At 38.4% G+C, this 174,657-nt stretch carries 162 protein-coding genes and 1 rRNA gene (2 of these 163 running past the window's edge); 56 read left to right on the top strand and 107 right to left on the bottom strand.

From position 1 onward, the window contains the following. Positions 1-735: ribosomal RNA gene (locus EHR07_RS15900) — 23S ribosomal RNA — on the bottom strand (it extends 2,189 nt beyond the left edge of the window). Between the two features lie 1,059 nt (positions 736-1,794). Between EHR07_RS15900 and EHR07_RS15895 the strand changes: the two genes are divergently transcribed. Both EHR07_RS15895 and EHR07_RS15890 read left to right on the top strand, forming a co-directional pair. After that, the gene (locus EHR07_RS15895) at positions 1,795-2,817 is read left to right on the top strand and encodes an LA_0442/LA_0875 N-terminal domain-containing protein (RefSeq protein ID WP_135745958.1); all 1,023 of its coding nucleotides are present in this window, start codon (positions 1,795-1,797) and stop codon (positions 2,815-2,817) included. Positions 2,818-2,827: 10 nt separating this feature from the next. Next, complete coding sequence (locus EHR07_RS15890; RefSeq protein ID WP_135745957.1) at positions 2,828-4,549, top strand: hypothetical protein; 1,722 nt, start codon at positions 2,828-2,830, stop codon at positions 4,547-4,549. Positions 4,550-4,554: 5 nt separating this feature from the next. Here the strand turns inward: EHR07_RS15890 and EHR07_RS15885 are convergent, their stop codons facing one another. Further along, entirely contained in the window at positions 4,555-5,469 is a 915-nt protein-coding gene (locus tag EHR07_RS15885) for an alpha/beta hydrolase (protein WP_135745956.1), read from the bottom strand. Between the two features lie 127 nt (positions 5,470-5,596). On the opposite strand from EHR07_RS15885, the gene EHR07_RS15880 reads away from it, so the two are divergent. Together EHR07_RS15880 and EHR07_RS15875 are read left to right on the top strand one after the other, a co-directional pair. Next, positions 5,597-6,214, top strand: coding sequence for a CsgG/HfaB family protein (locus tag EHR07_RS15880; RefSeq protein WP_238778241.1), 618 nt, complete (start codon positions 5,597-5,599; stop codon positions 6,212-6,214). Between the two features lie 23 nt (positions 6,215-6,237). Further along, positions 6,238-6,711, top strand: a complete 474-nt coding sequence (locus tag EHR07_RS15875) for a Dps family protein (protein ID WP_208739809.1) — start codon at positions 6,238-6,240, stop codon at positions 6,709-6,711. A gap of 125 nt (positions 6,712-6,836) precedes the next feature. Here EHR07_RS15875 and EHR07_RS15870 read toward each other — a convergent pair whose 3' ends face one another. From EHR07_RS15870 to asd, 14 genes are all read right to left on the bottom strand, one after another. After that, a complete protein-coding gene (locus tag EHR07_RS15870; RefSeq protein ID WP_135745955.1) occupies positions 6,837-7,631 on the bottom strand; it encodes an alpha/beta fold hydrolase in 795 nt (264 codons plus the stop codon). Positions 7,632-7,665: 34 nt separating this feature from the next. Continuing rightward, positions 7,666-8,748 (bottom strand): SH3 domain-containing protein, encoded by a 1,083-nt coding sequence (locus EHR07_RS15865; RefSeq protein WP_238778243.1) that lies wholly within the window; start codon positions 8,746-8,748, stop codon positions 7,666-7,668. A gap of 79 nt (positions 8,749-8,827) precedes the next feature. Then, positions 8,828-10,045, bottom strand: coding sequence for a pyridoxal phosphate-dependent aminotransferase (locus EHR07_RS15860; RefSeq protein ID WP_135745954.1), 1,218 nt, complete (start codon positions 10,043-10,045; stop codon positions 8,828-8,830). A gap of 8 nt (positions 10,046-10,053) precedes the next feature. After that, the gene (locus EHR07_RS15855; protein ID WP_135745953.1) at positions 10,054-11,751 is read right to left on the bottom strand and encodes a DNA repair helicase XPB; all 1,698 of its coding nucleotides are present in this window, start codon (positions 11,749-11,751) and stop codon (positions 10,054-10,056) included. Positions 11,752-12,084: 333 nt separating this feature from the next. Continuing rightward, positions 12,085-13,014: a tRNA dihydrouridine(20/20a) synthase DusA gene (dusA, locus tag EHR07_RS15850; RefSeq protein WP_244288976.1), complete on the bottom strand. Its 930-nt coding sequence runs from the start codon at positions 13,012-13,014 to the stop codon at positions 12,085-12,087. Positions 13,015-13,065: 51 nt separating this feature from the next. After that, positions 13,066-15,180 (bottom strand): flagellar biosynthesis protein FlhA, encoded by a 2,115-nt coding sequence (locus EHR07_RS15845; protein ID WP_135745951.1) that lies wholly within the window; start codon positions 15,178-15,180, stop codon positions 13,066-13,068. 4 nt (positions 15,181-15,184) lie between these two features. Further along, entirely contained in the window at positions 15,185-16,435 is a 1,251-nt protein-coding gene (locus tag EHR07_RS15840; protein WP_135745950.1) for an EscU/YscU/HrcU family type III secretion system export apparatus switch protein, read from the bottom strand. After that, positions 16,432-17,214, bottom strand: coding sequence for a flagellar biosynthetic protein FliR (gene fliR, locus EHR07_RS15835; RefSeq protein ID WP_135745949.1), 783 nt, complete (start codon positions 17,212-17,214; stop codon positions 16,432-16,434). The genes EHR07_RS15840 and fliR overlap by 4 nt, the downstream gene beginning before the upstream one ends. A 1-nt stretch (position 17,215) precedes the next feature. Next, complete coding sequence (gene fliQ / locus EHR07_RS15830) at positions 17,216-17,479, bottom strand: flagellar biosynthesis protein FliQ (RefSeq protein ID WP_002974890.1); 264 nt, start codon at positions 17,477-17,479, stop codon at positions 17,216-17,218. Beyond that, positions 17,476-18,285, bottom strand: coding sequence for a flagellar type III secretion system pore protein FliP (fliP, locus tag EHR07_RS15825; protein WP_135745948.1), 810 nt, complete (start codon positions 18,283-18,285; stop codon positions 17,476-17,478). The genes fliQ and fliP overlap by 4 nt, the downstream gene beginning before the upstream one ends. Continuing rightward, positions 18,282-19,025, bottom strand: a complete 744-nt coding sequence (locus tag EHR07_RS15820) for a FliO/MopB family protein (RefSeq protein WP_135745947.1) — start codon at positions 19,023-19,025, stop codon at positions 18,282-18,284. Before EHR07_RS15820 ends, fliP begins: the two co-directional genes overlap by 4 nt. A 41-nt stretch (positions 19,026-19,066) precedes the next feature. Further along, entirely contained in the window at positions 19,067-20,137 is a 1,071-nt protein-coding gene (gene fliN / locus EHR07_RS15815) for a flagellar motor switch protein FliN (protein WP_135745946.1), read from the bottom strand. A gap of 94 nt (positions 20,138-20,231) precedes the next feature. Continuing rightward, positions 20,232-20,555, bottom strand: coding sequence for a DUF971 domain-containing protein (locus EHR07_RS15810; protein ID WP_135745945.1), 324 nt, complete (start codon positions 20,553-20,555; stop codon positions 20,232-20,234). A gap of 2 nt (positions 20,556-20,557) precedes the next feature. After that, entirely contained in the window at positions 20,558-22,804 is a 2,247-nt protein-coding gene (asd, locus tag EHR07_RS15805) for an archaetidylserine decarboxylase (protein ID WP_135745944.1), read from the bottom strand. A 35-nt stretch (positions 22,805-22,839) separates the two neighbouring features. Here asd and EHR07_RS15800 point away from each other — a divergent pair, with 35 nt between their 5' ends. The 4 genes from EHR07_RS15800 to EHR07_RS15785 are packed head-to-tail and all read left to right on the top strand — an operon-like array spanning position 22,840 to position 24,710. Then, on the top strand, positions 22,840-23,667 hold the full coding sequence (locus EHR07_RS15800) for an LIC_11366 family protein (RefSeq protein ID WP_135745943.1): 828 nt from the start codon (positions 22,840-22,842) through the stop codon (positions 23,665-23,667). A gap of 39 nt (positions 23,668-23,706) precedes the next feature. Further along, the gene (locus tag EHR07_RS15795; protein ID WP_135574644.1) at positions 23,707-23,946 is read left to right on the top strand and encodes a hypothetical protein; all 240 of its coding nucleotides are present in this window, start codon (positions 23,707-23,709) and stop codon (positions 23,944-23,946) included. Then, the gene (locus tag EHR07_RS15790; protein ID WP_135745942.1) at positions 23,943-24,290 is read left to right on the top strand and encodes an arsenate reductase family protein; all 348 of its coding nucleotides are present in this window, start codon (positions 23,943-23,945) and stop codon (positions 24,288-24,290) included. The genes EHR07_RS15795 and EHR07_RS15790 overlap by 4 nt, the downstream gene beginning before the upstream one ends. Beyond that, the gene (locus EHR07_RS15785; RefSeq protein ID WP_135745941.1) at positions 24,291-24,710 is read left to right on the top strand and encodes an SRPBCC family protein; all 420 of its coding nucleotides are present in this window, start codon (positions 24,291-24,293) and stop codon (positions 24,708-24,710) included. Between the two features lie 2 nt (positions 24,711-24,712). Here EHR07_RS15785 and lpxD read toward each other — a convergent pair whose 3' ends face one another. After that, entirely contained in the window at positions 24,713-25,732 is a 1,020-nt protein-coding gene (lpxD, locus tag EHR07_RS15780) for a UDP-3-O-(3-hydroxymyristoyl)glucosamine N-acyltransferase (protein WP_135745940.1), read from the bottom strand. 102 nt (positions 25,733-25,834) lie between these two features. On the opposite strand from lpxD, the gene EHR07_RS15775 reads away from it, so the two are divergent. Further along, complete coding sequence (locus tag EHR07_RS15775; protein WP_135745939.1) at positions 25,835-26,311, top strand: OmpA family protein; 477 nt, start codon at positions 25,835-25,837, stop codon at positions 26,309-26,311. Here the strand turns inward: EHR07_RS15775 and EHR07_RS15770 are convergent. From EHR07_RS15770 to EHR07_RS15750, 5 genes are read right to left on the bottom strand one after another with little or no spacing between them, the layout of a single operon-like run. Continuing rightward, on the bottom strand, positions 26,308-26,904 hold the full coding sequence (locus EHR07_RS15770; protein WP_135745938.1) for a TIGR04282 family arsenosugar biosynthesis glycosyltransferase: 597 nt from the start codon (positions 26,902-26,904) through the stop codon (positions 26,308-26,310). The two genes, EHR07_RS15775 and EHR07_RS15770, sit on opposite strands and share 4 nt — an antisense overlap. Beyond that, positions 26,864-28,105, bottom strand: coding sequence for an MptA/MptB family glycosyltransferase (locus tag EHR07_RS15765; protein WP_244288961.1), 1,242 nt, complete (start codon positions 28,103-28,105; stop codon positions 26,864-26,866). Before EHR07_RS15765 ends, EHR07_RS15770 begins: the two co-directional genes overlap by 41 nt. Before the next feature lie 25 nt (positions 28,106-28,130). Next, a complete protein-coding gene (locus tag EHR07_RS15760; RefSeq protein WP_244288960.1) occupies positions 28,131-28,865 on the bottom strand; it encodes a glycosyltransferase family 2 protein in 735 nt (244 codons plus the stop codon). Next, positions 28,843-30,159, bottom strand: coding sequence for a multiheme c-type cytochrome (locus tag EHR07_RS15755; RefSeq protein ID WP_135745936.1), 1,317 nt, complete (start codon positions 30,157-30,159; stop codon positions 28,843-28,845). Before EHR07_RS15755 ends, EHR07_RS15760 begins: the two co-directional genes overlap by 23 nt. Next, positions 30,156-31,073: a sulfurtransferase gene (locus EHR07_RS15750; RefSeq protein WP_135745935.1), complete on the bottom strand. Its 918-nt coding sequence runs from the start codon at positions 31,071-31,073 to the stop codon at positions 30,156-30,158. Before EHR07_RS15750 ends, EHR07_RS15755 begins: the two co-directional genes overlap by 4 nt. 138 nt (positions 31,074-31,211) lie before the next feature. Here EHR07_RS15750 and EHR07_RS15745 point away from each other — a divergent pair, with 138 nt between their 5' ends. The 8 genes from EHR07_RS15745 (at position 31,212) to EHR07_RS15710 (ending at position 39,301) form a co-directional block, all read left to right on the top strand. Beyond that, positions 31,212-31,688: a DUF4395 domain-containing protein gene (locus EHR07_RS15745; protein WP_135745934.1), complete on the top strand. Its 477-nt coding sequence runs from the start codon at positions 31,212-31,214 to the stop codon at positions 31,686-31,688. Positions 31,689-31,912: 224 nt separating this feature from the next. Then, positions 31,913-33,007, top strand: a complete 1,095-nt coding sequence (locus tag EHR07_RS15740; RefSeq protein ID WP_238778277.1) for a hypothetical protein — start codon at positions 31,913-31,915, stop codon at positions 33,005-33,007. Beyond that, entirely contained in the window at positions 32,991-33,602 is a 612-nt protein-coding gene (locus tag EHR07_RS15735; RefSeq protein WP_135745932.1) for a helix-turn-helix domain-containing protein, read from the top strand. Before EHR07_RS15740 ends, EHR07_RS15735 begins: the two co-directional genes overlap by 17 nt. 226 nt (positions 33,603-33,828) lie before the next feature. Then, positions 33,829-35,205 carry a rhodanese gene (locus EHR07_RS15730; RefSeq protein ID WP_135745931.1) on the top strand — a complete coding sequence of 459 codons (1,377 nt, stop codon included), beginning with the start codon at positions 33,829-33,831 and terminating at the stop codon, positions 35,203-35,205. A gap of 79 nt (positions 35,206-35,284) precedes the next feature. Then, complete coding sequence (locus tag EHR07_RS15725; protein WP_135745930.1) at positions 35,285-35,644, top strand: hypothetical protein; 360 nt, start codon at positions 35,285-35,287, stop codon at positions 35,642-35,644. Between the two features lie 3 nt (positions 35,645-35,647). After that, a complete protein-coding gene (locus tag EHR07_RS15720) occupies positions 35,648-36,604 on the top strand; it encodes a hypothetical protein (protein ID WP_135745929.1) in 957 nt (318 codons plus the stop codon). 9 nt (positions 36,605-36,613) lie between these two features. Continuing rightward, the gene (locus EHR07_RS15715) at positions 36,614-38,062 is read left to right on the top strand and encodes a rhodanese-like domain-containing protein (RefSeq protein WP_135745928.1); all 1,449 of its coding nucleotides are present in this window, start codon (positions 36,614-36,616) and stop codon (positions 38,060-38,062) included. Positions 38,063-38,083: 21 nt separating this feature from the next. After that, positions 38,084-39,301: a multiheme c-type cytochrome gene (locus EHR07_RS15710; RefSeq protein WP_238778280.1), complete on the top strand. Its 1,218-nt coding sequence runs from the start codon at positions 38,084-38,086 to the stop codon at positions 39,299-39,301. On the opposite strand, the gene EHR07_RS15705 is transcribed toward EHR07_RS15710, so the two are convergent. The 11 genes from EHR07_RS15705 to EHR07_RS15655 all read right to left on the bottom strand — a co-directional run bounded on the left by EHR07_RS15705 (position 39,261) and on the right by EHR07_RS15655 (position 51,237). Next, positions 39,261-40,433 carry a trans-sulfuration enzyme family protein gene (locus EHR07_RS15705; protein ID WP_135745927.1) on the bottom strand — a complete coding sequence of 391 codons (1,173 nt, stop codon included), beginning with the start codon at positions 40,431-40,433 and terminating at the stop codon, positions 39,261-39,263. The two genes, EHR07_RS15710 and EHR07_RS15705, sit on opposite strands and share 41 nt — an antisense overlap. A gap of 96 nt (positions 40,434-40,529) precedes the next feature. After that, a complete protein-coding gene (locus EHR07_RS15700) occupies positions 40,530-41,198 on the bottom strand; it encodes an ABC transporter ATP-binding protein (RefSeq protein ID WP_135745926.1) in 669 nt (222 codons plus the stop codon). Beyond that, complete coding sequence (locus EHR07_RS15695) at positions 41,199-42,452, bottom strand: ABC transporter permease (RefSeq protein WP_135745925.1); 1,254 nt, start codon at positions 42,450-42,452, stop codon at positions 41,199-41,201. Between the two features lies 1 nt (position 42,453). Next, positions 42,454-43,224: an efflux RND transporter periplasmic adaptor subunit gene (locus EHR07_RS15690; RefSeq protein WP_135745924.1), complete on the bottom strand. Its 771-nt coding sequence runs from the start codon at positions 43,222-43,224 to the stop codon at positions 42,454-42,456. A 55-nt stretch (positions 43,225-43,279) separates the two neighbouring features. Then, positions 43,280-44,569, bottom strand: coding sequence for a tRNA (N(6)-L-threonylcarbamoyladenosine(37)-C(2))-methylthiotransferase MtaB (mtaB, locus tag EHR07_RS15685; RefSeq protein ID WP_135745923.1), 1,290 nt, complete (start codon positions 44,567-44,569; stop codon positions 43,280-43,282). Next, positions 44,566-45,345, bottom strand: a complete 780-nt coding sequence (locus EHR07_RS15680; RefSeq protein WP_135745922.1) for a tetratricopeptide repeat protein — start codon at positions 45,343-45,345, stop codon at positions 44,566-44,568. The genes mtaB and EHR07_RS15680 overlap by 4 nt, the downstream gene beginning before the upstream one ends. Further along, the gene (locus EHR07_RS15675; protein WP_135745921.1) at positions 45,342-45,776 is read right to left on the bottom strand and encodes a hypothetical protein; all 435 of its coding nucleotides are present in this window, start codon (positions 45,774-45,776) and stop codon (positions 45,342-45,344) included. Before EHR07_RS15675 ends, EHR07_RS15680 begins: the two co-directional genes overlap by 4 nt. 26 nt (positions 45,777-45,802) lie before the next feature. Then, a complete protein-coding gene (locus EHR07_RS15670; RefSeq protein WP_135745920.1) occupies positions 45,803-48,355 on the bottom strand; it encodes an ATP-dependent Clp protease ATP-binding subunit in 2,553 nt (850 codons plus the stop codon). Between the two features lie 60 nt (positions 48,356-48,415). Continuing rightward, the gene (locus EHR07_RS15665; RefSeq protein ID WP_135745919.1) at positions 48,416-49,195 is read right to left on the bottom strand and encodes an ATP--guanido phosphotransferase; all 780 of its coding nucleotides are present in this window, start codon (positions 49,193-49,195) and stop codon (positions 48,416-48,418) included. Position 49,196: 1 nt separating this feature from the next. Beyond that, positions 49,197-49,892 carry an ABC transporter ATP-binding protein gene (locus EHR07_RS15660; protein ID WP_135745918.1) on the bottom strand — a complete coding sequence of 232 codons (696 nt, stop codon included), beginning with the start codon at positions 49,890-49,892 and terminating at the stop codon, positions 49,197-49,199. Further along, on the bottom strand, positions 49,885-51,237 hold the full coding sequence (locus EHR07_RS15655) for an ABC transporter permease (RefSeq protein WP_208739807.1): 1,353 nt from the start codon (positions 51,235-51,237) through the stop codon (positions 49,885-49,887). The genes EHR07_RS15660 and EHR07_RS15655 overlap by 8 nt, the downstream gene beginning before the upstream one ends. 60 nt (positions 51,238-51,297) lie before the next feature. Here EHR07_RS15655 and EHR07_RS15650 point away from each other — a divergent pair, with 60 nt between their 5' ends. Both EHR07_RS15650 and EHR07_RS15645 read left to right on the top strand, forming a co-directional pair. Continuing rightward, positions 51,298-52,284 (top strand): hypothetical protein, encoded by a 987-nt coding sequence (locus EHR07_RS15650; protein ID WP_135745916.1) that lies wholly within the window; start codon positions 51,298-51,300, stop codon positions 52,282-52,284. 5 nt (positions 52,285-52,289) lie between these two features. Continuing rightward, positions 52,290-53,309, top strand: coding sequence for an LIC_10230 family protein (locus EHR07_RS15645; RefSeq protein WP_135745915.1), 1,020 nt, complete (start codon positions 52,290-52,292; stop codon positions 53,307-53,309). 13 nt (positions 53,310-53,322) lie between these two features. On the opposite strand, the gene EHR07_RS15640 is transcribed toward EHR07_RS15645, so the two are convergent. Genes EHR07_RS15640 through acpP form a run of 6 tightly spaced genes read right to left on the bottom strand, consistent with a single transcriptional unit; the run spans position 53,323 to position 57,497 of the window. Beyond that, positions 53,323-54,063 (bottom strand): toxin-antitoxin system YwqK family antitoxin, encoded by a 741-nt coding sequence (locus EHR07_RS15640; protein ID WP_135745914.1) that lies wholly within the window; start codon positions 54,061-54,063, stop codon positions 53,323-53,325. Beyond that, complete coding sequence (locus EHR07_RS15635; protein ID WP_135745913.1) at positions 54,038-54,931, bottom strand: mechanosensitive ion channel family protein; 894 nt, start codon at positions 54,929-54,931, stop codon at positions 54,038-54,040. The genes EHR07_RS15640 and EHR07_RS15635 overlap by 26 nt, the downstream gene beginning before the upstream one ends. A 1-nt stretch (position 54,932) precedes the next feature. Further along, complete coding sequence (gene aroB, locus EHR07_RS15630; protein ID WP_135745912.1) at positions 54,933-56,024, bottom strand: 3-dehydroquinate synthase; 1,092 nt, start codon at positions 56,022-56,024, stop codon at positions 54,933-54,935. Next, positions 56,021-56,485: an NUDIX domain-containing protein gene (locus tag EHR07_RS15625; RefSeq protein ID WP_135745911.1), complete on the bottom strand. Its 465-nt coding sequence runs from the start codon at positions 56,483-56,485 to the stop codon at positions 56,021-56,023. Before EHR07_RS15625 ends, aroB begins: the two co-directional genes overlap by 4 nt. Continuing rightward, positions 56,482-57,210 carry a ribonuclease III gene (rnc, locus tag EHR07_RS15620; RefSeq protein ID WP_135745910.1) on the bottom strand — a complete coding sequence of 243 codons (729 nt, stop codon included), beginning with the start codon at positions 57,208-57,210 and terminating at the stop codon, positions 56,482-56,484. The genes EHR07_RS15625 and rnc overlap by 4 nt, the downstream gene beginning before the upstream one ends. Positions 57,211-57,263: 53 nt before the next feature. Next, on the bottom strand, positions 57,264-57,497 hold the full coding sequence (gene acpP, locus EHR07_RS15615) for an acyl carrier protein (protein WP_002974954.1): 234 nt from the start codon (positions 57,495-57,497) through the stop codon (positions 57,264-57,266). Between the two features lie 379 nt (positions 57,498-57,876). Here acpP and EHR07_RS15610 point away from each other — a divergent pair, with 379 nt between their 5' ends. The 3 genes from EHR07_RS15610 to EHR07_RS15600 all read left to right on the top strand — a co-directional run bounded on the left by EHR07_RS15610 (position 57,877) and on the right by EHR07_RS15600 (position 62,509). Then, a complete protein-coding gene (locus tag EHR07_RS15610) occupies positions 57,877-59,370 on the top strand; it encodes a sulfurtransferase (protein ID WP_135745909.1) in 1,494 nt (497 codons plus the stop codon). A 110-nt stretch (positions 59,371-59,480) separates the two neighbouring features. Continuing rightward, positions 59,481-61,391 carry a DUF1538 domain-containing protein gene (locus tag EHR07_RS15605; RefSeq protein ID WP_135745908.1) on the top strand — a complete coding sequence of 637 codons (1,911 nt, stop codon included), beginning with the start codon at positions 59,481-59,483 and terminating at the stop codon, positions 61,389-61,391. Next, on the top strand, positions 61,388-62,509 hold the full coding sequence (locus tag EHR07_RS15600; protein ID WP_135745907.1) for a P-II family nitrogen regulator: 1,122 nt from the start codon (positions 61,388-61,390) through the stop codon (positions 62,507-62,509). Before EHR07_RS15605 ends, EHR07_RS15600 begins: the two co-directional genes overlap by 4 nt. A 127-nt stretch (positions 62,510-62,636) precedes the next feature. Here the strand turns inward: EHR07_RS15600 and fabG are convergent, their stop codons facing one another. The 7 genes from fabG to cmk form a co-directional block, all read right to left on the bottom strand. Next, on the bottom strand, positions 62,637-63,398 hold the full coding sequence (fabG, locus tag EHR07_RS15595; protein ID WP_135740697.1) for a 3-oxoacyl-ACP reductase FabG: 762 nt from the start codon (positions 63,396-63,398) through the stop codon (positions 62,637-62,639). 76 nt (positions 63,399-63,474) lie between these two features. Beyond that, a complete protein-coding gene (gene plsX, locus EHR07_RS15590) occupies positions 63,475-64,497 on the bottom strand; it encodes a phosphate acyltransferase PlsX (RefSeq protein ID WP_135745906.1) in 1,023 nt (340 codons plus the stop codon). Positions 64,498-64,502: 5 nt separating this feature from the next. After that, a complete protein-coding gene (gene rpmF, locus EHR07_RS15585) occupies positions 64,503-64,703 on the bottom strand; it encodes a 50S ribosomal protein L32 (RefSeq protein WP_015679024.1) in 201 nt (66 codons plus the stop codon). 67 nt (positions 64,704-64,770) lie between these two features. After that, entirely contained in the window at positions 64,771-65,385 is a 615-nt protein-coding gene (gene hisG, locus EHR07_RS15580) for an ATP phosphoribosyltransferase (protein ID WP_135745905.1), read from the bottom strand. Between the two features lie 3 nt (positions 65,386-65,388). Beyond that, complete coding sequence (locus tag EHR07_RS15575; RefSeq protein ID WP_135745904.1) at positions 65,389-66,135, bottom strand: tetratricopeptide repeat protein; 747 nt, start codon at positions 66,133-66,135, stop codon at positions 65,389-65,391. A gap of 4 nt (positions 66,136-66,139) precedes the next feature. After that, positions 66,140-67,843, bottom strand: a complete 1,704-nt coding sequence (locus EHR07_RS15570; RefSeq protein ID WP_135745903.1) for a 30S ribosomal protein S1 — start codon at positions 67,841-67,843, stop codon at positions 66,140-66,142. Between the two features lie 24 nt (positions 67,844-67,867). Further along, on the bottom strand, positions 67,868-68,620 hold the full coding sequence (gene cmk, locus EHR07_RS15565) for a (d)CMP kinase (RefSeq protein ID WP_135745902.1): 753 nt from the start codon (positions 68,618-68,620) through the stop codon (positions 67,868-67,870). 144 nt (positions 68,621-68,764) lie between these two features. Between cmk and EHR07_RS15560 the strand changes: the two genes are divergently transcribed. After that, a complete protein-coding gene (locus EHR07_RS15560; protein ID WP_135745901.1) occupies positions 68,765-70,297 on the top strand; it encodes a histidine kinase dimerization/phosphoacceptor domain -containing protein in 1,533 nt (510 codons plus the stop codon). Here the strand turns inward: EHR07_RS15560 and EHR07_RS15555 are convergent. The 3 genes from EHR07_RS15555 to EHR07_RS15545 form a co-directional block, all read right to left on the bottom strand. Beyond that, positions 70,278-71,840 (bottom strand): hypothetical protein, encoded by a 1,563-nt coding sequence (locus tag EHR07_RS15555; RefSeq protein WP_244288959.1) that lies wholly within the window; start codon positions 71,838-71,840, stop codon positions 70,278-70,280. The genes EHR07_RS15560 and EHR07_RS15555 overlap by 20 nt on opposite strands. Before the next feature lie 141 nt (positions 71,841-71,981). Next, positions 71,982-72,407: a hypothetical protein gene (locus EHR07_RS15550; protein ID WP_135745899.1), complete on the bottom strand. Its 426-nt coding sequence runs from the start codon at positions 72,405-72,407 to the stop codon at positions 71,982-71,984. 125 nt (positions 72,408-72,532) lie between these two features. Further along, on the bottom strand, positions 72,533-73,666 hold the full coding sequence (locus EHR07_RS15545) for an AraC family transcriptional regulator (RefSeq protein ID WP_135745898.1): 1,134 nt from the start codon (positions 73,664-73,666) through the stop codon (positions 72,533-72,535). A gap of 257 nt (positions 73,667-73,923) precedes the next feature. Here EHR07_RS15545 and EHR07_RS15540 point away from each other — a divergent pair, with 257 nt between their 5' ends. After that, positions 73,924-74,577, top strand: coding sequence for a slr1658 superfamily regulator (locus EHR07_RS15540; protein ID WP_135745897.1), 654 nt, complete (start codon positions 73,924-73,926; stop codon positions 74,575-74,577). A gap of 41 nt (positions 74,578-74,618) precedes the next feature. Here EHR07_RS15540 and aroA read toward each other — a convergent pair whose 3' ends face one another. Then, positions 74,619-75,905 (bottom strand): 3-phosphoshikimate 1-carboxyvinyltransferase, encoded by a 1,287-nt coding sequence (aroA, locus tag EHR07_RS15535; protein WP_135745896.1) that lies wholly within the window; start codon positions 75,903-75,905, stop codon positions 74,619-74,621. Positions 75,906-75,993: 88 nt separating this feature from the next. Between aroA and EHR07_RS15530 the strand changes: the two genes are divergently transcribed. Then, a complete protein-coding gene (locus EHR07_RS15530) occupies positions 75,994-78,531 on the top strand; it encodes a cyclic nucleotide-binding domain-containing protein (protein ID WP_135745895.1) in 2,538 nt (845 codons plus the stop codon). Positions 78,532-78,569: 38 nt separating this feature from the next. After that, the gene (locus EHR07_RS15525; protein ID WP_135745894.1) at positions 78,570-79,472 is read left to right on the top strand and encodes an NAD(P)/FAD-dependent oxidoreductase; all 903 of its coding nucleotides are present in this window, start codon (positions 78,570-78,572) and stop codon (positions 79,470-79,472) included. Here the strand turns inward: EHR07_RS15525 and EHR07_RS15520 are convergent, their stop codons facing one another. Beyond that, positions 79,473-80,159, bottom strand: coding sequence for a hypothetical protein (locus EHR07_RS15520; protein WP_135745893.1), 687 nt, complete (start codon positions 80,157-80,159; stop codon positions 79,473-79,475). It abuts the gene before it with no gap. Positions 80,160-80,242: 83 nt separating this feature from the next. Here EHR07_RS15520 and EHR07_RS15515 point away from each other — a divergent pair, with 83 nt between their 5' ends. Then, on the top strand, positions 80,243-80,647 hold the full coding sequence (locus tag EHR07_RS15515) for a hypothetical protein (RefSeq protein ID WP_135745892.1): 405 nt from the start codon (positions 80,243-80,245) through the stop codon (positions 80,645-80,647). A 5-nt stretch (positions 80,648-80,652) separates the two neighbouring features. Continuing rightward, entirely contained in the window at positions 80,653-81,144 is a 492-nt protein-coding gene (locus tag EHR07_RS15510; RefSeq protein ID WP_135745891.1) for a hypothetical protein, read from the top strand. Here the strand turns inward: EHR07_RS15510 and EHR07_RS15505 are convergent. From EHR07_RS15505 to EHR07_RS15435, 15 genes are all read right to left on the bottom strand, one after another. Further along, positions 81,141-81,626, bottom strand: a complete 486-nt coding sequence (locus EHR07_RS15505; protein WP_135745890.1) for a tetratricopeptide repeat protein — start codon at positions 81,624-81,626, stop codon at positions 81,141-81,143. The two genes, EHR07_RS15510 and EHR07_RS15505, sit on opposite strands and share 4 nt — an antisense overlap. Positions 81,627-81,688: 62 nt before the next feature. Beyond that, positions 81,689-83,578 (bottom strand): 1-deoxy-D-xylulose-5-phosphate synthase, encoded by a 1,890-nt coding sequence (gene dxs / locus EHR07_RS15500; RefSeq protein ID WP_135745889.1) that lies wholly within the window; start codon positions 83,576-83,578, stop codon positions 81,689-81,691. Between the two features lie 7 nt (positions 83,579-83,585). Beyond that, the gene (locus EHR07_RS15495; protein ID WP_135745888.1) at positions 83,586-85,913 is read right to left on the bottom strand and encodes an adenylate/guanylate cyclase domain-containing protein; all 2,328 of its coding nucleotides are present in this window, start codon (positions 85,911-85,913) and stop codon (positions 83,586-83,588) included. Positions 85,914-86,003: 90 nt separating this feature from the next. Beyond that, positions 86,004-86,804, bottom strand: coding sequence for a tryptophan synthase subunit alpha (gene trpA / locus EHR07_RS15490; RefSeq protein WP_135745887.1), 801 nt, complete (start codon positions 86,802-86,804; stop codon positions 86,004-86,006). Beyond that, positions 86,801-87,991: a tryptophan synthase subunit beta gene (gene trpB, locus EHR07_RS15485; RefSeq protein WP_135745886.1), complete on the bottom strand. Its 1,191-nt coding sequence runs from the start codon at positions 87,989-87,991 to the stop codon at positions 86,801-86,803. Before trpB ends, trpA begins: the two co-directional genes overlap by 4 nt. 193 nt (positions 87,992-88,184) lie before the next feature. Beyond that, positions 88,185-89,945 carry a proline--tRNA ligase gene (locus tag EHR07_RS15480; protein ID WP_135745885.1) on the bottom strand — a complete coding sequence of 587 codons (1,761 nt, stop codon included), beginning with the start codon at positions 89,943-89,945 and terminating at the stop codon, positions 88,185-88,187. Positions 89,946-89,989: 44 nt separating this feature from the next. Continuing rightward, positions 89,990-91,696, bottom strand: a complete 1,707-nt coding sequence (locus EHR07_RS15475; protein WP_135745884.1) for a site-2 protease family protein — start codon at positions 91,694-91,696, stop codon at positions 89,990-89,992. Next, on the bottom strand, positions 91,693-92,853 hold the full coding sequence (gene dxr, locus EHR07_RS15470; RefSeq protein ID WP_135745883.1) for a 1-deoxy-D-xylulose-5-phosphate reductoisomerase: 1,161 nt from the start codon (positions 92,851-92,853) through the stop codon (positions 91,693-91,695). Before dxr ends, EHR07_RS15475 begins: the two co-directional genes overlap by 4 nt. 30 nt (positions 92,854-92,883) lie before the next feature. Then, a complete protein-coding gene (locus tag EHR07_RS15465; protein ID WP_135745882.1) occupies positions 92,884-93,795 on the bottom strand; it encodes a phosphatidate cytidylyltransferase in 912 nt (303 codons plus the stop codon). Beyond that, the gene (locus EHR07_RS15460; RefSeq protein ID WP_135745881.1) at positions 93,792-94,505 is read right to left on the bottom strand and encodes an isoprenyl transferase; all 714 of its coding nucleotides are present in this window, start codon (positions 94,503-94,505) and stop codon (positions 93,792-93,794) included. The genes EHR07_RS15465 and EHR07_RS15460 overlap by 4 nt, the downstream gene beginning before the upstream one ends. A 6-nt stretch (positions 94,506-94,511) precedes the next feature. Further along, positions 94,512-95,063, bottom strand: coding sequence for a ribosome recycling factor (gene frr / locus EHR07_RS15455; RefSeq protein WP_135745880.1), 552 nt, complete (start codon positions 95,061-95,063; stop codon positions 94,512-94,514). Next, positions 95,053-95,799 carry a UMP kinase gene (pyrH, locus tag EHR07_RS15450; RefSeq protein WP_135745879.1) on the bottom strand — a complete coding sequence of 249 codons (747 nt, stop codon included), beginning with the start codon at positions 95,797-95,799 and terminating at the stop codon, positions 95,053-95,055. Before pyrH ends, frr begins: the two co-directional genes overlap by 11 nt. Further along, positions 95,789-96,385, bottom strand: coding sequence for a translation elongation factor Ts (gene tsf, locus EHR07_RS15445; protein ID WP_135745878.1), 597 nt, complete (start codon positions 96,383-96,385; stop codon positions 95,789-95,791). The genes pyrH and tsf overlap by 11 nt, the downstream gene beginning before the upstream one ends. Before the next feature lie 5 nt (positions 96,386-96,390). Then, positions 96,391-97,293: a 30S ribosomal protein S2 gene (rpsB, locus tag EHR07_RS15440; protein ID WP_135745877.1), complete on the bottom strand. Its 903-nt coding sequence runs from the start codon at positions 97,291-97,293 to the stop codon at positions 96,391-96,393. A 2-nt stretch (positions 97,294-97,295) separates the two neighbouring features. Then, positions 97,296-97,529, bottom strand: a complete 234-nt coding sequence (locus EHR07_RS15435; RefSeq protein ID WP_135574768.1) for a hypothetical protein — start codon at positions 97,527-97,529, stop codon at positions 97,296-97,298. A gap of 465 nt (positions 97,530-97,994) precedes the next feature. Here EHR07_RS15435 and EHR07_RS15425 point away from each other — a divergent pair, with 465 nt between their 5' ends. From EHR07_RS15425 to EHR07_RS15400, 6 genes are all read left to right on the top strand, one after another. Beyond that, positions 97,995-98,540, top strand: coding sequence for a hypothetical protein (locus EHR07_RS15425; protein ID WP_135745876.1), 546 nt, complete (start codon positions 97,995-97,997; stop codon positions 98,538-98,540). A gap of 1 nt (position 98,541) precedes the next feature. Beyond that, positions 98,542-100,104: a GMC family oxidoreductase N-terminal domain-containing protein gene (locus EHR07_RS15420; protein WP_244288958.1), complete on the top strand. Its 1,563-nt coding sequence runs from the start codon at positions 98,542-98,544 to the stop codon at positions 100,102-100,104. A 248-nt stretch (positions 100,105-100,352) separates the two neighbouring features. Continuing rightward, the gene (locus EHR07_RS15415; RefSeq protein WP_279633220.1) at positions 100,353-101,033 is read left to right on the top strand and encodes a TetR/AcrR family transcriptional regulator; all 681 of its coding nucleotides are present in this window, start codon (positions 100,353-100,355) and stop codon (positions 101,031-101,033) included. Positions 101,034-101,509: 476 nt separating this feature from the next. Next, complete coding sequence (locus EHR07_RS15410) at positions 101,510-103,696, top strand: bifunctional alpha,alpha-trehalose-phosphate synthase (UDP-forming)/trehalose-phosphatase (protein WP_135745873.1); 2,187 nt, start codon at positions 101,510-101,512, stop codon at positions 103,694-103,696. Continuing rightward, a complete protein-coding gene (locus EHR07_RS15405) occupies positions 103,683-105,461 on the top strand; it encodes a glycoside hydrolase family 15 protein (protein ID WP_135745872.1) in 1,779 nt (592 codons plus the stop codon). The genes EHR07_RS15410 and EHR07_RS15405 overlap by 14 nt, the downstream gene beginning before the upstream one ends. Positions 105,462-105,619: 158 nt before the next feature. Next, positions 105,620-107,131 carry an LA_3751/LA_3752 family putative glycosyltransferase gene (locus EHR07_RS15400; RefSeq protein ID WP_135745871.1) on the top strand — a complete coding sequence of 504 codons (1,512 nt, stop codon included), beginning with the start codon at positions 105,620-105,622 and terminating at the stop codon, positions 107,129-107,131. 64 nt (positions 107,132-107,195) lie between these two features. On the opposite strand, the gene EHR07_RS15395 is transcribed toward EHR07_RS15400, so the two are convergent. After that, positions 107,196-108,065 (bottom strand): DUF6544 family protein, encoded by an 870-nt coding sequence (locus EHR07_RS15395; RefSeq protein WP_135745870.1) that lies wholly within the window; start codon positions 108,063-108,065, stop codon positions 107,196-107,198. A 121-nt stretch (positions 108,066-108,186) separates the two neighbouring features. On the opposite strand from EHR07_RS15395, the gene EHR07_RS15390 reads away from it, so the two are divergent. The 3 genes from EHR07_RS15390 (at position 108,187) to EHR07_RS15380 (ending at position 110,472) form a co-directional block, all read left to right on the top strand. Beyond that, positions 108,187-109,026 carry a hypothetical protein gene (locus EHR07_RS15390; protein ID WP_135745869.1) on the top strand — a complete coding sequence of 280 codons (840 nt, stop codon included), beginning with the start codon at positions 108,187-108,189 and terminating at the stop codon, positions 109,024-109,026. A 132-nt stretch (positions 109,027-109,158) separates the two neighbouring features. Further along, positions 109,159-109,551, top strand: coding sequence for a VOC family protein (locus EHR07_RS15385; protein WP_135745868.1), 393 nt, complete (start codon positions 109,159-109,161; stop codon positions 109,549-109,551). A gap of 99 nt (positions 109,552-109,650) precedes the next feature. Continuing rightward, positions 109,651-110,472 carry an AraC family transcriptional regulator gene (locus EHR07_RS15380; protein WP_135745867.1) on the top strand — a complete coding sequence of 274 codons (822 nt, stop codon included), beginning with the start codon at positions 109,651-109,653 and terminating at the stop codon, positions 110,470-110,472. Between the two features lie 57 nt (positions 110,473-110,529). Here EHR07_RS15380 and EHR07_RS15375 read toward each other — a convergent pair whose 3' ends face one another. Next, the gene (locus tag EHR07_RS15375) at positions 110,530-111,000 is read right to left on the bottom strand and encodes a nuclear transport factor 2 family protein (protein WP_135745866.1); all 471 of its coding nucleotides are present in this window, start codon (positions 110,998-111,000) and stop codon (positions 110,530-110,532) included. Positions 111,001-111,101: 101 nt separating this feature from the next. Between EHR07_RS15375 and EHR07_RS15370 the strand changes: the two genes are divergently transcribed. From EHR07_RS15370 to EHR07_RS15355, 4 genes are all read left to right on the top strand, one after another. Further along, complete coding sequence (locus EHR07_RS15370; RefSeq protein WP_135745865.1) at positions 111,102-111,704, top strand: TetR/AcrR family transcriptional regulator; 603 nt, start codon at positions 111,102-111,104, stop codon at positions 111,702-111,704. A 126-nt stretch (positions 111,705-111,830) separates the two neighbouring features. Beyond that, positions 111,831-112,670 carry an SGNH/GDSL hydrolase family protein gene (locus EHR07_RS15365; protein WP_135745864.1) on the top strand — a complete coding sequence of 280 codons (840 nt, stop codon included), beginning with the start codon at positions 111,831-111,833 and terminating at the stop codon, positions 112,668-112,670. Between the two features lie 201 nt (positions 112,671-112,871). Next, the gene (locus tag EHR07_RS15360) at positions 112,872-114,452 is read left to right on the top strand and encodes a methyl-accepting chemotaxis protein (RefSeq protein WP_135745863.1); all 1,581 of its coding nucleotides are present in this window, start codon (positions 112,872-112,874) and stop codon (positions 114,450-114,452) included. Positions 114,453-114,567: 115 nt separating this feature from the next. Next, positions 114,568-115,758 carry a diguanylate cyclase gene (locus tag EHR07_RS15355; protein ID WP_135745862.1) on the top strand — a complete coding sequence of 397 codons (1,191 nt, stop codon included), beginning with the start codon at positions 114,568-114,570 and terminating at the stop codon, positions 115,756-115,758. A 14-nt stretch (positions 115,759-115,772) separates the two neighbouring features. On the opposite strand, the gene EHR07_RS15350 is transcribed toward EHR07_RS15355, so the two are convergent. Beyond that, on the bottom strand, positions 115,773-116,126 hold the full coding sequence (locus EHR07_RS15350) for a rhodanese-like domain-containing protein (RefSeq protein ID WP_135745861.1): 354 nt from the start codon (positions 116,124-116,126) through the stop codon (positions 115,773-115,775). 165 nt (positions 116,127-116,291) lie between these two features. On the opposite strand from EHR07_RS15350, the gene EHR07_RS15345 reads away from it, so the two are divergent. The 4 genes from EHR07_RS15345 (at position 116,292) to msrA (ending at position 118,702) form a co-directional block, all read left to right on the top strand. Beyond that, complete coding sequence (locus tag EHR07_RS15345; RefSeq protein WP_135745860.1) at positions 116,292-117,005, top strand: MBL fold metallo-hydrolase; 714 nt, start codon at positions 116,292-116,294, stop codon at positions 117,003-117,005. Continuing rightward, positions 117,002-117,367: a sulfite exporter TauE/SafE family protein gene (locus EHR07_RS15340; protein ID WP_135745859.1), complete on the top strand. Its 366-nt coding sequence runs from the start codon at positions 117,002-117,004 to the stop codon at positions 117,365-117,367. Before EHR07_RS15345 ends, EHR07_RS15340 begins: the two co-directional genes overlap by 4 nt. 217 nt (positions 117,368-117,584) lie before the next feature. Beyond that, the gene (locus tag EHR07_RS15335) at positions 117,585-117,947 is read left to right on the top strand and encodes a hypothetical protein (protein WP_244288957.1); all 363 of its coding nucleotides are present in this window, start codon (positions 117,585-117,587) and stop codon (positions 117,945-117,947) included. A 56-nt stretch (positions 117,948-118,003) separates the two neighbouring features. Next, positions 118,004-118,702, top strand: a complete 699-nt coding sequence (gene msrA / locus EHR07_RS15330; RefSeq protein ID WP_135745857.1) for a peptide-methionine (S)-S-oxide reductase MsrA — start codon at positions 118,004-118,006, stop codon at positions 118,700-118,702. 6 nt (positions 118,703-118,708) lie between these two features. On the opposite strand, the gene EHR07_RS15325 is transcribed toward msrA, so the two are convergent. Together EHR07_RS15325 and EHR07_RS15320 are read right to left on the bottom strand one after the other, a co-directional pair. After that, positions 118,709-120,229 carry an HDOD domain-containing protein gene (locus tag EHR07_RS15325; protein ID WP_135745856.1) on the bottom strand — a complete coding sequence of 507 codons (1,521 nt, stop codon included), beginning with the start codon at positions 120,227-120,229 and terminating at the stop codon, positions 118,709-118,711. Between the two features lie 198 nt (positions 120,230-120,427). After that, complete coding sequence (locus EHR07_RS15320) at positions 120,428-121,054, bottom strand: trimeric intracellular cation channel family protein (RefSeq protein WP_135745855.1); 627 nt, start codon at positions 121,052-121,054, stop codon at positions 120,428-120,430. An 89-nt stretch (positions 121,055-121,143) separates the two neighbouring features. Between EHR07_RS15320 and EHR07_RS15315 the strand changes: the two genes are divergently transcribed. Next, positions 121,144-124,236 (top strand): hypothetical protein, encoded by a 3,093-nt coding sequence (locus tag EHR07_RS15315; RefSeq protein WP_135745854.1) that lies wholly within the window; start codon positions 121,144-121,146, stop codon positions 124,234-124,236. Between the two features lie 70 nt (positions 124,237-124,306). Here the strand turns inward: EHR07_RS15315 and EHR07_RS15310 are convergent, their stop codons facing one another. From EHR07_RS15310 to EHR07_RS15230, 17 genes are all read right to left on the bottom strand, one after another. Continuing rightward, on the bottom strand, positions 124,307-125,347 hold the full coding sequence (locus EHR07_RS15310) for an SMP-30/gluconolactonase/LRE family protein (RefSeq protein ID WP_135745853.1): 1,041 nt from the start codon (positions 125,345-125,347) through the stop codon (positions 124,307-124,309). Beyond that, positions 125,344-126,222: an acetyltransferase gene (locus EHR07_RS15305; RefSeq protein WP_135745852.1), complete on the bottom strand. Its 879-nt coding sequence runs from the start codon at positions 126,220-126,222 to the stop codon at positions 125,344-125,346. Before EHR07_RS15305 ends, EHR07_RS15310 begins: the two co-directional genes overlap by 4 nt. 13 nt (positions 126,223-126,235) lie before the next feature. Continuing rightward, the gene (locus EHR07_RS15300) at positions 126,236-127,468 is read right to left on the bottom strand and encodes a PP2C family protein-serine/threonine phosphatase (RefSeq protein WP_135745851.1); all 1,233 of its coding nucleotides are present in this window, start codon (positions 127,466-127,468) and stop codon (positions 126,236-126,238) included. An 18-nt stretch (positions 127,469-127,486) separates the two neighbouring features. After that, complete coding sequence (locus tag EHR07_RS15295) at positions 127,487-127,852, bottom strand: cupin domain-containing protein (RefSeq protein WP_135745850.1); 366 nt, start codon at positions 127,850-127,852, stop codon at positions 127,487-127,489. 3 nt (positions 127,853-127,855) lie between these two features. Further along, positions 127,856-128,713, bottom strand: coding sequence for an SDR family oxidoreductase (locus tag EHR07_RS15290; protein WP_135745849.1), 858 nt, complete (start codon positions 128,711-128,713; stop codon positions 127,856-127,858). Further along, on the bottom strand, positions 128,710-130,491 hold the full coding sequence (locus EHR07_RS15285) for a sensor histidine kinase (protein ID WP_135745848.1): 1,782 nt from the start codon (positions 130,489-130,491) through the stop codon (positions 128,710-128,712). Before EHR07_RS15285 ends, EHR07_RS15290 begins: the two co-directional genes overlap by 4 nt. Before the next feature lies 1 nt (position 130,492). After that, positions 130,493-130,861: a bactofilin family protein gene (locus EHR07_RS15280; RefSeq protein ID WP_002978190.1), complete on the bottom strand. Its 369-nt coding sequence runs from the start codon at positions 130,859-130,861 to the stop codon at positions 130,493-130,495. Between the two features lie 5 nt (positions 130,862-130,866). Next, the gene (locus EHR07_RS15275) at positions 130,867-131,091 is read right to left on the bottom strand and encodes a hypothetical protein (RefSeq protein WP_135574798.1); all 225 of its coding nucleotides are present in this window, start codon (positions 131,089-131,091) and stop codon (positions 130,867-130,869) included. Continuing rightward, positions 131,088-131,471 (bottom strand): holo-ACP synthase, encoded by a 384-nt coding sequence (acpS, locus tag EHR07_RS15270; protein WP_135745847.1) that lies wholly within the window; start codon positions 131,469-131,471, stop codon positions 131,088-131,090. Before acpS ends, EHR07_RS15275 begins: the two co-directional genes overlap by 4 nt. 8 nt (positions 131,472-131,479) lie before the next feature. Beyond that, positions 131,480-137,194, bottom strand: coding sequence for an AAA family ATPase (locus EHR07_RS15265; RefSeq protein WP_135745846.1), 5,715 nt, complete (start codon positions 137,192-137,194; stop codon positions 131,480-131,482). A gap of 9 nt (positions 137,195-137,203) precedes the next feature. Then, on the bottom strand, positions 137,204-137,968 hold the full coding sequence (locus tag EHR07_RS15260; RefSeq protein WP_135745845.1) for an SDR family NAD(P)-dependent oxidoreductase: 765 nt from the start codon (positions 137,966-137,968) through the stop codon (positions 137,204-137,206). Further along, positions 137,965-139,224, bottom strand: coding sequence for an AfsA-related hotdog domain-containing protein (locus EHR07_RS15255; protein ID WP_135745844.1), 1,260 nt, complete (start codon positions 139,222-139,224; stop codon positions 137,965-137,967). Before EHR07_RS15255 ends, EHR07_RS15260 begins: the two co-directional genes overlap by 4 nt. 103 nt (positions 139,225-139,327) lie before the next feature. Then, positions 139,328-139,759 (bottom strand): universal stress protein, encoded by a 432-nt coding sequence (locus EHR07_RS15250; RefSeq protein WP_135745843.1) that lies wholly within the window; start codon positions 139,757-139,759, stop codon positions 139,328-139,330. A 134-nt stretch (positions 139,760-139,893) separates the two neighbouring features. Then, complete coding sequence (locus EHR07_RS15245; RefSeq protein ID WP_135574804.1) at positions 139,894-140,697, bottom strand: ABC transporter permease; 804 nt, start codon at positions 140,695-140,697, stop codon at positions 139,894-139,896. Beyond that, a complete protein-coding gene (locus tag EHR07_RS15240) occupies positions 140,687-141,604 on the bottom strand; it encodes an ABC transporter permease (protein WP_135745842.1) in 918 nt (305 codons plus the stop codon). Before EHR07_RS15240 ends, EHR07_RS15245 begins: the two co-directional genes overlap by 11 nt. Before the next feature lie 10 nt (positions 141,605-141,614). Further along, positions 141,615-142,640 carry an ABC transporter ATP-binding protein gene (locus tag EHR07_RS15235; RefSeq protein WP_135745841.1) on the bottom strand — a complete coding sequence of 342 codons (1,026 nt, stop codon included), beginning with the start codon at positions 142,638-142,640 and terminating at the stop codon, positions 141,615-141,617. Between the two features lie 34 nt (positions 142,641-142,674). Further along, positions 142,675-143,844 carry an ABC transporter substrate-binding protein gene (locus EHR07_RS15230; protein ID WP_135745840.1) on the bottom strand — a complete coding sequence of 390 codons (1,170 nt, stop codon included), beginning with the start codon at positions 143,842-143,844 and terminating at the stop codon, positions 142,675-142,677. Between the two features lie 138 nt (positions 143,845-143,982). Between EHR07_RS15230 and EHR07_RS15225 the strand changes: the two genes are divergently transcribed. From EHR07_RS15225 to EHR07_RS15210, 4 genes are read left to right on the top strand one after another with little or no spacing between them, the layout of a single operon-like run. Further along, on the top strand, positions 143,983-145,440 hold the full coding sequence (locus EHR07_RS15225) for an NAD-dependent succinate-semialdehyde dehydrogenase (protein WP_135745839.1): 1,458 nt from the start codon (positions 143,983-143,985) through the stop codon (positions 145,438-145,440). Further along, positions 145,437-146,726: a 4-aminobutyrate--2-oxoglutarate transaminase gene (gabT, locus tag EHR07_RS15220; RefSeq protein ID WP_135745838.1), complete on the top strand. Its 1,290-nt coding sequence runs from the start codon at positions 145,437-145,439 to the stop codon at positions 146,724-146,726. The genes EHR07_RS15225 and gabT overlap by 4 nt, the downstream gene beginning before the upstream one ends. 7 nt (positions 146,727-146,733) lie before the next feature. Beyond that, a complete protein-coding gene (locus EHR07_RS15215) occupies positions 146,734-148,179 on the top strand; it encodes a gamma-aminobutyraldehyde dehydrogenase (protein ID WP_135745837.1) in 1,446 nt (481 codons plus the stop codon). 41 nt (positions 148,180-148,220) lie between these two features. Next, a complete protein-coding gene (locus tag EHR07_RS15210) occupies positions 148,221-149,528 on the top strand; it encodes a DUF389 domain-containing protein (RefSeq protein WP_135745836.1) in 1,308 nt (435 codons plus the stop codon). Here the strand turns inward: EHR07_RS15210 and EHR07_RS15205 are convergent. Then, positions 149,520-150,167, bottom strand: a complete 648-nt coding sequence (locus EHR07_RS15205) for an LIC_11490 family protein (protein ID WP_135745835.1) — start codon at positions 150,165-150,167, stop codon at positions 149,520-149,522. The genes EHR07_RS15210 and EHR07_RS15205 overlap by 9 nt on opposite strands. A gap of 85 nt (positions 150,168-150,252) precedes the next feature. Here EHR07_RS15205 and EHR07_RS15200 point away from each other — a divergent pair, with 85 nt between their 5' ends. Together EHR07_RS15200 and EHR07_RS15195 are read left to right on the top strand one after the other, a co-directional pair. After that, positions 150,253-151,494, top strand: coding sequence for a hypothetical protein (locus EHR07_RS15200; protein ID WP_135745834.1), 1,242 nt, complete (start codon positions 150,253-150,255; stop codon positions 151,492-151,494). Then, positions 151,495-151,959 (top strand): chemotaxis protein CheX, encoded by a 465-nt coding sequence (locus EHR07_RS15195; protein ID WP_135745833.1) that lies wholly within the window; start codon positions 151,495-151,497, stop codon positions 151,957-151,959. A gap of 10 nt (positions 151,960-151,969) precedes the next feature. Here the strand turns inward: EHR07_RS15195 and EHR07_RS15190 are convergent, their stop codons facing one another. The 3 genes from EHR07_RS15190 to EHR07_RS15180 are packed head-to-tail and all read right to left on the bottom strand — an operon-like array spanning position 151,970 to position 155,550. Next, positions 151,970-152,944, bottom strand: a complete 975-nt coding sequence (locus EHR07_RS15190) for a tetratricopeptide repeat protein (protein WP_135745832.1) — start codon at positions 152,942-152,944, stop codon at positions 151,970-151,972. 11 nt (positions 152,945-152,955) lie between these two features. After that, positions 152,956-153,690, bottom strand: a complete 735-nt coding sequence (locus EHR07_RS15185; RefSeq protein ID WP_135745831.1) for an LIC_11485 family protein — start codon at positions 153,688-153,690, stop codon at positions 152,956-152,958. Positions 153,691-153,693: 3 nt separating this feature from the next. Then, positions 153,694-155,550, bottom strand: a complete 1,857-nt coding sequence (locus tag EHR07_RS15180; protein WP_135745830.1) for an OmpA family protein — start codon at positions 155,548-155,550, stop codon at positions 153,694-153,696. Between the two features lie 50 nt (positions 155,551-155,600). On the opposite strand from EHR07_RS15180, the gene EHR07_RS15175 reads away from it, so the two are divergent. Further along, positions 155,601-157,241, top strand: a complete 1,641-nt coding sequence (locus EHR07_RS15175; protein ID WP_135745829.1) for an ATP-binding cassette domain-containing protein — start codon at positions 155,601-155,603, stop codon at positions 157,239-157,241. Here EHR07_RS15175 and EHR07_RS15170 read toward each other — a convergent pair. The 5 genes from EHR07_RS15170 to ompL47 are packed head-to-tail and all read right to left on the bottom strand — an operon-like array spanning position 157,238 to position 161,053. Beyond that, complete coding sequence (locus EHR07_RS15170) at positions 157,238-158,263, bottom strand: Lsa36 family surface (lipo)protein (RefSeq protein WP_135745828.1); 1,026 nt, start codon at positions 158,261-158,263, stop codon at positions 157,238-157,240. The two genes, EHR07_RS15175 and EHR07_RS15170, sit on opposite strands and share 4 nt — an antisense overlap. A gap of 39 nt (positions 158,264-158,302) precedes the next feature. After that, a complete protein-coding gene (rdgB, locus tag EHR07_RS15165; protein ID WP_135745827.1) occupies positions 158,303-158,899 on the bottom strand; it encodes an RdgB/HAM1 family non-canonical purine NTP pyrophosphatase in 597 nt (198 codons plus the stop codon). Further along, positions 158,896-159,246: an STAS domain-containing protein gene (locus EHR07_RS15160; protein WP_004785977.1), complete on the bottom strand. Its 351-nt coding sequence runs from the start codon at positions 159,244-159,246 to the stop codon at positions 158,896-158,898. The genes rdgB and EHR07_RS15160 overlap by 4 nt, the downstream gene beginning before the upstream one ends. A 5-nt stretch (positions 159,247-159,251) precedes the next feature. After that, positions 159,252-159,953 carry a ComF family protein gene (locus tag EHR07_RS15155; protein WP_244288955.1) on the bottom strand — a complete coding sequence of 234 codons (702 nt, stop codon included), beginning with the start codon at positions 159,951-159,953 and terminating at the stop codon, positions 159,252-159,254. Between the two features lie 26 nt (positions 159,954-159,979). Then, the gene (gene ompL47 / locus EHR07_RS15150) at positions 159,980-161,053 is read right to left on the bottom strand and encodes a multi-beta-barrel domain surface protein OmpL47 (protein ID WP_135745826.1); all 1,074 of its coding nucleotides are present in this window, start codon (positions 161,051-161,053) and stop codon (positions 159,980-159,982) included. Between the two features lie 64 nt (positions 161,054-161,117). Here ompL47 and EHR07_RS15145 point away from each other — a divergent pair, with 64 nt between their 5' ends. Next, positions 161,118-161,759, top strand: coding sequence for a flagellar filament outer layer protein FlaA (locus tag EHR07_RS15145; RefSeq protein WP_135745825.1), 642 nt, complete (start codon positions 161,118-161,120; stop codon positions 161,757-161,759). An 83-nt stretch (positions 161,760-161,842) separates the two neighbouring features. Then, positions 161,843-162,292, top strand: a complete 450-nt coding sequence (locus tag EHR07_RS15140) for a hypothetical protein (RefSeq protein WP_238778354.1) — start codon at positions 161,843-161,845, stop codon at positions 162,290-162,292. A gap of 87 nt (positions 162,293-162,379) precedes the next feature. Here the strand turns inward: EHR07_RS15140 and EHR07_RS15135 are convergent, their stop codons facing one another. The 5 genes from EHR07_RS15135 to EHR07_RS15115 form a co-directional block, all read right to left on the bottom strand. Continuing rightward, a complete protein-coding gene (locus EHR07_RS15135) occupies positions 162,380-163,927 on the bottom strand; it encodes a hypothetical protein (RefSeq protein WP_135745823.1) in 1,548 nt (515 codons plus the stop codon). After that, positions 163,908-165,671, bottom strand: coding sequence for an apolipoprotein N-acyltransferase (locus EHR07_RS15130; protein ID WP_135745822.1), 1,764 nt, complete (start codon positions 165,669-165,671; stop codon positions 163,908-163,910). The genes EHR07_RS15135 and EHR07_RS15130 overlap by 20 nt, the downstream gene beginning before the upstream one ends. Before the next feature lie 24 nt (positions 165,672-165,695). Then, positions 165,696-166,733, bottom strand: a complete 1,038-nt coding sequence (locus EHR07_RS15125) for a PIN/TRAM domain-containing protein (protein WP_135745821.1) — start codon at positions 166,731-166,733, stop codon at positions 165,696-165,698. Between the two features lie 39 nt (positions 166,734-166,772). Further along, positions 166,773-167,354 (bottom strand): CarD family transcriptional regulator, encoded by a 582-nt coding sequence (locus tag EHR07_RS15120; protein WP_039938068.1) that lies wholly within the window; start codon positions 167,352-167,354, stop codon positions 166,773-166,775. Between the two features lie 83 nt (positions 167,355-167,437). Further along, entirely contained in the window at positions 167,438-168,049 is a 612-nt protein-coding gene (locus EHR07_RS15115) for a hypothetical protein (protein ID WP_135745820.1), read from the bottom strand. Between the two features lie 238 nt (positions 168,050-168,287). On the opposite strand from EHR07_RS15115, the gene EHR07_RS15110 reads away from it, so the two are divergent. Continuing rightward, positions 168,288-168,821: a class I SAM-dependent methyltransferase gene (locus EHR07_RS15110; protein ID WP_135745819.1), complete on the top strand. Its 534-nt coding sequence runs from the start codon at positions 168,288-168,290 to the stop codon at positions 168,819-168,821. Between the two features lie 87 nt (positions 168,822-168,908). Here the strand turns inward: EHR07_RS15110 and EHR07_RS15105 are convergent, their stop codons facing one another. From EHR07_RS15105 to coxB, 5 genes are all read right to left on the bottom strand, one after another. Then, the gene (locus EHR07_RS15105) at positions 168,909-170,861 is read right to left on the bottom strand and encodes a SpoIIE family protein phosphatase (RefSeq protein WP_135745818.1); all 1,953 of its coding nucleotides are present in this window, start codon (positions 170,859-170,861) and stop codon (positions 168,909-168,911) included. Between the two features lie 68 nt (positions 170,862-170,929). Then, entirely contained in the window at positions 170,930-171,526 is a 597-nt protein-coding gene (locus EHR07_RS15100) for a cytochrome C oxidase subunit IV family protein (protein WP_135745817.1), read from the bottom strand. Positions 171,527-171,539: 13 nt separating this feature from the next. Further along, positions 171,540-172,313, bottom strand: coding sequence for a cytochrome c oxidase subunit 3 family protein (locus tag EHR07_RS15095; RefSeq protein ID WP_135745816.1), 774 nt, complete (start codon positions 172,311-172,313; stop codon positions 171,540-171,542). Further along, positions 172,300-173,913: a cytochrome c oxidase subunit I gene (locus EHR07_RS15090; RefSeq protein ID WP_135745815.1), complete on the bottom strand. Its 1,614-nt coding sequence runs from the start codon at positions 173,911-173,913 to the stop codon at positions 172,300-172,302. The genes EHR07_RS15095 and EHR07_RS15090 overlap by 14 nt, the downstream gene beginning before the upstream one ends. Before the next feature lie 9 nt (positions 173,914-173,922). Next, positions 173,923-174,657 carry the 3' portion of a cytochrome c oxidase subunit II gene (coxB, locus tag EHR07_RS15085; RefSeq protein WP_135745814.1) on the bottom strand. The gene runs 228 nt beyond the window's last position, so the window shows 735 of its 963 coding nt (coding positions 229-963); its start codon lies off the right edge, out of view — the gene reads right to left on this strand; the stop codon is at positions 173,923-173,925.

Raw genomic sequence — 174,657 nt, 5'->3', positions numbered from 1 at the left:
TCCACGCTACTTATACGCACTATTCATGCTCGCTTTCACTTCGCCTTCGAGATTCTCTCTCTTAAGCTTGCAACGTAAAATAACTCGCCGGCTCATTCTACAAAAGGCACACCATCACTCGTTTCCAAGCTCTGATACCTTGTAAGCGTACGGTTTCAGGTTCTATTTCACTCCGGTTCCCCGGTGCTTTTCACCTTTCCCTCACGGTACTTGTCCACTATCGGTCACTAGGAAGTATTTAGCCTTGCGGGGTGGTCCCCGCGGTTTCCCACAAAATTACACGTGTCCCGTGGTACTCAGGATACTTACAGGAGGACTAGCAGTTTCGTCTACGGGACTATCACCCTCTTTGGTTGGCTGTTCCAAAACCATTCCACTACCACTAATCTTTGTAACTCCTCGATGCATTCTGAACTGCACCCGTAAGTCCTACAACACCTCTGCTACAGCGATCCAGATCTGTAACGTAGTCAGAGGTTTAGGCTCATCCGCTTTCGCTCACCGCTACTGACGGAATCGAGGTTTCTTTCTCTTCCTCCAGGTACTAAGATGTTTCAATTCCCTGGGTCTTGCCCACATTGCTGTGTTACACGGTTTGGCCGTGTAGGGTTCCCCCATTCGGAAATCGACGGATCAAAGCTTGTTTACAACTCCCCGTCGCTTATCGCAGCAAACCACGTCCTTCATCGCCTTCTAGTGCCTTGGCATCCACCGTACGCCCTTAATTACTTGACCATATTACTCTTACGAATAATATCCTAAAGTTTTTTTGTTCGTCTTTTTTGATGAACCATACATGACTCGGCGTCTGTATGGCCCTCGGCGCATTGTTTGTTTTCTTTACAATGTCGTATATAAGTTGTCAAAGAACGAATGTTTCCCTACAGACTAATCACCCAGGAGTATTCTCGTGGAAAATTAAAATGTCGGTTATTCGTTTTGCTTTCGCAAAGGAAGATCTTCCTCTCCCTCCACCCACAGTCGCCTGCAAGCTACCGGTTTCATGAATCGTTAAAGAATCATGCGGTAAAAACCAAAGTAATTTCAAAACCCAAGCGGTCAACAAGCTTTTATAAAAAAGTTCGTGGTTCAATACCAAAAGATAAGATTTTTTTTATATGGTTTGAGATATGAAGATAGTCGTTATGTGACATAATTCGATTATGTGGACATTAACTAAAGAGAGACATGAATCGATGTTAGTTGGCACTAAACGAGAAACGCAATGTTGGCTAACCATTGATATGCGGTTGCTACAAGCAAGAAGGACAGCACCTAGCTATGAATATGCGGTGTTTACGCATGTGAAATTTAATACAAAGCCATAAGGCTCATTTTAGTTACTTTGTGTTAGAGAACCCAGTAACAAATAAGGAAGAAATAGATCCCATTGAATCGAAGTTTGGTGAAACGAGCATAGGAGGTTTGTATCGCGGATGCGTTTTGTTCGATTGGGATTTGCATTATGCAAACATAGTGGCGGTATTGTTAGAAAGGCTTGTTGGTTGTTATTCTTTTTTACATGTATCTTGTGGGAAAGGTGAACTTAATCAGAAATTTTTTTCTGTAAGGCAAATCATAGTTGGAAGAAATGGGAGATCGTGATAGAAGGGAGTCATTGGGTGGCGGGTGGATTACCCCTCCCAGTTCGATCAGGGCGGGGAAAGTCTACTTTCTTATACCCCACATTAAATTGCATTTAACCTTTCATTCCCGCAAAACTATCCCCACAAAATTCTCTTGCAATTTCTTGAATCGATGTAAAAACTTAGTTGCTCATTAGGGATTTCTTATATGAAAAATTTCATCTGCATCCTCCTCTCTCTGTCCCTCCCACTCCTTGCCGTAAACACTGTGATCCTAAAAAATGGCAAAACTCTGAAAGGAAAAGTAACAGATCAAAATGAACAAGGACTCACTGTGCAAACAGCAGAAGGTCCGCAGACCCTTTCCAAATCACAAATTCTAAAAGTTATTTATAAAGATGTAAGCGAACAAGAAGCAGAAAAGATTCGAATCGCAGAAGAAAAAAAACTACGAGAAAAGGAAGAAAAAGAAAAAGCCAAACTCGAAAAAGAAAGACTTCTTGCAGAAGCAAAAGAACAAAAACGTCTGGAAGAAGAAGCTAAACTTGCAGAACAAACAAAACTCGCTGAGGAAAAAAACAAAGAAACCTTAGCAGAGAAAGAAGCCAGGGCAGAGGCAGAATGGCTTGCGACAAGAAAACTTGGCCCCTCTCCAGCAGCCAACCAATGTGGCGGTCGACTAGCTTTGGTTTGGCGATCTTCCCTAATCCCTGGATGGGGACAACTCTGCGGTGGGTATTATGTGTCTGCTGGGACACTTAGCACCTTATTCTTTGGAACTTTATTTTATACCTTGGGCCCCTTACGCACAGAAGAACAAAACGCCAAATCCCATTATGATACGATGGTTTTACTCAATCAAATAGGAGGACCAGGCACACGACTCAACGCACAAAATATCAGTTTGCCCTCCGAATTTTTCCAAGTTTATGCAGAATCATCGATCGCAGAAGATTTTATTGCTAAAAGTAGAGAAAATGCAAAAAGTTCCAACACCATATACTTAGCAGGATTAGGAACAGCAAGTATCATCTATATCACAAATTTAGTTCATGCCTACATGATTGGCAAAGACAGATACCCAGATAGACCCACTGTCAGTACAGGTGGGAAACAAATCAAAGAAGGTTTGGATTTCGAAACCAGTTGGGACAGACCCTATTCAATCACAGGGATTCGACCACAGACCAGTGCCGTATATACGGAAGTCCGTTATTCATTTTTATTCTAAGGAGTTTTTTATGAAAAAGATACTCATCACACTACTCATTCTCCTCTCCTTTCAATGTAGAATTTTTAAACCTTCCGATCTGGATCCTTCTCAAGATTTGGGCACCTTACAAACATTACTAAGGTACCTTGCTTTGATCGATGCTTTTAATACCTATAGCCAAACAGTTGCCTTTATGAAATTTGCTGATCCCAATGGTACACCTTATGCGAGTGGCATAGTTGAGTATTCTGTGTTTAATGAGGCAGATGAAAACGGGGTTCCTGTTTCTTCCTACGGTGAATCCGGTAATATCCAACCCTATACTGTGACTTTGGATGCTTACGGACGTGGATTTTTGTTTTTTAGTGAAAGAGGAATTGCAAAAATCACAGTTAAAAATTCAGGAAATACCGTTGTTGGCAACGCTAGTTTTCGAGTTTATAACGGTCTCACCAAACAATCATTTTTCTGGTTAACCCAAAGTGGTTCCACTCAGTTTATTTTGGAAGACTTAGCCAATTACAGAAATCGACTGGGATCCTCAAATTTGCTCACCTCACTTGGATCAGCAAACGGGCGTCAGTTTCTCTATTTACAAGTGCAAACATCTTATACTTCCTCCACTCAATATTCATCTACTGGATATATCATCTCTAGTGCTGACGGAGAATATTACGACCAAGTAACAAAAGTTAATGGAGTCAACTTGAAAGTAGATTCAGGATACGAAACCTTATTAAAAATATCCAAACCTATGTTTAATGGGACGGAGTATATCTTTTTCGTGTCGGAAGAGAGGGCAACCTACCCCGCTCCCGGAACCTACCAATCAAATAGAAACTTAATTTTTAAAATCCCCCAGTCTTTCCCAAACACAAGTGAAGTCATAAACCTTCCCATTGCTTCCAATGCAAACTTGTATCGACCCGATGCGTTTCCTTGGATTTACCCGGCGTTTTATTTCTCAGGACGATACCTTGTCACACCAACCTATTACACGGAAACGGAAACACGACCCACATTATTAAACGAGAATTTTGCGGTAACTCAAGATGCTGTTTTGGGATTTAGTTGTATGATGGCAGACTCAAGTCTGGGAGCTATCTCTTACCAATTGGTCAATGTAGGAGGAACTGAATACTTACAATGCCAAAACACATCTTCATTAATGAATACTCAGACAATCCAAGTCCGCAGTCTAGATAGTGTTGGATTATCCAATCGAGTCATCACCTTTGATACAGGCGGAGGTGGTATTACATTCCAATCTCCCATTTTTTATGTAAGAGGAAAATTGGTGGCCTTACTCAATAACAGCGGGACTGTTGGATATACGTTTCCCACTGATAACTATGGCGGATCTAGTCCAACTATCACAAGAAATTCTAGCCCAATCACAGGATTCAACTCTGGGTTATCTAATAGCAACCCACTCCTTCGTAGTGTTAAAAGTTCTGGAAATGTCGACTATTTCCTCCTATCCGAAAGTGCCACGTCGATTTCACCAAACTATCAAATCTTTCGAAGTACAGATTCTTTGGCCAGCGCCTCTCTTTTACCAACCATTCCTCCAGAGTATAATTCTCCCATTTCCAATGCCGAACAATTACAATCTGCCAATGGGAAATTAAACTATACTTGGTCGATCTATGGCCCGATTGGAATTGGTTCTTTGCCAGTTTTTCTCACCCGTCATACAAGTGATGATGGAAACTGGGAAACTCTCCCTCGTTTGATTAAAATCCGTTAAAGGATTCACTTGGGAAAGGGAGTGTTGTCTTTCAAAAAAGAATTCACAATCGCTTCGTATTCATTAAAGCGAGTGTCTATCGACTTACAATGAAGAGCACCCCAATCAGTAACAAACAATTGTTTACGATTCGATTTTAAATTTTGAAAAATTTCTTCCGAATGAGAAACAGGGGTTACTTCATCCTCTTTGGAATGGATGATAAGAACTGGTGCAGAAATAGATTTGGCAGCTTTTTTCGGGGACACTTCGTCCACAAGGAAATCAGCCCTGAGCTCTGCCAAAGAAAGCGCAATGGGAGAAATAAATAAAACTAATGGGGAATAAAAATCAACCGCACGTTTTTCCACAATGGAACGCATATCCATGTATGGAGAATCTGCAATGACAAAGGCAAAATCGCTTCGCCCTTCGGCATACTGCAATGCAGTGGCAGCCCCAAAAGAAGCACCAAAAATGCCGATATCTTCTTCCGGCACAGTGCTAATCTCAGAAAAAAACTCCATTGCCCGTTCCAAGTCTTGTTTTTCATAAAAACCGTACGTTCCGTATTCTCCCGCACTTTCACCGTGATGGCGAGCATCATAAGTAAACAAACTGCAACCCCGTTTCCAAAATAGAGGTGTGTATTTAAGAATTCCGTAACGAGTCCTTCCATGTCCATGGAGCAAAACCACACCACATTTTTTCTTTTTAGGATTTTTAAAATACCAACCACGAAGCCGTAAACTTCCGTTTTGGAATCGAACTGATTCCGGCTCAGGAAGGCCAAAATCGGCAAATGAATTTATCTTTAATTTCGTCTTATCTTCCTGTAAATTGGAGATAGGAAAGGAGATTATGGAAGATGAAAAATAATACCCTGCGCCTAGCAAAAAAAAGGTGAGAACTATAATCAATATACTAAAAGTCTTTTTCATCAAAGGGCCTAGTTGGAAAAATCTAGGAAAGACCACAATAGGAAAAGCGAATTTTCCCAAATGGGAGTTTTTGATAAGAAAAAGAATTGCCTACCTACGATCTATCCATCATTTCTTAAGGAAATCTATGAAACTTTATTTAGCGTGTTTCTCCCTACTCCTATCCCTGTCCTTTGTCAACTGTCGCACTATGGATGCTGCCATTCAATATCCAGATTCAGGAAAAACTGACCTAGGCATCACTAAGGTTGCAGTTTTGCTTTTTGACATTGAAGATGCCAATTGGGGTGATGAATTTACTGACGCAGTATCCCTACAAATTGCCAAACTCCTCCCCATTAAAGTCATAGAAAGAGAACAATTGTCGAAAGTTGTGAACGAACAAAGTTTTTCCAAAACGGGAATCATTGACACACAAACAGCCGTTCGTCTAGGAAAAGTTTTAGGAGTGGATGCCCTTATTTTTGGAAGAGGATCGGCTCTCAAAAAATACGATGAAAAAGGAAAACTCATTCCTAACTTAGTGGATACGGTATCTTTAAAAATTGTTCATATCGAATCTGGACATGTGATTGTCAATGCACGTAAAAAACCGGGAGCTGATTGGACATTTGGCCGAGTTTTACAATATAGTTTAGGGCTTGGACTGATTTGGAGCCGTGAAGACATTCTACTGACTACAAGCGAATATGATTTTGTAGCAGAAAGTTTAGTAGAACGAATTGTCTCTGAACTGAAGAAATAATTTATCTTAAATCAAAAGGAAAAATGATGAAAATTAATATTGGAATCCCAGAAGAAGAAAGAAGTGCTATCTCTGAGTCTCTAAAAAAACTCTTGGCAGATACGTATACTTTGTACCAAAAAACTCATAGTTACCATTGGAATGTAACAGGACCCATGTTCCAAACTTTACATATTTTATTTATGACGCAATACACAGAACTATGGAATGCCATTGACCCTATCGCCGAAAGAATTCGATCTCTTGGATATTATGCTCCGATGGGTGGTTGGGAATTTGCAAAATACTCAAGCATTGCAGAAGACAAAGAAGTTCCCAAAGCCCAGGATATGATCAAACATTTAGTTGAGGGAAATGAAGCGGTCATTCGCACGGCACGCGCTGCTTATGCACCTGCAGAAAAAGGAAACGACCAAGCCACTTTAGATTTACTTACACAACGTTTAGACATTCATGAAAAAACAGCTTGGATGTTACGTTCCTTACTCGAAGATTAATTTTTTTTGAAACAGTAGTCAAATCTAGGCTACTGTTAACTTTCGTATTATCCTGTTTCTTTCCAAAACAAAACACATTTAAGCTTAACCAATATTGCCGAAGGTGTATTCTTTAAAAAATAATATCAAGAATGGAAAGACAATTCTTGATTCAAAATTTCCAGATATTCCGTTTGGTGTGTGAAATGAATGTAATGGCCGCCACCTGCTATTTTGATTTTGTGGTTATTTTTAAAAAAATGATCCATCACTCCAAAATCAGAATCTCGGATATATTCAGATTCACCACCTAACAAAAATAATGTCGGAGTCTCAGATGTTTTTTCAAATGTAAATACATCATCAAAAACTCTTCGAGCATGATTCAGACCATCCACATTCAATTTCCATCGGTAAGTACCATCTTCGTTTCGATCCAAACTCATTTGCAAAAACTGTCGGATAAAGGAATCTGTTACGTATTTTGCCATTTCAGAATCAATTTCTGTTCGGGATGTAAATCCATCTAAGGCAAAAGACATGGATTGGATTTCTTTATCGTAAGCAAATGGATAAGACCTAGGTGCAATGTCTTGGATGATCAGTTTTTTTAGGATTCCAGGATGGGTTAAATCAAAATACATAGCCACAAGTCCACCCATAGAGTGACCCAATAGAACCGGATTTTGAATTTTATGATCAAAGATAAATTCTTCCAAATCCTCTGACATCAATCGGATGGAGTGTTCCTCAGAATGGGGAGAATCTCCGTGGTTTCTCTGATCAACCGTATAAACTGAACCAAAGTTTGATAAAAACCTTGCCACAGTCACCCAATTTTTTGAAGATCCGAATAACCCATGTAAGATGATAATATCACCTAGTGATTTCCGCGTTGGGTCAGAATTCTGGAATGGATACAGTTTATGACTCAATTTCATAAAAACTTCTCCGCTTTATCAAATAAGCGATTTATTAGCGAAAACATTCTTTTTTTAAGATTTGCAAATGAGGAAGGATTTGTTTTTTTTCACGAGGTCCAATCTCTGAAGCATAACGAATCATCTGGTTGATTTCAGACTTAATTCCCTCACCGACTGGCGCAAAACAAGGGATAGAGTCTGGATCTTTTGTCATTGATTGCAGATTGTTGACCAAATCTTTAGTATATAAAGTAATATAATTACCTGTAGGGAACAAATAGATATAACGAAGTTTTCCCTTTCTCATTTCTTCTAAACGGCATTTTAAATCTGTCCCGCATTCCACAGCAGGCATACTTTCTGTTGCCAAATAACCAGCATAATCCGAATGTTTGGTTTTTGGATAAGCTTCTAGTAGTTTCCAAAAATAATTTGAATCCACAAAGTATTTTCCAGAACTATAATCGTATAACAACTTAGTTTGATGCCGTTTTAAAAATTCCAAAGTGGATGGATCATTATCAGGTTTGATTCCCTTAGTATTCATAAGATCCACAGTTTTTTTTAGAAAAAAACCTGCCTTTGCCCTGATATATATAAAATCATCCCCGGTAAATTTTCCCGTAGAAGAAATGGCAAAAATTGTGTCTGTAATCTCTTGTTTGGCAGGAAAATCAATCTGATTGGAAAGGATCATTCGTTCTGCTTCAAATAACAAAGTAGACAAATACTGTTTGGGAGGAACCGAACGGACAACAGAACGTTTGATAAAACCAGATAGGCCATCTTCTAACTTCACTGGAATCCATTCTTCTTTAGGACTTTCAAGAGAATCTCTATCAAACTTTACAGGTTCTCCAAACTTAAGTTTACGCAAAACATCACTTTTTTGATCTGCAAACAAATGTAAGTTGAGACCAATCACAGGAATCACGATCTCTGAATGTAAATCTCTTTTTATCAGTTCCGAAGGTTTGGATTGCTTCGTTTTTTCTTGTAAGGTGGGGGCTGCCAAAATGGAACCAACTGCGAGAAACAAAAAACCTGAATAAACAATGGAAATTTTAATTTTTGAAAAACCTTTAGGTTTTAGATTTAATGGGGAAATTAAAGATTTCTGAAAACGAAAAACCAAAACCCATCCTAAATTAAGAAATAAGTTAGGTAACTTTGTCCCTCTACAAAGGTTATTTAATAAAGGGACAAATATCATTTTACTTTTGTAAATCCAGAACCATTTGTTTGATACGAGCCACACCTTTTTCGATGTCTTTATCACCTAACGCATAAGACAATCGAATGGCTTTATCATCCCCAAAGGCAATACCTGGCACTGCTGCCACATTGTATTTATCAAGGAGCACATCACAAAATAGTTTGGAATAAGAACTTTCTTTTTTCTCCGAAAGAAGGCGCTTGAACCCAGGAGTCTCATATACACCAGTGATATATGGGAACGCATAAAAAGCACCTTCTGGCATACGGCATTCCACACCGGGAATCTCACGTAATAGTCCCACGATGAGTTTACGTCGTTTGTCAAATGCTTTTAACATTTCTGCCACAGGTGTTTGGTCACCAGTGAGAGCTGCCTCAGCCGCTGCTTGAGAAATAGAGGATGCATTACTTGTAGATTGGCCTTGCATGGTATCCATGTTTTTTATAATCTCTGCATTTCCTGCTCCGTATCCAATCCTCCAACCAGTCATGGAATATGCTTTGGATACACCATTGATGACAAAAGTTTTTTCCTTCATCTTAGCCGAGATCATGGCTGGATTTACAAATTCCAATCCATCATAAATGATTTTTTCGTAAATATCATCCGAAACTGTAATGATATCTTTTGGTTCCAAAACCTTTACCAGTGCTTCCACATCCGAACGAGTGTAAGCTGCCCCTGTAGGGTTAGATGGAGAATTAAAAATAAAAACTTTTGTTTTGGGTGTGATAGCTTTTTCTAATTGCTCTGGTGTGATTTTAAATCCACTAGAAATGTCTGTAGCCACAATCACAGGAGTTCCTTCTGCCAAACGAACAATGTCCGCATAACTTACCCAATACGGTGCAGGGATAATTACTTCGTCACCAGGATTTAAAGTTGCCATAAAAAAATTATAGAGAACTTGTTTTCCACCTGTTCCTACAATGATTTGGTTCTTTTCGTACTTTAAACCATTTTCGGTTTCAAATTTACGAATGATGGCCTCTTTTAAGGAAACAGTTCCACTCACAGGAGTGTATTTGGTTTTCCCTTGGTCCATTGCTTTTTTAGCAGCTTCTTTGATATGTGTTGGTGTATCAAAGTCAGGTTCCCCTGCGCCAAATCCAACCACATCAAGTCCACTCGCTTTCAACTGATTTGCTTTTGCAGTGATCGCGAGAGTGGGAGAAGGTTCTACGACATCCAGTCGTTTTGCTACAAGTTTCATTTTGTCCTCTATTTAGTGAGTGATTCCTCTGGAACAGTCTCTTTGAACTGATCCAAAGTATAAATTTCGTATTCATACCCTTGTTCGGTGAGGAAGAGCTGTCTGTTTTGACCAAACCTTTCTTCGTTGGTATCACGCGAAATCAGTGAATAAAAAATGGCCGTATTGTCTTGGGATTTCGGACGAAGGATCCTTCCTAAACGCTGAGCCTCTTCTTGTCTGGAACCAAAGGTTCCCGATACCTGGATGGCAATGTTCGCATCCGGTAAGTCGATAGAGAAGTTTGCCACCTTCGAAACCACAAGTTGTTTGATTTGGCCAGTACGGAAGGCTTGGTAGAGCTCTTGTCTTTCAGGAAGAGGAGTTTTTCCCGTAATCAATGGAATTTTGAAAGTATTAGAAATTTCTTCTAACTGATTGATATACTGTCCAATCACCAAAATGTTGTTAGTGGAATGTTTTTTCAAAATATAACTGATCGCACGAAGCTTTTCTGGGTTTTCTGATGCCAAACGAAATTTTTCACGGTCATCTGCTACAGAATACTTCATACGAAGGTCATCTTCCATTGGCACACGAATTTCCACACAATTGGCTTCTGCAATCCAAGACTTGGCTTCAAGTTCCTTCCAAGGCACATCATATTTTTTAGGTCCAATGAGAGAGAATACGTCTTCCTCGAGTCCATCTTCACGTACCAGAGTCGCAGTTAAACCTAACCTACGTTTCGCTTGGAGTTCTGATGTCATACGGAAAACAGGAGCAGGAAGTAAGTGAACCTCATCATACACGATGAGTCCCCAATTGTTCGCACTAAAGATATGAAAGTGAGTAAAGTCCCCACCTTTTTTCTTTCTATGAGTTAAGATATTATAAGTGGCAATCGTGATGGGTTTAATTTCTTTGAGTTCCCCAGAATACTCCCCAATGTCTGACTCAGGGATATCGGTTTTATCGACAATTTCGTTTCTCCACTGACGAATGGACAAAGTGTTCGTGACTAGAATGAGAGTTTCTGCTCCCACAATTTGCATAACCCCCATACCCACGATGGTTTTCCCCGCACCGCAAGGAAGGACCACAACTCCGGATCCTCCTTCGTTACGTCCGCCCGCATGGAAGGCCTCCACCGAAGCTCTTTGGTAGTCACGCATTCCAAACTTAATCCCACCTTTTGTCGTAGGACGTAAGTTAAATGGATATTTGTTTCCTTCATCGTAACCCGCAAGGTCTTCCACAGGAAAACCAATTTTGATTAACGCTTGTTTGATGTGGCCACGATATTCTTTTTTAATACGAATTTTATCACCTTCCATTCCATCCACAAAGGGTTGAACGGCGCGGTTGTTTGCAATTTCAGTAATGAATCCTTTTTCGTTGGAAATGATATACAATTCCCCCGATTCTTCTTTTACCAGTTTCACTTTACCGTAACGAGAAATCTGCTCTCGAATTTCATTCATTACGTTTTTAGGAACCGAATAACGGGCAAACTTAGTTAAACCTTCAATGATCTCTTCGGCTGTCATTTTAATGGAAGCCGCATTCCACAAAGAAAGTGGAGAGATGCGATAGGTATGCATATATTCCGGGCTTTTTTCGAGCTCAGCAAACTTGGAAACGAGGTCCCGACAGGCTTCAAATTCTGGGTTATCCACCTCTAGAAGCATTGTTTTGTCACTTTGTACGGTGAGTGGCTTGGTCATGGTATTCCCTCTCAATTTAACCAGGCTGGGAAGAGAAACCGCCCTGTCAACTCCTTTGATTTTAATAGATTTTCGATGAGTTTTCACTGCCTTTTTGAGTAAATTCCATTTTTTCTGAACAAACCCCGCTCACAAACCGTCTAATCTAAGTTAATCTTTACCTTCCTAATTTTAATAATTGAATTGACTTCTATTTCATTTCTTTGGGCGTTCCCCAATTTGTCCCTATTGAAAACTTTCATTTTCCAAGGGTCAGGCTCCTCCGGGGTGCGCTAACGCTTCCGCCAGCTTCTCTTCGTTAGACGATTCGCTGGCCTTACGCCCTCCAGATCCTTAACGTTTCAAATAATCCTCTAAAATAGATTCATTGGCACCTATCGTATGCATTCGATCGGTGAGAAATTTTCGAAACTCTCTGGCACCCTTTTCTCCATGAAAAAGACCCAAAATATGGCGCAGAATATGATGCACTTTTCCGTCTTTTTTGAGAGCCGAGTGAATATAGGAAATAAGTTCACGAAGCACTTCTTCTCTCGAAAGAGGATTTTCTTTTGCTCCAAAATACAATTGGTCCACTGCATGAAATAAAAACGGATTGTCGTAAGCCGCCCGCCCGATCATCACTCCATCTACTTTTGTTAGATGTTCTTTAATTTCAGCGTGGGTTTTAATTCCCCCATTGATAGTAATCGGTAAATCGGGGAATTCCTCTTTTAATCGATAAACATCTTCATAACGGAGAGGTGGAACCGTTCGATTCTCTTTGGGAGAAAGTCCTTCTAAAATCGCTATCCTTGCATGAACGATACTATGATCGACACCAGCATCCTTAATTTTAGAAACAAAATGATATAAATCCTCGTAACTTTCTTTTCCATTCACACCAATCCGATGTTTGACGGTGACTGGAATTTTGACCTTTGCCTTACAAGCAGAAACCATCTCCGCCACAAGGTTTGGTTCTTTCATAAGACAAGCACCGAAACTGCCACTTTGTACTCGATCTGAAGGACAACCTACATTCAGATTGATTTCGTCGTAACCATAATCTTCCCCAATTTTGGAACATTCTGCCAGCGCCACAGGAGAATCACCACCTAACTGGAGCGAAATGGGATGTTCTTCTTTGGAAAAATCTAAGTATCTATGGTTGTCTTTTCCACGAAGGATGGCACCTGTGGTCACCATCTCGGTGTAGAGTAATGCTTGTTTGGAGATAAGCCGTATAAAAAAACGGAAATGTCTGTCCGTCCAGTCCATCATCGGGGCAACAGAAATGCGGTACGATGGAACTGAACTTGTCAAAAAAATCTCCTATGCTTCTTGTGGGTGTTCCTCTCTGGAGGGAAGGCTTAGAACCGAGGCTATTTCTGTCGGAACCCCTCTATGGATTTCCTCAGAAGCAATTACTGCAAAGTTCCTTGGGGGTAGTTCCTTTGTCAAAAAGAATGCAAAGGCTTGTCTCAAGTATCTAGAAACCACAAAGATCAGGAACCTGTTCTCATCCAATGCCTTTTGTAATTCATTATAAACCGATTCCAAAATCCTCACACGAATGTCATGCGGAAGGATGATGAGTTTACTTCCATCGGTTTCATCGAGTGTGATGCTTTTGTTCATACGATCAATGATCCTTGGATCAATGGTTACCACATGTAACTTTCCATCAGGCGAAAGGAAATCATTGATGATTTGACGCGATAGGGCCTGCCTTACATGTTCCGCTAAATCAAACGGATTGTTGGTGCGAGGCAAATGATTGGCAATCGCATCCATAATTTTCGGAAGGTTCTTAATCGACAAACCTTCTGCCAATAGATTCTGTAAAGTCTGTTGGATGATTCCTAGGCGACCTTGTTTGTCATAATCCAATTCACCCACAAGAGTCGGATGAGTTTGGCGTAAATGTTCGAGAAGTGCTTTCACTTCTTCCCTTCCAAGAAGTTGTGATGCATAGTTCGAAATTAATTCTTTCAGATGGGTGATGATGACAGTCGATGGATCCACCACCGAATACCCTTTGTTCTCCACTTCAATTTTATCATTGGGATCAATCCATGTTGCTTTTAAACCAAATGCTGGTTCGGTGAAAGGTTCTCCCACAATCGGTTCTAAATTACGGGAAGTATTGTTCATCGCCATCAAACGATCTGCTTTTACAGCCGACTGTCCAACCACCACTCCATTGATACGAATGCTGTAGTTATCGTGAGGGATTTCTAAATTGTCTATGATCCGAATGGCAGGGATCACAAGACCAAAATCAATCGCAAATTTTTTACGTGTATTGGCAATTTGTTCGAGTAAATGTCCACCCGAAGAGGCGTCCACTAACGGCAGTAAGTCGCGACCCAGTTCCACCTGTATGGCTTCCACAGAAATTTCTTTGATATAGTTTTCTGGTTTTTTCTCTTGAACTTTCTCTTGAGAAACTGTTTCGATTTTTTTGATTTCTTCTTTGGCCACTTGTTCGATGGAATATCCTAAATAACCAATGGCTCCTGCTAAAAAGAGTAGTGAGAAAAAAGGAAGTCCAGGGATAAGACTGGCCAAACCAAGAGCTCCTGCCACTACATACAAAGTTTTGGCATTTCCAAAAAGTTGGTCTTTGATCTCCACAGTCAGTTTTTTTTCGGAACTAGAACGTGTGACAATGATACCAGTTGCGGTTGTAGAAAGTAGACCTGGTATTTGTGAAACAAGACCATCCCCAATGGTAAACTTTCCATATGTTTCAATCGATGCTAAAAAAGATTCCCCTCGAATGGTAGATCCAATGAGAATCCCACCAATTAAGTTGATGGCGGTTATGATAAGCCCTGCTCTCACATCCCCTTGTACGAATTTGGAGGCTCCATCCATGGCCCCATAGAAATCCACTTCCCTTTGGACTTTTTTTCTTTTTACCTTAGCTTCTGCCTCAGTAATGGCCCCACTATTGAGTTCCATATCGATGGACATTTGTTTTTGTGGTAATCCATCGAGTGTAAACCTTGCTGCCACTTCCGAGATCCTAGTCGCACCTTTAGTGATTACTAACACCTGTACAATGGTGAGGATAATAAAGATAATAAGTCCGACTACATACTTCCCAAGTCCCGATTCTCCACCCACCACAAAGGTTCCAAAAGCTTCGATCACACTGGAATTCATCGCAGGGCCTTTGGATAAAATCTGTCTTGTTGTAGATACGTTTAGCGCTAACCGGAAGAGAGTGGTGATAAGAAGTAAACTTGGAAAAATGGAAAACTCACTTGGCTCTGTTACAGACAAGGCAGTCATTAGTATTAGTAATCCTAACCCAATACTTACAACAATCAGGATATCCAAAACAAATCCTGGGAGTGGAACAATTAACATCCCAAGGATCAGTAAGGTTCCTACTCCTAAAACAACGTCAGACTGTTTGAGTATATCTCTAAAGTTCATACGGTTATGCCATTCCTACTTTTTTTTTGAACTTCTCAAGGGTGATGAGGATTTGCACCACCGCCTGGAAGAATTCTTGTGGGATCTCTTCTCCCACTTCTACTTGTGCGTATAAAAGACGTGCTTGTTTGGGACTTTCAACGATGGGAACATCATTTTCACGAGCGATTCTTCGTATTTCTAGCGCTAGGCGATTCTCCCCTTTTGCAATCACACGAGGCGCTGAATCCCTTCCCATTTCATAAGAAAGTGCAACGGAATAATGAGTTGGGTTTGTGATGACTACGTCTGCTTTGGGAACTTCTCGTAACATATTCCCTTGCATCATGTCACGTGCCAGTTGCATCCTGCGATTTTTCATTACAGGATCACCCGAATCTTCTTTCATCTCTCGTTTGGCTTCCGAAGGAGTTTGTTTGAGAGATTCTTCAAATTCAGACTTTTGGAAGAAGAAATCAGCAACAGCAATCCCCAAAAGTAAAAGCCCTGCGGCCATCATGATTTTAAATCCAGAATAGGTGATGAGTGAGATGGCTTGCATCATCCCCATATTTCCTGTGAGTAGAACTTTTAAAAAATCACCAGAGATTAAAATATAACTTATAACGCCAATTAACACTACTTTTGCGAGAGATTTCACCAAATTAAACAAGGTTTGGCGGTTTGGTAAAACCCTTTTAAAGTTTGGTGTGATTCGATCCAACCGAAAGGAAAGTGCTCTCGGAGAAAACATAAATCCTACCTGCACCACATTTCCAACGATGGCAAATACTACTGTAATCGCAAGAACTGGCCAAAGCAGATTAAAAAAATCACGTGAAACTCCGGCAAGAATCACCCGAAACTCTTCTGCTCCAAACCGGTCCAGTTTCATTCCCATAGGAAGGTATTTTTTGATAAAAATAGCCGTATTTCGTATAAATGTATCACCCAAGATAAAAAGAACCCCTGTCCCACCTAACAATACCAGGGTGGAGGCAACTTCATTGGATTTAGGAACATTTCCTTTTTCCTTTTCTTCCCTCCTACGGCGTTCACTTGGTGGCTCTGTTCGACCCTCGTCTGCCGCCGCAAAAAGTTGAAGATCGATTTCATAGTAACCAGAGGAGAAACAAACAGGTTTTGCCAAAGTTTCGCTTTGCAGGTTAGGAAAAGTAACATTCAAAAAAGATTCAAAATCACCAAACAATGATTTGATCCAAATTATAATTTCAGTGTTGTCCCATCCGAATACAAATTTTATCCATTCTTTCATAAGTTGGGCCACTCCCGAATGAGTAAACTTGCCTTATCCATAGATATCTGGATGCCTTGTACCATTTGTGTGGCGATAAAGGTAAGAGTGGCAATGAGAGTGAGGGTTCCAATAAAAACTTTCAAAGGGAAAGACATGGACATCACATTCATTTGTTGTGCTGCCTTTCCCATTAGTCCTTCTGCAAGAGAAACTAAAAAAAGGATCCCCATCACGGGTAAAGCGATCTTAAATGCCACAACAAACATAGCTCCGATCGCCTCTTCCATCAAACGATATAGTCCAGCATTTACCTTTCCCGTAAAAGAAATGATTCGAATTTTTTCAAAGGAATACGCTAGTGTTTCGATGAGAAACCGGTGTGCCCCAATCACAAGAAAGAGGGCCGTTGCCATTAAGTTCTTCATGGTTCCAATGGCGGGAAGTGAGTTTTGGGTCACAGGATCTAAAATCTCCGTATAACCAAACCCAATTTGGTTGTTAAAAAATTCACCCGCCATTTGAAAGGCAGCAAACACGAGTGAGACGAGAAATCCAATAAAAACTCCCACCAAAATCTCAGTGATAATTAAGATTCCGTAGTTAATCATATGCCCAGGAACAGGTGGCATATATGTTGCCACCACCGGATAAACAATAAGAGAAACCATAAAGGAAAAGATCATCCTAAGAGAAAAATTAATCGATTCCGATGAAAAAAAAGGCGCTACAAGGAATAGTCCGAGCAGGCGGACTAAAACCAAAAGAAATGATTGAAAGTGTAAAACGAATGCTTCCATATCATATCTTTTCTATCATAAAAAAAATTTCGCGGGTATAGTCGGTCATGACTCGCACCATCCATGCGGAGAAAAAAACTATCACCGCAAAAATAGAAACCAGTTTGGGAACAAAAGCAATTGTTGGTTCTTGGATAGAAGTGGTTGTTTGTAAAATTCCAACAATGAGTCCCACTACCAGTGCCGTGATCAGAATAGGACTGGAAATTTTTAGAGTCACAATGAACGCTTCTCTAAGTAAATTTACAACATCAACCTCTGTCATTTATAACTCCTTACTAGTTCCAATACAAGTAAGTTCCATCCATCGATCAGGATAAAGAGGATGAGTTTCAAAGGAAGTGATATCATTACAGGGGGCAACATCATAAAACCCATGGCAAGAAGGGCAGACGCCACAATGAGATCGATTACGATAAAAGGAATAAAGATATAAATACCAATGATAAATGCTTTTTTGATTTCACTTAACATAAAAGCAGGAACTAAAACATAAGAAGGAACATCCTCAAAGGATTTGACATTTTGTACTTTTCCAATTTTCAAAAACAAAGCAACATCTTTGGTTCCATCTTTTCCTAATTGCCTGATCATAAATTGACGCAAATGTTTCATGGAACCTTCCATCATCGCCGTTTGGTCAATTTTTCCATTTAAGTATGGTTGGAGGGCTTCATCATTCACCTTACCGATGGTAGGTGCCATAATAAAAAAAGTAACAAAGAGAGCAAGGCCCATCATCACCTGGTTTGGTGGTAAGTTTTGTAACGAGAGTGCCCTTCTCACAAAATCAAATACGATCACAACCTTTGTAAACGAAGTGACACTCATCACGATGGCTGGTGCCAAAGAGAGAATGGTCACAAGAAAAAGGATCATCAGAGATAAACTTGTTTCTTTTGGACCTTTCGCCTCGTTTACGTTAAATGATAAATTCGGAATAGGGATTCTTGTTCCCTTATCTTGGGCCATAAGGCCCGTAAACCCACCAGCGGAAATCAGGAACAAAATCCCAATGAGAAAAATAATAGATTTATGTCTCTTTATAAAGGAAAAAAAACGAGATCTCACGTTTCCCCTCCTTCTAACAGTTCACGGTGTTTACGAAGTCTTTCCAAACCTTCTTTGGCCTTTCTTTGGATCTCAAGAGCCCCGTCGGATTCCAAACTTTCCATTTTGGAAGGATTGATCCTAATTTTCCTCTGTGCTTTTGATTGTAAACTTTCCAGAACCGTTTCCAAAAAATTAGGAACATAAGGATCGGCTTCCTCTTTCATTTTTTGGATTTGTGATTTTTCGTCGGGAGAAGTCACTTCTGTGAGTAAACTTACCGAACCATCGGCAACGCCGATAACAAGTGTTCGACCACCCACTTCGACAATCTGAACTGATTGTGTGGCCGAAAGTGGCAAACTAGACAAAACCTTCATAAACCCTTTTACAGGATATTTTGCCGACTTTGTTTTTTGCATTTGTAGGATAAGAAAATAACCAGCACCAACCAGTATACTTAAGACAATTAAAATCTTAAGTAGTATCCAAGTGGCAGAAGGAGAATCATCGGAAGTATCTGCATACCTTTCTTGGATGAGGTTTGTTTCTTCCGAAACCTTTGTTTCCGAACCAGGATTCGTTTTACTGGAGTTAGAAGATCCTTCAAATTTTGGACCCGAATTGGGATTACCAACATCGGCTGGTTTGGATTTTGTATCTCCCAATTCCTGACGAAGGATTTGGTCCAGTTCCTTTGTTTCTGTCGATTGAGAAAGGATGGGTGCAGAAAAGAAAACGAGAGCAAAACAAAAGTACATAACTTGCCCCTTTTGTTTTAACATTCTCTTAGTGAATCCAATCATTTTTCGCCTTTGAGTCGATCGGTAGGACTTACGATATCGGTAACACGAACCCCGAAGTTTTCATCGATAACCACAACCTCACCTTTGGCGATAAGTTTGCCGTTCACAAGTAAATCCACTGGTTCACCCGCTAACTTATCTAGTTCGATGATAGAACCTTCACCCAAACCCAAAATATCTTTGATGTACATTTTGGTTCTTCCCAGTTCCACGGTAAGTGCCATTTGCACATCCATCAGAAGGTTGAGGTTAGTTTGGCCTGGACCACCACCTGCTGTCGCCAGAGAAGGAAAATTTACACCTTTGATACCAACAGAAGATTGTCCACCACCCATACCCATGTTAGGTTGCATGTTGACATTCATTCCACCGGACTGTTGTTGTTGTTTTTGACCACCACCCTTTTGGATATCCAAAATGGAGTTAGCCATAGACAATGCGATTACATAATAAACTTTAAAGGAACCTACTCCATCAATATTCAAACTGAGAGAGGTTTTCACCAAATTGTTGTCATCTGGTAGTTGTAAATCGCGACCAGAATTTACAAGAGCGATTTCTGGTGGACTACCAGACATGGCGCCACCAAGTTTCATCCCAATTTGTGCCGTTACCGTCCCCAAAATGGGAGATAAAGAATCTTTTAGGGTTTGCAGTTGTGCATTATCAAGTTGACCGGGAGGAGTCATTCCTCCCATCATCACACCTGCAATTTTTGCTGCATTCTCTTGGGCCATAATGAGACAAGCCCGTCCCGCCAAACTTCCGCTAATCGTTGAAAACAAACTTACGGATTTGGTTCCGAGTTCCTTTTGGATATCGGTAGAGGAGCTCGATTCGGTGGCAGGGTTCATAAAACGAGTGTTTTTTGCCAAGATCGTGCCAAGTGTGTTCCCCGCCACCTGGAATGCAGAGCCGATCACATCAGAAATAATGTCGCGGTCAATTGGAGATAGGTTGTCCGATGACGAACTTGCGGCGCCACTTAAGGAAGAGAGGTCGAATGTATCATCCGCACCTTGTAGTAATGCGTCTATCTCGTCTTGTGAGAGTGAACCTTCACCCATACCCTTATATCTCCGGAAAACTTAGGATAATGAGACATAATATGAATCTTTTTGTCACTCAGTTTTTTCCCGAATTGACAAAAAGTAAACGAGTTTAGTCGAAAGCACTCGCCAGTCCGTCCGAATAGGCACGGAGATTGTCATAAGAGTAAATCCCTGTGTTATGGTAATCACTCCAGACAATAGAAATGGCATACCTACCCACTTTGGTCCAGGAAAGGAGTTTGATGGACTGGATATGACCAGTGGCATCCCCCACTTTCCCGCCATGCCCCCCACGACAGGTGGCACAAGGGCATTTTTTCCTAAGATCCAAAAGCGAATATTTGGAACCGTGACCATCTTTCCACTCGATATAAAGAGAATCCTCATCGAAAGAAATTTCTTTCGGTATGGTGGCAAACTGTGAATTCGACATTTTTAAGGTTTCACCGGTAGTTTCATTGTTTTAGAACGGAAATTCCCAACCGTCGTCCCGTATTGGATTTTGTCACCGAGAGAAATGTTTGTCAAGTCGATGGTATCATTTTCAAAAACAAGAATGACTGTGGAACCCATCTCGAATCGACCTAGTTCAGACCCTTTGTCGATCATGATGGATACATCTTTGTAATGATGTTCCTTTGCAAAACGGATCCAGTTGTTTGTGACAATTTTATTGTCATAGGTCACACGAATCTTTCCTACGTTAGACGCTCCCACTTTAATGACGGCAATTTTACCGTATTCGGTCTGTAAGAAGGTGATAAGCCTTTCGTTTTTAGGAAAAAGCCCCCGGATATTGAGAACCGCCAAATCGTTTACTGGGAAAAGTTTTCCCGGTTCGTAGTAATAACCAAGGATCTGTCCGGCAAAAGGACTGTGAATGCGATGGTAATCTTGCGGAGACAAATAAAAGGTAATGTATTTTCCGTTCGTAAAATAAGGATAATACTTTTCAGAACCTAACAATTCTTTTACGGAGTAATCAATCCCTTTTGCCTGAATGATAGTGGATTGGTTGATATTACCAAAACTTGTGATTTTAGAATCGGTAGGAGATACAACTGCATTGGGAGCAGAGTCAATGATCCTTGCTTCGGCACGAAGTGCTCTTGTAAAAAACTGATTGAGTGAGGCATATTCTTTAATTTCGAGTTCTGCTTCACTTAAGTTGATTTTATAAGCCTTCGCAAATGCCTTTAAGATGGGGATCATCATAAACCGTGGCATCTTAAACATGGAAAAATAACCAAAAATTTTGGAGATCAGGTTTTTAGGAAGTAAGGTCAAAAACAAAAGATAAATGTCTTTGAAAATTTCATACCTGGCTCCAGATTCGGAAAGGTATTTTTTGAGTTCCAAATTGGCAGATTTGCCAAGTAACATAAGGGAAACTAGGAGTGGAACACTGGTTATCACTGCAGCAATATAACCCCAGTGCATCACAAAGGATAGAACATCTACGCCATACTTTACATAAAGATAAGAAAAACCTAGAGTCGATCCAATAAACAACATTCTAAAAAAATTGGAAAACTTTTCACCAAATACATAAAATGCATTTTGTTCGCCGCTATAGAACCAACCAGCAAGGCTTAAAACTCCAAAACATAAAAAGGAAATAAAAAACAAAATGGCAGATAAAGAATCTTTTTGTTCTAAAATTCTATCCGGAAAAGAAAGAATGGTATCTAAATTGACCGCACCATAAGAATACAAAACAAATCCAACGAGAGTCGCCATAATAAAACCTTCAAAGAAGGAAGCAAGCATACTCACTAACCCTTGTTTTGCGGCGTAATCAGTCCGAACCACACCGGCAATCCCCGAAGACTTCCCTACCGCAGTTTCTGTTGATAAAAAGAAAGTACTAAGCGAAACAGAAAGTCCACGTAAAATCCCAAAGGCTCCACCACCTTGCAAGGCTTTGATGGAAAAAGCTTCTTTGGTAACATCAGATAAGAATCCAAAAAAGGAAATCATCCCATTTGAAAAAAGTGTGATATACCCAAAAACAAAAAGAATGATTCCTACTGGGGCAAGGATAGAAGCGGCACGACCCACTCGCCTAACGCCACCTATAACGATAAATAATAAAATTACTGAAATGGAAATGGGGCCAGAAAGTCCAGATAAACTCAAACCCTCTTTTGTAATATAAGTGAGGCCTACAAAAGGAAAAATCCCACCAAACAAAAGAACAGTAACTAGACTCGCCAAAGAAAATGCTACCGCAAGCCACTTGGCACGAAGTGCTTTTTCAATAAAATACATCGGACCAGAAAGATAACGACCACTTGGTAATTGGTTTCGAAATTTTACAGCTAAGGTGGAGGAAACAAAGCGAATGGGCATCACAAGAAGGCTCATCACCCAAATCCAAAAAAGAACACCAATTCCACCGTAAGCGATAGCGAGCGCTGTCCCGATGACCGAACCTGCCAAAAGTGATGAGCCAATTCCGGCAAAGAAGGCCTGCGAATGAACCAACTGGCCCTTGGAACCTTTGAAGTCCATATTGCCGGTAAGGATTTTGAGTGCCAGAAAGAGAAAACGAATTTGAGGAAATCCCAACCGAAAACTCAAATAAATTGAGGCGACAAGGATAAGATAAAAATAAGGGCTGAGAATGTCCGATCCTAAAATCAGATTAAACTTAGATCCGTTTTGAAAGAGTGTTTCCATATTGGTTCTTCCTCACGAAATTGGATGAAATTGTTATGTCAAGATGTATTGTGATCCTTTCGTTTCTGGTTTTTATGATTTCTTCTATCACCCTCTCCCACTTGTCCGCAGAACCTTCCGGGATAGAAGTCGGATTACGTTACGGCGGTGGTGAAAGAGTCCCTGGACGATTCGATGGAGACCTGAAACAATTTTCCTCTACGGTCAGTCCTCTCATAGCATCAGATGTTTCCTTAAGTGGAGGAAGGTCCACAAATTTGTATGAAGGATTTTTTCGATTCTTACTAGACTCAAGGTCTCGAGTGGGATTTGTCATTGGACGAAATGATTGGCAGATGCTTCAACTAACAGAAGTTACAAGTGACTATTATTACACAAAACTAACCTCGGAAATCTATTCTTATCATATTCTTGGAATGTATTATTTTACCGTACCGGTATTTCGAAATTGGGAATGGGAAAGTGGATTGGGTGGAGGATTTACATCTGCCGACTGGAACGTTCGTGGTTTTTCGGCAGGCGGTGGTTTACCCCCAGACTCCCAATACTTCAACCAAAGAGGTAGACTGAGAGGAAGTGGACTTGCTTACAGGGCAGAAACTGCCATCAATCATCGGTTATACGAAAATACGTTTTTCCAATTAGGTCTCGGATACCATCACGTTGCCATTGACAAGTTTAGCGGGAACTACAATGGAGAAACTTCCAGTTTTTATATCCGGGCCGATGGTAAGGTAGGAGTTTTGGATGATACAAGAGTCATTGATGCCACTGTGAGCACTGCACAAACTTTTCGAAGGTTGGATATGAATTCAGGATCATGGGTTCTCTATTTTTCAGTGTTCCAAAGGTTTTTGGATTGACTGTCTCTTAGGAAGAGTATCATTCTTTAAGAAAATTACATGAAATCCTCTAAAATCATTACCATTGGTATTAAAGAATTGGCTCACCAAAAAGTCATCCTTGCCGCTTGGTATAATTTTCTAAAAGAAAACTTCGATGCCAAAAAACTTTCTGCAGAAGAATTCACTTTATACCTACAAGCACATGTGATGTATGATTTGGACAAAGATCAAGTTGAGTTGATGTTGTCTGGAACAGAATCTCTTTTAGAAGATTTCAAAAAGTCTATTTTTGGATGAACCTCCAAATCTTCGGAACCAAAAAATGCAAAGAATCGAAGAAGGCGCAGTTGTTCTTCCAGGAACGCCGAATCCCTTTTCAATTCATCAACCTCCAAGAAAAAGAAATGAGCAAGGGTGAGCTAAGGTCAATTTTAGGAAGTGTCAGTTTGGATGATTTGATTGATACAGAATCAAAAGTCTACGAAGACAAAAATCTAAAATACATGTTATACGACAAAGAAGAAGCTCTTCTCACAAACCCCCTCCTATTCAAAACACCAATCGTTCGTGATGGAAAACGTGCGACCATTGGATTTGTTCCTGATATTTGGAAACAATGGATTTCAGATTCCAAAAAATAAATGATACAGACCACCGTTGAAACGGAAATCCTAAAACCGGTTCCAGAAGTATTTTCGTATATTCGAAATATGGAAAACCAAACTTTATATAACTCGAGTATTACTGCGTCCGAAGTGGTTCCCAACAATCCAAACCAATATAAAATGCAAATTGATTTGGGAATTTTCAAACTTACAGAATTTTATACATTAGAAGAAATTCAAGACAACCAGTTGATTGTCGCAACTTTTCATTCCAATTCTATGTTTTTTACCGATCGCTATGAATTTAAGGATTCCAATGGGAATTGCTACTTAACGATTACAGATCGGATGGAACTCAAAGGCCTTTTTAAATTGAGCGAAGGCCTTGTGAAAATGAACCTAAAATCACAAATGATGGAAAACTTAAATTCTTTAAAAAGAATATTGGAATCTTAAAATTAAGATTCCTGTTTCTTTCGTTTTGAATACTCTTTAGCTAATTCTGGTAACATTGGAAGCGAACTGTGAATTCTATGCATTTCCAATGCAGGTCTTGCTGGAATCCCGAAATAAGCTGTTTTCTCTTTGGAATCTTCTGTTAGTCCAGAAAGTCCCATAAGGATTGATCCTTTTTTCATTGTTAGGTGTTCTGCGACAGCTGATTGTCCCGCAAGAAAACAACCGTCTTCAATGGTAACGGAACCAGCAAGCACAGTGGCACCTGCAATATAAACATAATTTCCAACTCGGCAATTATGCCCCACATGGACATGATCATCGAATTTAGTAAAATTTCCAATGGTCGTCGATTCAAGGGCAGCCCTGTCTACAGTACAATGGGCACCCATCTCCACTTCGTCACCTACGATTACATTTCCAATTTGAGGAACTTTATACCTTACGCCTGCATAATCATAAAAACCAAACCCATCGGCACCAATGACTGTGTTCGAATGGATTAAGTTTCGTTTCCCCAACTTACAGTTGTAATACACGACTACTCCTGATTTTAAAACTGTCTCTTCTCCAATTTCCACATTGGATTCCAAAACCACGTTTGGATAAATAACAGCACGATCTCCAATCACAACGTTTTCTTGGATTACTGCAAAATCCATTATCGTAACATCTTTTCCCAGTTTGGCGGTAGGATGAATGCTCGCTTTCTCTGAAATCGTAGCGTTATATTTTGGTTTTTTCTCAAATAAAGAAACAACCTGAATGAATTTTACTTTAGAACCTTCTTCGGGGATGATGATGGCATTGGGAAATTGAGACGCCAAAGAATCAATGGTAAGTGCTATTTTGACATCAGATGCTTTTTTATGTTTGGCTAAGTATTTTTTGGAAGCAACATAATATATACTGCTGGGATCGACTGGAGTATGATGCTCCAAATCTTTGATACCGTTGATTTCTAAATCACCAGAGCCGGTGAAACTTGCACCTAGTTGTTCAGCCAAATCTTTTAGTTTCATTTATACACCTTCCACTTGAAAAATAATTGGAAGGGACATATTTCAATCATATTTTTAAAATCTATCATACGGAAACTTTTTAAACCATCCGATGATTAGACTATGTTCTACCTAAATCTGAACAAAGGTCTCCGTTTACTTCTGTTAACTTACACTGTTCAATATTTTTTGTTCACACAAGGACTAATAGGACAAGAAGGTGTGGTTTTCGAAAATCCATATAAGAAAACTGAACCGGCTGCAGATGAAAAATCCTTCACTTTGTATTTTTCCAAACAATCTTCCCAAATAGCAAAAGCCGACTTGGTTCGTTTACAAGGTTTTGCGGATTTTCTGAATCAAAACAGAAACTATGAAGTGTATATCCAAGCACATGCAAACGAAGGAAAAAATGCAAAAGAAGACTTGGCGATTAGCGAAAAACGATCTTTGGAAGTAGAACGATTCTTTTTAATCCATTTTGTAGAGCCAATACAAATCAGAAGGCTCTTTTATGGAAATTCGAAATTGACCAATCTAACAAAAGAACACCAAACATTGAATCGGCGAGTCGATATCAAAATCCAACAAATTCCTTAAATCCCTGTTTTCCATTGTTCTAGATCATTGATATCATCGATATCAGAGAGTTCCTTAAGAAGAGTAAATGTTTTGTTGTTTTTTTTAATCGATTCGATGGTTAAAGACAATACATCTTTCGTACTCCAAGGAATGGAATGGAAAATAAAAGGAGAAAATTCCTTCATTCCGAGTAAATAATACCCACCATCGAGTGCCGGACCCACCACAAAATCGACATGATCTAATTCTGAATAAGCAACTTCAAATATATCCTTAGTTAAGTAAGGGCAATCTGTTCCAATAATGACAATTTTTCTGGCACTGAGATTAAATTCATTTTGAAATGCATTTTCCATTTTAAACCCAAGTTCTCCTGTTGTTTGGATTCTATTTTGGTATCCAAATTCAAATTCATTGGGATGGTCATCTCTTAACTCGTCCCAATAAACAATCTTCTCCGCATCAATAACAGAAGTTACATTCTTTGTAAACTCTAGTAACTCAAAATAAATTTTAAGAGTTTTTTCGTCCCCAATCGTGGATGCAAGGCGGGTTTTCACCTTCCCTAACTTAGGTTGTTTTGCAAAAATAATTAATTTGTTTTTTCCCATAATAACCTAAAACTAAAAGAGAAACCAGCCAGTGAATATAGACAAAATCCTTCGAAACGTATAAACCATAAGAAAATAAACTTAAAAAAGAAATGATGGTTACTAGTGTTTCCATTTTCTCATTTCCTACCATTAAAAGAATCCAAGGAATCCAATACCAAGGATGGATCACCGGCGAAAAGAAAAGGAATAAAGAATAAATGAATAGTAAACGGTTTCCAAAGTTTAGCCGGGATATGATTTCCTTTTTAAAACAGTATATATAGATACAACAAAGAATACTGAATGAAAGAACACCTGAAAGATATTCTACTTTAAAGGGTAATAAAATAAAATAGAAAAGAGGTTCAATCATTCCCGCAATTCGAAAAGAATGAAAAAAAAGTCCAATCCCCGAAGACCCTTGGGAACCTAAATCAGAAAAGACTGTCACCTTCCATAATAAAAGAGAAAAACAAGATGCGACAACTAACTTAGCAAATAAACTACGATTCCATCGAAACCCTAAAATAAAAAGAAAGGCATTGAATTTTAGCTGCGTTAACAAAAAGAATGAAATGATTTTATGACTAACAAAACGAGACATCAAAAGAAGTAAAATTCCAGTTACTAACAATACTTCCGGATGCATTTGAGAAATTCCTTCTATAATCACAATTGGATTTCCAAAATACAACCAATAAGAGCTAAAACTAGCTTGCGGATATAATTTTCTGATTAAAACCAAATTCATTACATCAACAAAGAAAATTAAAATTTGGACTCCCAAATAACTACTGCCAAATAAAGAACCAAACAAAGTTCCCAATGAAAAAAAACATTGAATTAACAGTGGATAAACGGAAAAATAATGAGGGCTATTCATTTTGGATAAAAGTGTCTCCAATTCTAATGGAGAACTATGAATGAATTTGATAGCTTCTGCAGGAGTATATAAATAAGGAGACAATCCTTCTAAAAAAAATTTGGCATCAAATAGATAACGATATATATCATCACTCCAAACGGCTTGTGAACCAAGAACCACCATACGTAACAAAAAAGAATAACCTAACAAATAGTAAAAACGATTTCCAAACAACGAGAGAGAAGCTGATAAAAAGTAAAAATATAATGGCAAAACAGTGGAAATAACAAGTATGATAATTAGTTCATCTCTACTTCCCCAGTGAGAGGAAGCAAATAAAATAAAAGGATACAATATTCCTAGGATTAGTTTTATTAGATTATTTTTGATAAACACGAAATAGAATTAACCGAAAAAAAGTGTATAATATTTTTATGCCAACTCGAATGGACATGGATAAAGTTCCTGATATTTTCGAAACACCTGCAAAACGTTTTCGATAATTGACTGAAATTTCACGAATGGCAAGTCCAAATTGTAAAGCCTTTACATGCATTTCAATATTCCAACCCCAAGTAGGATCCTCCATCTGCAACTGCAAAATAGAAGAATAACGAATGATTCGGAGTGGTCCCATGTCTGTAAATTTACGGCGAAAAAAAATACGAATTAAAAAACAAGTCAAGGCATTCCCAAAGATTTGGATTGGAGAAAGAGCACCTTTCTCAACTTCCCCTAAAGTTCGTGAACCTATCACTAAATCATCACCGCTCTCCTGAATGACCTGAATCAATTTCTGAATATCAGATGGATCATCAGAACCATCGGCATCACAAAAAAGTATGTAGTCTGGAGATACATTAGAGTTTTTGATCCAATCCAAAGCCAATAAACAGGCATTTCCATATCCAATTTCGGGACAATTTAGACAGAAAAAACCCATACTTTTTACAATATTTGCTGTTTGGTCTTTAGAGGCATTATTTACGATAATAAAATTGGATTTTGACAAACCAGATCCAGAAATAATGCCAGATAACGCACGTTCTATGCCTTCCTCTTCATCACGTGCGGGTATGATACAAAAAACATTATTCACCTTTTCTATGGACATTTCTTTCGAATAATTCTTCTAGAGGAGTGTCTTTCCTAGATTTGGTTTTCAACTGATACTTTGATTCAATCACTAAAGAACTATGAGGGTATAACTCTTTCATTTTTTCTACTCTTTCTTTATAAGGTGCAGATACGTAACCGGAAGATTGAATCATATAGTCGGAAGTATTATTTTTCAATCGGACATGAATTGTTTGAAATTGTAATGTTTCAATTGGTAAGTTTGGTAATTCTATTTTCCACAAAAAACTTTTACCAGAAGGAATTCGGTTATCACTCACCTTTTTTGCAACCGGAGACCAGGACCATTCTTGCCCAATGGTGGTTTCTTCTTTATAAATAGTTTTTCCCAATGGATCGATCCCCACAAGGATCAAACGGTAAAACCTTTCCGGATCTCCCGTAGTGACATGGTGCGAAGCATTGGAATTTCTAAGTAAAACTTCAATTCTGTTGTTTTCTACTTTTAAATCAGAAAGAACAATGCCCGGTTTGTAACCCAATCTAATTTGGTCTTTATACAAATCAAAAGATTTGGGAACACCACCTCCAATGAATCCATGTTTGTGCGCTGTCCTTATAGGTTTATTTAGAGAAGGTTTTACAAATGACCGACGAACTTCTGGTTGGTGACAGGAAGAACAGTATTCATTTGATTTTGTAGCAATTAACTCAGTGCCCGTTTGAAAAGAACAAATTAGTGATTCATTTAAGGTATAGGCCTCGTTATGACAATCGTAACAACGATTTAACAACTGTTTTCGATCGATTTTTATTGGATGGGGAGGAGTCGTTCCACCCGTTCCCCCAATCACATAACTTTCCTTAGAATCCGAATCTACACGTACGTGGCAGGTAGCACAAGTGACTCCTTCTGACTGCATTTCACTGTTAAAATTTGGATTAGGAATTTCTACCGGACGAAAATAATCGCCATTTTTTAAGCCCGTGATGATGGTTTCTCTTTGGTTTTGAACGGGGATATGACAATTCAAACAAATCCATTTTGGTGAACTCGGTTTTGCTAATTCCGATTGAAACTGGATGTCAGAAAGTGCATTCGCATGAGTCGAAAGTTTCCATTCGTCATAAATTTCCGTATGACAACCTCCACATTTTTTTGCCGTTGGTGCCCCTACACCTTTTAGATTGGGGAGATTCTCGATAGGTTTTGCCCAAATTTTACCAGGGAACACCTGTTCAATGGCAACTACCCTTTGGTTAAAATAAAGATATATACTTATCCCTAAAACTAGAATGAATAACAAGGAAATGTAAATCGTTCGCTTCAATGATTAGTTTCCAAAGGAAGTTTTGGATCGTGAGACCATTCCCACATAGAACCCGCATAATTATAAGCATTATAACCATAAGTACGAAGAATTCCAACAACAAATGCAGAACGAACACCACCCGTACAATAGGCTACAATTGGTTTCTCTTTTTGAATACCTAATTGTTTCAGAGAATTTTCTACTTCCGATTTTGATTTTATATTTCCTTTTGCATCAAACAAGTCTTGATAAAATAATGATTTGGCACCAGGAATATGCCCTCCTCTGGATTCTCCATAAGGAGTGGCCCCGGAAAATTCCCTCGGTTCCCTTGTGTCCAGGATTTGAAATTTCTGGGTCGATAGTCCTTTGATAATTTCTTCTTTCCGAATTGCCGTTGATCGCATATTCATATTGTTAGACTTATCTAAGTTAATTTCCTTATTTCCCTTGTTGTTTGATTTTTTCTGAAACTCTTTTTCAAAAGCAGAGTAACCTCCCTCAACCCAGTAGGAATTATAAAAACCTGCTTCACGCAAACTCCAAACAATGCGGCCCTCTTCTCCCCATCCAGAGATTCCATCACCTAACACAAGTATATAGTCTTTTTCTTTAATACCTAAATCACTAATTTTTTTGCGAACTATCTTTAATTCTAAAAGTTCTCCTTTATGTGGGAGGTCACTTCGAGATAGATCTTCCCAAGATATGTATTTTGATCCGGGAATTTTATTTTTTAAGCGACGAAGGTAAGATCTAGTATCAAGGATTGTGTACTGGGAAGGTTTTAGTGCCAAATCTGCAGGCAAAAACCAGGGTGCTTCCTCTTTTTGCGAAGATGAGCCGTGAGGCCCTGCGCTTAATTGAAGCCAAAACGCCCATAGTATTGAAATAGAAAAAAGAAAAATCCCATACCCACGAATGATTTTCATAAAGTCTCCCTCCCAATTTCACAAACCTTCTCTTTTAAGACGAATTTTCGTCAATAAAATAAACATTTCATCCAAGAAAGCGAATTTTTCTTGCTAAAAACATATCACTCCGTATTTTGGAAGCAAATGGAGGGCAATATGAAAATAGGATATTATCCGGATGTGGTCAATGAAAATGTCACGAGGATTGTCGCCTCTTCCGTCGTGTTCCTTGGAGTTCTTGCAATTTTATTTCCCAACGCCTATATACTTGGATTACTTGTTTTTGGTTTTGCACTGAGACTAAGTTACGGGCCTAAGTTTGAACCATTTGCATTTTTAACATCACGATACCTCGTTCCTTGGCTCGGTATATCTTTTGTTAGTGCAGCGGGACCACCAAAACGATTTGCACAATTGATTGGATTTTTATTTAGCACGAGTGCATTTATCTTCTTTACTTTAGGGCTTTCGTTAGCTTACCAAATCACTCTTGCCACTTTGGTTTTCTTTGCTTCTTTAGAATCTTTCTTAGGTTGGTGTGCAGGTTGTTTCGCATTTGGATTGCTGATGAAACTGGGAGTGATTCCAGAAGAAATTTGTGAAAGATGTAATCATCTTACCTTCAATAAATAGTTTGTTATAAGACTTTGCAACAATGGATTGCATTCATAATTTTCTCTTCGGTTACCATTCTTTTTTTATGGATGGTAACCTTTCCCAAAGATTTCTTTAAAAAATATAAAAATCAAATTTTTCTTCTTGGGTTTATTGTACGAATCCTTTGTTTCTTCTTTCCACCAATTTGGGAAGACGATTGGACCAGGTATCTGTGGGAAGGCAATTTAATCCGAAGCGGGATGTCACCTTATCAAATTGCTCCATTAGATTACTTTCAAAAATTAAATTTAAACGAATCGGAAATCGAAATTTTATCACAGATCAATCATCCTGATTGGACTACTATTTATAGTCCTTTCGTTTTACTCTATTTTGCCTTATTTTCATTCGGTTTTTCTGGGTTCTTATTGAAGTTGAGTTATCTTGTTTTTGAAACTTTTAGTTTTCTTTTTTTTTCGAAAGGAAAATTTAATAAATCTGGATTATTATACTGGATATTCCCAGTTCTTATTAAAGAAGTTTATATCAACCTTCACTTTGAAATATTAATTCTTTCTCTAATGTGGATTTATTTTAGCTTTCTCAGAGAAAAAAAATTTGTAAGTGCAAAATTTCTATTAGGTTTAGTAATTCATATTAAAATACTATCCATTCTATTTTTATTTTCGACCACTCATAAAATTAATTTTAAAAAATGGACCAAATGGATTCTAAGTCTGTTCTCTGGACTTGCCGGCTTTTTAATTTTTTATCTTATCTATTACTTTATTTTTCCAAATACTATCGACTTTGGAATCTCAAATTTATATAAGTTTGGAGGTAATTTTAAATTTAATCAGTTTTACGAACCTTTTTGGAGAATATTTGGAATTACTGATTTAAAAACATTTCCTTTCCTATTACAACTAATTACCGTTAGTGTCTTTATCTGGATTTCACTCGAGAAAAAAAAACGTCTCCCGAACTTTCTTTTTACTGCCAGAAAATTAGATTTATACTTTCTGTTTGGTTATTTATTCTTAACTTTATTACCGGTATATAACCCGTGGTATTTTTTAATTCTTGTTCCATTCCTAGTCCTATCCAAATCGGAGAACCTATCTCCTTGGATTTTGATTACACTACCCCAGTTTTCCTATTTCACCAAGGTTCGTTTAGGATATGATTTTACCTATTTTTATGAAATCCCCGACTCTATCCTCCTTCTAGAAGTTACAATCTCCCTAATCTGCCTCCTATGGCATTTCAAGCAAATATTCATTTTACTTTACAAAATATCCAATATATCAAACATAGCCCCAAAGGGAAGTATTGGGTATGGAAACAGAACTTGAAAGTTTTTCGGCCGCAACCGAAAACGATAGAAATGTAGATGAAGTTCTAACAGTTGTTCTTGGGGAAACCTTAAAAAGAAGAAGACTTGAGCTCGGATTATCAATGGAAAAGCTTTCGCAACTTTCTACTGTTAGCCGAGGAATGTTAGGTCTTATTGAATCTGGTAAAACCACCCCAAGTATAGGAATTCTTTGGAAGTTATCAAAATCACTAAGAATCCCCATTGGTGAAATGATACCAGATTTGTTTGCCCAATCTCCGCGTTTTATCGGAGCCAGTGAGGGAAAAAAATGGATTTCTCCCAAAAATACAGCAGAATCAAGGGTTTTTTACCAAGAGGAAAGAGATAGATTAAGTATCGTTGAATGGAAGTTAGCCATTGGCAAAGTTTCCCAATTTAGTCACTTACCATCTGCCTTTGATATTAAAATTTATCAGGTTGTGGGAAAAACTAGAATCAAATTAAAAACAAAAGATATGGTTTTGGAACCAGCGGATAGTGCCTTTTTCCCTATAGCAGAATTAGAATTTTTAGAAAATGAGTTGAAAGAGGAGTCACGATTCCTTTGGATCGCCTCCAAAAAGGCTAGGTAAACGAGGTTAACCTTTTTCAACAGATTCGTTTTCCATCAAAGGAGCTACCCACCAATGTAGTGGGCATCTCGAGAATATTTTATACGCTATATAGGATTAAATGTTCAATATATAAGATTATCTGTTTTTTGATTTTCCTCCCCTTATAAGATTGTCCTTACCATGTTTTTGCCTCTGGTGCAACCCCTACAGAGAAAAAACGGGAATTCAATCTAAGGATTTAAAAATGAAAACCAATCTGTTTTACAAATTGATTGCTCTAATTACCGCGGGGTTCATAGGAGCCTGCGGTGGGGCAAAAAAGAATAAAGATATCGAAAACTTACTGTTAGCTGCACTTGCCCTTTCCTCCGGCATAAAAGTGAATACTGCTGCTGAACTAGCAAAAGAATCGAATGAAAATTACAACCTAAACGAATACGGTCTCATCACTCCCTCCACATTAGGTAAATGGGTGAACAACTGGTCCGGATCGAAACCCTCTGGGATCAACGGAAAGCTTGTGATCTTACAAAATGGAGTTAATCCAAGAGGAACAGGTGGAACTGGTACACAAGCAGGGAAAGAATACATTGGAGGAAACGGAAACGATGTGGTAGTGTATTCCTTCAATTTTGCAAGTGGTGCCAATGCCCTTGATGGTGGAGATGGTTTTAGCCAGAAAAGAAACAATGGACTGGCAGATACAATTTCTATCATAGCTGATGGAGCTCATATCGACAAAATCCTAAATCAATATGGAATCGATCCTGCTAATGATTTAGTTGTGTTAGTATCTACTGCTGATGCAGCAAACCATGTACAAGGAACATTAAGAGCGTTCTACTCCTTTCGGTATTGGGGATTCGATCATAAAAACCTTGCGTTCTTAAACGGAACTCTCCCGAGACTCATTGATACTGATGGGAATTTTGTTCCTTTTAGCTCTACAACAAACACACCACCAGGATATAACAATCGCTACAGTGTAAAGAGTTTGAGAGTCGACAATACCATTTTAATGCTACCCTTAGAAGATGTTATCAAAGCCGTAAAGGCACCTAACAATGTTACCATTCCAGGTCTAACTTCTAGTATCTTTGTATCTGATGCAAGGTCTTCGGCAAGTGCTGCCGAATACAATGGAACCATAAAAAGTACACAATCAGAAACTGCTGGAAAGTATGTAGGTTTCGAAGGTAGAATTAAAGGAGCCAAAGATGTTCCTTGGACTGGACTTTTGGATACAGAACATAGATTTAAATCAAAAGCCGACCTAAAAGCATATTTTGACACTAGAGGCTACCAGGTAGGCCAAACTGCAATCCAACTTTGCCGAACTAACAATAGATCTCAGGTAACTGGATTCTCTTACATTGCAATCTTAGGTTATCCATCAACATACTATGATGGAAGTTGGATTGAATGGGGAAGTTTAACAGGTGGAGGACCTGCTCCTAAACTGCCTCCTGACTCACCCTTCAGAACGGACATACCTGAACTTTCCGAAGTAATCACTTATAATGTTGCGGGAGACGTTGATACAAGTTTACCAACAAATCTAAATATTTCAGCAACAACGACAAGAAAAATCATCGAGGAAGACAAAGCTTACAAACGTTAAAGTATTTTGAATAAAGAGGAATGTCCATCATTCCTCTTTATCAATTAAAAAATATAAAAAAATCAACAGGGAAAGTTATATGAAGAAGTTAATTAAAATATTAATCCTTAATTTATTATTAATAACAGGTGTATACGCATCTGGCGGTATTGGTGGTGGCGGAATCGCAAATATACCACAAGGCCAAGACAGAGAAAAATACCACTTAGGAAAAGCAGTTTATAATCAAGATATTACGTTAGAAAAACAAACAAATATTAAACAAATCGATCAAGAAGAACGGCTGGAATACTTACAAGGAAGTTTACCGAATACCGAAAAAAGACGAGTTAACCTTCCTGATTTCGCCGGCAAACTCACTGAAGAACAATTACAAGCCCTTGAATACTTTATTCAAGTAAGATTCAATGTAAAACTACCAGAGAAAAAGAAGGAATAAACAATGAAATCTTTCTTAAATTTCTCAAAATTCATATCTGTTTTATTCTTTATTGTTACGCCAGGAGTTTATGCACAGCAGGCATGGGCACCTTACGAAAGACAACTTTGGGTACGCCCAGTATTTATACACTCTGAGTATGATGGTGCATTCTTAGCAGGTCAAAAAGCAAAGTATGACGATAACGTTCGTTTGTCGGTTGCGAACTTAGCATTAGAATATGGGATAACAGATAGACTTACCGCCGACTTAACCTTTGGATTTGGTAAATTAGGTCGCCATAAAATTTTTAATCGATATTTAGGATTACAACAAACGCCGGAAGTCCCTGATAAATACGGATTTATGGATACAAGGTTTGGAATTCGTTATAAAATTTTAGACGAATTTGATTCCAAATACCGATGGATGCCAACAATTTCACTACGAGTCGGTGGAATCAAACGTGGTGATTATGATCGAAATCCTCAATCTCTTGGCGATGGTGCCAGTGGAGGAGAAATAAATCTTTACTTAGCAAAAGATTTTGGTGTTTGGGGTCTTGGATCTTTGGGGGAATTTTCTTATCGAAAAAGAGAGAATCCCGTTCCCGATGATATTCTTTATTATGGAGCATTTTACAAACGGTTTTTTGAGTCTTTGTTTATAACCGTAGGTATGCGTGGCCAAGTAGGTCAAGGTGGTTATGCTTATGCTGATCCAAGGCAACAGCCACCATTAAATTTAGTTCGTTACCCACAACCATCTTTGTATGGAATCAATCCTTACGATGTATACGTACAAAATGAACGGCCAGCTTGGGGTAGAAAAGAAAGTTTTCACAATGCAGAAGTAGGTTTAAGTTATTCAGATAGTTTCGGAAATTTTTACACCCTCTTCTATTCAGAAACTATTGCTGGATATAACACAGCAAAATTAAAAACTGTGGGATTTGCCGTTACACTTCCTTACAATCTTTGAGGTATCACAATGAAACTAAAATACATAACAATTCTTACGATTCTATTCATTCAAATGATTGGCTGCAAAGGATTACCGGAATATTTATTTCTTCCGCAAAGTTTGAAAATTGATTTAACGCCTTTTTTATTTCGTGTGTATTCTCCTGCGGAATTGGCAACTCTCTCGAATGCAGATTACAATCTAAATGAAAGTGGACTAATCACCTCAAGTAAATTTGCAAAGTTTTTATCAAATTGGAAAAACAATCGGCCATCAGGAGTTTCAGGAAACCTAGTCGTTTTCCAAGTACAAACATCTGGCGGAAGTGGACGTTACGTTTTTTTCGATGGGAATCAGACATTTGCTTATCCGGTCTCTAACTTCCAAGAACTACTCACTGATGTCAGAGATGATGGAGTGCTAGCAATTGATGGAGTTGTTCCGAAAGGCAAAAAAATATCGGATTTTTTTTCTATCTACGGCATTGATCCAGCAATAGATTATATAGTTTTTGCCAGTGACACTTCCTCCTTAGCCAACCTTTCCTCTGCTACATTTGCATACTACTCTTTGTTATACTGGGGTTTCCCAAAAGAAAGATTAGCAGTTTTAAATGGTTCCATAGCAGATTTAACAACAGCTGGAACTTTATTTACAACTCCCTCCTACACATATGCAAATAGTAATCGTGCTGGTAATATCAAAAATCTTTTTCGTGACCACACAGTGTTACAACTGACGATTGGTGACTTGATACATGCAATCAAAGGCGGAAATACCAATTTGGAAGAAGTTGACCAAATTCCAGCGGGAGGTTTTCAAATCATAGATGGAAGACCAAATGCATCTTTTACCGGTACAGCAAGCTCAACTGCTTCGGGATCTAAGTATACAAATTGCACCACAAAAACAAATTCTACATTGGTATCAAATACTTGCCTCGTAACTTATGAAGGTCGAATCAAATCTTCAACAAATTTGGTACCGACAGATTTGTATGATGGAACTACGTTCCAGTTCAAATCATTTAACCAATTACAAAGTTACTTGAATAATACTGGTTACTCTTCAAATAAACAAATTTTTGTATATGGGGAAGATGCCACAAAGGGTTCCCTTGTTTGGTTTGTTGTACACCAAATTCTTGGTAAACCAACAAGATTATACGAAGGTGGATGGAAACAATTTGGTGCTCTTGGTTTACGGTCTCCATCTTCTGGATCAAGTCCGAGCGCCATCTCACAACCCGCTTCATATTGGCGTACCGATATTGCAACTTTATCAGAAAGTAATACGCCTAATGCAGATGCGAACGTTCCCAATTACCAACTGGATGTTGCTAGACAGTTTGTAAAAAATTCCAACAAACTCAGAACGGAAGATAAATCATTTTTAAGGGGAACTTCAACTTCTGGGTCATCCGGAGGGGGTGGCGGTGCTCCTACAGGTGGTGGAGGAAATGCTTGCGGCGGATAATTCAATAAGCAAATTTTACGTATGAGACTTTTATCCATTCAACTTACGGTTATTTTAGTTTTTATGACAAACTTCGTAAGTTGTTTGGATTCAAACTTCTTAGACTCACATTGGAAATATGCCATCGAAGTCCAAGGATTACCTCCCGAACATTTCTCTGTTTTAGAAAAAAACTTAGAACCTAATGCTTGTCAGACTTGCCACAATAGACAGTATCAAAATTGGAAAGAAAGTTTTCACTCAAAGTCTATCGGCAAAGGATTTTTATGGCAAAAGGAAATTCTATCTTCCGAAGAATACCGATCTTGTTTCCAGTGTCACTCTCCTTTACCAGAAACTAAATCAGAGCTTTCGATAGAATTTCAATCTGAGGAAATTCTCAATTCAAAAGCCCACAATTTTCCCTATGGAATTTCAAACCCTTCGATTCTCTGTGCCTCTTGCCATATTCGAAATCAAGTTCGATACGGTCCTCCGCCAAGAACTAATACAAAAGATAAACTATCGAGTAAGAATTTACCACATAACGGGTACATTGCTAAAACTGAATTTGAATCCTCCGCATTTTGTAAGTCCTGTCACGAAAGTAAACCAAATGGGAAGAGACTCAATGGGAAAAAGCTAATGGAAGTTTATACCGAATGGGAAAAAAGTCCCTTTGCAAAACAGGGAATTCAGTGCCAAAACTGCCATATGCCTGATAGAGAACATTCGTGGAAAGGTATTCACGATAAGACGTTTGTGCAAAATTCTCTACTACCTACATGGAAAATTACAGAAAAGAATGGAATCTATCATATAGAAGCCGAACTGAAATCCATTAATGTTGGTCATGAGTTTCCGACGTATATCGTTCCGAAAGTTTACTTACGTTTTTTTGCAATTTTTAATCATAACTCAAAACCAGTTCTTCTTGAGGAATCGGTTATTGGTAGAATTGTTAATACAAGTTTAACCGAAGAATATATAGATTCAAGAATCAAACCTCAAAAATCGCACCAAGTAATTTTTGATTACGATCCAAAAGAAAATAAGGTACATCAATTTTTATGGGAAATCGTAGTAGATCCTGACGAACAATACGTACGACAATTTGAAGAACAACTGTCGTCAATAAATGCTACAAAACTTACTGTAGAATCTAAAAGGTTTTTACAAGAGTCCCTGCTTGAAAAAAAGAACTCTCGTTATTTATTGTTTACTTTGAATTGGCAAGTGCCTGTTTTACTTCCGCAATGATATCATCAATATGCTCTAAACCAACAGAAACTCGGATTAGACCAGGCATAATTCCAACTGCCAGTCTTTCTGCTTCCGTAAGTTTTGAATGAGTTGTAGAAGTAGGATGAGTTACAGTGGTTCGAGTATCCCCCAAATTAGCAGTAAGAGAAAACCATTTCAAAGAATCTAAAAATTTTCTTGCTCTCTCCACTCCGCCCTTAATCACAAAGGAAACTATTCCCCCACCCGATTTCATTTGTTTTTTAGCAATCGCATAACCAGGGTCACTTGGTAGGAATGGATAACGAACTAAGTCTACATCAGGGGACTGTTCTAAAAACTCAGCCAATTTCATTGCATTTTCTGAATGCCTATCCATACGAACAGCCAATGTCTCTAAACTCTTCGAAATAATCCATGCATTCATAGGTGACAATGCCGGACCTGTATTACGGGCCATGTAACGGATCGGTTGGATGTATTCTTTTTTTCCTAAGATAACACCAGCAATCACACGACCTTGTCCATCCAAATACTTGGTAGCAGAATGAATCACAACATCTGCTCCAAAGTCAGCTGGTCTTTGGATATATGGGGAACAAAAACAATTGTCAACAATTAGAATGGCTTTTTTCTTTTTACATAACGCAGCTACCCATTCTAAGTCGACAATATCCAAACCTGGATTAGAAGGTGTTTCAATATATACTATTTTTGTATTTTCTTTAAATGCTTCTTCCCATAACTCTGGTTTGTTGATGTCAACATAAGTAGTGGTGACCCCAAATCGTGGAAGTATATTTGCAAATATTTGATGAGTAGATCCGAATATTGCACGTGCCGATACAATATGATCTCCAGATTTCACTAGTCCAAACACAGAGGTAAAAACAGCAGACATTCCAGATGCAGTCGCAATTCCATCTTCCGTATGCTCCAAAGAACAAAGTTTATCGATTAGTTCAGTAGTATTGGGATTGGAAAATCGAGTGTATTGGTTGCCAGTGACTTCTTCTGCAAAGAGTGCCCTTGCATGTTCCGCATCATCAAAAACAAAACTGGAAGTTAAAAATAGCGGGGTGGAATGTTCCTTTTCCCCAGTTCGTTTGGTTTGGATGCGGATGGCGTCAGTTTCAAAGTGTTCAAACATATCTTATGCCAAGGTCGGTTATGAACTCTCGAATTCATTAATTTTTTTGGAAAATATCTGCTATAGAATCGGTTTTAAGACAATATAACAGAATTTCTAGGAAATTTCTGCAATTTTCCCATCAATCATATGGACTCTGCGACTCGCAAGGCCAGCATAATCAGGATCATGTGTCACAAAAAGAATCGTAGTGCCATCCTCATTGTTGATACGTTTGAATATCTCCATCACCTTATCACCGTTAGCAGTATCTAAATTACCAGTTGGTTCATCTGCAAAAAGAAATTTTGGTTTTTGGACAAGGGCACGTGCAATGGCAACTCTTTGTCCTTCTCCACCTGACATCTGACTTGGGAACTTATCTTTACAATGTAAAACAGAAAAACTTTCCATTAAATGCAAGGCATACTCTTCCGTGACTTTATGTGATCCTGTTTTTCTAGCAGGCATAGTTATGTTCTCTAGACCAGTAAGTTCAGGAAGTAAGTAGTGAAACTGAAAAACAAATCCTATCGATAAATTTCTTAGGGCATGAATTTCTTGGCTTCCCATTCCGAGAAGGGAACTTCCATTCAGTTTGACATCTCCACTCGTTGGATTGTCCAAACCACTTATAATATAAAGTAAAGTAGACTTACCGGAACCCGACTTTCCAGTAAGAGCCACAAAATCACCAACATCAATTTCTAAGGAAACATCTTTTAATACTTCTTGCGGTGGTTCTCCAAAGGATTTAAAAATATGTTTGGCTTCAATTCCTAACATTTAAGTTGCCCCTCGGATAATATCTACAGGAGAAAGACGGCTTGCCATACGTGCAGGAATATAACTCGCAATCGATGCACTAAGAACAGCGATGGAAAAACCTTTTACATAAATCATCCAGTCCCAAGAAATCATCATTGTTTTCATTAAAGCTTTGGAATTTTGTTTCGGATCTCCAATGGGAATTCCGTCTATGTAATAACACCCTAAGATTCCAACAAATATCCCAATGACAGCACCAAGTGTTCCTAAAAACAATCCTTGGAATATAAAAAGTTGGATTGTATCTTTTTCGTCGAACCCAATAGAACGTAGGATGGCAACTTCCTTTTTCTTTTGGTTCACAACCATATTTAAAATATTATAAATTCCAAAAGCTACAACGAGAATGATTGTAAATGTTGTTGAGTTTCTTACAATATCCTGCGTTTTAAATACCTGAAGGATACTAGCATTTACTTCATCCCAACTTTCCACCTTATCCTTGCTAAAGTATCGAAAATCAGCAGCAATGTCTGCGGCAGCGCGAATATCCTTTATCTTAACAATAATTTGCGATATTTCTCCACTTGATTTTGTTACACTTTGGACAGTGGATAACGACGAATAAACTGTAACTTCATCGACCAAACGATTCCCCGTACTTAAAATACCAACCACTTTTAACGGAATCAATTCAGTTCCCGGGATGTAGACGGAAATGGTATCACCAATTTTTGCACCAAGTTTATTCAGAACACCTTCACCCATAATAGCAAGAGATGTCCCTCTAGATAAATCAGAAATTTTTCCCTCTACTATATAATCACTTATGTTAGTTACCTTAGGTTGGATCGACGGATCAACTCCAACAAATCTTGCCGGAGCTGTTGCTTTCCCATTTACAAATATAACTTCTTTGGTTAGCTGTGGTGCAAAAGAAATAACTCTATGATCGTTGGATAATTTATCCATCCAACCAAGAACATTAGTTAACCGAGAATTGTCGGTTCTGCCGGAAGGTGGTGATAACCAACGTACGGCTTTCCCTTGAAAAAATACATCCTCAAAGGTTCGTTCTGTAATGAGTTCATCCTTAGGCGAAATTTTGATTTGTCCATCAGAGTTCACCAATTGATCTGTAATGACAGCTTGGAACCCCAACATTATACCCGAGAAAACAATATAACCTGCGGTTCCAAGTACGATCCCAATCAATGTAAGAATGGATTGTTGTGGTCTTGAAAGGATCTGTCTTATGGCAAGAAACAACATATCAGTTTTTTACCAAAACTTCGTCGCCTTCTTTCAAATCTCCCTGAACCAACTCTCCATATTCTGAATTGATGGCTCCAATACGTATTTCAATTTTTTCTCGTTTCCCATCTCGAAACCGAGTAATTTTTCCTCGGTCTACAGCAACTAACGGAACTAAGATTACATTTTCTTTGGAGGAAACTTCGATGGCAACATCGGTTGTCATATCCGGTAAAATTCCTTGCGGAAGTTCATTTGGTTCGATCCGAACTAAAAATTGTCCGTTAGAAGGATAAATCCTTTCAACCTTTCCTTTATAAACATTTCCTCGTATGGATTCAAAACTTAGTTGGGCTAGTTGTCCTGGTTTGACACGTAAGGCAGATTCTTGATCTAAAGAAACGGAAATATAAACTTCTTTTAAGTTTTGGATTTCTAAAATCGGGAGGCCGGGCATTGCGGTTTCATTTTTTGCGACATTTAACTTAGTTAAGGTGCCGTTGAAAGGAGATCGAAAAGTAATTCCTGAATCATTGACAAGTAGAGCCTGGTCTTTTGTTACAGTTTGGCCCTCTTCTACAAAAATTTCTCGAACCGAAGCTGCAATTCCAAATTTTAAAATAAAACTATCTACCGGTTTTACAGTGCCGAGGGCATATACCGCTTCCACTAACGAACCTCTTTCAATTCCTAATCGGTTAGATTGTGAATTTCGAAAGAACCAAACAGAAGTAAGGATTAGAACGATTACAACGATAAAACCAAGAATATATAGCTTTTTACGATCCATGTTGACCTTATCGTAACCAATTGATTGTTTTTGGAAATTCTTTTTCTAATGGATTTTATAGTGCCAATCCAAAAATAAACTCACCCTCTTTATCTTTTGCGGGTTTATATTCCAAGCACCTAACATCTACGAATTGTCCCGTTTGTAAGGTATCAAATCTGATAGGATCTGCGATTCTACCTTTTAAATAATTGTCAGTCACAAACCGACCATCACTCTCAAGTATGGCTTCGTATGATTTTCCAATCACAGTCTCTGCATACTTCGTGTGCAATTCCGAACTGAGAGACATCAAATCTAACACTCTGCGTTTTTTTTCATCACCTGGGATGGGATCTCCAAAGGACTCAGCCGAAGTTCCCTTTCGAACAGAATAAGGAAATACGTGTAATTTTGCAAATCCAAGTTCCACTAACAATTGCTTGGTTTCAGAAAACTCAACCTCTGTTTCGGAAGGAAATCCCACAATGACATCAGTTCCAAGAAATAAACCAGGCAGTTTCTCTTTTGCTAGTTCAATTCTTGTTCGAAATGCATCCGGATGGTAGGTCCTTCGCATATCTTTTAATACCTTACGGCTTCCACTTTGGATGGGGACGTGCAAAAATTTACAAAACCTTGGATGTTTCATCAAATCCAGTAAACCAGATCCTACGTCTGGCGGCTCAATCGAAGAAAGGCGGATCCGGGAGTATTCTAAGACCTTTAAAATATCTTCCAAAAGATTTAAAAAACCTTTTTCACCATTTTCTAATCGATACCAGCCTAAATTAACACCCGTTAACTGAATTTCACCAACTCCATTGTCTTGCAGGTATCTAACTTGATCTAAAATATCGTTATAATTTCTACTGACACCGAGACCACGAGCGGCAGGAATTTTACAATAGGAACATTTCCGATTACATCCATCCTGTATTTTTAAGTACGCACGAGTGTGACCTTCTGGAAGTACGTCTGAATAAGAAAATCGATCCAGAGTTTTTGTTGGATAAACTTCTTTTCCTTCAAAGTCTTCTAAAATTTTATAAGGAAGAGAACTTTTTTCGGTATTACCGAATACACCAAATACACCAGGGATATTGAGTAAAATTTCTTTGTCAGTTTCCGCATAACAACCTGTCACATAAACTTTCGCACCAGGGTTTGTGCGGATGGCATTGCGAATGATGTTTCTGTTTTTTACATCAGCTTTATTGGTCACCGTACAAGTATTTACAACTATATACTGCGCCTCTTCCTGGGCTTCCGCCAAAGAAAAACCTTTATCTTTTAATACAGAGTACATACCATCGGTTTCAAAAAAATTCAACCGACAGCCAAGTGTATGGAACTTAATTTTCACAAGTCGTTCAGTGCTACAATCCGTTTAGAATTTTCTTTGATTGTATTACTTTCGCCATTTAAATCAGAAGCTTTTCGGATACAATCCTTAGCTTCTGCCAAATAAGTGTTTGCCTGAGATTTTTTTCCCAATTTTTTATTTGATTTGTATAATGATTCTTGTACGAGAGCCAAATTGTTCCAAATTTCAGCAGAATTTTGATTTAAAGAAGATGCCCATCTTAAACTAACGTCTGCTTTGTCATAATTTTTTAGATTATAATAAATTTTCCCTTCCAACTCCAACATTCGAAAATCATTAGGACTTCCTGCTTTAGCTTTTTCAATTTGAGAAAGCGCAGTTTTGGAAGCACCTTTTTCGGAAAGTGCCAGTGCATAAAAATATCTTACTTCAGGATTTTGTGGGTATAAAGGGATGGTTTTTTCTGCCAGTTCAATGGCAGGTTTCCATTTTTTGTGGCGAGTTAAAATCGCAAGACTTGCTTGCAATAGGTCTTCATCGTCAGGTTTGCGTTTTCTTGCTTCCAACATGTTTTTATAAGAATTTTCAAAGTCGTTCAACTTATCATAGTTAAATGCAAGTAAAGCATAAAATTCGTAGGAAGATTTTCCATCGGCTAGTAGACTTTTTACAAGCTCAATAGACTTGTTATAGTTTTTTACTTTGTATTCATCCACAGCTTGAAAGTAAGCAGAACCAACTTGTTCTTTTTCTTGAGAATGGAGGGAAGTGACGAGAAGACAAAAAACGGCAAAAGTATAAATCAAATGTTTCATAAAAGGTCCGAGGGAACTGTAATGGAGTTCAAATTAACCGAATCAATCCTGGAATGGTAAGGTTCGATGGGGTCCAGGTATAGGAAAACACTGCCCCCCTTGGAAAGCAAGTAATGTTCAATATGTTCTTCCGTGATGATTTCTGAATCTTCGGTATATAAAATTGGATTTTCACCAGGTCCCAAATGGAGGTGAAATTCCTGATTGGTGAGAAAATCGGAGAGATTGAGATAACCAGATCCAAAATACAATCCCGATTGAAAGTAGTATTTATAGTAAACTTTGACTTCGGGGAGAATTAAGTTAGGACGAATATAACCGAGTTCAATCCGCTCGATGGTTCCAACGGTTCGAATTTTTCGGAGTTGGAACCAAATCTTGCGAATAAAAAAATAAGAAAACAGAAAGACGAGGGGAATGAGGATAGCCATTTCCGTTCGCCTGTCCGAAAGGCTCTCTAAACGAGAGCCAAATCTTTTTCCTCAGTACTTGGGGAAGAACCATCATCTTTTTTCGGAGCTTCCTTGTAATCAGACCAAGGAGTTTCCGAATATACGAGTTTTCCTTCCACAAAGTCTACCTGAATCTTCGTCGGGTTATCATAAACGCCTTTTAAAGACTGCACAGCCATATAATCTTCCAATTCTCTTTGGAACACACGTCGTAGTGGACGGGCTCCATAGTTTTGGTCGTATCCAATGGTTGCAAAATGTTCTTTTGCAGGAAGAGAAAGATCTACAAGCACCTTCTTTTCAGTCAAACGTTTGTTAAAGTCTTTCAACATAATATCCACAATACTTACAATCTCTTCTTTTTTGAGAGGAGCAAAGTAAACCACCTCATCCACACGATTGAGGAATTCTGGGTTAAAATGTTTTTTCAACTGTTCTCTTGCTTGTTCTGCTTTGTAAGTTTCTCTTTCTTCTGCGAAGTCTTCAAACCCCAATCGCCCACCTTTAGAAATTTCTTTCGCTGCGATGTTCGAAGTCATGATGATGATGGTATCGCGGAAGTTTACCTTACGACCTTTGGTGTCAGTTAAATTCCCTTCTTCCATAATTTGGAGTAAGATATTGAAAAGGTCATGATGTGCCTTTTCAATTTCGTCGAGTAAAACCAAACTATATGGTTTTCTTCTCACAAACTCAGTGAGTTGGCCACCATCATCATATCCTACGTAACCCGGAGGAGCTCCAATCAGACGGGATACTGCATGTGGTTCCATATATTCCGACATATCGATTCGGAGCATATTGTCTTCCGATCCAAACAGTTGTTCTGCGAGAGCTTTCGCAAGTTCTGTTTTTCCTACACCTGTTGGGCCAAGGAAAATAAACGATCCTGTAGGGCGTTTTTCACTTTTGAGACCTGTGCGTGAACGTCGGACAGCACGAGCTACTTTTTCAATAGCATCGGTTTGGCCAACAATACGTGACTTGATGTCTTCTTCCAAGTTGAGAAGTTTTGTGTTTTCGGACTCTTCCATTTTTTTCAATGGAATTCCTGTCCAAAGACTCACAACAGAAAGTATATCTTCTTCTTCAATAGAAACAGCATACCCTTCCATTCGTTCTTGCCACTGTTTGGTTTTTTCTTCCAATTGGCCTTTTTTACGATTCACTTCATCCCGAACGGCCGCTGCTTTTTCATACTCTTGGCTACGAACCAAATCTTCTTTTTTAACCGAAAGAGCTTTGATTTCTTCTTCAATCTCTTTGATTTCATTCGGACGTTGGCAATTCGCAAGACGAGCTTTTGCACCAGCCTCATCAATGATATCAATGGCTTTGTCTGGTAAAAATCGATCGTTGATATAACGGTGAGATAACTTCACCGCTTGTTCAATGGCTTTTTCCGAATAACGAACCTTATGGTGAGCTTCGTATGCTTTTTTCAAACCATCCAAGATAAGAACTGCATCATCCACGGAAGGTTCAAGAACCTTCACCATCTGGAATCTTCTTTCCAAAGCAGAATCTTTTTCGATGTATTTACGGTATTCGTTATTGGTGGTAGCACCAATACATTGTAATTCCCCACGAGCAAGTGCTGGTTTTAGAATGTTTGCCGCATCCACAGCCCCTTCTGCAGCCCCTGCTCCAATCAGAGTGTGCAACTCATCAATAAAGATAATGATGTTTTGCGAAGTAACGATTTCTTTCATGATTTTTTTCAATCGTTCTTCAAACTCACCTCGGTATTTGGTTCCTGCAATGAGACTTGCTAAATCAAGAGATAACACTCGTTTATCGAAAAGTAAATCGGGAACTAACTTGTCGATTACGGCTTGGGCAAGACCTTCTACGATGGCTGTTTTACCCACACCCGATTCTCCCACAAGAACTGGATTGTTTTTAGTTTTACGAGAGAGGATTTGAATGACTCTTTCGATTTCTTTGGAACGACCAATCACTGGGTCTAATTTTTTCTCGCGTGCGAGTTGGGTTAGGTCCCGTGCAAACTCATCCAAAATAGGAGTTTTACTTTTTTCCTGTCTCGGTGCTGCTGTTTGTGTTTGGCCTTGTGGACCGGATTGTGTTCCTGTAGCACCTGCTCCCACGGCACCAGATGGTGGTGCTCCCAAAAGTCGTAAAATCTCAGATTTAATGACGTTATAATTTACGCTGAACGATGATAACGATCCGCCCGCAATATTATTGTTATCTCGAAGTAGTGCCAATAGAATGTGCTCTGTTCCAACATAGTTATGTTTGAGGCGTTTTGCTTCCTCTTTAGAAACTTCGATCATTTTTTGGTATTTGTCTTGTCCTTGGCTTACATCCAATAACAAGGCACCGGAACCCTCACGAGTTCTTTTTTCGACTTCTTTACGGAGTTCGTTCAAATTGATGTTTAGATTCGTAAGAATCTTAATCGCGACAGAGTCCTCCTCCCGGAGAAGCCCAAGTAGAATGTGTTCAGGACCGATAAAATCGGAGCCTAAACGTTTAGCCTCATCTTGGGCGATTTCGTTGATGACTCTCTTTGCTCTTTTGGTGAATTCCAACATGCCGCACCCTGCCTTTGTTAATTAGACGAACGTCCTCGTTCCCATCATGACCGTACCGGTTTAAAGGGAGCCTCGTAAACCAAGAATTTTGTAAAACTGACGTTTTTGGACCGCTCGAGCGTTCTTCCACGAGATTTTTACGACAAGACCCGGGTTTTCTCCGATCTTCCTAAAACTATGATCGGTGGAAGGAGCAAATTCTATACCAAATTCAGAGAATGTTTGCAAAATTGAAAAAAACCTGGGACTCACTCCCGGATCCAATTCCACAAGGATCGAGTCTCGCCTTCCAAGGCCTAAATTGGTAGGGCAAGAGGAAATAAACCCTATCTTTGGCAATTCGGCCCAGTTTGTTTTTTGGAGTAAAAAACGAAAGATCTGATTTTTTGTTTTCTTTTCCGCCCGTGATTCTTGTGGGATTCGGTGTAAAACTGTTACCATTTTTTCCCAACGAATATGGTCTTCTGAACCTAAATAGAAACCCATCCTATTTTCAGAATTCTCGGGAAGAGTATTTGATGGATAAAATCCAGTAGGATATAGCCAAATATCCACTCCATTCTCGGCTAACAACTGCTTGGATTTAGTCATCATAGAATCGTAAAATGGAAACAGATTTGATTTTAAGTTTCTTGTAATACGAGTTCGAAAAGATATTAAATTGATAAACTTAGAGTTTTCTTTTACAAAATTTTCTAAACCTTCCATTACATTTTTAGGGATGGTTTTGGGTTTTTGAAGGATAGGATATTCAAAAACTTGTATACAGTGAACACAACCAAATTTGCCGTTTTTACGAAACTGAATTTCTTTGGTTCCGCAAAAACGACAAAAGTTCATCTTAAGTAACGGGAGTTAGCTGTCCTGACACAATTCGATTTCGTTTGTGTGCCATTGAGGCAAGTTCCAAATCGTGAGTCACAAGAATCAAAGAAAATTTAAATTCATTTTGAAGTTCTTTGATAAGATCCATCAAATGGCGTGAATTATCACGGTCTAAATTTCCAGTGGGTTCATCAGCCAAAATGAGTTGTCTTCTACCCACAAGAGCTCTTGCCACACCGACTCTCGCACTTTCTCCCCCAGAAAGTTGAGAAGGAAAACTTTCTGTTCTTTCGCCAAGACCCACCTTTTTTAAAATTTCAGTAGCTTGTTGTTTTGCCAAACTTGGATTCATTCTTGCAATGAGAAGTGGCATCATCACATTTTCCAATGCAGTAAAATCAGGTAACAAAAGATGTTGTTGGAAGATAAAAGAAATTTTTTCGGCACGAAAACTTTCTCTTTGTTTTTCGTTTAAATTCTTAAGGCTGACACCACAAACTTCCACCTCACCGTCGTCAAACGAATCCATAGCACCTAGAATATTCAAAAGTGTAGATTTTCCAACACCGGAAGCACCTTCTACAGAAACAATTTCTCCTGGCATAACTTCAAAATCTAGTCCAGAGATGATATGGTATTTTTTGTCCACAACCTGATAGTATTTTTCTAACTTGCGAACCGAAACAGTTGGTTTTACATTCATATTAGTCATTTCGTATTGTATCCACAGGATTTAAATTGGCCGCCATACGTGCCGGGAAATAACCAGCAAGTCCAGAGAGGATTGTTGCTGCCGTTGTGACCATAAAAATAAAGGAAATATCAATATCCACGGGGATATGATCGAAGTAATAAATATCTTTTGGTACAAGTTCCACAGGATCCCAATCTCCAGGGTTTAGTAAACCACCAATCCCATTAATGATTTCAGAAATAATATTGATGATGACTTCTAACTTGGTAGCAATAAAGATTCCAGTCATCCCACCTACTAACGATGACAAAATTCCCACGATCATTGCATTCAGTGTAAAAATCAAAAGGATATCATTGGAGGCAAGTCCAAGTGCTTTTAAGGTTCCTATGGATCTACGTTTCGCACGAATGAGTGAGTGAACTGTTGCCACCATTCCCAGCGCCGCAAGAACGATAAAAAGAAACACGATGATGGAGATGATTGTTTTCTCAAGTCTAAGTGCTGCTAAGAAGTTTTCCTGTTCTTCGGCAATGGTTCTTACTGACCAGGAAGTTTCATCTTGGATTTTCTGATTCCAATTTTCTTCATTTAACCTGGATAAGATTCTTTGTTTGGTGACTTTTAAATCATCAAGAGAACGAACCTTAATGGCAACTTGGTTGACAGCCCCTTTCATTTTAAAAAATTCTTGGGCTTGTGGGAGAGACAAAAATACAAATTTAGAATCGTAATTATAATATCCCGTTTTAAAAAGTCCCACCAAACGGAAAGTTTGTACGTTGACTTGAACACCACGTTCTACAGTAAACCTTCCACCAGGAACAGCCATTGTAATTTCTCGACCGAGCCCATACCCATAAATGGCACTCATTTCCTTTCCAACCACTACCAATTTTTTGGTATTCATGGACTGGATTTCGTCTCGGTCATATTGTAAGATCCTTGGAAAATTTGGTAACCCATTCTCCACTAATTTTTCTATGGAGTCCACGGGGACCGCTCGAATCATAATAGGGTTAAAGTTATTATTACTTTGAATGAGTCCATGACTCGTTATGTTTCCTTCCACAGAAACAAATGATTCAGCGAGTTTCGGATCTGACTTTAGGTGAGCGATGACCTTTTCATAATCATAAATGGCCCCTGACCCATAAGAGTTCTCAATCGTGATATGAGGTCCGCCTTGCCAGAGAGATTCTTTTACTTGTTTTTGGAATCCGTTGAAAATGGAGAGGACAACGACAAGAAGCCCCACTCCGACCGCCATAACAATGAACGACAGCCTGGATTTGATAGAGAGGAATCCTAGTACTCTGGACCCTCGGATGTAACGGATTGTGATTAAAGAGACAATTCCCATGATGACCTAATCTTTTTGACAGCTTTCTTCTAAAGATGGATACTGTCAAAAAAGAACCTTATGCCTGAGACACCAAACTATTATTCTGTCAAAGTAAACCTTCGAGACGAAGCCAATATGGTCTACACCATGATTGCCGCTGTCATTGACCCGGTTGAAACCAAATCGGTGAAGTTTGAGGGAGTTTCATGTACAAGCCCACTATCCCTTTTGCCTGTTCGGTCGACATTTCAGGACTATTATAACCGAATGCAGAGGGTGATCTACAAAGGGGAACAACAGAAAAACATCACCAAATCGCTCCAGGAGCTGATCAAAACCAAATTTGGGTCAGAAAGTTTTTTGGAAGAGATCCTTCACTATATGGATCACAACCTAACAGACCGATTGGACTTTGTTTTTAGCGAAATTCACAAAAGGACTTCTGGAAATTCGGAACCCAAAGTGGAAATCCATTTTGAACTCATAGATCCAAGTGAAATCACAAAAACCACTGTGGATGAGGAAGAAATTGCCAAAAAAGAAGCACCTCCTCCAACACCTGTTCCACAAGCTTCTGGATTTTTAATTCCTGCTGACAAACAAATTGTTCAATTCAAATTCCAACTGTCTCCGGTCAACGGTGTTCCTCTTGTAGAACTCAAAGCAGGAGACAATGTTTACATTCGTTTGGTGCCAGGAGATGCAGTCACGGATTCCATCATTAACACTTTGGAACTAAAAGATGAATCTGGCGCGATCAAACAAATTCCTGCAAAAATAGTAAACATTTCGAATAACAAGAATTTTTCGGAAGTAGTGATCAAAATCAATGAACAAATTTATGGAAAGATCATCGAAGAAGAGAACTCTGTAAAAATCAAAACCACAGACAGCCAACAAGGTGCGGCCAACATTATGAACTCAGTTGCATCGCCAACCGTAGCGGTATCAAAAGCAAAACAAAACCCGGCACTTTCAGCCGATGAAAGTTTTCATTTGTTGCCCTACATAATCATGTTAGTTGTTCTTGCCATTGGTATGATGACCATTTTTGTAATTTTATAATCTCTATGGAAAAAATAAAAAAAAACCTCCCTATCGTTACACCTATATTCATTGCACTCATAATCATTCACTCCCTGTTTGTTGATTATTCGGTCCAATTTCCTGATTATATTTCCTCTGAAACTACGGAACAGGCTGCAGAATCGATGAAACCGAAAGTGATTTCTGAAAATGGAGTCTTGGATCGAATTTCTTATTTAGAATCTTTTTTAGTAGAGTTAGAATCTAAAGAACTTCCCGTTGATACAGAACAAGAAGAAACAAAAGACAATATCAAAAGAGTTCTTGTAGGTCAAAAGTTACTTTTTGGGCTTTATTTGTTTTATCTATTATTAACCTTTTCCACAGCCGTCTCTTATGCTTTCCGAGTTTGGTTTCACAAATCATTAGCAAACGTTTTATATCCTGCCACATTTCTTGTTTTAGCACCAAAAGTTTTTTTCCAACTCAACTTAATGTCACAACAGGAAATATTATCTTACTTTTATTTTGTCTTTTTGGTTTTCACCTATGTAGTCAGTATTATTTCCTATCGTTTGATTTTAAAAAATAAAGAATTAGCGGAAGGATTTCAATCTCTCCAGTTTTCCTCTTCTTTAGAAGAAGAAGGTAGATCACCAAGTAATACGAAAACAGGTTCTATCTTTGCACCCGTATTTCATGTTGCCATCATCATTTTAATTGGAATTTTGATTGGGAATTTAATTTACATTCCACTATTCCTATTACAAAAACACTATGTAACTGAATTTAGTTATTTTATTTTCTTTTTGTTAGGGATGTTATCTCTCTTTTATATCTTTAATTACAAAAAAGTAGGTGGAGAACCAAACAATAGCAATTGGAAGGATCTCGCTGTTAGTTTTGCTTATTTACAATTTAGATTTTTACGGAATAGTTTTTTTGCAGCGTTTAGTACTGTTGTGATTGTTCTGTTTGTAACTTTTTTATTCAGTCTGTTACTTTTTAATATCGACCTAATCCAAAACCATTTAGGTCTTTTTGGGAAAGCTACAGAATTTTAAAATCTTAGAGTGCCTATTGGCACTCAGGTTCTTTTCCCTTTTTTACCAAACACCAAACATTTCCATTGGGATAATACGTGGTACGTGAAATGAGTTCGCCAGTGGCAGAGTAATTTTCCGAAGCTTCTTTGGCTCCTGTAGGGTAGTAATAAAACCATTCACCTACTTTCTTATCATTCTCGTAACTACCCTTTTCTTCCACTTTGGTATCTGGATAATAACGCACCCAGTCCCCAGTGCGAAGTCCACCGTCAAAAAAACCTTTTTCGTTCAACCTACCACTGCGAAAGTATCGAAAATAAGATCCTGTTTCATTTCCAAGTTCGGCCGTTTGGATCCAAAGTTGTTTTTTGCGATTCCCAGCTTTGTAGTTTTGTTCAATATAGATTTTACCATCAGAAAAATAGAACTTCCAAAGACCATCACGATCTCCATTCACAAACCGGCCTTCCATAATAGTGATTCCTGTCAGATAGTTTAGTTTTTTGCCATAACCATCTTGTAACCCAAGGGAATTCACAGGGAACTCTGCAATTAAATTTCCATTCTCAAACCACTCGCGATTGATACCTTCCCTTGTATCACTGTAGTAATTTGTTTTTTTGTTATAAACTGCTTCTTTTGGAATCGATTTTGGTTTTGCGATTCCACCTTTACAGGGGCCAAAAACGACACCGGATAACAAAACTAATATGAGTAAGGATATAAAAATCCAAATGGAATTATCTTTAATGGGTGTGGATGTGGATGTCATTTTCATTTTTGAACTTTGTAAGTATTTCTTTGGAAATAAGAATTCGATTGAGACGTTTTGACCTAATAGGTGTTAAATATCTCAAACACATTAAAATAATACCTTCCGGTTCTAAGGAAGTATATACAATAGGAGTGGTTTTGCCAAGTCTCACTAGGTAGTTTTTTGACATCTCTCGAATTTTTGACTCTACTAATTCAGGAGCCAAAACCAATTCTTCGTGAAGGATTTGTGAACATATTTTTTCTGCTTTTTCCCAATTAGAGTTTAGTTCCAAATACACACGAAATTCATCCCAAACAAAATCCATAGTTTCCGAAACGATAAAAAACCGATTAAGAACTATATTGTAATTGGGGAAATGAATTAGCCTATTTGTGGACTGTTCAAATCTAGGATCTGCAGCAATTTCAAGTAATGTAAATTTAAAAAAACCAATATTAACGACATCACCTTTGATGTTATCGATTTCGATTCGGTCACCAACCTTAAATCCGTTGGAACCCATAATCATAAACCAACCCACCATATTGAGCCAAACCTCTTTCAAAGAAATCACAATCCCCGCACCGGCAAGACCAAGAACCGTTGGAAGAAGTGATAAACTTGAAAAAATTAAAGGTAGATAGGCAATTCCAAAAACCAAAAGAAAACCCATACGAGCCACCTTACGGCGATTGTATTCGTGTACGGCATCGGGAGCGGGTTTGATTCTCTCTACAAGAATCATTGTAATCTTGTAACAAAATATAGCAAAAACAACCATGTATCCAAATAGGATCATGGTTTCTGCAACATCACGATTAGGACTTCTTAACAGAGTTAATGGATTCAAATCTAGGTAGAATTCTTTTAGATTTCCGCCCATTCTATAACTTTCCTTTCTGGCGTTTTAGAATTTCCAAAATTGTCTTTCGTTCCACAGAAACCCCAAATTTTGGTTTCCCAAAATCTTCTAATAGAACAAATTTTAAAGAAGAACCTTCCTTTTTTTTATCATGTTCCATATGTTTCAAAATTTCTTCTGGTTTTTCTTCTAAACGAGTTGGTAACTTCAAACGTTTCATCAAATGAATTGCTTTTTGAAAATTTGATTCGGAGAAACCAACTAATTCACAAGACAAAAGCAAAGCAGTCACAAGCCCAACGGCAACAGCTTCTCCATGTGAATATTTTTTATATTGGGTTAAGGATTCAATCGCATGTCCCGTTGTATGCCCTAAGTTTAAAACCGCACGTAATCCAGATTCCTTTTCATCTTGTGCAACAATTCCAGATTTAACCCGAACCGACTCTTCAATCGCATAACGAAGGATTGCTGAATTTGCAGAATAATCGGTCCGTTCCGATTCAGCTATTTTATTTAAAAATTCACCACCATCAAGAAACGCGTGTTTTGCGATTTCAGCAAGTCCGCAACTCCATTCCTTTTCTGGTAAAGTAGATAAAGTAAAAAGAGGAGCAAAAACAAATTCTGGTTGGTAAAAGGCACCGACCATGTTTTTTCCTGAATCTACATTGACAGCGACTTTTCCTCCCACAGAGGAATCCACACATGCGAGAAGTGTAGTAGGAACTTGAACAAAACGTACACCTCTTTGGTAGGTGGCAGCAATAAATCCAGCGAAGTCACCCACCACTCCACCACCAAAGGCAATCACAACCGATTTTCTATCGGCGTCGGTTTCAATGAGTTGGTTGTAAACTTTTTTTACCCGGTCAATGTGTTTGTTCTTTTCGCCCGGTTTTAAATAGATAAAAGAAAATGGGACTTTTAAGGAATTTAGTTCTTTCGTAATATATTTTTCGTAAATCCCTGCAATTTCGCGACTGGTTAGAATATAAACTTTCGAAACTTTTGGAAGAGAATTTAATTTTTCGGACAGACCTTGGAAGTCTTCGTGTAATTCAATTGGGTAACGAAACCCCTGCCCTATGATTTCACGTTCTGATAACTTCATGGTTCATTCACCCACGGGCTTGAAATATATCTAGGTTTATTTGTACTTTTAGCTCGGAAGTAATGTTTAATATCAGGACGAATGTCCATAGACAAAATTTCTTTTGTGGTAAAGTAACCAAATCCGGAAATGGCTTTTTCTTTTGGATTCAAAATGGGTAACAAATCTTTTACCTTGGTTAAAAAAACAATTTGGATCAAGTGGCGTTTTTTATTTGGATCGATTGATTCGTTTAAAAATAAAAAATCCATCTGGCTTACGGTCAGAGACAATTCTTCGTTTAGTTCTCGTTTGAGTGCCTCTTCCCCTGACTCACCAAATTCAATTCCGCCACCGGGAAGGAGCCAATACCCAGATTGTTTTTTTTGCTGTTGTACAAGCAAAATTTTTCCTTTAGGATCTTGGATGAGGGCAGCAACTCGAACTCTCATCGATTTGGATTTTAATAAAAAATCGATCATAGTATTTTTAAAAAACGTAAAGCAGCCTTGGCAGCCATCTGCTCGGCACGGCGTTTGTTTTTTCCTTCCCCATTGGTTCGGAAATGATTTTCACAGGCCACAGAAACTAAAAACGCTTTGTCGTGGTCTGGACCCTCTTCTTTCATAACAGAATATTCGGGTAATTTTTTCCATTTCTTTTGGCAAAATTCCTGCAAAATGGTTTTGTAATCTTTTGTCTCTTCGGCATCTTCCACTCCCTTTTCCATCACCTGAAAATGTGGTGTTAGGAACTTACGGCAACTCTCAAGGCCTTGGTCCAAATACAGAGCACCCAGGAAGGCCTCAAAACAATCTGCTTGGAGGTTTGTATTGGATTCACCCTTTTCTTTTTCTCCTCTCCCAAGTAATAAAAATTCAGGAAACCGGTAAGCCCGGGCTAATTTTGCAATGGCAGGAGCCGAAACCATTTTACTTTTTAATTTGGCTAATTTGCCTTCTTTTCCTTTGGGAAGAGACTGGTATAAAAATTCTGCAGCAAGGATACCAAGAACAGAGTCCCCTAAAAATTCCAATCGTTCGTTATCGGATAGGTAACGATCTGAGTCTTCGTTTGCGAATGACCTATGAACAAATGCTAGGTGGAGTAGGGAAACGTTTTTAAATTGTGTTTTTGTGAGTGATTGAAGTTCTTTGAGAGAGGAAATTCTTTCGGGGGGAAGTTTGATACGAATGGAGTCAGACAAGGTACAAAGATCCGGGTTCCTCTATTCGGGGAACCCGGTTTTTGGATTGGGAATTACCCCTTAAGTTTATCGATGAATTTAATTACATCGCCTACGGTTTGGATTTTTTCTGCGTCTTCATCAGAAATTTCCACACCAAACTCTTCTTCAAGAGCCATAACTAGTTCAACTGTATCAAGAGAGTCAGCACCAAGATCATTGATGAAGTGAGCTTCAGGTGTAACTTCTGATTCATCAACACCAAGTTGTTCTACGATGATTGACTTAATTTTTTCGAAATCTGCCATTTTATATCCTCCAGGCCACTGTTAATCAGTGGGGCAAGTGTTAAATCGTTTTCCGCTAGGTATATATGTACGCCTAGCGTTTTTTTAAAATGAAATTGTCGGAATTTTTGGCAAGTCTAAATAGATTATTTTCCTCTTGAAACCTTTGACATCATTCTAACATCACCTAACTCAAATTAACTTGAATTGAAAACCAACGATTTGCTGATAAATCAGTGGCAAACTCCCTAACATCCGAGCAATTTCCAAAATCCTAGACCGAATTCCAAGGCTTTGATCCATTTTAGCAGATTTATATTCCGTTATAGCGGATTCGGCTTTCCTTTTCCGAAAGAAAGCAGGAAATCAACCGCAAGAAAAAAAAATAAAGGAGAACTCCATGATTCAAAAATGGACCCAAACACTGACTGCCTTCCTCCTACTTTCCTTCTCGGTTTCTTGTGTCGAAAAGAAAGAAGACAAAAATACTTTACTGGCGGCTCTGCTTTACTTAGCCGCAAACCAAATCAAAGTCAATTCAGCCACAGATCTCGTGAACGAATCGGCAGAAGATTACAACGATAACAACTGGGGACTCATCACCCCGCAGACCTTAAATCGATTTGTATCCAATTGGCCTGCAAACAAACCAAGTCATATCACGGGAAATTTAATCATCTTACAAACAGATGAAGCCAATCGTGTGGCCGGTGGAGCCGCTTCCCCATTTGTAGCAGAAAATCCTGGCCACGGTGTCTATGTATACCTACTCGATGATTATAGACCAGCAAGTTTACCAAGTGGAGGATTTCGATTCAACCAAACACGAGATACTGGCTTATTTTCAAACTCTGTCCGTTACCAAGCTAATGGTCAATTCGTGGATGATTGGTTAAAAACCTTTGGAATCAATCTCTCTAAAGATTTAGTGGTATTTGCAGTAGGTACAGGGAATGGAATTTCTGGAGGTGCCTATCCTGCAAAAGCTGTTGGAGCAGGCGCTGTTCAAGATATCACTCGTGGAGTATATTGGTTACGTTATTGGGGAGCTGATATTAAAAACTTGGCGATACTCAATGGAAACCTGAACAAAAAAGCAACTGGTGCAGGAATTCCACTTTCGGCAAGTCGCTCGGGAATCAACTTAGAACGAAACGGTGGATTCTCTGTAAAACAATTACGAGTCGATAATACTGTCCTTACTTTAGGACTTGAAGACATCTATGAAATTGCAAAAACGGGAGGGAATGCAAATCTTTCTGGTCTTACCGCCAAACAACAGATTATCGATGCAAGGCCTGCCACACAATACAATGGGACTGCAGATGGGTTGAATGTTGCAAGAAATGCGCTTGTAACAAATCCAACAAACTCAGCTTACATCACTACTTCCTACCAGTCTTCTGGGGCACCATCAGCTTCAGCGGGGAACCAAACTTTTGTTCCTTTTGAAGGAAGTATCAAATCCTCAAAAACATTCCCATGGTCTGATCTACTAAAGGATAATGCAGACGGATATGAATATTTAGATAAAGCAGCACTCAAAACACTGTTTAATACAACAAGGGCAGTTTACACTCCGGGAACTACGATCGTTAGTCAATGTAGAACCAATTTTGAAGCTCAAGTCAATGGATTCGCATCTTTGAATATTCTTGGATATCCCACTGTGTATTATGATGGTTCACTTGTGGAATGGACAGCTCTAGTCGCAGGACATGGAACCAGTGCCGTGAACCAAGTACCATCCGACTTTAAATGGAGAACTGACATAGGAGATGTTTCAACAAAACTTTGGTACAATGAACCTACTCATGTTGTTCGTCCCAATGTAAATCTTACAGCAACAACTACAAAAAAATTCATTCAAGAAGATAAGGCTTACAAGTACTAATCTCTTTCCCAGTTTGCACGCTTCGTCTCCTGGCATATATTGCCGGGAGACATTCTTTTTGAATTTTAAAATCCCTTTGCAAAAATGTTTTTGTCTGACAGTTTGTCCTTATGGCAAGGAACGAAAAAGAAGAATCCATCCATATAGGATTTAAAGAAGCAATCACGCTTATAATTCCGTATTTTCGAAAAAAACTTTGGGAACAAACCAAATCAGTGGTTTGGGTTGTTTCTTATTTAGTATTATTTCAACTCATCGTACTTAGAATCCCAATCAAAGAAGCAGGAATCATTTCCTTCGGAATTTTTGCTGTTATCATGGGACTAACTTTTTTTATGGAAGGATTGTATTTAGGCATCATGCCCCTTGGGGAAACAATTGGGTTACGACTTCCGCAAAAAGTAAACTTACTCACAATTATGGTTTTCTGTTTGTTTGTAGGAATCGTTGCAACACTTGCAGAACCTGCGATTTCCGTATTAAAACAAAGTGGGTCAGCAGTAAATCCTTGGGATGCCCCCTTATTATTTCATTTATTAAATGAAGGTGCTGATGTTCTTTTTTTTAGCATCGCAGTGGGTGTTGGATTTTCCATCGTATTTGGGATCATTCGTATCATTTATGGAATCTCTTTATCTAAGTTTTTAATACCAAGTCTTATCTTTCTAATTTTAATCACTATTTATGCATTCAATAATGATAACTTACGATTGATTTCGGGACTTGCTTGGGATTCTGGTGTGGTTGCCACAGGTTCTCTCACTGTTCCCTTAATTGTGGCTTTAGGACTTGGAGTGTCAAAAGCGTCTCGCACAAGTGATACTACTACAGGTTTTGGTGTGGTAACACTTGCCTCTCTATTTCCTATCTTAAGTGTATTTGTTGTTGGCCTTTACTTTGCACCGAAGTTACCAGAGCCAATGTCCAAAGAAAAGTTTTTTAGTTCAGGGATCACCATAGAACAATCCAAACTATTGTTTGGTGAAAAAAATCCAGAAACTTTATTCGCAAATAACGAAAAAGAGCATAATTCTCAGTTATCCATCCATAACAAATTAGTAAAAATAATGGAAGGAATTTTAGAAAGTTTTTCTGGTTCCCTGCAAGCTATCATTCCTTTAGCAGGATGTTTGATTCTATTTTTATATATGATCTTAAGGGAAAGTTTACCATTTACGGATGAATTGTATCTGGGAATTTTATTTGTGTTTTTAGGTTTAGCTATATTTAATTTCGGAATCTTTTTTGGACTTAGCAAACTGGGAAGCCAAGTCGGAAACAAACTACCTTCGTCATTTCGTTCCATCGAACTTACAGATTCTATTAGAGAAATCAGAAATTTTAATCCAAAAATTGTATTCACTGCAACAGATGAAAATGGAAACACCGAAGATTTCTTTTATTTAAAAGACAAAAAGTCTTTTTCGCAAATTCCCTTCCGAGACAAAAACTATGACTCTCAATCAGAAATTTACAGTTATGTACCAATTCATGGACCACTATTTGGAAAGGAAGATAACCTTTTAGGATATTTCATAGCTCTTTTATTTGCTTTTTTATTAGGGTATAGCGCCACTCTCGCAGAACCAGCATTAAGTGCACTTGCCAACAGTGTGGAAGAAGTTACTGTAGGGACAGTAAAAAAAACAGTTCTCATCCAAGCGGTTGGAATTGGAGTTGGGCTCGGCACCTTACTCGGTATTTTAAAAATATTTTTAGAGATCCCCCTTCTATACATACTTCTACCATCTTATATCTTTCTTGTGTTTCTGACATTACTCAGTAAACCCGAGTTCATTGACATTGCTTGGGATAGTGCAGGTGTGACTACAGGTCCCATTACCGTCCCCCTAATCATTGTTCTTGGGTTAGGAATCGGGAATCAATTGAATACTGTCGATGGATTTGGTATCCTTTCTTCGGCTGCTATTTTCCCTGTATTAACTGTACTTGTAATGGGGTTATGGATGGAGAGATCACGAAAACAATCATTAACCAATATTGAGACGGAAGAAAAATGAATCATAGCTCCGCAATTAGAATTACAGCCGTTGTCCATAAAGATCTCGCCGATGAGGTACAAAGAGTTTTTAAAAACTTGGGTGTTTCCTTTTTTTCGCATGAATTAGGTAGATATCCCATTCTCAAAAGAAATCATATTTTTCTTTTGAATTTATATTCGAGCACTCAGCTGTACAACTTACCTGTTGTGATCTTTCAAGTCCTAACAGATAAAAAAACTGAAGATTTTTTAATGAGTCAAATCATCGAATCCGCAGATTTGACAGTTCCTGGTCATGGTTCGATTTATACTGAAGAAATTACTATTTATTGTCCAATCGCAGAAAACTTAATTTATCGAAATCCAATCAAAACAAAACCACTGGGTTTTACAGGTCTCACTGGAATCTTTTGTATCATCCAAAGAGGGGCCGCTGATACCATGTCGCACTATATTTTGGAAAATGGTGTGGCAGTTCCTACCATCACTTACGGCGTGGGAAGAGGCCTAAGAGACCGACTAGGGTTACTTCGAATCACAATACCAAAGGAAAAGGAAATTGTTAAACTAATTGTCCATTCTTCTGACGCAGAACATGCATTAGATTTTATCATTGAAGCAGGGAAACTTGATTTACCGGGGAAAGGTTTTATCTTTGAATATCCAATCAAACGTGGACTCATCAATACAAAAATCAGTTTGGATGGTCCTAAACAAGCTGCGAGTATGGAACAAGTAATTTCTGCCTTAGACCATTTATATGGAAATATTGATTGGCGAAGACAGTTTACAAACTTCAGGAAAGGTGCAAGGAAAAGAAATTATTTCGAAGGGGTAAACATTCATTTGAATGCAAAAGAAGGTTCCGTTGAAAAAGTCCTTATGAAACTTTCGAAATTAGGAATTTCTGGTGCTACCATTTCACAAGACCGACTCGTCAAATTGGATGAAGAAAATAATCTCTATAACCCAGCAAGAGATTCTGCTAATTTATTAATTCCGAAAAGAATGTTAAATGAAGTAATCTCTGAATTAGAAGTTTTAGATTTTTTTACTAAAGAAACAGAAGGGATCGCCTACACAATGGAAATTCCAAGAGCCTTTTCCTACCAATCGAAACTAGGCAAAAAAAAATAAAAATCCCCTGATCTCAAAAATCGAAATCAGGGGATCTGTGATCACAATTCAATACTAAGGTAGTAAAACCAAAGGTCAGTTCTCAAACCATCGGAATGAAAACTGACTAAGGTTTTGAGCGTATTTCTTAGTGACCGCCACCTGGTAAAAATCCACCACCATTGATATCAAGGATATGTCCTGTGATAAAGGAAGATGCGTCAGAAGCAAGGAAGGCAATTCCGTTTGCGATGTCTTCTGGAAGACCTGCACGTTTGAGTGGAATTGCTTGGACCATCCCATGTCTGATGTTTTCTGGGATTGCTTCTGTCATTTCTGTGGCGATAAAACCTGGAGCAATCGCGTTACAACGAACCTTTCTAGAAGCCATTTCAAGAGCTACAGCTTTTGTAAAACCAATCACACCAGCTTTAGATGCTGAGTAGTTTGTTTGTCCAATGTTTCCGTTTTCACCAGAGATAGAAGATAAGTTAATGATAGATCCACCATTTTCTTGTTTCATCATAACTTTAATTGCAGCTTGTGTACAAAGATAAGTTCCAGTAAGGTTTACTGCAATGACTGCATCCCACTGCTCTTTTTTCATTCTCATTAGGAGAGTGTCACGAGTGATCCCTGCGTTGTTCACAAGGATATCAACGGATCCAAATTCTTTTTTTGCTGAATCAATTAGTTTTTGTGCATCTTCTTCAACAGAAACGTTTGCCACAACTGCGATTGCTTTGTAACCTTTGGATTTTAATTCTTCCGCTGTTGCATTCGTAGCTTCTGGATTCATATCCGCTACAACGATATTGGCTCCAAGAGAAGCAAGTTTCAAACAAGTTGCTTTTCCAATTCCTCTAGCCCCACCAGTTACGATGGCTGTTTTTCCTGATAAACTAATCATTTGTTTTTTTCCTCTTCTTTTCTAATTCCTAAAAACATTTTTCTAAACTAAATCAATTCAAATGAATCCTAATATTTTATGTAGAATCACCAAGTATGGTTTTGTATTCACCGAGCCTTTCGCGAATCCGTTCGTTGATCCCGTGTTTGGCGCATTCTGCAATGACCCTTACTGCATTTTTAACAGCTAAAGCATTCGAAGAACCATGTCCAATCATACAAATTCCTTCTACACCGAGTAGAAGGGCACCACCGTATTCTGCATAGTCTAAACGTTTTTTCACAGCGTTGAATGTTGATTTTAAAAGTAAGGCTCCCGTTTTTGCAAGACTTGAATGCCTTATGGAATTCTTTAGAACATTAAATATAGATTTTGCAAGACCTTCTGTGGCTTTAAGAACAATGTTCCCAATAAAACCATCACATACTACAACATCTACTTCTCGACCACTACCATAAAGGTCGCGGCCTTCCACGTTTCCTACAAAGTTAAAAGGGATTTTTTTTAAAAGATCAAATGTTTTGACGGAAACTGTATTTCCCTTTTTGTCTTCTTCTCCATTGGAGAGGATTCCTACTTTAGGATTTTGAATTCCAAAAAGTTCACGGGAATAAATTTCCCCCATCACTGCAAATTGCGCTAAATATTCCGGTTTACAATCAACATTGGCACCGGCATCTAACAAAAGTACAGGTGGTCCTTCTTCCCTGGGAATATGCGCAGCAATTGGAGGCCGCAAAACACCTGGTAGACGACCAAGGTGTAATAATGCGGCGGCCATAGTAGCACCTGTGTTTCCCGGAGAAAACACACCGATACATTCTTTATCTGCCACTAAACGAACTGCTTTGACTACGGAAGAATCCTCCATAGCGCGGACTGCTATAGAAGGAGAATCATTCATACCGATAATTTCAGTAGAATGAATGACACGAAGTTTCTCTGTGTCATAATCAAATTTTAACAGGATATCAAGTAACTCTTGTTCGTCGCCAACGAGGTAAACAGACAGTCCGAATTCTCGAACTGCCAGTACCGCGCCCTCGACGATACCTTCGGGGCCGTAATCTCCGCTCATCGCGTCCACGGCGACCCACATAACGGTTAGTTATCTTCGGTCGTTTTTTTAACTTTTTGAGCGACTACGAGTTTTCCCTTATAAAAACCGCAATAAGGGCAAACACGGTGGGACAGAACAAATGAACCACAATTGGAACACGGGTTTAAGTTAGGTTTGCCAATCGCGTGATGGGCTCTTTTCGTTCTAACTTTCGATTTTGATTTACGTCTCTTTGGGACTGCCATGGCTATCCTCTATGGAATTATAACTGGTTTTTACTATGTTTTGGAAAACCAATGTGAAAACAATATTTTAATTTTCTAAGCTCTCGATAAGAGACCGTAATTCGGTATGTTTGTGATAAAAAGCGGAGCGATTGCAGACAAAACGGGCTGTACTGTATAAAATCGACTCAAACTCTTTCAAACCATTGGCTTTTAAGGTCCCGCCAGTGGAAACTAAGTCCACAATACAGTCGGATAGACCCACAATCGGTGCTAGTTCAATCGAACCATAGAGTTTGATGATTTCACAGGAAATCCCTTTGGAAAAAAAATACTCACGGGTAAGGTTCGGATATTTTGTCGCTACACGCACTTTGGAGCGTTTGGCAAAGAGATCAAAGTCAGGAAAGGAGGCAAGAGAAAGCCTACAAGCCCCTAGTTTCAAATCCACGGGAGCAATGAGGTCAAATCCCCCTTCTCGTAAAATATCCCAACCGACAATGCCTGCATCAGCAGCGGCTTCTTCCACATAAGTACAAACATCTTGGGATCTGACAAATAAAAGGCGGAGGCGTTTGTCTTCGGAGACGAAGGTAAGTTCTTTGGAACCTTCGGATGGCAAAGTTTTTAACCATCCTTTCGATAACAAAAGAACCGCTGTTTCTTCGGCAAGCCTACCTTTCGGAAGAGCCAAAGTTAACATAAATTAATTTTTCCCGAGTTTGAGGAGTAAATAACTAGAGAGGAGTTTTACATCTTCTCCAGACTCTGCCACGTCAAGTTTCACTGCTTTTTCAAGATATTCTTTGGAAGCCGCCTTATCACCGTTAAGGTATGATAAACGACCTGCTTGATAATAAGACCAAGCCTTAAATCCATTAAGTTCTCTTGCAGGTTCGATGACAGCCGCAGCAATCTTATAATTTTCTAGAGACTTGGCGTTGTTTTTTTCTTTTTCGCGGTAATTTCCAGCGATATAAAAATAGAGTGCTTTGATTTCTTTAGGAGTATCAATTTTTTTAGCAGCGTCTTCGAGATATCCGGCAGCTTTTCCGAATTCTCCTTTTTCTGCATAAAGTTTAGAAAGATCCTTCCAAACCCGAAGTTCCATTTTACCGGTGCTTTGGTTCTTTAAAAAAGTTTCTAAACTCTGAATTTGTACTTCAAGACTCACCTTTGATTTTTGGTGAGAGAGTTTCAAATCTTCAAGTGTTACTGTTTCTTTTTCAAAAAGATAAGCGCGATATTCGAAATATCCGATTACAGCAGCTAACACAACAATGGCGGAAGCCAGACCGATAAATACAGACTTACGATTTTTTGCTAAAAAGTGTGTGAACTTTAAAAATGCAAGTTCTGCCTTGGAACCTTCAAAATCAGCGAACTCATCCTTTTGGATGAGTTCGGCTTGTTTTTTTTGTTCGATTTGGTTTTTTTTATGAAACTTATCCATGGACCTATCGGTTTTGGTTTAAATTCATGAAAGAACCGATGGATTCACGTGAAGGTTGGTTATCTTCCTTCATGTATTTCGCCATCTCTTCACGTTCTACCGCTTTATCAAAGTCTTTGATAGAGAGAGAAATCTTTTTGTTGTTAGGTTCGATTTTTACGACAACTGTGCGAACCGAATCGCCCACTTTGTAAAGATCCTCTAACTTGATGTTACGACCATCTGGGATTTCAGAGATGTGGACTAGGCCTTCGTAACCTGGTTCTACTTCTACGAAAACACCAAAACTAACAATCGACTTTACACGACCTTCTACAAGTGTACCCGGTGGGTATTTTTTGCGAAGAGCTTCGTATGGATGTTCAGAAAGTTGTTTTAATCCACAGCTAATACGTTGTGCATCTAAGTTCACATCTAGGATTTTGTACTGAACCGATTGGCCTTTTTTAAGGAGGTTTAATGGGTTCTTTTCTTTTTCATCCCAAGTGATATCAGAGATATGAATCAGTCCTTCGATTCCACTTTCTACTTCAACGAAAGCACCGTATTTAGTGATTCCAGTGATTTTACCTTCGAGTACGTTTCCAGCACGAACGTTAGCAGAAAGAGCTTCCCAAGGGTTAGGAAGGAGTTGTTTAAGCCCGAGAGACAAACGTCTTGCTTCGAAATCAATGTCTAAAATTTCAGAGTCAACTTCTTGGCCTTTTTTCAAAACATCTTTTGGATGAGGTGGTTTTTTTGCCCAAGAAAGTTCAGTGGTATGAATCAGACCTTCGAGTCCTTCTTTGAGTTCAACGAAAGCACCGAAGTTGGTAAGAGAGGTTACGATTCCGCGAACCACCATTCCTTTTTCGAGTTCTTTCTTTGCCCAAATCCAAGGATCTTCATAAAGTTGTTTGATTCCAAGAGAAAGTTTGTTGTTCTCTTTATCCACTTCTAAAACAACCACTTCGACTTCGGCACCGATGTTGAAGTATTGTTTGAAAGGAGCAAATTTTTTGTAAGAAATATCGTTTTGGCGAAGAAGACCTACTACATCGTAAACAGAGAGAAATACACCAAAGTTGGCAATTTTAACCACCTTTCCTGTGACTTTATCTCCAACTTTTACTTTGCCGAGGAGTTCTTCCCACTTCTCGCCATTGATTTCGTCGAGGAGGGTTTTACGAGAAACCACACCGGTTCTCGTTTTTTCATTGAGTTCAATGATTTTGAATGAAAACTCTTTTCCACCTTCTGTGGATTCTTTAAATCGAACCCCTACATGAGAAGCAGGAAGGAAAAGTTGAATGCCTTCACTTTCCACAAGGTATCCCTTGTTTTTCACTTCTCCGACAATTTTACCGGAGAGAGGGTAACCGTTTTGGCTTGCATCTTTGATGGTTTCCCAACCAACTCGTTGGTCCGCTTCTTTTTTGGAGAGGACACAATATCCGTCGACCCGCTTTTTAATGATCGCACTGACTTTCTCACCGCGTTTTGGCGTTTCAGAGAAGTCTTCACGAGAGACACGAGCTTCCAATTTCTCTCCGATATCAAGGAAAACAGTATCACCAATGACATCAACTACGGTCCCTTCGATGAGGGTACCTTTTCCTGCGGAGTTTTCTTGTTCTTGTGCTTGTGACTGCGATTCCCACTTCTCTAATAATTCGCCGAAGGAAGAAGTGGTCTCATTTTTGGGGGAGGATGGGTTGGTTGAATTCAATGGTTACTTACCGGGATACAAAACTTAGATTTGCCCAGAGGACGAAACCTTGGACAGGATAGTATTTAGGACAGTTTCCGTGTCGAGGGTGCTCGTGTCAATCAGGATTGCGTCGGAAGCCTGCTTCAGGGGAGCCACAGTACGGGTGGTGTCACTTTCGTCCCGTGCGACAATTTCTTCTTTGATGTGGTCCAGGTCCGCCTTAAAACCCTTGGCAACTAATTCATCGTATCGGCGTTTGGCCCGCACTTCCACAGAGGCGGTGAGAAAAAATTTGAATTTGGATTTTGGAAACACTTCCGTTCCTATATCGCGGCCATCCATAACCAATTTATGGTTTTTTGCAAATTCTCGGATATGGCGGTTTAGAATTTCGCGGAAAGCCCGTCTTGGGGCAATATAACGGATTTTTTTGGTAATCTCTGGATCGCGGATTTCGTGACTTATGTCCCTATCTCCGAGAAACATTAAATTTTCACCTGTGGAGGAAAGTTCGCAATGGACAGGGATTTTAGCCACTGAATAACCAAATTCCGCTTCGTCCAGATCCAGAAGGCATGCATCCGCTAATTTCTCTGTATAAAAAGGAAACTTGGACTCATCCTCTTTTGATTCTAAAAACTTCTCCCATATAGCAAGGGTTAATGCCCTGTAATAGGCCCCTGAATCCAAGTAGAGATACCCAATTTTTTGGGCGATCATGCGAGCAAGTGTACTTTTTCCGGAGCCGGCAGGCCCATCAATGGCAATGACTTTTTCTATATTCGAGAGACTCATAGTTTTAAATTCTAAAACTAGAACAGGATTTGATTTCGTCCAGAGGAATTCCAAGGAAAAAGAAAGGCTAACTAACGGTAAGCGATTTTACCTTGACATACCGTTTTTCCCCTCAGAGGATCAGTGGCGTTTGGTGGGAATTTAGTGAAGTTAAGAAACCGCAATCTGGATCCAGAAAGAATTGCCGACTTTGAATGCTTCCGAAGCGGAGTATTAGAACTCATCGTAAAAAATTCACCCCTTACCGAGATACTGAACGAAATTGTTCTTGGGATTGAGACTCTTAATCCAACAATGATTTGTACCGTTGTCCTCATCGAAAATTCCAAAATTAAAATTGGGGCTGCCCCTTCTCTTCCAAAAATTTACAACGAAGCTATAGACGGAGTTACTATTGGACCGGAAGTAGGCTCTTGTGGTACGGCTGCATATACCGGGAATCGAGTCATTGTAGAAAATATCGAGACAAGCCCTCTTTGGAAAAACTACAATGAGATTGCCATTCAGGTTGGTCTTCGTTCTTGTTGGTCAGAACCAATTAAGTCTCATACCAATGAAATTATTGGAACCTTTGCCATTTACCACCGTGAAATCGCAAGCCCCAGTGAGTTTGATATCTTTATCATTTCGGAAACTGCAGATTTAGTTAGCATAGCCATAGAAAAATCGATAGTTTCTACTCGACTAACAGAAAGTGAACGAAGGTTTCGTGATTTTTTTGAAAAGAACTCTTCTGTGATGCTTATCATTGAACCAAATACAGGTGAGATCATTAATGCCAACCAAACAGCAGTTCAATATTATGGATATCCGCATGAAGTTCTGATAAAGATGAAAATCAAAGATATCAATATTCTTCCAGAAGAAGAAGTAAAACAAGAGAGAATGCGTGCACTTTCCGAAGAAAGAAGTTATTTTTCCTTTCAACATAAATTGGCAAATGGGGAAATCAAACAAGTGGAAGTGTATTCCACTCCGATCGAAACAAGTAACAGACATCTCCTTTTTTCAATCATCCATGATGTAACTGAAAGAAAAATCGCAGAAGAAAAAGTAAAATCCCTACTTTCCGAAAAAGAAGTCATCTTAAGAGAAGTACATCATCGTATCAAAAACAATATGGCGATTTTATACAACCTCCTGGACCTACAAGCGAAATCACAAGAAAACGAATTTCTAACAAACTCACTTAAAGATGCAACAAGCCGTATCAAAACAATGTCACTTCTCTATGACAAATTGTATTCAGGGAAATCTATTCAAGAATTTCGGTTAGATGAATACCTAATACCATTATCACAAGAAATTATATCGTTATTCCCTTATCAGGTAAAATTAGAAACAGATATTATCAGTGTCCAACTCACTTCCGATCAACTACAAGCAGTGGGAATTATCACCAATGAACTACTGACCAATAGTCTTAAATATGCAAGAGATTCTTCTAAAGAATTGGAAATTCAAATTAAGGTATGGAAAGAAGAAGAGAATTACCATTTATGTATAAAAGATAATGGGAAAGGATTCGATTCTCAAATGATTAACGCTGAAAATCCTGGATTTGGTTTGACTTTAGTTAATATGTTAACGTCTCAACTTTCCGGCAAACTCAACTTTCATGGGAATGCCGGAGCAGAATATCACATAGTATTCCCTGTTAATAGGACTCGCCATTAACAGGAACAAAACTATAACGAAAACGTTTTTTAGAATTCCCTAAATAAGCAAATTCCATTCGAATATTATCGATTCGGTTATTATTATTACTATCAAAGTACAGCCGAATTTCTTTCTCCATAGATTTTCTATAGAAATAATTTTCTAGTACATACTGATACATTTGGCGGTATAAATTTTGGTTTTCTTCAGAAAGTTTTGGGTTTGGTTTGTCTGCACTCAGGCTAGCAAACCTAAGTTTCCCATTGATAAACCGTAGATTCGAATCAAGTAGATAGTTAATCGGATTTGACTGCTCTATCTGTATGACCATTGGAATTTTTACTTGGTTACAATTCCAATAGAACCTAAGAGTAGGTTCTTCTAAACTGAAATCTTTCCAATAAAACTCTAATTCGTTTTTCACACCACAAAATTCATTAGACTTTTCATCAGAATTCGGAACTTTAATCGATGTTTTTGGAAGATAAGAGAAAACTATTTTTTTTCTGCTATACTTTGAATAAACTCCATGGGGAATCCAAACAGAATCTTCCACTTTTTGAACCATATCCGTTGCCACTTGTTCCCCATTTCTTTTTTTAAGTTCCTTATAAAGAGAAGTGGAAAGGGTATTGATAAATTCTGGGAAAAAACGATCCCCTAGATTAGTATTCTCTATCGCTTGGAAAATAGTTACATCCGCAAGTTCTGCCCCAACCATTTGCCTGTATTGCCATAACAAAGAGGGGATAAAGGCGAAATCTTTTTTAAAATCTGATTCGATAGATGAATCATAAATTCCGATTTCTCGGTCCAAACGAAAAGTAGAAACTAGGAGTTGGCGTTTGACCGCTTCACATGTTTTATGAGTATATAATACTGGGTGATCCAATAAAGAAGCTGCATAATAATCCGATAACCCTTCTGCTAACGACCTTCCAATGGCATTGTTTCCCAAATATTTTCCAGTGATTAAATGTGTATATTCATGATAAATCGCATCAGGGCATGTTGCCGTATCAATAATCCTCTCAAAAGCAAATGTACTTAAAACAGGAACATCCCATTTTGGAGCGAACCATAATTCACTTTGCCATTTTCCATTAGATTCGGATGGAGGGATTGTCAATGCAGTATTTTTGAGAGTAACTTTGGAATCAATATATTCCGTCGGCGAATAAGCATACGGTGCATTAACTCGAACAATGATTCTTGGATAAAATTCTGTAATTTTATCTTTGGTTCCAGAAGTTAAAGCAATGTTTTTCCACCTAGATTCTATTTTTTGAAGTTGGTAACCTAAGGTAAGGTATTTTAGATTTCCCTCGATTTGACTGATTGTCATGGGGTTTTCTTCCAAACCAGAATAGATAGAGAAGTGATCTAATATATAATTTGTTTTTGATTTGAGATTTAATTCTTCTAAGGTAACATTTTTATGGATGAACAACTTACGTTCACTGTCCCAATCCAAAACTTGATTTTCTTTTTTTGTTTCTGAGTATAAACCAAGGCTCGAAGTAAAAACAAAAACAGAAAACAAGGTGTAGATTTTTTTCATCCAAACATTTCTACTAAATTTTTTATTCTTCATTTTGTTATACTCTATCAATTAAATTTGTTACAAAAAGACCTTGTTTCGCATCGTTTGGTTTACCCGAGGAAACAAGGTTTTTAAATTTATGATTGGTAGCTGTTAGGACTATAATCCAAGTCCCACTGAATCATACATTCCACCAGTAACTACATTACTGAGTCCACCTGCATGAATCACCAAACCAACAACTGCAACAACAGTCACAGAAGCTAATACGTTTTCTAAAACTCTAAAGTTTGATCCGTGTAAATAGTTTCCAGTAGATTGTTTCAATTGAATAGAAGAAGCAATTCTATCTAAGTCTTGGTCGAGTGTTCCTGCAAATTCAGCATTTTTAATTTCTCTACTGATTCGGGAAAACTCAGCTGGAGTGATATGAGCTTTTAGATACTCATGTGCTTCTTTGTTTGTCATTCCATTGTTTACCAAAATTTTTGCGGCTTCTTTTACGCTCATTTGGTTGGCTGGTGCTGCAAATGCTGCTTGAGTGGCAAACACGATAGCGAGTACTAAACTGATTTTCTTTTTCATAGGATTTATCCTTTCAATCAAATTTGTTTTCAGCGGAATTTTTTGGAACTCCCCTCTCAAACATGAATCCATCCTACTACGAAAAAGAATCCGAATCGTCTGGATCGATCGAATTGGATTGAAAACTACGACCGACTGGATCCAACTGGATGTTTTTTTAGAATTTTTTCTCTATATTCTCTTGGAGTGGTGCCTGTTTCTTTTTTAAAGGCCTCATTGAACGTAGATTTGGACCCAAACCCTACATCATAGGCAATGGCAAGGAGTGACCGATCCGGTTCTTTTTCGATTTTTTCCTTAGCTTCTTTCACTCGGTAATAATTGGTGTATTGGTAAAAACTTTGTTTGATCTCCGTGTTTAAAAATTCGGAAAGTTGATGAGAACTTAGGTCGATTCGTTCCGCTAATTCACGAAGGCTCAGTTTCTCTTCGCGATAGATTTTTTCTTTTTCAAATAAATTCTCGAGTTTATTTCGGACTTCGTTATGATCCAATTTGGAAATCTGAGAAATTTTTGCCTTTTTTTCATCTTCTACAATTTTTCTAACTTCCAAAAAGAAATCGGGATAGCTTTGTCTTAACACATATAAAAAACACAAAAATACTCCAATGGCAATTCCTGATAGTTGGTGTGCCGTTTGTCCACCTCGGGCCAAAGTGATGAGTCCATTGAAAGACAATGCCAAACAAAATCCCACGATGATGATTCCGATTTTTAATGTGTAATTTTTTCTAAATGTACTCCAACGGATTTGTTTGGAAATCCTTCTAAAAATACGTAGCATACACCAAATATAAATGAGAATGGTAGGCAATACTAAGAATAATGGCCTGCTTAAAAAGGGGTTCAAATCAAGGGTTAGATTTTTCTCATAATTTTTTTGATTCCAAACATTCCAAAATACAATCAAAACAAACAAGGTAACCAAAGGCACAATGCGATAAGAAAGTCTTCTAAATGAACGAAATTTCCCTTCCAAAATTGTAAGAAAGTATTCATCCAAAAGAACACCAAGACAGGCAACAATCGGTAAATCCGTCAAAAATAACGGAAAGAGCCCCTTGATTTTACCTGAAGAAATTAAGTAAAAGTTAAACAGTAAGTAACTGGTTCCAAGAAAGATGATACCCAAAAGGATTTGTTTTCTATTTTTATGATAACTGAAGAACTCTCCTATTGCGTAAAGAAATCCAAGTAATGCAGAGAACAATAGGAAAAAATTCAAATATTCATTAAAATATAGGAAGGGAGAAGTCATAAATTCACCACTCTAAAAACAAAAAATACCACTTGATAGTTACATTTAGACGCGAACTAGATATGATCAATCATTACAACGTTTTGGCTCCTAAAGAAACAGAAATATTTTTCCAAATAATTTAACACAACTTGTGAAAACTTCGAACATAATTTGTCCGACTCGATCGAAACGGATTTTTTTATAGGTAAGAATGGATCTACTCAGACGACTGTATTCCTTTCTTAGGGTATCCTATTAATAGAAAGAGGTAATCCATGTCTTTTGTCAGTTTAACATCCTTCAAACAATCAAATTCTAACATAACAAATTTCTCACCAAACCTATACGAAATGGGAAATGAAAACCAAACCGCCATCGAAAGCACAAGTTTACTTCTGGAACAAAAAATTTTTTTCCATAGTCAACTGTCTATAGCGGTGTCTGCAGCAGACATGAATTTTTATTGGAAAAGATGCGATGTATTATCCAATTTTATATCTCAATTTTATTTCCACTCTTATGAAGCAAAGAAGTTAGATAAAAATGCCATCTCCACTATCATCAATGAACTTGTGGAAAACGCAGCGAAATTTTCAGATAAAGAAAACAGTATTGTCCAAATTGAAATCAAAGACCTGGGAACCGATTTACGTTTAGAAGTGAAAAACCACGTGACTCCTTGGATGAAAGCAATCTTTGAAAATAAAATACAAAGCATTAAGGAAGGAGATATTAATCAGTTATATTTTGATGCTTTAGAATCACGTAATAATGGAAGTGGATCAGAAGGAATGGGTTTACTAATATTATTAAAAGATTACCACTTAAATCTTGCCTACGAATTTACCAAAACAGAAAAATCTGGTTTTGATCTGACCATTCGAGTCCACATTCCCGTAGAAAATAACCAAAAGGATTTGGCTTTATAAATCCTTTTGGCAAATGAGGTAAGTCAAAGTTTGAATATTTTTTAAAAGGATTTTAAGATTTCAAAAAATCCTGGGAAACTAGTGTCTACCCAGCTGGTATCGTCGAACTTTAGTTCGACGCTAGTTAATTTTGAAAGAATGGCAAAACTCATAGCGATCCGGTGATCCATAAAAGTTTCAATCGCAGAGGATTTGATTTCATTTACTTCCGCAAATTCGTAACCATCTTTGGATTCATTTACCTGAATACCCAGTCTTTCTAGATTGGAAACCATCGATTGGATTCGATCGGATTCTTTAGCACGAAGTTCTTCCGCGTGAGAAATTTGAAATCCCCCTTCTGAAAATAAACCGGCAATGGTAAGGATAGGAATTTCATCGATGATGGAAGGAATCAAATCTTCTGTAATCACAGACCTTTTTAATTTGGAAGGATAAACCAGTAAATCCCCGATCTCTTCACCACATTCTTGGCGTTTGGCGGTAATTTCAATTTTACCACCCATATTTCTAAGAACTGTGATGATTCCCACACGGGAAGGATTGAGACCAATATTACGAATGAGGAGAGGTTCACTCCCACCCGCACAAAGTCCAAAAACAATATAAAAGGCAGCACTCGAAATATCACCAGGAATTACAAACTTTGCCCCTTCAAAATGATAGGGTGGTTCTACGGTAAAATGAATAGGAGAGTGGTGTTTGATATTTCCCCCAAGAAATCGAATCATATTTTCTGTATGATCGCGGGAAACTTCTGGCTCTTTGTAATCAATCGAAATCTCTGAAGCAAGGGCTGCAAGTACCAAAGCACTTTTAATTTGTGCGGAAGCAATGGGACTCGAGTAAGAATAAGTTTTTAGTTGTTTGCCAGTCACTCGAAGAGGAGCCCGATCGTTTCCTTCGACAGAAACTATGTCTGCTCCCATTTCGCGCAGTGGATTCATGATCCTTGCCATAGGTCGTTTGCAAAGTGAGGCATCTCCCGTGAGAGTGGCGTTAATCCCAGGTAGCCCTGCCATCAGTCCCGCAGAAAGTCGGATTCCTGTCCCCGCATTTCCAAAATCCAAAACACTAGCTGGTGATTTTAAATTCTCTTTTCCTGGGCTTTGTACGGAATAACTTCCTTTGCCTAAGGATTCCACCGAAAGTCCTAAACTGACAAAACAATGTAAGGTATGAAGGGGATCTTCTCCTTCTAAAAAACCATGAATTTCCGATTTTCCTCGTGCCAGTGCGCTAAAGAGTACGGACCGGTGAGAGATGGACTTATCTCCAGGGACATAAATTTCTTTTTTTGCACTTAATTTGATTTGTGGCTTCAACATGTTGTATTTTTCTAAAAAGTATTTTGCAATTTGGCGCTTCTTTAGTAGGTTTTGACGGAAACCCAAGTTTCGCAAAACGAACAAACAAATGCCTCTAGATACCAGTAAAAATAACCAAAAGATCCCAGTCAATCCAGGTGAAGTCCTTTTCATCGGAGGCAAGGCCTCAACTTCCATGAACATCCTCCATGAAGGATCGGTTCGAGTAGAAACCACTTTAGGTGACACAAGTATTGTTCTATATAGTTTAGATGGGGCAAACTTAACACCAGGTATCTTTGCTCTCCTGGAAGGAACACCTTACCCTTATACCATTCGTGCCAAAACCTCTTGCGTTGTTTCTACTTATGTAATGAACAGGGACAATGCGAAAAAAACCATCACTTCCAAAGTATCTGTGGGAGTGATGGCCGTTCGCACTTTACTCAAAGAAATTGGGGAACTCTACAAACGTGTCCTCTCCATTAAAGGTTTGGCTGCAAAGTTCGAACAAACCATGGACAACTTAGGTGCAGTTTATTATATCTTAAACCCATCTATCTTTTCGGATGTCAGCCCAGGAGCACTCATCACTCGTGATGAGAATATCATTGATCCTGTGATGCGGCTCATACGAAACAACTTGGCTGGGTTCCAAGAACATGGGGGAATTTTACCTGATAAACCTACGGTTCATTTTTTAGAAGAAGACCATGGGGAATTTTTCGAACGTAATTATAGTGAAACCATTGAATGGAATGATGCCGAATTTCATTTCATTCGGAAAATCCTTTCGGTGAATCCCAAAATTTCACAAGCATTGTTTGAAGCAGATCCAAGTTTATTACAAAGTGCTGCAGAAAGTTATGTAAAAACCTATCGCGAGTTATTCGAAATATTAAACAAAGAAACAAGTGAACTTTCAGAGATGATGAACACAATGTTTGTCGGAGAAAACGCTCTTGTCGAAAAGTTTAATTTAACATTGGATCTTTTTAATACAGGTTATTCCACAATTCCTTCTACCGTATTATTACCAATCACAGAATGGGCTCTTAAAAAATCCAAATCCTTATTAGATGAATACAAACAGATATTTGGATCTGCTTATGCGTCCCTTGGAAATAATCTAGATAAATTAGAAACCAAACAATCAGAACTTACAGCCAAATATGGACACGAACTTTCAGCACAAAAAAACAAGGATGAGGTTAGTTCCCAAGGAAGTGAAACCATTCGTGCAGGTATTGATACCCAAGCACTCAAAGTGGAGCTACTAAACTCAGCAAGCCAGATCTTAAACTATTCGCAGGCAGACCCAGAAGCGGTAAAAGAGTTTTCCACACTAATGGTAAAACTTAAATCCTTTAAAAACCCATTGGATCCAGAACCAGACAATCGCAAAATTAGAAGAACCATTTCTAAAACTTATTGGGAAGTGTATAAAAAATCTTTTTCCAAATGGTTACAATCAGGGAAACAAGCACCTAAGGCCGTTGAACTTATGTTACGGTATGGATATTTTGACGAAAGCCTTCTAGATGAAGGTCATATTGTAGAACTGGTAAGTCGCTTGTATCAAAACGGAGGAAATCCGAGTGCCCCTATTCATTATGGAACCGATTGGTTAGAAAAAATCTATTCTCGTGAAGTGCCCACTTCCGTTGATGAACTTGGACAAACTTTTTTTGAAAAACTTAAAATGGATCTCAAAGATTCCGGAATCAAATCAGAAAAAGATATCCCACCAGATTATGATACAGGTGAGGCAAGACTTGGTTCGGAAATTTCCTCAATGTATGAACCAAACGTGCGTTTGACGTCTGGAAATATTGCCAGCCACTTCCCTATCCTTACAAAATATCATATCACAATACCTTTGGAGAAATGTTTTGTTTCCAAAGAAGATGTGGAAAAAGCACTCCAATACATCTTAAGTGTAGACTACACAGCATTCAACAGGGAAGTCATTTACCGAAACGAAGAGTTAGGAATCAAAAACGAATTCGTACAAAGATCAATTATCCCTGACTTCATTTTAGTCCCTTCGATTGGGCCGAAGATTATGATGTGGCAAGACCTTTCTGTTTTTAGAGGAGCAGGTTCTAAAGAATCTAGAGGACGAATTTGTATCCCACACTTTGTCACCGGTGATTTAAAAACTTTTATGTTGGAAGCCATTGCTGCTTTCCGTTGGGAACTTTGTAAAAACATACTTGGTCCTGATTGGAATAACGTCGGGATTCCTTCCATCACGGCAGATTACACAGATTATGTGCAGTTCTTTAAAAAGAGTAAGGACCTTTCTCCAGAACTCAAAGAAAAAATTGCAGCTGAGTTTAAACGTTTCCGTACCGATCGCGACAAATTTGCTTACGACTACTCCATGTGGATTCGATATGAAGCTGAAGGAGTGCAGAGAGTCAACCGAGTGGTACGTTCCATCTTCTATCGACACATTCCTTTTCACAAAAACATCAGAGAAAAGGTTAGTTCCCAACCTGCGTATTCGGAACTTCATAACCGATTCAAAAATATTCGAACTCGCCAACACAAAGAGTTCGAAAACAAATACAAAAAGTATATGGATGCCAGCGGAAATCTTCCCAAGGAACTTTATGAGAATTTAACTTTTTACGAAGTTTAATTCTTGCCAACTTCCATAGATGCAATTAAGTTGCATCTATGGAATCCATTCAAAAAGTTGAAGTAGCCATCATTGGGGGAAGTTTTTCTGGACTCTCCGCCGCCCTATCTCTGGTTCGTTCCCTTAGAAAAGTCATTGTTTTTGATACGGAAAGACCCTGTAATAGAAACACACCAGCTTCCCATAACTTTATCACTCACGATGGAGAATCCCCTGGTTCTATTCGTAAAAAAGCACTCTCTGATCTAGAAAATTACCCAAACTTCAAACTTACGTTAGGTGAAGTAACCTCCATCGAAAAAACGGAAGAAGGTTTTCTATTAAAAGGAAATGAATTTTCTCCCATCCAAACCAATAAAATTATTTTTGCCACTGGCCTGAAAGATGTTTTACCGGAAATTCCTGGATTTGCAGAGTCCTGGGGGAAGTCGGTCATCCATTGTCCCTATTGCCATGGATATGAATCTATGGGAAACAAAACAGGGCTTTGGATGAATGAACCAGGAGTATTCGAACATTCTAAATTTCTAAAACATTGGTCAAAAGAATTAACAGTTTATACAAATGGCCCCATTCAGTTTTCTAAAGAAGAACAAACCAAATTAGGAAATGAAGGGATTCAAGTTGTGACTGACTTGGTTGATAGACTGATTCATAAAGAAGGTCAAATTTCGGCCATTAAACTACAATCCGGAAAAGAAAACCAAATCGAGGCACTTTACACAAGATTACCAATGTTACAACATTCTAAGTTACCAGAAGAAATTGGATGTAACCTCCTTCCCAGCGGTCATCTAGAAGTCACAAATTTTTATGAAACCAATGTCCCCGGTGTGTATGCAGTCGGAGATATGGCATCGATGTTTCGTTCGGTGGCACATGCTGTCCACTCCGGAAACATTGCGGGTGCCATGCTCAACCGTGCTATGATTTTGTCCTAACTACACTTCTTCTACGAAATATGGTCTTGTGTATTCTCGGACTATCTCCACCACAAAACGACCCCAGGATTTGGGGTCCTCTTGGGAAATATTGACCTGTTTGATTTTTGGAAAATAAGCAGTGGGTTTAAAAACGGAATGGGTAAGCTCCAAGGCTCTGAGGTAGTTGTCCAAACGTTTTACTTTTACAAAATTGATGATTTCGTTTTGGATTTTTTCTTTGGGAAGATATCCCACAATGATCATTCGGGGAAATAGGTTTTTTTTCAAAAGTACAATAAAGTCTTCAAAACTATCCACACGGTCAATGAACCCTTCGTAAGCGCCGCCACCAAGGTTCATAATCTGGGTCACAATGTCCATAGAGAAGGAAACCCCTTCCATGGTAGACATGTCCGAGATAATCACAAGCCCTTCGTCTGGTTGGAAGACCTTAAACATATCCACACCTTTAAAATGGCGACGGAGGAGTTTGGCAGCGGATACGTCAATTTCCTGGGCCTTGGCAAGGAGAACCTTCCCTTGGGGGTCGAGGATGGGATCTCGCGTGATGAGGTACCGTTTTTTCACGGCATTTTGGTTCATGACTCGAAAGGCCTTTACTTTTTCCTCGATTTCATCTAAGGTTGAGTAACCAATCTTGAGTACATTTTCCCGTTTGCGTTTCCCGATGTCTGTTTCTTCCATGAAAGCTTGGCGCCTAAATCTTTGTATTGCTTATCCTATGGCAATTCTACCAATGTATAGCATATTTTTGTCTAAGGAATAGAATGCGGTTTAATTTTTCCCTTTTTCCCCTACTCTTATTCGTAATTGGATGTACCTCCGTAGATTTTATCCCAGAACCCGATTACAGGCCAAATGATTCCCGTTATAAGGTGAAATCTTGGGAAGAAGTGGAAATTCTGCGGGAGAGACCCAAACGACTCTTTAAAATCGTAGGTGAAGTAGTTGTTCGAAATACAGAAGATCTCACTTGGGAAGATTATGAACCTCGGGTCAAAAAAGATCTGTTTCGCCGTAAGGTTGACGGAGTTTGGATGACGGAAAAAAACCAAAATACAGTGGATTCAGTGACAGTAGAAACTATGGACCAAAAAGGCCGTTCTACAAACTCCTATTTACAAAAATCAAACCTTCCTTTTTGGAAGGGTTACGCCTATAGGTATAAATAAAATATATGCCAAGAATTTTTGATTCTGAAATTTATATTTCACCAGCCGATGAGTGGATTTTCCGTGGAAACAAAATCGATAAAGAGGAAATCTTACAATACTTTCGTAACAATCTTCATGGTAACGATAAGGGAGTTTATATTGAAAACCGATTCGGTGAACTTTCGGAACATGGTTACATTCGTATCGATGGATTTCCTTGCCATGTCCTACATGTAGAATTAACTGATTCCGGTATGGTCTTCCATACGGATGATGGGAGGAGTTATCCTTTTGGTGAATTTGAAATTTATGAAACTAGTGATGGTGGTCTTTTAGGACTTAGGTCTGTAGAAGAGAAAATCAAATACCGATTCACTTGGAATGCCGCTAGAGAACTCGCCGATTACCTAGCAGAAGAAAATGGGATTACTTATTTAGAATGGAAAGAAGTCAAAATGGAAATTCCAAAATATACGGGAGAAGTTTTAGTTCCCCTCCCGACTGACTATACTTAGTTGGAAGGCGCTTCTTCGTCGGATTTTAACTCTCGCCAAAGATCATTTGCTTCAGAAAAATCTTTTTTTAAGCTCAATGCTTTATGAAGGTATTGTAAGGACCTTTCGGGTCTATTCCATAACTTGTACAATGTGGCGAGGTTAAAATAAGAAATATGAGGAGCATCATTTCGTTCACAACGAACAGATTTTTTTAACCAATACACTGCTTCTTTATCGTTCCCCATACGTAACAAAAGAACACCGATTTCATTACATGGATTGCCGTATTCGTGGTTTAAACTAACGGCTTTGTAATAGGAAGCAAGCGCATCACTCCATTGACCGAGTGCGTTTTGGACCAAACCTAAATAAAAATAGGCTTCTTCGGATTCTTCCAATTCCAAACTGGAACGAAGGTGGAATTCAGCTCGGTCTAAGTCACCGACTTTGAAATGGTCTTTTGCTAAATCTAAGGAAAGTTGGAAAGAACTAGAAGACAATGAGATCCTCGCGCATTTTCTTTCATTTTCGGATGAGTTAAAAATCTCCTTGAAAACTAAATTTATTTTTTCAAGGCCAGAACCAATTCTTCCGCAATCTGAGAAGCGGTGAGACGGTAATGGTCCAAAATCTGATTTCTTTCCCCGTGGTGGATAGGTTCTGGTGGCAAAGCAAAGGTTTTTAAGAACTTACCCAGGAGATCTGATGGAATTTCATTCAACAGAAATCCAGAAGCACCTGCATGGATATAACTTTCGTCCAAAATCACAAACCTTTTGTTTTTTTGGATTTGTCCATGAACCAGATCCTTATCATAAGGACGTAACCAAAAAAGATCCACAACGGAAACCGAGATCCCTTTTTGTTTTAAAATTTCGGCCACTGACTTCGCAATGGGTAACATAAACCCAACTGATAAAATTAGTAAATCTTCTCCCTCTAAAACCAAGCGAGCTTTTGCCTTAGTAATCGAAAATGGAGTTTCAAACTTTAACTCACGTAAGTCGCCGCTGTCTTTCGGGAAACGAATGGCAATGGGATGTTCTGTATAATCCTTCATAAAATGAAGGCTATCGATAATATCTTGAGCCGAACTAGGAACTATGATATCCATATTGGGAAGTCCCGCCAAGTATCCAAGATCAGAAAGACCTTGGTGGGTTTCGCCGTCAGGACCTACAATCCCTGCCCGGTCGATCACAAACCGAACTGGCAAATTCATAAGGGATACATCTTCCACAAGTTGGTCCATAGCCCGAGTGAGGAAGGTGGAATAAATACACATAAAAGGAATGGCACCACCGCTTGTCATGGCACCTGCAAAAGCAACGGAATGTTGCTCTGCAATTCCCACATCAAAAGTATTTTCTGGATAAGCCTCTTGGTATTCACGTAGCCCAGAACCTTCAATCATCGCCGGAGTAATGACTGCGATTCGTTTGTCTTTGTCAGTTAAATCGGTAAGTGTTTTTCCAACAATTTTAGAAAGCCCAATTTTATTGGAGTCGGAAGTTGCCATCTTCCCTGACTCTTTGTTAAACGGTGTGACACCGTGGTATTTGATAGGATCGGCTTCTGCTGGTTTATAACCTTTACCTTTTTGCGTTAGAACATGCAAAAGAATGGGGCCTTGGATTTTGGAAAGGTTTTGTAACATCTGAACCACACGGTTCACATCATGACCGTCAATCGGACCAAAATAGGTAAAACCCAAATCTTCAAAAAGTCCACCGGGACGCATCATAAAATGTTTAAACGAAGTTTCCATATTATGAGCAAGCGCCTGTAAGGCGGGGCCGATAAGTGGAATCCATTTTAAAAAACCATAAAATGCCGTTTTACCTCTGTTATATACTTGTGAGGAAATAATACGATTGAGGTAATTGGAAATAGAACCTACGTTTTTGGAAATCGACATATAGTTGTCATTCAAAATGACGAGCATGTTCGGTTTAATATGACCACCATGGTTCATAGCTTCGAGAGCCATCCCTGTAGCGATGGAGGCATCCCCAATTACGGCAGCCACTTTATAATCTTTTCCTAGTAGGTCACGGGCACAGGCCTCACCGAGGGCTTGGGAAATGGAAGTTCCTGCATGGCCAGTATTGTACAAATCGTATTCAGATTCCTCCCGTTTGGGAAATCCAGATAGACCCTGCCACTTACGAACTGTGGGCAGTTCTTTTTTTCGGCCTGTTAGAATTTTATGAGGATACGTTTGATGGCCCACGTCCCAGATGATTTTGTCTGTGGGGGTTTGGAAAACATAGTGTAAAGCAACGGTGAGTTCCACAACGCCTAGGTTACTGGCGAAGTGCCCTCCCACATCAGAGAGGGTGTCGATGATGTATTCCCGAAGGTCATGGCAAACCTTCGGGAGATCCTCTTCATTTATCTTTCTAAGATCTTCCGGAAATTGGATTTTGTCGAGATAGGGATATGATGGCATGTAAACTTCATGTTGCCGCCTTTTGGAGAGGCCGCTTCATTTTCTCCATATCTTCTGGGTTTGTGATTCCAAGCAATTCGTAAATCCGAACAGGCTGGGTTTTTCCTTTTACTCGCACTAAATCCAGCTCTCTGGCGACCACACGGTCTTTCACTTTTTCGTAAGTGTATTCAGAAATGATCACATTTGTGGTGTACATTTTATTGGAACCTTCCAATCGGGATCCAAGGTTGATGGTATCACCCATACAAGTATATTCCATCCTGTGTGAGGATCCCATGTTCCCCACAACGGCTGGGCCGGAATTAAGACCACATCCAATATCGATCACCGGGACATTTCGTTCTGCCCATTTTTGTTGGAGGACTTTTAAATAATCCAACTGTGCAAGTGCCGCCACACAAGCATAGTATGCATGGTCTTCCAAAGGAACCGGTGCTCCCCAGAATGCCATGATTGCATCTCCCATATACTTATCAATGGTTCCTTTGTATTCAATGATGATGTCCGTCATCGCAGACAAATATTCGTTCAGTAACTTCACGAGGTCTTCCGGACCCAACTGCTCGGAAATGGTTGTAAATCCGCGAACGTCGGAGAAAAAAATAGTGATCTCTCGTTTGGATCCACCAAGTGCCAAATTGTCTGGGTGTTTAAGGAGTTCGTCCACAACATCTTTAGAAACGAATTTGGAGAAGGTTTGACGGATGTATTTTACGTTTTCTTCTTCTGTTAAGATTCTAAATCCAATGATGGCCACAAACACAACAATCTGTTCGATGGTAACAGAAGGAAGAACTGTAATAAGGTTGAAAGTTTGGAAAATATAAAGGGCAGCAACTACATAAAGCAAAAGCTGAGTTAACATAATCGCAAAACCAATATGTGTTTTTACCCTTGGCTGTAAAAACCCAATCATCACACCAAGACCAACATAAATGAGGAAAATTCCCCAGTTAGGCACTGTGGACAAAAAGTCTTGGTTTAGGATGGTATTGATTGCATGTGCGTGGTGTTCGATTCCAGACATATCGCCAAACGGAGATAAGTGGGAGTCTTTGGAAGCCCCACGACCCGTTGCATAATACATCGCCACAAGAAAGATTTTATTATTAATTTGGTTGGCTTCGAGAAGTTCCGCATCCCAATCGTTTGTGACTTCGAAAATTTCATTTTGTTTAAAGGAATAACGTCCACCTACGAAGTTAATTTCCATTTGCCCTTCCCAATCGATAGGAATGACCACCTCTCTTTTTTCGTTCGGGACTTGCATCACATCTCTTTCTTCAAACTTACGTTCTTTGATATTGAACTCACGAATGATTTTTTTGGGGATGTTGGACAATTTCACATAATGTCCCATGTTGACTTCTACATCTTTTTGTACATCGATACCGTAGTATTTACAAACAATGAGTAAGTCGATGGAAGGAAAATATTCTGTTTCTCTATCTCTTCCCGAATTATAAACTTTTACAACGAGAGGCATCTTACGATTCAAACCAGATTCGTCTTTTTTTACGTTCGCAAAACCAAGACCAGCTGACAATTCGCTAATGGGTTCAATCGGAGGCTGAGGAAACTTAACCCAAGAGATTCCCGAATCGTTTTCATCGATCACATTTTTCAACTGGAACTTACGAAGGATATCAATTCGTTTTTCCAAATTGAGAACCGCTTCTTTTGATTCCGCACTGACTTCCATAGGGTAGTCAAAGAGGACATTCCGGTTTTTTTGAAGAGCATTGACCATCTCTTCGGTTTGACCGGGCTTGTAATCTACGAAGAAAATATCGAACATGAGAATGTTATTCGATTCTTTAAAAGTGTCAATGATGTCCGCGTAATAACTCCAAGGAAGAGGCCAAGTTCCTTGTAATTTTTCGAGTGATTCTGTTGTGATACCAATGATATTGATATCCTTACGAGCCTTAGCTGGTGGTTGGAATTGAATGTATTCAATACGACCAGTGTCCCCTTCACTTTCTGTTTTAGTGTTGGATCCACGTAAAAATTGGAATCTTGTGGAAACAGAGTTTTCTTCCAAATCTTTCAGTGGTTGAAAAGTGTTAACCATAGCATACATAAAAATGGCAATTACATAGGATAACCAAATCGCACCTGACTTCTGCTTGTCTTTTGAGACCTTTTCAATGGTTTTATATACAAAGTATGAGGAAGCAAGTAAGGCAAGCAAACCGCCAACTAGGAAGGAAAACTCGTATTCCCATCCTGTCATTACAACAGATATGATCACACCGAGTGAACCTAGGGTTGCGACGGTAACACTGAGATAGTCCAAAATCGAAAGCGATTTTGATTCTTTGTCGGACATAGAGCCTCTTTATTCGTTTGGGAATTTCCGACCATTTTCCCGGAATTTTTAAAGAGACTCAAATGTTTTTGGGGGATATAGGAAAAAAATTTAGGAAATGGATGCCCTAATCTTAGAAATATAATCCGCCAATGCTAAAACCGCTTTTGTACGGTCTGACCCGTTTTCTTCAATGATCCTTTGGATCGCTGAACCAATGATGATTCCGTCCGCATACTGTGAAATTTGGTTGGATTGTTCTGGAGTGGAAATTCCAAATCCTGCACAAATTGGCAATTGGATGGTATCTTTCAAAAACTTGATTCTTTCTTTTAAATCGACAGAAAACTCCCTTCTTTCTCCCGTCACTCCAAAAGAAGTTACATAGTAAATAAACCCCGAGGAAGTTTTGGAAAGGGCTTGGATTCTCTTTTTTTCAGAGGCAGGAGTGACCAAATGGATGAGATCCATATCCCGAACTTTTAATTCCTGAAACAAAATTTCACTTTCTTCTGTATCAAAAGGTAAGTCAGGAATCACAAGTCCCACAATTCCTGATTCCTTGGCTCGGTCCAAAAACTTGCTAATCCCACAATGGTAAATGGGATTGAAGTAAGTAAGATAGACAAGTGGAGTTTCTGGTTTGTGGTCATGGATGGCTTTTGTGACTCGGAAGATTTCCTCAAAAGAAAAGGGATTTTTTAATGAACGAGCCACTGCCCTTTGGATGACCGGGCCATCTGCGACCGGATCAGAAAAAGGAATTCCCAGTTCTAAAATATCAGCTCCGTTGTCTAAAATGGTTTTTCCAAATTCAATAGAGTCATTATAGTTTGGATCCCCTAAGGTAAAATAAGGGATAAATGCTGACTTAAAACTTCTACTATCAAATAAAGATTTTATTTTACTCATTTACTTCTTTCACCTAAGAGTCGCAAAACTTCCGTTACATCTTTATCGCCCCGACCAGAAAGACAAATGATGAGATCCTTTTTCTTACCCAAATCCTTTGCCACGTCCCGTGCCACATGAAAAGCATGAGCTGTTTCCAGGGCAGGAATGATTCCTTCCACACGAGTAACTTCCAAAAAAGAATCTAACGCTTGTTCATCTGTCACCATTCGGTAATCCACTCTTCCAGTTTGGGACAGGTGAGCATGTTCTGGTCCTACCCCCGGATAATCAAGTCCTGCAGATACAGAATGTGCCGGTACAATTTGTCCAAACTCATCTTGGATGATTAAGGTTTTTGTACCATGTAAAAATCCAGTTTTCCCGTATGTCAAAGTTGCCGAATGTTCTCCTGGTTTTGAACCAAGTCCGCCAGCTTCCGCCCCATAAATGGCAACTTGTTTGTCTTTTAAAAATGCATGGAACATTCCTATGGAATTCGATCCACCACCCACACAAGCCACGATGGCATTCGGAAGTTTATGATTTCGTTTTTTAAACTCTGCTCTTGCCTCAGTTCCAATAAAAGATTGGAAGTCACGAACAATGGTTGGGAAAGGATGTGGTCCAATCGCGGACCCAACAATGTAATGAGTTGTGGATACATTCAGGGCCCAGTCTCTCATAGCTTCACTCGTAGCTTCTTTGAGTGTGGCTTCCCCCGCAGTGACTGGAAGAATTTTTGCACCTAACATCTCTATCTTTTTTGCATTGAGATTTTGTCTTTCTACATCGACAGCACCCATGTAAATGATGGTTTCCATTCCAAACATTGCGCCCACGGTAGCTGTCGCAAGGCCATGTTGGCCAGCACCTGTTTCTGCAATGATTCTTTTTTTCCCCATAAAACGAGCGATCAGTGCCTGACCGATGGCATTATTAATTTTATGAGCACCTGTATGATTTAAATCTTCGCGTTTGAGCCAAATCCTAGCACCTCCCCATAGTTTGGTGAGACGTTCTGCATAAGTCAGAGGACTAGGTCTTCCGACGTAGTTCTTTAAGTAGTATTCGAGTTCTTTTTTGAACTTTTTACTTTTCTTTAACTTTTGATAGGTGGATTCAAGTTCTTCTAATGCTTCCGTTAGAATCTCAGGAGAGTAACGGCCACCGAATTCACCAAAATATCCAGGTAGGTTTTTGCCCATATATCCCAAGATACGGGAATGGGGGAATATGAAAACTGCTTCTTTTGTGGGGGGCGGGGGTTTTTGGGTACAATCTCCCCGCCCTGAATTCAGGGTGGGGAACTAGACCCGCCACCCAATGGCTTCCTTCTATCACAACCCTCTCATTCTTACCATCGCTTCTCCCGATTTTAACGAAAAAATCGAAAGAAGTTCATGTTCCCGCGCGTTCCACTTCGGCTTGGAGGGCAGAATGTAATGTTTTGATTTGGTTTTGTAACCTTCCTACCAAATCTTCATTGGTTGTGAAGCTGATGGTCTCTTCTGCCATCGATTTTCGGTCAAGGATGGTAATCTCACCCTTTTCCAAAAATCCTTTTCCTAGTGTGAGTCGGATGGGAAAACCAATGAGTTCGGAATCTTTGAACTTAAAACCTGGTCCCAGGTCGCGATCATCCCAAAGAACTTCAATGCCAGCCGCAACTAGTGCTTTGTAGATGGATTCAATTTTGGCAATGTCGTCCGGATTTTTGGCAATGCTCACCAAACAAACAGTAAACGGGGCGATGGAGACTGGCCAAAAAATCCCTTTATCGTCATTACATTGTTCGATGACAGTGGCCATACAACGATTTACACCAATCCCATAACAACCCATAGTCGTTGTGGTGGCCTTTCCTTTATCATTTAAAACAGTAATATCAAATGCTTTGGAATACTTTTGGCCTAACTTAAAGATATGACCTACTTCGATTCCTTTTTCCGCAGTGAGACCAGTTCCACAGTTAGGACAAGGGTCTCCTACTTTAGATTGTGATACGTCGATTTTTGTCACTTCCTCTTCTTTGAAAAAGTCAAGGAGACTGACCCCTGCTATATGGTAATCTACTTCGTTCGCACCGGAAACATATCCAAAATTCCAATCGATGAGAGAATCAATGATGATTTTGAGTGATTCTGATTTTGGAAATCCAGGTCCGATGAACCCAGGAACAAGCCCAAGTTTTTCCATTTCCGCCGGACCCATCGGTCTTAGTTCATTGCAACCCAAATGATTTTTTAGTTTGTTTTCATTGAGTTCGCGGTCACCTTCTAAAAAGACTAAGACGTAGGTTCCGTCCGCCCACAAAGCAACTGCCTTTAGGAGGTTTTCTTCCTTTGTCTTTAAAAAATCAGCAACTTCTGAAATTGATTTTTTGGATGGAGTATGAATCTTATCATTTCCAGCAAACGCTTGTTTTGCTAGTGCAGCATTTCGAATCACAGGAGTTTTTTCAATATTCCCCGAATATTGGCAAGAAGGACAAATCGTAAGTGTTTCTTCTCCAATCGGTGACACTACCATAAATTCCTCTGACGCAGACCCACCCATATTTCCAGAGTCTGCTTGTACTGGGATTGTAGAAAGACCCATCCCCGCAAAAATCCTTCGGTAAGTTTTACGCATCGTCTGATAGGTTTTGTCCAAAGACTCATCATCTAAATGAAACGAATATGCATCCTTCATTGTAAATTCACGAGAACGAATCACTCCGAACCTTGGACGAATTTCATCTCTAAACTTTGTATGAATTTGGTAGACGTTGATCGGTAGATCTTTATAAGAACGAACCATTGGTTTCACGAGCACGCAAAAAGATTCTTCATGAGTGGGGCCAAGGCAACTTTCATTGTCATGACGATCCTTCAAACGAAACATTTCTTTTCCCATTTTATCCCAACGGCCAGACTCTTTCCAAATTTCACTCGGAGTTAAAATGGGAAGTTGGAATTCCAAACCGCCTGCCCGATCCATCTCAGAACGAACAATGCCTTCAATTTTTTTTAGAACTCTTAACCCGAGAGGAAGATAAGAATACAATCCGGCTGCGGATTTACGAATGAGTCCCGCCCTTGTCATCAGTTTATGGGAAGCGACAACTGCATCTTGTGGATCTTCTTTTGCAGTAGGAATCAAATAGGAACTAGCTTTCATCGATCTTTTCTCTTTTACTTATATAAAACTAAACGGTTCAAAAATTAAAAAATACGCATCACATCATTGAACGAAACATAAAGTCCAAGTCCAATGAGAAAGAAAAATCCCAATCGAAAGATAGCTTCGATTGCTTTTCTTGGGAGTGGTCTACCTGTAATGGCTTCATAAGCATAAAGAACAATATGTCCGCCGTCAGCCATAGGAATCGGCAATAAATTCATCACCATAAGCGCTAAGGAAATTTTTGCAACAAAGTCAAGATAAGTCACCCAACCATATTCCAAACTAATTCCTGCAATTTGTACAATCCCAATGGGACCAGATAAATTCTCTTTTGGAGATAGAAGTCCAGAAAATAACATCCCTATCCCTTTTAAGGTAGTGGATACATTTTCATACACTTTTGAAGAAGCACCCACAAACGAAGAATAGACGGTTGTTTCTTTTTGTAATTTCTCTGCTTCAAATTTCATCGAAGCACGAAATCCGAGAAGCCCAATGGGTTTTAAATTGACATCAGCGGAATATTTCATATTCCCAATCCAGATATCTTTTCTACCCGATGATTGTTTTAAGTATTCGCTGATTGCATCGGCTTTGTCGAAGGTTTTATCTTCTATCTTTAAATTAGAAAGGCGATTTTCAATTTCAGCATCATAACTATCCAATCGGAAGTATGGAATTCCTAGTTCGGGAAATTTAGGATGTCTGATATCCCAAAATTCAAATACATTGGCACCTAACACAGGAATTTGAATTGTTACAGTTTCAGTCGCCCAAGGGGTGAGGAGCGGGTATGTTTTTCTTTCCACAACAACAGGAATGGTTTTCCCCTGGTGTTTTCCAAGCTCCGTTTGCAATTCAGGAACGGTATGCACATCCACACCAGCCACTTGCAAAATCATATCCCCATCTTTCAAAAAGGATAAGGCACGCCTACGAAGGGATTTTTCTCTTTCTTGGATCTCTCTTTGTTTTAAAAGTTCTTCCGGGATTTCATCTTTTCTTTCTTCGATTTTTTCTTGGAAATACGCAGAAGATTTGTCTTCACGATCCAGAATATTTGCCATAAAGTGGCTCAGTTGTTCTCCGTAAGTAAAGGTTGCCACAACCCTTCTTTCTCCAAATGGCATCACTCCAATGGTGGGATGTCCACCCGCAGAATATAGATTCGGTACAATTTGTACGGTTTTAACTACGTCTTCCCGTTTATAAGAAACTTCGATTGGATCACCCGTGGTCAAACTCACATTGGTAAAAATATCTTCAAAACTTTCTGTAGGTTTTCCATTAATGGAAACAATTTGATCCCCAGTGCGAAGGCCCGCGGTGTAAGCAGGACTCGAAACCTTGTTGGCATCTTCGATAAAAATTCGATTGGAAGAAGGACTATCTCCCGAAAGTTCTAAAATAAAAAGTAAAATAAAACCTAACACCAAATTAGCGAATGGTCCACCAAGCACTGGAATCATTCTTCGAAGTGGAGGTGTGGAAAGTAAATCCCCTTGTCTTGGTTTTTTATTTTTAGAATAGTCATCCCCACGAAAAAGAACATATCCTCCAATCGGAATGGCCGTGATTTGGTAGATGGTTTTCCCAATTCTTTTTTTCCAAATCCCCTTGCCGTAACCAAGAGAAAAAATCCGAGCTTCCACTCCGACTAACTTTCCACATAAGAGGTGCCCCAACTCATGGATAAAAATAGAAACCGCTAACATGAATACGGCCCCGAATATCATGATGATCATATAGTCACTCCCCCTCTTAGAAATTCTTTTTGAATTAATTCGCGTGTTTTCTGATCTTTTTCTAAATACCCTTCCAGATCACTCGGGAAGGCATTTTCTATTTTATTTAATGCCGATTCGATTAACTTGGGAATGGCGGTAAAAGAAATTTTTTCTTCTAAAAATAATGCAACTGCCTCTTCATTGGCTGCGTTAAACACACATGGCGCCGTTCCCCCTGCCCTTCCTGCTTGGAAAGCCAAACGAAGTCCCGGATAACGACTTAGATCAGGAGGAAAAAATTCCAAAGTCTTCCAAGTCCCAGGTTTTCTTTCGACGAGCATCTTTGGTGTTGGTGTTGGATAAAACAAAGAATGAGCAATGGGATAAATCATATCAGGATGGCTTGTGTATTGCAAACAAGCACCGTCCATGGTTTCAATGATTCCGTGAGTCAGTGATTGCGGGTGGATCACCACTTCAATTTCGTCATAAGAAAATCCAAATAAATAATGAGCTTCGATGACTTCAAGACCCTTGTTGATCAGTCCCGCAGAGTCCACAGTGATTTTTGGGCCCATCGACCAAGTTGGATGGTTTAGCGCCTGTTTGACGGATACATGTTCCAATTCTTCGATAGGAAGGGTTCGAAAACTTCCTCCCGAGGCAGTGAGAGTGATGGAGCGAATATTGGATCTTTTTTCTCTTTCTATCAACTGAAAAAGTGCATTGTGTTCGGAATCCACAGGAACCATTAATGTATTGTATTTTGCCACCAAACGGTTGATCAGTGGACCAAAGGTCACGAGTGTTTCTTTATTGGCGATGGCAATTTTTTTCCCCGCTTCGATGGCGGCGATGGTAGGTTTTACCCCTCTTGCACCCACAACAGCAGTCACAACCACAGAAACAGAAGGCAGGCGAACTAAATCAGATAATGAATCTTCCCCGTAGAGGATGGTAGTGGATTTGTATTTGGATCCAAGACCACCTTCTAACTTTGCATCGGTGATCGAAATCACTTCCGGAGAGAATTCATCCATCAGTGATTTCGCAAGATCTAAATTGGAATGAACGGAAAAACTACGTAAAGAAAAGGAATCTCTAAATTGGCGGAGTACCTTCACTGTCGAAGTGCCAACAGAACCAGAAATTCCTAATACGGATACTCCAACCATCTAAGCCTTAGACCGATCCGGAACTGAGAATCAGACCGCGTAACCGAGAATTCCCTTAAATAGGAAATAATAATAAATCACAGGAACGGTAAATAAAAGGGCGTCTGCTAAATCTAAAACCCCACCATGACCAGGAATCAAACTTCCTGAATCTTTGATTTTAGCATCTCGCTTCATGGCTGACTCGGCCAAATCACCCATCACAGAAATAATGGATACCACAAAGGCAACGATAATGGATTCAATGACTCCCACAGGTAACTTCACACCACTGAAATGTTCCCAAGTGGCGTTGAGAATTTGGACACCAACAACAGCAGTGATATTTCCTGTGACATAGCCTTCCCAAGTTTTTTTAGGAGAGATCTTGAGTCCCGCAGGATGTTTTCCAAACCAACGACCACCAAAATAAGCACCGGCATCACTCATAAAAGTAATCACAGATACTAAAAAGATATAATAAGCACCGAAAGGGAAAGCGAGAAGAAGTAAAAAATGTCCTATGGGAATTGCTAAATAGATTGGTCCTAAAATAGTAGCACTTGCAGAAAACAAAGCTCCATCTAACGGGCGTTTTAGTATTTGTAAAATCCAAACGGTCAGAGAAAGGGCAACGAGTAAAAAAGGAATCGGATGGAAACCTTCTCTGAGGATCTTAGAAAGTTGCAAAACAAAAGCAGGAGGAGTGACTTCAAATTGAAGGCCTAAAAATTGAATGTAGTATACAGTAAATATCAAAAGGGAAAAGATAAGGCCAGTTCCAAAAAAAGGTTTGGAATCTTCTCTTCTGCAAAATGCATACAATTCTTTTAAACCCAAGTAGATGGTAATACAACCAAAGGCATAGAATTCCAAATAGTAAAAGGAACTATGGAAGATCATAAACACATATACAAAAGTGAGTACGATTGCAGATAGAATACGGAGTGTTGTCTCACTCATAACAAACCACCAAATTTACGTTTTCGGGAATCAAAAAAAAGAAGGGCTTCCTCCAAAGAGGTTCTTCCAAAGTCCGGCCAAAGTGTATTTGTGAAATACATTTCAGCATAGGCACTCTGCCACAAAAGAAAATTGGAAATCCTTTGTTCTCCCGCAGTTCTGATCAATAAATCTACCGGCGGCAAAGGGAATGTATACAAATATTTTTCAAATTCTTTAGGACTAATGGGTTTGTCCACAGATTCTTTTTTGGACTTACGCACTGCCATGATCCTAGAAAAATTACTCAGGATCTCTTCGTGACCACCATAGTTCAAACAAAAGTTGGCCGTTAGTTTTTTGTTCTTTTTTGTGACCGCCATCGCATGGTCAATTTTGGCAAGGACAGTTTTCGAAAGTTTATTACGTGCTCCACTGTGGTGGATGCGAATTCCCTTGGAATGAATGGTATCAAGCCTTGTTTCAATAAACTCAACTAACAAACCAAAGATGGCTTGGATTTCGGTAATTGGACGTTTCCAATTTTCTGTTGAAAAAGCATAAAGGGAGATATTGGGGATTTTGTATTCCAAAGCCACATCCAAAAGGCGATCAATTGCGTTCGCCCCTTCTCTATGGCCTTCGGTTCTTTTTTTCCCTTGGCTTTCGGCCCACCTTCCATTTCCGTCCATGATGACAGCAATGTGGGCAGGGATTGTGTTCAACTTCATAGAAAATTAAAGAGTGGTGATCTCTTTTTCTTTTTCCTTTTCTAAATCTCCCAATTTGGCAATATAAGAATCCGTAATTTTTTGGATTTTATCTTGGTGGCCTTTGAGTTCATCTTGGGACATTTCTGCTTGGTGTTTTTTTAATTCATCATTGGCATCACGACGGATATTACGAATGGCAACTTTTTTTTCTTCGGCCTTTTGTTTGACCACTTTTGCCAACTCTTTCCGTCTTTCCCCTGTTAACTCAGGGATATTGATACGAATGCTAGAACCGTCGTTATTTGGTGTAAGTCCAAGACTTGCAGCAAAAATTGCTTTTTCAATGTCTTTCAACATTCCTTTTTCAAAAGGAGTGATGAGAATCATACGAGGTTCTGGACAAGCAATTTTACCAAGTTGGTTTAAGGGAGTTAGTGTTCCATAATAGTCCACTCTTACATCTTCCACCATCATAGGACTTGCTTTTCCCGTACGAATGGTACCGAAGTCTTTTTTCAAAGCCTCAACCGTTTTATCCATTTTGGACTGCATGGATTTTATAATTTCATCTACCATCTAAAATCACTTCCTCTGAATTGGAGATTAACGTTCCAATTGGTTCTCCATCGATTAATTTTCTTAAATTTCCTGCTTTAAAAATATCAAACACGATAATGGGCATATTATTGTCCATACAGAGACTAAGAGCAGTTGAATCCATTACCTTTAAACGGTGTTTGATGGACTCCATAAAAGAAACTTCCAAGTAACGTTTTGCATTTGGATCTTTTTTAGGATCTGCGGTGTACACTCCGTCCACTTTTGTGGCCTTCAGAATGACTTCACACCCTACTTCCACAGCACGTAGTGACGCAGTTGTATCTGTTGTAAAATACGGATTTCCTGTTCCACCGGCAAAAATAATGACACGATTTTTTTCTAAATGGCGAACCGCACGCCTACGAATATAAGGTTCTGCAACGGATTTCATTTCGATGGCAGAAAGAACTCGGGTAAACATCCCTTGTTTTTCGCATGCATCTTGTAAGGCGAGACCATTCATGATGGTGCCAAGCATACCCATATAATCGGCAGTGGCTCTGTCCATTCCAGACTTTGCTAATGTTTCGCCACGGATCATATTTCCACCGCCCACAACGACAGCAACTTCCAGACCTAAGTCATGAACTTCTTTGATTTGTCCGGCAAGTGAGAATGTTTTGTTGGTATCAATACCAAGTTCACCCTCACCGGCGAGAGCCTCGCCGGAGATTTTAATTAGGATTCGTTTGAAACGCGGACTAGTTCCCACCTACTTGGAACCTCGAGAACCTACCAACTGTAATGTTCTCTCCAAACTTCGCAATGGCTTCTTGGAGAAGGTCATTGATGGTTTTGGAGTTGTCACGAATCGATTTTTGGTGGATGAGACAAATTTCTTCGAAGTATTTTTTCATTTTACCAGGAAGGATTTTTTCGATTTGATCTGCCTTTTTGCCTTCTTTTTCAAGAAGTGCTTTTTGCACACTCATCTCATTGTCAATTTCTGACTGAGGAATGGATTCCTCGTTCACATAAAGTGGGTTCATCGCAGTGATTTGAAGAGCGATCTCTTTTCCAAGAGCTTCAAACGCTTCATTGTTTGCTACGAAATCAGTTTCACAGTTGAGCTCTACAAGAACTCCTGTTTTTCCTGTTCCGTGAACATAAGCGATGACTTTTCCTTCACCAGTTTCGCGACCTGCACGTTTTGCTGCTTTCGCTAAACCTTTTTCTCTTAAGTATGTAACTGCTTTTTCAATATCGCCACCCTTTTCTTCAAGGGCTTTTTTGCAGTCCATCATCCCCGCACCAGTTCGTTCGCGGAGATCTTTGATTTGTTCGGAGCTAACTGCCATTAGTATTATCCTTCTGTAGTAGGTTTTGCTTCTGTTGCTTCTGTTGCTGCTGCAACTTCTGCTGCTTTTTTTGCTGCTTCCGCATCCACAGGGATGTCTTTTGCCACTGGAGGAAGTTCATCGTCCATAATGAATTTTCCAGACTCATCATACTCACCTTGGTATTCAAGAGCAAGTTGTTCTGCGTCCATATCTTCAGCAAAATTAGTTTGGATGACTTCTCCACCTGTTCCTTCGAGTACAGCATTTGCCATAGTATCGAGGAATAAAGAAATCGCACGGATCGCATCATCGTTACCTGGAATTGGGTAATCGATTGGCTCTGGATCACAGTTTGTATCAATCACTGCGAACACTTTCAAACCAAGTTTTTTTGCTTCACTGACTGCAATTTCTTCTTTTTTAGGATCAATTACAAAAAGAATTTCTGGCACAACAGCCATATCTTTAATTCCACCAAGTGTTTGGCGGAGTTTTTCTAACTCACGTTTAAGAGATAGTGCTTCTTTTTTAGTTCTAGCTTCTTGTTCGAAAGAGTTGTTCTCTTCCATTTGCTCTAATCTTTTCAAACGAGCAATAGACTTTTTCACTGTGTTCCAGTTAGTGAGAAGACCACCTAACCAACGGTTAGAAACATAATACATGTTACATGCTTGTGCTGCTCTTTCGATGGCACCACGAGCTTGTTTTTTAGTTCCCACAAAAAGAACCTTCTTACCTTGACCGGTAAGTTTTTTCAAAGCATCATAAGCTTCTTTTGTTTTTTGAACTGTTTTTTGAAGGTCGATAATATGGATTCCGTTACGAGCCGTATAAACATAAGGACTCATTTTTGGATTCCAACGACGTGTTTGGTGACCGAAGTGTACGCCTGCTTCTAGCAGACTCTTCATGGAAATTACTGACATAGTTACCCCTTTTTTAGTGCGAGATATCCAGACGCTACAAGACCAACGATACTTGCAGGGGTTAGCTGGAACTCGACTTTAATTATGTAAAGCTCAAGTGATACTGGTGATTCAAACAAATACCGAGAGAGGTAGTTTGTGCCAAGAAGTCGGTCAAGGACCACTCCTGCCACAGCTCCCGCCATCAGTCCCAAAAATAACACGAGAAGTAGGTTCCCGATTTGGGTTTTGTTCATCCAAAAGCACCTTTATCAAGCTTCCCTGTCAGAATTTGGAATTTAGGCAGATTGTCAAGGGGAAAGGAATTTAAGGGTTTGGAAAAGGATTTCCCCATCGGAATCCCGTAGGGGTTTTTCGGGAAAGACAAAAAACTTAGGTAAATTTCTTTTATGGGGGCGCCTTGTCCGACTCTTCACAGGCAAGGGCGCTCGCTTCGCTGGTCGATCCGGGGCGATTTTCCACCATAAAACGACATATCCCTTCATTTTTAGCTTTGGAGAGCCTTTTTGCTCCCCAAAGTTTCCTCATTTTGATTCCATCCCAAACAGGCAAATGCTTGGAATTGTTTGTCCTCAAAGAGAAGCCAACCCAAAAGAACTTTGGGAAAAATACTGACTAAACTCTCATCAAACAAAGCACACAAGCAGAAAATGCATTTTTTGACTTGAAAAATATACGCGTATATTTGAAACTCATGAATTATGAACAAGTTAGCAATTTCTAGAAAGAAATTTATTTTAGGAACTTTCGGATTCCTGGGAGTTTATGCTCTTGGCTCTCACTTCATAACAAAAAGTAATAGGACACTCTTTTTATCGAAATTCCAAATACGAGTTATCGAAAAATATTTAAAAGCTACCTTACCAGAGGAAATTTTCCAATCAAAACTTTATGAAAGAGATTTAATTCAAAGGATAGATGAAGAACTATTCTTTGTAAATGAAAGCATCCAATCAGAATTTATGGGTGCCATTTTACTTGTAGAAATATACCCATTGGGCAAAGGGTATTGGTCTACCTTTTCCAATTTAGATTCCAAATCCGCAAAAGAAATCATCTTAAAGGGTATGCAGAGTTCTTCTCTTTCAGTTCGAGCCGCTTTCTCCACACTCAGGATGCTTAGTTTTCTTATCCATTATGGACAAAAAGATTCTTGGCAAAAGATCGGTTATTCGGGGCCTTATGGAGGATTCCCTGAAAAACTTTCAGAATCTAGAATTTACTACAGAAATCAAACGGAAGGTTAATTTGAAAACAATTTGGGAATGGAAAGATTATAAAGAATCTCAAGAAATCCGAACTAAGGTTTGTATCATTGGTTCTGGTTGCGGTGGAGCTACTCTTGCAAGAGAATTGTTGTTAGCTGGTATCGATACCATCATATTAGAAAAGGGAGGGTTTTATCCAACCGCCACATTTGACAATTGGGAACTCAATATGGCAGGTAAAATTTCAGGTGAACGAAATTTACAAATGGATACCAATTACCAAGCTAACCTTATCTATGGAAACAATGTTGGTGGCGCATCAGTGCACTATTGGGCTGACAGTTATAGAACCCCAGTAGATAGATTAAATCTTTGGGAAGAAAAATTTGGAATCCGAAACCATACAGATTCTGATTTAAAACCTTATTGGCCTGTTCTAGAGGAACGATTGAATGTACATCTTCCCAAAGAAGAATACTACAATCGAATGAACCAGAAACTCAGGTTAGGATCGAATACTTTAGGTTGGTCTGGTCACCCAGTACCGCAAGCCCGTAAAAACTGCCAAAAATCAGGTCACTGCATGCAAGGCTGTGCATTTGGGGCAAAACAATCTCAACTCGTGACCCATATTGATGAATTTATTCGAAACCAAGGAAGATTGTTTGCTGATATGGAAGCAGATGGTTTTGAACTTATCCGTACAGAAAAACGAAGTAAGGCAAAGGTATTAATTGCATCTCCTAAAAATAGAGCTTCTGGAAAAAAAATGGATCTTACGTTTAGAATCCATGCGGATATTTTCGTAATTGCAGCTGGAGGTTTTCAATCGTCAGCTTTGTTACTTAGTAATGGGTTAAAAAAAGATTTACCTGCGTTAGGTGAATTTTTCGGAATGAATGCATCGCCAATGGTGCATGCATTATTTGATGAAGAAATGATATCTTACCGAAACATACCTGCTGCTTTTGGTATCGACGAATTTAGAAATGCAAGATTCTTTCCCAATGGGAACTACAAGGAAGGCGGTTTTATGCTCATGGCAAACCAACTCCAACCTGCCACCTTAGCTTCTATGATACCTTCCATTGGGGAGGAACACTTTCGTTGGATGAAATCGCTAAATCATATAGGAGGTACAATTGGATGGATTGACGACCCAGAAGAAGAACTTGGAAGGATCGAATGGAAATCGAAAACTAAAAAGATTATCGCACCGGATGGTCCCAAAACAAGGAAGGTCATGTTAGATCTTATAGAAAAGCAAGTTCATTTGAATTTTGCTGTTGGTGCAAAAGAAGTTTTGATTCCTACCGTTTCAGGAATTCGATTAACTTCTCTGCGAGATTTACCAAAAATAAAAACGATAAACTTAGGTCCTCATTCACTTCTCATGGCAGCTCCACATCCATTTGGTGGTTGTAGAATGGGTGAAAATCCGAAAAATTCTGTGGTGAACTCGGAACATCGAGTCCACAGATTTGAGAACCTATTCGTAGCAGACTCCTCAGTGTTCCCAACAGGCCCATCGGTGGATCCAAGTTTTACAATCATGGCATTTAGTTTGCGTTTAGCGGATCATTTGAAGGAAATATTGAAATGATTTTTTTCATGAGAATCTTACAGAAGAAAACTTTGATAAATTACAATTAAATATTTACGCGTATATTTATTGTATCCAAAACATGGAGTGGGAATTCAAAGCCAATGTTTAGATTTTCGTTTCACTTGGAATTGTTGTGATTCTTTTACCAACTTTTTGGAAGTCCACCGAAGGATCACAAATACCGGGCCCCAATGGCCTTAAATTCCACTTGAAGATTTGAAAAGATTTAGGCATTTATCTAAGGAGTGCCTTCCGACAAACAAAAGCCTGCCTCGAAAAAAAAAATAAAATCTAAGCCAAATGTATCACGCGTATCCTTTACTCGAGAAAAGGATTTTTTAGTAAAGACCTCGGTCATTGATGTAGCAAGGAAAATGGTTTTGGAACATGGTTATCCTGCGCTTTCCATTCGTACACTTATGGCAGCGCTCGAGTATTCTCCGATGGTTTTTTATCGATATTTCCCAAACAAAAGGGCACTTCTCCATCATCTTTGGGATGATATCTATAAAGAATTGTTAGCAAGTTGTAAAGTGGAACTCGATTTGCAAAAACCCATGAAAGGTTCCCGGATCCAAAAGATCGCCCTGAAAACTGTCGATTTTTGGCTCAAATACCCTGATAAATATAAAATTGTTTATTTAAACCCCGACACAGTCGAAGACTCCCAAGATAAATTTTTCGTCGATTCTTTGAGCGTACAATCATACCTAAAACAACTATTAGCTGCCATTGATTGGGAACGTAAAACCGTCCGATTTCGAAACGATATGAGTGATGAGGATATCCTAAGATCTATGGCAATTGCAGTCCAAGGGATCACACATTCTTTAATCACAGTCAGTGAATTTCCTTGGGGATCACACAAACGACTTTGTATATTAATCGTAGATATTTGGTATAAAGGAATTTTAGAGTCCCAATAAATATTACCAGAACTTTCGAAAAACCTAAGAAACAACAAAGAACTTACGGTTTTCCAAGTATCCCTATCTCGAAGAAGTTCAAGTGTATAAAAAAGATTTTGGGGCGCACATTTCCGGCTCTCCGTCGGCGAGGGCGCTCCGTCGATCCGGGGCGCAGGATAATGAAAGAAAAGAAAAGATTAAATTCGGGGAACACGCAGGCATTGCCTTACCAACCACTCGTTATAGGTAAAGAGAGTGAAGTGAAACACCATATAACAGAAGTATTGTTGCATTTTACTAAGTAAGTATTCATATCAGACTCCGTGAATAATTTTGTTCAACGCTTCCGATTGCATTATATATTTTTTTTAAACCATTTACATTCTCAAATAGTCTAATACGTTTATGTATTTAAAAAGCAAAGAGAAGATAAGTTATCTTTTTTTTTAAAGAAACCCCTTGCCATATCTGATTCTTCTGATCCCATTATAAACATGAGACTGATCCTCGTATCCAACAGGTTGCCAGTCCAGTGGGATGGGACTCCCAATGTGGGAGGTCTTGCAACAGGACTTTCCAGTTTTCTTTCTCACTGGAAATCATTAGGGAATGAAGTGGTTTGGGTGGGCTGGCCCGGAAAGTCCATTCCCGAAAAAGAACAAAAGTCATACGCTAAAAAAATGAGGGAAGAACATGGGACAATTCCTGTTTTTCTTAAACAAAAGTTAGCTGATTCTTTTTACAATGGGTTTTGCAACAAAACTCTTTGGCCCCTATTTCATTATTTTACAGCCCATTGCGAATATTCAGACACCACATTCGATTCATACGAAGAAGCAAACTATGAATTTGCAAAAACTGTAGAAACCATTTATGAACCTGGAGACTGGGTATGGGTCCATGATTATCATTTATTTTTACTGCCTGGAATATTAAGGAATTTATTCCCAAACATAACACTTTCTTTTTTCCTACACATCCCCTTCCCCACATTTGAAATTTTCCGTTTGTTGCCAGAACGGTTTCGGACAAAAATTCTTACTGGAGTTTTAGGCGCCGATCTCATTGGATTTCATACCCAAAGTTATACACAATATTTTCTTAGATCTTTATTAAGATGTTTAGGAATAGAAAATGAACGTGGAATTATTTACTATAAAAATCACCTAACAAAAACTGGCGCATACCCAATGGGTATCAACGTTGAAAACTTTATCCAATATTCAAATTCAAAAGAATGTGATACCATCGCCAACGAAATCAACAAAAACCACAAAAATTTAAAACAAATTCTATCAGTCGATAGACTAGATTATACAAAAGGCGTATTACAAAGATTAAATGCTTTTGAACTTTTTTTAAAACAGAATCCTAATTGGCTAAAAAAATGTAAATTTGTCCTAGTATTAGTACCTTCGAGGACAGATGTTTCCTCATACCAATCAATGAAAAAAGCCATCGACGAAAAGGTGGGAGCCATCAATGGATCCTTCGGTACCTTAGATTGGACACCCATTTTATACCAATACAAAGGTTTCCCTTTCGAAGAATTAGTCCCTTTATACAAAAACACACATGTTATGTTAGTAACACCTTTCCGCGATGGAATGAACCTAGTAGCCAAAGAATTTTTAGTTTCACAAAACTGCGGTATGTTGGTTCTAAGTGAGATGGCCGGTGCTTCGGCAGAACTTCCAGAAGCAATCTTAGTAAATCCCAATGACCTTAACGGGATGGCAATTGCAATTCGAGAAGCCATTGAAATGGAAGAGAAAGAAATCCACTTTCGAAACCAAATCATGATCAACCGTTTATCTGAAAATTCAGTAATGGAATGGGCTAAAAAAATTTTTACTGATACCGAAGAACATGCAAAGAAAAATTTAACCTTTCAGACAAAATCAATTCCACCTTCTTCGCAACTTCTACTACCAAATAACAATCATCCAATTTTTATTATATTTGATTACGACGGGACTCTTGTACCCTTCGAATCCCTTCCACACTTAGCCGTACCTAAAAAAGAATTATTGGAATCTCTCGAAACCTTACTAAAAATACCAACCATCTCACTTGCCATCATCAGCGGTAGGGATAGAAAATTTTTAGAAACACATTTCCAAACTCTGCCAATTCACCTAGTAGCAGAACATGGAGCATGGCATAGGGCACCTTATGGAGAAAAGTGGAACTCTCTTTTTACTTCCAATTTAGATTGGAAAGAACAAATCAAAAGCCATTTAGATGAATTTACAAAAAGAGTTCCTGGATCCTTCACTGAAGAAAAGGAATTCTCTCTTGTATGGCATTTCCGAAATGCAGATCCCGATATAGGTTTAAATGCAGCAAGAGAAATGTTAGATGAGTTATCTCAAATATCTTCCAATACAGGTTTCTTTGTTCAAAGAGGAAACAAAATCATCGAGGTCAGAGAGTATGGAACTGGCAAAGGAAAAGCCGCAAAACAAATCTTACCCAATGCAGAGTTATACGTTTACGTTTTTGGTGATGACACAACCGATGAAGATATGTTCCGCGAGTTACCCGACTCAGCAATTTCGGTGAAAATTGGGAAATCGGAAACCATTGCCAAATACAGATTCAATCAACCTGCAGAAGTTCAAATTTGGATTCACAATTTAATTTCCCACTTAACAAGGAATACAAATGAAAAATCATAAATACAATTCTGGAATTATCGGTAACGGAAGTTATATCGCTCATATTAACACAAAAGCGGAAATAGTTTGGCTCTGTTGGCCGAACTTTGATAGTTCTCCTATATTCGGTTCCTTATTGGACAAAAATTGCGGACATTTTTCGATACTCCCTGATTCGAATATCATTTCTACCTCACAAGTTTATTTAGAAAATACGAATATTTTAAGAACCGAAATTGTCATAGAAACTGGATCGTTTGCCGTCCTCGACTTTGCGCCTAGATATTATCAAAATGGAATCCTTCACAGCAAACGAAATTTATACAGAAAAATCATTCCAATTACGGGCGATGTAAAGGTAAAATTCCAATTAAACCTAACCTACAGCTATGGGAAAGAATATTTAAAACCTAGAGTGAATTCAGAGGGAATCTTATACCAAACAAACGATTTTCAATTACATCTCACATCCAATGTATCTCTCAATCAAATTCTAAAAGAAAACTATTTTTTATTAAACCAAAACATCTACTTGGCGTTATTTGAATCAATTCCCACAGATATATTGTTAGGTGAATATATTGAATCAGAATTCAAAAAAACAAAACACTACTGGCAAAATTGGGTAAAACATTGTTCCATTCCTATTTTCGCACAAAAACAACAAATTCGTTCAGCTCTTTGTTTAAAACTTCATCAATTCCAAGAAACAGGAGCGATCATTGCCTCCTCCACTACCAGTTTACCGGAAGCACCCTTGGCCGGCAGAAATTGGGATTACCGTTTTTGTTGGTTACGTGATGGATTTTATACATTATTAGCTCTCACCAACTTAGGTCAGTTTGAAGAATTAGAAATGTATTCTCAATACATTAGCAATTTAACACCTACAGCAGAAGGAAGATACCAACCACTATACAGTATTTTCGGAGAAAACTTTTTAGAAGAAAAAATCTTAGAATTAGAAGGTTATTTGAGTAATAAACCAGTAAGAATTGGAAATTCGGCTTATACACATAAACAAAATGATGCTTATGGACAAATTTTATTGTCACTTTTACCTTTATATTTAGATGAACGTATTCCAGAAAAAAACCGATTTCATAATCTTGGATTAGTTAAAAATATATTAGAACAGATTGAATTAACAATGGAGGAACCTGACGCAGGACTTTGGGAATTCCGAAATTTTTCGCAAAAACATTGTTATACGTATTTATTTCATTGGATAGGAGCAAAAGCCGCTAAAGAAATTGCTCTAAAATTAGGGAGACCTGATTTAATCGAAAAATCTGAAATCCTAATGGAACAAGCTGCGACAAATATTGAAAAATGTTACGATGATAAACTCGGCTGTTACACGCAAGCCCAAGGGAAAAAAGATTTAGATGCCAGTTTATTACAACTCATTACCCTAGGATATTTAGATCCAAAGTCAGAAAAGGCAAAATCTCATATCGCAGCCATCGAAAAAACATTAAAAACCGAAAACGGTTTTATGTACAGATACCTTCACCAAGATGACTTTGGCAAACCAGAAACAACTTTTTTAGTTTGTACATTTTGGTATATTGAAGCTCTAGCTTGCATGAGCAGGCTAGAAGAAGCTATGAAACTTTTTGATTTTGTCTGTGAACATGCAAATCATCTTGGGCTCTTTAGCGAAGATATTGAATCTAAATCGGGAAACCAATGGGGAAATTTCCCCCAGACCTATAGCCATGTGGGCCTAGTGAACGCCGCAAGGAAAATTTCACAAAAAAAATCTGATAGTCTATTTTGGTAAGCAAACATAGGATCCCTGCAATCATTCGGCGTTCATTGTTAGCCTCCGGTAAACAAACGTATCAACAATACTTAACTTTCTGACTTGAAAACTCCCTTTTTCAACCTGGGTCTAATTTTCTATTTGCCAACCTAACAAACATTCGAAATAAAAGAAAAATGCTAAAACGACTTGGAAATATGGTAATCCTTACCGTTGCAATTTCTTTACTATTACTTCTCATCCAATTGTTGATTCGAGTCGATAGTTACTTTCTTTCCGATCCTTTGGTGAAAATGATCCAAACCATGTCTCTTTGGAAACAAGGATGGGCAACCGAAAGCATTCTTTATCCAGCCAAAGATATGGACCCAGATTTTCTTTTAAGCCCATTCAACGAAGGATTCGTTTTTTTAAATAATCATAGATTGATTGGACAATATCCTATCGCACTCACCTTCCTCTATTCCTTGTTAGGATTTTTACCTTTTCCCATTCTTCCCTATTTTAATATTATATTTTTATTTGTTTTTTTAAGACTCCTTACCAAAAATTCGATTCAATTCACCACTCTCATTCTTGTATCTTTAGGAACGGTCGTTTTTCCCTTGTTAATCGATTTTTCTGAAAATGGCCCGTTCATCCTTCTTACAGGTTATGGCTATATCTTTTTAATGAAAGCATTTTTGACGGACAAAAAAGAGGATTGGATTTTAGGGAATTTATTTTTAGGAATTTCTTTATGGTTTAGATTGGAAGGTGTATTATTTTTTATTTCCATACAAATCGCAATTGGTTTCATACATATTTTTATTAAAAAAGAAAAGATCTTAAAAAGCGTTCATCCTGTTAGGTATCTTTTATTTGCCGTTATCTTATCTTTATTCCTACTCTGGAACACATATAGTTATTCACATCCATTAGGAACAAGACATCTTACGAATTTTGGAAACTCGGATAGAACTATCTATGATCAATTAAAAATTTTTCTATCCATGGCATTTACCTTTCCAAGACCCAATGGTTGGTCTTTAGGTTTTTTTCTTCAAAGTCCCATTTTTATTTACAGTATCCTAAAATTACGTAAAACCCAAATTGCCACGAATTTAAATCTTTTATTCCACCTGCTTATTGTAATCTTATATCTTCTCATTGCAGGTTTAACATCTCCTAACGATGGAATTACACTGACAGGAAGATATTTAGTAGTCATCGTATTTCCGCTTACCTTCATACTTAATGAACAAATGAATGAGTTAAAGAAAAACAAATGGATATTGTATCCAATTTATACATGGATGTTTTTATTTTCCTTTCTGATTATTGCGATTTTTTATTTTTCAAGCATTGAACTAAAAAAATTACGCAAAGAGTTAAAAACCTTCAACTCAAGTTTATTTGTTACAACAAACGAGTTACTTTCAGGTGGATTTGGATTAGAACTTATCGATAAAAAAGTAATTTGTATTCGGAGAGATAATTTGTTGGATTATTTTTCAACAAACCTTAAAAAAACATCTCCCAAGGAATTTACGATTTTAACCATTGGAAAAGAAACCAACAGCAATAAAGAAGAAAAAAATCTATTTAATTCTCTGTTGGTTCGTTCAGAACAATCTGGTTACAATTGCGTTAAGGAAGAACGTACTGCACGAATTTTAGGAAGGATTTGTACGAGAAAGGAAAACTAATCAGTATGATTCTGATCAGTATGATTCCTTTTAAAGCAAACCAATCAAGTTCTCAAATCAGATTCTATTCTTTTTTGAAACTTTTTAGATTATATTCGATTTTTTGTAAAAAGAATTTTCCGTAAGTAAAATCTCCTTCAGGATAATTCCAAATCGCTTCCCCATACGTAGGAACCTTAACGCCATGAAATTCTCTATAATCACGGACAGGAGTGGTCCAACGGACTTTTCGCAAACTACCATCATCTTGTAATGCAGAACGATCCTCTGAGACAAATTCTACAAGTTCCCCTTTTTGATTAAAAAAAAGAATTGCAGAAACATTGTATTTCCTGTTTTTAAAATTTACTTTTACTGATAACGAATCTCTTTTTTCCCAACTAATATTTTTTTGGATCAATGCTGAAGGAGCAAACAAACAAAGATCATTTAACAGTGTTACCGTTTCTGTTTCAGAAAGATTTTCGCCTGCCAAGTCAACGGCATTAAACAAAGAAGCAACTCGAACCAACATAGTAGCCTTTTCATCTGAGTAGGAATGCAAAACTCGAAAAGGAATTCCCATCATACTTGCCTTCATAAAAAAATGACGAGATGGATATCTAAAAAAGTTATATTGGTCTGAAGTAGAGTCCAAAGGTTGTGCTTTGGAATTTTTATACATCAATTCTTTAAAAACAATTCGTATATTCTGTACTTGTGGTTTCCCAATCACACCTGTATATAAAAGATATTTTTGCACAATTGAGGGCATATGTTTTATATCAGCCATCCGCAGAATCTTTTCTTTACCTAGCGGTTGTTTATTAAAATCAGACTCAACCGTTGATTCGAATGAAGATTGGACATTGTGGCATCCAGAGAACAAAAACATATACAAAACCAAAACAGATAAAACATTCACAATCTTTCTTTTAAAATTTAAATTTTTCATCTTTGTTGTTCTCACAAATTAGATTCGTACTTTACACAACTTTTTTCCTAACTAAGAAACAAAAAGAAAAGCAAAAAATTGATTTGAAATCATTAGATTGATTCTATAGTTTCGGTGCACCATGCAAAACTTTTTACTTAGTTTACTCCCCTGGACAAAAAGAGAGTGGTCGGATTTTTTAGCAGATCTTGCTCCTTTGCTTGGTTTATTTATTTTTGCATCCGAACCACGAAACATTATGATTGCTCTTTATCCCGAATTGTATTTTGTATTTGGCTATGGAATGCTTAGGTTAATCACAACGGCATTTTATGCCGCAATCCAACAAAGTAAAGAAATGGGTTTGCAAGATTTGAACATCCCAGAACCAATCATTGGGAAAATATTTTATTTTATCTTTGTTCCATTTTTTGCTGCGATCCTACTCAGTGCATTGATCTGCATTATAATGTTACTAGTTGGTTTTAATTTTTTCTTTTATATGATGATTGAATTATTTCTCAGTGTAGCAACTACAGGTGGATTAGAAGTTAACTTTATTTTTCTGAACATCTACAATTCTCTCGAACCAAAAGAACAATATTATATTTTGGGAATCTTTTTATTTACTCTCTATCGCTATCTGCCAAAAATTTTTGTATTTTTCAAAACAAAACCATATAAAAATTATAAAAACTCTTGGGCTTGGGTTGCTTTAGGTACTCCGGAAATTCCCAAACACAATCAATTCCAACGAATGACAAATGCTTTTAGGACTATGGTTGGTATAGAAAACAATCCATCTGATATTTGGGAATACACTCCTGCATTTTACATTGGATTTTTATTTTTTTACTTTGGTGTTCTTGTTTTAATGATCAAATTTCCACTATTTGGTCCCATCATCACTCTTGTGATCAAAGCTTTTGTAGAAATGTATTTTTTTCGACTCCACAAAGAAGCGCAAGGGATCGCAGCGTAAATCCTTTGCAAAGCAATGATTGAAGCGTAGAGCCCGGTCGCACTTGTGCGATGCGCCCTAAAAAAAAGCAAAAACGGTCCAATGTAGTAGTTCTATTTCCTCTATACTCAAGTTAAATCGAAAGGAGAAAACATGGCATTCCAACAAATCCAAACGGGTATTATTACTGAAAAACTAAACGAAACAAAAACATTTTATGAAAAATGGTTAGGGTTACAAATAAAATTTGAATCCGATTGGTTTGTATTGTTATCGTTACCGAACAAACCAGAAGTAGAGTTAGCAATCATGAAACCTAACCAACCACAGGTGAGAAAATCATATTTTCAAAATTCTTACCAAGGAAAAGGAGTTTGGTTTATTTTCGAATCGACAGATATAAAAAAAGAATTTGAAACCATGAAACAAAAAAATGCTCCCATTGATCTTCCTCTGACTACAGAAGAATGGGGAGATACCCATTTTACTTTAGTGGATCCCAATGGAATTGGCATTGATATTGTACAGGAGCGTAGACCTAACTAAAATAGAGACGACAAATTCTGGAACCTTTCTTACCTTTCTTCTATTAAGAAAGGTTCCCACTTGCCAAAAATACCCAACCTCTATCCAGTTTGGAACAAAATGGAAAACCAACTTGAAAATACAATTGGTCTCAACCAACTTGCTTTTTTTACAGGTTATAGTGAATGGCATTTCCATCGTTTGTTTAAATCTCTACAAGGCGAAAATGTAAAAGAATACATTCGCAGATTAAGACTAGAAAAAGCTGCTTATGAATTAAAAATAACGAACTTTCCTATTTTAGAAATTGCCATCGAGGCCGGATTTTCCTCTCACGAATCTTTTTCTAAAGCCTTCAAACGAGTGATTGGTTCCACACCTTCCGAGTTTCGCAATCAATTTCAAAAGAAAAAAAATTCTTCCAATAAAATTCACCAAAAGATACCAGAGGGAATCAGTAAATTTGGATTTCAAATCAAAACGATAAAAGCATTTAACATTGCTTTTGTGCGTCATATAGGGAGTTATGAAGATCTTCCAGGGCCTCTGCCAAAAAGTAAAGAAGTCTTATCCATTCAATCTTTAATGAAAAATTGGAATTTATTATATTCGAATCATAAGTGGATTGGAATTAGCCAAGATGATCCAGACATTTCTCCACAAGGTAAAATCCGATTTGATATAGGAATCACAATCGGTTCTATAACCAAACCACTTCCCGAAGGTTTTGGAATCCAAACAATACCTGAAGGAAAATATTTACAAATTCGTTACCAAGGTTGTTATCAAAACTTACCCCAAATTTACCATTGGATTTTGAACGAGTATGTGATTACCACTACTTGGAAATTGAAAAATCAACCACCTTGGGAATGTTATTTGAATCCACTAGAGATTAGAGATGAAAAACGTATTACTGATATTTACATTCCTATTCACTAATGGATTCGAAATTTCCCAAAGTTAGTTAATACAAATAGATTAAATAACTATGAATTTTTATTTTTTAGATGCTGCCACAAAAGAAGCACTATCCTCATAAAAATGGTAAGTAAAAATTTTACCATCTTTGATTTGTGCTTTAAGGGCCCATTCGCTTTCAAAGGGTTTACCTGTCTGTTTCAGAATGTGTAAAAAACTACCACTAGCAAATACCCAATCTTTTTTTCCTACAATCTGATCGACCTGGAATTTTTTAGTATCTAATTGACTTCCCATATTTTTCAAGAATTCCTCTGCCCCAGAAATTCCCGTATAGGTTCCATACAACTGGTTATCTGATCGGTTTTCGTTACGAACAGCTGTAATCGTAGTTTGCGGGTGGAATGTGTTCAAAACACCTGCTACATTCCCTTTTCCAAATTCACTAAAAAAAGTTTCCAAAACCTTTTCCCCAGAGGGAGATGCGGATTTAGCGAACAAACCTACACTCCCAAACAACAAAGTAACTAATACCAAAATTGGTTTCATACAAATCTCCTTCAATAACGATACTGTTAGTATCGTTATTTCGATACCATCCGTATCGAAATATGTTTGACAGTCAACTATTTTTTAAAATATTTTGATTTATGGCTGCAAAAAAGAAAATAACGCAAAAAACGGCAGGCCGCCCCCGGTCAGAAGATCTAGAACCTTTGGTCCTAAAAACCACTTATGAAATGTTAGCAAAAAAAGGTTATCACGGTTTTTCCATTGATGATATTGTTTTGGAAACGGGTGTTGCTAAAACTACGATCTATAGGCGTTGGCCAAGTAAAGCCCATTTAGCGATGAGTACGGTCACTCATATGATTTCACCTTATTTAGAATTTCCAAAAGAAGTCCCTTTTGCAAAAGCGATACTTGACCAAATGGATGCACTTTCAGGAGTTTTTTCAGGGAAATTTGGAAGAGTGATTTCCACTTTGATTGGAGCCGGGCAACAGGATGTTGAATTAGCAGATTCAATTTTAGAAAACTATTTACTACCTAGAAGAAATGCGGCAAAACAGTTTTTCCACCATGCCATAGAGACAAAACAAATCCGATTTCTCTCTGATTCAGATATTGATGTTTGTATGGACATACTCTATGGAACACTTTATTTTCGGTTGTTACTTAAACATGAAAAACCAAAGTTTCAAGATCTTAGGCCTTGGTTAGAAAGTTTTTTGCATAAACTGCAGAATTAAAAGTAACAGTTTCTATTTGTGCAATGGAAAAATCTAAGTAGGGATTGCTTTGCAACCAAAAGTTTTTTTATCTAAAATATCAAATTTGGCTTTTTCATTTTTAGATTCTTGGTAGGTTCATTGTACATGAAACACATATCAAAACTTTGGATCTTTATTTTTTTTATATTTGAGTCCTGTGTCATTTTCCAAGCCACAAAAGTGCCATCAAACAATCTAAAAGCGACAATCATTAAATCTTCAAACAAAACCCCAAAAATTGTCTTTTTGGGAGATAGTATCACTCATGGCAGGGTCAGTTATGATTATGTAGGCTCTATTGCTAAACACCCTTCTCTAAACAATTCGCTAATTATCAATGAAGGGATTAACAGCCGTCTGACTCTGCAAATAATGGAACAATTAGAAGATCTGAAAGAACTAAAACCCGATATCGTTTTCCTTCTTATAGGTACAAATGATTTAAAGGCAACTCTATCTACAGATGAATACAAACGTTATGCAAGTCTTTGGAGTTTAAAAGAACCTGTTACAGAAGAAAGTTTTAGCAATCATTTAAGAACAATCATTAAAACAATAAAGACAGATACCAATGCAAAATTAATCGTTTTTTCTCCGCCAATATTAGGAGAAGATCCAAACTCAATTCCTTTTCAGCGATCCAAAAGGTTTGCAGAACTCACTAAAAACATTGTAATCCAAGAGAAGGCAATTTATAAACCGTTACATGAAACTCTATCCAAAGGGTTGGAGGAAGCAAAACTTAAAACTCGTAAACCATACATCCAAAATACTTGGGACATGTACTGGACGATCTTGAGATACTATTCAACATCTGCTTCCTGGAACGAGATAGGTGACTCCAATGGATATCATTATCTAACCGATGCGATTCACTTAAACGAACGTGGAGGAAAGATATTAGAAGGTATGGCTTTGGAAGAAATTATTTCTAAAGAACCTTGATAGAACCAAATTGATACTCAATCTCTCTGTCATTTCAGAATCTTCATAAAAAACAAACAAACATTCGGTTCAACTACGGTATTTAAATAAATATCGATTTTTAATCGTCATAGAATACATCGTTCGCGTAACAGTATAACTGACAGGTAGTCGATTAGGACTTGGATCGGAAAAATGGTTACCTTATGAGGAGACTAGTAAATGTCCGTAGAAACAAACGAAATCAATCAATTTGAAAGAACCCTCTTTCGCAAAGGAATTTCACTCATTGTGTACACAAAGTACGGACTGAGTGCAGTTTTTCTATTAGGTGTTGCCGCAAACTTTGCCACCAAAAGTTTTATTCCCAATTTAATTGGTTCCCTTATCTTTTTATTAAATGGAATCATACCTGGACGTTATTTACGTAAGGGAAAAGAAATAACAAAAACGTGGGCCAATATCATAATTTTTATCGATCTACTCATTATCGTAAGTTTTTTCTATCTAGATATTTATAATAACTCAACCAAAGGAGACGCAAGTAATACCATAAGCACTGGGATTTTTTATATTATCTTTGTATTCATTGCTATTTATTCTAGTTTTCTATTCGAAACAAAATTGGTTTTAGCGATTGGTTTAATATCTACTTTTTTGTATTTGGGTGGAATTTTTTTATCACTAAACCTTGGTGCTACCACCGTTCCCAAACCCTATCCAGATATGTTAAGAGCAAATCATATCATAGTCACTACAGAAGTGCAAAAAATCATTTTTTACTTCGGAGTGATTTTTAGTTTGCGTTATGTTGTAGCGCTAATGCGTGAAATGCAATCTGATTTAAAAACTAAATTAAAAGAAACCCTTGAAAAACAAAATTTTATTTCTAACAAATCAATCCAATTAGAAAAATCAGCAAATACACTTGCATCATCGGTAGAAACATTGCAATCGATGTCGGACGAACTTCATAACCAATCACAAAACCAAGCTGCTTCCGTAGAAGAAATTTCAGCTTCGGTTGAAGAACTTTCATCCTCTGCTATTAGTTCTGCAAACTTAGTAGAAGACCAAGTCGCGAGAGTGAAAATTGTTGATCAAAACTTTTTATCTTTGCAGGATATCAGTGTTAGTGTAAAAACAAAAACCACACAAATTGCAAAAGACGTAAGTTTATCTGCAGATTTTAGCAAAAAAGTAAAAACATCCTCTGAAGAACTCAATGGAATTTACTCAGAACTCAACCAAGCTTTTTCAAAAGTGGAAGAGATCAACCAAATGATGTCAGAAATTGCAGACCAGACCAACTTACTAGCATTAAATGCTTCAATCGAAGCAGCAAGAGCTGGAGAACATGGCCGCGGATTTGCAGTAGTTGCACAAGAAGTTGCAAAACTTGCAGAACGATCCCAATCAAACGCAGGAACCATTGCAAAAATTGTGAAGGATGCAGGACTAAAAATCAATGAGGGAACTCGTTACTCCAAAGAAGTGAAATCGCAAGTAGAAAGCCAAAACCAAGAGTTAATTCGCATTGAAGGTGAAATTTTGGGATTGGAAGGTCATGTCACCGAACAAGAAAAGTTGAATGCTAAACTCAGAGACACTTTTTCTGAATTACATGTCTTATCGGAACAAATTGGTGTGATTGCCCAGGAACAAATGACGGGTAGTAAGGAAATCAACCGTGCCATCAGCACAATCGACGAAACTACACAAAAACTCGCCGACTCAGTCCAACTCCTATACGAAGAAATCAGCGCCATCCACACCCAGGCCAAACAATTAACTTCAAACTAAGGGTTTTCCCTTTTTACTGAACCGAGTTTTGGAACAAAAACCTGTCTTTACAAGAGACAGGTTTTCTGGAATTTTGGGTAATCGTGGGAAATAAATTGATTCACTCAGGATCGTTATGTTGAAATCCAATCAATCTATGCCTGGGGAAAGATTGGAAGACACCATGATGAGGATTTTAGAAGAAAATCCCAATCATCCTGAAGTCCTGGTTTCTAAGTTCAAAGAAATTACTACCCAGTCTCTTCCTGATGGACAAATTTATTCCGCTATCTTAAAAGTCCTCACTTCGGTTGAAATCTCTGAAACTGAATCGGTATCTATTTGGAAAGAAGTTCTGGAAAATAAAACTAAACTTTCCCAATGTATGAAACGAGACGTAGGATTTAGTGTGGCCTTGGTAGATTATTTCACCAACATCAATCCTAAAATAAAAAATCCAAAAATCATCGAAATACAACTTTTTTCTGAGACCGAGAAACTCATATTAGTTGATGAACTGACTAGATTATACAATCGTAGACATTTCGAAAAAGCACTTGTACGTGAATTTAAACAATCAACTAGATATAACCAAAACTTATCACTCCTCATTATAGACATTGATGATTTTAAAAAAATCAATGATACCTATGGGCATACGATGGGTGATGAAATTTTAATAAAAGTTGCGAAACAAATTACATCCTGTTTGCGGATGGAAGACACTGCCTGTAGAATTGGTGGTGAAGAATTTGCAATTATTTTCCCACAGACAAATGAAGAGCAGGCAAAGATTGCTTCCGAAAAACTTTTGGATGCTTGTCGGACGATTAAACTCAGCGGAAAATCGGTGACTCTCAGTGGAGGAATCGTTTCTTATCCAGAAAAAGTAAAAACCTGCGAAGAAATGTATGACCTTGCAGACCGAGCTCTTTATACCGCAAAGTATTCAGGTAAAAACCAAATTGTTGCTTATACTGATGAAAAACGAAGTAGTTTACGTTTCGATGCCAATCTGGAACTACTTTTTATATTACCAGACAAAACTCTGAGAACGATTTCAAAAAATATTTCTATTACTGGAATTGCGTTTGATACAGAGGATGATATTACTTTGAACGAATCCTTCGATGTGAAACTTCGTGAATCAGAATCGCACCAAGAAATTAATGCAAAAATTAAAGTCATCAGAAAAGAAGAAATTGGTCTTCATAAGTATCATATGGGAGCTGAGTTTTTAGAACTTTCGAACGAAGACCAAAACAAGTTATCAGATCTTTATTCACTGCACCGGTATAAATCAAACATCCCTACCGGTGTAGTTTAAATACCTTTGGTAGTTTAATTACCTTGAGGCATATCACTTAGACCACCAGCGTTGATGACAGAGGAATAACCACTCGCTTGTAAAATTTGTCTTGCACGTTCACTTCGCGCACCAGACCGACAATATACGACAATTTTACTTTGTTTGTCTTTTAATTGGTTCAAATTGGCTGGAAGTACATCCACCGGAATATTTTTGGCACCTGAGAAATGTCCTTCTGCGTATTCCGATTTAGTTCGAACGTCAATCACGATTGCACCTTCCTTTATCCACTGTTTAACCATATCTTTGTCTCCTTTTGATTGGATTTTTTTTACGAATATAAAGAGGAACCCAATTACAATTCCTAAAACCAGGAAAGATTTCATACTTTCTCCTTTTTTCCAATTTTTTACTTGCCAGATATTTCGTCAACCGAACTATATACCATAGGGGGTATGGTATTAAAGTCAATTCTAACCCCGAAAAAAATCATTCGTTTCTGACGGTCACTGGAAACAAATGGATTCTAAAATACAGGAGATCGCTTCTTTATGATTACAGACGAGAAAGATAAAATTGAAATTCGCCCACTCTATGACTTAGAATCCGGCACATGGACCTATCTTTTGTTGGACTTAGAATCAAAACAGTCCGTATTAATTGATCCTGTATTGGAACGGATCGATAGAGACTTAAATTATTTAAAAGAACTCGGGTTTACACTTTCCTTAACTGTTGATACACATATGCATGCAGACCATATCACTTCAGCAGGAGAGTTAAGAGATATAACACATTGTGAATCTTACGCATCAGAACATTCTGGTGCAAATTGTGCCTCTAAGTTTCTGAAAGATGGTGATGTATTTACTGTTGGGAACTTAAAATTCCAAGTCATCCATACACCAGGTCATACTCCTTGTTCCATTTCGCTCCTATTAAATGGTAAATACCTTTTTACAGGAGATGCACTTTTTGTAAGAGGATGTGGTCGCACCGATTTCCAAGGTGGAAATGCAGAATCACTATACAAATCGATAACTGAAAAACTTTTTTCATTACCAGATGCTACAATTGTGTTACCTGGGCATGACTACAAAGGTTTTTTATCTACTACAATTGGTGAAGAGAAAAAGTGGAATCCAAGGATTGCCGGAAAATCTCTTTTAGAGTTTATAGAGATTATGGACAACTTGAACTTGCCTGAGCCAAAAAAAATTCATGAAGCAGTGCCAGCAAACCGTGCCTGCGGGAAGGTATTATGAATATTGGGATTCTCTTTTTATTGTTAGGTGTTGGAGCAGGTCTTCTTGGGGGGTTAGTTGGGATTGGTGGGGGAATTCTACTTGTCCCTGCGTTAGTATATTTTTTTGATTTTAACCAAAAAATGGCACAAGGCACAACCCTTGCCGCGATGGTTCCACCGATTGGAATTGTTGCAGCTTATATCTATTACACGAGAGGGGAAACTAATGTATTTGCCGCAGCTTTTATTAGTGTAGGTTTTATATTAGGAAGTATATTCGGAGCCAGTGCCGCATCTAAAATTGATACCACTACCTTATCTCGTTTTTTTGGTATATTTACAGTCATCGTAGGCTTAAAAATGATATTTTTCCCAAAATGAAATAATATAATTTTTCCTTGCAGGAACTTCTCGTTCCATTTTCTATTTCCACGTGTTCGGTTTTTATCTCACATTCTTCTGGATATTAATTCGTTTTTTTTCGTCCGAATTTTCTTGGCCAACAAGCCTCGTTTCACCACTTCAATTTCTTTTTTGGTGGAACCTACTTTTCTCCTCAATTTGGTTAGTTTTAGTTTTTATAGTTGTCTTTGGTTTTTTGGGCCTATTACTTCGCATTCCCGTAGTTGGAATTTTGTTACAAGGTATCAGAAACCAAGTCACAGAAATTGGTTGGTATAAGTTTCTACTCAATAGAACCACAGTTTGGTTCACCAGTCAAAGTCTTGTTCTTTCTGGTTCTTATATTTTTGGTTACGGTGGTCACACTGAAACTTGGGTATATAAGGCTTCCCTTTCCGCCGTGATTTTGGGATATTTCATTAAACAGAACTTTTACAAACCAATGGCAAACTTTTCCGGTTCTCGAAATATTTTCATTTATCGTAGGGGGGGAATGGAAAATACTCAAAGCTCCCTTGATGAACCATACCCCAAAGAAAAAGACGTAACTCCTCCCTAGAGAAAACTGTTTAATATTTTTATTTCCCTAACCTTTAGAAAAACAATCTAAAGGACATGGCATCTGCAATCAACCTTAGAAATTTCTTATTTCCTGTTTGGCGTTTACTCGTATTGGTCCTTGTGTCAGCCTTTCTCCTTGGCCAATGTAATCTATTTTCAGATAAAGATACCAAGGTTCAAAAAATCTCTCTGCTACCCAAATCAGGGCAAAAAATCGCAGCCTTTGCAGAAGGGTGTTTTTGGTGTTCCGAACATATTTTTGAATCAATTCCAGGAGTCGCAGATGTCATTTCAGGATATTCGGGAGGCCATACAAAAAATCCAACCTATGACTTAGTCAATACAGAAACTACAGGCCACGCAGAAACCGTTCTCATTTATTATGATCCAACTAAGGTTGATTATGCAGAATTATGTAGAATTTTTTTTCTTTCTCATGACCCAACGACATTCAACAAACAAGGTCCAGATGAAGGTTCATCTTACAGGTCTATTTTGTTTTATTCCTCTGAAGAAGAATTAAAAATAGCTAAAAAAATTCAAAAGGAAATTCAGGACCATAAAATTTGGGAAAATCCTATGGTAACAGAATTCCAAGAATTAAAGGAATTTTATCAAGCTGAAGGATACCATCAAAACTTTATTCAAAAACATCCAGACCAATCTTACGTTAGGGCGGTTTCGATCCCAAGGTATCATGAATTCCAAAAGAGATATGAACTTTATCGCAAAAATATAAATAGAACTAACTGAATACGATTAGTATGTTAAAAATTGTTCTCTGATTTTTGTACGGAACGAATCAAATTCAGACTTGGATTGAAACTTACAAACTTTCAGAATTTCTGCTGGAACTTCTGATGATTTTGCCTCTTTTGCATTAATGGCAATCATCATATCACTTAAATAAATAGGGAACACAATGTCCGCATATACATCACCAGCAAGAAGAGGTCTATGATGAAACTCCATTGCTTTTGTATAAAGGACAGGAAAATTCCATTTTTCACCGACCATAGCACCTAACTTTGAATGTGTAATTCCTATAGCAGATTCTTCTAAACTAATGGTAGATGCAATTTCTCTAGAATTTGAATATGTTTTAATTTTTGACATGTGGTTTTGGTCAAATGATAAGAGTAAAATTTCTCCAATATCATGTAACAAAGAAGCAGCAATCAAATTACTCAAATCGGCTTTATTCATTCCCATCTTTTGACCGATGGCTTTACAGTAAAATGCAGATTCATTCGATTTTTCCCAGATAGCCGCAAATGCAGGAAATTTATCCTCCAACATTTGTTTAGTACCAAGGCTATATAACAAAGTTTGTAATTCTTTTAACCCAATGAGTTGAATGGCTCTGTCCAAACTTTCGACTCTTCCCCCACGTCGAAATGCGGCCGAGTTAGATAGTTTTAAAATGTTTGCCGATAATGCTATATCACGTTTGATCATTTCGGCAATAGTTCCGATACTTGAGTTTGGTTTGTCAATGGCATCTTGGATGTCTTTGATCGCCTTTGGAAACGTTGGTAAATTATCGATTTGAGAAACGATATGATCAATTTTTTCTAATTGTTGATTCTCTTTAGATACCTTTGAAGGTATATCAATCATAAAAACCGTTTTGTTTTCACCAGATTCAAACTTAAAGGCAGAATCACCTAAACCATCGTTACGCAACATCATCAAAGTCATGATAAGTCCAAGACCAGCACCCTCTTGTTCGCTGGACATATCGACAAATGCGTCTGCTAAATCATTATATGTCTTTGCCTTATCAATTCTTTCTTTGATTCTAGCCGACTCAGCTGCAGTGAGTTGGACATTATTCATGATTCGAATCCGCATCAGACTCTTATTATGTATAAAGGATACAAAAACTCCGAAGTTATTTCTTTGCAGGGAATCTTCGATTAATTCACGATTTTCGAGATAAGTTCTTTTGAATTCGGTGATTCCGGCTTCATATTCTTTTTCATTTTCAATGTTACTTGCGCGGTTTTTAAAAAAAACTCGTTTTGCATTGGCTTTAATTGCGTTTGTCACAGTTTCTTTCATTGCCGCAAGAACTGAGTCTCTAACTATAATTAGGTCAAGCTGCAATAAAAATCGGTCTAAAACTTGATATAAAGTATTTTCTACTTCATCTGTAATTTGGAAAAATTTAAAATGAAAAGGTGAATTTTCAGAAATAGGATGATTAATATCATCAATATTAGTATGAAGACCTAACTCTTGTTTGTATTCTAATGTGACAGCCTTGGGACTTGCCATATAACCTCAAGTGACGAACCAGTGCCTACGGGGAAACCCCAATACCAATTTCTTTATAACGACACTTCTATTCCATCCAAACCAAAGATTTTTCCATTGCAAGCGTTTAACAATAAAACTACGAAACCAAAAAAACTTGCGACAAGTACCAAAAACAAAATAGATTTAATCCTTTATATTACTACGTTTGTGTACTAATTATTCAAAAAGTTTAATCTTCGGTAACCCCAAATTATAACGAACCGCCACAACACGAATTCCTACCACTAAACTTGCGGAAATAACTAAATTCCAATTCGAGTTTACGTCCCAAATATTTAGGAAAATGTATAAAACTGATCCCGCTAAACAAGCAGTAGCATAAATTTCTTTTCTAAAAATAAAAGGTACTTCATTCATGAGTGTGTCTCGAATGACTCCACCAAATATGGCAGAGATCATACCGAGGAGTGCTGATGCAAAAAAGTTAACTCCATGATCCAAAGCAATTCTTGTTCCAAGTACTGTATAAATTCCGATTCCTAAAGTATCAAAAAGGAATAACTCATTCTTCAATTTAGTAAGGATCCTTGGTAAAAGTATTACGAGTAAAAACCCAACAAATATAGCCCAAAGAATATTTTCATCTCTTACCCAAGATACAGGATAATTTCCAAGTGTAATGTCTCTTAAAGTTCCGCCACCAATGGCCGTAATGAATCCAGTAAAAAATACACTAAATAGATCATGATGGTGGTCCTTATGTTCCAATGCAGAGAGTGCACCTGATATAGTAAAAACCATGATTCCGGCAAGACCAATGTAATAAGAGAAACTAAAATCCACGGATTCTCCCTGACTTTTCTTCTTTTAGACGTAAAAAAAATGACAATGTTTGCACCTCTCAATTGTTGTATAGAATAGAGAACAGACAAATGCCTTTTAAATTTTTTAGGAATATAATTTTAATCCCTATTTTTTTATTCCAAGCTTGTATTCCCAGTCTTTCTAAAGGATTTTTGCAATCCATCACAGACTTCTTACAATTTAGAAGTCTGACAAGTGCAGGTCCATCAGGGCCGTTTAAAATTTCTTTTACTGTTTCCGGACTTCTTGGTTCAGGTCTTGTCGTAAATCTAAATTCAGGATCAGAAACACTCACTATCAATGCCGATGGGAAATATGATTTTTCTACAGTCCTAAGTTCTGGAAATAATTTTAATGTATCGATCCAAACACAACCTACACTCCCTACACAAACTTGTTCTGTCAGTGGAGGGTCAGGTGTTGTAGGAAAAGGAAATATAGATTCTATTTTAATCAATTGTGATCCTTTACGTTATGCACTATCTGGTACCATAACAGGACTCGATGGAGTCACAGGCCTTGTCCTTACCAACTCGTTCGATGGTTCCACAAGGAGTGTCGCTGTTTCTTCTGGGACGTTTGCTTTTACACAAACCTATTTGGATGGAACCTCCTATAATGTTTCCGTTACCACCCAACCAAATCATCCTGTACAAAACTGTGTGACTGCCAATGGTGTTGGTGTAATCGCAGGAGCAGATATAACCAATATCAACATCACTTGTACATCAACTGCATTTCCTATTGAAGTGAAAGTTGTGGGTATGTCCTCTGGAACTTTAGCCATACGAAACAACAATTCAGAAATCCTAACCATTGCAACCAATGGAACCCATATGTTTCCTACGGATGTGGTCATTAACAATACATACAACTTACAAGTAACATCCCAACCCACAAACCACCAATGTGCGCTTTCCTCTTCTACGGGAGTTGTCACTACATCGATCACTGTTACAGCCAACTGTTTTAGTATGTTAAATGTAAACCCTTCGCTTGGAGGTGTATTACAACCAACAGAAAGCATTCGTTTACAATTTTCTGATGCCATCAATGCGGGAAGTTGCACAGGTTCTACAGGACTCAATACAAACTTAGGGATTCCTGTGCTTTTCGCACTTTCTACAACCGCCATTACAGACGACACACTTACAGTTTCCCCTGCACCTACGGACTCCTGGGTATATGGTAATAGCACACTCACATTGAATTGTATTAGTAACAGTGGATATTCTTTGTCTACCACTGTCAATATTCCTTATCTGGTTCCATCTACCATTCGTTATGTGTCACAAACCAGCGGGAACGATGCCTTTGATGGTCTAACACCTTTTAGTCCCAAACGAAATATCCAAGAAGCAATCAATGATTTAGGAGGTTGTCCTACTTTTGACTGTGCTGTTCTTGTGGAAGGTGGGTGGTATGATTCGACTGTGATTGGTGATAAAATTCAACTTACTAACGGCGTATCACTTTATGGAGGTTATGTGGTAGGCTCCAACTTTGGAACTTGGGACCCAGACTCTCATAGTTCTCAAATTTTAATGATCGCAACACCTGCAAGTTGTAGCACTTCTACTCAAGTAGCTCCTTGTGCTGCCTTAGTAGGAGATGTCTCCATTGTTAATGATACAACCGTTTCTGGATTTTTCATTAAATCAGGACCCAATATTGCTCCTTATATGGCAGGTGTGTTATTGGATTCCACTGCGAAGGTGAGGCTGATAAATAATGCCATTGATGCGGGAACGGGAATCAGTGGTTCTTATGGTGTTAGTTCCATCAATAGTAATCCTTTATTGGTCAAAAATTTAGTCGATGGAGGAAAATGTTCTTTGAATAACTGTGAATCCATCGGTTTGTATATGTCCTCTACTTTTCCTATTTCCCCAGTTCTTTTGCTCAATGTAATTTCAGGTGGAGGAGATAATTCCATAAGCGGTGCGAAATCGAAAGGAGTTCAATTTGTTGGAACCTCCACTATGACTGTTTCCAATATCACCGGGAACATTATACTCAGTAAGGATCTGCATTTGGCTTCCACTACGGATAGTGTGGCTTTTGAGGTAAGTTCCACGGCGAGTACAAGTTCCAATGGAATTTTATCTGGAAATATTATAAAAGCTGGTGAAGGAAGTAATTCTATTGGGATACGCATCCAAGTGATCTCTGCCATTGAAATTGGTTCTACCACACAAGGAAACACCATTGTCTCAACCAAAGGAGTTTTAGGTTCTTATGGATTGTTTCTAACGGGCGGGCATGTGGTTCGACGAAATGCCATCAATGTTGGAAATGCGGTTAGTACAGTTAGTTCTGCGAACGCTACAGGTGTTTATATGTCAAGTGGAGGGACCGCTATTGTAGAAAATAATTCCATAGATGGGGCAAATGCAACTTCAACAGTATCAGCAAACGTATATGGGATTAAAGTGAATGGTCTTAGTGCAACCTCTCGGATCACAGGCAATTACATTCGGACGGGAACAGCTACAGGTGCTACTACATCGACTTCTGCTTCAGGAATCAATTTGGACCTCCCTTCCAATGCTTTAGTTGCCAACAATTGGATCCAAAATGGAACCAGTAACCAAAATGCTTATGGAATTGAATTAATCGGTATGTTCTCAGGTCTAAGGATCTATCATAACACGATAAGCAGTGGATCCACGTCCATTGCGGGAAAAGAAGCTCCTATATTTATCAAAGCCTTATCCAGTGGCGCCGACATACAAAACAATGTTATGTTACTGGTCGATAATGCAGCAGGAAATGCCTGTATTATTAATTCAGGAACCGGTGTTCAAGCGGCGATTAAATACAATGTATTTCATAACTGTACTAGCTTTGTAGCGCAAGGCCCGTTCCCTCCAACTTTGTATCCGGATCTTTGCGGCGGCGGAATTCCATCCACTTCGGGATGTGTCTCTCCTCTCGGTGTAGTGGCAAACTTTGGGAACAATCTAAATATAGATCCCAATTTTGTTTCCAACTTCGGAACTCCGGCCAATTACACACCAACGAGCGCCACTTCTTGTTTGATTACTAAATCCACTAACAATATCCTAACAGATAGTTTTAACGGAAATGGAACAAGGCCTGGTGCGGATGGAGCGGTAAGTCTGGGTGCAATTGAATACGAACACGTTTGCACACCTTAACAAAAGTTAAATTCCTGTTAAGGTAATTCGTTTCTGAAATCTTGCAAGACTACCCGGGATGAATCAATTTTTAAGGTAAAACGTAAATTCCTACGCGGTCATTATAAAGACTACCAATATACAATTGTCTTTTCTTTTCTATGACACTAGTCACTTCTTTTAGGTGTTCGCCACCTGGGTCCTGTAAGGTCATAAGCACTTTTCCATTCCCGTCCATTTTGAGTGCATATCCATAAGGTTCTGCTTTTGGCCAAAGAAATTTGGGAAGAAAAGAAACCATCTTTTTTACAACCGGAGAAGGATGCATATGATCCATCCTATCGTTTCTTACAGTAAACAATGCCACCCAAAATTCGCCATTTTCATTTCGAGTGATATTATCAGGAAAACCTGGTAAATTATCAATTACGGTTTCTTTAGTTCCCTTTTTTGGGCCCTTTAACCAAAGTTTAGTGATCCTATACCGATATGTTTCATTCACTAATAGAAAATCTTCAGTCTTAGACAAGGCAATTCCATTAGCAAAATACAAACCATCGGCAAGTAGTTGTGTTTCTTTAGTTTTTGGATCATATACAAAGACACGTCCATAAGGTTTGGCTTCTAAAAGATCATATAAGTATTCTTTTTGTTCATAAATGGATGCGTCAGAAAAATAAATTTTTCCATCCTGCGCGATATCTACATCATCGGTAAATCGAAATGGGACACCCTTATATTCAGAAACAAGCACGGAAAGTTTTCCAGATTTATCTAATGACAATAATCCACGGTAGGCATCAGCAATAATTAGGTTCCCTAATTTATCAAACTGGATTCCTAATGGTCGGCCACCTGTTTTAGCAATAGCCTTTATTTCCCCTTTTAGAGTGATGCGAATGATACGACCTTCTTTATCTCCTCCATAAATATTTCCATCAGCATCTACGTCTAAGGATTCCAGACCTTTTACTTTACCAATGGCAAGTAAAATTGACTTTTGTAACTCTGTGTTAGGTGCAAAAATCCCAACCGATTCAGGTTTGATTGGTGGTTCATAAGCAACAGGTTCAAATGTTCGACAAGAAAATAATAAGGCGACCAGTACTATGTTGATTCCTAGATATCTCATTTTGTATGTTTCTCCTTTTCGATCAAACTATCTTTCAAAGCCCATCGTTCATCCACCCATCGTTTCATTTTTTTAGACATAGGTGCAAATTGTTCGTTCTCTTCAATAGGGACTTGCGATACAGGTACCACATCCACAAAAACTTTTAGTTTACGAATTTTCCCGCGCATCAAATCTAAAAAACTTGGGTTTTCAGTAGGATATACAATCGTTAGATCAATAAATGCATCAATCGAATTTTTTAGGGCTGTAGACACAACGGAGATCCCACCGCTATGAGGACGTAGTAAGTGTTGGTAAGGATTTTTTTTGATCAACTTTTGCACTCTTTCTGGAGTTCTTCTATGTCCCTCAAGAAAGTTCAAAATGGAGAAAGGCATACCAACAAATTTTTCACATACTTTTTTGACATTTTCCAAATCTTGGGTAGCGAGTTCGGGATTTTTTTTCAACTGTTCCCTACTACTTCTTTTTACAAATGGAAAGTCCAAAGCAAGCCAAGCATGACCAAGGATAGGCACATACTTTAAGGAGTCTTTAATAAAGAAACGAATCAAAGGAATTTTACGATTTAGGACAGATTGTATGATATAAATATCAGACCAAGATTGATGGTTACAGATAATCATATAATGACCGTCTGCTTTTAAATCTTTAAATGATTCACCTATCACTTCAAATTGAACACCATATAACATCCGCGAAATGCGATAGTTGTTTTCAATCCAAAATTCCCCTACCTTTAAAAGGAGTTTATCTCCTAGTCTCCGCACAGAACCAGTAGTCACCAACTTCCAAATATACAGTGGATACATTGTTGGAATGATCGATATTAAATTTAAAAGAAAGAAAAAATAAGCTATAATTAAACCCAAGTGAAACTCCTAATTAATACGTTGTTCCGATTCCAAGAATCGTCACGTCATCCATCATCGAGGCATCTCCCCGAAACGAATGAAAATCATCCATTAACAAATTAATTGTATCTGTTAGATTTAAATCCAAACTCTTAGCGGATTCAAAACTGGAAAGCAATTTGGATTCTCCGAGGAGAATTCCTTCTTTGTTTTCTTGCTCCAGATATCCATCGGAGATCATAAACAAACGATCACCTAAACCAAAAGGCATAGAATGATTTGAATATTCGACATCTTTCTCTAAACCCAACATTACGCCGGACTCAGCAAGAGGAATGATCCCAGCTTTAGTAACTACATAAGGTTCATTATGACCGGCAGAAGAATACGTTAAAATATTTTCTTCCAAATTTAGATCCACAACGACAGCAGTAAATTGATTGGATTTTTTCCCATATCGATCACTAAAAATTTGGTTCAGTGCATAAAGGACATCGGCTGGATAAGGAGTATTGTGTTTGATATGGTCATATTCCGCTTTAATGGCCATTGTAATTAAAGCGGCTTGTACACCGTGACCAATCGCATCTGCCAAAAATAACCGAATTTTGGATTTTTCTAACCTTATGACATCAAAGATATCACCACCGACTTCGGCCATAGGCTCAAACCGTGATCCAAAATCTAAATGAGCTACATATTTTAAACCGAGTGGTAATATATTTCTCTGTATTGTTTTTGCTGTTTCCAAATCTTCTTGGATGATTTTTAAAGATTGGGTCAATTTTGCCGTTCTTTCTTTCACCATCTCTTCTAAAGTTTCATTTTGAATGCGGAGTTCCCTGTTCTTTTCAATCAGCACTTGGTTTTCTCTTTGTTCTGCATTACGAATCCTTGCAGTTAACAATTTCAGAAGTGTTAAGGTAAGTTCTGGACTTGTCTGTAACAAACGATGAAAATCTTCTCGAGTAAGAATGAAGAGTGTAGAGTCTTCCTTAGCGGAAATGTTAACAGTTCGCGGAGCAGAATCAATAAGTGCAATTTCACCGAAATAATCTCCAGAAACAAGATCACCGATAATTAATACTTCTTGTTTACTTTCATCTAAATACTTCCAAACTTCTACGGTACCTGATTCAATGAAGTAAAAAGAATCACCTAACGAATATTGCTCGATAATGAGAGAACCTTTTTGGAAAAAAGCAGGTTTCATTTCTTTTTTTAAAAAACTTAAATCTGCAGTTGGTTTTTCCTCAGTACCCATTGTATTGTAACTTAAACCCTAGACTTCTGGTGCCCGATTGACCAAATCCAACGAAAAAGCCGGCTTACAGACAGACCAATACTCTGCATCTTCAGAAAACGGATTAGAATATCTGACTTTTGTCCCTTTTTCCACGAGAATAGATTCTCCTGCAGAAAGAATGATAACTTTTCCATCGACTTCAATTTGTTTTTTGCCCCGAACCATGAGCGTCCACTCATCAAAGTTAGGTGACTGAAAAGGTTCTCCCCAACCAGATGGCGCAATCATATGGGCAATGGAAAGGTCCGAACTACCTGTAGAAGGAATTCCGAAATGTTCAGCGATTGTTTTCCCACCCGGTACCGGAATTTGAATCGGCTCTTTTTGATGTTTAAAACCCATAAATCAAAAACCTGGGAATTTAAAATTAAACTTACTTTTGAGAAGTTCTTCAGTGTATGTCCAGAGATTTCTTCTAGCAGTTACGTCGTAGGAAGGTTCCGAACTTTTTTCGATTTTCTTTTTTACAAAATATTTGCCCGACACAGAACTTACAGAAGGATCAGTAACAAGAAAAATAGAAGTTTCAGCACCTTTATCCTCAGAAATCGCAAAGATATTCTGGGCAAAGGTCAAAAGAATTTTTGCCAAACCATCATTATTTTGACCAAACTTCGTTTTTACAAATCCCGGATGCAAACAGTTAACGGTTATTTTTGTTTGGTTTAATCGTTCCGCAAGTTCATAGGTAAAATAAATATTCATAAGTTTTGATCTTTGGTATTGTTTCCAACCGGAATATTCTTTTTCACCTAACAAATCTTCAAAGTTCAAAGAAACTCCCATATGTGCCCTAGATGCAACGTTTACAATTCGTGCTTCACCTGCTCTTTTTAAAGAAGGGAGTAATCCGAGAGAAAGTATAAAATAATTCAAATGGTTTAAAGCGAATGTCGACTCAAGACCTTCTTTTGTAAGAGTATATTGGTCAAAATAAGCACCTGCGTTATTGAGCAATACATCTATTTTGGGATGGTTCTTTCGAATGGTTTCTGACAATAAAAAAGTTTCTTTGGCCAAGGATAAATCTGCTACGTAGGAATGAACTGTAGCGCCTGTTACTTGTAAAGAGTAAACTAAAGCGGCCAGTTTATCTGGGTTACGTCCAACTAAAATTAATTCATCTTGGTTTTTAGCAAAAGAATGAGCACAGACTCTACCGATTCCATCTGTTGCACCTGTAATGACTATTGTCTTTTTCATGAAATGATCTCCTCTTTCATCTTTTTGGGAATGGTAAAAACAAACTTGGAACCAGATACTCCATCACTATCAGCAAACAAAACTCCACCGTTTACAGATACAAACTCATTGCAAAGCAAAAGCCCAATCCCATTTCCAGTCTCTCCTCCAGTTCCAGTGGATTTAATGACTTCTCCTACTTTAAAAAGTTTGTTTAAAATAGATTTCGACATACCAACACCTGAATCAATGACAGAAACTTGCCAGTCTTCGCCAGTATCAACGGCATTAATGTGAATCTTACCATTACTATGGCTAAACTTAAGGGCGTTTGAAACCAAGTTTCGAATGACAGTAATAATCATTCTATCATCACAAAAAACCATCGCATGGGAAGGAATTTCCACTTCAAATGTAATCCCTTTGTTAGATGCGCTCAGCACAAATAACTCCAAACATTCCCTAACAATATTATCCAATCTGTAAAAATGAGGACGGAATTCTTCTTGTCCTCTTTGCAACTTAGACCATTCCAAAAGATTTTCTAATAACGAAAAAACTGATTCTGTAGCGTCTACTAAAGACTGCGTCATTCCTGCTAGAGCATCTTCTTTCTTTTTCATGTCCTCATTTAAAACTTTGAGTAACATTTTAATTCCAGCAAGTGGCCCTCTTAGATCATGTGATATAATAGATAAAAAACGATCTTTTGTCCCATTTGCAACCAGGAGCTCACGGTTGACATTGGCCATTTGTTTTTCCAAGTTTCGCTGTTCCGTGTTGTCTCGAAACACGAGAACCATCCCAATTTTTTTACGATTCGCATCTCTGATTTGTTTTGCGGTCACTTCCCAATATTTGTCATTTTTTTCCCAAATCCATTTTGTAAGCGTACGTTTCTCTGATAGATGGTCGAGTTTAGAAATAATTCCAGGAGATGATGCAAAAAAATATTTATAGGAAAGTAAACTTACATTCTTTGAATTCGTACAAAATAAATGTTCAGCAGCAATATTCCAGTCAACTACTCGATTGTTAAAATCAAGAATCACAACCGCTTCGTCTAACTCATCGACTATTTCGCCTCGTACCAAGGGAACTAAATCGAACATCCGATAATATCCAATGGCGAAAAAAATCAAAATCACTTGCATGGTGCTCATGACAGCAGTCAGGTTTAGCCCTGGCAATGGCCTAACACCTAATTTGTGCAATATGGCGGTGATCCAAATAAATAAATAAGAAATTAAAATTAAAAGATATCGTCGTCTTTCTGTAGATTTAGAAATAAAAATTCCCTTAATCAATAGGTAAGCAACAAATACGGACCAAAAGAAGGAGAGAAAATAGGATACTAAAAAACCGCCAGTGTTGGTTATCTGTATCCATTGAATACGTTCATCAATAGTGATTAAATAAGTATCCAACGTAAGTGTTTTAAAAATTGGATCAAAAGCACAAACAGCTAAAGTCAACAAAGGTTGGATTGTGAGCAAAACCCAAAATCTTTTAGTTAATAAATGTTTGTTTTGTGTGAACTCTAATGAAACTAAAACCATTCCCACATTGGCAATGGCGACTCCAATGTACAATAAAGCAACGAATGTCCTATGTAAATTAGGGTTTATATAGGCAAAATCTATTCCGTAGAATCCGGTCCACATCATGGAACCGAAAACCAAAATCAACAAGTATTTAACAATGTCTAGGCGGAAAGATTTTAAAATGAATAGCCCCAATGCGAGATTGAAGCCAAAAGCTAGAAAAAGAAGTAAACTATAAGGATGAAATTGCCACAAACTAAGTCTCTTCGCTGCTTAGCATTTCACAATTCCCGTCAAAAACAACACCATCTGCAATTTGAAGTTTAGCAGTACGAATGTTCCCCTGTACTTTGCCTGTGGATAACATTTCTAATCTTTGTGTTGCAGTTACATTTCCAATGATAGTCCCACCAACAACGACTGTGCCGGCTTTGATGTTTGCTTTTACCCGAGCCCCTTCACTGATGACAAGATAACCATCTGAGATGATTTCACCGGTAAAATCACCGGAAATTTGTAAGGGTTTTTTAAAAGCTAAAGTTCCGCTAAATGCTGTTTCTTTTCCAAGAATCGTAGCGATTACTCCGTGTTCGGTGATGGTTGGTTGCATTTCTTTTTTTGACATAGTTCCTATTTTGTTTTCATATTATATACCCCGTCCCAATCTTCTGGTGGGGGATCTGCGATATAATCATCACATCTTTCAATGTATAACTTCGTGGGACCGTCCTCTGGGAGGATGGCTAACCCTTTTTTGAACTCTTCTTTCGCTTCCGCGAACTTTCTCGATTTGTATAACGAGAGTGCGTGGTTGTAGTGAACTAATACTGCTTTCATTTTATCACTAGCGATCATTGGGGCTCCTTATAGAAAATGACAACAGCAGTAGCGTAGTGGTCAGCGTGGCTGATGGATACGGAACTTCTTGTAAATCCTTTCTCTCGGAAAAACTTCTCAGTTTTCCCACGGATGACTAGCGTTTTTTTACCAAAATTTGTGCCTGCCAGTTCAATCTCGCGCATATCGACCACTTCCCCAGAATTGAGGTTTAGGGCCTTAATGACAGCTTCTTTGCAGGCAAACCTTCCCGCAAGAAAAGGAACGGGATCCTTGTGTTTGTGGCAATATTCAACTTCTTCATCGGTAAAAACTCGCTTAAGGAAACGATCCCCATGTTTTTCCAGGAGTTCACGGATTCGATGGTTTTCTACGATGTCGTTCCCGACAGATAACATAAGATGATTTATTTTCGCCGAAGTTCCAAGAGTCGAGCAAATAAAATATTGTTTTCTTTATGGTAAGGGCGCCTGAGTTTCACTCTCTCGGAATAATCGAAAGCTGCCGAAAAATCTCCGTTTTGAAAAAGTGCCTCTGCGATGTAATAGAGAGTTAGGCTGTCTGATGGATTTTTTTGAATGTAATTTACGGCAAATTCCAAAGGGAAAGCCGACATTCTATGTTCTGCGTATAAAAAAATCTTTTGCACAGAAAGCGGTGCTTCATGGATGGATTCAAAATGATTGGATATAAGACGTTCTACTTCGTTCCATTTTTTTTGTTTGTATAAAATAAGCGCTCTCAGGTAAACAAAATGTTTTGGGTGGTTTACAGCTACATGAACAGGTGAACCTTCACCAGTGTATTCCACTCGAATCAAAGACAAATCATCGATCAATTCACCATGACTTTTGATGGCATCGCGAATCGATTCTAAATCACCGTGTCCTTCTAATGATGTTTTTAGGAACAATTCATCATCTTCGTTGACTTCCATTTCTGCTTCAGAGCCAATTAAAATATCATCACGACCATCCGATCCGATTAATAAGATATCACCTTTCTCAAGTTGGAAGGTATTAATCTGTAATGCTTTTTTTGATGCCAAAAGCCCCAACTTCGCACATACATAGTTATGTGGCAAAAAAAACGTTTTATGTTTTCGGTAGATTACTGGCCTTGGATGTTCTGCATTTAGAAAATAGAAAAATCCAGTTTCATCATCAATTAAACAGAGAAACATAGAGATTAGCATAGAACCATCAAAGGTAACTAATGTATTGTGTAATTCTGTGTACGCATTACTGACCCATTTTTCTGGAGTTATATCTCTTACTTCCTCGGACTGACCGTTTCTTTTGATGATCGCTTCAAATACAGAACCAATGACCAATGCACCACTTGCTCCCTGCATTGATTTACCCATTGCATCACCATTCAGAACCACAATATACTTTTTATTCTGTAATAAAATGGAGGAAGACACACATAAGTCCCCACCAATTTCCGAACTCCATTGTTTATAAGAAAACTTTTTCTTTTGTTCTGTAAGGAACTGGATTTTCATATTTGAAGAACTGGCAAGGTTTTGAGTTAAAGGTTCTATCAGTAAGGAAGCCAAAAAATAGTCCCCATCTTGCTGTTCTTTTAAACCCTGAACTTCTGTTAGTGCAAAATTTAACTCTTTAGTTCTTTCATCTACTTTCTGTTCCAAGTTGGTATAAAGTAATGAATTTTCAATTGATACCGCAATTTGTGAAGATAGGATTTTTAAAATTTCAACTCTACCTGGAGTAAATGCATCTGTAGTTAAGTTATTCTCTAAATATACAATCCCTACTACAGTTCCATGGCTCAAAATTGGATAACAGAGAAGAGATTTGGGAAGCGTTGATTTTACATAAGGATCATTTTTAAAATCTCCTTCTCTTGCGGCATCTCCACAAATCACAACAAGCCCAGTCCTTACCACATAACCAATGATTTGTGATGGAATTTTGTTTTGATTCACATAAGCAACTGGTTCAAGGAAATCAATGGCAAACGGAGATTCAGAATATACAGAAACCGATTCCTTCTCTACCTCCGACTCAGCTAAAACCTGCCAACCAGATTCTGCTTTTAGAATAAAATACCCTCTTTCGGCACCGGCATTTTCGACTAGGATTTTCATCATTTTTTCTAAAAGCCGATTGAGTTGGATTTCCCCTGAAATGGTTTGAGACGCTTTGATGACAGTATTGATATCTAAACTAGAACCAACATCACCAAATATATCTTTCGTAGTGCTAAATAATGAGAGACTATCAGTGGAATCTGTTCGGAAATTTCTACCAATATATTTTTTCAAAGATATATGATTAACTTCCAATTGTTTAACTTTGGAAAGAAAACCATATTTTCCATATCGATAATGAGCTTCCACCAAATGCAGGTTACTATACTGTTCAAAACCAGTTTCTTTCCACATTCTTACTAAAAATTCGTTGGCAATGGCTTCTTCGAGAATATAACTAGACTCACGAGCCATAGAGATAGCGGCTTTACATGCAATCACTGCCTGTGTTTTTTGATTTGCTAAATATAAAATGAGAGCGGTGATAATATGGTGTTTATGTCCAAAGTTCTCTGGAGAACTTTTAGCCCAGACATTCATTCTCTTTTCAAATCCATTAAGTCTTTTTTTAAGAGCAGACTTAGTAGTACTTTTAGGAATTTGATTATCTACAATTAACGCAAATGAAACAAGCGCACCAAGGAAAACATGTTCAGGAACAAACATCATCCCAAACATTGCACCCTCTAGTGCATCTAATTTTTTGGAATATTCATAAGCTTTTTCTTTTTCACCTAAAAAATACTCAATTCGTAACTTACATAAATAATAATCAAAGAGTGCATTGGCATTGCCGGAAGACAACCATTCTGAAACTGTCTCAGTTTCAGAAAAGTATCTACCTTCCAAATTCATTGGATCCAGTGATTCTCCTCTCATGTTTTCAACTAACTGTAAATTAAGACGGTGTACTTGGTAAGCGTGGTTTTGTCGTAAACTTAATAATGAGGAATCATAACGTAGTTGGCTTTTATACAAATCTTCCAAATTTTCACGAAACAATAAACCCTGAAAATGAATATTATTTAGGGAATAAGAAGAATATTGTAAATCACCTGTCTCCATACCCGAGAGGAAACTATCCCAAAATATAGAACGACTTTCCCTTGCAGGATTTTTCCAAGGTGAAATCATACAAGCAAACATAAATAAGGTTCTACATCGAAATGCTTTTGCGTCCAAGGTATCGAGCAAACGAACACCTAACTGACCAAACTTCAAACCTACTTCATAATTGCCTAAACCCGATCCTTGGATGACACCCATTGCACAAAAACCGAAGGCACTAATCTCACATAATCCATATTTTAAAGTATGATTCACTAACTTTAAAACTATGACTGGGAATAGATTTGGTTCCGCCAAAAATGCGGGAGCAATACATGCATTTAATAGACGCATGATTGCGAGATATTTAGGATCATTAGAAATTGGTAATTCTTCCAAACTTTCAATTGACCTATGTCCCAACTTAAATTTAAATTTGAGGATTTCTGGAATGGGAGATAAAGACCCAGCTTTTTTCGGCAACCGTACTCCAACAAGTTTTAACGCTTGTTTTAGTGTTTCCAATACTTCCTTCATCTTATTTTGCGTCACAAGCATGGAAGATTGCAGTTCATAAACCAAAATTTTATCTAAATCATTTCGTGCAAAACTAAGTATATAGTTAAAACTTTTTTCTGCTGCTTCAAAATTCTTTGAAAGATATGCAGACCTTGCATAAGCTAAATGTAACCTTAAAGTATTTTCGTAATCGGTATTCCATTCAACATCCTTCATCAATCCGACCATTCGGTCAAAAAAGTTAAAGGCTGCTTCATAAGCAGAGGAATTAAGGGCTTTAAAACCTGCTTTTTCGTTTAGTATTCTTAATTCAGAAAATTCCTCTTCCGTTTTCATTTGGGAAGCACCCAAATTCAATTGGTTTACGATTGTAAATAGATGGTCCTCTAATTTATATTTATATAAAATCGATAAATATGTTTTCCCAATTTTATAGTGAAGTTTAGCTTTTTCTTCTGGCGATATAATCTTATAAATTGCCTCTCGAATTTTATCATGAGTAAAATTCGCATCTTCCATACCCAGAATCAAAAACTCTTCATTGGCCAAAGCAACTAAATCCATAGAGGCTTTATGGAATGGTCTTTCTGCAATGGTTGCATATATATCATGCCGAAACCAGTTTCCGATACAGGCAGTTAATTTCAATGCCTCAATTAATTCAGAAGATTGAAGATTAATCTTATCAATAATTAAATCGATAACATTATCTGAAATATTGACGGAATCAATTTTATCTTTATCCCAAGACCAATGGTCATCAGTAAAATAGATGTAAGACCTTTCGTAGAGATTTTTAAACATCTCGTTTACATGAAACGGATTACCTTTGGTTTTTTTCCAAATTACTTCAGCAATTGGTCTGATTTCTGATTCGGGAACAACAAGAGTATCAGAAACAAGTAAGGCAACATCACGTTCCCTCAGTGGCTCCAATCGAATTTCAGTAACGGAGACTTGAATTTCTCGTAATTCATCTAACAACCTAAAGAAAGGATCTGTAGGTAATACTTCATTATCGCGATAAGATAAAATAATAAAAAGATGATAAATTTCAGGATCTGTTAGCACTTCCTTCAAAAGAAGTATACTGGAAGAATCTGCCCATTGCATATCGTCTAAAAACAAAACAACAGGATGTTCTTTTGTACATATGGTTCGAAGAAACTTTCTAAATACTAAGTGAAAACGGTTTTCGGTTTCAAAACTATCAAGTTCGGGAGGAGTCGGCTGCTCACCTAACAATTGCAAAAGCTCAGGAACAACATCAATAATCAGTTTTGCATTAGGACCCAGTGCTTCGGATAAACTTTTTTTCCACTCTTTAACTGAGGACTCACTTTCAGATAATAATTGCCTAACAAGTCCTTGTAACGCTAAGTTGATAGCTCGATAAGGAATTGATTTTTTATATAAATCGAATTTACCTGAAGTAAAATATGCTTTTTCTCTTGTTACAGGTTTTTGAATTTCATTGATGAGAGCTGACTTACCAATCCCAGATCTACCTGAAATCAGAAAAATTTCTATCCTACCTTCTGTAGCATCTAAAAATTTTTCTTCAAAAATTCTAAGTTGGTTCTCCCTTCCATATAGTTTTTTTGGAATTTGAAACCGAGAAGACTTATCATTTTTGGCTAGTTCCATTTGGAACTGATCTAGGGAACCACGTCCACCTTCCAAAAGGATAGATTGTATCGCAGAAAGATCTGAAAGTAAACCAGTTGCTGTTTGATAACGATCTTCTGGATTTTTTTCCAAAAGTTTCATGATTAGATCAGAAATAATTTTTGGCGCGCCACTTCTTTCCTTCGGCGATAAAGGAGTTTTGGCAAGGTGTGCATGAACCATTTCTAAACTATCAGTGTATAAAAAAGGCAAATCTCCTGTGATTAACTGGTACAAAGTGACACCTAGTGAATAAAAATCAGTTCTATAATCTACAGTTCGATTCATCCTACCTGTCTGTTCAGGAGAGATGTGCGCAAGTGTTCCAGTGAGATTCTGGTTCATAGGAAGATAAAAACTGCGATGAGTGAGAAGAGTTGCTGATCCAAAATCAATGATCTTAAGCGCACCAGTGTCTGGATTATAAATTATATTTTGAGCTTTAATATCGTTGTGTACAACTTTTGCCTTATGAATATCCGTGAGTGCCTTACAAACCTCAATTGCAATATTTAAAAAAGTGGCTATATTACTATATTTTCCACTTAACTGCAGCTTGGCGAGATCTGTAAATCCAACGTTTGGAAAAACAATTGCAACTGTATTTTGATAAGACTCTAAATCTAAAGGTCTTAATGTATATTGAGAATCGATAGAACGTAAAATTTCAAATTCGTTTTTAAAACGAGTAATCTCCTGGTTATCGGGATAATCACGGTTGAGTAACTTGATTACAACTGGTTCACCGGACGTAGATTCGCCCAAGTATACAGAACTTCTTTTGCCTAAATGAAGTTCCCTTAAAACTTTATATTTACCTACAGTGAACACTAAAATTTCCTATTTTGCCGTTTTCCCACCATCAACAGGAATCACTGCTCCTGTAATAAAAGAGGCACCATCAGACGAGAGCCATAAACATGTTTTTGCGACTTCTTCTGGAGTTGCCATTCGACCCAATGCATACGATTTCATTCTTTCTTTTTTGACTTCTTCTGGATTCGGAACATTGGCATAAAACACTTCATCCATTTCTGTTTGTATTCCACCAGGGCACAAAGCCACAACCCGAATTCCAGAGGAACCGTATTCTAAAGCCGCCGATTTTGTTAAGCCAATGATTCCATGTTTTGTCATTGAATAAGGACCTGCTTTTTCTTTTCCCCTAAGCCCCAATGCTGAAGAAACATTAATAATGACTCCACCTTTTCCTTGGCTCAGGAATTGTTTTAATTCAAACTGCATAGAAAGAAAGGTTCCTTTTAAATTTACGTCCATTACAGAATCAAAAATATCCAATGGATAATCAGCAGTTGCTTTTAAAACACCAGAAATCCCTGCGTTATTCACGGCAACATCAACAGAACCATACTTAGCAACAATTGATTCAATAAAATTACGAACTGCTTCCGATTGTGTGACATCACAACGGACAAACATTCCCGTGCCACCTTGTTTTTCAAGAAGTGCTAATGTCTCTTCTCCTTCTTGTTTTCGCCTTCCGCAAAATCCAACCGCATAACCGGCGTTTGCAAACTCTAAAACGATTGATCTACCAAGCCCAGAAGTTCCTCCGGTCACTATTGCTACTTTTTTTCCACTCATTGGATTTCCCTTTCTTCGATCAAACGTCCATAACGATTGATTGCTTCCTTAACATTTGCCTGGTCAAGTTCAGAAATGGATTCAAAACGAAATCCAGCAAAAAAGCTGTCTTCATTATTATCGTCTTCTTTGACCCATAATAAAATACAAGTTCCATGAACGAAACCGACAATATCAAAATGCATAAAAAATTCGAGTTGCCCACTATTGGCGAGTTCGCCCGGATGGATCCCGGAGCAGCGCACCATAAACCCGGAACTTGAAATATTTTCTATGGTAGAAACTATATTTCTTCCGTTTTCTCTGATCGAAATATTATTTTTGAACTGATCCAGAACTCTAAACCTTGGATCAATTTCGTACACTTCTTCCTGTGTACTTTTTAAGCGTTTATAAACTTTCAAGGGCAAAATACTGGCTGCCATTTCAATTTTCGTAATTTCTTGATTTTCTTGGTAGGCTGTAATTTCTAATTTTGAGTAATTCCAATAACCTAATTTACTAAACTTCGTTTCTTTTGCAATTGCCCTTAACTTGATAGGCATATTCATTTTTGCATATTGAAAAAATTCAGAATTTAAATATAACAATAAAAAGGTGACACCTTCAAAAGGGACCTTCCCAAACATATGGTTACAAGCAATCCCGAATTGTCTTGCAGCCTCAACAATTTGCATTCCTGAAATATGTTTTAAATTTGGTGGTGAAAAAAACTTATGGCCTGGTGGAACATAAAGGTTTGCAAAAAAAGTATCCTTTTTAGGTATCTCAGCAAATTGTTCAAATATTTCAGATATCTTTGCTTTCTCTACATTACCAATATAGAAGTCACGTCGTTTGACTATTTGTAAAATGCGAATTTCATCCGACTCTGTGACTTTATCTTTAAGAACATATTGCTGTAATTCTGTATCAAACTGATAGAAGTTACGTATAAAATCAATTTGTGTTTCATCAATTGCTGCTTCTTTCACAATCCTTTCTGCAGATTCTTTACGTATACGATACGGAATTGTTTTGAGTTGGTAATATTTTCCACTAGTATCTTGCTTTTTAGCATAATACTGTAAGATAAAGTCAATTTCTTCATTCGAAAGTTTTGGGAACACATGTTCTTCCATGACGACAGCTGTTATCATCCGAGGAAGGGCTCTTCGAATGTTAGAAACAAAACTATCGTCTTGGTAATATGTTCTTGTATATCGTTTGTCTAGGGGTAAAACTGCGGGGAATTCTTCTTTTTCAAAAACCATCATAAGTATCAACCGAGAATCTACATTGAGGATTAGTCCGTAGATTCCGATAGGATACAATTCCGCGCAACAAATTTAACAAGGATATGGCAAATTTATGTTAACATCACCTAACTACTGTTACTGAACAAGGTGCATAGTGTACAACTCGATCAGAAACACTACCCATAATAAATCTTCCAAGAATTCCATGACCCCTACTTCCAATCACAATCAAATCAGCCTTTTCTTTTTCGGCCAATTTGCATATTTCTTCAGCAGGATATCCTTCCAATACAACTCGTTCCCATTTCACGGAGGTTTCATCTAGGATTGGGTGGATTTTTTCAAAGCGTTGTTCAGAGATCCACTTCACACGATCCTTTCCCGCAGGAGCCGCATCATAATAACCTGGCAATGGGCCAAAATCCTCAACTACTTCAACGACGTAACATTTTGCATTACTTGCTTTTGCAATTGCCAAACCAAATTCCAACGCTTTGGCAGAACTAGGTGAACCATCAATCGGGATGATCAGCTTTTGAATCAATTTTTCCATTCCAGAAGTCTACCATCTTCCTGGATTTGGGAAAGTGAAATTCCTTTGACAATTGTCAAAATTTTCAAAGATACAACAGTTCCCAAATGGAAAATAGTAATTTAAGTTAAGAAATTAAAGGCAATTTAGTGGGATTATTTTTTCCCACCTTCATCTTCTTTCGTTAAGTAATAGGCTACAAGGATTGGAATTGTTGTCACTAGAATGACAAACACAGCCACAACATTGGTTACAGGCCTTTGTCTCGGACGAATAAATTCAGTTAACATCCAAATAGGAACTGTAGACTGTTGCCCCGCAGTAAACGTTGTCACAATCACTTCATCAAATGATAATGCAAATGACAACATTCCTCCAGCTAACAATGCAGTGGCGATATTCGGTAATATTACAAACCGGAATGTCTGCCAAGGATTAGCACCTAAATCCATAGATGCTTCCACCATGGAATGAGAACTCCTTCTTAGTCTTGCTAGCACATTATTATAAACCGTCACAATACAAAACGTAGCATGAGCGATCACAATAGTCCAAGTACTAAAGGGAATTCCAAATAGAGACATGGCTGACCTAAGTGAAATACCAGTTACAATTCCAGGAAGCGCAATTGGTAAAATCACAAGAAAAGAAATCACTTCTCTCCCAAAAAATTTGCTTCGATAGACAGCAAGACAAGCCAAGGTTCCAAGAATGATAGCCAAAATGGTTGAAATTGTCGCTACTTGCGAAGAGAGGATGATTGCTTCCCATATATCATTCCTGTCCCAAGCCACACCAAACCACTTGAATGTAAAACCTGGTAAAGGGAATTGAAAAGTTTTTTCATCCGTAGAGAATGCATACATGATGATAATAAAAATGGGAATATGGATAAATAGAAAACCAAGAATGGTTGCCAGTTTTAATCCAATAGTTCCGAAATTCCATTTAGAGGGCATCGAAAGCTCCTAATCGTTTGGCAATCATAAGATATACCATCATAATAATGATCGGTATCATTGAAAACGCAGCCGCCAATGGAATGTTACCAGCAGTACCTTGATGAGTATAAACAGCCATTCCTATAAAGTAACTCGAGTTTCCGATGATGGTAGGAATGATATAATCACCTAACGTAAGCGAGAAGGTGAAAATGGAACCTGCGACCACACCTGGAAAAGCTAAGGGGAGCACCACTTTCCGAAAGGTTTGCGCCGGCCCCCCACCTAAATCCGAAGATGCTTCGAGTAAGGATTTAGGAATTCGTTCCAAAGAAGCTTGGATCGGAAGGATCATGTAAGGTAACCAAATATAAACAAAAACAAGAAACATCCCAATGTAAGAAAAAGACAACGAGGTCCCACCGATCACCGGGATAGAAAGGATAACATCGAGTAAATGCAAAAGTCCTAGTTTTTCCAAAATCCATGTGAGGATACCTTCTTTTGCCATAATCAGTTTCCAGGAATAAACTTTCACAAGATAACTCGACCAAAGTGGCAACATCACTCCCAAATACAAAATAGGTTTTAGTTTAGGACCTGCATACATTGCCATATAATAAGCAATGGGGAAAGCAATGATGGCACTCACAACAGTCACAGTAAACGCCATTGTTGTTGTACGAAGGATGATATCCCAATTGGTACTCTGGCGAAACAAATCATAATAAGATTCTAAAGTAAATTCTCGTTTGATGACTCCCGAAAAAGAATCGATGGAGAAAAAACTTTGGATGAGTAAGGTAAATAGAGAACCTAAATACACAACTCCTAACCAAATCAGAAGTGGTGCCAGTAACAAAAAAATCGCAAGGCCTTTGCGATAAAATAGAAATGTAAAAAACTTATCTAGAGTGTTTGTCATTTACAAATCCTTAAAGTAAATGCATATCGGAATCTTTCCAACCCACAAGGACTTCCGAACCAACAGCAATGTGTTCCGCTGAGATTTTTAAGTTTTGTGTGGAGGCAATGATACGAGATCCACCAGGGGTTTCAAAATGCATTTTAGAAGTAGCACCCGAATACACTTGGCTTTTTAAGATGGCCTTAAAGGTTCTATATCCTGTGGAATGGTTATCTTCCTTGGCATTGGCAAAGACATGGACTCTTTCCGGACGAATCATTCCTTTTCCATTTTGACCAGTGAGTCGTTTGGTTTCTTCTAAAGAAAGGATGTTGGATGTTCCCACAAAGTTGGCAACAAATTCAGTTTTTGGACGATCGTATAATTCTTCAGGTGTGGCAATTTGCTCCACCTTACCTTTGTTAAAGACTGCAATCCGATCCGACATTGAAAGTGCTTCTTCTTGGTCGTGAGTAACAAAGATAAAAGTAATTCCTACTTCTTTTTGGATGGCTTTTAACTCTAATTGCATCTCTTCCCTAAGTTTGAGATCTAAAGCACCGAGTGGTTCATCGAGAAGTAATACTCCAGGACGATTGATGAGGGCACGTGCCAGGGCAATCCTTTGCCTTTGTCCCCCCGATAATTCAGAAGGTTTACGATTCCCCACATCGGGTAACCTGACCATAGAAAGCATCTCAGAGACTCTTTGGTTTATTTCTTTTGTGGGAGTGTTTTTAATTTTTAATCCATACCCAACATTTTCCGCAACCGTCATGTGTGGAAATAAAGCATAATCTTGAAATACTGTGTTCACATTTCTTTTGTAAGGCGGGATGCCTGTTACATCAACACCTTCCAAAAGAACCCTTCCTGAAGTCGTATCCTGAAACCCTGCCACCATACGGAGACAGGTTGTTTTTCCCGACCCGGAAGGGCCTAACATCGAAAAGAATTCACCTTTTTTAATTCCAAAGGAGACATCATCCACCGCAATAAATTGATCGAATTTCCTTGTTACATTTTGAAATTCAACATCGAAAACTTGGTCCATTCCTTCTCCTTTAGAACTCATGTGATGTTAGGATTTATTTACTTCCAATGATGGAAATATAATCTTCAGCCCATTTTTTATAAGGCACACATTTTCTGCCACCGGAACAATCTTCTTTTGGAGTTCTCCAGAAAGAGATTTTTTCAAAGTTATTGAATCCGTTTACGGCACAACCTGTGTCTCCAAGAAGAGCATTTCCTTTACAAGCAGAAGGAACGGAAGGAACGGATCCAAACCAAGAGGCAAGGTCACCTTGCACTTTTGGAGAAAGTGAATGTTCTAACCATTTGTAAGCACAGTTTACGTGTTTGGAATCTTTATGAAGCATAGTGCTATCTGCCCAACCAGTGGCTCCTTCTTGTGGAACTACGGAAGCAACAGGTTGTTTTTCACTCACAAGAAGGTTTACTTGGAATGGCCAAGTAGAAGAGGCAACAAGTCCTTCTTTTTTAAAGTCATCCACTTGCACCATAGCATCATGCCAATACTTTGGAACGAGTTGTCTTTGTTTTTTTAATAGTTCAATGACAGCATTGTATTGTTTTTCATCCAACTCATAAGGATCTTGGATTCCAAGTTCTGGTTTTGCTTGTTTTAAATACAAGGCAGCATCTGCAATGTAGATTGGACCATCAAACGCTTGTACACGACCTTTGTTCGATTTTCCATCAGGAAGAACTTGTTCTTCGAAAACAACATTCCAACTTGTTGGCGCTTTTTTAAAAACTTTAGTGTTGTACATAAGAACGTTTGGACCCCATTGATAAGGAACACCGTAATGTTTTCCTTCCACAGTATGCCAAGGAGCATTTTGCAAACGAGAATCTACGTTTTTCCAACTAGGGATAAGATCAGTATTGATTTCCTGAACCTTTCCACCAGCAACCAAACGAAGTGATGCATCTCCGGAAGCAGTGACAAGATCAAATCCACCTTCGTTCATGAGAGCTACCATCTCATCAGATGTAGCAGCAGTTTTTACATTTACTTTACAGCCAGAACTTTTTTCAAATTCAGTGACCCAGTCATATCCTTTGTCTGTTTCACCACGTTCAATATACCCCGGCCAAGCAACGATGGAAACTTCTCCTTCGCCTTGTCCGATTTCGGAAACCTTAGTTTCTTTTTTGCCGCAGGCAACCGCAAATGCGATTGAAAGGACTGCAACAGAAAAAATCACTCGTTTGTATGAATCGAATTTCATAAACCTATGTGCTCCTGGTTTTACTTATGTCAGGGATTAGATACCAAAAATCCAAAATTAAGCAACCACTTCCTAGGTTTTCAAAAAAAAGGTAGGAATTTTTCTGCCATGGGATTTCGATGAAAGCACAGGTTTGGTATGAAATACATCAAAGACAAAGACCTTTTCCGACAAGAAAACTTCATAGGCGGGATCTGGTGCCCTGCAGAAAACAAAAAAGAAATTTTAGTATATAACCCCGCAAGCGGTGAAGTGATAGGGAACATTCCTCATTCCCAAGAAAAAGATACAGAGAACGCGATTCGTTCTGCCAAAGAAGCACTTAAAGATTGGAAAACCCGGCCCGCAAAAGAAAGAGCAGGAATTTTACGCAAATGGTTCCAACTCATGATCGACAACCAGGAAGATCTTGCCCTCATCATGACACAAGAGCAAGGAAAGCCCCTAACAGAAGCTAGGGGGGAGATTGCCTATGCGGCATCTTATATCGAATGGTTTGGTGAAGAAGCAAAACGTTCTTATGGAGACATCATTCCTTCTCATAGAAAGGACACAAGAATACTTGTTTTAAAAGAACCAATCGGTGTGGTGGGAACCATTACACCATGGAATTTTCCTGCAGCCATGCTTGCCAGAAAAGTAGCACCGGCTCTCGCTGCAGGTTGCACTGTAGTTTCTAAACCTGCGGAACTCACACCCTACTCTGCACTAGCAATGGCAGTTCTTGCCGAACGTGCGGGACTTCCGAAAGGCGTATGGAACGTGTTAGTTGGTGATCCGATTGCCATCGGAAAAACCATTTTAGAAAGTAAAGAGGTACGCAAACTCAGTTTTACTGGTTCTACAAAAACAGGGATTTATTTAATGGAAAAATCTGCCGCTACCTTAAAAAAACTTTCCCTCGAATTGGGTGGCAATGCTCCCTTTATTGTTTTTGAAGATGCAGACCTGGATGAAGCTGTGAAAGGTGCCATGTTATCCAAATATAGAAACACAGGACAAACTTGTGTTTGTGTAAATCGTTTCCTGGTTCAATCTTCTGTAGCCGAAACTTTTGCTAAAAAACTAGCAGAGAAAGCTAAGGAACTTGTGGTCGCCAATGGAATGGAACCGAATGCACAACAAGGTCCTCTTATCAACGATACAGCACTCGAAAAAGTAAAATCCCATATTGCTGATGCCGTTTCGAAAGGAGCAAAAGTCTTAACAGGTGGGAAAGAACACAGTCTCGGTGGGAATTTTTTTGAACCTACCGTGCTTTATCCTGTAAATTCCACTATGGTTGTTACAAAAGAAGAAACCTTTGGTCCAGTTTCTTGTATCCAAACCTTCCAAACCGAAGAAGAAGCCGTCCAATTAGCCAACGACACTGACTTTGGACTCGCTTCCTATTTGTATACAAAGGATATGGCTCGCATTTTTAGAATCGCCGAACAACTAGAATACGGAATGGTGGGAATTAACGAAGGGTTAATTTCTTCGGAACAAGTTCCTTTCGGCGGAGTCAAATTTTCAGGAATGGGACGCGAAGGTTCGAAATACGGACTCGATGATTACACAGTAACCAAATATCTCTGCCTCGGAGGAATCACATGACGGGCAATCAAAAACAAACCAACCAAACTCTATGGGAAAGAAGACTCGCAAACGTTCCGAGAGGTGTCACAACCGCCTATCCAGTGTTTGCTGAAAAAGCAAAAAATGCAGAAATTTGGGATGTCGAAGGAAAAAGGTTTATTGACTTCGGTGGTGGAATTGGTGTCCAAAACACGGGCCACTGCCACCCGAAGGTCCTTGCTGCTATCCATAAACAAGTGGACCAAGTGCTTCACACTGCTTTTCAAATTATGCCTTATGAACCTTATATCGTTCTTGCTGAAAAACTCAATGCCAAAGCACCCATTGAAGGAAGTGCCAAAACCATTCTTTTTTCTTCTGGAGCTGAGGCTTTAGAAAATGCAGTGAAAATTGCAAGAGCAGCCACAGGACGACCTGGAATCATTAGTTTTCTCGGCGGGTTTCATGGAAGAACCATGATGGCTCTTGCCCTCACAGGAAAAGTGGTTCCTTACAAAAAAGGTTTTGGACCTTTTGCAAGCGATGTGTATCACATTCCTTTTCCTATGGAATACCACGGTGTGACAGAAGACGATTCCATTAAAGCCCTAAACAATTTGTTTAAAGCAGACATTGATCCAACTCGAGTGGCCGCCATCATCATTGAACCCGTGCAGGGTGAAGGTGGGTTTTATATTGCTTCTCCAAGTTTCTTAAAAAAACTAAGAACCATTTGTGATGAACATGGAATCCTTCTCATTGTCGATGAAGTACAATCGGGGTTTGCAAGAACCGGAAAACTTTTTGCAATCGAACATTCGGGAATCAAACCAGACCTCATCACGACTGCGAAGTCCCTTGCTGCAGGAATGCCTCTTTCTGCTGTGATTGGAAAAACTTCTATTATGGATGCCGTAGAACCTGGCGGACTTGGCGGAACCTATGCCGGAAATCCCGTCGCTTGTGCCGCAGGGATTGCTGTGATGGATCTCATCGAAGAAGAAGGAATTTTAGAGAAGTCTGTAAAACTCGGAAAACTATTAGTCTCTGAGCTAAACGAAATCAAAAAAACGTATCCTCACATCGGCGAAATACGCGGGTTAGGTGCTATGGTTGCATTTGAACTTGTAGAAAATGGAGACGCTAATAAACCTTCTGCCGATTTAGCAAAAAAACTAACCGCCAAAGCTTTAGAACATGGACTAGTTTTACTATCTTGTGGTGTGTATGGAAACGTCATCAGAATTCTTGTACCGATCACCGCTGAAGAGTCTGTGGTCAAAGAAGGTTTGAGTATCATAACAAAATCACTAAAGGAAATCTAAAACTTACATGAAAGAATATAAACTTTGGATTGATGGGAAATGGACAAACACAAGTGGCGGGAAAGCCATGGACATCGAAGATCCTGCCACAGGCAAAAAAATAGCGAAAGTAATTGATGCGAGTGTCGCTGATGTAGACAAGGCGGCCAAAGCAGCTCACAAAGCTTTTTATGATGGAAGATGGTCTGGGCTCACTCCAGGGGAACGCTCCAAAGCCATTTGGAAACTTGCCGATCTTTTAGAAGAAAAAACAAAAGAGTTTGCAAAAGCAGAATCTCTCAATGCAGGAAAACCTTATAAAAATTTAAGCCTTGCTGGAGACATTCCTTTTGCTATAGATAACATTCGTTTTTTTGCGACAGCGGCTCGCGATGTACATGGAAGCCGGGCAAACGAATACCAACCAGGATACACTTCTATTTTACGTAGAGAACCTGTGGGTGTGGTAGGACAAATTGCTCCTTGGAACTACCCACTCCTTATGGCTGTTTGGAAATTTGGACCTGCACTTGCTGCCGGTTGTACTATCATTTTAAAACCTGCACCAGGAACACCCATCACCACACTGATGTTAGCCGAACTAACAAAGAAAGCAGGGATTCCTGATGGCGTGATCAATATTGTCACGGGTGGAAATGCCACTGGACAAGCCATTGTAGACCATCCACTAGTTCGAATGGTTTCCCTTACCGGATCCACGGGAACCGGAAAAAACATTATGAAGTCTGCTTCCGATTCTCTAAAACGAGTGCATTTGGAACTTGGGGGGAAAGCCCCACTGCTTGTTTTTGATGACGTGGATATCAATCTATTTGCCACCAAAGCTGCGTTTGGTGCTACTTGCAATTCCGGACAAGACTGTACTGCTGCCACAAGAATTCTTGTTCCCAAATCCTTACAGAAAAAAATCACAGATGCTGTTGTGGATGCAATGAAAGCGGTGAACGTGGGTGATCCTTTTAACGACAAAACAGAAATGGGGCCTCTCATCTCTGCCATCCACCGAGAACGAGTTCTCGGATTTATGGACAGAGCAAAAAAACAAGGGGCAAAAATTCTGACTGGTGGATCTGTTCCCAAAGGTTTAGACAATGGATACTTTTTTGCACCTACTGTTGTCACTGATGTCAAACAAAACTTCGACATTGTCCAAAACGAAATTTTTGGACCAGTTCTTACCATCCAATCTTATGAAAATGAAGAAGAAGGAATCAAATTGGCAAACGATGTCAATTATGGATTAGCTTCTTCCATTTGGACAAAAGATGTAGCACGCGCTATGCGAGTTGCCAAAAGATTAGAATTTGGAACTGTATGGGTAAATGATCATCTTCCACTTGCTTCCGAAACACCTCATGGTGGTTTCAAACAATCAGGATTTGGAAAAGATCTCTCGATTGAATCCGTTGGTGATTATTTGATCACCAAACATGTGATGGTAGGAGGAGTATAATTTCTCTATCCGAATAGGAACAGTCGGATGTCTAAGGGGCTATGGCATCCGAAAAAAATCCGATTGTTTCCTTTTTTGAATGGTTGGCACCCAGGTTTCATCTCTTAGATGATTTGGACAAACCCGGTACCATCGAATCCGTCCAAAAAGGTGCGGAACTAAGAGGTTCTAACCTTTGGACGTTAATCTTTGCCATTTTTATTGCAAGTATCGGTCTTAATGTCAACTCCACTGCAGTGATCATTGGGGCGATGCTTGTATCCCCACTGATGGGACCAATCGTTGGGATTGGATTTGCAGCTGCCACAAATGACTTTGACAATTTAAAAAAATTCCTAAGAACACTCTCTGTGGCTACGATTGTAAGTATTGCCACTTCCTTTATTTACTTTTCCCTTTCACCAATTAACGAAGCACAGTCGGAACTACTCGCAAGAACCTCTCCCACCATTTATGATGCTCTCATTGCCATTTTTGGCGGTGCCACAGGGATCATTGCCAATACCAGAAAAGAGAAAGGTACTGCCATTGCGGGAGTGGCCATTGCCACTGCCCTTATGCCTCCTCTCTGCACAGCCGGGTATGGATTGTCACAAGGAAACTGGACTTATTTTTTTGGAGCCACATACCTTTATTTGATCAATTCCATTTTTATCGCTATCTCTACTTTTATTTTTGTACGTTATATGGAATTTCCAAAAGTAAGTTGGGGTTTATATAAGGAGAAAGAACGAAAAGTAAAAATTTATCTGGGTTTGTTTACCTTAATTCTAATTCTGCCCTCCATCTTTACCGCATACCAAATTGTAAGGTCATCCTATTTTAAAGGGAAGGCTAATGAATTCATTCGTAATGAAATTTTAGTAGAGAACCGTCGAATTTTGGAAAAAGAAATTACATACCAAAAAGTTCCTACAATTGAGCTAACCATCATCGGTCCCAAAATCGACGAAAACAAAGAAAAGGAATTACAATCTAAATTAAAATATTATAATATGGAAAATACAAAACTCATATTACACCAGGATCTTTCCTCTTCTAATATAGATACCTTAAAATACGAAATCTTATCTGAAATCTACAAATCCAATACAAACTACACGCAGAGCAACACAGAGATGATTGCAAAAGAAATCCAAGTATTTTTTCCAAATCTTGTTTCGGCAAGTTTCACAAAAACAAAAAAGTTTGATATGAACCAAAACATCTATGTGGATACAAATATCTTTGATTCTGAATGGACGAAACTCCCAACAGAAAATGACAAAAAGAAATTAGAACAATTCATACAAATCCGTACGGGAGAAAAACAAATAGATTTGGTTACAAGAGAAAAGCCTTTAAACTAAGGCAGCTTGTTTTAGAAAATCTTTAAAGGTATCGATGTCTTTTGTGAAAAATACAGGTTTCGGTGCCTTCATATCTTTCAAAAGAAACACAATCCCTTGGTTGTGGAGAACCACTTGGTCCAATTCATCAGGCGTGTAAGTATAAGTCACATTTCCTGAATGAAACAAAAACTTTCCATTCTCTTCGCGTAAACTTCCAGATCCAATTCGTTTGAAGTTCTTAAGGCCATCTTCCATAGATTCTAAATCTGAGGATTCCTCACCAAAGGTAAGTTTACCGGAATAATCCAAATACAAAGTCCCCTCAATTTGAAATCTGCTTTCTTTGGGTGTGGGAGGTTCTTCTTCCAAATTTCCATCTTCTGTAGGTAATAAAACTTCGGATTTTTGAACCACAGATGGTGTCACTTCTTCAGGTAAAGAGTAGGAAATATGGCGATCATCGGAAATGGCACGTTCCTTTCTGATCCTTTCATCCAATTGAGGCGAAACGGACGGGCTTTGTGGCATTCGGTATGGGCTCGGACTTTGGGCCTTTCGCTGTGGAAAGGTTGTAGGTTTTGCTTTTTGTGGTGAAAGAGCTACGTACAAAAAACATAGGACACCCACAAGAATCATAGCAAAGGCTGCGAACAACATACTACCTATATTATCTTGCCAAACGGCGATTCCCTTGATTACATTTTTTCTTTACAAGGGTTTCGAAAACGGAAACCCTTCCTTTATGTTCGAAGAAGAACCCTCTACCCTCAAAGAAAAAATCTATCGTGTGATTATTGCCCTCTTTTTATTCATTTTGGTCGGAACCCTCATCATTACATTTTTGCCTGGGGACGCTGAACAAAGCCTGGTAGGTGCCATTACGGGCCAAAATTCGACAAAGGCTGGAACCATTGCCGGCAGAAGTATCCCCGTCGACTACTTCAATGCGGCCAAACGCGATTGTTACTACCGCTACCAACAATATGGTCGTGAAACTGCCCAAAACCCAGAACTCCTCAATTCTTGTGCTTTTTCTACAGTCAGAGAAATCTACATAGCAAACGACATTGCTACAGCAGTTGGTTTCCAAGTTTCGGAAATTAGCATCAAACGTGATATGTCAAGGCAAGCAAGAGAAGTTCATAAAGAGTCAGTATCCCAAGCTGGATACGGAGAAGAAGATTCTCGTTCGCTCACAGAAATTTACCAACAAATTTACCGATCGGCACCTATGAACTACCGCATCGATTCTGCGACTGGATATGCTTTATATCCTAACTTTTTAGACCAACCTCTCACTCCTTCCGAAAATGAGGCCGAGTTGGAAGATGAAGCCAAACGTGCAAAAATTTCTTTCCGCATCGTTGCGGTCTCTGAGGTTAATTTACTCAATGCCGTCGAAGCCAAAATCAATATTTCTGATGCAGAACTAATGAAAGAGTATGAGAAAGAAAAAAAAGAAGGATCCCTTGCCAAGGATCCTTCTGGAAACGTTGTGAGCTTCGAATCTAGAAAACCACTTTTACTTTCCAAACTAAAATTTGATCGCAAAAGAAAGGAAGTTGAAACGTGGAAAGGTCGCATTGCTGCAAAAATTTCGGAGCCAAATGCTCTGGAAGCCATTTCCCAGGAAACACTCCAACCGATTGAGACAGTTTCAAATGTTTCTTTATCTGATCTAAAACTAGTCACTTCCAACCGAGGCAATAGCTACCGTTTGGCGAACTCTGCCAAATTTTGGGAAACACTCGCCAATGATCCGTTTAGCAAAAAAACAGTAGTGGGACCTTTTTCTGATAACGATAAACAGGTTTATGTGGAGTTTGGGGACTTAACATACGGACAAACCACAGCAAAAAAACCGGCGGACCAAGCTGCAGATTTTTTGAAACAAAGGCAACTTCTTAGCTTTTTTCTTGAAATAAACCAGTCCTTAGCAGCAGAATACAACGTAGAGAAAAAAGGCCTTCTCTCTTTAGAATAAATGCAAATTAAAGCCGACTTCATCAACCCGTTCCTGGAAGCAGCCACCATCGTTTTTCGCGATGTCCTACAACAGGATCTCATCCGAGGAAAAATCGGAATCAAAGATTCACCTGCGCCAAGCCATGAAATTGCAATCATCATTGGTGTAGTGGGTTCTTTTAGTGGGGAAGTGGTTTATAGTATGAACCTCGATGCTGCCTACAAAATATCGCGCAAACTGGTTCCTGGTCTTTCTGATGAGGATGTCAAAAACGAATATAAAGATATCCTCGGTGAGATTGCCAACATGACCACAGGTAATGCGATGAACATTTTTACCTCTGCAGGACAATCTGTGGAAATTACAACACCGAACATCCAAGAGACGAACAGCACATCTGTTCGGTTTAACAAAAAACCAACACTCTCCATCAACTTATATTCTAAGTTTGGAAGAATCGAAGTAAATGTGGCGATTGCTTAATCGTTAATTTTTAAATAGAAGAACCTAAAACCCGCATTCTTTCGCGGGTTTCTTTTTTAAAATCGTATCCAGGAACCAAGGTTTTTCCCTCTACTCCATTCATATAGAGTTGGTAGTATTTTAATGACCGTTCCAAATCCCTTTCTTCCCAACTACTTTCGTAAATTTTTCCTAAGTAATAATGAGAAGGAAGATACTCCGCCGATTCTTTAAAGTTTTTAATGATATTCACTAATTGGTGGACTGCAGAACGAAATTCTTTTTTGCGAATGAGTAGGATTGCCATCGCATAATGGGATCTAGGCGTAAGTTCAGGGTGTTTTGGATACTCAGTAACAAGTTTTAAATATTCTTTATATGCCTTTTCTTCTGCCTCTGGATTTCCAATCCGATCCAAAGAACGTGCCAATTCAAATTGTGTTTTGATTTTGAAATCAGGATCTTCTTGTTTTTCCACAAGGTTTAATGAATCTTTTTCTTTTCCATCCAATCCAAATAAATTCGAGTTTTCTACACGAGAAAACTTTGCCGCGTCTCCTTCCTTTCCGTAGGAATCAGCAAACTCGGATTCGGCGGTTTTTTTTTGATCTCTTGTTAGATAGGCCTTTCCTTTCTGAAAAGAAGCCAGAGAAGGATCAATGACTTCCTTCTTTTTTTTCTTTTTATCAGTTGGTTTTGCATTTATTGTAACAGCTGCTTGGTTTTCTTGTGTAGCAGACTTGGACGGTAATGATTCTGGACTATTGTTTTGAGTGGAAAGATTGTTTAGAGATTTGGACGGAGTTCCCTGCACTGGGTTCATCATTGCTGTAGAGTTCAGAGGATTCTTTGTTTGACTTTCCGTTGTTTCCTTACCTCCCTCTTTGGTCCAAGTTTCTGGAAACGGTAAAAACAATTCTGTGGATTCGGCAGAAAGGCTAGAAACCAAATTTAAGAAAACAAAACAAACGAATAAGAAAGGAGTTAAAACAAACTTAAAATACAAAAAGAAATCCTTCATCGTAAATTTTTTGGAATTCGTTCTAAACTTCTAGGTTTCCCAAATCCTTCATTTGATTCAGGAGGTTTGGGTAATTTCAAAGTTTCCAGGTTTTTTTCTTCGTTTTTTGCCTTCACTTTTTTTTCCAAATCGGAAACGCGGTCTAACATCCTTTGCATCCGAAGTTCTGAGTCGGAATCGGAATCAGAACCCGATTTTGTATCTTCTTTGGGAGATGCCGGTTGGATATCAATTGGTGCTGGAATCAAACCATCACCTGACGGAGTGTAGATGGGAGGAACCGAAGTATCTTCTGCTTTTCTATTTCTAAAGTCGTATTCTTTTCCTAAAAAATCTTGTTCCTCAGGGATTGTGTCATGAGTGTATCCATTAGATTCTCTTTCACTGATAAAATCAAATTGCATCCTACGATTGGATTCGTATTTTAAATCTTCGGGATCGGACATACGGACATCTTTTCTTTTCCGATTGTAGTCTCTTTCTATCTCTGTTAAAAATAAACTTCTCGTATCCTGAGCCAGTTGCAATCCTTGCGGTTTTGCACTTTCCCAACCATTGGTCCAACCCACATAAATTGCCATGATAAGAAAAAATGCAAAAAGCGAGATGGCAATTTTTTTGAGTAGGTCTTGAATTTGGGGAGGGATTTTGTCCACGAGCCCATCGACGGCACCCATCATCTTTTGGGTGTCTACATTGACTTTGGGTATATTTATATTTTTGATATCCACTGGTTACTCTTCCGAAATTTTAAAGACTACCCTTCGGTTCGTCCCACGACCTTCTTCGGTCTGATTGTCAGCAATTGGAGCCGAGGGACCAAATCCCACCACAGCAATCCGTGTTTCTTCTATCTTATGTTTAGACTTTAAATAATTAGCAACTGAATTTGCTCTTTCCAGGGACAACTTTTGGTTGGCAGATTTGGTTCCCACGTTGTCTGTATGACCTTCGATGAGAATTTTCAAATTCGCAGATTTTCGTAAAATACCTGCCAATCTGTCTAATTCCGGCTCCGATTCTTTGGTAAGTTCAGCAGAGCGAAAGGCAAAGAACAAATTGTTCATCACAATTTGGTTTCCTTTTTTTAACTTGGGAAGGACAAGAAGGACCGTTTTTTCTTTGTCTTCTTTCTCTTTACCCACCAAATTAAGGTTTTGTGAAACAGGAAGATAACCTTCCTTCTCTCCATAAAACCCATAGTTCTCCTCATACGGCAAGATGATGCTAAACTCACCTGTATTTGGATCACTCACAGTCGATCCTATTGATTTTTTTCTCGTTAAAGATTCATACTGAACAAAAGCTGAAAGTGGTTTCCCCTCTTCATCCACCACCTTTCCTTTGATCACCACCACAGGATCAGGTTGGAAATGGTTAGGAATGGCCGCCATGTACAATTCCCCTTCCCGAGAAACGTAAGCCCAATTTCCTACGGCAGGGATGCTAAAAAAATTAACACCTCTTAGGTTAGAAGACAATTCTTGTGGTTCTGACCAAGCAGTCCAAGAATCATTCAATCTTCTTGTGATAAATATTGAGATTCCTTCTTTTCTTCCAGAAGAAGAGAAATATAATGTTTTGTCGTCGGGAGCAAGGAAAGGTGCCATTTCTTCTTCAACGGTGTTCAAAGTGTTTCCTAAATTAATCCCTTCTTCAAATACACCCGAATCATTTTGTAAACTTACATATAAATCTAATTTACCGTAATTTTTCTTTTGTTGGGCTGAGTAGATAAGTGTCCGACCACTCGATGCCAATGCAGAACCACCAAATACTTGTTGGTTGGGATTATCTGCCTTTTTATACCAGTTATAAAAGCTAGGGAAGTTTATCGGAGTGGGCATCGACCAACCCGATTCCGTTTTACGAGTTTTATATAATGGGGCACGGTTTTGGATTTTTTCTGTCCGTTCTTTATATTCAGATTCTAACTTTGTCAAAACAAGATGGAACTCTTTTGGGTTTTGTGCTTCTCTTGTAGCAATTTGAGATTTATACATCATCTCCCGTTTTAAGTTGTCGAGCATTTCTTCTTCCCCAAAATTCCCAAAAACAAAAAGTTCATTCCCACCGGGGAGAGCTGAAATGACAGCAGAAGGAAATTTATTGTTCAGTGGCGTGGGAAGTTGTTCTCCTTGCATCCAAAACCCGTATTGGTCTCGTTTGGCGGCCCAAATTTTTTGGGTGGATCTACCCCCTTCGCGAACAAGGGCGGTCCAAAATAAAATCTTTCCATCAGGTGTACACTGAGGATTAAAAGAAAAAAGTCCCCCTGTCACATAGCGAGGGATTTTTTTTAAGGTCCAGTCTGGTGTTTTGCCAGATTCGAAGGGTTCCATCTCATAACGAATAGGATTACAAGTTTCTGCTTGCACATCGCATAACATCCGTATCTTTTTCCCGGCTAAATATGCTAATTCCTCTTGTAAGACACCACCACTAATCCGAAAAACCTGTTTGTCCGTGCGGAGGAGATGGCCGGTATTTAAAAGATCCCCCTCCAAAACCTGGATTCCATTTTTTACACTTTGTGAGCTAATGAGCCCGTTCCCGAAAAAGAGGAGAATGATGATAAGAATCCGTGCCATACCATACGAAATGTCGGTTGAAACCTCCGATTCCCTTAGAAAATTGACTTATGATCCAAGCTAGCGGCATTACAGTCTCCTTCGGGAAAAAACCTCTTTTCGAAAACGTCTCCATAAAATTCAAACCGGAATGCCGTTACGGTCTGATTGGGGCCAACGGGTCCGGAAAATCGACCTTTATGAAGGTTTTAGCGGGTATTTTACAGCCCACTGCTGGTTCTGTGGTGGTGGACAAGGATATGAAGGTCGGATACCTCAAACAGGACCACTACGAATACGAGAATGAGACCGTTCTCGGCACCGTCCTTCGGGGAAATCCAGAACTTTGGAACGTGATGACAGAACGAGATGCCATTTACGCCAAAGAAGAGATGACCGACGAAGACGGAATGCGTATCTCCGAAATTGAAGAAGTTTTTGCTGATATGGGCGGGTATGAGGCCGAATCGGTGGCGGGTGAACTTCTAGAAGGATTAGGAATCCCTACTTCTGCGCACAATCGCCCTTTAAATTTTCTTACCGGTGGATTCAAACTCCGAGTCCTTCTTGCCCAAGTATTATTTTTAAAACCAGACGTCCTTCTACTGGATGAACCTACCAACCACTTAGATATCAAAACCATTCACTGGTTAGAAGAACTTCTAATAAACTACGAGGGAGTGGTCATCGTAATTTCCCACGACCGTCACTTCATTAACTCAGTTGCCACTCATATTGCTGATTTAGATTACAATACCATCCGAGTGTTCCCTGGAAATTATGACGACTTCATGATTGCAGCAGAACAATCTCGTGAACAACTCATGAGTGATAGCAAACGTGCAAAAGAAAAAATTGCCGACTTACAAGAGTTTGTTTCTAGATTTTCTGCCAATGCAAGTAAATCAAAACAAGCTACATCTCGTCAAAAGATGATCGAAAAAATCAAAGCAGATATGGTGGATGTAAAACCTTCTTCTAGGGTAGCACCTTACATTCGTTTCAAAGCAAAACGTACACTTGGAAAAGATGTGTTCGAAGCCATTAATATTTCCAAAGCTTACGATGGGAAACCAGTCATCAAAGAATTTAGTACCTCCATCACCAAAGGGGAAAAAGTGGGGATCGTTGGAACAAACGGAGTTGGTAAAACAACCCTTCTCAAAATGTTATTAAAAAAAATAGAACCAGATTCTGGTCAGGTAAAATGGGGAGATTCCGTAGAAACTTCCTTTTTCCCGCAAGACCACCGTGAGGCGATGGAACCAGATGCGGACACTCTCGTGGAATGGTTGTTACGTAACGCTCCCCAAGGAACGGAAGTACAAGAAATCCGTGCGATCCTCGGTCGTATGCTTTTTTCTGGAGATATGGCAAACAAATCCACAACGGTTCTCTCTGGAGGTGAAAAATCAAGAATGATCATTGGTAAAATGATCCTTGCCGGAGACAATGTCATTGCTCTTGACGAACCAACCAACCACTTAGATTTAGAGACCATTGAAGCCCTTAACTACGCCTTATCCTTGTTTGAAGGAACAGTCATCCTTGTTTCTCATGATAGGGAATTTATTTCCTCGCTTTGTACAAGAATCATCGAAGTGACACCTGAAGGAATCAAAGATTTCAAAGGAAATTACGAAGAATTTTTGGAACGAGAAGGAAACGATTTTTACAAACGACTTACCGGTGGTGCCATTCTCGCTACTTAAAATTGAAGTTGCAGGGAAAGATTAATCGACTGAATTTCTTTCCCTGCCATTAATTCTGTCACAAAACTAAATTTTCCCATACTAATTTGTAATCCTAAACTTCCATATCCAAAACCTGACCTATGGTTGTGTCTTGTTGATAATCGAATGCCAATCGCACTTGGTACAGAACCAAAATCATCTGGATTTGCCATAGTGGATATAGCAGCAAATCGACTTGCATGGATAGCAGTATAACCATGATTATAAACAAATCCAATTCCTGGAATGATTGAGAAAAAACCGATTGTATAGTTATATTTTAAATCTAAAGACCCAGATACAATTCTCGATTGGTAATACAAATCGTTTTGACCAATCCAACGACGTTTGTCCCCATCAATTCTAAATTGGGTTGGCCTTCTATCATAAGCGCTCAGGTAAAGATCTTGGTTGGTTTGAAAAACTCCCATTCCAAAAGAAAATCCAGAATCAATAGGAAAATATCTCAGGACGGCCCCAGAATTAAAAACCCTACCTCGAACATCAGTGTTTCTAATTTTGACAAAAGGTATATTCGCTTCATTAAACTCATATGGGAAAAAATGGGTAGTTAGGTTCCACTGTTTTGCAAAAGCTCCATCCAACCATTGCCCTAAGTTCGCCGTAAAACTGAGTGAAGGTGAGGCTGCCGCTCCCTTTTTGGGAAGAGTTCTCAGTTCAGAATTTTCGTAGTAAAAATCTCTGGCTTTCTCCCTACCTTGAGAGATCGTATAACCTAATCCCAATCGGTATCGTTCGATGTTGGATCCTCCCGATTGGTTTGAATTTAAATTCTGTAATACGGCATTTTCCCCCATAGAACGAAGGAATCCATTGGTATAGATTCGATCAAATACGGGTTCTGCAAAATTTCCTAATAATTGGTATTCACTCGGAATATTAGAACATTCCCCTCCCAAACAGAGAACCTGTGCTTCCACGGGGTTCCCAACCAAAAGGATCGCATAACTAAAGAAAAAAAAAGAGAATAAAAATCTCATAGTGCAAACGACTTTGATTAAATAAAAATTTAACCTTTGTTACTTTAGATGAGAAAGCCAATCCAGAAAATGTTCCATTGCTTTTTTTCTGTGAGAGACTGTATTTTTTTCTGATTCTGGAACCTGTGAAAACCTCTTTCCGAAGGGAGGATAAATAAATATTGGATCATACCCAAATCCAAATGGACCTTCCTCATCATAATCATTGGCAATGACACCTTCCACTCGGCCTTCAAAGGAAACTTCATTGATCCCATCCACATAACTTACCACACAACTATAATAAGCAACCCGATTAGGATTTTCACCTAACTTTTGCAATAGGAAGAGAGCCCGTTCTTTGTCGGTAAGACCTGGACCTCCGAATCTTGCCGAATACACCCCTGGTTCTCCCCCAAGTGCAGGGACAGATATTCCGGAGTCGTCGGCAAAGGAAGGAAGTCCCGTGAGCCGATAGAGTTCTTTTGATTTTATAAATGAATTGCCAGTGAATGTGCTTTCCGTTTCTTCTGGTGCGAAGTTGATTCCTAAATCTTTAGGGAGTACAACATCATAACCGTAAGGGGAAAGCAGCATTTGCATTTCCTTCCATTTGTGTAAACTGCCGGAAGCAAATGCTAAAGTTTTTTTTGTCAGTGGGAGTCTTCCTCGTCCAGTTGAAAGCCTTCCATAGCGGAAGATAAATCAGGGAAAATTTCAAATACTTTGTCGAGCATTGTGATTTCAAAAAGCTGAATCAAATCTTCATCAACAACAATCACCTTGATATCGCCATTCATAGGCTTTAACTTACGTTTGGTGGCAACAAAAATTCCAAGTGCAGTGGAACAAATATGATGAACCTTTGTGAGATCCAAAATGATTTTTTTAACAGAACTTTGTGTGAGTTTAGAAAGTTCTTTTTCAATTTCATCTGAATCAACCTTGAGGATGGCCCCAGAAAATTTAATAATCCTTATGTCATCCTTGACTTGAACATCCATTCGATTCAATCACCTCCACTTAACAGTAAAACTACGCAAGTCACCTTTTTTGCTCCTGCCATTTTGTACAGCCTAGCAATTTCATTTACAGTGGCACCTGTCGTAAATATATCATCTACAATGAGAATATGAAGTCCCTCAATGATTCTATCACTTTTTATGAATTCGAATGCCTTTTTTGCATGAAAAAATCGCTTTTCGTAACCTTGGGATGACTGTTTGTCCACTGAAACCTTACGCAGACTAGTATCTTCCCTGATTTTCCAAAACTGCATCCATTTTGTAAAAAGAACATAGGAAGAATGGTAAGACCTTGGACCATCTTTCCTTGAGGAAGGAACTAAGGAGATTCGATCGGGAGGATCGTTTTTTAGAAAGTTCCAAAGGAACCTATGGCCTAAACAAAAGTAATTTGCAAGGAAACGTTCATTTTCAAACTTTAGAGACTGGAAAAGACATTTTTCAAAGTTTCCCCTCTTTTGTAAAAAGAGGACCTGATCGTAAAAAACAAATCGATCCGAAGGATGTTTCAACCGGTTAGTTTTTAAATATTGTTTTTGTGGAAGGTAGTTTTGTTTCGTACAAAACTTACAAACTGCTAACAGTTCAGAGAAGAAATCAATCCTCCCGCAACTGACACAGGATTTTGGGAAAATAAAGGATAAAAAGTGAACCCCTCTCATATAGAAAGGGGTTTCTACCGCCAAAGAGCGGTTCTAGTTTTTTAGTCGAATTACTTAGCAGGAGTTGTTGCTTGAGGAGCTTCTACTTTTGTTTCTTCAGCTGACTTTTGGATGGTAGAAGTAGGAGGAGTTAAATCTACAGTGAGTTTTACTTCTACTACATCGGATTGGTTACCAACATTATCAACTGCCATTGCTTTAATGACGTGATCACCTTGTGTTTCAATAACGATTGCTTCTACATAAGGTTTGTATTCTTCTTCGTCAATTTTTACTAAAACTTTTTTAATGCCTGATTCTTTATCAGTAGCATTTACATAGAAAACGTTTCCTTTTCTTTGAAAGTTTTTTCCATTGATATCAACAAGTGGAAAAGAAGGAACGATTTCAACAGTTGGTTTTACATCATCTACATTGATGATAAGTGAAGATTCAGGAGAAGAATTTCCAGATTTATCAGTAGCGGAATACTTAACTACGTTTGCTCCACCATTCTCTAACTTGATTGGATCAGCATAAACTTTTGCAGCTTCTTGGTTGATGCTGAATTGTACTTTTTCAACACCTGTTTGTTGGTCTTCTGCAACTAAAGTATAAGTATTGTTTTTCGATGCGAAAGGAACTCCATCTAAAACAAAAAATTGTTCTTGAGGAACCAAATTTACTCTTGGTGCAGTATTATCTACATGAACCACAAGGATTTTTGGAGTTTCCGCGTTTCCTACTTTATCTACGGAACGATAGTAGATTTCAGTAAGACCTTCTTCAGCAAGACGAATCGGTTGAGTGTATTTTCTGTATTCACCGTTTTTTGGTTTCCACTCGATAAAATCGATTGTGGAAGATTCGTCTTTTGCATCTAATGAAAAAGAAGTTTTACTTGTAATAAAAAGAGCAGACGCATCAGAAGTAGAAGCTCCTGATTCTTTTTTGTCACCCAAGATGTCTTTTACAGTTGTCTCAACTTTATCAACACCATCTTTGGCTTGAGTAGAGGTGGTTTCTGTTTGTTTGATTGCCTGGTCTTTTGTGGAAGTAGTGGCTTTTGGTGCAGCAACTTGTGCTGTGATTTGGCCTGCGAAAGTAATTGTCAGTATGGCCAAAAGGTATTTGTGCGCCTGCATTTGTATAAGTCTCCTTTTTACAGATAAAACATATATATCCCCCTTCTAAGGAATTATTGTCAACATGATTGCACTAAGAAACTTAAGGAATCTCACACTTTTTCTTTTCTTCTCTGGAATGGTTCCGATTTGGGGCGAGAGTGGGATTTGGCGGGAAATACTACTAGAAAACTTTGAATTATCCAATTACAACCAAGGTAACTTGCGTACTAAATTAGAAAAAGGTACAAAACTTCCAGAAATTTCCCTTTCTACCAATTTTACAGCACCTATTCCTGGCTCCAAACAAGCACTTGTCTTACGAATCCCCAAAGATGCCAATTTTCCATTTTCATTATACTTTCCAAAACCAATTGAGGTGAATGCCTTCATCAAAGAAATCACCATTCCCATTTATTCTTCTCAGTCCAATGGGAACCTAACACTAATCATAGAATCACAAGATGCAGAAGTAAGACAACTGAACCTCACTTCACTCAACTATCGCGGTTGGAAATCCATTACGGTTTCTATTTCCAAAAATTTTGATCAAAATGATCGAGTTTTTCTTCAAAAAAGCTCCATCAGAATTCTAGGATTTTTTTATCTTCCCTATGAAAACAATGACCCGAACCAAGAGGTCCTCATTGCCATCGATGATATAACTGCCATTGTGCGAGATAAATATAGGCCTCTTCGTAACAAAGAAATTCTACTCGAAGATTGAATTTTCAGACCAATGGATCGATCCTTCTTTTAAAAAAACTCTTTTCTTCATAAGCTCATGACCGAACCTGATCCTAAATGGAAATGGAACTGTCCCTAGAACAATACGAAACCCTGCTCAAGTTGGTGTATATGGGCGACTGGGTCATTTCTACCCTCCAAGCCAAGGATCGTTCCGAAGATGAACCTGATACGGATTCTCGGTTTGCTGATGTGGTTCGTCACGTATTTGCACAGGCCGACCATGCGGGTCTTGGAAATATTGTCCAAATTGACCAAAACAATGGAGAACCTTATTTAACCAGAGAATTTGAGGAAGAAAGTGGACTCGTTGATATTATAGAAGACTACGAGGACGAAGTATTCTGGCAAGCCCTCATTGAAAGACTGGCTCACAGAGATTTCCTTCGTCATTACGGCGAAACAGCCATCTCCCAAATGGCAATCGAAGAACGAATTGAAAAAGAAACTCCCTTTCATGACAAATGGGCCCAAGAGTTTCACGAAAACGGACTCGAAAATTTAAAAATCTAAACTATCCAACTCCCGAGTTCCCCGTAACCTAAATCAAAACAACAAAGCACCTAACGCCTAATAGATTTAATAACTTTTTCTTTAACTTTAGTTTTCAGCTTTTTTTTGTTTTTGGCTGATCTTAGGCCAAAGTAATTTATCTTCTCTTTCTTTTTTTCGATTCATCGATTCACTGAGTCTTGTGCGTAGAATCAATTCAATTTGGTCTTTTGTTTGTAGTGGCAAACGATCTGCATCCGAAACGTTTCCAAGATCTCTTAACAAAAGTTGGATGGATTCAAACGCCTTTTCATTTAAAAAATCACCATTAGTGGGAAGGTTGGAAATTCGATTCCATATTTTGAGAGCTTCTGTTTGTAGTTTAGAATCTTTGCGACTGTTCCCTACCTCCCAAAGAACCCTTCCCTTTTCAAAATATCCATCTCTTTTTCGATAACCATTCGGGGTTTTTGCAATCAAAGTATCTAAAATATCAACTCTCTTTTTGGAATATGCTTCTTCCACATCCTTTGGGTGGAAGAGTTTCTTTTCTAATAATAGCTTTTTGTATTTTTCAGACATCCTTCGCAGAGTTTCATAACGTAGAGTTTGTTTTTGTTCTGGAGTTGCTAGTTTTAAGTATTCTTTTGCCTGAAAGTATTGTTCGAGTGCCCGGCTTTGAATTTCATAAATATTTTCAATGGTAAAAAGAATTTCTGTTCCAGTATTGGTTCCTAAATTCTCTGAAAGAGCTGCCATCATTTGTCTAAGAAAATCTTCTTTGTTTAGATTTTCTTGAAAATAATCAATTGCAAAGTAACTAGGATCACCACTAAAAGGATAAGCTAATCTTTGTAAGTTTTCATAATATAAATCCCTAACAAAATAACTAAGATCTCCTTTATCGGGATCATATCCCATAAACCGAGAGATAAACTCATCCAATTGTTTTTCTTTCTTTTGTTTGAGAGTTTTGTCTAAATAACGAGTTCGGTCATCCTTCGTCATTGTCAATGGAGACTTTGGTTCCGCCTCCCCTTCTTTAGAAATCCTCATCGTAATAGGAGGAGAGGATTCATCTCCTTTTCGAAAATCTTCGATGATGCGGTTTCGTTCTTTGTGGACAAATAAATTATCTTCCGCGTTTTCTATATCAACACGGAAAGGATCACGGATTCCTTTGACTGTTGGAAAAACATCTTTAACTATGATATCTTCATAATCTCGATTTCTTTTGATATAAGAATCCGCAACTCCAGAGTTTTCATTGATTAAATCATAATCATTTTTGAATTGTTTGCGTAAAGAAGAGGTACCTTCTAAATCTTTGACTAATTCTTCCCATTGGCTCCCTTTATACTTACCTTTGGAAAAACCGTTTCCATCACCATCCTCTCCTTCCTCTCCCTCACCTGGATCTTCGGAAGTTTCTGCATTTCCAGTTTCCCCACCGATTTTTCCAAAATTCATCTGGAATGAGAGTTCCTTTTCTTCTTCCTCTGCATATATCCAAGGTGGGCCACAAAGAACTTTGTGATAGGGTGAATCTGAGTTGTTGAACGAGTATATAATTAATGTTATATGGGAAACTACAGAGATATAGAGAGCTATATAAAATCTAAAGTCAAAAAGAACTTTAAGAATTCCTTTTCGCATAAAAGAAAAACACTAATCCTACGATTCCCAAATATAAATAGGAAAGTAAGTTACCGTATAACCTGTAAAAAGTCATTTCCCCAGGAATCACTTGCACTTTTTTACGAATCACAGCAGTAGATTCAATCGGGGTAAAATCATTGTCAATGTTGCGGCCAAGATGGTCGGTAAATACTGAAGTTCCAGAATTTGTGGACCTAACAATCCATTTGCGAAATTCAATGGCTCTCAGTCTACCTAAGGTATGGTGTTGGTAAGACTCAACCGAATTTCCATACCACTTGTCGTTTGTGACATTGACAATAAAATCAGGATCTCCCTCAAACTTTCTTACGAACTCAGAGATGATCACTTCATAACAAATCAGAGGTAAAAAACTACCGATTTGTTTTTCTTCCACTTTTTCTTTGGAATAGTATTCTCGAACCCCTTCTGGTCCCATTGCCATCGTATCTTCGAAGTGCAGGTCTTTTGATTGTGAAGATGCAGTCTTTCTTGGTTCATAATAAGGAATTAAATTTAGATTGGTTCCTGGTGCGAACTGTCCAGTTTGTCCAGACAATGCATACATCCATTCAAAAGGCATGTATTCGCCGAAGATCAGTAAAAAAACTTTTTGGTAACTATTTCTTCTTTCTCCATTCGGATTCATTATCACCGAAGAATTATACATACGAACATCTCGTCTGGAAATACGGCCGGGTGGCGCTGTAGGTATTAAATCTGCATCTAACTCATTATAAAAAACATTGGTTCCATGACGCAAACTAATAATAGCCATTAAAGATTCGAATTGGTGCCAATAAATGCGACTATACCTCGTCACTTCTGAATCGTGAGTTGTAAAAAATGGAACACCTGACTCGGGTAATACGACGAGATCTGCAGGATTTTCTTTTAATTCCCGCTCTGTCATTAAATCGATTCGCGTCATTAAATTACGAATTTCTTCTGCAGGATTACGACCATCCCGAAATTCTAAAGGCGCATTGGGTTGTACAATTAATACATCCCTTTCCGCAATGGGTTTTACATTTGACCATTTTTGAAATAAGTAATACCCATTTCCAAAAAACAAAACAAGAACCAAAACTAAACTTAAACCACCTAACAAAAACTGTTTTTGAAAATTTTTATGTTTAGTGAGAAAATTTGTAAGTAATCGTAAAACAGTTTTTGGTTTTCTAAGTGAAAACAAATAATAAGAAACAAAAAATAAAAATACAGATAACCCGTATGAGCTCACATACTCTGCGTTTTGTGCTAAAATTTGATTTTCAGCCACAACGTTTCCAAAATACCAAGGGAATACTTGAGGTGTAAAAAATTCTGCAAATAATATCGAAAAAGAAGCAATGATAGGAAAAAATTTTCCCACCCGTTTTGCTAAAAAGGAAAATAACAAAAGATAAACAGGAAATTTAAAATTAAGTAAAATCGCAGAACCAATAAAAATGGGCACTGCCAAATACCAATCAAACCCACCGAATACAGTGGTCATATGGTAAATCCAATGGAAGGAAACAAAATAAAATAGAATGGAAAAACCGAAACCATGATAGATCAATTTTTTCCATTCGCCCCGGTTTCGTTTTTCAATGAGAAAAAGCCCAAAGGGTGCCAACCAAACAAAAAATGGAAGACTTAAAGGAGCAAAAGAAAGGAAGGAAAATAATGCGGTGACCGCATAACAAATAACGGATATGAACCCTTCGCGTGAAATTAAAAAACGTACCAGTTTCATACCCGTTAGACTACTAAAATTAAATTACGATTTGTTGTAGTTATTGTTACCGTTTTGCACTTTTGTAAAAATCATTTTACCAGCAGCAGTTTGGATGATACTTGTGACGACCACTCGTACATCTTTTCCAACTAAATGACCACCATTTTCAATGACAACCATCGTGCCATCTTCTAGATAACCAATTCCTTGGTTTTCGTCTTTTCCTTCTTTGATGACAGAGATTTGGAATTCTTCACCAGGAAGTACAACTGGTTTTAAGGCATTAGCAAGGTTGTTTAAATTAAGGACACGAACCCCTTGTAACTCAGCTACTTTGTTAAGGTTGAAGTCGTTAGTAACAACGGCGCCACCTGTATCGCGAGCCAGTTTCACAAGTTTTGCATCTACTTCGCGAGTATCAGAATAATCTGTATAAGTGATCTTTACTTCAATGGAACCTTTTCTTTGGAGTTTATTCAACATCTCAAGACCACGGCGACCGCGAGCTCTTTTGATAGGATCCGAAGAGTCAGAAATAAGTTGGATCTCACGTAAAACGAAGTTAGGCAAAATAAGTGGGCCATCTAAGAAGTGAGTATCAGCGATATCTAAAATTCGACCATCGATTACAACAGAGGTATCTAAAATTTTATCTTTAATTTGGGTATTGGCAGTATCTAAACCTGGAATTTGAAAGCTAGAACCTGCGGCCCCACTCCCACCACCAAAAATTGAAAGTCCTGGTTTTTTTGCAAATGCCACACCTGTTTTGATTCCAGTTAGGAAAAGAAGAACTGCAACAAAGATAGCAATAGATTTATAACCATAATCGTTGAGAAGGCTCACTGGAAATGCTGCGATGGACAATCCGAGGAGAGCCCCGATACTAGCGCAAAGTACAACATCTGCTTTGATTTCAGGGAATAATTTTCTTTCACCTAACACGAGGAATAGGGAATAAAGAAAAATGATTCCAGCAAGCGACCCCGCCAAAACGAGGTTTTGCGATTCCGAATATAAGAAGAAAAACGATACCGAAGAGACGAGAATCGTCCCAAGGGCTGAAAGTAAGTGTTTCATAACTCAATCCTTGTAAAAGAGTTGAGCAAAAACGGAAGTCTATTCTAAATCTAGATCATCATCCAATTCTTTTGGAGGTGGTGGTGGAGCCATACCTTGCACTGAAGCTGCTAACACATCGGAAACAATATTTCCTGCTTCTTCTTGGGGTACACCCTTACTCAATGCAATTTCCATCTTTACTAAATTATAGGCGCTCTCATAGAGCTTTCTTTCCATAATGGAAAGTTCTTTGCCATAGGCACGTCTGTAAAGATTACGGCAAACATCAGCCACTTCGAAAATGGAACCAGATTTGATCTTGTTCATATTGTTCTGGTAACGGACCTTCCAGTCCTCTTCCGTGTCGACCTCATCCTTTTTTAGGAGAGTGAGAACTTTTTTGATCTCTTTTTTATCAATGATCGACCGGATACCCACATCGATTGCCCGATCCACAGGGATAGAGACCTTCATTTTGGAACCTTGAATTTCCAAACTGTAACAGTCTTTCTTCTTTCCCAGAATCAGCTTTTTTGCAACTTCTGTGACTTCACCTACTCCATGGATAGGGTATACAACGTAGTCCCCCACCTTGAATTTAGGCTCTTTAGTTTTTTCGTTTAGTTTTTTTGTAGCCAAGTAAGTATAATAACTTCCGTAAATACTCTTGCCTTTACTATACCTGAAAATTGACGAATGTCAAGGAAGTTGACAAAAATAGTTCAGAATCGAATGGTTTTTACTTGGGCGTCTGTCAGGGTCGGAAGTTTGGATTTTACAGCCTCAAGAGTTTCTTTGGCATCATCCAAACGATAGAAATATCCTGCAAAAAGTTTCCCCGTAGAGGTACGAAAAATGCGTCCGCGCAAAGAAGGGTTGGTTTCAATCAATTGTTTTCCGACCGCTACTGCTTCTTCCGGTGTGAAATCCCCAATTTGGACCATATAATTGATCTGGTCATTTTTGGGTGGGAACTTCAAAGCATGCGGAAACGGTGATTCCGAAGAAGAGCTAGAATGATCTCCTTGGCTTTGGTCCTGGTTCTGTCCGTCCCCGTTAGATTCAGAAAGTTTTGGGGCAGGTAATTTCTGGTTACCAACATTCGAGAAAGAGGTTTCAGAGTTTTCTTTGAATTTTGTTTCTTTTTGCCCCAATTGGATTCCCACGACCATTCCGGAAGTAAAAAGTAAAATTCCTCCGACAAGAAGGATAAAAGCAGATTTTGGTTTTTGTGCGTTACTTAAATAGGAATGCGGCTGTGGAGAATAGGATGGAACCTCGCCCTCATAGGGTCGGCCGGATCTAAGCTTTCTGGAATAATCTATATTTTGCATGGGTGTTCCGGTATCTCTATTACTCTAATTGTCGGATCACGATTCAAAAAAATAGAATGGTTTTTTATAAAATACAAATGACGGTCAAATGGATGGTTCGTAGTTGAAAACACTAACTGTTTTTCTAAAATGATATTATAGAATCATGAAATGCCCTCTTTGCGAATCTGAATCCATTCCGTTTTTTACCAATCGGTTTCGCTCTTACAATAGGTGCCAAAATTGCCTTTCTGTCTTTATGGATTCAAAATTTTGGCCTACCTCTGAAGATGAAAAAAAAAGATACCTTGAACATAATAACGATGTAGAGGATATACGTTACCAAAATTTTTTAAAACCCATTGTGGATCTGGTGATCACAAACCAAAAAACAACAGACAAAGGTTTAGATTATGGTGCGGGTCCAGGACCTGTGGTTCAATACCTCTTAGAAAAAGCAGGATTCAAAATCAAACTTTACGATCCTTTTTTCCATAACTACACAGATAATTTAAATCAAACTTATGATTATATTATCCTTACAGAGGTAGTGGAACATTTCCATTCCCCGAAAGATGAGTTTTTTAATTTAACAAAATTACTCAATGAAACCGGAAGTTTATATATACTCACCCATCCTTATGATGATTCTATTAATTTTGAAAAATGGTATTACAAAAATGACCAAACACATACTTTCTTTTATACAAAAGAATCCTTTGTATGGATCAAAAACCATTTTGGTTTCAAAAATTTAGAAATTCAAGATCGAATTGTTTTATTTAAAAAGTAATACATCTTCCAACCTTCATTTACAATCTTAAGCAGGACATGTATAAACGAATTATAATTCAGAAAAAACTTCAAGTGGGTTTAATTATTAAGTTTTCTCTTTTAATTCCATTAATTTTGAATTGTTAGGTTCCAATATTTCGATTTGTTTGAGTAAGTACACAAACCGGTCTTTATCTCCACTCAACCGACAAACGTCAGCTAAATGAATTAAGTTCCCAATATTTGATGGCTGCCGTAACCGCACCCTTTCACTCAACTCTTGCGATTCTTCCAAAAAAGATTTCGATTTATAAATTGAATACAATCGTTTGTATAAAACCGAGGTATGAAACATCCATCTTGTGTCGGAAGGAAAATTTTCCAATGCCAAACTCGCATATTCCATTGCCTTAAGTAAGACACCTTCTTTTTCGTATAACCTAGTAATATATTTTAATTCCGTAATAGAAATTTCCAAGGCTGAATTATAAGACAAAAGCACATCCAATGCTTTGCTATACTGTTTTAATTTAATAAACTCTTTCGCCTCTTTCCAGTAAACACCAGGTTTAGAAAATGATCCCAATTTATATTCCAATGATATCAAACTTAAATCATCTGAAAACTTCCCTTTTGATTTCAATACCGAGATCACTTTTTCCAAATCTCCATCGGATTCTTCAAGACAACATAAAATTAAGTTTTGATCCTCGTTGATATCTCGATATTTCCCTGACTCAGATATTACAAGATCATCCTTTCCATCTGAACCACAGATAATTTTATCCCCTTTTTGCATTTGAAAAACTGAAATAAATCGATTGGTTGGAACTTCCATTACGCCTAATTTATAATAATGAATTTCATCTTCTATAAATCTTGCTTTCCCATCTCGGTATAGAATGACCCAAGGATGTTCTAAATTAATAAAATATAAAGTCCCTGTTGATTCCTCAAGAAGTCCAATCACAGCAGAAACTAACATGGCTCCATCAAAAGTCTCAAATATTTTTTGAAGGTCCAAATAACAATCGTGTAACCATCTTTCGGGTGACCTGTTTGATGAAGTTGGGTCCATTTTTGAACGGATTACTATGGAGTTATATACTGCTCCTAGAACAATGGCCCCACCCGCACCTTGGATAGATTTACCCATTGCATCCCCATTGATAAAGGCTTTGTACCGTTTCCCTTGTAAGATTAAATTATAAACAGATACATAATCGCCACCTAACTGGTATTCCTTGTTTCTGAATTTGAATTTTTTGTATTGGTTGATAACTGTGTCTATTGTGACAGCATTACCATCGGTTTCACGGCCTAACAAAGGTTCAAGTAATAGTGATGTTAAAAAATAGTCACCATCCTGTTGGGATTTCAATGCCTGAATTTCTTCTACAGTCTTAGTAACTTCTTCATTTTTTTTAATAATTCTTTTGTGGTTTAGAAAAGAATGGAATCGATATCGTTCCATAATAAGACCAGTAAAAATACCAAGAACATAACTTATTGCCAAGTTCTGCATTGAATAGTTTGCTGCTGCAGTTGTGAGATCAGGTTTATATACGATTACAGAAACAAAAAAAATGAGAATGGATATAGGATAATAAATGAATAAAGTTTTTCTTGGGAGTGGCAAAAAAGGAAGGATCATCACAAGCATCTGGTATCCAGAAACATAAGGTGCATCATCCGCGATCCTACCCGTATAATAAGCCGCCGTAAATAAAAGATAGGCATAGGTTAGGTAAGCCCAAGTCAGTCCTTCCAAATTAGAAAACTTGTTTTTCAGGTGGTTATATACGAAAAAAATTAAATAGGAAAAACAAAAGAGACTATATCCAATCCGAAAATAGAAGAGTTCAGGAAACTCTGGATGGAGTTTAGCATCCGTATCAAAAGCAAATCCTAACATCGCAAATACGCCGATGATACTTCCGGGAACTTGGATGATTCGCGTGTGTCTGTCTAATTCCTTTATATAATCGTCGTTATAAGTTTTTCTCTCAGGAATTAGATCTAAGAAGAGAGATAAAATCGCTTTAATATACTGATACACGATTCTTCATTAGACGAAAAAGCCCGCGCGAAGGCGGGCTCTTTTCAAAACGTTATGTCAATTTTTTTCTAGAAAAAAGGTTTTGCTGGGAACTCAGTTGACGGAGCAATTCTTGAAATGATGTCTCCGAAAGAGAAGGCAAACAACAAAGCCAAAAAGGCAAATGCGGAAAGGAAGATAACACGATTCAACATATTATCATACTTCAAATGCATAAAGTAAGCTAAAACGAAGAAAGCCTTACAAGTCGCTACAGCCATTGCAACAATCATGTTCCACTTTCCTAAATCGTATTGTGCTACCCAAACAGTAATGAACGTTCCAAAGAACAAAGCCAAAAGAACGAATACATATGTTTTAATGGATATTACATGGTGATCAGGTTCTTCTTCCTCTTCTCCATCTTCTACCCACATGGAAGCAGAAGCATGGTCTTCTTTGTGATCTTCATCACCTAAAACAAATTTAAGCAGTTTGCTATCTTTGTTTTCTTCTGTAAATTTTGCAAATCGATCCGTTTGGAAAAACTGACCAAACCAGTTTACGATAAATCCTAAAATGGTAGCTGTTGCAATCCCAGGAGCAAAAATTCCAAATCCAAGAATTGGAGTGAAAACTGCAACGAGAGCAATGAAGTAAAGTCCGTAATTGATTACGTATTCCATTCTATTATACCTTTTATCCTACCAAATAAAGAAGTGGGAAGAGGTAAATCCATACCAAATCCACAACGTGCCAGAAAAGACCCACACCTTCTACAGGAGTGTAGTATTCGGGACCAACTTTTCTTCGTAGAGTTTTTATAAATACCCAGAAGATGAGAAGCGCACCAGCTACCACGTGAATCCCGTGAAGTCCAGTCATTACAAAGTAAAAACCATAGAACATTTCCCATTTTGGTTGAGAGATCACCGCTTTCAGACGTGTAACTTCTTCTGTGCTCACATGGTTTTTTTCTAATTCTGCAGGGTTTTTGAGAAGAGCGGAAATTTTAGATTCGCACTCTGCTCTTTTTCCACCAGCTGCACAAGAAGGATCCACTAGAGAAAATTTACCAGGAACTGTTCCTACATGAAACTTGTGACTGTATTCAAAGTATTTAATTACCATGAAGGCACCAGCACAAGCAATTGTAAGAGCGAGCATAACAGCTGCTATTTTATGTAAACCACGTTGCACGTAGTTAATGGCAGCAGCCATAGTGAAGGAACTAACAAGAAGGACAACTGTATTCACAGCTCCCATTTTCCAATCCAATGTTTCCGAACCGTTTTTGAAAACAGTTGGGTAAAGAGAATGATAGATGAGGTAACCTACGAATAGGCCACCGAACATCAGGATCTCAGTGCAAAGGAATAACCAAATTCCTTGTTTGGAAGAGGCATATTGGTGATCTGCACTCTTAAAATGGTGTTGGTGATGAAATTCACTTGAAGAACTAACGGAAGTCATATGGCCCTGCAGTTACTGTTGGAGTAGTTGTAAAGTTTTCGTGTGGTGGAGGAGAAGTCGTTTGCCATTCGAGTGTTTTTGCACCCCAAGGGTTGTTCGGAGCTTTTTCCCCTTTCAAAATTCCATGAATGATGGTAATAAGACCTACCAAAAATCCAAGACCAATGAGCCAAGAACCCACTGTAGAGATTTGGTTGAGGTTTGTATATTCAGGAAGGTAATCAAAGTAACGTCTAGGCATTCCCATTGCACCTAAAATGAATTGTGGGAAGAAAGTTACGTTGAATCCAGTGAAGATAAGAACCCAAGAGATCCTTCCACCAAGATCAGAAGTCATCTTTCCAAACATCTTAGGGAACCAGTAGAAAATTCCACCCATCAGTGCCATAAGTGTTCCCCCTACCATTACATAATGGAAGTGAGCAACTACAAAGTAAGTGTCATGGAAGTGAACATCCATACCAGTTGATGCAAGGAAAACGCCTGTCAAACCACCGATCGTGAATAAGAACATAAAACCTAGAGCGAAGAGCATTGGCGCTTCGAAGGTAACAGTTCCACGATACATAGTGGAGATCCAGTTGAAAAGTTTAATCGCTGTTGGAACCCCAACAAACATGGTGATGATGGAAAATACAAGTCCTGCTAAAGTGGATTGTCCAGAAACAAACATATGGTGTCCCCAAACAAGGAAGGATACTGCGGCAATCGCAACGGAAGAATAAGCAATCGCACGGTAACCGAAAATTGTTTTTTTGGAGAAAGCAGTGATAAGCTCAGAGATCACACCCATTGCAGGAAGGATCATAATGTACACCGCAGGGTGAGAGTAGAACCAAAAGAAGTGTTGGAAAAGAATTGGGTCTCCACCGAGGTCTGGATCAAAAATCCCCACTCCAAGAGCTTTTTCTGCTCCAATGAGTAAAAGAGTGATCGCAAGGATTGGTGTTGCAAGAATCTGAATGATTGAAGTGGAATACAAAGCCCAAATCATCAGTGGAATTCGGTCCATAGTCATTCCAGGTGCTCTTAGTTTATGTGTGGTTACAATGAAGTTTAGTCCCGTTAAGATGGAAGAAAAACCCATTGTAAACGCGCCCATCACAAGCAAAATCACACCGTTAGATGTTTTTGCTGTTGAGTAAGGAGTGTAGAATGTCCAGCCCGTGTCTACTTGGTTGAAGATCATGGAAGAAGCGGAAAGAAGTGCTCCTGCAATGAAAATGTAGTAAGAGGCAAGGTTCAGTCTTGGGAAAGCAACGTCTTTTGCACCCAATTGGATCGGAAGAATAAAGTTTCCGAGGAAAGCCGGAATTCCAGGAATGATTACCATAAATACCATAATGGCACCATGGAAAGTCATAAACTTATTGTAAGTATCTGGATCCAAAAGTGGCGTAGCGCCAAATTTTGCTAAATGCAAACGAATTCCCAAAGCAAAGAAACCACCGATTAAGAAAAGGGTGGAAACTGTTGCAAAATACATAAGACCAATACGTTTGTGGTCTAGAGTGGTCATCCAAGACCAGATTCCAGATCCGTGGTTCAGATAATTATGGTCAGTGTGACCATGTTCGGTTTTTGTCTGTGCTGAACTCATCTCTCTTCCTTATTTAATGGATTTGATATATTCAATTAAGTTGGCAACATCTTCATCAGAAAGTTGGCCTTGGAACACTGGCATCGCTGGTGGATATCCTTCTACGATTTTTGCAGAAGAAACCAGGATGGATTCGCGTAAGTAGTTTTCATCAGCTTTGGATTGGCTTCCATCAGCAAATTTTCTACTAGAACCAAAAAGTCCCTTCATTGTAGGTCCAACAATTCTAGATCCGTCGATCGAGTGGCAAGAAGCACAAGCTTTTTGAGCAAATAGTGTCTTTCCAAGATCCGCAGGACTGTCAGCACCTTTTTTCTCAGCATGATACCAAGCTGCATATTCCTCAGATGGAATCGCTTTGATTTTAATCATCATACCAGAGTGTTTCGTACCACAATATTCAGTACAGAAAACGATGTATTCACCCGGTTGTTTAGGCTCAAACCAAAGTTGTGTGAGTTTACCTGGAACCGCATCTTGTTTGGTTCGGAAAGCAGGAACAAAAAAACTATGAATTACATCTTTAGAAGTGAGGACGAGTTTTGTAGCTTTTCCTGCCGGAACAATCATTGGATCATTTGCAGAGCTATAAAATTCTTTTCCGTTTGCATAACGATAAGTCCAAGCCCACTGTTCTGCAGTAACATGAATTTCAGCCGCAATATCTTCTGGTGGGTTTCTGAGTTTTTCAAAAATGACCATACCCCAGTAGAAAATCCCCATCATGATAATGAGAGGAATGAA

The organism is Leptospira bandrabouensis (genome assembly GCF_004770905.1).
GTDB lineage: Bacteria > Spirochaetota > Leptospiria > Leptospirales > Leptospiraceae > Leptospira_A > Leptospira_A bandrabouensis.
Note: the sequence above shows the minus strand (reverse complement) of the source record. Positions and strands in the feature narration are given on the sequence as shown.

Coding starts and splice junctions, on each gene's coding strand:
- EHR07_RS15895 (WP_135745958.1), top strand. CDS start 1,795: ATGAAAAATTTCATCTGCATCCTCCTCTCTCTGTCCCTCCCACTCCTT.
- EHR07_RS15890 (WP_135745957.1), top strand. CDS start 2,828: ATGAAAAAGATACTCATCACACTACTCATTCTCCTCTCCTTTCAATGT.
- EHR07_RS15885 (WP_135745956.1), bottom strand. CDS start 5,469: ATGAAAAAGACTTTTAGTATATTGATTATAGTTCTCACCTTTTTTTTG.
- EHR07_RS15880 (WP_238778241.1), top strand. CDS start 5,597: ATGAAACTTTATTTAGCGTGTTTCTCCCTACTCCTATCCCTGTCCTTT.
- EHR07_RS15875 (WP_208739809.1), top strand. CDS start 6,238: ATGATGAAAATTAATATTGGAATCCCAGAAGAAGAAAGAAGTGCTATC.
- EHR07_RS15870 (WP_135745955.1), bottom strand. CDS start 7,631: ATGAAATTGAGTCATAAACTGTATCCATTCCAGAATTCTGACCCAACG.
- EHR07_RS15860 (WP_135745954.1), bottom strand. CDS start 10,045: ATGAAACTTGTAGCAAAACGACTGGATGTCGTAGAACCTTCTCCCACT.
- EHR07_RS15855 (WP_135745953.1), bottom strand. CDS start 11,751: ATGACCAAGCCACTCACCGTACAAAGTGACAAAACAATGCTTCTAGAG.
- dusA (WP_244288976.1), bottom strand. CDS start 13,014: ATGATGGACTGGACGGACAGACATTTCCGTTTTTTTATACGGCTTATC.
- EHR07_RS15845 (WP_135745951.1), bottom strand. CDS start 15,180: ATGAACTTTAGAGATATACTCAAACAGTCTGACGTTGTTTTAGGAGTA.
- EHR07_RS15840 (WP_135745950.1), bottom strand. CDS start 16,435: ATGAAAGAATGGATAAAATTTGTATTCGGATGGGACAACACTGAAATT.
- fliR (WP_135745949.1), bottom strand. CDS start 17,214: ATGGAAGCATTCGTTTTACACTTTCAATCATTTCTTTTGGTTTTAGTC.
- fliQ (WP_002974890.1), bottom strand. CDS start 17,479: ATGACAGAGGTTGATGTTGTAAATTTACTTAGAGAAGCGTTCATTGTG.
- EHR07_RS15820 (WP_135745947.1), bottom strand. CDS start 19,025: ATGTACTTTTGTTTTGCTCTCGTTTTCTTTTCTGCACCCATCCTTTCT.
- fliN (WP_135745946.1), bottom strand. CDS start 20,137: ATGGGTGAAGGTTCACTCTCACAAGACGAGATAGACGCATTACTACAA.
- EHR07_RS15810 (WP_135745945.1), bottom strand. CDS start 20,555: ATGTCGAATTCACAGTTTGCCACCATACCGAAAGAAATTTCTTTCGAT.
- asd (WP_135745944.1), bottom strand. CDS start 22,804: ATGGAAACACTCTTTCAAAACGGATCTAAGTTTAATCTGATTTTAGGA.
- EHR07_RS15800 (WP_135745943.1), top strand. CDS start 22,840: ATGTCAAGATGTATTGTGATCCTTTCGTTTCTGGTTTTTATGATTTCT.
- EHR07_RS15795 (WP_135574644.1), top strand. CDS start 23,707: ATGAAATCCTCTAAAATCATTACCATTGGTATTAAAGAATTGGCTCAC.
- EHR07_RS15790 (WP_135745942.1), top strand. CDS start 23,943: ATGAACCTCCAAATCTTCGGAACCAAAAAATGCAAAGAATCGAAGAAG.
- EHR07_RS15785 (WP_135745941.1), top strand. CDS start 24,291: ATGATACAGACCACCGTTGAAACGGAAATCCTAAAACCGGTTCCAGAA.
- lpxD (WP_135745940.1), bottom strand. CDS start 25,732: ATGAAACTAAAAGATTTGGCTGAACAACTAGGTGCAAGTTTCACCGGC.
- EHR07_RS15775 (WP_135745939.1), top strand. CDS start 25,835: ATGTTCTACCTAAATCTGAACAAAGGTCTCCGTTTACTTCTGTTAACT.
- EHR07_RS15770 (WP_135745938.1), bottom strand. CDS start 26,904: ATGGGAAAAAACAAATTAATTATTTTTGCAAAACAACCTAAGTTAGGG.
- EHR07_RS15760 (WP_244288960.1), bottom strand. CDS start 28,865: ATGTCCATAGAAAAGGTGAATAATGTTTTTTGTATCATACCCGCACGT.
- EHR07_RS15750 (WP_135745935.1), bottom strand. CDS start 31,073: ATGAAAATCATTCGTGGGTATGGGATTTTTCTTTTTTCTATTTCAATA.
- EHR07_RS15745 (WP_135745934.1), top strand. CDS start 31,212: ATGAAAATAGGATATTATCCGGATGTGGTCAATGAAAATGTCACGAGG.
- EHR07_RS15740 (WP_238778277.1), top strand. CDS start 31,913: ATGTCACCTTATCAAATTGCTCCATTAGATTACTTTCAAAAATTAAAT.
- EHR07_RS15735 (WP_135745932.1), top strand. CDS start 32,991: ATGGAAACAGAACTTGAAAGTTTTTCGGCCGCAACCGAAAACGATAGA.
- EHR07_RS15730 (WP_135745931.1), top strand. CDS start 33,829: ATGAAAACCAATCTGTTTTACAAATTGATTGCTCTAATTACCGCGGGG.
- EHR07_RS15725 (WP_135745930.1), top strand. CDS start 35,285: ATGAAGAAGTTAATTAAAATATTAATCCTTAATTTATTATTAATAACA.
- EHR07_RS15720 (WP_135745929.1), top strand. CDS start 35,648: ATGAAATCTTTCTTAAATTTCTCAAAATTCATATCTGTTTTATTCTTT.
- EHR07_RS15715 (WP_135745928.1), top strand. CDS start 36,614: ATGAAACTAAAATACATAACAATTCTTACGATTCTATTCATTCAAATG.
- EHR07_RS15710 (WP_238778280.1), top strand. CDS start 38,084: ATGAGACTTTTATCCATTCAACTTACGGTTATTTTAGTTTTTATGACA.
- EHR07_RS15705 (WP_135745927.1), bottom strand. CDS start 40,433: ATGTTTGAACACTTTGAAACTGACGCCATCCGCATCCAAACCAAACGA.
- EHR07_RS15700 (WP_135745926.1), bottom strand. CDS start 41,198: ATGTTAGGAATTGAAGCCAAACATATTTTTAAATCCTTTGGAGAACCA.
- EHR07_RS15695 (WP_135745925.1), bottom strand. CDS start 42,452: ATGTTGTTTCTTGCCATAAGACAGATCCTTTCAAGACCACAACAATCC.
- EHR07_RS15690 (WP_135745924.1), bottom strand. CDS start 43,224: ATGGATCGTAAAAAGCTATATATTCTTGGTTTTATCGTTGTAATCGTT.
- EHR07_RS15680 (WP_135745922.1), bottom strand. CDS start 45,345: ATGAAACATTTGATTTATACTTTTGCCGTTTTTTGTCTTCTCGTCACT.
- EHR07_RS15675 (WP_135745921.1), bottom strand. CDS start 45,776: ATGGCTATCCTCATTCCCCTCGTCTTTCTGTTTTCTTATTTTTTTATT.
- EHR07_RS15670 (WP_135745920.1), bottom strand. CDS start 48,355: ATGTTGGAATTCACCAAAAGAGCAAAGAGAGTCATCAACGAAATCGCC.
- EHR07_RS15665 (WP_135745919.1), bottom strand. CDS start 49,195: ATGAACTTTTGTCGTTTTTGCGGAACCAAAGAAATTCAGTTTCGTAAA.
- EHR07_RS15660 (WP_135745918.1), bottom strand. CDS start 49,892: ATGACTAATATGAATGTAAAACCAACTGTTTCGGTTCGCAAGTTAGAA.
- EHR07_RS15655 (WP_208739807.1), bottom strand. CDS start 51,237: ATGGGAATTGTCTCTTTAATCACAATCCGTTACATCCGAGGGTCCAGA.
- EHR07_RS15650 (WP_135745916.1), top strand. CDS start 51,298: ATGCCTGAGACACCAAACTATTATTCTGTCAAAGTAAACCTTCGAGAC.
- EHR07_RS15645 (WP_135745915.1), top strand. CDS start 52,290: ATGGAAAAAATAAAAAAAAACCTCCCTATCGTTACACCTATATTCATT.
- EHR07_RS15640 (WP_135745914.1), bottom strand. CDS start 54,063: ATGACATCCACATCCACACCCATTAAAGATAATTCCATTTGGATTTTT.
- EHR07_RS15635 (WP_135745913.1), bottom strand. CDS start 54,931: ATGGGCGGAAATCTAAAAGAATTCTACCTAGATTTGAATCCATTAACT.
- aroB (WP_135745912.1), bottom strand. CDS start 56,024: ATGAAGTTATCAGAACGTGAAATCATAGGGCAGGGGTTTCGTTACCCA.
- EHR07_RS15625 (WP_135745911.1), bottom strand. CDS start 56,485: ATGATCGATTTTTTATTAAAATCCAAATCGATGAGAGTTCGAGTTGCT.
- acpP (WP_002974954.1), bottom strand. CDS start 57,497: ATGGCAGATTTCGAAAAAATTAAGTCAATCATCGTAGAACAACTTGGT.
- EHR07_RS15610 (WP_135745909.1), top strand. CDS start 57,877: ATGATTCAAAAATGGACCCAAACACTGACTGCCTTCCTCCTACTTTCC.
- EHR07_RS15605 (WP_135745908.1), top strand. CDS start 59,481: ATGGCAAGGAACGAAAAAGAAGAATCCATCCATATAGGATTTAAAGAA.
- EHR07_RS15600 (WP_135745907.1), top strand. CDS start 61,388: ATGAATCATAGCTCCGCAATTAGAATTACAGCCGTTGTCCATAAAGAT.
- fabG (WP_135740697.1), bottom strand. CDS start 63,398: ATGATTAGTTTATCAGGAAAAACAGCCATCGTAACTGGTGGGGCTAGA.
- plsX (WP_135745906.1), bottom strand. CDS start 64,497: ATGTGGGTCGCCGTGGACGCGATGAGCGGAGATTACGGCCCCGAAGGT.
- rpmF (WP_015679024.1), bottom strand. CDS start 64,703: ATGGCAGTCCCAAAGAGACGTAAATCAAAATCGAAAGTTAGAACGAAA.
- hisG (WP_135745905.1), bottom strand. CDS start 65,385: ATGTTAACTTTGGCTCTTCCGAAAGGTAGGCTTGCCGAAGAAACAGCG.
- EHR07_RS15575 (WP_135745904.1), bottom strand. CDS start 66,135: ATGGATAAGTTTCATAAAAAAAACCAAATCGAACAAAAAAAACAAGCC.
- cmk (WP_135745902.1), bottom strand. CDS start 68,620: ATGAGTCTCTCGAATATAGAAAAAGTCATTGCCATTGATGGGCCTGCC.
- EHR07_RS15555 (WP_244288959.1), bottom strand. CDS start 71,840: ATGAAAAAAATCTACACCTTGTTTTCTGTTTTTGTTTTTACTTCGAGC.
- EHR07_RS15550 (WP_135745899.1), bottom strand. CDS start 72,407: ATGAAAAAGAAAATCAGTTTAGTACTCGCTATCGTGTTTGCCACTCAA.
- EHR07_RS15545 (WP_135745898.1), bottom strand. CDS start 73,666: ATGACTTCTCCCTTCCTATATTTTAATGAATATTTGAATTTTTTCCTA.
- EHR07_RS15540 (WP_135745897.1), top strand. CDS start 73,924: ATGTCTTTTGTCAGTTTAACATCCTTCAAACAATCAAATTCTAACATA.
- aroA (WP_135745896.1), bottom strand. CDS start 75,905: ATGTTGAAGCCACAAATCAAATTAAGTGCAAAAAAAGAAATTTATGTC.
- EHR07_RS15530 (WP_135745895.1), top strand. CDS start 75,994: ATGCCTCTAGATACCAGTAAAAATAACCAAAAGATCCCAGTCAATCCA.
- EHR07_RS15525 (WP_135745894.1), top strand. CDS start 78,570: ATGGAATCCATTCAAAAAGTTGAAGTAGCCATCATTGGGGGAAGTTTT.
- EHR07_RS15520 (WP_135745893.1), bottom strand. CDS start 80,159: ATGGAAGAAACAGACATCGGGAAACGCAAACGGGAAAATGTACTCAAG.
- EHR07_RS15515 (WP_135745892.1), top strand. CDS start 80,243: ATGCGGTTTAATTTTTCCCTTTTTCCCCTACTCTTATTCGTAATTGGA.
- EHR07_RS15510 (WP_135745891.1), top strand. CDS start 80,653: ATGCCAAGAATTTTTGATTCTGAAATTTATATTTCACCAGCCGATGAG.
- dxs (WP_135745889.1), bottom strand. CDS start 83,578: ATGCCATCATATCCCTATCTCGACAAAATCCAATTTCCGGAAGATCTT.
- EHR07_RS15495 (WP_135745888.1), bottom strand. CDS start 85,913: ATGTCCGACAAAGAATCAAAATCGCTTTCGATTTTGGACTATCTCAGT.
- trpA (WP_135745887.1), bottom strand. CDS start 86,804: ATGAGTAAAATAAAATCTTTATTTGATAGTAGAAGTTTTAAGTCAGCA.
- trpB (WP_135745886.1), bottom strand. CDS start 87,991: ATGGGCAAAAACCTACCTGGATATTTTGGTGAATTCGGTGGCCGTTAC.
- EHR07_RS15480 (WP_135745885.1), bottom strand. CDS start 89,945: ATGAAAGCTAGTTCCTATTTGATTCCTACTGCAAAAGAAGATCCACAA.
- EHR07_RS15475 (WP_135745884.1), bottom strand. CDS start 91,696: ATGATCATCATGATATTCGGGGCCGTATTCATGTTAGCGGTTTCTATT.
- dxr (WP_135745883.1), bottom strand. CDS start 92,853: ATGGTTGGAGTATCCGTATTAGGAATTTCTGGTTCTGTTGGCACTTCG.
- EHR07_RS15465 (WP_135745882.1), bottom strand. CDS start 93,795: ATGAGTGAGACAACACTCCGTATTCTATCTGCAATCGTACTCACTTTT.
- EHR07_RS15460 (WP_135745881.1), bottom strand. CDS start 94,505: ATGAAGTTGAACACAATCCCTGCCCACATTGCTGTCATCATGGACGGA.
- frr (WP_135745880.1), bottom strand. CDS start 95,063: ATGGTAGATGAAATTATAAAATCCATGCAGTCCAAAATGGATAAAACG.
- tsf (WP_135745878.1), bottom strand. CDS start 96,385: ATGGCAGTTAGCTCCGAACAAATCAAAGATCTCCGCGAACGAACTGGT.
- rpsB (WP_135745877.1), bottom strand. CDS start 97,293: ATGTCAGTAATTTCCATGAAGAGTCTGCTAGAAGCAGGCGTACACTTC.
- EHR07_RS15435 (WP_135574768.1), bottom strand. CDS start 97,529: ATGAACAAAACCCAAATCGGGAACCTACTTCTCGTGTTATTTTTGGGA.
- EHR07_RS15425 (WP_135745876.1), top strand. CDS start 97,995: ATGAACAAGTTAGCAATTTCTAGAAAGAAATTTATTTTAGGAACTTTC.
- EHR07_RS15410 (WP_135745873.1), top strand. CDS start 101,510: ATGAGACTGATCCTCGTATCCAACAGGTTGCCAGTCCAGTGGGATGGG.
- EHR07_RS15405 (WP_135745872.1), top strand. CDS start 103,683: ATGAAAAATCATAAATACAATTCTGGAATTATCGGTAACGGAAGTTAT.
- EHR07_RS15400 (WP_135745871.1), top strand. CDS start 105,620: ATGCTAAAACGACTTGGAAATATGGTAATCCTTACCGTTGCAATTTCT.
- EHR07_RS15395 (WP_135745870.1), bottom strand. CDS start 108,065: ATGAAAAATTTAAATTTTAAAAGAAAGATTGTGAATGTTTTATCTGTT.
- EHR07_RS15390 (WP_135745869.1), top strand. CDS start 108,187: ATGCAAAACTTTTTACTTAGTTTACTCCCCTGGACAAAAAGAGAGTGG.
- EHR07_RS15385 (WP_135745868.1), top strand. CDS start 109,159: ATGGCATTCCAACAAATCCAAACGGGTATTATTACTGAAAAACTAAAC.
- EHR07_RS15380 (WP_135745867.1), top strand. CDS start 109,651: ATGGAAAACCAACTTGAAAATACAATTGGTCTCAACCAACTTGCTTTT.
- EHR07_RS15375 (WP_135745866.1), bottom strand. CDS start 111,000: ATGAAACCAATTTTGGTATTAGTTACTTTGTTGTTTGGGAGTGTAGGT.
- EHR07_RS15370 (WP_135745865.1), top strand. CDS start 111,102: ATGGCTGCAAAAAAGAAAATAACGCAAAAAACGGCAGGCCGCCCCCGG.
- EHR07_RS15365 (WP_135745864.1), top strand. CDS start 111,831: ATGAAACACATATCAAAACTTTGGATCTTTATTTTTTTTATATTTGAG.
- EHR07_RS15360 (WP_135745863.1), top strand. CDS start 112,872: ATGTCCGTAGAAACAAACGAAATCAATCAATTTGAAAGAACCCTCTTT.
- EHR07_RS15355 (WP_135745862.1), top strand. CDS start 114,568: ATGTTGAAATCCAATCAATCTATGCCTGGGGAAAGATTGGAAGACACC.
- EHR07_RS15350 (WP_135745861.1), bottom strand. CDS start 116,126: ATGAAATCTTTCCTGGTTTTAGGAATTGTAATTGGGTTCCTCTTTATA.
- EHR07_RS15345 (WP_135745860.1), top strand. CDS start 116,292: ATGATTACAGACGAGAAAGATAAAATTGAAATTCGCCCACTCTATGAC.
- EHR07_RS15340 (WP_135745859.1), top strand. CDS start 117,002: ATGAATATTGGGATTCTCTTTTTATTGTTAGGTGTTGGAGCAGGTCTT.
- msrA (WP_135745857.1), top strand. CDS start 118,004: ATGGCATCTGCAATCAACCTTAGAAATTTCTTATTTCCTGTTTGGCGT.
- EHR07_RS15325 (WP_135745856.1), bottom strand. CDS start 120,229: ATGGCAAGTCCCAAGGCTGTCACATTAGAATACAAACAAGAGTTAGGT.
- EHR07_RS15315 (WP_135745854.1), top strand. CDS start 121,144: ATGCCTTTTAAATTTTTTAGGAATATAATTTTAATCCCTATTTTTTTA.
- EHR07_RS15310 (WP_135745853.1), bottom strand. CDS start 125,347: ATGAGATATCTAGGAATCAACATAGTACTGGTCGCCTTATTATTTTCT.
- EHR07_RS15300 (WP_135745851.1), bottom strand. CDS start 127,468: ATGGGTACTGAGGAAAAACCAACTGCAGATTTAAGTTTTTTAAAAAAA.
- EHR07_RS15295 (WP_135745850.1), bottom strand. CDS start 127,852: ATGGGTTTTAAACATCAAAAAGAGCCGATTCAAATTCCGGTACCGGGT.
- EHR07_RS15290 (WP_135745849.1), bottom strand. CDS start 128,713: ATGAAAAAGACAATAGTCATTACAGGTGCAACAGATGGAATCGGTAGA.
- EHR07_RS15280 (WP_002978190.1), bottom strand. CDS start 130,861: ATGTCAAAAAAAGAAATGCAACCAACCATCACCGAACACGGAGTAATC.
- EHR07_RS15275 (WP_135574798.1), bottom strand. CDS start 131,091: ATGATCGCTAGTGATAAAATGAAAGCAGTATTAGTTCACTACAACCAC.
- acpS (WP_135745847.1), bottom strand. CDS start 131,471: ATGTTATCTGTCGGGAACGACATCGTAGAAAACCATCGAATCCGTGAA.
- EHR07_RS15260 (WP_135745845.1), bottom strand. CDS start 137,968: ATGAGTGGAAAAAAAGTAGCAATAGTGACCGGAGGAACTTCTGGGCTT.
- EHR07_RS15255 (WP_135745844.1), bottom strand. CDS start 139,224: ATGATGGTTTTTGAAAAAGAAGAATTCCCCGCAGTTTTACCCCTAGAC.
- EHR07_RS15250 (WP_135745843.1), bottom strand. CDS start 139,759: ATGGAAAAATTGATTCAAAAGCTGATCATCCCGATTGATGGTTCACCT.
- EHR07_RS15245 (WP_135574804.1), bottom strand. CDS start 140,697: ATGCCCTCTAAATGGAATTTCGGAACTATTGGATTAAAACTGGCAACC.
- EHR07_RS15240 (WP_135745842.1), bottom strand. CDS start 141,604: ATGACAAACACTCTAGATAAGTTTTTTACATTTCTATTTTATCGCAAA.
- EHR07_RS15235 (WP_135745841.1), bottom strand. CDS start 142,640: ATGGACCAAGTTTTCGATGTTGAATTTCAAAATGTAACAAGGAAATTC.
- EHR07_RS15230 (WP_135745840.1), bottom strand. CDS start 143,844: ATGAAATTCGATTCATACAAACGAGTGATTTTTTCTGTTGCAGTCCTT.
- EHR07_RS15225 (WP_135745839.1), top strand. CDS start 143,983: ATGAAATACATCAAAGACAAAGACCTTTTCCGACAAGAAAACTTCATA.
- gabT (WP_135745838.1), top strand. CDS start 145,437: ATGACGGGCAATCAAAAACAAACCAACCAAACTCTATGGGAAAGAAGA.
- EHR07_RS15215 (WP_135745837.1), top strand. CDS start 146,734: ATGAAAGAATATAAACTTTGGATTGATGGGAAATGGACAAACACAAGT.
- EHR07_RS15210 (WP_135745836.1), top strand. CDS start 148,221: ATGGCATCCGAAAAAAATCCGATTGTTTCCTTTTTTGAATGGTTGGCA.
- EHR07_RS15205 (WP_135745835.1), bottom strand. CDS start 150,167: ATGTTGTTCGCAGCCTTTGCTATGATTCTTGTGGGTGTCCTATGTTTT.
- EHR07_RS15200 (WP_135745834.1), top strand. CDS start 150,253: ATGTTCGAAGAAGAACCCTCTACCCTCAAAGAAAAAATCTATCGTGTG.
- EHR07_RS15195 (WP_135745833.1), top strand. CDS start 151,495: ATGCAAATTAAAGCCGACTTCATCAACCCGTTCCTGGAAGCAGCCACC.
- EHR07_RS15180 (WP_135745830.1), bottom strand. CDS start 155,550: ATGGCACGGATTCTTATCATCATTCTCCTCTTTTTCGGGAACGGGCTC.
- EHR07_RS15175 (WP_135745829.1), top strand. CDS start 155,601: ATGATCCAAGCTAGCGGCATTACAGTCTCCTTCGGGAAAAAACCTCTT.
- EHR07_RS15170 (WP_135745828.1), bottom strand. CDS start 158,263: ATGAGATTTTTATTCTCTTTTTTTTTCTTTAGTTATGCGATCCTTTTG.
- EHR07_RS15160 (WP_004785977.1), bottom strand. CDS start 159,246: ATGGATGTTCAAGTCAAGGATGACATAAGGATTATTAAATTTTCTGGG.
- ompL47 (WP_135745826.1), bottom strand. CDS start 161,053: ATGCAGGCGCACAAATACCTTTTGGCCATACTGACAATTACTTTCGCA.
- EHR07_RS15145 (WP_135745825.1), top strand. CDS start 161,118: ATGATTGCACTAAGAAACTTAAGGAATCTCACACTTTTTCTTTTCTTC.
- EHR07_RS15140 (WP_238778354.1), top strand. CDS start 161,843: ATGGAACTGTCCCTAGAACAATACGAAACCCTGCTCAAGTTGGTGTAT.
- EHR07_RS15135 (WP_135745823.1), bottom strand. CDS start 163,927: ATGCGAAAAGGAATTCTTAAAGTTCTTTTTGACTTTAGATTTTATATA.
- EHR07_RS15130 (WP_135745822.1), bottom strand. CDS start 165,671: ATGAAACTGGTACGTTTTTTAATTTCACGCGAAGGGTTCATATCCGTT.
- EHR07_RS15125 (WP_135745821.1), bottom strand. CDS start 166,733: ATGAAACACTTACTTTCAGCCCTTGGGACGATTCTCGTCTCTTCGGTA.
- EHR07_RS15115 (WP_135745820.1), bottom strand. CDS start 168,049: ATGCAAAATATAGATTATTCCAGAAAGCTTAGATCCGGCCGACCCTAT.
- EHR07_RS15110 (WP_135745819.1), top strand. CDS start 168,288: ATGGATTCAAAATTTTGGCCTACCTCTGAAGATGAAAAAAAAAGATAC.
- EHR07_RS15100 (WP_135745817.1), bottom strand. CDS start 171,526: ATGGAATACGTAATCAATTACGGACTTTACTTCATTGCTCTCGTTGCA.
- EHR07_RS15095 (WP_135745816.1), bottom strand. CDS start 172,313: ATGACTTCCGTTAGTTCTTCAAGTGAATTTCATCACCAACACCATTTT.
- EHR07_RS15090 (WP_135745815.1), bottom strand. CDS start 173,913: ATGAGTTCAGCACAGACAAAAACCGAACATGGTCACACTGACCATAAT.